General features: G+C 39.6%; 142 protein-coding genes, 3 pseudogenes and 1 riboswitch. Of the genes and pseudogenes, 67 read left to right on the forward strand and 78 right to left on the reverse strand.

Annotated features, from left to right (window positions below):
* The first annotated feature begins 217 nt into the window (after positions 1 to 217).
* From H7U02_RS04130 to H7U02_RS04245, 24 genes are all read left to right on the forward strand, one after another.
* Positions 218 to 3,322: a GbpC/Spa domain-containing protein gene (locus H7U02_RS04130; protein ID WP_201042843.1), complete on the forward strand. Its 3,105-nt coding sequence runs from the start codon at positions 218 to 220 to the stop codon at positions 3,320 to 3,322.
* A gap of 159 nt (positions 3,323 to 3,481) precedes the next feature.
* Positions 3,482 to 4,162 carry a ribose-5-phosphate isomerase RpiA gene (gene rpiA / locus H7U02_RS04135; RefSeq protein ID WP_002884973.1) on the forward strand — a complete coding sequence of 227 codons (681 nt, stop codon included), beginning with the start codon at positions 3,482 to 3,484 and terminating at the stop codon, positions 4,160 to 4,162.
* 120 nt (positions 4,163 to 4,282) lie between these two features.
* Positions 4,283 to 5,494 carry a phosphopentomutase gene (locus tag H7U02_RS04140; RefSeq protein WP_155213299.1) on the forward strand — a complete coding sequence of 404 codons (1,212 nt, stop codon included), beginning with the start codon at positions 4,283 to 4,285 and terminating at the stop codon, positions 5,492 to 5,494.
* Between the two features lies 1 nt (position 5,495).
* A complete protein-coding gene (locus H7U02_RS04145; protein ID WP_201042885.1) occupies positions 5,496 to 6,041 on the forward strand; it encodes a DUF1697 domain-containing protein in 546 nt (181 codons plus the stop codon).
* A gap of 18 nt (positions 6,042 to 6,059) precedes the next feature.
* A complete protein-coding gene (locus H7U02_RS04150; RefSeq protein WP_002884861.1) occupies positions 6,060 to 6,869 on the forward strand; it encodes a purine-nucleoside phosphorylase in 810 nt (269 codons plus the stop codon).
* A gap of 13 nt (positions 6,870 to 6,882) precedes the next feature.
* Positions 6,883 to 7,596, forward strand: a complete 714-nt coding sequence (locus tag H7U02_RS04155; RefSeq protein ID WP_201042845.1) for a LemA family protein — start codon at positions 6,883 to 6,885, stop codon at positions 7,594 to 7,596.
* A 182-nt stretch (positions 7,597 to 7,778) separates the two neighbouring features.
* Positions 7,779 to 9,026 carry a chloride channel protein gene (locus tag H7U02_RS04160; protein WP_060972925.1) on the forward strand — a complete coding sequence of 416 codons (1,248 nt, stop codon included), beginning with the start codon at positions 7,779 to 7,781 and terminating at the stop codon, positions 9,024 to 9,026.
* On the forward strand, positions 9,023 to 9,736 hold the full coding sequence (locus tag H7U02_RS04165) for a type 1 glutamine amidotransferase (RefSeq protein ID WP_037601325.1): 714 nt from the start codon (positions 9,023 to 9,025) through the stop codon (positions 9,734 to 9,736). The genes H7U02_RS04160 and H7U02_RS04165 overlap by 4 nt, the downstream gene beginning before the upstream one ends.
* A gap of 398 nt (positions 9,737 to 10,134) precedes the next feature.
* Complete coding sequence (deoD, locus tag H7U02_RS04170; protein WP_014634439.1) at positions 10,135 to 10,845, forward strand: purine-nucleoside phosphorylase; 711 nt, start codon at positions 10,135 to 10,137, stop codon at positions 10,843 to 10,845.
* A 340-nt stretch (positions 10,846 to 11,185) separates the two neighbouring features.
* Complete coding sequence (locus H7U02_RS04175; RefSeq protein WP_201042847.1) at positions 11,186 to 12,646, forward strand: LCP family protein; 1,461 nt, start codon at positions 11,186 to 11,188, stop codon at positions 12,644 to 12,646.
* Positions 12,647 to 13,378 carry a capsular polysaccharide biosynthesis protein Cps4B gene (gene cps4B / locus H7U02_RS04180; RefSeq protein WP_118189457.1) on the forward strand — a complete coding sequence of 244 codons (732 nt, stop codon included), beginning with the start codon at positions 12,647 to 12,649 and terminating at the stop codon, positions 13,376 to 13,378.
* 8 nt (positions 13,379 to 13,386) lie between these two features.
* Positions 13,387 to 14,079: a capsular polysaccharide biosynthesis protein gene (locus tag H7U02_RS04185; protein ID WP_048790943.1), complete on the forward strand. Its 693-nt coding sequence runs from the start codon at positions 13,387 to 13,389 to the stop codon at positions 14,077 to 14,079.
* A gap of 9 nt (positions 14,080 to 14,088) precedes the next feature.
* The gene (locus tag H7U02_RS04190) at positions 14,089 to 14,829 is read left to right on the forward strand and encodes a tyrosine-protein kinase (protein WP_002890888.1); all 741 of its coding nucleotides are present in this window, start codon (positions 14,089 to 14,091) and stop codon (positions 14,827 to 14,829) included.
* 56 nt (positions 14,830 to 14,885) lie between these two features.
* Positions 14,886 to 16,253: a sugar transferase gene (locus H7U02_RS04195; protein WP_201042849.1), complete on the forward strand. Its 1,368-nt coding sequence runs from the start codon at positions 14,886 to 14,888 to the stop codon at positions 16,251 to 16,253.
* Between the two features lie 32 nt (positions 16,254 to 16,285).
* The gene (gene cps2T, locus H7U02_RS04200; RefSeq protein ID WP_070577188.1) at positions 16,286 to 17,458 is read left to right on the forward strand and encodes a beta 1-4 rhamnosyltransferase Cps2T; all 1,173 of its coding nucleotides are present in this window, start codon (positions 16,286 to 16,288) and stop codon (positions 17,456 to 17,458) included.
* Between the two features lie 2 nt (positions 17,459 to 17,460).
* Positions 17,461 to 18,609: a glycosyltransferase family 4 protein gene (locus tag H7U02_RS04205; RefSeq protein WP_073950425.1), complete on the forward strand. Its 1,149-nt coding sequence runs from the start codon at positions 17,461 to 17,463 to the stop codon at positions 18,607 to 18,609.
* Between the two features lies 1 nt (position 18,610).
* Positions 18,611 to 19,249: a DUF1919 domain-containing protein gene (locus H7U02_RS04210; protein ID WP_201041361.1), complete on the forward strand. Its 639-nt coding sequence runs from the start codon at positions 18,611 to 18,613 to the stop codon at positions 19,247 to 19,249.
* A gap of 24 nt (positions 19,250 to 19,273) precedes the next feature.
* Positions 19,274 to 20,248 carry a glycosyltransferase gene (locus H7U02_RS04215; RefSeq protein ID WP_201041360.1) on the forward strand — a complete coding sequence of 325 codons (975 nt, stop codon included), beginning with the start codon at positions 19,274 to 19,276 and terminating at the stop codon, positions 20,246 to 20,248.
* A gap of 19 nt (positions 20,249 to 20,267) precedes the next feature.
* Entirely contained in the window at positions 20,268 to 21,260 is a 993-nt protein-coding gene (locus H7U02_RS04220) for a glycosyltransferase family 2 protein (RefSeq protein ID WP_201041359.1), read from the forward strand.
* 1 nt (position 21,261) lies between these two features.
* Positions 21,262 to 22,410 carry a polysaccharide polymerase gene (locus H7U02_RS04225; protein WP_080612042.1) on the forward strand — a complete coding sequence of 383 codons (1,149 nt, stop codon included), beginning with the start codon at positions 21,262 to 21,264 and terminating at the stop codon, positions 22,408 to 22,410.
* Entirely contained in the window at positions 22,407 to 23,822 is a 1,416-nt protein-coding gene (locus H7U02_RS04230) for a flippase (protein ID WP_201042852.1), read from the forward strand. The genes H7U02_RS04225 and H7U02_RS04230 overlap by 4 nt, the downstream gene beginning before the upstream one ends.
* A gap of 10 nt (positions 23,823 to 23,832) precedes the next feature.
* The gene (gene glf, locus H7U02_RS04235) at positions 23,833 to 24,933 is read left to right on the forward strand and encodes a UDP-galactopyranose mutase (RefSeq protein WP_201042854.1); all 1,101 of its coding nucleotides are present in this window, start codon (positions 23,833 to 23,835) and stop codon (positions 24,931 to 24,933) included.
* On the forward strand, positions 24,930 to 25,922 hold the full coding sequence (locus H7U02_RS04240) for a stealth family protein (RefSeq protein ID WP_070577194.1): 993 nt from the start codon (positions 24,930 to 24,932) through the stop codon (positions 25,920 to 25,922). The genes glf and H7U02_RS04240 overlap by 4 nt, the downstream gene beginning before the upstream one ends.
* Positions 25,923 to 25,932: 10 nt before the next feature.
* A complete protein-coding gene (locus H7U02_RS04245) occupies positions 25,933 to 26,985 on the forward strand; it encodes a galactofuranosyltransferase (protein WP_110981231.1) in 1,053 nt (350 codons plus the stop codon).
* Positions 26,986 to 27,021: 36 nt separating this feature from the next.
* Here the strand turns inward: H7U02_RS04245 and H7U02_RS04250 are convergent, their stop codons facing one another.
* Positions 27,022 to 28,041 carry a phosphodiester glycosidase family protein gene (locus tag H7U02_RS04250; RefSeq protein WP_181419177.1) on the reverse strand — a complete coding sequence of 340 codons (1,020 nt, stop codon included), beginning with the start codon at positions 28,039 to 28,041 and terminating at the stop codon, positions 27,022 to 27,024.
* A gap of 145 nt (positions 28,042 to 28,186) precedes the next feature.
* On the opposite strand from H7U02_RS04250, the gene H7U02_RS04255 reads away from it, so the two are divergent.
* The 10 genes from H7U02_RS04255 (at position 28,187) to H7U02_RS04300 (ending at position 37,191) form a co-directional block, all read left to right on the forward strand.
* Entirely contained in the window at positions 28,187 to 29,005 is an 819-nt protein-coding gene (locus H7U02_RS04255) for a Cof-type HAD-IIB family hydrolase (RefSeq protein WP_110981302.1), read from the forward strand.
* An 18-nt stretch (positions 29,006 to 29,023) separates the two neighbouring features.
* Positions 29,024 to 29,626, forward strand: coding sequence for a histidine phosphatase family protein (locus H7U02_RS04260; protein ID WP_110981301.1), 603 nt, complete (start codon positions 29,024 to 29,026; stop codon positions 29,624 to 29,626).
* On the forward strand, positions 29,623 to 30,231 hold the full coding sequence (locus H7U02_RS04265; protein ID WP_110981300.1) for a histidine phosphatase family protein: 609 nt from the start codon (positions 29,623 to 29,625) through the stop codon (positions 30,229 to 30,231). Before H7U02_RS04260 ends, H7U02_RS04265 begins: the two co-directional genes overlap by 4 nt.
* Positions 30,228 to 30,824: a histidine phosphatase family protein gene (locus tag H7U02_RS04270; RefSeq protein ID WP_073687750.1), complete on the forward strand. Its 597-nt coding sequence runs from the start codon at positions 30,228 to 30,230 to the stop codon at positions 30,822 to 30,824. The genes H7U02_RS04265 and H7U02_RS04270 overlap by 4 nt, the downstream gene beginning before the upstream one ends.
* 78 nt (positions 30,825 to 30,902) lie before the next feature.
* On the forward strand, positions 30,903 to 32,039 hold the full coding sequence (locus H7U02_RS04275) for an AI-2E family transporter (RefSeq protein WP_073687749.1): 1,137 nt from the start codon (positions 30,903 to 30,905) through the stop codon (positions 32,037 to 32,039).
* Between the two features lie 123 nt (positions 32,040 to 32,162).
* A complete protein-coding gene (locus H7U02_RS04280) occupies positions 32,163 to 33,599 on the forward strand; it encodes a glycoside hydrolase family 1 protein (protein WP_110981299.1) in 1,437 nt (478 codons plus the stop codon).
* Between the two features lie 246 nt (positions 33,600 to 33,845).
* On the forward strand, positions 33,846 to 34,124 hold the full coding sequence (locus tag H7U02_RS04285; protein WP_110981298.1) for a phasin family protein: 279 nt from the start codon (positions 33,846 to 33,848) through the stop codon (positions 34,122 to 34,124).
* A gap of 17 nt (positions 34,125 to 34,141) precedes the next feature.
* Positions 34,142 to 35,719 carry an ABC1 kinase family protein gene (locus H7U02_RS04290; protein ID WP_049545854.1) on the forward strand — a complete coding sequence of 526 codons (1,578 nt, stop codon included), beginning with the start codon at positions 34,142 to 34,144 and terminating at the stop codon, positions 35,717 to 35,719.
* A 3-nt stretch (positions 35,720 to 35,722) separates the two neighbouring features.
* Positions 35,723 to 36,343 (forward strand): SGNH/GDSL hydrolase family protein, encoded by a 621-nt coding sequence (locus H7U02_RS04295; protein WP_064524739.1) that lies wholly within the window; start codon positions 35,723 to 35,725, stop codon positions 36,341 to 36,343.
* Positions 36,340 to 37,191, forward strand: coding sequence for a patatin family protein (locus H7U02_RS04300; RefSeq protein WP_064524737.1), 852 nt, complete (start codon positions 36,340 to 36,342; stop codon positions 37,189 to 37,191). The genes H7U02_RS04295 and H7U02_RS04300 overlap by 4 nt, the downstream gene beginning before the upstream one ends.
* Positions 37,192 to 37,217: 26 nt before the next feature.
* Here the strand turns inward: H7U02_RS04300 and H7U02_RS04305 are convergent.
* The 3 genes and pseudogenes from H7U02_RS04305 to H7U02_RS04315 form a co-directional block, all read right to left on the reverse strand.
* Positions 37,218 to 38,558, reverse strand: a pseudogene (locus H7U02_RS04305) (D-alanyl-D-alanine carboxypeptidase family protein).
* A gap of 185 nt (positions 38,559 to 38,743) precedes the next feature.
* The gene (locus H7U02_RS04310) at positions 38,744 to 40,090 is read right to left on the reverse strand and encodes a D-alanyl-D-alanine carboxypeptidase (RefSeq protein ID WP_201042856.1); all 1,347 of its coding nucleotides are present in this window, start codon (positions 40,088 to 40,090) and stop codon (positions 38,744 to 38,746) included.
* A 240-nt stretch (positions 40,091 to 40,330) separates the two neighbouring features.
* Positions 40,331 to 41,527 (reverse strand): cation diffusion facilitator family transporter, encoded by a 1,197-nt coding sequence (locus tag H7U02_RS04315; RefSeq protein WP_201042858.1) that lies wholly within the window; start codon positions 41,525 to 41,527, stop codon positions 40,331 to 40,333.
* Between the two features lie 213 nt (positions 41,528 to 41,740).
* Between H7U02_RS04315 and H7U02_RS04320 the strand changes: the two genes are divergently transcribed.
* The 3 genes from H7U02_RS04320 (at position 41,741) to H7U02_RS04330 (ending at position 45,701) form a co-directional block, all read left to right on the forward strand.
* The gene (locus tag H7U02_RS04320) at positions 41,741 to 42,394 is read left to right on the forward strand and encodes a uracil-DNA glycosylase (RefSeq protein ID WP_049545851.1); all 654 of its coding nucleotides are present in this window, start codon (positions 41,741 to 41,743) and stop codon (positions 42,392 to 42,394) included.
* A 19-nt stretch (positions 42,395 to 42,413) separates the two neighbouring features.
* Complete coding sequence (locus H7U02_RS04325) at positions 42,414 to 43,682, forward strand: dihydroorotase (RefSeq protein ID WP_110981294.1); 1,269 nt, start codon at positions 42,414 to 42,416, stop codon at positions 43,680 to 43,682.
* A gap of 75 nt (positions 43,683 to 43,757) precedes the next feature.
* Entirely contained in the window at positions 43,758 to 45,701 is a 1,944-nt protein-coding gene (locus H7U02_RS04330; RefSeq protein WP_110981293.1) for a DUF2207 domain-containing protein, read from the forward strand.
* A gap of 167 nt (positions 45,702 to 45,868) precedes the next feature.
* Here H7U02_RS04330 and H7U02_RS04335 read toward each other — a convergent pair whose 3' ends face one another.
* Both H7U02_RS04335 and H7U02_RS04340 read right to left on the reverse strand, forming a co-directional pair.
* A complete protein-coding gene (locus H7U02_RS04335) occupies positions 45,869 to 47,158 on the reverse strand; it encodes a hypothetical protein (protein WP_110981382.1) in 1,290 nt (429 codons plus the stop codon).
* The gene (locus H7U02_RS04340) at positions 47,148 to 48,404 is read right to left on the reverse strand and encodes a hypothetical protein (RefSeq protein WP_195950588.1); all 1,257 of its coding nucleotides are present in this window, start codon (positions 48,402 to 48,404) and stop codon (positions 47,148 to 47,150) included. Before H7U02_RS04340 ends, H7U02_RS04335 begins: the two co-directional genes overlap by 11 nt.
* A 194-nt stretch (positions 48,405 to 48,598) precedes the next feature.
* Between H7U02_RS04340 and H7U02_RS04345 the strand changes: the two genes are divergently transcribed.
* The 12 genes from H7U02_RS04345 (at position 48,599) to H7U02_RS04400 (ending at position 69,960) form a co-directional block, all read left to right on the forward strand.
* Positions 48,599 to 49,570 (forward strand): thiamine pyrophosphate-dependent dehydrogenase E1 component subunit alpha, encoded by a 972-nt coding sequence (locus H7U02_RS04345; RefSeq protein WP_037597784.1) that lies wholly within the window; start codon positions 48,599 to 48,601, stop codon positions 49,568 to 49,570.
* A 24-nt stretch (positions 49,571 to 49,594) separates the two neighbouring features.
* Complete coding sequence (locus H7U02_RS04350) at positions 49,595 to 50,593, forward strand: alpha-ketoacid dehydrogenase subunit beta (RefSeq protein ID WP_110981384.1); 999 nt, start codon at positions 49,595 to 49,597, stop codon at positions 50,591 to 50,593.
* Positions 50,594 to 50,829: 236 nt separating this feature from the next.
* Positions 50,830 to 52,218: a dihydrolipoamide acetyltransferase gene (locus tag H7U02_RS04355; protein ID WP_110981385.1), complete on the forward strand. Its 1,389-nt coding sequence runs from the start codon at positions 50,830 to 50,832 to the stop codon at positions 52,216 to 52,218.
* A 180-nt stretch (positions 52,219 to 52,398) separates the two neighbouring features.
* Complete coding sequence (lpdA, locus tag H7U02_RS04360) at positions 52,399 to 54,156, forward strand: dihydrolipoyl dehydrogenase (RefSeq protein WP_110981386.1); 1,758 nt, start codon at positions 52,399 to 52,401, stop codon at positions 54,154 to 54,156.
* 272 nt (positions 54,157 to 54,428) lie between these two features.
* The gene (locus tag H7U02_RS04365) at positions 54,429 to 57,980 is read left to right on the forward strand and encodes a GBS Bsp-like repeat-containing protein (protein WP_110981387.1); all 3,552 of its coding nucleotides are present in this window, start codon (positions 54,429 to 54,431) and stop codon (positions 57,978 to 57,980) included.
* A 293-nt stretch (positions 57,981 to 58,273) separates the two neighbouring features.
* A complete protein-coding gene (locus H7U02_RS04370; RefSeq protein WP_110981388.1) occupies positions 58,274 to 61,216 on the forward strand; it encodes a GBS Bsp-like repeat-containing protein in 2,943 nt (980 codons plus the stop codon).
* A 120-nt stretch (positions 61,217 to 61,336) separates the two neighbouring features.
* The gene (locus H7U02_RS04375) at positions 61,337 to 65,050 is read left to right on the forward strand and encodes a pullulanase (RefSeq protein WP_110981389.1); all 3,714 of its coding nucleotides are present in this window, start codon (positions 61,337 to 61,339) and stop codon (positions 65,048 to 65,050) included.
* Between the two features lie 250 nt (positions 65,051 to 65,300).
* Entirely contained in the window at positions 65,301 to 66,173 is an 873-nt protein-coding gene (efeO, locus tag H7U02_RS04380) for an iron uptake system protein EfeO (RefSeq protein ID WP_110981390.1), read from the forward strand.
* 5 nt (positions 66,174 to 66,178) lie between these two features.
* Positions 66,179 to 67,384: an iron uptake transporter deferrochelatase/peroxidase subunit gene (gene efeB / locus H7U02_RS04385; RefSeq protein WP_048675863.1), complete on the forward strand. Its 1,206-nt coding sequence runs from the start codon at positions 66,179 to 66,181 to the stop codon at positions 67,382 to 67,384.
* Positions 67,362 to 69,047, forward strand: a complete 1,686-nt coding sequence (locus tag H7U02_RS04390) for an FTR1 family iron permease (RefSeq protein ID WP_048675860.1) — start codon at positions 67,362 to 67,364, stop codon at positions 69,045 to 69,047. Before efeB ends, H7U02_RS04390 begins: the two co-directional genes overlap by 23 nt.
* On the forward strand, positions 69,034 to 69,762 hold the full coding sequence (gene tatC / locus H7U02_RS04395; protein WP_201042860.1) for a twin-arginine translocase subunit TatC: 729 nt from the start codon (positions 69,034 to 69,036) through the stop codon (positions 69,760 to 69,762). The genes H7U02_RS04390 and tatC overlap by 14 nt, the downstream gene beginning before the upstream one ends.
* Before the next feature lie 12 nt (positions 69,763 to 69,774).
* The gene (locus H7U02_RS04400) at positions 69,775 to 69,960 is read left to right on the forward strand and encodes a twin-arginine translocase TatA/TatE family subunit (RefSeq protein ID WP_021144181.1); all 186 of its coding nucleotides are present in this window, start codon (positions 69,775 to 69,777) and stop codon (positions 69,958 to 69,960) included.
* Positions 69,961 to 70,106: 146 nt separating this feature from the next.
* On the opposite strand, the gene H7U02_RS04405 is transcribed toward H7U02_RS04400, so the two are convergent.
* The 5 genes from H7U02_RS04405 to H7U02_RS04425 form a co-directional block, all read right to left on the reverse strand.
* Positions 70,107 to 70,199: a type I toxin-antitoxin system Fst family toxin gene (locus H7U02_RS04405; protein WP_004182539.1), complete on the reverse strand. Its 93-nt coding sequence runs from the start codon at positions 70,197 to 70,199 to the stop codon at positions 70,107 to 70,109.
* A gap of 160 nt (positions 70,200 to 70,359) precedes the next feature.
* Positions 70,360 to 71,496, reverse strand: a complete 1,137-nt coding sequence (locus H7U02_RS04410; RefSeq protein WP_014634479.1) for an ABC transporter ATP-binding protein — start codon at positions 71,494 to 71,496, stop codon at positions 70,360 to 70,362.
* A 15-nt stretch (positions 71,497 to 71,511) separates the two neighbouring features.
* Positions 71,512 to 72,348: a sugar ABC transporter permease gene (locus H7U02_RS04415; protein WP_004182537.1), complete on the reverse strand. Its 837-nt coding sequence runs from the start codon at positions 72,346 to 72,348 to the stop codon at positions 71,512 to 71,514.
* On the reverse strand, positions 72,348 to 73,706 hold the full coding sequence (locus H7U02_RS04420) for a carbohydrate ABC transporter permease (protein ID WP_073949988.1): 1,359 nt from the start codon (positions 73,704 to 73,706) through the stop codon (positions 72,348 to 72,350). The genes H7U02_RS04415 and H7U02_RS04420 overlap by 1 nt, the downstream gene beginning before the upstream one ends.
* Positions 73,707 to 73,820: 114 nt before the next feature.
* On the reverse strand, positions 73,821 to 75,068 hold the full coding sequence (locus H7U02_RS04425; protein ID WP_070577217.1) for an extracellular solute-binding protein: 1,248 nt from the start codon (positions 75,066 to 75,068) through the stop codon (positions 73,821 to 73,823).
* Between the two features lie 180 nt (positions 75,069 to 75,248).
* Between H7U02_RS04425 and H7U02_RS04430 the strand changes: the two genes are divergently transcribed.
* The 3 genes from H7U02_RS04430 to glgP all read left to right on the forward strand — a co-directional run bounded on the left by H7U02_RS04430 (position 75,249) and on the right by glgP (position 80,269).
* Positions 75,249 to 76,253: a LacI family DNA-binding transcriptional regulator gene (locus H7U02_RS04430; protein ID WP_002885097.1), complete on the forward strand. Its 1,005-nt coding sequence runs from the start codon at positions 75,249 to 75,251 to the stop codon at positions 76,251 to 76,253.
* A gap of 253 nt (positions 76,254 to 76,506) precedes the next feature.
* Positions 76,507 to 78,006: a 4-alpha-glucanotransferase gene (malQ, locus tag H7U02_RS04435; RefSeq protein WP_070656245.1), complete on the forward strand. Its 1,500-nt coding sequence runs from the start codon at positions 76,507 to 76,509 to the stop codon at positions 78,004 to 78,006.
* 1 nt (position 78,007) lies between these two features.
* Positions 78,008 to 80,269 (forward strand): glycogen/starch/alpha-glucan family phosphorylase, encoded by a 2,262-nt coding sequence (glgP, locus tag H7U02_RS04440; protein WP_201042862.1) that lies wholly within the window; start codon positions 78,008 to 78,010, stop codon positions 80,267 to 80,269.
* Positions 80,270 to 80,376: 107 nt separating this feature from the next.
* On the opposite strand, the gene H7U02_RS04445 is transcribed toward glgP, so the two are convergent.
* Positions 80,377 to 81,504 (reverse strand): hypothetical protein, encoded by a 1,128-nt coding sequence (locus tag H7U02_RS04445; protein ID WP_257056572.1) that lies wholly within the window; start codon positions 81,502 to 81,504, stop codon positions 80,377 to 80,379.
* A 123-nt stretch (positions 81,505 to 81,627) separates the two neighbouring features.
* On the opposite strand from H7U02_RS04445, the gene H7U02_RS04450 reads away from it, so the two are divergent.
* Both H7U02_RS04450 and xerS read left to right on the forward strand, forming a co-directional pair.
* Positions 81,628 to 82,617, forward strand: a complete 990-nt coding sequence (locus tag H7U02_RS04450) for a lipoate--protein ligase (RefSeq protein ID WP_110981394.1) — start codon at positions 81,628 to 81,630, stop codon at positions 82,615 to 82,617.
* A gap of 209 nt (positions 82,618 to 82,826) precedes the next feature.
* Positions 82,827 to 83,897, forward strand: coding sequence for a tyrosine recombinase XerS (gene xerS / locus H7U02_RS04455; RefSeq protein WP_201042864.1), 1,071 nt, complete (start codon positions 82,827 to 82,829; stop codon positions 83,895 to 83,897).
* Between the two features lie 162 nt (positions 83,898 to 84,059).
* On the opposite strand, the gene H7U02_RS04460 is transcribed toward xerS, so the two are convergent.
* The 20 genes from H7U02_RS04460 to pcrA all read right to left on the reverse strand — a co-directional run bounded on the left by H7U02_RS04460 (position 84,060) and on the right by pcrA (position 104,112).
* On the reverse strand, positions 84,060 to 86,600 hold the full coding sequence (locus H7U02_RS04460; protein WP_022496656.1) for a M1 family metallopeptidase: 2,541 nt from the start codon (positions 86,598 to 86,600) through the stop codon (positions 84,060 to 84,062).
* 133 nt (positions 86,601 to 86,733) lie between these two features.
* Complete coding sequence (gene phoU / locus H7U02_RS04465; protein ID WP_004182526.1) at positions 86,734 to 87,387, reverse strand: phosphate signaling complex protein PhoU; 654 nt, start codon at positions 87,385 to 87,387, stop codon at positions 86,734 to 86,736.
* Positions 87,388 to 87,415: 28 nt separating this feature from the next.
* The gene (pstB, locus tag H7U02_RS04470; RefSeq protein ID WP_110981396.1) at positions 87,416 to 88,174 is read right to left on the reverse strand and encodes a phosphate ABC transporter ATP-binding protein PstB; all 759 of its coding nucleotides are present in this window, start codon (positions 88,172 to 88,174) and stop codon (positions 87,416 to 87,418) included.
* A 12-nt stretch (positions 88,175 to 88,186) separates the two neighbouring features.
* Complete coding sequence (gene pstB, locus H7U02_RS04475; protein ID WP_110981397.1) at positions 88,187 to 88,990, reverse strand: phosphate ABC transporter ATP-binding protein PstB; 804 nt, start codon at positions 88,988 to 88,990, stop codon at positions 88,187 to 88,189.
* 10 nt (positions 88,991 to 89,000) lie between these two features.
* Positions 89,001 to 89,885 (reverse strand): phosphate ABC transporter permease PstA, encoded by an 885-nt coding sequence (gene pstA / locus H7U02_RS04480; protein ID WP_110981398.1) that lies wholly within the window; start codon positions 89,883 to 89,885, stop codon positions 89,001 to 89,003.
* Positions 89,875 to 90,789, reverse strand: coding sequence for a phosphate ABC transporter permease subunit PstC (gene pstC, locus H7U02_RS04485; protein ID WP_110981399.1), 915 nt, complete (start codon positions 90,787 to 90,789; stop codon positions 89,875 to 89,877). The genes pstA and pstC overlap by 11 nt, the downstream gene beginning before the upstream one ends.
* Before the next feature lie 2 nt (positions 90,790 to 90,791).
* Positions 90,792 to 91,667 carry a phosphate ABC transporter substrate-binding protein PstS family protein gene (locus tag H7U02_RS04490; protein ID WP_110981400.1) on the reverse strand — a complete coding sequence of 292 codons (876 nt, stop codon included), beginning with the start codon at positions 91,665 to 91,667 and terminating at the stop codon, positions 90,792 to 90,794.
* Positions 91,668 to 91,792: 125 nt separating this feature from the next.
* Complete coding sequence (locus H7U02_RS04495) at positions 91,793 to 93,103, reverse strand: RsmF rRNA methyltransferase first C-terminal domain-containing protein (RefSeq protein ID WP_110981401.1); 1,311 nt, start codon at positions 93,101 to 93,103, stop codon at positions 91,793 to 91,795.
* A gap of 80 nt (positions 93,104 to 93,183) precedes the next feature.
* Positions 93,184 to 93,951: an inositol monophosphatase family protein gene (locus H7U02_RS04500; protein ID WP_110981531.1), complete on the reverse strand. Its 768-nt coding sequence runs from the start codon at positions 93,949 to 93,951 to the stop codon at positions 93,184 to 93,186.
* Positions 93,941 to 94,222 carry a UPF0223 family protein gene (locus H7U02_RS04505; RefSeq protein WP_004182521.1) on the reverse strand — a complete coding sequence of 94 codons (282 nt, stop codon included), beginning with the start codon at positions 94,220 to 94,222 and terminating at the stop codon, positions 93,941 to 93,943. The genes H7U02_RS04500 and H7U02_RS04505 overlap by 11 nt, the downstream gene beginning before the upstream one ends.
* The gene (locus H7U02_RS04510) at positions 94,215 to 94,628 is read right to left on the reverse strand and encodes a Spx/MgsR family RNA polymerase-binding regulatory protein (RefSeq protein WP_002890965.1); all 414 of its coding nucleotides are present in this window, start codon (positions 94,626 to 94,628) and stop codon (positions 94,215 to 94,217) included. Before H7U02_RS04510 ends, H7U02_RS04505 begins: the two co-directional genes overlap by 8 nt.
* 69 nt (positions 94,629 to 94,697) lie before the next feature.
* Positions 94,698 to 95,609 carry a bifunctional riboflavin kinase/FAD synthetase gene (locus H7U02_RS04515; RefSeq protein ID WP_110981402.1) on the reverse strand — a complete coding sequence of 304 codons (912 nt, stop codon included), beginning with the start codon at positions 95,607 to 95,609 and terminating at the stop codon, positions 94,698 to 94,700.
* Entirely contained in the window at positions 95,606 to 96,487 is an 882-nt protein-coding gene (gene truB / locus H7U02_RS04520) for a tRNA pseudouridine(55) synthase TruB (protein ID WP_073949854.1), read from the reverse strand. Before truB ends, H7U02_RS04515 begins: the two co-directional genes overlap by 4 nt.
* Before the next feature lie 119 nt (positions 96,488 to 96,606).
* Positions 96,607 to 97,953, reverse strand: a complete 1,347-nt coding sequence (locus H7U02_RS04525; RefSeq protein ID WP_073949853.1) for a DUF438 domain-containing protein — start codon at positions 97,951 to 97,953, stop codon at positions 96,607 to 96,609.
* 1 nt (position 97,954) lies between these two features.
* Positions 97,955 to 98,188 (reverse strand): DUF1858 domain-containing protein, encoded by a 234-nt coding sequence (locus H7U02_RS04530; RefSeq protein WP_110981403.1) that lies wholly within the window; start codon positions 98,186 to 98,188, stop codon positions 97,955 to 97,957.
* A gap of 88 nt (positions 98,189 to 98,276) precedes the next feature.
* Positions 98,277 to 98,897 carry a restriction endonuclease subunit S gene (locus H7U02_RS04535; RefSeq protein WP_110981404.1) on the reverse strand — a complete coding sequence of 207 codons (621 nt, stop codon included), beginning with the start codon at positions 98,895 to 98,897 and terminating at the stop codon, positions 98,277 to 98,279.
* A 126-nt stretch (positions 98,898 to 99,023) separates the two neighbouring features.
* Positions 99,024 to 99,518 (reverse strand): thiol peroxidase, encoded by a 495-nt coding sequence (gene tpx / locus H7U02_RS04540; RefSeq protein WP_110981405.1) that lies wholly within the window; start codon positions 99,516 to 99,518, stop codon positions 99,024 to 99,026.
* A 67-nt stretch (positions 99,519 to 99,585) separates the two neighbouring features.
* Positions 99,586 to 100,341, reverse strand: a complete 756-nt coding sequence (locus H7U02_RS04545; RefSeq protein WP_110981406.1) for an HAD hydrolase family protein — start codon at positions 100,339 to 100,341, stop codon at positions 99,586 to 99,588.
* Positions 100,342 to 100,401: 60 nt separating this feature from the next.
* Complete coding sequence (locus H7U02_RS04550; RefSeq protein WP_037597805.1) at positions 100,402 to 101,682, reverse strand: O-acetylhomoserine aminocarboxypropyltransferase/cysteine synthase family protein; 1,281 nt, start codon at positions 101,680 to 101,682, stop codon at positions 100,402 to 100,404.
* Positions 101,683 to 101,802: 120 nt separating this feature from the next.
* A complete protein-coding gene (gene pcrA, locus H7U02_RS04555) occupies positions 101,803 to 104,112 on the reverse strand; it encodes a DNA helicase PcrA (protein WP_110981407.1) in 2,310 nt (769 codons plus the stop codon).
* Positions 104,113 to 104,417: 305 nt separating this feature from the next.
* A riboswitch (glycine riboswitch) is annotated at positions 104,418 to 104,524 on the forward strand.
* Positions 104,525 to 104,620: 96 nt separating this feature from the next.
* On the opposite strand from pcrA, the gene H7U02_RS04560 reads away from it, so the two are divergent.
* The 3 genes from H7U02_RS04560 (at position 104,621) to H7U02_RS04570 (ending at position 108,547) form a co-directional block, all read left to right on the forward strand.
* On the forward strand, positions 104,621 to 105,964 hold the full coding sequence (locus H7U02_RS04560) for an alanine/glycine:cation symporter family protein (RefSeq protein WP_110981408.1): 1,344 nt from the start codon (positions 104,621 to 104,623) through the stop codon (positions 105,962 to 105,964).
* 127 nt (positions 105,965 to 106,091) lie between these two features.
* On the forward strand, positions 106,092 to 107,462 hold the full coding sequence (gene mnmE / locus H7U02_RS04565; protein ID WP_201042866.1) for a tRNA uridine-5-carboxymethylaminomethyl(34) synthesis GTPase MnmE: 1,371 nt from the start codon (positions 106,092 to 106,094) through the stop codon (positions 107,460 to 107,462).
* A 143-nt stretch (positions 107,463 to 107,605) separates the two neighbouring features.
* Positions 107,606 to 108,547, forward strand: coding sequence for an AraC family transcriptional regulator (locus tag H7U02_RS04570; RefSeq protein WP_110981532.1), 942 nt, complete (start codon positions 107,606 to 107,608; stop codon positions 108,545 to 108,547).
* A 36-nt stretch (positions 108,548 to 108,583) separates the two neighbouring features.
* Here H7U02_RS04570 and nt5e read toward each other — a convergent pair whose 3' ends face one another.
* The 11 genes from nt5e to H7U02_RS04625 all read right to left on the reverse strand — a co-directional run bounded on the left by nt5e (position 108,584) and on the right by H7U02_RS04625 (position 121,146).
* Positions 108,584 to 110,830: a cell surface ecto-5'-nucleotidase Nt5e gene (gene nt5e / locus H7U02_RS04575; protein ID WP_110981410.1), complete on the reverse strand. Its 2,247-nt coding sequence runs from the start codon at positions 110,828 to 110,830 to the stop codon at positions 108,584 to 108,586.
* A 110-nt stretch (positions 110,831 to 110,940) separates the two neighbouring features.
* A complete protein-coding gene (locus H7U02_RS04580) occupies positions 110,941 to 111,594 on the reverse strand; it encodes an amino acid ABC transporter permease (RefSeq protein ID WP_002890981.1) in 654 nt (217 codons plus the stop codon).
* Positions 111,595 to 111,652: 58 nt separating this feature from the next.
* Complete coding sequence (locus H7U02_RS04585) at positions 111,653 to 112,501, reverse strand: transporter substrate-binding domain-containing protein (protein ID WP_073689311.1); 849 nt, start codon at positions 112,499 to 112,501, stop codon at positions 111,653 to 111,655.
* A gap of 105 nt (positions 112,502 to 112,606) precedes the next feature.
* The gene (locus H7U02_RS04590) at positions 112,607 to 114,058 is read right to left on the reverse strand and encodes an amidase (RefSeq protein WP_073689312.1); all 1,452 of its coding nucleotides are present in this window, start codon (positions 114,056 to 114,058) and stop codon (positions 112,607 to 112,609) included.
* Between the two features lie 85 nt (positions 114,059 to 114,143).
* Entirely contained in the window at positions 114,144 to 114,773 is a 630-nt protein-coding gene (pyrE, locus tag H7U02_RS04595) for an orotate phosphoribosyltransferase (RefSeq protein WP_073689313.1), read from the reverse strand.
* Positions 114,774 to 114,860: 87 nt separating this feature from the next.
* On the reverse strand, positions 114,861 to 115,556 hold the full coding sequence (pyrF, locus tag H7U02_RS04600) for an orotidine-5'-phosphate decarboxylase (protein WP_070839112.1): 696 nt from the start codon (positions 115,554 to 115,556) through the stop codon (positions 114,861 to 114,863).
* Positions 115,557 to 115,801: 245 nt separating this feature from the next.
* The gene (locus H7U02_RS04605) at positions 115,802 to 117,244 is read right to left on the reverse strand and encodes a HEPN domain-containing protein (RefSeq protein ID WP_070475982.1); all 1,443 of its coding nucleotides are present in this window, start codon (positions 117,242 to 117,244) and stop codon (positions 115,802 to 115,804) included.
* Positions 117,245 to 117,584: 340 nt separating this feature from the next.
* Positions 117,585 to 118,541, reverse strand: coding sequence for a dihydroorotate dehydrogenase (locus H7U02_RS04610; RefSeq protein ID WP_173014508.1), 957 nt, complete (start codon positions 118,539 to 118,541; stop codon positions 117,585 to 117,587).
* Positions 118,542 to 118,550: 9 nt separating this feature from the next.
* Complete coding sequence (locus H7U02_RS04615; RefSeq protein WP_238799541.1) at positions 118,551 to 119,324, reverse strand: dihydroorotate dehydrogenase electron transfer subunit; 774 nt, start codon at positions 119,322 to 119,324, stop codon at positions 118,551 to 118,553.
* A gap of 340 nt (positions 119,325 to 119,664) precedes the next feature.
* Entirely contained in the window at positions 119,665 to 120,213 is a 549-nt protein-coding gene (locus H7U02_RS04620; RefSeq protein ID WP_048790285.1) for a DJ-1 family glyoxalase III, read from the reverse strand.
* Positions 120,214 to 120,345: 132 nt separating this feature from the next.
* Entirely contained in the window at positions 120,346 to 121,146 is an 801-nt protein-coding gene (locus H7U02_RS04625; RefSeq protein ID WP_048790284.1) for a TraX family protein, read from the reverse strand.
* 518 nt (positions 121,147 to 121,664) lie between these two features.
* Between H7U02_RS04625 and H7U02_RS04630 the strand changes: the two genes are divergently transcribed.
* From H7U02_RS04630 to H7U02_RS04640, 3 genes are all read left to right on the forward strand, one after another.
* Positions 121,665 to 123,323, forward strand: a complete 1,659-nt coding sequence (locus H7U02_RS04630) for an NFACT family protein (protein ID WP_048790283.1) — start codon at positions 121,665 to 121,667, stop codon at positions 123,321 to 123,323.
* A 174-nt stretch (positions 123,324 to 123,497) separates the two neighbouring features.
* The gene (locus H7U02_RS04635) at positions 123,498 to 125,042 is read left to right on the forward strand and encodes a membrane protein (protein ID WP_048790282.1); all 1,545 of its coding nucleotides are present in this window, start codon (positions 123,498 to 123,500) and stop codon (positions 125,040 to 125,042) included.
* 50 nt (positions 125,043 to 125,092) lie between these two features.
* Positions 125,093 to 126,433: an MATE family efflux transporter gene (locus tag H7U02_RS04640; RefSeq protein WP_048790281.1), complete on the forward strand. Its 1,341-nt coding sequence runs from the start codon at positions 125,093 to 125,095 to the stop codon at positions 126,431 to 126,433.
* Between the two features lie 45 nt (positions 126,434 to 126,478).
* On the opposite strand, the gene H7U02_RS04645 is transcribed toward H7U02_RS04640, so the two are convergent.
* Positions 126,479 to 127,447, reverse strand: a complete 969-nt coding sequence (locus tag H7U02_RS04645; RefSeq protein WP_048790280.1) for an ABC transporter substrate-binding protein — start codon at positions 127,445 to 127,447, stop codon at positions 126,479 to 126,481.
* 218 nt (positions 127,448 to 127,665) lie between these two features.
* Between H7U02_RS04645 and H7U02_RS04650 the strand changes: the two are divergent.
* From H7U02_RS04650 to H7U02_RS04660, 3 genes and pseudogenes are all read left to right on the forward strand, one after another.
* Positions 127,666 to 128,595 (forward strand): annotated as a pseudogene (locus H7U02_RS04650) (DEAD/DEAH box helicase); the annotation flags it as partial.
* 1 nt (position 128,596) lies between these two features.
* Entirely contained in the window at positions 128,597 to 128,788 is a 192-nt protein-coding gene (locus H7U02_RS04655; protein WP_048790279.1) for a hypothetical protein, read from the forward strand.
* Positions 128,789 to 128,860: 72 nt separating this feature from the next.
* Positions 128,861 to 129,496 (forward strand): HAD-IA family hydrolase, encoded by a 636-nt coding sequence (locus tag H7U02_RS04660; protein ID WP_048790278.1) that lies wholly within the window; start codon positions 128,861 to 128,863, stop codon positions 129,494 to 129,496.
* A 594-nt stretch (positions 129,497 to 130,090) separates the two neighbouring features.
* Here the strand turns inward: H7U02_RS04660 and H7U02_RS04665 are convergent.
* From H7U02_RS04665 to H7U02_RS04680, 4 genes are all read right to left on the reverse strand, one after another.
* Entirely contained in the window at positions 130,091 to 131,371 is a 1,281-nt protein-coding gene (locus H7U02_RS04665; protein WP_183137201.1) for a DUF308 domain-containing protein, read from the reverse strand.
* A gap of 87 nt (positions 131,372 to 131,458) precedes the next feature.
* Positions 131,459 to 132,496 carry a zinc-binding dehydrogenase gene (locus tag H7U02_RS04670; RefSeq protein ID WP_155164450.1) on the reverse strand — a complete coding sequence of 346 codons (1,038 nt, stop codon included), beginning with the start codon at positions 132,494 to 132,496 and terminating at the stop codon, positions 131,459 to 131,461.
* A 95-nt stretch (positions 132,497 to 132,591) separates the two neighbouring features.
* Positions 132,592 to 133,686, reverse strand: a complete 1,095-nt coding sequence (hemH, locus tag H7U02_RS04675; protein ID WP_155212060.1) for a ferrochelatase — start codon at positions 133,684 to 133,686, stop codon at positions 132,592 to 132,594.
* Positions 133,687 to 133,798: 112 nt separating this feature from the next.
* Complete coding sequence (locus H7U02_RS04680; protein WP_155222368.1) at positions 133,799 to 134,701, reverse strand: cation diffusion facilitator family transporter; 903 nt, start codon at positions 134,699 to 134,701, stop codon at positions 133,799 to 133,801.
* Positions 134,702 to 134,833: 132 nt separating this feature from the next.
* Here H7U02_RS04680 and H7U02_RS04685 point away from each other — a divergent pair, with 132 nt between their 5' ends.
* Positions 134,834 to 135,373, forward strand: a complete 540-nt coding sequence (locus tag H7U02_RS04685; protein WP_155222369.1) for a TetR/AcrR family transcriptional regulator — start codon at positions 134,834 to 134,836, stop codon at positions 135,371 to 135,373.
* 15 nt (positions 135,374 to 135,388) lie between these two features.
* On the forward strand, positions 135,389 to 135,859 hold the full coding sequence (locus H7U02_RS04690; RefSeq protein WP_049527176.1) for an HXXEE domain-containing protein: 471 nt from the start codon (positions 135,389 to 135,391) through the stop codon (positions 135,857 to 135,859).
* 578 nt (positions 135,860 to 136,437) lie between these two features.
* Here H7U02_RS04690 and pnuC read toward each other — a convergent pair.
* Positions 136,438 to 136,761: pseudogene (gene pnuC, locus H7U02_RS04700) on the reverse strand (nicotinamide riboside transporter PnuC); the annotation flags it as partial.
* A 39-nt stretch (positions 136,762 to 136,800) separates the two neighbouring features.
* On the opposite strand from pnuC, the gene H7U02_RS04705 reads away from it, so the two are divergent.
* The gene (locus H7U02_RS04705) at positions 136,801 to 137,427 is read left to right on the forward strand and encodes an IS6 family transposase (protein ID WP_049554290.1); all 627 of its coding nucleotides are present in this window, start codon (positions 136,801 to 136,803) and stop codon (positions 137,425 to 137,427) included.
* 155 nt (positions 137,428 to 137,582) lie between these two features.
* Here H7U02_RS04705 and H7U02_RS04710 read toward each other — a convergent pair whose 3' ends face one another.
* The 17 genes from H7U02_RS04710 to ndk form a co-directional block, all read right to left on the reverse strand.
* Complete coding sequence (locus tag H7U02_RS04710) at positions 137,583 to 138,383, reverse strand: energy-coupling factor ABC transporter ATP-binding protein (RefSeq protein WP_049527185.1); 801 nt, start codon at positions 138,381 to 138,383, stop codon at positions 137,583 to 137,585.
* Positions 138,370 to 139,206, reverse strand: coding sequence for an ABC transporter ATP-binding protein (locus tag H7U02_RS04715; protein ID WP_201042868.1), 837 nt, complete (start codon positions 139,204 to 139,206; stop codon positions 138,370 to 138,372). The genes H7U02_RS04710 and H7U02_RS04715 overlap by 14 nt, the downstream gene beginning before the upstream one ends.
* Positions 139,182 to 139,973 carry an energy-coupling factor transporter transmembrane component T gene (locus H7U02_RS04720; RefSeq protein ID WP_173014509.1) on the reverse strand — a complete coding sequence of 264 codons (792 nt, stop codon included), beginning with the start codon at positions 139,971 to 139,973 and terminating at the stop codon, positions 139,182 to 139,184. The genes H7U02_RS04715 and H7U02_RS04720 overlap by 25 nt, the downstream gene beginning before the upstream one ends.
* On the reverse strand, positions 139,973 to 140,575 hold the full coding sequence (locus H7U02_RS04725) for an ECF transporter S component (protein ID WP_201042870.1): 603 nt from the start codon (positions 140,573 to 140,575) through the stop codon (positions 139,973 to 139,975). The genes H7U02_RS04720 and H7U02_RS04725 overlap by 1 nt, the downstream gene beginning before the upstream one ends.
* 313 nt (positions 140,576 to 140,888) lie before the next feature.
* Positions 140,889 to 141,689 carry a PhzF family phenazine biosynthesis protein gene (locus tag H7U02_RS04730; protein ID WP_201042872.1) on the reverse strand — a complete coding sequence of 267 codons (801 nt, stop codon included), beginning with the start codon at positions 141,687 to 141,689 and terminating at the stop codon, positions 140,889 to 140,891.
* Between the two features lie 110 nt (positions 141,690 to 141,799).
* Positions 141,800 to 143,320: an ABC transporter permease/substrate-binding protein gene (locus H7U02_RS04735; protein WP_201042875.1), complete on the reverse strand. Its 1,521-nt coding sequence runs from the start codon at positions 143,318 to 143,320 to the stop codon at positions 141,800 to 141,802.
* Positions 143,313 to 144,041 (reverse strand): ABC transporter ATP-binding protein, encoded by a 729-nt coding sequence (locus H7U02_RS04740; protein WP_201042877.1) that lies wholly within the window; start codon positions 144,039 to 144,041, stop codon positions 143,313 to 143,315. The genes H7U02_RS04735 and H7U02_RS04740 overlap by 8 nt, the downstream gene beginning before the upstream one ends.
* The gene (locus H7U02_RS04745; RefSeq protein ID WP_201042879.1) at positions 144,034 to 144,888 is read right to left on the reverse strand and encodes an SDR family oxidoreductase; all 855 of its coding nucleotides are present in this window, start codon (positions 144,886 to 144,888) and stop codon (positions 144,034 to 144,036) included. The genes H7U02_RS04740 and H7U02_RS04745 overlap by 8 nt, the downstream gene beginning before the upstream one ends.
* 18 nt (positions 144,889 to 144,906) lie before the next feature.
* Entirely contained in the window at positions 144,907 to 145,356 is a 450-nt protein-coding gene (locus tag H7U02_RS04750; protein WP_073689342.1) for a MarR family winged helix-turn-helix transcriptional regulator, read from the reverse strand.
* Between the two features lie 162 nt (positions 145,357 to 145,518).
* Positions 145,519 to 146,238, reverse strand: coding sequence for an acetolactate decarboxylase (budA, locus tag H7U02_RS04755; protein ID WP_073689341.1), 720 nt, complete (start codon positions 146,236 to 146,238; stop codon positions 145,519 to 145,521).
* Between the two features lie 15 nt (positions 146,239 to 146,253).
* On the reverse strand, positions 146,254 to 147,930 hold the full coding sequence (gene alsS / locus H7U02_RS04760) for an acetolactate synthase AlsS (protein ID WP_021146813.1): 1,677 nt from the start codon (positions 147,928 to 147,930) through the stop codon (positions 146,254 to 146,256).
* A 211-nt stretch (positions 147,931 to 148,141) separates the two neighbouring features.
* Positions 148,142 to 148,483, reverse strand: a complete 342-nt coding sequence (locus H7U02_RS04765; RefSeq protein ID WP_021146812.1) for a hypothetical protein — start codon at positions 148,481 to 148,483, stop codon at positions 148,142 to 148,144.
* Between the two features lie 97 nt (positions 148,484 to 148,580).
* A complete protein-coding gene (locus tag H7U02_RS04770) occupies positions 148,581 to 149,825 on the reverse strand; it encodes a hypothetical protein (protein WP_260318405.1) in 1,245 nt (414 codons plus the stop codon).
* 183 nt (positions 149,826 to 150,008) lie between these two features.
* On the reverse strand, positions 150,009 to 151,841 hold the full coding sequence (gene lepA / locus H7U02_RS04775; RefSeq protein ID WP_002891049.1) for a translation elongation factor 4: 1,833 nt from the start codon (positions 151,839 to 151,841) through the stop codon (positions 150,009 to 150,011).
* A 385-nt stretch (positions 151,842 to 152,226) separates the two neighbouring features.
* Entirely contained in the window at positions 152,227 to 152,991 is a 765-nt protein-coding gene (locus tag H7U02_RS04780; protein ID WP_073690133.1) for a (S)-acetoin forming diacetyl reductase, read from the reverse strand.
* Between the two features lie 212 nt (positions 152,992 to 153,203).
* Positions 153,204 to 153,497: a rhodanese-like domain-containing protein gene (locus H7U02_RS04785; RefSeq protein ID WP_201042883.1), complete on the reverse strand. Its 294-nt coding sequence runs from the start codon at positions 153,495 to 153,497 to the stop codon at positions 153,204 to 153,206.
* A gap of 1 nt (position 153,498) precedes the next feature.
* Positions 153,499 to 153,912, reverse strand: a complete 414-nt coding sequence (gene ndk, locus H7U02_RS04790) for a nucleoside-diphosphate kinase (protein ID WP_171963568.1) — start codon at positions 153,910 to 153,912, stop codon at positions 153,499 to 153,501.
* Between the two features lie 166 nt (positions 153,913 to 154,078).
* Here ndk and H7U02_RS04795 point away from each other — a divergent pair, with 166 nt between their 5' ends.
* Complete coding sequence (locus tag H7U02_RS04795; protein WP_155197878.1) at positions 154,079 to 155,224, forward strand: cobalamin-independent methionine synthase II family protein; 1,146 nt, start codon at positions 154,079 to 154,081, stop codon at positions 155,222 to 155,224.
* 59 nt (positions 155,225 to 155,283) lie between these two features.
* Here H7U02_RS04795 and trmFO read toward each other — a convergent pair whose 3' ends face one another.
* The 12 genes from trmFO to H7U02_RS04855 all read right to left on the reverse strand — a co-directional run bounded on the left by trmFO (position 155,284) and on the right by H7U02_RS04855 (position 167,483).
* Positions 155,284 to 156,627: a methylenetetrahydrofolate--tRNA-(uracil(54)-C(5))-methyltransferase (FADH(2)-oxidizing) TrmFO gene (gene trmFO, locus H7U02_RS04800; protein ID WP_155197879.1), complete on the reverse strand. Its 1,344-nt coding sequence runs from the start codon at positions 156,625 to 156,627 to the stop codon at positions 155,284 to 155,286.
* 117 nt (positions 156,628 to 156,744) lie between these two features.
* Complete coding sequence (locus H7U02_RS04805) at positions 156,745 to 158,121, reverse strand: HAMP domain-containing sensor histidine kinase (protein ID WP_311637561.1); 1,377 nt, start codon at positions 158,119 to 158,121, stop codon at positions 156,745 to 156,747.
* Positions 158,112 to 158,771 (reverse strand): response regulator transcription factor, encoded by a 660-nt coding sequence (locus H7U02_RS04810; protein WP_110981436.1) that lies wholly within the window; start codon positions 158,769 to 158,771, stop codon positions 158,112 to 158,114. The genes H7U02_RS04805 and H7U02_RS04810 overlap by 10 nt, the downstream gene beginning before the upstream one ends.
* Positions 158,772 to 158,806: 35 nt before the next feature.
* The gene (locus tag H7U02_RS04815) at positions 158,807 to 159,631 is read right to left on the reverse strand and encodes a TraX family protein (RefSeq protein ID WP_110981437.1); all 825 of its coding nucleotides are present in this window, start codon (positions 159,629 to 159,631) and stop codon (positions 158,807 to 158,809) included.
* A 114-nt stretch (positions 159,632 to 159,745) separates the two neighbouring features.
* Entirely contained in the window at positions 159,746 to 161,890 is a 2,145-nt protein-coding gene (gene topA / locus H7U02_RS04820; RefSeq protein ID WP_110981438.1) for a type I DNA topoisomerase, read from the reverse strand.
* Positions 161,891 to 162,057: 167 nt separating this feature from the next.
* Positions 162,058 to 162,897 (reverse strand): DNA-processing protein DprA, encoded by an 840-nt coding sequence (dprA, locus tag H7U02_RS04825; RefSeq protein WP_110981439.1) that lies wholly within the window; start codon positions 162,895 to 162,897, stop codon positions 162,058 to 162,060.
* Positions 162,898 to 162,965: 68 nt separating this feature from the next.
* Positions 162,966 to 163,886 carry an ROK family protein gene (locus H7U02_RS04830; RefSeq protein ID WP_110981440.1) on the reverse strand — a complete coding sequence of 307 codons (921 nt, stop codon included), beginning with the start codon at positions 163,884 to 163,886 and terminating at the stop codon, positions 162,966 to 162,968.
* Positions 163,887 to 163,896: 10 nt separating this feature from the next.
* On the reverse strand, positions 163,897 to 164,664 hold the full coding sequence (locus H7U02_RS04835; protein WP_110981441.1) for a ribonuclease HII: 768 nt from the start codon (positions 164,662 to 164,664) through the stop codon (positions 163,897 to 163,899).
* The gene (ylqF, locus tag H7U02_RS04840) at positions 164,651 to 165,505 is read right to left on the reverse strand and encodes a ribosome biogenesis GTPase YlqF (RefSeq protein ID WP_021144074.1); all 855 of its coding nucleotides are present in this window, start codon (positions 165,503 to 165,505) and stop codon (positions 164,651 to 164,653) included. Before ylqF ends, H7U02_RS04835 begins: the two co-directional genes overlap by 14 nt.
* A 128-nt stretch (positions 165,506 to 165,633) precedes the next feature.
* Positions 165,634 to 166,323 carry an XRE family transcriptional regulator gene (locus H7U02_RS04845; RefSeq protein ID WP_110981442.1) on the reverse strand — a complete coding sequence of 230 codons (690 nt, stop codon included), beginning with the start codon at positions 166,321 to 166,323 and terminating at the stop codon, positions 165,634 to 165,636.
* 94 nt (positions 166,324 to 166,417) lie between these two features.
* A complete protein-coding gene (locus H7U02_RS04850; RefSeq protein WP_110981443.1) occupies positions 166,418 to 166,933 on the reverse strand; it encodes a transcription repressor NadR in 516 nt (171 codons plus the stop codon).
* Positions 166,934 to 166,955: 22 nt separating this feature from the next.
* Positions 166,956 to 167,483 carry an ECF transporter S component gene (locus H7U02_RS04855; protein WP_002883896.1) on the reverse strand — a complete coding sequence of 176 codons (528 nt, stop codon included), beginning with the start codon at positions 167,481 to 167,483 and terminating at the stop codon, positions 166,956 to 166,958.
* Positions 167,484 to 167,627: the final 144 nt, after the last annotated feature.

Consider the following 167,627-nt stretch of genomic DNA (forward strand, 5'->3'; position numbering starts at 1 on the left):
GGACTAGATATTATAAAATTAAACCGCCTATTTGTATCGTAAACACTATTAATAATAGGATTTTGTCTATCAAATATTTTGATATTAAAAAGTATTTGAATTTAAGAATCTAATCGAATTTAAAGGAATGCGTGTTTTTATGAGATATCTCAAATTGACATGGTTCTTTCTTTTGTTAGAATATGAACATAACTAAATATAGAAGGACGTAATTTAAATGGGGAAAAAGGAATTACAACGTTATTCACTCAGAAAGTCTAGCCTTGGTGCGGCTTCTGTTCTTTTGGGGACTGCAGTTCTTGCAGTAGGAGCTTCAAATGCAAGCGCTGATGAGGTAGCAACAACTACAGATTCAGCAACACCAGCAGTTGAAGCAACAGATGCTGTTGAAGAAAACACTTCAGCCGTAGCAGATTCAACTGAAAAGAAAGTTGTTAACGTTACTGAAGAAGGCAACACAACTGTTACAACGAGTGAAGTAACAAATACAAGCTTAGAAGCTGCAAAAACAGCTGCAACTAACGAAGGGGTTGAGGTTAAGGAAGAACCTGCTCAAACCAAAGAAACTGTTGAAGCAGCTGCTGCAGATAATAAAGCACAAGCAGAGAAAATCAATACAGTCGTTTCTGATTATAAAGCGGCTAAAGAACAATACAAGTCAGATAAAGCTGACTATGATAAAGCAAAAGCAAACTATGATGCCAAATTAGCTGAGAAAGCACTTGCTGATAAAACAAATGCTGAAGCTCAGGCTAAATATGATACTGAAAAAACAGCTTATGATAAAGCTTCAGAGCAATACCAAATTGCTAAGCAAGCTTATGACTCAGCTCTTTCAGAGTACAAGACTAAGAAAGTTACTTATGATGCTAAGGTAGCAGAAAAAGAAGCCGCTGATAAAGAAAATGCGCTTTCTGCAGCTAAATACCAAGCAGAATTGGCAACATATAACCAAGCAAAAGCTGATTATGAAGCAGCTCTTGCTCAGTACAATAGCGATAAAGCCAAATACAACGCTGAAAAAGCTAGCTATGATAATAAAGTAGCTGAAAAAGTTGTTACTGAGAAACGTAACGCTGAAGCTGAAGCTAAATATCAAACTGAGCTAGCAGCATACAATGAAGCAAAAGCTAAATATGATGTAGAAAAAGCAGCATATGACAAGAATCTTGAACTTTATAACGCTAAGAAAACAGCTTATGAAGCAGATCTTGAAACAAAACAAGCTATTGAAAAATACAATGCAGATGCTAAAGCTAAATACGAAGCTGCCTTGGTTGTCTACAATGAGCAAAAAGCTAAATATGACCAAGAGTACCTTGAGTATCAAAACAAATTAGCTGTCTACCAAACAGCACTTAAACAATACCAAGATGCTAAAACAGCTTACGATAAATACATGAATGATCCTGTATATCGTAACCTTAAAGATGCTGAAGTTGTTCAAGAATTGACTTTCCAACGTGAAAACGATGCGACACACAAAGTTGAAGGTGTAAGCAACTACTTGACAAAAGAAGCACAAGAGCGTCTTAACACAAGTAATGTTTTCCAATATGACTCTAACAAGTTACAAGCATCTGACATTGTTTCAAATAGCCCTTGGACAAACACTGAAGACGAGTGGATTCAAGTTAAAGAAGGTGACAAATTTGTTGTTACTTATGATGGTTTGAACCAATCAAGCATGCTTGTTGAAAATGAAGCATCAGCAATCAAACGTGTTGTATACCGTTACGAAATCGTTAGACTTCCATCAAACGACGGAAAAGGTATCGCGAAAATCAGTAAGGATCCAACAGTAACTATGACAGTTGGAGCGTCAACTGATCAAGATAAACCGGTTAAAGTAGCTGTAGATGTTGAGTTTTACGATAAAGATGGTAAAATGTTCAACCTTAGTGAGCGTAATGCTATCGTAGCACTTAACTCACTTAACCACTGGAACGGTGCAGCTTATGTTGAAACATCTGAGCGCCCACGTCCACTTACAGTAGAAGCGAAAGACGTTAATGGTAATACTGTTCGCGGTACTTACAATCCTTACGCAGATGGTTCTACTTTGGCAATCCAAAACGGTGAAGTTGTTACAAAATCTGGTTACGCAGATTTTGGTGGAGCTACAGTTAACATTTCAGATGAGAACCCACTTAAGGTAGTGGTTCCTATCACTGACTGGAATGGTTCAGAATGGGTTGTCTCACGTGAAATTCCAACTGATGTAACAACTCTTAATGCTTCAGGTAGTGGTAATGGCCACGCTCTTGGTAACCAAGATTATACGTTTGGTGATAAAGATGATGTTATTGGTTCATACAGTGTTTCTGCTGAAACTGGTTTGATTACATTCACACCTAAGAAAAAATACCAATCAACACGCCACCAAGAATATGTAAATATTGGTGATAACCAATTCATCGCTATTCCAAAATCATCAGTTACTTATGATGCTGCCACTAAAGAAGTAACATCTGTCAATGATAACCAATACATTGACCACGGTGCAGTCTTTAATGGTGAGACAACATCAGAATTGACAGGTTGGGATAACGCTGATTCACCTTACCTCTACTATGGAGGTGCAGGTATCAAGATGACTAATGGTCACTTGGTATTTACTGCTGAAGGTGCAAATGCTGATGGTGCACCAACAGTTTATTGGTTCGCAATCAACTCTAACCTTGGTTTGCCTAAGAATCCAGGTGAAAAACCTGAAGAACCTAAGGCACCAACACCACCAACAGCACCGGTTAAACCAGTCGTTAAAACAGTTGGTATCAATCCACAAGAACCAACACCACCAACACCTCCAAAAGAGCCAGTGGCACCAACGCCACCAACTCCAGAGGTAGTTGAAGTTCCTGGTAAACCACAAGAACCAACACCACCAACAGGTCCAACAGCACCAACGCCACCAACACCAAAAGTGGTTGAAGTTCCAGAAAAACCGGTTGAACCAACACCACCAACAGGTCCAACGGCCCCAACGCCACCAACACCAAAAGTAGTTGAAGTTCCTGCTAAACCAGTAGAACCTAAAACTCCTGAAAAACCAAGTGTTGTATGGCACAAGAACTATGTCGTTGAGAGAGAGTCTCACGTGGTACCACCAACACCACCGACTACTCCACCAACACCTGTTACTCCTCCAACTCCAGTGACACCACCAACTACACCAACTCCAGATACTGAAGTTCCTGTAGTGCCTCAAGCTGAGTTGCCACAAACTGGTGAGCACACTAGCAATGCTGGATTTATTGGACTTCTTTCAATGATTTTTGCAGCCTTTGTAGGATTCTTCAAACGTCGTAAAAAAGATTAAGTGGTGCTATTAAATTAGTTCCCCATCAAAACTAGATTCTATTTAGGATCTAGTTTTTATTTTTGCTCGTTTTTCCTCCCTCATATTATTTCTATTTACTGGTGAAACATGTTATAATTGTTTTGAACGACTATTTTAGAAAGATGCAAGGAGACGAGCATGGAAGAACTTAAGAAAATCGCTGGTGTAACCGCTGCCAAATATGTTGAAGATGGAATGGTTGTTGGACTCGGTACAGGGTCAACAGCCTACTTCTTTGTAGAGGAAATTGGCCGTCGTATTAAGGAAGAAGGTCTTAGTGTTGTTGGTGTAACGACATCAAGTCAAACCACTAAACAAGCTGAAGGCTTAGGCATTCCTTTGAAGGCAGTGGATGACATTGACAGTATTGATGTTACTGTTGATGGAGCCGACGAAGTAGACCCTCAACTCAACGGGATTAAAGGTGGCGGTGGCGCCCTTTTGATGGAAAAAATCGTCGCTACACCTACAAAAGAATATATCTGGGTGGTTGATGAGTCTAAAATGGTTGATCAATTAGGTGCTTTCAAACTACCAGTTGAAGTGGTTCAATATGGTGCTGACCGTCTGTACCGTGTCTTTGAGTCTAAGGGCTATAAGCCATCATTCCGACTTACGGAACAAGGTGACCGCTTTGTTACAGATATGAAGAACTATATCATCGATCTTGATTTAGGTAAGATTGAAAATCCAGTAGCTCTTGGTGAAGAACTAAAAGCTATGACAGGGGTTGTCGATCATGGATTGTTCAATGGCATGGTTAATAAAGTCATCGTTGCAGGAAAAGACGGTGTTAAGGTCGTTGAAGTTAAGGCCTAGTCCGATTTTTATTCCCCTCACTTTTAATGAGGAAAACTAATTAATTATTTTCAAACTATTAAATAATATAGAAAGGCAAGAGGTAATTTCGAAAAGATTTTAGCTCTTTGTGGTGTTGTTATGTCCAAATTTAACCGAATGCATTTAGTCGTTCTTGATTCAGTAGGAATTGGTGCTGCTCCAGATGCCAATGACTTTGTCAATGCAGGTGTGCCAGACGGTGCTTCAGATACCCTTGGTCACATCTCTAAATCTGTAGGATTGAATGTGCCAAATATGGCTAAGCTTGGTCTAGGAAATATTCCTCGTGAAACACCTTTGAAAACAGTACCAGCAGAGAGCAACCCAACTGGTTATGCAACAAAATTGCAGGAAGTTTCTCTTGGTAAAGATACGATGACTGGTCACTGGGAAATCATGGGTCTCAATATTACTGAACCTTTTGATACTTTCTGGAACGGATTCCCAGAAGAAATTCTCACTAAAATTGAAGAATTCTCAGGACGTAAAGTCATTCGTGAAGCTAATAAACCATACTCAGGTACGGCTGTTATTGAAGACTTTGGACCTCGTCAAATGGAAACTGGTGAATTGATTATTTACACTTCAGCTGACCCAGTTCTTCAAATTGCCGCACACGAAGACGTTATTCCTTTGGCTGAATTGTATCGTATTTGTGAATATGCACGTTCAATTACTCTTGAGCGTCCAGCTCTTCTAGGGCGTATCATTGCTCGTCCTTACGTTGGTGAACCTGGAAACTTCACTCGTACGTCTAACCGTCGTGATTTGGCTGTTTCACCATTTGCACCAACTGTTTTGGATAAATTGAATGAAGCTGGTATCGATACTTATGCCGTTGGTAAAATCAATGATATTTTCAATGGAGCTGGTATCAACCACGATATGGGACACAACAAATCAAATAGCCATGGTATTGATAATTTGATTAAAGCTATGACTTCTGAAGACTTCAAACATGGTTTCTCATTCACAAACTTGGTAGACTTTGATGCCCTTTATGGACATCGTCGTGACCCACATGGATATCGTGATTGCTTGCACGAATTTGACCAACGTTTGCCTGAAATCATTGCTGCTATGCGTGAAGATGATCTCTTGATGATTACTGCAGACCACGGAAATGATCCAACTTATGCAGGTACAGACCATACTCGTGAGTATATTCCTTTCTTGGCTTATAGCCCATCATTCAAAGGAAATGGACTTATTCCAGTAGGTCATTTCTCTGACATCTCAGCAACTGTCGCTGAAAACTTTGGTGTAGATAAAGCCATGATTGGTGAAAGCTTCTTGGATAAACTTATCTAAAATGAAGCGCTATGCATTTTTGGTTCGTGGGATAAACGTTGGTGGTCGTCACAAGGTAGTCATGGAGGAATTTTGTCGTGAATTAGAAGAACTCGGTATGTCACATGTTTCTTCCTATATAAATAGTGGAAATCTTTTCTTTGATTCTACCTTGATGAAAGAGGAACTCCTCTTAGTTTTAGAGGAATTTCTAAATAAGGCTTATCCATTTATTAAGGTATTTTCTCTTTTTACTCTTGAAGATTATCAAAATGAAGTAGCCTCATTACCTAAGTGGTGGGAAGATGATTTCTATAGAAAAGACGTCCTCTTATTCACTGAAAGACTTGATAAGACCGAAATGAAGAAGATTATTAACTCTTTAGAGTTGAAAGATGAAATACTTCATTTTGGTCAACTTGGTGTCTACTGGGTAAAGTATGATAAATCAACTTATAGCCAAACGACTTATCATAAGAAGTTATTGAAAACACCTTTTTATCCTGATATAACCATTCGAAATGCGAGAACTTTTTCAAAAATTGGTCACTTTTTAAGAATGAAATAAAATTAAGGGAGAAATAACATGTCGCTACTTGAAAAAATTAGAGTTACTCAAGCCTTCTTGGAAAGCAAAGGAATTGAAAAACCTGAATTTGGTTTGATTTTAGGTTCTGGACTTGGTGAGTTGGCTGAAGAAGTTGAAGACGCAATTGTCATTGACTATGCGGATATTCCAAACTGGGGACAATCAACGGTTGTCGGTCATGCTGGAAAACTTGTTTACGGAACTTTGTCTGGACGTAAGGTTTTGGCTCTTCAAGGGCGTTTCCATTTTTATGAAGGAAATCCGCTTGAAGTCGTTACTTTCCCTGTACGTGTTATGAAAGCTCTTGGATGTGAAGGAGTTGTTGTAACCAATGCAGCAGGTGGTATCGGCTTTGGCCCTGGTACTTTGATGGCCATCACTGACCACATTAACATGACTGGTCAAAACCCATTGATCGGTGAAAACTTGGATGATTTTGGTCCACGTTTCCCTGATATGTCTAAAGCTTACACACCTGAATACCGTGAAACCGCTCATAAAGTGGCTGATAAACTTGGTATCAAATTGGATGATGGTGTTTATATCGGTGTGACTGGTCCAACTTATGAAACTCCAGCTGAAATCCGTGCTTATAAGACACTTGGTGCAGATGCTGTTGGGATGTCTACAGTTCCTGAGGTTATTGTTGCAGCTCACTCTGGTTTGAAAGTTCTTGGTATCTCATGCATTACTAACCATGCAGCTGGTTTCCAAGAAGAATTGAACCACGAAGAAGTGGTGGAAGTGACTGAGCGCGTCAAAGGAGACTTCAAAGGATTGCTAAAAGCGATTCTTGCTGAACTCTAAAAAGGAATAATTGATGTCAAACTTAATGAATAATCCATTATTTCGTATCGTTCGTGGAGTTTTTATAATTGCTTTCCTGACCATGGTTTGGTTGGTTATATTTTCTGCTATAGATACAAGTGGTAGTGATATAAACTATGAACCGTTTCAAGGCGCATCTATAGTATTTGCAATTTTTAGCTACATGATAATAGCATTTCTATTTCAATACCATAAAGCTGTTAACTTAAAAGAATTGATCAAATCTTCATACAGTGCAATTGAAATTAAAGAAAAATATGTGGAAAAGCTAATTGCGCAACTTCGTGAATTAACTGATAAGATTGTAGACCATGAGTTAAAAATGTCTGTTAGAAAAAATGTTTCAGAATTGTTAGAGGAAAAAAAGTCTGTCAACAATTTGACTAACGATGAAAACAAAGCTAATCATTCAGAATCTAAGCGGAAGTCTTACGGTGAGTCTGGTAATTTTTCTAAACATGAATACTCTACTAAACTAGAGGAAACGAAGAATAAAATTATTGAGGAAATCGAAAGAGATACAAATATTACCGCTGATCAAAGTATAAAGGATTTGATTGCTGAGATTAAAGAGTCAGAAGTACTTGTTGCTAATCAAAAATTATACTACAATGAAATGGTGTCGCAATATAATAAAACAATTTACAGTTTGCCACTTGCTTTGTTAAGAACAACTTTAGGTCATTCAGAGATAAACTACTTATAACATAGAACAAAATCATTAAGACTAGAATATAGTTAAAAAGGTCAAAGAATGAAAGCTAGTTTTAGTTTTTCTAATTCAGCACGAGATTGCCTTACTATGAAATAAAAACAAAGAAGGGATTGACCCTACTCTAAAGACAGTAGGAAAAGTTGGTTAAAGCAATTTTAGCCATACTCTAATATATGGGTAGTAAAGAGAGAAAGAGTTTGACTTGGCTCCCCAAGTCGATTAGGTTAAGTTTAGCTGTTTTGACAACCGGAATAGCTTCTGGTTTGATTGGTATTCTTTGCCATTATCTTTTAGATTTTATAAAATTTCTTACTTTTGGCAATGATACGACAGATCTCTTGTTACAATTTAATTCTGTAAGTGCTTATCGACGCTTCGTAGTTATAGTGGTAGCTGGTGTCTTAGCTAGCATCTTTTGGTATTTCCTTCAGCGTCGAGTCTCCCTTCTTTCCATTAGAAAGGCTAAGCAACTCGTTGGCAAGAAGAGTCCAAATTTTCTTGGCCAAAGTCTACATGCTTTGGTGCAAGTAGCAATCGTTGGAGCAGGTGCTTCAGTAGGCAAGGAAGCAGCTCCACGAGAATTAGGTGCCTTATGTGCTGGCAGTTTATCAAAAAAACTGGGTTTAGAAATTCCTGAAAGACAACTCATGATTGCATGTGGTGCAGGAGCAGGTTTAGCTGCGGTTTACCAAGTTCCCTTTGCCAGTATACTGTTTGTTTTGGAAACTTTGGGAGTTGCTTGGAAACTGAAAAACATTGGTATCATTCTTGTGACAACCTATTTGTCAGCTTATTGTGCTCGTCCAATTGTTGGTGGGAAAGCTATATATTTAGTTGATAAAGTAAGCTTACATCCTACTAGTTTGATACAGATTCTTGTTTTGACGCTGTTTGTAACTCCGCTTGCTCTTATATTTAAAGTTTTAGCTAAAAAGGCGAGTAAAAGTCGTATAACAGATAAACATATTCTCTGGACCATGCCCGTCTCTTTTATAATATTAGGTGGTATTGTAGCTTTCTATCCTATAATCATGGGAAATGGTCAGGTTCTAGCACAATGGATGTTCTCTGGAGGAACTTCGGAATACCTTCCGATTTTGCTGGTAATCAAAGGGCTTATTGTGTGCTTGTTGCTATGGTCAGGTACTTATGGAGGGACACTGACGCCTTCGTTTACTTTAGGTGTCGGATCGGGTTTCTTATTAACAAGGTGTCTTGAGACTTTTGGTTTGTCCCTAAATCCTAATCTAGGAATGTTACTTGGCGCAACCATTTTTTTAGTAACAACTTTGGATGCTCCTCTGACGGGAATAGCCTTAGTTCTAGGTTTTACCGGTCAAGGAGGGCTGGTAGCAGTTCCTCTAATCTTAGCGGGTCTACTATCAAGGATAATTAATAATAGATGGAAGAAAAAACAATGAATATTCATTTTATCTTACACGAAACGTTTGAAGTTCCAGGAGCCTATTTAAAATGGGCTCAAGACCGTGGGCATAATATCACATCAACCAAGGTATATGAGGAAGAGGTCCTTCCTGAAACCGTTGAAGGTATTGATTTTCTAATTGTGATGGGTGGTCCTCAGTCACCTGATGAGGATCGTCAGACCTTTCCTTATTATGACCCAAATGCTGAGATTGCATTTATGCAAAAAGCAATTGCTGCTGATATCTATATTGTTGGTGTATGTTTGGGAGCTCAGCTTCTGTCTGTAGCCTATGGTGGTAAGTATGAGCATAGTCCAGAACGCGAAATTGGTGTGTTTCCAATAACACTTACGGATGATGGATTAGCTGATGAGCATGTCAAAGGTTTTGGCACAACTCTCAATACTGGCCACTGGCATGGTGATATGCCTGGATTGACTGATAATGCAGTTGTTCTTGCTACTAGTCAAGGTTGTCCACGTCAAATTATTCGCTTTAGTCCTAAACACTATGCCTTCCAAGCACACCTAGAGTTTGATTCCCAAGCTATTGATTTGCTCATAGCTGCGGATGGCGAAGAACACTTGCGTAAGCAAAATAAGGAGTTACCTTTTGTTCAAACACCTGAACAATTGCGTACCAACGATTATTCAGAAATGAACAAGAAGTTATATGATTTTCTTGATTCATTGACTCAAGCTTAATCCACTTTTAAAAAAGTAATAATTTATCAACTATATAATAGTGGATAAATTATTTAAAAATAAAAATTAAGAATGGTAGATAGTGTGTTCAGGTTGCTCTTTTACCATCAAAAAATAGAAAGGACGGGTTAACTGTATTCACTAAAATGAATACGGGCGGAGAACGAAGTAAAAAGATAAACTGTCTAGCATTTATAAGGCGTCGTCAGTTTCCTATTATTACTTTGTTCTCTGTCGCCTCTCCTGTATATAAAAAATGAAAGGAAGGGTAGTTCGGGTTTGAAACTGAACCCGGGCTAGAGGCTGTGTAAAAAAGATAAATCCTCCTAGATGCGAAGCATCTTTGTCGGATTTCCTATTTTTACTTTGCCTCTTTAACGCCCTTGGTATCTTATATTATGTCTATCCATATTGCTGCTAAGCAAGGTGAAATTGCTGATAAAATTCTCCTACCTGGAGATCCTTTACGTGCGAAATTCATTGCCGAGAATTTCCTCGAAGACGCTGTATGTTTCAATGAAGTTCGTAATATGTTTGGTTACACAGGAACATACAAAGGTGAACGTGTCTCAGTAATGGGAACTGGAATGGGGATGCCATCTATCTCTATCTATGCTCGTGAGCTTATTGTTGACTACGGGGTTAAAAAATTGATTCGTGTGGGAACTGCTGGTTCATTGAATGAGGATGTTCACGTTCGTGAGTTAGTTCTAGCGCAAGCGGCAGCGACAAACTCTAACATTATTCGTAACGATTGGCCACAATACGATTTCCCACAAATTGCAAGTTTCAATCTCTTAGATAAGGCTTACCACATTGCTAAAGAGCTTGGTATGACTACACATGTTGGTAATGTCTTGTCTTCTGACGTCTTCTATTCGAACTATGGTGAAAAGAACATCGAGCTTGGTAAATGGGGTGTGAAAGCTGTAGAAATGGAAGCAGCAGCACTTTACTACCTTGCGGCTCAACACCAAGTAGATGCTCTTGCCATCATGACTATTTCTGATAGTTTGGTTAATCCAGATGAGGACACAACAGCTGAGGAACGTCAAAATACTTTCACTGACATGATGAAAGTTGGTCTTGAAACACTAATTGCAGACTAGTTTGTAAAAGGACGCCATTTGGTCGTCCTTTTGTGTTGTAGCTAATATCTGTTCGAAGTGACAATAGGTTAAAATTTTTCAAACTACTATAAAAAAATAAAAATATTCGGAAGAAAGATGCTTTTAAGGAATAAGTAAATATCCGACAATTTAAAAAACAACCGCTAAAAATGTGAAAAACAACTTACAAAACAATGAAAAATGATAGAAATTAAATGCTTGATATCATAATGAAAAACGGTTTCTTCTTTTTTAAAAAGAATGACAATTGAAATGAAGTTATAGTAATGTTATAATAATAATGGGAAATGTCTAATTTTAATTTATAGGAGCAATTTATATGAGTTCGCGTACGAATCGTAAGCAAAAACGTACGAGTAATAGATCGTGGGGGATGGTCAACATTGGGTTGACCATTCTGTATGCTATTTTAGCATTGGTCTTATTATTCACCATGTTCAATTATAATTTCCTATCCTTTAGGTTTTTGAACATCATTATCACTATTGGTTTGTTGGTAGTTCTTGCTATTAGCATCTTCCTTCAGAAGACTAAGAAATCACCACTAGTGACAACGGTTGTATTGGTTATCTTCTCGCTAGTTTCTCTGGTTGGTATTTTTGGTTTTAAACAAATGATTGACATCACTAACCGTATGAATCAGACGGCAGCATTTTCTGAAGTAGAAATGAGCATCGTGGTTCCTAAGGAAAGTGACATCAAAGATGTGAGCCAGCTTACTAGCGTACAGGCACCTACTAAGGTTGATAAGAACAATATCGAGACCTTGATGTCAGCTCTCAAAAAAGATAAAAAAGTTGATGTTAAAGTTGAAGATGTTGCCTCATATCAAGAAGCTTATGATAATCTTAAGTCTGGCAAATCTAAAGCTATGGTCTTGAGTGGCTCTTATGCTAGCCTATTAGAGTCTGTCGATAGTAATTATGCTTCAAATCTAAAAACAATTTATACTTATAAAATTAAAAAGAAGAATAGCAACTCTGCAAAACAAGTAGATTCAAAAGTCTTCAATATTTATATTAGTGGTATTGATACCTACGGTTCAATTTCAACAGTGTCACGTTCAGATGTCAATATCATTATGACCGTTAACATGAACACACATAAGATTCTCTTGACGACCACTCCACGTGATGCGTACGTTAAGATTCCTGATGGAGGGGCAGACCAGTATGATAAATTAACCCACGCAGGTATTTATGGCGTTGAAACATCTGAAAAAACTCTGGAAAATCTTTATGGCATTAAGATTGATTACTATGCACGTATTAACTTCACATCTTTCCTTAAGTTGATTGACCAACTTGGTGGTGTGACAGTTCATAATGATCAAGCCTTCACGAGTCTTCACGGGAAGTTTGATTTCCCAGTTGGAGATATCCAAATGAATTCTGAACAAGCCCTTGGCTTTGTTCGTGAGCGTTATAGTTTGGATGGAGGAGACAATGACCGTGGTAAGAACCAAGAGAAAGTGATTTCTGCTATTGTAAACAAGTTAGCTTCACTAAATTCTGTATCAAACTTTACTTCAATCGTTAACAATCTTCAAGACTCTGTTCAAACGAATATGTCTCTAGATACCATTAATGCTCTGGCCAATACACAACTTGATTCAGGTTCTAAATTTACGGTGACTTCTCAAGCAGTAACAGGTACAGGTTCAACCGGACAATTGACCTCTTATGCTATGCCAAATTCTAGTCTCTACATGATGAAACTGGATGATTCTAGTGTGGAAAGCGCCTCTCAAGCAATCAAAAATTTGATGGAGGAAAAATAAGTGATTGACGTTCACTCACATATTGTTTTTGATGTTGATGATGGTCCTAAAACTTTAGAAGAAAGTCTTGACCTCATTGGCGAAAGCTATGCGCAAGGAGTGCGTACGATTGTTTCAACATCCCATCGTCGTAAGGGAATGTTTGAAACCCCAGAGGATAAAATCTTTGCAAACTTTTCTAAGGTAAAAGAAGAAGCAGAAGCACTTTATCCAGACTTAACTATTTGTTATGGTGGTGAACTTTATTACACCTCAGACATTGTGGAGAAGCTTGAAAAGAATCTCATTCCACGCATGCACAACACTCAATTTGCTTTGATTGAGTTTAGTGCTCGCACCTCTTGGAAAGAAATTCATACTGGGCTTAGCAATGTTTTACGAGCAGGGGTGACACCAATTGTTGCTCATATTGAGCGCTATGATGCCCTCGAAGAAAATGCTGACCGTGTTCGAGAAATCATCAACATGGGGTGCTATACTCAAGTTAATAGCTCTCATGTTCTAAAACCAAAGCTCTTTGGAGATAAAGATAAAGTAAGAAAAAAACGTGTTCGTTATTTCTTGGAGAAAAATTTGGTTCATATGGTTGCTAGTGACATGCATAATCTTGGTCCAAGACCACCATTTATGAAAGATGCTTACGCTATTATCGAAAAGACTTACGGAACGAGACGTGCTCGTAACCTTTTTATCGAAAATCCACAAACACTACTTGAAAATCAATATATATAGGAGAAACTATGACTCAGGAAAACACGAAGCGTGTTGAAATCGATGTACTTGCACTATTGCAAAAACTTTGGACTAAAAAAGTATTTATTTTATTTACAGCCTTTTATGTCGCTGTCTTTGCCTTCTTGGGAACTTACTTCCTCATTCAGCCAACATATACATCGTCTACACGTATTTATGTGGTTAATCAAGCTAATGATGGCAAAAACCTTTCTGCTCAAGATTTGCAGGCCGGTACATTTTTGACAAAAGACTACAAAGAAATTATTACATCAAACGATGTCTTGTCAGAAGTTATCAAAGATGAAAAGTTGAATATGACAGAAGCAGAACTTGCTAAAATGATTTCAGTTAATATTCCTACTGATACTCGTCTTATTTCAATTTCTGTTAATGCTAAAACTGGTCAAGATGCGCAAACACTTGCCAATAAGGTTCGTGAAGTTGCTTCAGAAAAAATCAAGAACGTGACAAAAGTTGAAGATGTTACAACGCTTGAAGAAGCTAAATTGCCAGAGTCACCATCTTCACCAAATATCAAACGTAATGTGCTTCTTGGAGCAGTGCTTGGAGGATTCCTTGCAGTGGTTGGTGTATTGGTACGTGAAATCCTAGATGATCGCATTCGCCGTCCAGAAGATGTGGAAGATGCCCTTGGAATGACACTTCTTGGAATTGTCCCTGATACAGATAAAATTTAAGGAGAAGAAATGCCTCTATTAAAGTTAGTAAAATCTAAAGAAAACTTTGCCAAACAAACAGAAGAGTATTACAATGCCATTCGCACAAATATTCAATTTTCTGGTGCTCAGATGAAAGTGATTGCGGTTAGCTCTGTTGAAGCTGGTGAAGGAAAATCAACGACATCTGTTAACTTGGCGATTTCATTTGCTAGTGTTGGGCTCCGAACACTTCTCATTGATGCGGATACCCGTAACTCTGTTTTGTCAGGTACATTTAAATCAAATGAGCCTTATAAAGGCCTTTCAAATTTCCTTTCTGGAAATGCTGATTTAAATGAAACGATTTGCCAAACTGATATTTCTGGTTTAGATGTCATTGCATCTGGTCCTGTACCACCTAATCCAACAAGTCTTTTGCAAAATGACAATTTTAGACATTTGATGGAAGTTGCTCGTAGTCGTTATGATTATGTCATAATTGATACGCCACCAATTGGTTTGGTCATTGATGCTGTTATTATTGCCCATCAGGCTGACGCTAGTCTTTTGGTTACAGCAGCTGGGAAAATCAAACGTCGCTTCGTAACTAAGGCTGTTGAACAATTGGAACAAAGTGGTTCTCAGTTCTTAGGTGTCGTCCTTAATAAAGTGGATATGACAGTTGATAAGTATGGATCATATGGTTCTTATGGCTCATATGGTGAGTACGGGAAAAAATCAGACCAAAAAGAAGGTCATTCAAGAGCACATCGTCGTAGAAAAGGATAGCATTAATGGGGATGATGCGGCTCCTTATACCTTAACAGATTAAAAAGGGGTTTAGAGTGAAAGAAAAACAAGAAATTCGTCGCATTGAAATTGGTATTATACAGTTGGTTGTGGTTGTTTTCGCAGCCATGGTAGCTAGTAAAATACCTTATACAGAGATTACCCAAGGAAGCATTGTCCTTTTAGGTGTCGTACATGTAGTGTCTTACTATATCAGTAGTTATTATGAAAATCTTAAGTATAGAGGCTACTTGGATGAACTCATTGCAACTGTCAAATATTGTTTCATATTTGCTCTAATTGCAACTTTCCTCTCATTTTTTGCAGATGGAAGTTTTTCAATCTCACGTCGCGGACTTCTTTACGTCACCCTGATTTCAGGTGTTCTCTTATACGTTACAAATACTGTTCTTAAGTATTTCCGCTCATCAATTTATACACGTCGTAAAAGTAACAAGAATATTCTCTTGATTTCTGATCAGGCACGTCTTGAAAATGTTTTGTTTCGTATGAAAGACAATATGGATGGTAGGATTACAGCCGTTTGTGTCTTGGATAATCCTTATTTCACTGATCCTTTTATCAAGAGTGTTAAACCTGAAAATTTGATTGAATATGCGACACACTCAGTAGTAGACCAAGTTTTGATTAATCTGCCAAGTGAGCAGTACAAGATTTGGGATTATGCGTCACCATTTGAACTTATGGGAATCCCAGTATCCATTAATTTGAATGCCCTTGAATTTATGAGTCAGGGTGAAAAACGTATCCAACAATTGGGTCCTTTCAAAGTTGTTACGTTTTCTACGCATTTTTATAGCTATGGAGATATCTTGGCGAAACGCTTCCTCGATATCTGTGGAGCTCTAGTTGGTTTGCTGCTCTGTGGTATTGTTGGAATCTTCCTTTATCCTCTTATTCGTAAAGATGGAGGACCAGCTATTTTTGCTCAAGATCGTGTGGGAGAAAATGGACGTATCTTCAAGTTTTATAAATTCCGTTCTATGCGTGTTGATGCGGAAGAAATCAAGAAGAATTTGATGGCACAGAATCAAATGTCTGGTGGTATGTTTAAGATGGACAATGATCCACGTATTACCAAAATTGGACATTTCATTCGTAAAACGAGTCTTGATGAACTTCCACAATTTTGGAATGTTCTAAAAGGTGATATGAGCTTGGTAGGAACACGTCCACCAACATTGGATGAGTACGAATCTTATACACCGGAACAAAAACGTCGCCTCAGCTTTAAACCAGGTATTACTGGTCTTTGGCAAGTAAGCGGTCGAAGTGAAATTACTGATTTTGATGAAGTTGTAAAACTAGACGTTGCTTATATGGACGGATGGACAATCTGGCGCGATATCAAAATATTATTGAAAACAATTAAAGTAGTAGTAATGAAGGATGGAGCAAAGTGATGGCTTTCTCCATTTCTTTTAATGGTGATTAAATGACAAAAACAGTTTATATCGTTGGTTCTAAGGGAATTCCAGCAAAATATGGTGGATTTGAGACCTTTGTTGAGAAGTTGACAGAGTTCCAACAAGACAAAGATATCCAATATTATGTAGCTTGTATGCGTGAAAATTCTGCTAAATCAGGAATTACAGCAGATACTTTCGAACATAACGGTGCTAAATGCTACAATATTGACGTCCCAAATATCGGGCCTGCACGTGCCATCGCTTATGATATCGCAGCTCTTAATAAGGCCATTGAGATTGCTAAGGAAAATAATGATCAAGCACCAATCTTCTATGTTTTGGCCTGCCGAATTGGTCCATTTATCTCAGGTATTAAAAAGAAAATCAAGGCTATCGGTGGTACCCTTATGGTTAACCCGGATGGTCATGAATGGCTTCGTGCAAAGTGGAGTCTTCCTGTTCGTAAGTATTGGAAAATTTCAGAGCAACTCATGGTTAAACATGCAGATCTCTTGATTTGTGATAGTAAAAACATTGAATCTTATATTCAAAATGATTATGCGAAGTATCGTCCTCAAACAACCTATATTGCCTATGGAACAGATACAACTAAATCTCGATTGACTAAGGTTGATGATAAGGTACGCACATGGTACTTCGAAAAGGGAGTTATTGAAAACAATTATTATCTTGTTGTAGGACGTTTTGTGCCTGAAAATAACTATGAGGCTATGATTCGTGGTTTTATGGCATCTAGCTCCGATAAGGATTTTGTTCTCATTACCAATGTTGAAGAAAACAAATTTTACGACAAGTTGCGCCAGGAAACTGGTTTTGACAAGGATCCTCGTGTGAAGTTTGTCGGAACTGTTTATGACCAAGAATTGCTCAAGTACATTCGTGAGAATGCCTTTGCTTATTTCCATGGTCATGAGGTAGGTGGAACCAATCCATCACTTCTTGAGGCGCTTGAGTCAACTAAGCTCAATCTCTTGTTGGATGTTGGCTTTAACCGTGAAGTCGGTGAAGATGGTGCTCTCTATTGGAAAAAAGACCAATTGGCAAGTGTCATTAATCAAGCTGAACAATTGGATGAACAAGCTATCGCAGACCTCAATCAAAAATCAAGTAAACGTATCGAAGAAGCCTTTACTTGGGAAAAAATTGTTACAGACTACGAGAAAGTATTTAAAGGATAGAAATGCAGAAAATTTTATATCTTCACGCTGGTGCCGAAATGTATGGTGCTGATAAGGTTTTGTTGGAGCTTATTAAAGGATTGGATAAAGAAGCCTTTGAGGCTCATGTCATCTTGCCCAACGATGGCGTCTTAGTGGGTGCATTGGAAGAGGTTGGTGCTAAGGTAAAAGTTATCGATTATCCAATCTTGCGCCGGAAGTATTTTAATCCTAAGGGAATTCTTGAGTATTTTGGCTCTTATAATCGTTATTCAAAGCAAATTGCTAAATATGCTAAGGAAAATGGCATTACTCTTATTCACAATAATACGACTGCGGTACTTGAGGGAATTTATCTCAAACGTAAGTTGAAACTTCCTTTAATTTGGCATGTTCACGAGATTATCGTCAAACCAAAAGCAATCTCTGATTTCATCAACTTTTTGATGGGACGTTATGCTGATACGATTGTGACAGTTTCAAATGCTGTGGCCAACCACGTGAAGCAGTCTCGCTTTGTAAAAAATGACCAAGTTCAGGTCATCTATAATGGTGTTGACAATGCCGTCTATCATGAAATGGATGCCAGCGCAGTTCGAGACCAGTTTGGTATCGCACAGGATGCTTTGGTTATCGGAATGGTTGGTCGAGTGAATGCTTGGAAAGGTCAAGGCGATTTCTTGGAAGCAGTGACTCCAATCTTAAAGGCTAATCCAAAAGCAGTAGCCTTTCTGGCAGGGAGTGCTTTTGAAGGTGAAGAGTGGCGTGTTGATGAGTTGGAAAAGGCAATATCAGACTCACCAGTAGCTGGACAAATCAAGCGTATCGATTATTATAGTAAGACAACAGAGCTCTATAATATGTTTGATATCTTTGTCTTGCCAAGTACCAATCCAGATCCCCTACCAACCGTAGTTCTCGAATCAATGGCTTGTGGCAAACCTGTAGTCGGCTACCGTCATGGTGGTGTCTGTGAAATGGTTAAGGAGGGTGAAAACGGTCTTCTTGCCACACCAAACCAGCCTGCAGAATTGTCTAAGGCCATCCAAGAATTGGCTGATAACACTGAGAAGAGAGAGCAATTTGGCAAGGCCTCTGTTAAACGCCAAAAAGAACTATTCTCTTTACAAAGTTATATTCGTAATTTCTCAGAACTATATAAGAAGTACTAATATGAACAGTGAAACACTAAAAAATAAATTAAAACCAATCGTTTATCCAATTATTAATTTTATTCCTAGACGAAGACTTAAGAATAAAAATTTTACGATCATTTGTGATAATTGTTGGGCTGGAAAAGTCTATCAGGAATTGGGCTTACCTTATCAAACTCCATTTGTAGGGATGTTTGTCTTTTCTCCTGATTACATCAAGATGCTAAAGAATTTAAAACACTATTTGAGTGGTAATATTCCTTTGACATTTGTTAAGGAATCGAAATACATCAAAGACTTTGATAATGCCTATCCTCTAGCACTTCTTGATGATATTGAACTTCATTTCCTGCATTATGCTGATGAAGAAGAAGCAACTCAAAAATGGAATCGTCGTTTAGAAAGAATACATTGGGATAATTTGTATTTCAAGTTCAATGATAATGATGCCTGTACTTACGAGCTGATGAAAGAGTTTGAAGAACTTCCATACAAGAGTAAGGTGATTTTCTCTTCGAAGAATTATAGTGAGCTACCTTCCTTGGTTCATTTTAAATCAGCAGAGAAGCAAGGGCATGTTGGGATTGATTTGAAAACTTACCACCGCTATTTTAATGCTGTTACCTGGTTGAATAAGGGTGGGGAAGATTTAACATAAAATAAAAATTTAGGTGAAGAATCCATGAAACCACTTTTAACTGTTGTCATTCCAGTTTATAATGTCGAAAAGTATTTAAAACGTTGCGTAGAAAGCGTACTTGTCCAAGGGTGGCATAATTATGATATTTTACTTGTAGATGACGGAAGTACTGATAGCTCTCCTCAAATCTGTGATGATTATGCTAAAGTTTATGACTTTATCTCAGTGATTCATAAAAAAAATGGAGGGCTTTCTGAAGCTCGCAATACTGGTATTTCACATGCTAAGGGTGATTATGTTTATTTCCCTGATTCTGATGACTGGCTTGAACCACAAACATTTAAAGAATTAGCAGAGGTGTTGGAATCCCAAGAGTTTGATATCGTTTCTTTTAACCGTGAGTTTGTGAAGGGTGAAGAAGATCCTATAGTTTCAGATCCATTAGTAACTCAAGTGTTTGAAGGTAAAGATGCTTTTGTCCAAGTGCTCAAGCATAGTTATATCACAGGTTTTGCCAACGACAAAGTTTATAAAAAGTCTCTATTTATTGATAATAATATTTCTTTTCCAAAAGGAAAATATTATGAAGACTTGGGAACGAATTACAAGCTTTTTCTTTCAGCTGAGAATGTCTTTGCTACCAATCAAAAGTATTATCACTATTTAATTGATAATCCTGATTCCATTACACAGTCTTGGAATGAGCAGAAGTTTAGTGATATGTTTGAATTTTATAAAGATATTTTCTATTCTGATTTTGTTCGTTCACAATTAAATCAAGAAGAATTACAAACTTCACAGCTATATTATGTGAATGGCTTGACTCATATGTTGGCAAGTTTATATAAATCTGAATTAGATAAAAAATATATAGACATTACTAATCAAGTGAAACAAGAGTTACTTAAGAATAGTGTTTCTCTTTCTCAAATGAAAAATCAACCAAATAAGTTAAAATATATACTGTTTAGACTTAAAGTATTAAAACTGGCTTTCAGTATTCAAAACATTTTCTGATATGATTTAGGAGTCTATTTTGAAATATTCTGTTATTATTCCAGTTTATAATGTTGAGAAATATATTGACCGTTGTTTAAAAAGTATTATTTCTCAGAACTATGATGACTTGGAAATTATAGTGGTAGACAATGGGTCTACGGATAGTAGTGGCAGTATTTGCGATACTTATGCTAACGAGTACTCAAATATCTCAGTCTATCATATTGAGAACCACGGTGTTGGTTCGGCACGTAATTTTGGCTTGTCCAAAGCCAGGGGAGAGTTTATCTACTTCGTTGATAGTGATGATTATCTTGTTGGTAATCTCTTTGCTGATTTTGCTGATAAGCTAGTGTTAGATATGGATTTGGCTGTTTTTAGTTATTACAATTCTTTTGAGGAAGATTTAACTGAGAAGCAGCGTACTGAAAAGTCACTTCCATTTAAAGGGAATTACGACAAGGATGGTTTTATCAAGATATTTAAAGAACTATTCCTATCGGATATGCTTTACACAGTTTGGAATAAGATATATCGCAGAGAATTTCTTCTTGAAAATAACCTCTCTTTTGAGCAGTATGAGTTAGGTGAAGATGTCCGCTTTAATCTTGATGTTTATCGTGAAGTCAACAAGATTTATCTTTCTCAAGATTCCTACTATGTTTATGTCATTGGTAGAAAAGGTTCTGCTATGTCGGGCTATAAACCCAAGCGTCTTCAGTATCAGCTTCAAGAATTGAAGATGGTTGATGATCTACTTTCTGACTGGAATTTGAATAGTTCAGGTTTTGATAAAACAATTAAGTCACGAATCTTAATGAGTAATATTTATAATATCTCCAAACAAAATACTCAAGTCAGTATAAAGTTAAAATATGTAAAGGATATTTGTGAAAATAAAGTCATCAAATCATTTATTTATACAGAAGAAAACGATTTGAAACCTTTCATAAAATATTTACTAAAACATAAAATGTACCGTACTGTTCTGTTTCTTAAAAAGGTTCAGGCGTTAATTAAAAGGAGTTAAAATGTTTCGTATTGAAGCAGAAAAATTATTAGTTGGTTTTGTATTAGCATTTATAGTAGCTGTAGATATGTTAGGTACAACTATGTTAGGTAGATTGGTTCCAACTATACCGAGTTCTATATCTGTACTTGTTTCTTTATGTTTGTTAATTCGTTTTAAAGACATTAAGAAATTTTCTATAAACTACTTGATTTTTGCACCTTTACTTCTAATTGTAGGCTTTCTTGTTGCTTTACAAATGAAGAATTATAGTTTCCTTGCTTATATGATTTTGCTTGTTTCTTTATATGATATGGACATGGATTTTATTTTAAAAGTCTATAGTGCAGTAGTGATTCCCTTTATATTAGGAACTGTACTATTATCATTAGTTCATGTTATTCCAAACTTGCAGTTCATACAAATGAGAAATACAGGTGTTGTGACCAGAAACTCATTTGGCTTCATTTATCCAACGGATTTTGCATCACATTGTTTTTATTTATATGTTGCTTTATGTTATCTAAATAGAAATCGTTTCCTTATTACCCGTTCAATTTTAGGATTAGGTCTTGCAGCATTTATTATTAAGTTTTGTGATGCTCGTTTGAATGCAATGTCTATTGTAATTTCAATCCTTATATTTGCTTTCTTTTATTTCAATAAAAATAAACATCGTATGATTTTTGGCATACTTCCAGTATCAATTTTAGCGTCATCTGGGATTATGTATTACTTAACGAAAAACTTTACATGGTCAAGTCCATTCTATGTTGCCGCTAATAATTTGGTTAGTATGCGGTTGAGACTAGGAAACGATGCCTTAAAAACTTATGCTGTACGTTTGTTTGGTAACCCAGAGGTAAAATTTATCGGTTACGGTGGTAAGACGGAATCAGTCTTAAGTTATAACTATGTAGATTCCTCATATATTCAGATGTTGTTCTATTATGGAAGTGTTGCAGTAATTCTTCTGGTTATATTATATTTAGTAAGATCTTGGGTTATCTATCGACAAGGAAATTACTTGATTTTAACTTTACTATCTTTGATTACATGGAATTGTATGATTGAAGCATTTTGGATTAGACCATCGTACAACATCTTTTTCTACATTTTATTTGCATCTACGACACTAGGAATTGCAAGTAAAAATGGGAGAGTAGAATGAAAGTTTTAAAAAATTACGCCTACAATCTTTCCTATCAATTACTGGTAATTGTTTTACCAATCATTACGACACCTTATGTTACTAGGATTTTTAGTTCAAAGGATTTAGGTACTTATGGTTACTTTAATTCGATTGTGACCTACTTTATTCTTTTGGCAACTTTAGGTGTTGCTAACTATGGTACTAAGGAGATTTCAGGACATCGAAAGGATATTCGTAAAAATTTCTGGGGTATTTATACCCTCCAATTGATTGCGACTATTTTGTCTCTTGTCTTGTATACATCATTATGTTTGTTCTTTCCTGGTATGCAAAATATGGTGGCTTATATCTTAGGATTAAGCTTGATATCGAAAGGAATGGATATTTCTTGGTTATTCCAAGGTTTGGAGGATTTTCGTCGTATTACCGCAAGGAATACAACGGTAAAGGTTTTAGGAGTTATTTCTATCTTCCTTTTTGTGAAAACACCTGGTGATTTGTATCTCTATGTTTTCCTATTGACCTTCTTTGAATTGCTTGGGCAATTAAGTATGTGGTTACCAGCGAGACCTTACATTGGAGAACCACAATTTGATTTATCCTATGCTAAGAAACATCTTAAACCTGTTATTTTGCTATTTCTCCCTCAGGTTGCCATTTCACTATACGTGACTTTGGATCGTACGATGTTGGGTGCCTTGTCATCTACCAATGACGTCGGTATTTATGACCAGGCATTGAAGATTATCAATATCCTCTTAACACTAGTGACGTCTTTAGGTAGTGTAATGCTTCCTAGGGTATCTGGTCTTTTATCTAGCGGAAATCATAAGGCCGTTAACAAGATGCATGAGTTGTCTTTCTTGATTTATAATCTTGTGATTTTCCCGATAATAGCAGGTCTCTTGATTGTTAATAAGGACTTTGTGAGTTTCTTCCTAGGGAAAGATTTCCAAGAGGCTTATCTTGCCATTGCTATTATGGTCTTTAGGATGTTCTTTATCGGTTGGACGAATATTATGGGAATCCAGATTCTGATTCCACACAATAAACATCGTGAGTTTATGCTCTCTACGACTATTCCGGCTGTTGTCAGTGTTGGACTTAATCTCTTGTTAATTCCTCCATTTGGCTTTGTTGGGGCCTCAATTGTATCAGTTTTAACAGAGGCTTTGGTATGGGTTATTCAATTGAATTTTTCAAGGAGATTCATCAAAGATGTGTCAATCCTTCCAGCCATGTCAAAAATTATCTTAGCATCAGTTGTCATGTATCTTGGACTCTTTGTCTTTAAGATGTTTGTGCAATTGAAACCAATGCTAAATGTAGCAGTAGATGGTCTTGTCGGTGCTATCATTTATATCGTCTTGATTATTGTCTTACGTGTCGTTGATATGAAAGACTTGAAGCAACAGTTAATGAAAAACTAAGGAGAAAAATATGTACGATTATCTTATCGTTGGTGCTGGTTTGTCTGGAGCAATCTTCGCACATGAAGCTACAAAACGTGGCAAAAAAGTAAAAGTGATTGACAAGCGTGATCACATCGGTGGCAATATCTACTGTGAAGATGTTGAAGGTATCAATGTTCACAAGTATGGTGCCCACATTTTCCATACCTCAAATAAAAAAGTTTGGGATTATGTCAACCAATTTGCTGAATTTAACAACTATATCAATTCACCAGTGGCGAATTACAAGGGTAGCCTCTACAATCTTCCCTTCAATATGAATACCTTCTACGCCATGTGGGGGACCAAGACTCCTCAAGAAGTCAAGGACAAGATTGCGGAGCAAACGGCGGATATGAAAGATGTTGAGCCCAAGAACTTGGAAGAACAAGCCATCAAGTTGATTGGTCCGGATATTTATGAAAAACTGATCAAGGGCTACACAGAAAAACAATGGGGACGTTCTGCAACAGACCTGCCTCCTTTCATCATCAAGCGTCTTCCGGTTCGTCTGACTTTTGATAACAACTACTTTAATGACCGTTACCAAGGAATTCCGATCGGTGGTTACAATGTCATCATTGAAAATATGCTTGGAGATGTAGAAGTAGAGCTTGGAGTTGACTTCTTTGCCAATCGTGAAGAGCTTGAAGCTTCAGCTGAAAAAGTTGTCTTTACAGGAATGATTGACCAGTACTTTGATTATAAACATGGTGAGTTGGAGTATCGCAGTCTTCGTTTTGAACACGAAGTCTTGGATGAAGAAAATCATCAAGGAAATGCCGTGGTTAACTACACAGAGCGTGAGATTCCTTATACTCGTATCATTGAGCATAAGCACTTCGAGTATGGTACACAACCTAAGACAGTTATCACACGTGAATACCCAGCCGATTGGAAACGTGGAGATGAACCATACTACCCAATCAATGATGAAAAGAACAATGCCATGTTTGCTAAGTACCAAGAAGAAGCTGAGAAAAATGACAAGGTTATCTTCTGTGGACGTCTTGCAGATTATAAATACTACGACATGCACGTGGTGATTGAGCGTGCCTTGGAAGTCGTAGAGAAAGAATTTAGTAAATGACAGAAGAAAAAATTGATATCGTTGTCCTCTGGGTAGATGGCAGTGACCCGGAGTTTATCCGTGAGAAACAAGAAGTAACAGGCCAAATCTCAGTTTCTAATGAATTAGTTGATGGAGATTTAAGATACCGTGAATTTGGAATTTTTAATTACTGGTTCCGAATGATTGAAAAACATGCCCCTTGGGTGAATAATGTTTACTTAGTTACCAACGGACAAAAACCTGACTGGTTGAACTTGGAGCATCCAAAACTCAGATGGATTACTCATAAGGAATTTATGCCTGAAGAGTATCTACCTACCTATAATTCAGCAGCAATTGAGCTTAATCTCCATCGTATCGAAGGCTTGTCGGAAAACTATCTCTATTTCAATGATGATGTGTACTTGATTAGGGATAGTCAACCTTCGGATTTTTATAAAAATGGTCAACCTAAGCTTTTTGCTGTATATGATGCTTTGGTTCCTTGGTCAGCTTATACAAATACATATTACAAAAATGTTGAGTTAATTTATCGTCATTTTCCTAATAAGAAGGCCCTAAAGTCCTCGCCTTGGAAATTTTTTAACTACCGCTATGGGCATTTAGTTTTGAAAAACTTGCTACTTTTGCCATGGGGGCCGACTGGCTATGTGAACAACCATTTAGCTACACCAATGAAAAAAAGCACCTTGGCGAATTTATGGCAAATTGAGGGAGAAACCTTAGATAGAACGTCACGAAATAAAATTAGAAACTACGAAGTAGACGTTAATCAATATATCTGTCAGTATTGGCATATTGAAAGTAATCAGTTTTATCCTATATCAAAGAATTTTGGTGAAACGATAAATTTACATCAAATAGATAGGTTAGAGAGTATCTTTAAAGATAAACATAAAAAATTGCTTTGTGTGAATGATGAAGTTGACTTTAAAGAGGAGAATATCATTCGTTTTAAGGAAATCTTACAAGAACGCTATCCTGAAAAATCAGCTTTTGAAAAATGAGAAATAAGAGATGAAATACTATTTAAAAGAAGAATTTTTACACGATAACAATGTTAAAAATGCCGGTAATAAGGCACGTAATGATGTTGAAGAAATTGTAAAGAGAGAAGGTTATCAAGCCTTGGTTCTTTCAGTTGATAATTGGTACGAGATGAGTACACTTAAAGCACAACTTCATAAATCGAAGGCTTTTGGACAGGCCTTGAATCAACTAAAGCAAGGTGATGAGTTACTTATCCAGTTCCCAATGCTTCATCATAGTTTTTTCACAACACATCATGTAAAGAAAGCACAGAAAAAAGGCGTAAAAGTTCATTTTATTATCCACGATTTGGAAGTTTTACGCTATGCCAATTTGGATACAGTACCTTTGAAACATAAGATTCGGGTTCAAATTCAAGAATCAGGTCTTCTTGGTGTAGCTGATGGTATCATTGCCCACAATCCAATTATGAAATCTGTTTTAGTGGATAAAGGGGTTGCAGAAGATAAGATTGTCAGTCTTGGTATTTTTGACTATTTGATTCCAAATTTCCAAGAGAAGACGGGTCTTACAAAGAATCAGCCAATTATTGTAGCTGGTAACTTGGCACAAGAAAAAGCTGGTTATCTTTACTCTCTTCCTGAAGAACCTGCTTATAACCTTTATGGTGTCGGCTTCGACGAAAGCAGAGCTCTTGAGAATGAGAACTACTTTGGTTCCTTCCTACCTGATGAGCTTCCTGCAGCCCTTGAGGGTGGTTTTGGGCTTGTCTGGGATGGCGACAGTGCTGAGACATGTAGTGGTGTTTTCGGCGAGTACCTCCGCTATAACAACTCTCACAAGGCGTCACTTTACTTGGCCTCAGGATTCCCGCTTGTCGTTTGGAAACAGTCAGCCTTATCTCATTTTGTGCTTGAGAACGGCTGTGGAATTGCAGTAGAGTCACTTCATGGATTGAAGGCGACAATTGACAATCTTTCAGATACTGATTACCAAGATTTGGTTGAAAATACCAAGCGTGTCGGTAAAGGTATTCGTGATGGTCACTACCTACTTACTGCATTAAATAATTTGAAATAAGATAAAAAATCCTCATTTTAGTGAGGATTTTTTGCATTATTTGGAGACTTCAAACTGGTATTGGGTTCCTGGGACTTTGCCATTTGAGTAGATTGCTTGAATATAGTCGTCGTAAGTGATTGACTTGGACTTACCAGCTTTTACGAGCTCTGGATCTCGCCATATATTTGGATCAGTAGCATTGCTATCTCGCTTGGTGAGATAGAGGTACTCAATATAAGTTCTATTGTCGACAAAGGCACCAGCAACCTTTTCCTTACCATTATCAGATCGCGTGTACATACGAGTCGTTCCACCACCATCTAGTAGGAAGGCAAGACGAATATTCGAGTAGCCTATATTTTTTAAAAGCTTATAGACGCCTTCGTGATTCAAGCCCTTATTAAGGGAGTTGTGGCCATAGGTTTGGATAATACGGATAATACCATCATAGGTCTCTACGTAAATGGAACGAGCATTTGGTTGGTCAGGATCACCTTTTTCCCAGGTTTTATCTACTTTTTTATCTTTAATGAGAATACCAAAGGCACCTGTATCCCAACCGTTGCTTCCCATGTGGGTAAACATTTTAGCTGTGTCGATATTTGGATAGGTTCCGGCAGTGATATTATTTTGATCATCTCCATATAGAAGGCCTGTTTTGCCCAATTCGATTTCCTTTTGAGCGAAAGGACGATCTAGCCCTTCGTAAGACCAAAAACCAGAGTTAATAAGAGCAAGAGCTTCTCGTCGCTTAGCTTCGTACTTAATACTTTGCTCTGTGAGTTCAGGATTATTATCTTCGGTTCTTCCTTTTTGTAGGACATACTTTCCGTCCTTCTTGAAGGAGAGAATCTGCATGTCTACATTTTTAATATTGCCTTTTTCAAGTAAGACAGACTGATCTAAGAGCTCTTTATTCTTTATGGTAAAGTTCAATCCATCCTTATTTGATGGCATGGAAAGCTTCTTAATATCTCGATTGTTGAAATAGATGGTGAGGTAGAGCAGTCCACCAACTATGGCACCTATCATTAGAAGAGAAAATAGTATTCTTAAAATATTCTTCAATTTCATACTATAATTATAAACAATCTAGGCTTACAAAACAATCCTAAGACCATTAAATATCCAAGAATAGTATCAGTTTTTCCTAGTATGGTACTGGTAAGCGTTTTCCAAAAGGGTTATAATAGGGATAAGTTAGTCAAGGAGGTGCTTTATGACCATTAAGGTGATTGCATCAGATATGGATGGAACATTTTTAGACGATAAAGGGAGCTATGATAAGGAGCGTTTTAGTCAGATTTTGGATGCCATGGCTGCGCGTGATATGCACTTTGTCGTTGCATCAGGTAATAGTATGAGTCGCCTTAAACCCATGCTTGCGGAGACTTTTGACCGACTGCATTTTGTAGCTGAAAATGGAGGTCAGGTGGTTAGCTATGGCAAGCTTCTGTGTCAGGAGTTTATGGCGTCAAATGATGTTGAAAACTTGCTAAGCTATTTTAATTATGATTTGTTGGATAGGCCAACTATATTTAATGGTGCTCAAGGCTCCTATATGTTAAAAGGGTCTAGGGTCAATTTTGCTGAGATGATAACAGAAGAAGAGCAAAAAGCCCTTGAAGCAGCCATTCAGCGTTTGAATGGGTTGGAGGATTTAGATGATGATTTCATCAAGATTACCATGTTGCTGAGTCCTGAAGAGGCTAATCGTGTGTCACAGGCTTTTAATCGTGATTTTGATGGCAATCTAGTTGCTGTTCCCAGTGGTTTTGGTGCTATTGACTTCATTCAAAAAGGCATGCACAAGGCTTGGGGGCTCAAGCAACTTCTTAAACACTGGGGCTTGTCTGAGTCCAATGTCATGGCCTTCGGTGATGGAGACAATGATCTTGAGCTCTTGCAAATGGCTGGTCGCTCTTATGCTATGGAAAATGCCAGTCCAGCTATTTTACAAGTGGCTGATCAGATTGCTCCCCATCATAAAGACCAAGGAGTATTGACTGTCTTAGAAGATTATTTAGGATTGATTTAAAGAAAGTATGGTGGAGTAATGAAGTTATATTTGATGAGACATGGTGAGACACTATTTAATACACAAAAGCGAGTTCAGGGCTGGTGTGACTCGCCCTTGACTGAAAATGGGATTTTGCAGGCAGAGCAAGCCAAGCAGTACTTTACGAAGAAAGGTATTTCTTTTGATGCTGTCTACTCCTCTACGCAAGAGAGAGCGACTGATACGGCCAAGATTGTGGCACCTGAGTACACTGTAACCCAGCTAAAGGGAATTAAAGAAATGAACTTTGGGTCTTTTGAAGCTCAACCAGAGCACCTCCTCCCCAAACATCGACCAGGTTCACGATCCTTTGAAGATCTCTTGGTCCCATACGGTGGCGAAGATATTCGCAAGGTTGGACAGAGGGTTTTAAAGACTGTATTAGAGAAAGCAGAAGAACACACTAAAGATGGTGCTGAGAATCTCCTATTTGTCAGTCATGGGGCGGCTTTATGGGGATTAATCATTACCATGGACTTAGCCTTTCCTGAAGGAGTACGTTTTGGGAATTGTAATATTTGTGTTTATGATTATAACCAAGGACAATTAGAGCTTCTTCAGGTGATTGATCCGATTTCTGGTTTAGAGGTAACATTATGAAAGAATTTTATTTAATGAGACATGGGCAAACGCGGTTTAATGTTCAGCATAGGATTCAGGGGGTCTGCGATGCCCCTTTGACGGAAGTCGGGATTGAACAGGCTAAAAAGGCTGGTCAGTATCTAGCCAAGCAGGAACCGATTTTTGATTATGTCTTTACGTCAACCTCTGAGAGAGCTAGTGATACCCTAGAAATTGTGACTGGACGAACAGACTATGAAAGACTTAAAGGTCTTAAGGGACAGGATTTTGGAGCTTTTGAGGGCCAGCCAGAGTATCTTACTCCTAAAACCTTACCTGATGGACAAGGTTTTGGTGATTACTTTGTTCAATTTGGTGGTGAGAGTACGACCCAGGTTCGGGATCGTATGGAGTTGACGATTAGGGCCATCATGGAGAGTGTGGCCGATGGTTCTAAGTCCTTGCTAGTTAGTCATGGACCATCTATTTTGCAGTTTTGTAGACGTGTTTTAAATCCCGACCCAGATATTCGTGGTCTTAAAAATTGTTGCATCTTACATTTTACCTATGATCAAGGGCAATTTGAATTGCTTTCAGTATATAATCCTGTAGAAGAAGAGTATATCTATGGAGGCGAAGAATGACACGACTCTATTTAATGAGACATGGACAAACACTTTTTAACACACTTAATCGGATTCAAGGTTGGTGTGATTCTCCCTTGACTGAAAAAGGTCGGGACCAAGCTCGTCAGGTCCGTGCTTATTTTGAAAAACATGGTATGACATTTGATCAGTATTATTGTACGACAACTGAAAGAGCTTCTGATACCATTGAATTGGCGACTGGGCGTACTGATTATCAACGTGTTAAGGGGCTAAAAGAAATGCATTTTGGTATCTTTGAGGGTCAGCCAGAGTATCTTCATCCCAAGACATCTATAGTGGGGCATTTTGGTGACCACTATGCCCAGTTTGGTGGGGAAAGTCAAGATCAGTTCGTTGCGCGTGTGGTTGCGAGTGCAAAGGAAATAGTAGATAAGCATCCTGACCAATCTATTTTAGCTGTTAGTCACGCTGGAGCCTTGATGACTTTTCTTCATGCCGTGGAGCCAGAGCGGGCCTTTGAGTCGTGTCCAGGCAATTGTGCCATCTTAGTTTTTGATTACGATGGATCGAGCTTTCACTTTGTCAAACTTATTGATCCAATAGCTGATCAAGAGTTGGTGGAATTTTAGCGGCTTTCTATGATCAAAGATAGTAAGAAACCCTTTTTTAGTGTATAATGGAAGGGTATTTTAAATTTTGGAGTTCCTATGAAATTTACAAAAAATCAGTTCATTTGGTTGGCTGTCCTTTTTTTCAGCTGTTTCTTGATTTATACTTACTGGGAAACCGTTGTTTCAATTTGTAACACTATTTACATTGCCAGTCAGCCCTTCCTGGTTGGAGCAGGGATTGCCTTTGTGGTCAATATCCTGATGTCTTTTTATGAGAAGCTACTGGTCAAGTTTATTCCATTTGGTTTTATAGCTAAGATCAAGCGTCCTATTTCTTTGCTCTCGGCATTGGCGACCATTGGTTTGGTCTTTACTTGGGTAGTCTTCACTGTTCTTCCCGATTTGATTGACAGTATCAACACATTGATTAGTCAAGACCGTTCAGCTATTAATAATTTGATTAATTGGCTGCTTAAAAACAAGTCCTTGCAAAAAATTATTCAAGATCTTGGTGGTGTGACACAGGTTAGAGAGCTAATCAATAGCTACAGTGCTCAGTTGCTTCAACAAATCATGAATGGTTTGACAAGCTTCTTGACTTCGTTGACGAGTCTACCATCAACCTTGATTAATCTCTTTATTAGCATCGTCTTTTCTTGCTATGTCTTGGCCGGAAAGGAGAAACTTGGGAATCAGGTCAATCGTTTAGTAGACGTCTATTTAGGACGTTATGGTAAGACTTTCCACTATGTGGTCGCTATTCTCAATAATCGCTTCCGCAATTTCTTCGTTTATCAGTCGATTGAGGCTTGTATCTTGGGAACCTTGTGTTATATTGGGATGCGTATCTTTGATTTTCCATACGCCGCGACTATTTCTATCCTAATTGGCTTTTCAGCTATGATACCAGTTGTGGGGGCCTATATCGGTGTGACAATTGGTACCATCTTGATTATGACACACTCTGTGACCTTGGCACTTTTATTTGTTGCCTATGTGGTTATCTTGCAGCAGTTTGAAGGAAATCTCATCTATCCTTATGTGGTTGGTGGCTCTACCGGACTTCCTGGTATTTGGGTTATCTTCGCTATCACCATAGGTTCTGCTTTGGGTGGTATCTTGGGCATGTTGGTTTCTGTGCCAGTAGCTGCGACCCTTTATCAGATTGTTAAAGATAATGTTGTTAGGCGAGAAGAGGCCAAAGCAGCAAATACTATTGAAAATAATGATTAATTAAAACAGACTTGGGTCTGTTTTTTTCGTACTATAGTATCAGATGTCAATAAGATAGTATAAGTGTAATCGTTTTCTAAGTGTTATACTATTAGTATATTAAACAAGACGAGGAGATAAAAGATGACTTATACATTTCCAAAAGAATTTCTCTGGGGTGGTGCAACAGCTGCCAACCAGTTTGAAGGTGCTTATAACCTAGATGGCAAAGGATTGTCTGTACAGGATGTGACGCCAAAGGGCGGTGTTCCTTTTGAACCTGGGGCTTTGAATCCTTTGATCACAGATCAACCAACATCAGATAATCTAAAGCTAGAAGGTATAGATTTCTATCACCGTTATAAAGAGGACATAGCACTTTTTGCAGAGATGAGCTTCAAGGTCTTTCGTATGTCGATTGCTTGGTCTCGTATTTTCCCAAATGGTGATGATGCCGAGCCAAATGAAGCAGGTCTAGCCTTCTACGATAAGGTTTTTGATGAATTGGCCAAATATGGCATCGAACCGCTTGTAACCTTGTCCCATTATGAAACACCACTTAACTTGGCGCGTCGGTACAATGGATGGACTAATCGTAAATTAATTGGTTTTTATGAGAATTATGTTCGTACAGTCTTCACACGTTATAAAGATAAGGTCAAATATTGGTTGACCTTTAATGAAGTGAACTCTGTTTTACACGCACCGTTCATGTCAGGTGGGATTGCAACTCCGATGGAAGAGCTCTCTAAACAGGATCTTTACCAAGCAGTTCACCATGAGTTAGTCGCTTCGGCTTCAGCAACCAAGATCGGTCATGAAATTAACCCTGACTTTAAGATTGGTTGTATGGTTCTTGCCATGCCAGCTTATGGAATGACAGCTAATCCTTTGGATCAGTTGGCTGTTCACGAGTTTGAAAATCAAAACTATCTCTTCTCAGATATCCATGCGCGTGGGAAATATCCAAACTATATTAAACGCTATTTCAAAGAGAATGGTATTGAAATACAATTTGCTCCAGGTGATGAAGAAATCTTGAAGAATACCGTTGATTTTATTTCATTCTCATATTATATGTCTGTGGCAACAGCACACAATCCGCAAGACTATAAGGTTGGAAAAGGCAACATCTTAGGTGGTGTCGAAAATCCCTACCTTGAAAAATCTGAATGGGGTTGGGCTATTGATCCAATCGGTCTTCGACTAGTTTTGAATGACTTCTATGATCGATATCAGTTGCCATTGTTTATCGTCGAAAATGGTCTAGGTGCAAAGGATGTTCTTGTTGATGGCCCAGATGGTCCAACAGTTGAAGATGATTATCGTATTGATTACCTTCAAAAACACTTGATTCAAGTTGGCAAAGCCCTTCAAGACGGTGTAGAACTTTGGGGCTATACGACATGGGGGCCAATTGATTTGGTATCAGCTTCAACGGCTGAACTCAGTAAACGTTATGGCTTTATCTACGTTGATCGCAATGATGATGGTAGTGGTAGCTTGGCTCGTTATAAGAAAAAATCATTTGTTTGGTATAAGTCTGTTATCGAAAGTAATGGTGAAGCCCTTTACAAATAGAATATGGCTAAGAATCTCAAAAATATTCGAGATTCTTTTTTAGTATTAAAGTACAATTTTGATATATCTGGATTTCTGTTGACATGAGTAAAAAGAGAGTATTTTAATACACAATAACTTTGTTTATGTTATTCCACATATTTTCTGAAAAAGTGGTAGAATAAAAGTGTGAAAGCGTTCTTATATTTTCCGAAGAAGTAGCGAGTCTATCTCTTTGCTTTTCCTACTTAGATGGAGGTAACGATAATGAATGATTTGAAAAAGGTTCTCTTAGCTGGAATCGGGTTGACTGCTATGACAGTTGATAAGGCGGATAGCTTTGTCAAAGAGTTGGTTGAAAAGGGGCGTTTGACTGTTGAAGAAGGTAAGGAACTGGAACAAGAGCTCAAACGTCAAAGTAAGGAAGAAGCTCAAGAATTTTTAGCGAAACTTGATGCTAAGAAATCTTCAGTTGAGTATGCGACTAAGGATGATGTGAAACGTCTTGATGATAAACTTGACGCTTTGCTCAGTCAAAATAAATAAAATGTAAGGAGTCTAAAATGGCTAGTAAACGATTGAGACATGTGTTGAAGGTTTTCTCGTCAGTTGGTCTCCTTTCTTATCGTGAAAAGCATCTTCCTCAAGACCAACAGACAACACCTGTCAAGCTACGCCAAGCCTTTGAGCAATTAGGACCTAGTTTTGTTAAAATTGGTCAAATCCTATCCACGCGCTCTGACCTTTTGCCAGAAAACTATATCAAAGAATTATCAAAGCTCCAGAGCTCAGTTCCTCCCTTGAATAAAGAGGAAGTCATGACTGCCATTAGGCGAGAATTACCTAATGAGCTTTCTGACAGTTTCCTTGATTTTTCGGAAGAGCCCTTAGCTTCTGGTTCTGTCGCTCAGACCCATAGAGCTAGATTATTGTTTGGTCAGGAAGTGATTGTAAAAATCCAGAGACCTGGTATTGATGAGGTCGTTAAGGAAGATATTCAGCTTCTCATTAAGCTTGCACGGCATATACCAAAGCATTTTATCCCCATGGTCGATGTTCAGGAGGTTTTGGAAAATCTGCGTGAAACCTTAATTAAGGAACTAGATTTCAGGAATGAAGCAGAGGCCATGAAGTGCTTTAAGGCCAATAACAGGGCTGTTGCTTGTCTAGGTGTCCCCGAGGTCTATGATACCTTCACGACACCTCACCTCATAGTTGAAGAGTATATCAATGGGATTCCGCTTAATCACTACAGCCAACTGATTGAGGCTGGCTATGACTTAGAAGATGTGGGCAAGAAGCTTATGCTGTCATTTATCAAGCAAGTCTTCAAAGATGGCTATTTTCATGGTGACCCCCATCCTGGAAATCTGTTGGTACGTGATGGCAAGATTTATTTCATTGATTTTGGAATTATGGGGGAGTTGGAAGTGGGGATGCGTGCGTCCTTAAATGACATCCTGTACAGTTTTACCGCACAAGATGTTGATGGTATGACCAAGGCCATCTTGTCCGTTACACAATTTGATAATGGTCTTAATCGTGCAGTTCTAAGTCAAGATGTAGAGCAAATGTTAGGTCGTTATTCTGGTATTGACTTGGGAAGTCTCTCTATAACAGATTTGCTGCAGGATTTGATGGCTATTTTCCAGAAAAATCATCTTAAAGCCTCTTCTCAAATTACCATTTTGGAGAAGGCTTCGCTTCAAATTGAGGGGATTTTCCGAGAGTTAGCGCCAAATATGGATCTTATGACCCTGGCCAAGGATTACTTCCTAGAAAATATGGGACCTGATATGCTTAAGCAGGCCCTGAATAAAGAGAGTATCTTGATTGAACTCTTTTATCTGATTCGCAATGGGAAGAACATTCCACGTCGTCTGCATCAGCTCTTGGAGCAAATTTTAAACGGACGAATTGTGGTGAACCATGATTTTATTAACTTTTCGGGTCGAATTAAAGTTTTTGAGAAAGTATTAAATAATCTGGTTTTAGCCTTATTGTCATTGGGATTTCTACTTTCCGGTGCCCTTTTGGCTAATAAATCAGGTTTTGAAAATCTTGCCTGGCTATTTCTTGGACTTGGAACTTTTCTAGCTTTAATCACAGTAGTGCGTATAATATTTAAGAAAAAAGGATAAAGTATGATTGAAACAACTAGGCCTGAGCTTGTGGCTTATCAAGAAGAGCGTTTAGCCAAATTTGTGAATGAAAATCAAAAGTTAGACAAAAGCCAAATCGTTTTTGCAGGGGACTCCATCACGGAGTTTTTTGCATTGAAAAAATATTTGGGTCGAGAGTTTCCCCTTGTTAACCGTGGGATTGCAGGAACAGACTCGGTTTGGCTTTTAGAACACCTTAAAGAGCAGCTCTTAGATTTGGAACCAAGTAAATTGGTGCTCTTGATTGGCATTAACGACATCGGAAGAGGTTACCCTATTCGAGATATTGTCACTCGTATTTCCGATATTATCATGACAGTTCGTCAGGAATCCCTCTTTACTGAGGTCTATTTGCTGAGTGTCTTTCCAGTTAGTGAAGAATCACAGTATGCTTCTAAGGTTAAGATTCGAAATAATACGACTGTACGTGAGCTAAATCAACAATTAGCTGTCCTCCCCGGTGTGACCTATGTCGATCTTTTTGATTACCTTACTGATAACATGGGACAGTTAAATGACAACTATACAACGGATGGTTTGCACTTGAGTCCACAAGGTTATCAAGTCCTTGCGGAACCAATCATAAAGGAGATTTTAGAATGAAAGTTGGCTTAGTCCTCGAAGGCGGGGGGATGCGTGGCTTATATACGGCTGGTGTATTAGATGCCTTTTTAGAAGCTGGAATTAAGGTGGATGGCGTTGTTTCGGTATCGGCTGGAGCACTTTTTGGTGTTAATTACCTTTCTAACCAGCCCCAAAGAGCCCTTCGCTACAACAAGCGTTTTATGGGAGACCGTCGTTATATGAGTTTCTGGTCATGGCTGACAACAGGTAACTTCGTTAATAAGGAATTCTCCTATTATAAGGTTCCCATGGAGTTGGATGTTTTTGATCAGGAGGCCTTTGCTGATTCAGGTGTTCCCTTCTATGTGGTCACTACAGATATTGAGACCGGAAAACCAGACTATATCAAGATTGACCATGTCTTTGAGCAAATGGAAGCCCTTCGTGCAAGTTCCGCCCTACCTCTGGTTTCTGAAATTGTCGAGTACAAGAGTAAACGCTACATGGATGGTGGTCTGTCTGATAGTCTCCCTATTGATTTTATGGAAAATTTGGGTTTTGACAAACTCATTGTAGTTTTGACACGTCCTAAAGGCTACCGTAAACAGCCATCTAAAACGAGTAAGCGAATCTACAAGCTCTTTTACCGCAAGTATCCTGAATTTGTCCAAGTGGCTTCGAATCGCCACATCCACTACAATAAGAGTATTGAAAAGATAGAGGCTTTGGAAAAAACTGGAAATCTTTATACTATCCGTCCAGAACACGCACTTGAAGTTAGTCGTTTGGAGAAGGATCCTGAAAAGTTTGAAGCCATTTATCAAGAAGGATTGGATCAAATGCGTAATGATATGTCTAATCTCAAAACATTTCTTGGAGACAACTAAAAACGTGCTCGGTTGAGCACGTTCTTTTAGTTATTCATTTGTCGAGCTTGACGGCGTTCTTTGACTTTTTGACGACGCTTTTTCTCATTGATAAAAATCAAGTAGATTACGTAAAGTGGTAATAGGAGGAAGCAGAACAGGGCAAAGTGTTTCATAAAGTTATGCTTATTACTTGTTTGTTTGTCCTTCTGACCGCCTGAAAAGAGGAAGAAGCCAGTTTTAGTCGCTTTTACGGTAGTTGCCTTAATTTTAGGTGATACCGTTTTTAGTCCGTTATCTACGACGATAGAATCATCTTTGACACTAATCTTAGGTTCTTGCCCTTTTTTGACTGTGGCATAGACATCTTTTTGGACATCGTATTTTTTACCATCAATCTTTTGTTTGCCCTTGCTTAGGACTTTCTTGTAGGAATAGTCTTTAAACATTTTCTCAATAAGGGAGTTACCGAAGGCATGGCGGATTTTTTCACTACTTTCATCTTCCCAATTTCCAACGCCTAAGATAACTGAAATGACACGCTGATTACTACGCTTACATGTAGAGATGTAGTTGTAATCTCCTCGAGGACTTGAGCCTGTTTTTAAGCCATCGACTCCTTTGAGGCCATAATCAGCACCAGGTAAGGAGTAGTTGTAATTTTCAAAGGTTTCCTCGTACGGTGTTCCTTTTTTGACAGTTACTGTCTGTTGGCTAGTGTATTTAAGGATTTCAGGGTGATGTTTGATAAGGTTATAAGCCATGATAGACAAATCACGAGCTGTCGTCTGGTTAGAGTGGTTATTGTCATAACGTTTAGGCGTGTAGTAGCCTTTGTAAGATGCCGCACCAGCTCCAGAGGCATTGTACCATTTGGTATTTGTCATGCCGAGCTATTTAGACTTTTCATTCATGCGATCAATCCACTTGTCAGGATCATTATCACTGAGATAGTTGGCAAGCATGACTGTTGCTGCATTTGAAGAGGGAACAGCCGTCATAGTGATAAGTTCTGAAACCGTGTATTTAACTCCAGAAACAATCTTGTTGTTTGAGATTTCGTAGATATTAGCAATAGCCTCATCGGTTGGTTTGGCTGTAATCACGGTGTCTTCTTTGATTTCTCCCTTTGACAAAGCATCAAAAACCAAGTAGAGAGACATGGCTTTACTCATGGAAGCGGGGTCACGTACTTCATCAATGTTATCTTGCCAAAGGATATCACCAGTATTGGCATCAATCAAAAGTGATGATTTAGGTCTATAGGTCTCGGTGGCTTCCTTGTAGCCCGCTTTTTGTGCTATATCTACCAGTTGGTCAGCAGACGTCAGACTGGGAGCTAAAGCCAGACTAGCTACCAGGAAGAGTCCTAACAATTTCTTTTTCAAAATAATCTCCTTAGTAACAACGTTTAGATACTCTTTTAAAAGCATCCTTTAATCTATTTTTGTTATATGTGTGTTAAAAAGTCATGCTTGACTATTATAGCATAGTTTTGGGTGATTTTATCAGTATTCTTGGGGGACTTCCTTTAATAGAGTATAAAAAAAACGTGTCATGGACACGCTTTCTTTTATTTATTGATTTGTCTTGCTTGACGACGTTCTTTGACTCTTTGACGACGTCCTTTTTCATTAAGGTAAATCAAGTAGAGGAGACCAACTGGGATAAGGCATAGCAACCAGAAATAAACTGGTAGTTGGCCATTATTTGTTGCTTTAGTAGCCTTTTTATCTTTTTGGTTACTTCCAAAATCGAACCATCCCTTAACTTTAGTTGCCTTAACAGAAGTAGCCTTGATATTAGGTGATACTGTCTTCAGACCATTATCAATGACAATGTGATCATCTTTAACAGAGATTTTAGGGTCTTTGCCTTTTTTGACTGTGGCGTAGACATCTTTCTCGACAGTGTATTTTTTACCGTCGATTTCTTGTTCACCCTTGCTAAGAACTTTCTTGTAAGAGAAATCTTTATACATTTTCTCAACGAGTGCATTACCAAAGGTATGGCGGATTTCTTCACCTGTTTGGTCAGACCAATCACCAGAACCCATGATGACAGCAATCATACGTTGATCACCACGCTTGATAGTATCAATATAGTTGAAGGCACCTTCTGGGCTTGATCCTGTCTTCAACCCATCAACCCCATCAATTCCGTATTTAGCTCCTGGAATAGAGTAGTTATAAGTTTCGAAAGTTTCCTCGTAAGGTGTTCCCTTTTTAACTGTGACAACAGGTTTGCTAGTGTATTTGAGAATGTCAGGGTATTTCTTGATGAAGTTATAAGTCATGATAGCCAAATCACGCGCAGTTGTTTGGTTGGTTTGGTTGTTATCATAACGTTGAGGACTGTAGTAACCTTTGAAGGCAACAGCAACGGCACCAGAAGCGTTGAACCATTTGGTATTTGTCATCCCTAGCTCTTTAGATTTTTCATTCATCATGTCTAGCCATTTATCAGGATCATTATTGGTCAAGTAGTTGGCCAGCATCACGGTTGTAACGTTAGAGGAAGGCACCGCTGTCATAGTGATGAGTTCTGAAACGGTATAATCAACACCCGCAACAATCTTGTTGTTGGAAATTTCGTAAATATCGGCAATAGCTTGGTCGGTTGGAGTAGCTGTGATAACAGTATCTTCAGAAATCTCTCCTTTAGACATAGCTTCAAAGACCAAATAAAGTGTCATGGCCTTAGACATAGAAGCAGGGTCACGCACCTCATCAGCATTTTCTTCCCAGAGGACATCTCCGGTATTGCCATCAATTAAGAGGGTTGATTTGGGACGATAGGCCTCAGTGGCTTCAGTATAACCAGCAGCGCGTGTGATATCCATCAATTCGTCTGCACTAGACAAACTCGGTGCTAGGGCTAGACAAGCTGCTAAAAGGACGGCAACAATTTTCTTTTTCACAATGTGTCTCCTTTAATATCTATGGGGTTCTGTAGCTGGCAGAACCTATTTCTATCTATTAATAACATTTGCCTGTCAAAAACCTAAATTCAGTAGTGACAAACACTTTCATTATAACATATAAAAGTTAGAGTTTTCCTAACATTCGGCATTTTAATGTAATTTTTAGATTCGGTTGAATGTTACATAATGTTACATATAATATAGTTGGAAACAGAAAAAAACGAGCTTGCTCGCTCGTTACTTTTCATCTTTTATCCTTGTTACTTGGTGGTAAATCAGAAACCAGGTTTCATTTCGACGCCAGATACTAGTGTGGAAATTTCCTCCCAACTCATAACTAATTAGTTTCGTTTTTTGACTAACAGATGTCATCTTGAAGCTGTCAAAGTTATTGAGAAGTGGTTGTTGATTAGCAATGACTTCTTCACGAGTGTGATGATGACCATTTTCATCGATTAAGTAGAAATCAGGTGCCAAGAGATTTTCATAGTCAGGAATTTTTGACAGAATAATCTTTTCATTGCGAGAGAGTTTGTGAAGGACATTACCATAAATTTCGTCTTCGGGAATAGCAGCTGGTTCTACATGGACATCAGTGTCATAGACAGAGAAACGCTTGCTGAGAACCTCTTCAATTTGTTCAGTAATGGCATGACTCTCGTAAACAGAGAGGTCAGGATTCATTTCAACCACCATATCAAGATAGACGTTGCTACCATAGGAACGGCCACGCTGCTTCTTAACCTTAGTGACTTTTGGAATCTCAAGAATCGCTTTCTCATAGGCTTTTAGGTTTCTCTCATCGAAACCGTCTGACAAACTAAAGGTTGCTTCCATGAAGATATCATAGGCTGTCTTTAGAATGAAGGAGGTAATGATAATGGCTGTAATATAGTCAATAATCGTGAGGTTGAAGGATGCTGCAACAATGGCGATTGACGTTCCAATAGAAGTTACGGCATCGGAGAGATTATCCTTAGCGGCCGCAATCAAAGCGCTAGATTTCAGCTTTTTAGCAAGTCCTTTATTGTATAAGTAAACGCCACACATGACGATAGCAGAAAGAACTCCGACGGTTGCACCAAGGGGATCGACTACAGTTTCCTCTCTTAGAAAAATCTTTCGGACTGTTTGAATTAAGACTTGGAAGCCCACCACGAACATGATAAAGGAAGTGACTAGGCTTGATAAGTCTTCAATCTTCCAATGACCAAACCTATGATCTGCATCAGCAGGTTGACTAGCTAGGTGCAATCCAATGAGTAGGGCCACGTTCCCTAAAATATCTGACAAGTTATTGAAACCATCGGCAATCAAAGAGCTAGAATTTAAAAAGTGTCCAGCTAGAAGTTTTGCAATGGTAAGAAGAAGGTAGGCAGCGATGCTGACAATGGGACCTCGTCTGGCTGCTCTTAAATTTTCATACGTAGTCATAGGGTTACCTTTTCTGTTAAAATACAAGTTTAAATTATAGCATAAAACTATAACGAGTTAAAGGTTGTAAGCCCTTTAAACTTATGGAGTAATGTATTTTTAAAACTTGATAAGAAATGCTTCGTAATCATGGTGTTTTTTCAGTATTTTCCGAATATTCCCTACAAATTATGGTATAATTTAGGGTGTAAAACAGTCTAAAAAGAGGTTTTTATGGAACATTCGACATGGCACAAGCTTCTGAAAGAGGAGCTGCCTGACCATTATTTTTCAAAGATAAATCAGTTTATGGACCAGGTTTATAGCCAGGGGACAGTTTATCCGCCGCGTGACAAGGTTTTTAATGCCTTGTTGGAGACTCCGTTTGAAGAAGTGCGGGTGGTAATCCTTGGTCAGGACCCTTATCATGGGCCTCATCAAGCACAGGGACTTTCCTTCTCGGTACCTGATAGCCTTCCAGCTCCCCCGTCTTTGAAAAATATTCTCAAGGAATTAGAGGAAGATTTAGGTCCTAGATCCTTTCATGATTTAACGTCATGGGCCGAGCAGGGGGTGCTTTTGCTTAATGCCTGTCTAACAGTTCCAGCAGGTCAAGCAAATGGGCATGCTGGTCAGGTTTGGGAACCTTTTACAGATGCTGTGATTAAGGTTCTCAATCAAAAGGATACTCCTGTTGTCTTTATACTTTGGGGTGGCTATGCTCGTAAGAAGAAGGCGCTAGTGACTAATTCTAAACATGCCATTATTGAGAGTGCCCATCCGAGTCCCTTGTCGGCCTATCGTGGTTTTTTTGGCAGCAAGCCATTTTCAAAAGCCAATGCCTACCTTGTATCTCAAGGCCAATCCCCAATTGATTGGTTGAAGTAAAATAGAAAGTTGGAAGATTATGTTACTGATTAAAAATGGTCGTGTTGTAGACCCTAAGTCTGGTTTGGATACGCAAGCTGATGTTCTTGTTGATGGTAAAAAAGTTGTTAAGATTGCTGAAAATATCGAAGCTGGAGATGCTCAAGTCATCGATGCGACTGGTCTTGTGGTTGCTCCTGGCTTGGTGGATATCCATGTTCACTTCCGTGAGCCAGGTCAAACTCATAAGGAAGACATTCATACTGGTGCCTTGGCAGCGGCTGCAGGTGGTTTTACAACAGTTGTAATGATGGCTAACACTAATCCAACGATTTCAGATAAGGAAACCTTGGAGGAGGTCTTGACTTCGGCAGCTAAGGAAAATATCCATGTTAAGTCTGTTGCGACTATTACTAAGAATTTTGATGGTGAAAATCTCACTGATTTCAAGGGTTTGCTTGAAGCCGGTGCTGTCGGATTCTCAGATGATGGTATTCCATTGACCAATGCTGGTATTGTCAAAAAAGCCATGGAGCTAGCTAAGGAGAATAATACCTTTATCAGCCTTCACGAGGAGGATCCTGATCTAAATGGTATTCTCGGTTTCAATGAAAATATTGCTAAAAAAGAATTCCATATTTGTGGGGCAACAGGTGTAGCTGAGTACAGTATGATTGCGCGTGATGTCATGATTGCTTATGATACCCAAGCCCATGTTCATATTCAACACTTGTCAAAAGCTGAATCTGTCAAAGTGGTTGAATTTGCTCAAAAACTTGGAGCACAAGTCACAGCGGAAGTAGCACCACAGCACTTCTCAAAAACTGAAGACCTCTTGCTTTCAAAAGGTGCTAATGCCAAGATGAATCCACCACTTCGTTTGGAATCTGACCGTCAAGCCGTTATTGAGGGATTGAAATCTGGAGTGATAACTGTTATTGCCACAGACCACGCGCCACACCATGCCGATGAAAAGAATGTCGATGATGTGACTAAAGCACCATCAGGAATGACTGGTCTTGAAACCTCTCTATCTCTTGGATTGACCTACTTGGTTGAAGCAGGACACTTAAGCTTGACGGAACTCTTGAAAGTAATGACTAGCAACCCATCTGATCTTTATGGCTTCGATGCTGGTTATTTGGCTGAGAATGGACCAGCTGACCTTGTGATTTTTGCAGACAAGGAAAAACGTCAGGTCACAGCAGACTTTAAGTCTAAAGCAGCCAATTCACCATTTGTAGGCGAAGAACTTACGGGCAGTGTTAAATACACTATCTGTGACGGTGAGATTGTTTATCAAGCCTAAATAGCAGATCAGAGCAGGGCACATCGAGACACTTGGTGTTGCACCTGCTTTTTTAGTCCTTAAAGGAGCAAAATGATGAAAAAGATACTGAAAGGTCTTGTTAAATACCTTGCTTTAACTGTTTTGTTAGCCTGTTTTCTGCCACTTTCTTTGCAACGCGTTCAAGCTGACGAGGATGAGGTAGAGTATAGTCTACCTTCCTATGTTGGTCACCTTTCTATACATGATGATGGTAATGCGACGTTTACTCAGGAAGTGACTTATGATTTTGATAGTGACTATAAAGGTCAGTATGTAACCTTGGGGAAAATTGGTGGTTATTCTATTATGGATGATCCCAAGGTTTCAGCAACCGTAAATGGGAAAGAAAAAACAGATATTACAGTTGAAAAAACAGACTCTTATGATGGTGTTAAACTCAAAGTTTATAATTCAGGTTCAGATGGTGATAGGGTTGTCCTCAAAGTTACTTGGCAAATCCAACAGTTGTTGAATCTATATTCAGATATTGCAGTTTTAAATTGGTTTCCAATCTCTGATTGGGATAAAGGATTTGGACAGGTTGATTTCACAGTTGATGGTCTAGATGCAAGTCAAGGAGAACTTTACGCCCACACTGGCTATTTTGGAAAAGACCCACAGGTTAAACGTACTGCTACAGGTTATCAGGTTCATGTAGACAATTTACCATCATCAGGTAAATTGGAATTACATGCCTACTGGCCAATGACCAGTGCTTTACGGGAAAATAATCAGGCTTATTTATTACATAAGACAAATGAGGCAGAGTTTTTTAAAAAAGAAAGAGATATCAAAAAGTCTAAAGAAAACTACCGACGCATTTTTTATGTCATTTTGCCACTTGTAATTTTAAGCTTTGTTCTTATTGGTATTTTCTGTTACCTTATTGTTCTTTATAGCACTAGAACGCCTTCTTTCCCTCGAGCTGCACGTCTTTATGAAGCCCCTCAAGATTTAGCACCTTTGGTCTTAGCTAAGAATGTTTATAATCAGTCTTTCGATAAAACAGGGCTAAAAGAAGAAACGGGTCCTTTGAAGTTCAAATATATGGTGCAAGCTACCATCCTCGATTTGATTGATAGAGGTTATCTCACTTTTAGGCGAGAAGGTGATAGTAATATTCTGACACGTATTGAAAAGGAAGGTCTCTCTTCGTTTGAAGGGGCATTCTTAGATATGTTGTTTGATGGTCGCATGGAAATTAGAGATAGTGAAATGTTCTCGCGCTATTATCTTGATAAAGATGCTCTAGAAAAACAATTCAAGAGTGCTAGAACAAGCTATGAGCGAGAAACTATTCGTTCTCAGGGAAAACGTGTCAAATATCAATTCTCTAATGACGGCTATCAAGTAGCCAAAGGCGTTGAAAAAGAGGAGTTTGCGCTAGGACTTCCTAAAATTTATAGAGATTTTAGTGCGAAAGAAAAGACATTTAACATATTGGGAGTAGCAGCTTTGGCACTTTCAATGATGCTTTGTATACTTTCAACTTTGTTCTTATTTGCTGCCTTTGGATCAGGACTAGGTTTTTACTATATTCTTGGTCTCCTACCTATAGCAGGACTTACCGTTTTATTCTGGTTCTTGGTGAAAAGACGTCGTCAGAGATGTCTTGATGCAACTCAAATTTCAACCTATTACCAGTGGCATAGCTTTAAAAATATGATTCAGAGTATTCCTAGCTTTAAAGAGTCAGAATTAGAATCTGTCATCCTATGGAATCGTATCTTGGTTTATGCGACACTCTATGGACAGGCGAAAAAAGTTAGTGATGTGCTAAAACGATACAACATTCACCTCAGTAATCCATCTCTAGATGAGTTTACTTATTCTGCGACACCATTTATTATGCTGAATAATGTCAATTATCTAGAATCTTATGTTTCTGCCTCAGATACCGTAAGTAGCTTTTCTATCAATTCAAATAGTGGTAGTGGCGGCTTTGGAGGCGGTGGCTTCTCTGGTGGTGGCGGAGGAGGCGGTGGTGGCGCCTTCTAAGCTACGCTAGTTGGAGTTTACTATCAATAGAGACACTCAGTCTATATGATCTTGGGTGTCTTTTTGTTTGGCGAATAATTCCTTTCATTCTAAACTGTTAGGAATTTTTAGTGAGAAGAGATATAAAGTAACAAAAAAAGAGCCAGTGGCTCTTTTTAAATATAATCTTAATAACCAGGTTCAAAGATTTCAATAATTTGAGTCAGATAACCTGCATGTAAACCGATGCGATAGTCAACATTTGGCAAACTCTTTACTAAATCATTCAGTTCTTTATCTTTGCTAACCTTATCAGCCAAAACTGGTAATTCAACAACAAGGAGTTGTGAGTGATCTAGTTGAAGGTAACTACTATTGACCTTGACATCAGGACGAAGTAGTTTAAATATCGCTCTTTCCGAAGCTTGGAGCAGTTGATATAAATCGAGGTCAGATAAAGGAATCTCACCAAACTGAGGACTGATGTTTATAGCAATATCAATATGAGCAGCTCGCATTTCTAAAATGCGGTTAGAGAGGAAACTAGATATTATTGGATTGCTAAGCCTATCCAAGTTTTCTTGAGTCTCTGGATTACCAATGCTAGCATTGTCCGTTTTATAAATCTCAAGTAGACTAGTAGCTTTGGCAGTATCTTCATTTTCCAAGGCAAGAGAAACCTCCTTGAGATTTTTCTTGAATAAGTCGAAGGACGTTTGCTTTTGCATAATAATCTGGATAAAGGATTTGCTATAGTTAGTCATAGTACCCAACAATTTATGACGTTCTTTGTTCAGTCTATCGATAGATTGTTGGTGGACAGCCTGGTTCCAATTGTAAAAATCCCATAGTAGTAGGGCAATATAGAGAACTAAGATAACAGAACTATTAGGACTGACCTTGAAAACTATTTCAAATAAATTTTTAGGGTCATTTGCTGTTGGAAGAATACTGTTAAGACCATGGATGACAGTAAAGAAGACATAATAGACAGCTAGGAAGGCAGTGCTTCGTAACCAGTTACGTCTAGCCCAAGCTTCGTCAAGACTACTCATCTGATTTAGGTCTACGGCGAAGATTTTAAGCATTAGGTAAATGATTAATGGTGCTAGGATGTAGGTCAAGATATGTAAGTTAGTGTTGAGAGTAATATCACCTTTGATATGTAAGACGTGAGGGATAATGACAATTGAAAGTAGTCGTGTTGCCATATCAAAAAGGATAGTTGGATAAAAAGCGTAAAGCAATCGATGATAGAAAGAACGCTCTTTGACAAGGGCCAAATCGGCAACAAGGAAGAAAAGCGGGTCCACAACGATTTTTACGAGACTAAAATAGGACGCTGCAGCTACATAGGACAAAAATAGAAGTAAAAGGTGTCCTTGTAGTGGCTTAATCTTAGACATAATCTGGTAGAGGTACCAAATAGAAATGAAACTAATGGCCTGTAAGAGAGGATTGATAATATTAGTAATCATTGTAACCTCCTTTAGTCATGTCAATCTCAATTTGTAAGCGATAAATCCCAGCACGTGTATTTGAAACAATGTTAACGTTTGGATAAGTAGATAGAATAGTATTGACGCGTTTTAGTTCAGGGTCAGAGAAATCAGATGTAATAGCTGAATCTTCTTTAGTGCTTGAACTTTCAACGACAAAGTGTTGACTATCCTCATCCTTAAAATAAGCATAGCTAAGGTATTTCTGTTCACTATCTTGTGCTTGGTCAATGACATGATCCAAGATAGTTGATAGGACATATACCCAGTCTAAAGGATAAATAGGATAGACGGTAATAGGTTCTGGGACCTCCATACTAACCCAAACATCCAGTTCTTTTGCCTTTAGAAATTTAGCTTCAAAGAGTACCTGTAAATCTGGCAGTTTAATATTTTCTAGTTTGTCTCGATAAAAATGATCAATCTTCTTATCTAGCGGATTCGGTGTCAGCAAGTAGTCAATTAACTCCTGAGCTTCCTCATTTTGTTGAAAACGGATGATATCGTAGAGGTTTTCAGCTTCGTCTTTGATGAAGAGCTCTTGGCTAGTCTTTTTTTGGTACCAGGTATTGATGTTCTGACTTGATTTTTGAAGAAGGAGAGAATGTTCCTCTTGGGCTGCTTGTGTTTGAGCATTGAGGTCTTTTCTATAGAGTTTAACCTGCTTAGATAGAATCAGAGCCGTAATGATAAGAAAGGCAATGGTAAAGTGAATGTCTGTTGAAACGAGTTCAGAAGCAAAGTAAATAAAGGCTAAGCTACAAAGAGCGACAGACGTTGACCTGTACCATGGTCTTGCTTTATCAATTTGCATCATTCGAGAGTAGTCCACCTGAAGAAGGGCACTTTGTGCAAACCAAAGTAAAAAAGCAAGAAAGAGAATAAAGGGACCAGCAAAATAGTAATCCAAGACTGCAGGGAAAAAAATTGGAATAATCAGGAAAATGACCAATCTTACCGTTAAGGCAAAGGTGAAAGGTATGAAGAAAGTCTCCAAAATGGTATGTCTTAGATTTTTGTAGGATTTGGCAGCTAGAAAGAGTACAAGTGCAATAAAACCGGATTTTGGATAAAACATGCCAAAATAACTAGAGGCAAAAATTGCTATACCAGCTAAAATAATAATCCAGTATCTAAGCGGCCTTTGCGTGGTCACCTTGAAGATAATAATTTGTAAAATAAAAGCTATACATGCCGTAAGCCCGTGAATTATGACATCACTCAATATCAAATATTCTCCTATTCGGGTAAAATCTATATAATCACATCATTATACCATATCGCAAACAAAAAGAGCATACGAATTGCCTATAAGTGATAAAGATGTAAGGCTTTTCATTTTTCAAGCATATTTCTTGCCCATTAAGTTTTTTTAACCTATCCTAGATGTATAGTAAAATTTCGATAGAGGAGATCGATATGGTAAAACTTTCTAAAGAGACACATCTTGAGATGTTCACTAAAATGGAACGTATTCGTGAATTTGATTCACGTATTAATAAATTGGTTCGTCGTGGTTTTGTTCAAGGAATGACTCACTTTTCAGTTGGTGAGGAAGCAGCCAACGTTGGGGCTGTTCAACACTTGAGCTATGACGATATCTTCTTTTCAAATCACCGTGGTCACGGACAATCTATTGCCCAAGACATGGATTTGAATAAAATGATGGCGGAGCTTGCAGGAAAGGCGACAGGTGTTTCTAAGGGCCGTGGTGGTTCTATGCACTTGGCTGACTTTGAAAAAGGTAACTACGGAACTAACGGTATTGTTGGTGGTGGTTATGCTCTTGCCGTAGGTGCAGCTCTCACTCAGCAATACAAAGAAACAGGAAACATTGTTGTGGCCTTTTCAGGAGATGGTGCAACTAATGAAGGCTCATTCCATGAGTCAGTCAATATGGCAGCTACTTGGAAATTGCCGGTTATCTTCTTTATCATCAATAACCGTTATGGTATCTCAATGGATATTCATAAAGCTACAAACACACCTCACCTTTATACACGTGCGGAAGCTTATGGTATTCCTGGTTTCTACTGTGAAGATGGTAACGATGTTTTGGCTGTATACGAAACAATGGGCAAGGCTGTTGAGCATGTCCGTGGTGGCAACGGTCCCGCTATCGTTGAGGTAGAATCTTACCGTTGGTTTGGTCACTCAACTGCTGATGCAGGTGTTTACCGTACTAAGGAAGAAGTTGACGAGTGGAAGAACAATAACGACCCAATTATTAAATACCGTAACTATCTCGTTTCTGAAAATATCGCAAGCGCTGAAGAGTTAGATGCTATCCAAAGCCAAGTTAAGGCAGAAGTTGATGCAGCTTATGAGTTCGCCCAAAATAGCCCAGATCCAGAACTTTCAGTTGCCTTTGAAGATGTATGGGTAGACTAAAGAGAAAGGTTGAGGAATACAAGTATGAGTGAAACAAAAATGATGGCCTTGCGTGAGGCAGTAAACCTTGCTATGAGCGAGGAGATGCGTAAAGACGAAAACATCTTCCTTATGGGTGAAGATGTCGGTATCTATGGTGGTGACTTCGGTACATCAGTTGGGATGTTAGCAGAATTTGGTGAAAAACGTGTTAAAGATACACCAATTTCAGAGGCAGCTATCGCTGGTGCAGCTGTTGGATCTGCCATCACAGGTCTTCGTCCAATCGTTGACTTGACTTTCATGGACTTCATCACGATTGCCCTTGATGCTATCGTTAATAATGGTGCAAAAAACAACTACATGTTTGGTGGTGGTTTGAAGACTCCTGTAACTTTCCGTGTAGCTTCTGGTTCAGGGATTGGATCTGCGGCACAGCACTCACAATCTCTTGAGTCATGGTTGACTCACATTCCAGGGATTAAAGTGGTTGCTCCAGGTAATGCTAACGACGCTAAAGGTCTTTTAAAATCTGCTATTCAGGACAATAACATTGTTATCTTCATGGAACCAAAAGCACTTTACGGTAAGAAAGAGGAAGTGACTCAAGATCCTGATTTCTACATTCCACTTGGAAAAGGTGAAATCAAGCGTGAAGGGACTGACCTTACTATTGTCACATATGGTCGTATGTTGGAACGTGTTCTTAAGGCTGCTAAAGAAGTGGCTGAACAAGGTATTAACGTTGAGGTCGTTGACCCACGTACGCTTATCCCACTTGATAAGGAATTGATTTTCGAGTCAGTTAAGAAGACTGGTAAACTGATGTTGGTCAATGATGCATATAAGACTGGTGGATTCATCGGTGAGATTGCTGCTATGGTTACTGAAAGTGAAGCATTTGATTACCTTGACCACCCAATTGTACGTTTGGCAAGTGAAGATGTGCCTGTACCTTATGCGCGTGTCTTGGAACAAGCGGTTCTTCCAGATGTTGAAAAGATTAAGGCTGCTATTATCAAGATGGCCAATAAAGGAAACTAACTTTCTAGCGACGGTTAAGTGATATGTCTCGCTAGTAAAATGTGTTTCTTGATTTAACTGTGAGAGTATCGGAAAATATAATTTAAAGTAGAAAGGAGGGGGCGTTAAAGCGTTTGAGTTGATTTGAACTCAAACGAAATGCTTCGGAATTTAGATAGTTTTATTTGTGTGCAAGCACACTAAATGTAAAACTCCTAAAACTCTGTCGCATTTTAGCGTTCTTAGTATCATAAAATATGGCTTTTGAGATTATTATGCCAAAGCTTGGTGTGGACATGCAGGAAGGCGAAATCATCGAGTGGAAGAAACAAGAGGGTGATGTGGTTAATGAGGGGGATATCCTTCTTGAAATCATGTCAGATAAAACGAACATGGAACTTGAAGCAGAAGATTCTGGTGTTCTATTGAAGATTACCCGTCAGGCTGGTGAAACTGTACCAGTTACTGAGGTTATTGGTTATATTGGAGCAGAGGGTGAAGTTGTGGCCGATAATGCTGCGAGCGCACCAGCTACAGAAGCTGCTCCGCAAGTTGAAGAAGTTGCTACTGTGGAAGCACCTGTAGTGGCAGCACAAGCCAAAGCCCCTGTCGTACACGAAGGTGGCAAAGTACGTGCAACACCTAAAGCACGTAAAGTAGCGCGTGAGTTGGGGATTGACCTCGCTCAAGTTTCAGGAACTGGAGCAAAAGGTCGTGTTCATGCTGATGACGTTGAGGACTTTAAGGGTGCTCAACCTAAGGCAACTCCGTTGGCACGTAAGATTGCAGCGGACCTTGGTATTGATTTAGCTAGCGTATCTGGAACAGGCTTTGGTGGTAAGATTACCAAGGAAGATGTCCTTGTAATCAGTGCCCCAGCCCAAGTTAAGGAAGCTGCAGCTGCACCTGTGGTTGAAGCTAAGCCAGAAAAAGTCTTGCCAGAAGGTGTGGAAGTTATTCCAATGTCTGCTATGCGTAAGGCTATTTCTAAGGGAATGACGCACTCTTACTTAACTGCGCCAACCTTTACCCTTAACTACGATGTGGACATGACTAACCTTATGGCTCTTCGTAAGCAAGTCCTTGATCCAATCATGAATAAGACTGGCATGAAGGTGACCTTCACTGATTTGATTGGTTTGGCAGTTGTGCGTACCCTTATGAAAGAGGAACACCGTTACCTCAATGCATCCTTGATTGATGATGCGCAAAATATCGAATTACACAAATTTGTTAATCTCGGTATTGCCGTTGGTCTCGATGATGGCTTGATTGTACCGGTCGTTCATGGTGCAGATAAGATGAGTTTGTCTGACTTTGTGGTGGCCTCTAAGGATGTCATCAAAAAAGCTCAGGCTGGTAAATTGAAAGCGGCAGAAATGTCAGGTTCTACTTTCTCTATCACTAACTTGGGAATGTTCGGAACCAAGTCATTCAATCCAATCATTAATCAACCAAACTCAGCCATTCTTGGTGTTTCAGCAACTATTCAGACACCGGTTGTTGTTGATGGTGAAGTTGTCGTACGTCCAATCATGGGTCTATGCTTGACTATTGACCACCGTATTGTAGATGGTATGAATGGTGCTAAATTCATGGTTGATTTAAAACATTTGATTGAAAATCCAATGGAATTGTTGATTTAAGTAAAAAAATATCTGAAAACTGAAGTTTTAAAATAGAAAGGAGAGGGCGTTAAAGCGTTTGAGTTGATTTGAACTCGAACGAAATGCTTCGGAATTTAGATAGTTTTACTTGTGTGCAAGCACACTAACGTAAAACTCCTAAAATTCTGTCGCATTTTAGCGTTCTTAGTATCATAAAATATGGCTTTTGAGATTATTATGCCTAAGCTCGGTGTGGACATGCAGGAAGGCGAAATCATCGAGTGGAAGAAACAAGAGGGTGATGTGGTTAATGAGGGAGATATCCTTCTTGAAATCATGTCAGATAAAACGAACATGGAACTTGAAGCAGAAGATTCTGGTGTTCTTTTGAAGATTACCCGTCAGGCTGGTGAAACAGTACCAGTTACTGAGGTTATTGGTTATATTGGAGCAGAGGGTGAAGTTGTGGCTGATAATGCAGCCAGTGCACCTGTTGCAGAAGCAACTGCTCAATTAGAATCTGCTGGTCTTGAAGTTCCTAAAGCTCCTGCCCAAGCTGCTCCAGCAGCTGCTGCAGAAAAAGCACCGCTTGCTGACAATGAGTACGATATTATCGTTGTTGGTGGTGGTCCTGCTGGTTACTATTCTGCCATTCGTGGTGCACAACTTGGTGGTAAGGTTGCCATCGTTGAAAAATCTGAATTTGGTGGAACATGTTTGAATAAAGGATGTATCCCAACTAAGACCTATCTTAAAAATGCAGAAATCCTTGATGGACTTAAGATTGCTGCAGGTCGTGGTATTAACCTAGCGTCAACAAACTACACTATCGATATGGATAAGACAGTTGACTTTAAGAACTCTGTTGTTAAGACTCTTACTGGTGGTGTTCAAGGTCTTTTGAAGGCTAACAAGGTCACTATTTTTAACGGTCTTGGTCAAGTTAATCCAGATAAGACAGTTACTATTGGTTCAGAAACAATCAAGGGACGTAATATCATCCTTGCGACTGGATCAAAAGTATCTCGTATCAATATTCCTGGTATTGAGTCACAACTTGTGATGACATCAGATGATATCCTTGACTTGCGTGAATTGCCTAAATCACTTGCTGTTATGGGTGGTGGTGTCGTTGGTATCGAACTTGGTCTTGTTTATGCTTCATACGGTGTAGAAGTAACTGTTGTTGAGATGGCTGACCGCATTATTCCTGCTATGGATAAAGAAGTGTCACTTGAACTTCAAAAAATCCTTGCTAAGAAGGGTATGAAGATCATGACTTCTGTTGGTGTTTCTGAAATTGTTGAAGCCAACAACCAATTGACCCTTAAACTTAATAATGGTGAAGAGATTGTAGCTGATCGCGCCCTTCTTTCAATCGGTCGTGTTCCTCAGTTGGATGGTCTTGAAAATCTTAACCTTGAATTAGACCGTGGTCGTATCAAAGTGAATGCTTATCAAGAAACATCAATCCCTGGTATCTATGCACCGGGTGATGTAAACGGAACTAAGATGCTTGCTCACGCTGCTTACCGTATGGGTGAAGTTGCAGCTGAAAATGCTATGCATGGTAACGTTCGTAAGGCTCACCTTGACTACACACCAGCTGCTGTATACACACACCCAGAAGTCGCAATGTGTGGTCTTACTGAAGAAGATGCACGCGCTAAATATGGTGATGTCCTCATTGGTAAATCAAGCTTTGCTGGTAATGGACGTGCTATTGCTTCAAACGAAGCTCAAGGTTTTGTTAAAGTCGTTGCAGATGCGAAGTACCATGAAATCCTTGGTGTTCATATCATTGGACCGGCTGCAGCTGAATTGATTAACGAAGCGTCAACAATTATGGAAAATGAATTGACTGTAGATGAGCTCTTGCAATCTATCCACGGTCACCCAACCTTCTCTGAAAACATGTACGAAGCCTTTGCTGACGTACTTGGAGAAGCAATCCATAACCCACCAAAGCGTAAATAATACGGATAAAATTCTCGGACAGATGTTCGAGGATTTTTCTTTTGTCGCAAATTTTCATCTTTAGATAAATCTCGTAAATTTCTTTGCATTTTTTGTGTTAAGTACGAATAGTTAGTTAAAGGGTTTTCAAATAAGATAAGTCGCTATTTTAGTAGCGTTTATAATTTTATAATATTTCTATTTTATTTAGAAAATTTTTAATAACGCCCTTTCCACGAGAGTTTTTCTGTGGTAAAATGGTTCAAGTATTACAAATGCAAAAGGAAAGTTAAATGCGAACAAAAGATTTTATCTACTATGCTAGTGCGGCTGTTCTCTTGGCTGTAACTACTCAGGTTGCTCAAGCAGACGAAGTGGCAACACAAACGCCTTCTATTACTGAAGGGAATCAGTATCAACCTGCGACAGCGGCTGAGATTTTTGGTGGTGAAGCAGCCTTACCTGTAACTCCTAGTTCAACGGTTTCAGCACCCGCAGCTTCGAGTGAAGTGGCAAAAGCTAGTGCTCCAGTGGTATCTACGTCTCCTGCTTCACAGAGTTCCGAGGCTGCAACGGCAACTGCATCAACATCTGTAGCTAACTCAACAACGATTGTTACGTCTACATCAGCAGTGACTTCAAACGCTAGCTCTGAGAGTGTGACCGCTTCTGCACATTCAACAGCTTCTGAAGCCCCTAACAGCGCTGTTGCCACACCTGCTAAATTAACGAATTCTACGGATGTTCCTTCGCCAACTCTTAAGGTGCAACCGAAGACTTTTATCGATGTCAGCAGCCATAATGGTGAAATCAGTGTAGATGACTATCGTGCTCTTGCACGCCAAGGTGTTGGTGGTGTCGTTGTTAAGTTGACTGAGGATACTTGGTACAACAACCCTAAAGCACCATCACAAGTTCGCAATGCTCAAATTGCCGGTCTTCAAGTATCTACCTATCATTTTTCTCGATACACAACAGAGGAAGAAGCACGTGCCGAGGCTCGTTTCTACATTCAAGCTGCACAAAATCTTAACCTTCCAAAGAGCACTGTTATGGTTAACGATTTCGAAGACTCTAAGATGCTTCCAAATATCAACCATAACACTCAAGCTTGGGTTAACGAAATGCGTAAGCATGGATACAACAACTTGATGTTCTACACAAGTGCCAGCTGGTTGGATGAGAATAATCTAGGCTACCGTGGACCTGTCTCAACCTCTCAATTTGGTATCGAAAATTTCTGGGTCGCACAGTACCCATCATCAACTCTTACAGCTACAAGCGCTAAAAACATGCGTTACAATGCTAAAACTGGTGCTTGGCAGTTTACAGCAACTGCTAATATCCTGCCAGGTAAACATGTCTTCGACCACAGCGTGGATTATACAGGACGTTTCACAGCTAATGCTAGTGCTGAGGTTGATGCAACTCAAGGCAATTTGAGTGGAACCATTTCTATTGTCAACAATAATCCAACTGTTGGTAGCTTTGATGTTGTCATCTCTAATGTCAAAGCACCAAATGGTGTTGAAACAGTCTCTGTCCCAATTTGGTCAGAAATTAATGGTCAAGATGACATTATCTGGTATACGGCTAACCGTCAAAATAATGGAACTTATACAGTAAACGTTAAGGCTTCAGCTCATAAAAACTCGACAGGGCTTTATAATATCCACCTTTATTATGTTCAAAAAGATGGTCAATTGACGGGTGTTGGTGGAACAACTACGCAAGTCTTCATTGGTAAGACACCTGAGCAGTTGAAACCTAAAGCAAGTTTTGCTATTGAAAACAATAATGCTAAGGCTGGAACTTTTGACGCCGTTATCACCAATATCTCAGCACCACTAGGTGTTAAAGAAGTTTTGGTGCCATCATGGAGTCTTGAAAATGGCCAAGACGACCTTATTTGGCATAAGGCGACTAAGCAAACTGATGGCAGCTACCGTGTAACCATTAAGGCAAGTGAGCATAAGGGCACTAAAGGAAATTACCGTGCCGATGCTTATATCGTGGATAACTCTAACAATCGCCATTATATTGCTGAAAAAGTAGTGGCTGTTGATTATGCTCGACCAAGTGGTGTCCTTACGATTGAAAACAACAATACTGCAGCAGGTACTTTTGATGCAGTTGTTCGTAACATTGTTGCTCCTACAGGTTTGAAAGAAGTTCTTGTTCCTTCATGGAGTTTAGCTGGTGGTCAAGACGACCTTATCTGGCATAAGGCAACTCGTCAAGCCGATGGTTCTTACCGAGTGACTATCAAAGCAACGGATCATAAGAATTCAACTGGTAAGTACCGTGCCGATGCCTACCTTGTAGATGACTCTAACAAACGTTTCTACCTTACTGAAAAAGTGGTAGAAGTTTCTCAAACTCGTCCTAGTGCAAGCCTCTTTATTGAAAATAATAATGCTGATTTAGGTACTTTTGACGCTGTTATCCGCAATATCGTAGCACCAAATGGGGTTAAGGAAGTTTTAGTTCCTTCATGGAGTCTCGTTAATGGACAGGATGATCTCGTTTGGCACAAGGCTAGTCGCCAATCTGATGGTAGCTACCGTGTCACTATTAAGGCTAGTGAGCATAAAAATTCACTAGGAAATTACCGTGCTGACGTTTACATCGTAGATAATGCCAACCAACGTCATTATGTCACTGAAACCATTGTAGACGTAAAACATAATAAGCCAGTCGGTACTATTTCAGTTGTTAATAACAATAATGATACTGGTACTTTTGATGTCATTATCAGTGATGTCTATGGTTCTAAAGGTGTTCGTACTGTTCAAGTACCTATTTGGTCTGAAAAAGATGGTCAAGATGACATTCGTTGGTATGAAGCCACACGTCAAGCTAATGGCACTTATACGGTAAATGTTCAAGCTACTAACCACAAAAATTCAACAGGTTTGTACAATATTCATTTGTACTACATTTTAAATGATGGGTCACAAGTTGGTGTAGGAGGGACAACGACAACAGTTGAATTCCGTAATGCTAAGACTAAAACGCAAACCTATATCACTAATGTTAATTCAGAAGCAGGTAGTTTTACAGTTGTAGTTGATCAAGCGCCACAAGGACGTCAGATTAAGAATATTCGTGTAGCTGTATGGTCAGAAAGTAACCAAGGAAACCTTTCTTGGTACAATACAGCACCTACTGGAACACATACTGAAATCAATGTATCGACTGTTAATCATAAGAATCTCATAGGTAACTATACGACTCACGTTTATGTAGATTATGTAGACAATACTGTAGACGGATTTAACCTTGGTGAGACAGCTCTTGCTCCACGTAATCGTCGTGTTGAACCTCAGACGACTTATTATTCTCAACGTGACCCTCGTTGGGCTTCTAAGTGGTATGGTGTCAGCAATATGGATCAATCTGGCTGTGTTCCAACATCACTTGCCATGACTTTTACAGATATCTTGGGAACTGTCATTGCACCAACGACAGTTGCGGATTATTTGTACTACAATACAAATTCATTTAACAAAACATCAGTCGCTGGTACTGATGCAGATGGTATTGTATTAGCAAGTAAAAATTGGGGTCTGAAGAGCAACGTACTTTCAAGTATTGCTAACATTGCCTCAGCTTTGATGTCAGGGCAACACGTTTTGGCGGCAGTAGGAGCAAGTCAATTTATCAATTATCCTTACACGCATGAAATCGTACTTCATGGCTATGATAATGGTAAAACATATGTTCGTGATCCATTTAACGCCAATAACAATGGATGGTATTCATTGGATTACATTCATGGTGTTCAGAGTAGAGATTCAATGGATACTAAGCTTGGTGCACCATTCTTCTCTGTCTTTGCTTAATCTATCAATCAAAGGTCTTTAGAAGGAAACTTCTAAGGGCTTTTTTAGTGTTGATTTTTGATAGTTATCTTGTTATTTACCTATTTTCAGAATATTATATACAGGGTTGAAATCTTATATTTATAGGTTTTTACGTTATTAATTTGGGTTGTGTTAGTACTATTAGTATAGAAATTACTTAAATTTTTATCATTTTTGTAGTTTTTTTAGAGAATTATCACTTTTCCTCTATTCGTAAGATATTTTCTATGGTAAAATGGGTGACGTATTAAAAAGTGTCAAAGGAAAGTTAAATGCGAACAAAAGATTTTATCTACTATGCTAGTGCAGCTGTCCTCATGGCGGTGACCACTCAGGTAGCCAGTGCGGATGAGGTAGCCACTCAAATGCCTACAGTTACTGAAGGGAACCAATATCAACCTGCGACTGCAGCAGATATTTTTGGTGATGGAGCAGTTCTTGCGCAAGAGTCACCAGCAGCAAGACCAAGTTTAACTGTTGCGGAAACATCTACAGCCACAAGTGAAGTAACAAACTCAAGTGCTCCACAAGTCAGTCAAGCGAGCTCAACAACGGTTGTAGCATCTGAATCAAGAGGAGTTGCATCTGAATCTGTAGTTCAGCCGAACACGGTAGAGAGTTCTGAAAATGCTAGGGTATCGACTTCTTCTGAGGTTTCAAGCGAGGTTGTAGCTGGACCTGCTAAATTGACTCATGCTTCAGGTTCATCTAATGATACTGATGTTTTAAAACCGAAGGCTAGCTTCTCAATTGAGAACAACAACAAGGTAACTGGTACCTTTGATGCGGTGGTTCGAGATATTGTTGCACCATTGGGTGTTAAAGAGGTTCTTATCCCATCTTGGAGTCTAGCTAATGGTCAAGATGATTTGATTTGGCATAAGGCAGCTAAGCAAATGGATGGCTCTTATCGTGTAACGATTAAGGCGGTTGATCACAAGGGCGAAGCTGGGAATTACCGTGCGGATGCCTATGTTGTTGACCGAACAAATAAGAGACATTATATTTCTGAGAAAGTAGTCTCTGTAACTTACTCTCGTCCAAGCGCAACCCTAACTATTGAAAATAATAATGCAGCTACAGGCACTTTTGATGCTGTGGTGAAAAACATCATAGCTCCTACAGGTCTGAAAGAAATCTTAGTACCGTCATGGAGTCTAGTTGGTGGACAAGATGATTTGATTTGGCATAAGGCTACGAAACAAGCGGATGGTTCTTACCGTGCTACCATTAAGGCAAGTGACCACAAAAATTCAACCGGTAAATACCGTGCCGATGCTTATATTGTAGATAATTTTAACAAGCGTTTCTACTTGACTGAAAAAGTGGTGGAAGTTAGCCAATCTCGTCCAAGTGCCAGCCTAACGATTGAAAATAACAATGCTACGACAGGAACTTTTGACGCGGTGGTTCGCAATATTGTTGCGCCTAATGGTCTTAAAGAGATTCTGATACCTTCATGGAGTCTTGTTAATGGACAGGACGATTTAGTTTGGCATAAGGCAAGTAAACAAGCAGATGGCAGCTATCGTGTGACGATTAAGGCTTCAGAACACAAACATTCAACTGGAAAATACAGAGCGGATGCTTATCTCATAGATAATACTGGTAACCGCCAGTATTTGACTGAGGCTGTGGTTGAGGTCAATGAAACTAAGCCAAGTGGTAGTATTTCTATCTTAAATAACAATGGTTCTGGAACTTTTGATGTGGTCATCAGTGATGTCTATAGCCCTAAAGGTGTGCGTACGGTTCAGGTACCTATCTGGTCTGAGACTGATGGTCAAGATGATATTCGTTGGTATGAAGCTACACGTCAAACAGATGGCAATTACAAGGTTACTGTTCAGGTAGCCAACCACAAAAACGTAACTGGTATTTACAATGTTCATCTTTACTTTATCCAAAATGATGGCTCACGAATCAGTGTAGGGGGAACACAAACAAAAGTTACTTTGTCAGAACCTAAAGCCGACCTTGCCATCACTGCTCTCAACAATGCTACGGGTAGCTATGATCTTGTTATCTCAAACTTGATTGTGCCACGAGGTTTCAAAGAAGTCCTAGTTCCAACCTGGTCAGAAAAGAACGGTCAAGATGATATCATCTGGTACAAGGCAGCCAAGCAAGCTAATGGAGACTATAAGGTAACTGTTCGTTCAAGTAACCATAAAGGTGATAGCGGCCTTTATAATTCTCATGTTTATTTGGTTGACAATGATGGTAAATTCATTGGCCTAGGTGGCAAACAAGTGACACTTGATATCACTAAAACTCAAGGAACATTGACTATTACCAATAATGATAAAAATCGTGGAACTTTTGATGTTCTTATCACCAATCTGACGAATCCAAGCGGTATTTCAGGTGTGGTAATACCTGTTTGGTCTGAGCAAAATGGTCAGGATGATCTTGTTTGGCATAATGCCACAAAACAGGATGATGGTTCCTACAAGGTGACTATTTCAGCCAGTCAGCACAAGTGGAATTCAGGCAAGTATATCGTTCATGGCTATATTGTTGATGCTTCTGGTAAGAATATCGGCTTTGGCGCTACCTCTGCCGATGTGGTAGCACCTAAGAAAATCGGTTCGGCATCAAGAGGAAACTACGATGTTTTAAATAAGGTTGTCTATCTAGATGCTGGCCATGGTGGCTATGATCCAGGAGCTTCGTACTTTGGTATTTCTGAAAAGAGCTTGACTTTGGCAATCCAAAGCCGTGTGAAAGCTAAACTAGAATCAGAAGGTTATCAAGTTGTGACCATACGTACCAGCGATACCTATGTTGATTTGACGGATCGCTCTCGTGCAGCTAATGCCTCTGAATCAGATATCTTCGTAAGTATCCACATCAATGCTTCAGGCAGTTCAGCAGCACAGGGAATCGAAACTTATTATTACCAACCTTATGCAGAATACCCATCACGCATTAATGCGACCTACCATGCTAATCCGACTCGTTTGAGTATGAGTGACACTTTGGCCAATGCCATCCAGTCCAGCCTTATTAATGCGACTGGCGCTCAGAATCAGGGTGTGAAACGTCAAACCTTTGCAGTCTTGCGTGAAACGACAGCGCCAGCAGTTCTCCTTGAACTTGGCTTCTTGTCAAATCCTCAAGAAGCAGCCCGTTTGAATACCTCTGCTTATCAAGAGACTTTAGCTAACGCAATTGTGGCAGGGATTAAGCGTTATTATTCTGTTTATAACTAATAGATTGAGAGAATTTTATAGTTCTCTCTTTTTTTATTTTAAAGGAGCGAAAACGCTTGCATAAATCTAATCTAAATGGTATATTAAAAAACATGAAAACGTTAACCAAAAGGAGTTAGTATGAAAAGAAATACTCAAACTAATGACGAAAAAGTCCTTCGTTATAGTCTTCGCAAGTACAAGTTAGGGTTGGCTTCTGTAACCATTGGAGCTGTTTTTTTGAGCTTTGCTGCTACTCATGGAGTCAAGGCAGAAGAAGTAGTGTCAACACCTGCCTCAAGTACACAGGTAGAATCAGCTGATTCTAGTCTTACCACCAGTGGTCTAGTAACTGAAACGCCAACAGCTCCTCTAACAGCCGAGAATGCCACAGTGTCCAAGGAAAATGAGCCAGTTTCTCTTTCAGAAGAAAATACTAGCCGTACCGAGCCTACCAATCTAACTGAAACTAGCGAAAACACGCCAAAAACAGTAAGTACTAATAATAGTCAAGCTCTCACTAATACATCTGAGGAACCTATTGCTGAGGGGACTATTCGCTTGCATTTCCAAGAGTTGCCAAGTCAGGATAAGGCATCACTTGGGCTTTGGACTTGGGATGATGTGGAGACGCCATCATCTCAGAAAGGTGCTTGGCCAACAGGAGCAACCTCATTTGCAGAAGCCAAACAGGATAATTATGGTGTTTACTTGGATGTAAAGCTGTCTTCAACACCTAAAAAGCTTAGTTTCTTGATTAATAATGCCGCTGGAACGAACCTTTCAGGGGATAAAGCAGTCGAAATTCTTAGCCCTCAAATGAATGAGGCTTGGATTGACAAAGATTTTCAAGTTTACAGTTATCAACCTATCCCTCAAGATCACGTTCGTATCAATTATTTCCGTACGGATGGCGACTATAGTAATAAGTCTGTCTGGTATTGGGGTGATGTTAAGGATGCTCCAAGTAATTGGCCTGATGGTGTCAATTTCCAACCAAATGGTAAATATGGTGCCTATTTAGACATTCCGCTAACCGAGGCTGCTAAATCTATCGGATTTTTACTCTTAGATGAGAGCAAAACAGGAGATGATGTGAAAATTCAACCAAATGATTATAAATTTAGTGACTTGAAAAAAACTCGTCAGCTTTTCGTACGAGATACTGATACGACAGTCTACACCAACCCTTATTTTGTTAAGGATGTGCGTTTGACTGGAGCTCAGCAGCTTAGTCCAAGCCAAATCGAACTTAGCTTCACCAATTTAGAAGATGTTTCATCTGAGGATATTCTCAAAGACCTAAAGGTGACAGACAAGGATGGTAACAGTGCAACTCTTAAACAGCTTGAGTTGGATGCTAAACTCAAAAAAGCTACATTAACAGGTGATTTTGCTGCGGAAAATCTGCCTTACAAGGTCACTTTGGGCAATGATAGTTTTAAAACGTCTGAGAGTTGGCAATTGAAGGATGCGCTCTACAGTTACGATGGTGAATTGGGTGCCCGTCTTCAAGAGAATGGTACTAAGGCACATGTGACACTTTGGTCACCAAGTGCAGATCAAGTAGATATCATTGTCTATGATAAGAATAATCAAGACATGGTTCTTGCTGAACATGCCCTAAGCAAAGGACCTCGAGGTACTTGGCAAGCTGACTTGCTTGCGACTGATCTTGGTTTGGAAAACTTAACAGGTTATTTCTATCAATATCGCATTAAACGTGGTGATCAGTCTGTAATCGTTTTGGATCCTTATGCTAAGTCTTTGGCTGCTTGGAATAGTGACGATGCCAGCAAGGGACCTGAACACAAGATTGCCAAGGCTGCCTTTGTAGATCCTGCTAATTATGGACCAAAAGATCTTGACTACGCTAAGATTCCAAACTTTAAATCTCGAGAAGATGCCATCATTTATGAGGCTCATGTCCGAGATTTCACCTCTGATAAGGCTATCTCAGCTGAATTGAAACACCAGTTTGGGACTTTTGCAGCCTTTGCAGAGCGTTTGGATTATCTTAAAGATCTCGGTGTTACCCATATTCAGCTTTTACCAGTATTAAGCTACTATTTCGTCAATGAAATGCAAAATGGGAAGCGTTTGGATGCCTATGCATCAAGTGATAGTAACTACAACTGGGGCTATGATCCACAAAACTATTTCTCTTTGACGGGTATGTATTCTGAAAACCCAAATGAACCAGCTAAACGTATCGAAGAATTCAAGAATTTAGTTGCTGCTATTCATGCCCACGGTATGGGCGTTATCTTGGATGTAGTCTATAATCATACAGCCAAGACAGCTATTTTTGAAGACCTTGAGCCAAATTATTATCACTTTATGGATGCTGATGGTACTCCTCGTTCGAGTTTTGGAGGGGGTCGTCTAGGCACGACTCACTATATGAGTCGTCGTGTCTTGGTTGATTCGATTGCTTATCTTACTAAGGAATACAAGGTGGATGGTTTCCGTTTTGATATGATGGGTGACCATGATGCTGAAAGTATCGAGCAAGCTTACCATGCTGCAAGTGCCCTTAATCCAAACCTTATTATGCTTGGTGAGGGCTGGGTGACTTATACTGGCGATGAAAATAGCCCTGTTCAGCCTGCCGATCAGTCTTGGATGAAAGACACAGATACCGTAGCTGTATTTTCAGACGATATTCGAAACACCCTCAAATCAGGTTATCCAAACGAGGGGACACCTGCCTTTATCACAGGTGGCAAACGTGATATTAATAAGGTCTTTGACAATATCAAGGCACAGCCAACTAACTTCGAGGCTGATTCTCCAGGTGATGTGATTCAATATATTGCTGCTCACGATAATTTGACCCTTTTTGATATCATCGCCCAATCAATCAAGAAAGATCCAAGCAAGCCTGAGAATAATGCTGAAATTCATCGTCGCTTGCGTCTAGGAAACCTTATGGTCTTGACAGCTCAGGGAACACCATTTATTCACTCTGGTCAGGAATACGGCCGCACCAAACAGTTCCGTGATCCTGCCTACCGTTATCCTGTGTCTGAGGACAAGGTGCCGAATAAGTCACATCTCTTAGTGGATGAAAAGGGCAATCCATTTGACTATCCTTACTTTATCCATGATTCTTATGATTCTAGTGATGCCGTCAATCATTTTGACTGGACTAAAGCAACTGATAGCCAGGCCTTCCCAGAGAATACGAAAACTCGCGCCTTTACCAAAGGTTTGATCGCCTTACGTAAGTCGACAGATGCCTTCAATTTCAAATCAAAAGCAGATGTAGATGCACGTCTAACGCTATTGACAGTTCCTGGTCAGGACAATGTCGCTCAAGAAGATTTGGTATTGGGATACCAAACTGTTGCTTCGAATGGAGACCGTTACCTTGTCTATGTCAATGCTGATAGCAAGGCTCGTCAGTTTGATTTGAGCAAGATTACAAATGGCCTATCCTATCTGGTTTTGGCAGATGGCAGTCAAGTCAATTTATCCGGAATTAGTGAGTTATCAGGTGTTGCAATCAACAATCACATCTTGACCTTGGATCCACTAACAGCGACTATTATTCGTTTGACTAATGCTAAAACACCAACTGAGGCAGTAGATCAGCCTTCTGAAAAGACCGGGTCATTTGGTGGTAAAAATACTGAGGCAACTAAAACAAATGTCAAGGCTTCAGGTAAAGAGGACCTTGTTGGAGATGCTGAACTTGTTAATCGTGATAATGGTCAGGCTAAGACTGAAGCTAGTCATCAGACTGATAAACAACTGCCATCCACTGGTGAAAAGACAAATCGTGGACTCTTTGTAGCAGGTCTGCTAAGTATTCTTAGTCTAGGATTCCTTCGAAAACGTCGTACAAAATAATAAGTAGCAACAGGTTATTTCCTGTTGTTTTTCTTTTATTTAGAATCATTCTTATCTGCTCTTTAGAATAGTTCTTAAATAGCCTAAAACCGTTGACAGTGCTGGTTTCTTCTGTTAGTTTAGATATTGTTCTCTTACATACGAGAGATCATTATTGACTTATCATCGTTCGTTTTTTATTAATGATAAAACGACGATTCACATATATAACGACAAATGTCGAACACTATCTTGAAAATAGGAGACATTCATGAAAAAACTTAGCAAACTTGGTGTTGTTCTTTTGGCATCAGGACTTTTATTGACGGCTTGTGCCAAATCTGGTAATTCAAGTCATTCAAGTTCAACTAGCTCAAAACTCACAGCCAGTGAGCAAAAGCAATTGAAGCAGGCCACAAGTGATTACAAGACTTTCGTAGAAGGCGAAATTGATCAGCTTTTGAAAGATACTGAAGGATTCAGTGAAACCCTCAAGTCAGGAAATCTTGAAGAAGCTAAGAAACAATACCCATTGATTCGTATGGCTTACGAGCGTTCAGAGCCGATTGCAGAAAGCTTTGGTGAGTCTGACGTGAAAATCGACTACCGTTTGGTTGATTACATGGACGAAAATAAATCAGAAGACGGTTGGTCAGGGTTCCACCGTATCGAACGTATCATGTGGCAAGACAACACGACAGAGGGTACTGATACCTATGTAGATAAGTTGGTTAACGATATTAAGGAACTCAAAGCTAAAATTGCAACTGTTAAAGTTACTCCAGATATCATGCTGACGGGTGCTGTAGACCTTCTTAATGAAGTTGCTACTCAAAAGATTACAGGTGAAGAAGAAGTCTTCTCACACACCGATCTTTACGACTTCCGTGCCAATATTGAAGGGGCAGAAAAAATCTTTGAACTCTTCAAGCCATTGATTCAAAAGAAAGATGCTAAGCTTGTTAAGACTTTGGAAACAGAATTCAAGAATGTCAATGGTCTTTTGGACAAACACATGACTGATGAGAAAAACTATAAGTCTTATACAGATTTGAGTGAGGCAGATACTAAGGAATTGGCCGAAGCTGTAACTAAACTTGGTGAACCATTATCACAAATGGGTGTTATCCTAGATGGGAAATAAGAAAAATGACTGACGAAAAATTTTTAGATAAAAAAATGGACCGTCGTGAATTTCTTAAAAAAGCAGGTATTGGAGGGGCTGGGCTTGCGCTTGGTCTTTCTGGTGCATCTGCTTTTTTCGCTAATCAGGATAGTTCAACAAAAAAAGCCCTTGATGGGGATGAAGATATTAGCTTCTTTGGTAAGCACCAAGCTGGGATTACGACTCCCATGCAGAAGGCTTGCTACTTGGTGGTTCTAGATCTTCATACAACTGATAAAAAAGAAGTGATCCAACTCTTTAAAGACTGGACAGACTATAGTAGTAAATTGGTCGAAGGAGAGCTGGTCAAAAAAGATGGTTCCAATGCCCTCTTACCTCCAACAGATACAGGTGAAACAGTGGGACTCAACCCCTATCGCTTGAGCCTGACTTTTGGTGTTTCGGCTGATTTTCTTAAAAAACTTGGCTTGGAATCCAAGCGTCCTAAGCTCTTCCGTGATTTACCTCCATTTCCAAAGGAGCAGTTGCAGGACAAGTATACAGGCGGAGATATCGTCATACAAGCCTGTGCGGACGATGAACAGGTAGCCTTCCATGCTGTTCGAAATCTGATCCGCAAAGGTCGTAATAAAATCACCATGAAGTGGAGCAAATCTGGTTTTGCAGCCATCGGAGATCGTAAGGAGACGCCGCGAAATCTCTTTGGTTTTAAGGACGGTACTGCCAATGTTACGACGGAAAAGGAATTCGACAAGGTTGTCTGGACTGATAGTAAAGATTGGATGAAGGGTGGTTCTTATATGGCTCTTCGTCTAGTACAGATGCACTTGGAGACTTGGGATCGTACCAATTTGCAGGAGCAGGAAAACACCTTTGGCCGCTATAAGGAATCAGGTGCTCCCTTTGGTAAGAAAGATGAGTTTGACGAAGTAGATCTGTCAAAACTACCAGTCGATTCGCATGTCCGTTTGGCTAAAGAAGTAGATCTTCCTATCTTACGTCGTTCCTATTCTTATTCTGATGGCATTGATGAGAGAACTGGCCAGTTTGATGCAGGCTTGATTTTCATTGCCTACCAGAAGGACCCAGACCGTTTTGTCAAAATACAGACCAATCTTGGTGCTGTAGACAAGATGAATGAGTACATCACCCATATCGGAAGTGGGCTCTTTGCTTGCTTTGCTGGCGTGGAGAAAGGAGGCTACCTTGGTCAAGCACTCTTTGAATAAACTCCTCGTTTTGCTTGGACTTTTAGCTCTATTCTGGTCCTATCCAGTTGCTGCTGAATCCTATAGTGATCTCTATATCAAAATCACAGATGCAACAACAGCTGTTCAAAACAAGGATCAAGCAAAAGCTAAGGAATTAGTTGGTGAGATTAAAACTGATTTCGAAACTAAAGAAAATCACGATTCCAAGGCTGGTAAAAAAGTTAGCAAGGCTCTTGATATTAAAGGTGACGTGACAGAAGAAGACCTAACCTCTATCTCGTCAGCCCTTCTTAAATTTGAGAAAGAGCAAAATCCTGTTGACTTGGATGCCGAAAAGGAAAAACTTGAGACCCGTCTCAATCCTTATTTCAAGAATTTACAGGATGCCATTACGGCTAAAGACCTAGCTGAGACCCGCAAAACTTATGGCGAATTGAATAATGCTTGGACGCGAAATGAAGCTGTTGTCCGTGACCACAGTACTGCCTACTACGGCAAGATTGAGACGGCTATTTCACTTTTGCGAAGCAGTATTGAGACGGAGCCTACTGATTTCACCAGCATCCAGTCATCCTATGATGATCTCAAGGGTGGGATTGATGACTTTATCAAGGGCGTCCCTCTTGATAGCACAAGCTCAAGTTTAACCCTAAAAGATGGTATTAAGCTCTTGGAAAAAGCTCTCGGTCAATTCCAATCAGGTGATGAAAAAACGGCTGCGGCAACTATGAAGAAGTTCATCACTATCTGGCCAACCATTGAAGGTGACGTGAGCACGACTAACCCAAGCCTCTATACGCGCGTGGAGAGTGAAACACCGGTTATCATGGTTAAGGGGAAAGAAAAAGCTTATCAGGACAAACTGCAAGCCTTAATTACAGACCTATCAGCTATCGATACCAGTGCTTCTTATAATGCATTTGATGCCATGTTGATTCTCTTGCGTGAAGGGGTTGAAGCCCTCCTCATCGTCATGGCTCTTGTGACAACTCTTAAGGCAGCTAAGATGCGTAAGGGACTCAAATGGGTTTATGGCGGAGCCATTGCTGGTGTTCTTGCCAGCGCAGTTATAGCTGTTATCTTACAAGTTGTTTTTCCAGCCGTAACTTCGGGCTCTAACCGAGAAATTATTGAAGGTGGCGTTGGTATCTTTGCAGTTGCGATGATGATTCTGATTGGTATTTGGCTTCATAGCAAGTCTTCAGTCAAACAGTGGAATGACTTTATGGACCGTCAGATGAAGACAGTGACGGCTACTGGAAGTTTTGTATCTATGTTTGCCCTTAGTTTCTTGGCTGTCTTCCGTGAAGGTGCCGAGACCATTCTTTTCTATGTTGGTATTATCCCACGTATCACGACAGCTAATTTCTTGATTGGTATTGCTTTAGCCATTGCAGTTCTTGTTATTATTGCCGTTGCTATGACTAAAGCTAGTCACTATATTAAACCACATCGTATCTTCTTTATTTTGACCTGGTTGATTTATGCCTTGGCCTTCAAGATGCTCGGTGTCAGCATTCATGCCCTTCAGTTGACTAATATGATGTCCAATCATTTGATTAGTGGTTTCCCAACCATTGATTGGGCTGGTATCTATCCAAGCTGGGAAGTCCTAATTCCACAACTTATCTTTATTGCTATCATTGCCTTTGTAACGGTGAAACAGCATGGCAAGAAGTAAGGACGAGATGACCATTGTTGAGCATCTGGTGGAATTTCGGAGACGTTTCATTGCAGTAGTGTTGTGCTTTTTCCTAGTTTTTTGTATTACTCTGTTGTTTGCTGGGCAACTCTATGCTTATCTAACCAGAGGATTTGATAAGCCCTTATTGGTTCTTGGTCCTAACGATATTCTCTGGATTTACATTAACTTAGCCAGTCTCATGGCTGTTACGGTCACTTTGCCCTTTACCACCTACCAGATTTGGCAGTTTGTAAAACCTGGTTTGAGGGATAATGAAGCGCGTGCCATCTTTGCCTATATTCCAGCAACTTTTGTCTGTTTTGTATTGGGTTTGGCCTTTGGTTATAATTTTGTGAGTCCAGCTATCTTAGAAGTGCTTTTAAAGCTAGGTGAAGGACTCTTTGATACACAAATTACAGCACAAAACTACCTTAGTTTTTTACTGCATACGACAGTGCCTTTGGCTGTTCTCTTTGAACTTCCCGTAGTTGTTAGTTTCCTAACCTCTATAGGTATATTGACACCAGTATTTCTGACACGCTATAGACGCTATGCTTACTTCATTCTCTTGGTATTGGCAGTCGTTCTGACACCAGCCGACTTTATTAGTGACTTGGCCATGACTGCTCCCTTAATCTTACTCTATGAAGTTAGCGTAGCTCTTAGTAAGCTCATTTATAAACGTAAACAAAGAAAATATAAAGATAAATAGAAAGGAGATTTCATGGGAATTCTACGTGATATCGGAGCTCCAGGACTTATCATTATCGTCCTAGGAGCCCTCCTCATCTTTGGTCCTAAACGCTTGCCAGAACTTGGACAATCTATCGGTAAAATGTTAGCAGAATTTAAAGCAGCGGTAAATAAGACTGATGATAAAAAAGACGAAGAAGACAAGACTAAAGACTAAGATCTCTATCTAAAGGTTATCTTCAAGTTTCTTGACAATTCTAAGCTTTTATGACATAATACACTTGTATTGAATAGTAAGTCTATATCATAGGCAAGAAAAGACCCCAAGCTAACTTCCACATAAGCTCGGGGTCTTTTTTAGCACTATCTATCCTTGTTTAACCACTTGTCGATTAGACGAAGGATAACACCGACCACAATAGGTCCGATGATAGTTTTGAATAGTAAATCCATCATAGGCAAACTCACCTCCCTTCGTAGGCGGTGTCGAGGTGCCAAAGGATATTATATCATAGATTGAAAGAGATATGTTTAGTGAGTGATAGGAAGTATCAGTTAGAATGTGGTTTAATCATGCCAAACAAAAAATCAGCTCAAGAGGGCTGATTTTTTTATCTTACAAACTGATACGTTTTTCTGTTTCAGCGTCGAAGAAGTGACCTTTAGCAACGTTGAAAGTAAGGTTAACTTTTTCACCTGGATTATGGAAGTCACGCGCATCAACACGGGCAGCAAACTCAGTTTCTCCAAGTTTTAGGTAGAGCATTGTTTCTGCACCAAGAAGCTCTGAAACGACGACTTCAGCATCTACATTGGCATCTGGATAAACTTCTTGAACAATTGGACGGCTTGAAACATCTTCAGGACGGATACCAAAGATTACTTCATTGCCTTGATACCCTGTCTCTTTCAAGATTTTAGCTTGACCCTCAGAGATTGCAATATCCAAACCTTCAGAGTTAGTAATGCGGTTACCATCAACCTTAACATTAAAGAAGTTCATAGCAGGACTTCCGATGAATCCGGCAACAAATTTATTGGCTGGCTCATTATAAAGTTCTTGAGGGGTACCAATTTGTTCGATACGACCGATAGTACCAGAACCATCAGGATTTTTAGTAGAACTCATGATAACGATACGGTCAGCAAGAGTCATAGCTTCTGTTTGGTCGTGGGTAACGTAGATAGTAGTTGCACCAATATTGCGAGTAATTTTAGCAATTTCAGCACGCATGGTCACACGAAGCTTAGCATCCAAGTTTGAGAGTGGTTCGTCCATGAGGAAGACTTTAGCATCACGAACGATAGCACGTCCCATAGCTACACGTTGACGTTGACCACCAGAGAGGTCTGCAGGCTTACGATCTAAGAACTCAGTCAAACCAAGGCTAGCAGCAGCTTCACGGACACGTTTGTCGATATCATCTTTTTTATATTTACGAAGTTTAAGACCAAAGGCCATATTTTCATAAACAGTCATGTGAGGGTAAAGTGCGTAGTTTTGGAATACCATGGCAATGTCACGATCTTTTGGTGATTTGTCATTAACCACCTCACCATCGATATAGAGTTTACCTTCTGTGATTTCTTCGAGACCAGCAACCATACGGAGAGTTGTTGATTTACCACATCCTGAAGGACCTACGAAAACGATGAATTCCTTGTCTTTGATGTCGATACTGAAATCTTCGACAGAGTAGTGAGTTGCATTTGGGTATTTTTTGTAAATTTTATCCAGTTTAAGAGTTGTCATATCATTTATCCTTTATTATTTAACTGATCCGCCGGTTACACCTTCAACATAGTATTTCTGCATGAAGATAAAGAGAAGGGTGATTGGGATGGCGATGATAATAGCACCTGCGGTAAATGGAAGGAACCATTCATTGATAGCGTCTTGGTTAAGCATTTGGTAGAGTCCAAGGGCAACCGTATATTTATCTTTAACGTCGCCGAGGATAACAGATGCAAAGATGAAGTCTACCCAAGGTCCCATGAAGGCCATGAGGGCAGTGTAGACGATGATTGGTTTAGAAAGTGGCAAGGTAATCTTAGTGAAGATTTGAAGTCGAGTTGCCCCATCAATCATTGCTGATTCATCCAAAGAGTAAGGAATGGTATCAAAGAAACCTTTCGCAATGTAGAATCCAAGAGCTGCCCCAGCAGAATATACCAAGACCAAAGATGTCAAGGTTTGTGTCAAATTGAGGGCCTTCAAAATGTAGTAGACCGCAATCATTGACATGAATCCAGGGAACATGTTAAGTACAAGTGCCAATTTCAAGAAGCCATTTCTGTGTTTGAATTTAATACGGCTAAGTGAGTAGGCCATACCTACGGTAATCAAAGTTGAGAGGATACATGTACATGTGGCAACGATGAAAGTATTGATGAACCATTTTCCAAATGGGTAAGCATCGCTGGTAAACAGTTTAATGTAGTTATTAAAAGTGTAAGTCTTAGGGAAGAAGTAAGGCACCGCATTAGCTCCTTCACCACGGAAACTTGTAAGGAAGATCCAAATAATAGGGATCAACCAGATGACAGCTAGAACTGTCAATAGAATATAAGTACCAGTTAGGTAAAGATTTTTCTTACGTTTCATTATTTAGCAGCCCCTTCCTTGAATGAAGATGATCTTGTGTAGGCCAAGAGACTGAATGTTGCAGAGATGGCGAAAATCAAGATACCGATAACAGATGCCAAGTTGTAGTCTTTAGCGCTAACAGTCAGTTTGTAGAGCCAAGTTACCAAGAGGTCAGTTGAACCCGCTTGATAGTATTCAGAGTTAGTAGGTCCACCACCAGTAAGGAAGTAGATAACGTTGAAGTTATTGATATTACCAATGAATTGTTGAATCAACGATGGTGCCATAATCAAGAGAATTTGTGGAAAAGTGATGCTCTTGAAAATTTGGAATTTGCTTGCTCCATCAATTTCAGCAGCTTCAATCTGCTCAGTTGGCAAGTTCATGATGATACCAGTTGCGACCAACATTGTGAACGGAATACCAATCCACATATTTACAAAGATAATAGAGAACTTAGCCCAGAGAGGGTCAGTCAAGAATGGAATTGGTCCATTAGTAAGATGCAAGGTTTGAAGTAAACCATTCAAAGGCCCATGGTCATTAAGGAAGTTACGCATCAAAAGAAGGGATACGAACTGAGGAACGGCGATAGTGATAACAAAGAGAGTACGCCATACTTTCTTGAATTTAAGCCCTTTAGTGTTGAGCAAGAGAGCAAGGACAATACCGAAGAAGAAAGTTGTTGCTGTTGCAGCAACTGCCCAAATCAAGGTCCATGTCAAAAGTGGGAAGAAAGTACCAGCCATACGACCTTGTAAGACTTCACCAAAACTTGAGAAACCAACCCAGTCAAAGAGTGATTTAGGTGCTGGGTGATTGTGGTCAAAGTTAGTAAAGGCCAAACAGATCATGTAGATCAAAGGCAAGATTGTGAAGAGCAAAACTCCAATCAGTGGGACAGTCATAAGACCCATGTGGAAACGGCCATCAGCCAAGGTCTTGAAGTCTTCGATAAAGTTAGGAACTTTACGTCCAGACTGTTTGAGGGCCATGAGATGTCGAGCGCTTTTAAGGTTACACCAGTAAATATAAGCGAAGACTGCACAGAAGATTAATGACGCAAGTCCAAAAATCAACATAAGCATTGAATTATCTCCAGCAACCTGAACTGTAAGTTTAACGCCATTAACCTCTTTAACGGCCTCACCTTGTTCTTGAGTTCCCAAAGTAATCATTCCTTGAAGAGCTGGGACAATTTGGATAACGAATGCTACTAAGAAGGCAATCTCAGAAAAGAGGAAAAGCAATCCCTTGGTAAACTGTTTGTTAACCAAGTTTGCTAATCCCATTACCAGAAAGGATAATTTGACATCCCATGTACCTTCTTTGAAGACTTGGCGCATAGGAGTTGTGTCGTAGATTGTTTGTGACATAGATATCTCCTCAGATAAATGTGTGATTAGTGATGGTTTCTATTTTGTCTACAAATAAAAGATAAAGAGGATAGGAACTTGACCCACCTCTTTACCTTGTCATTGTTAGGATTCTTATTTAGCCGCTGCCAAATCTTTATCAAATTGTTGTAATTTAGTAAGGAATTGGTCTTCCTTGATTTTACCGTTATAAGCGTCACTCATAAGAGCAGCACTTTCAGTCCAGAAGACTGACATTTGACTAAGTTTAGGCATAACAGTTGTGTACTGCTCAGATGAACCCATAGTAATTACAGCTTGTGCAAGTGCATCCTTTTGAACAGCTTCAGAAGCTTGAACTTCTTTGTTGGCTGGGATGATGTGACGGTCTTCATTAGTGAATTGGTTATTTTGACTGTCTTTGCTTGTCAAAGCTTGTGCCAATTGGTAAGAAGCAGCAATACGTTCAGCGTTACCTTTAGATGGTGTTTGGTTAACTGCGTAAAGTTTTACACCCATGAAGGCTTTTTGTTGAACGTCTTGACCACCGATATTAACTGTTGGGTAAACAGCAATACCAAGATTGTCTTTACCGACAGCTTTAGCAGCTGCAGCGTAGTCCCATGGTCCTGATTGGAAAGCATCAACAGAACCATCTTCGAATTTAGCCATCATGTTAGCTGAATCAACATTAACAAATCCTTTGTTGTCTTTTTGAGCTGCGATGAATTTAAGAACGTTCACACCAGCTTCATTGCCCCAGTTAGTCCCTTTAACATCTTCACCGTTAGAGCCAAAGAGTGTGTCACCAACTGAAAGGAAGAGAGGACCAGTTACATAAGCATTAACTTCTTTCAAGTTGCTACCAAATTTAGCTTTAGAAGTGATTGTTTCATATGATTTCACATCTTCTTCATTAAGTTTAGATTTGTTGTAGTATGTAACTTGAGTTTCGATACCGTATGGGAAGGCGTAAGTTTTACCTTTGTATTGAGCACCTACAGCAGCTTGTTCAGTATCTTGCTCAGCAATTTCTTTTGAGTATTGCTCTGGGATTTCTTGGATAGCTCCAGCGTCTACCAATTTACCGAGTTGGTCATGTGGAAGTGAGAAGACATCTGCAGCAGTAGAAGCGTCCTTAGTCAAGTTTTCTTGAGCATTTGGATCTTCCATTTCAACCATATCAACTTTGTAACCAGATTTCTTTTCAAACTGTGCTACTGTATCTGAGTAAGATTTCTTAGCACCAGTTGGTACCCAAAGTTTCAAAGTCTTGCTATCTGAGCTTGAGCTCTTGCTTGAGTTTGAGCCACAAGCTACCAAGAGCGATCCAGCCACAAGTAATCCAGCACTACCAAGTAATACCTTTTGCCATTTTTTCATTTCTATTTCCTCCAGAAATTTAGTTTACGATAAACATTATGCAACCGTTTCCACAATCTGTCAAGTATTTTATAAAAAAATTTTTAACTTTGTGCAAACGATTGCAAAACTAAATTGTTTCGGTTATAATTGTTCTTGTATTTTACGACTATAAATATTTATTAGAATGAGAGGAAAATAATGGCTACAATTAAGGATGTTGCCCAAAAAGCAGGAGTAAGTCCTTCAACGGTTAGTAGGACCTTAAAAGATAATCCAGCCATTTCTGAAGAAACAAAAAACAAGGTGCGGGCGGCTATGGATGAATTAGGTTATGTCCCCAATCTTGCAGCTCAGATGTTGGCAACTGGCTTAACTCATAGTTTAGGTGTGATTCTTCCTCCTTTGGCGAATAGAGAAAATATCAGTCAACCCTTCTATATGGAAATTCTAACAGCAATTAATGAAGAAGCAAGTCGCAATTCTCAGGTCGTCAGTATTGCCACAGGTGCTAGTTTGGATGAATTAGTTAAACAAGTCGAACTCATGCATCGCCAAAAACGAGCTGATGGTTTCATTATTCTCTACTCTGAGAAGAATGATCCTGTTAAATCCTATCTCCTAAAAGAAAAAGTTCCTTTTGTCGTCATTGGAGCTGCAGGTGATACAAAAGATAAGGTTACCTACATCGATAATGACAATAAGGCCTTAGGTAAGGAAGCAGTGACTTATTTATCATCTCATGGTCATAAAAAAATAGGTTTTATTACGGATGACCTTTTTGGTCAAGTGGGACAGGAACGTTATCGAGGTTATAAAGAAGCAGCAGATGAACTAGAATTAGAAATCTTACCTGAACTTGTATTTTCATCTAAAACAATCGATAAGCTAAAGAAGGAATTAGATAGATTTTCTCCGACAGCTTTGATTGTCAAGGATGACCTTATCGCCCTTCGTCTCATTCAATGGCTAAACAATCAAGGAATTAGAGTACCTGAAGATTATGCCATTATTTCTTTCAATAATTCTACTTTTGCAGAAATCATGCATCCGTTCTTGACCACTTTTGATATTAATATCCAAGAACTTGCTAAAGAAAGTGTACAAAGTCTTATGGGACTCCTTAAGTCAACTAAGAACAAGTCACAGAAAGTCATCATTCCATTTAAACTTATAGAAAGAGAAAGCGTCTTAACGCATTCATAATATCTTAAGGAGAATCTAAGTAGTTGGTTAGTAAATTAGCCGGCTACTTTTTTATTTTATGTAAGATGACTATTTTCCGGAATTTACTAGAAGCCTCGGCTTAAAAACACTCTCTCAAATTGTAAGCGTTTGTTTTGCGAACAATTATTCAAGAAAAAATAAAAAAAAATCTATTTTTTTGTTAAAAATTCTTGACTAATGCAAACGTTTGCATTATAATAATAAGTGTAAAAAATAATTTGAGGTAAACGTTATGAACAAACGAGCAAGCGGTGTTTTGATGCACATCACATCACTTCCAGGTGACTACGGGATCGGGTCTTTCGGTCAAGCAGCCTATGACTTTGTTGATTTCTTAAAAGAAACAAAACAAACTTTCTGGCAGATTTTGCCACTTACTACAACAAGTTATGGGGATTCACCTTACCAATCATTCTCAGCGGTAGCAGGAAATACACACTTTATCGATTTGGATTTCCTTATTCGTGACAAATTTTTAACTAAAGCTGATGTTAAAGACGCTGACTTTGGGTCAGATCCTGAGTTTATTGACTATGCTAAAGTTTACGAAGCACGTCGTCCAATTCTTGAAAAAGCAGTTAAAGCAATTTTAGCAGATAAGAAAGAAACTAAAAGATTCGAAGCTTTTAAAACTAAAAATGCTAACTGGTTAGCTGATTATGCTGATTTCATGGCTATCAAAGAACACTTCGATAACAAAGCACTTCAAGATTGGGATGATAAAAAAGCAGTTAAACGCGATGAAGCAACTCTTGAGAAACTTCGCAAAGAACTTGCTGATGTTATCACATATCACCAAGTGGTACAATACCTCTTCTTTAGCCAATGGGCAGAACTAAAAGCTTATGCTAACAAAAATGGTATTCAAATCATCGGTGACATGCCAATCTACATTTCAGCTGATAGTGTTGAAGTTTGGACTCAACCACATCTCTTCAAACTAGACGCTGAATGTAAACCGCGTTACATTGCAGGAGTTCCACCTGATAACTTCTCAGCAACTGGTCAACTTTGGGGTAACCCAATCTATGCTTGGGATAAACACAAAGCTGAAAATTATGCTTGGTGGGTATTCCGTATTCAAGAATCATTTAAACTTTATGATTACTTGCGTATTGACCACTTCAAAGGGTTCTCTGACTTCTGGGAAATTCCTGGAGGTGATGAAACTGCTGAAAATGGTGAATGGGTTCCTGGACCTGGTTATGACCTTTTCAAAGTGGTTAAAGAAGAATTGGGTGATCTTAAAATCATTGCCGAAGACCTTGGTAACATTGATGATAAGACACGTAAACTTCTTGCAGACTGTGGTTACCCTGGAATGAAGATCGTTCAATTTGGATTCTACGATACTACTGGAAACAGCATAGACATTCCACACGTATACACACAACATTCAGTCGCTTACACAGGTACACATGATAACGAAGTAATCAACGGTTGGTACGACAACTTGACGCAAGAGCAACGTGATTATACTGATGCATACATCAACCGTCGTCAAGGTGAACCAATCACACGTGCTCTTCTTCGCACCCTCTTTGCTACTGTAAGCAACACAGCTATTGCGACTATGCAGGATATCCTTGATAAACCTGAAAATAGCCGTACAAACTTCCCTAACACAGTTGGTGAAAACTGGAAATGGCGTATGCTCCCAGGTGAAATCACTGTCGACAAGAAAGAATTTTTGACAGACATTACAGAAAGATATAATCGAGGTAATAACTAAAATGGCTACATTTACACAATATGTTGAAGCAAAAAACAAAAATCTTAAGGACCTTTCAAACGAAGAAATCTACTATCTTTTGTTGGAATTCGTAAAAGAAGCAGCTGCTCCAAAACCAAAAAACGATAGCAAACGTAAAGTTTACTATATCTCAGCTGAATTCTTGATTGGTAAACTTTTGTCTAACAACTTGATCAACTTGGGCATCTACAAGGATGTTAAAGCTGAATTGGATGCTGCTGGTAAATCAATCAGTGAAATTGAAGACGTTGAACCAGAACCATCTCTTGGTAACGGTGGTTTGGGTCGTTTGGCTTCATGTTTCATCGACTCTATGGCAACACTTGGCATCAACGGTGAAGGTGTTGGTCTTAACTACCACTGTGGTCTTTTCAAACAAGTCTTCAAAGACAACAAACAAGATGCAGAACCAAACTACTGGATTGAAGATCAATCATGGTTGGTACCAACTGATATCTCTTATGATGTTCCATTCAAAAACTTCACATTGAAATCACGTTTGGATCGTTTGGATATCTTGGGTTATAAGAAAGAAACTAAGAACTACCTTAACCTCTTTGACATCAATGGTGTGGACTACGATTTGATTGATAAAGGAATCACTTTTGATCAAGACGAAATCCAAAAGAACTTGACACTTTTCCTTTACCCTGATGACTCAACTCGTAAAGGTGAGCTCTTGCGTATCTACCAACAATACTTCATGGTATCAAACGCTGCTCAACTTTTGATCGACGAAGCTATCGAACGTGGATCTAACCTTCACGACCTTCCAGATTACGCTTACGTACAAATCAACGATACTCACCCATCAATGGTAATTCCAGAATTGATCCGTCTTTTGACAGAAAAACATGGATTTGAATTTGATGAAGCAGTAGCAATCGTAAGCAAAATGGTTGGTTACACAAACCACACTATCTTGGCTGAAGCCCTTGAAAAATGGCCTCTTGACTACCTTGAAGAAGTTGTTCCACACCTTGTTGTTATCATCAAGAAATTGGATGCTATCATTCGTGAAAAATTCGAAGATCCACGTGTTCAAATCATTGACGAACACAACCGTGTTCACATGGCACACATGGACATCCACTTCTCTACAAGCGTTAACGGTGTAGCAGCACTTCACACAGAAATCCTTAAATCTTCTGAGTTGAAACCATTCTACGACCTTTACCCAGAACGCTTCAACAACAAAACAAACGGTATTACATTCCGTCGTTGGTTGGAATTCTCAAACCAAGAACTTGCTGACTACATCAAAGAATTAATTGGTGATGGTTACCTTACTGACGCAACACAATTGGAAAAATTGGCTGCCTTTGCAGATGATCCAGCAGTTCACAAACGTTTGGCTGAAATCAAATATGATAACAAGTTGTCACTTAAACGTTATCTTAAAGCCAACAAAGGTATCGATCTTGATGAAAACTCAATCATTGATACTCAAATCAAACGTTTCCACGAATACAAACGTCAACAAATGAACGCTTTGTATGTCATCCACAAATACTTGGAAATCAAAAAAGGAAACCTTCCAAAACGTAAAATCACTATCATCTTTGGTGGTAAAGCAGCTCCTGCCTACGTTATTGCTCAAGACATCATCCACTTGATCTTGTCACTTTCTGAACTCATCAACAATGATCCAGAAGTAAGCAAATACCTCAACGTTCACTTGGTTGAAAACTACAACGTAACAGTTGCTGAACACCTTATTCCAGCAACAGATATCTCAGAACAAATCTCATTGGCTTCTAAAGAAGCTTCAGGTACAGGTAACATGAAATTCATGCTTAACGGTGCCCTCACTCTTGGTACAATGGACGGTGCCAACGTTGAGATTGCTGAATTGGTAGGACCAGAAAACATCTTCACGTTCGGTAAAGACTCTGATACAATCATCGACCTTTACGAAAAAGAAGGTTATGTATCACGTGATTACTACGAAAAAGATGCTAACATCAAAGCAGCTGTTGACTTTATCGTAAGTGAAGACCTCGTTAAAGTTGGAGATAAAGAACGCTTGGAACGTCTCCAAAAAGAACTTATCTCTAAAGACTGGTTCATGACTTTGATTGACTTGGCTGAATACATCGACAAGAAAGAAGAAGTATACGCAGCTTACGAAGATCAAGATGCATGGAACAAAAAAGTTGTTTACAACATCGCTGAAGCAGGATTCTTCTCATCTGACCGTACAATCGAACAGTATGACAAAGACATCTGGCACACAAAATAAAAATCTAGTTGCATAGAAGGAAACAAGATCAGAAATGGTCTTGTTTTTTTGCATGAAAAAAACAGCTAATTTAGATGGTTAGCTGTGTTTACATAAATTTAATTCTGTCACTTATGATAATGATTCAATATATCATTAATATATGCTTCTTTATTTGATGCATCATAAGTTTTAGATGTTGAGTATTTTAGATAATGGATTTGATCTTTTGCAGTTCTGGATTCTTCTTGTAGGTATGAATCTGTTATGGTAATTTTAAAATTCTCGCTCTTACCTGTTAAATCAAGGCTTAGTGGAAAATTTGTAAATTCATCTGAGTAAAAAGCCATTTTATAAAAGTTGTACCTGTCACCCCTAAAGCTATTTAAGTGAGGAAACGTTATATTGTACATTCCATCCCAGTAATTCCCATACTCTCTAATTTCGTAGTCATCGAAAAATTCCTGGATTCTTTCTTTGTTAGCAAAATCTTTATCAAAAGTAACAAAGGGAGTTTGCCAATCCCATAATGGAATTTTGCCTTCATTTCCATAGATAAAATAACTTTGCATTTTTCCTGATTTAGGATTTTTCAACTGAAAGTGGTATTTACTGACACCTTCTTTGACAGCTCCAGTTTGATATAGGGTATCCCCAGGGACTATCAAAAAAAGAAAATCTCTTAGATATAATTCGAAGTCGGCATCCATTGTTTTGTCATGTAATCCAGGGAAACGCTGAATTATTTGTCTGTAATTCTCTGCATTAGAAAACCATTCTTTATCAAAGCCTGGACCGACTTCAAAAACTTTATGATCGAAATAGTTTTGATATTCTTCATAATGGTTTTCAGTAGAGGTCACCTGTCCAAATGGTAAAGTCATATTGGTATTATCTGTAAAAGTAATATGTAAGAAAAGTCTTCGGGGATCAATTCCTTTATCAATATAATGGCCGACCTTATAGGCAGACAAATCATCTGGAAAATCGTCTTTTCCGAAGTGTAGAACCTCAATCTCAATATCTTTGACAACTTTTCTTTGAGGTATTATCTTCTTGACACTGTAATGATAAGCCTTGTAATAGTAATTCTCCTTATCATAGAGGTAAGGCTTATAAGCTCTTTGGTAGGCATTATAGAGAAAAATTCCAAGGGTTACAAAAAGAAGCAGAGCTAAGGCTATTTTGAACTTTTTATTTATTTTATTAGTTAGCCTTGAGAAAAAGAGACTCAATTTACTAGGATTTTGTATCATGTCAAAACTCCCCATATATTTTATACTATTATATCATGAAAATCCTTATAGCTAAGGCGTCTTCGTGTACTTTGTCACTGTTTTCCTTTATAATATAAGTATCACATTACAAGAGGAGACCTCATGAAATATATCGTAAATACATCAAACGATCCTGCCTATAATATTGCTTTGGAAGCCTATGCTTTTCGTGAATTGGTGAATGAAGATGAATTGTTCATTCTTTGGATTAACCGTCCAGCTATCATTGTCGGTAAGCACCAAAATACCATTCAAGAGATTAACAAAGAATATACAGATGCTCATGGTATTAAGGTCGTTCGCCGTTTGTCTGGTGGTGGCGCTGTTTATCATGATTTGAATAACCTGAACTATACCATCATCTCTAATAAGGCAGATGAAGGTGCTTTTGACTTTAAGACTTTCTCTCAACCTGTAATCGCTACACTTGCTGATTTGGGAGTTAAGGCTGAATTTACTGGCCGTAATGACCTTGAAATCGATGGTAAAAAGTTCTGTGGAAATGCTCAAGCTTACTATAAAGGTCGTATGATGCACCATGGTTGCTTGCTTTTTGACGTTGATATGTCGGTTCTTGGACAAGCCCTTAAAGTCAGCAAAGACAAAATCGAATCAAAAGGCGTTAAATCTGTACGTGCTCGTGTGACCAACATCGTCGACGAATTGCCAAAAAAAATCACTGTAAATGAATTCTCAGATAAAATCTTGGAAAAAATGAAAGAATTCTACCCAGAAATGACAGAATACGTCCTTTCTGAAAGCGAATTGGCTAAGATTCAGGATTCTTATGAGAAACAATTCAATACATGGGATTGGACTTACGGACAATCACCAGAATATACAGTAGAACGTAATGTTCGTTACCAAGCCGGTAAAATCTCAACCTATGCCAACGTTGAAAATTCAATCATTAAATCTGTTAAGATTTACGGAGATTTCTTTGGTATCGGAGATGTATCAGATATTGAAGACTTGTTGGTTGGTGTACCTTATGAGTACGAAGATGTCTTGGCAAAACTTAAAACTATTGACACAACACATTATTTCTCACGTATGACAACCGAGGAGGTTGCAAAAGCTATCGTAGCTTAATCATTGTTTGAACAATCTGGAAAACTCCAGGTTGTTTTTTCTTTTATCATTGACTAAGTGAGTCTCTATATAGATAGGCTGGCCGGTAAATCTATAAAAACCTCTAAGTAAAAAACACCTTATAATATCTTTCCGAAAAACTGTAATTTTCTTGAAAGAAAGATAAGGGTATGATATACTTCTATTAAGTAACTTTGGAGAAAAAACAAATGAAACGTGAACTCTTACTCGAAAAAATTGAGGAATACAAATCTCTAATGCCCTGGTTTGTTCTGGAGTATTATCAATCTAAACTATCGGTACCGTATTCTTTTACAACTTTATACGAATACCTTAAGGAATATAAACGCTTTTTTGATTGGTTGATTGACTCAGGTATTTCAGATGCTGATGATATTGCCTCAATTGACATCAAAACCTTGGAAAATCTAACTAAAAAAGATATGGAGTCATTTGTCCTTTATCTACGTGAACGTCCATCTTTGAATACCTATTCCAAGAAACAAGGTGTCTCTCAAACGACCATTAATCGCACACTCTCAGCTCTATCTAGTCTCTATAAGTATTTAACTGAGGAGGTCGAGGGTCCTGATGGTGAGCCTTATTTCTATCGTAACGTCATGAAAAAAGTTTCTACTAAGAAAAAGAAAGAAACTCTAGCTGCACGTGCTGAGAATATCAAACAAAAACTCTTTCTTGGCGATGAAACCATGGAATTCCTAGATTATGTAGAAAATGAATACGAAGTCAAGCTCTCAAATCGCGCCAAATCTTCGTTTTATAAGAATAAAGAACGTGATTTGGCTATCATTGCCTTGCTACTGGCTTCAGGTGTTCGACTCTCTGAAGCTGTTAATCTGGACCTTAAAGATATCAATCTAAAAATGATGGTCATCGACGTCACTCGAAAAGGTGGCAAACGGGACTCAGTTAATGTAGCAAGTTTTGCAAAGCCCTATCTTGAAACTTATCTCAGTATACGTGATAAACGCTATAAGGCTGAAAAGCAAGACCTTGCCCTCTTTTTAACGAAATATCGAGGGGTTCCAAACCGTATTGATGCTTCAAGTATCGAAAAGATGGTTGCCAAATATTCTCAGGATTTCAAAATTCGTGTGACTCCCCACAAGCTTCGACATACTCTGGCAACACGCCTTTATGATGCTACAAAGTCTCAAGTTTTAGTGAGTCATCAACTTGGCCATGCTTCCACTCAGGTTACTGATCTATATACGCATATTGTTAATGATGAACAAAAAAATGCTCTAGACAATTTATAATTGGCTATCCCAACCATTCCTATTTGGAGTGGTTGTTTTTATTTTACATAAATTTAATTATGCTAAGGACGTTTTGTTATTTCTTTAAATACATAACTATATTTATGTAAAGTATCATACACAAAAAACAAACTCTCCTTCACGGAAAGCTTGTTTTTCTTATTAATAATCTTTAAGAGCAGATTCAACGGCTGCTTTTTCTTTTTCAATCAAGTTTACTCGTGCGGCAATTGTCTTAATTCCCATTAAGATATTACGTTCCAAGGCTTTATCACTTGTTTGTGGCTCGAAGAAAGCAATATATTGATCAAGACGTTCTTGCGTTTTAAAGATTGATGCTGGGATATTAACAAAGCTATCAAAGCTCATATCACCACCAAGGGCTGCTTTAATCCAATCCCAGTTATCTTTTGCCCAGTTCCAAACGGTTTCTTGAGCAAATGATTTGCTGAGGAAATTCATATACCAGAGATACAAGTCTTGAGGTTTAACGACATGTTTGTCTTTAAGCTGACTTAACACGTAGTCGAGGCCTTCTTGATTTTTAAGGTATGAAACTGCTTGAGTTAATTGACGACGGAAGTTACTATCATTTGTTGTGACGTATGCGTTGACATAGTCCTCAACAAGGGTAAGACTGTCTTCTTGTTTCATTTGGTTAATGAGGACAAGACCACGGACACTTGCAGGGATGCTTTCAATGTTTTCTTTATGAGCTTGGAAAACACTTGCAGCTGCAAGGACTGCTGGTTGATAGTCTGCTTGAATCAAGTAGCTTAGTGCCGTTTGACGAACCATTTCATCTTCATCTGACTCTCCATCCTTGGCATCGAAACCAAGACGTTCAAAGTCATTTTGGAATTGACGACGTACCAAAGCCTTGTAGTGCACTTCTGCTTCTGTATCCTCATCGATAAAGCGTTTCAAACCAGCGAGGATTTGAGACTTAGCTTGCGCGATCAAGAAGCTTTCTTCTTTTTCGACAAGATCAAGAAGAGCCACTAGGCTTGCATAGGAGATACGGCCACTTTCAGCAAGAAGACGACGTTCTTGCAAAATTTGAAGTTTACTTACAGTATCAAGGTTAGCAAATTCCTCTAAGAGTTGGTCCAAGAGTTGTCCTTGGTAGTCTGTGATGTAATGTGCCGTATTTGCTGTATTAAGGCGAAGAGCTCCATTATTTTCAGCAGCAAGCTGGCTATAATTTGGAATCTCAATACGCTCTTCTGAGAGTGTGTCTGGAAGTCCTTTCCAGTTTGTGTTCAATGGAATTTCCCAAAGACGCCCTTTATCTTCATGTTCACCAATGAAGAATTGTTTTTGACTAAGAATAAGAGTGTCATCAACAACTTCTGCACTAACAACAGGGTAACCTGGTTGCTCCAACCAAGTATCCATGAAACTAGAGACATCTTTACCAGAAGCATCAGAGAGTGCATTCCAGAGGTCACGTCCAATAGTGTTGTTGTACTGGTGTTTTTCGAAGTAAGCTTTAAGTCCTTTGGCAAAGGCTTCATCGCCTAACCAACGGCGAAGCATATGCATGAGACGGCTACCCTTAGCATAAACGATAGCACTATCAAAGAGGGTATTAATCTCATCTGGGTGATTAACTTCCATGTGGACTGACTGAACACCATCTGTAGCATCACGCTGGAGGGCATGAGGCACACCAGTTGTTTGGAAATCTTCAAAGATGTTCCAGCTAGGTTCAATGGCATCTACTGAAACATACTCCATCATATTGGCAAAGCTCTCGTTAAGCCAGAGATCATCCCACCATTTCATCGTTACAAGGTTACCGAACCATTGGTGAGCCAATTCGTGGGCAACCACGAGAGCTACTTGTTGACGACTTGCAGCTGAGCTATTTTCGTCTACTAGTAGGTAAACTTCACGATAGGTAACAAGTCCCCAGTTTTCCATGGCACCTGCTGAGAAGTCAGGAAGAGCCAGATGGTATGACAATGGGATAGGATATTTGACTTGGAAGTAGTCTTCGTAGAAATCAATGACACGAACGGCAATATCAAGGGCAAAGTCAACGCTGTTTTCAGCTTGTGCAACTGTAGCGAAGACACCAACTTCAGTTCCGTTTTGCGTTTTCGCTGTCTTACCTTGAAGAGCTCCAAAACCAAAGGCAAGGAGGTATGTTGACATACGAGGGGTTGTCTCAAATGTCCAAACCCCAGTTTCTTCACGCAAATGGCTATTGATTTCAGGCATGTTTGACAAAGCGATATCGCCTTCTTCAGCATCAAATTTCAATGAGAAATCAAAAGTAGCTTTGGCTTCTGGTTCATCAACAGATGGGAAGGCTTCACGCGCAAAATGAGATTCAAACTGCGTTGAAATAATCTCTTTCTTCTCACCATTGTAGGTGTAATATGATGGGTAAATCCCTGTCATATTATCTGTAATACGACCAGAGAATTCAATGACAAGCGTCAAAACACCGGTCTCTGGAAGTTCAATATGGAAGGCTTCGTTAGCATCATCCATTTGGAAGTTCAATGATTCATTATCCAAGAGAACGGAACTAATGGTAAGGTCTTTTTGGTGAAGGGAGATATGGTTATCAAGGGCTTCACCTGTGATGGCAACATTCCCTGTAAAGGTCTTTTCAGAACGATTAATGTCCAAGAAAAGATTGTAGTTTTCAGGGATGAAACTTTCGATAAAACGAGCAACAGATGCTGTCATACGTATATACTCCTAATCTAACTTTTCGTATCGAAACAGACTGACAAATGTTTCGATATTAGACTCTTTTACAAAAGAAAAGGGTCTGAATTATTCAATACAAACCCATTATAACATAGATTGGAAGCTTTGCCTACAGTTCAATGATTTTACCAGATTTGAGGTAGACAACCCACTCGCAGAGATTGCGGGCATAGTCACCGATACGTTCCAAATACATAAGTACTTGGAAATATTCTTTGGCAGCGAAGGCAGCATCTGGATTCTTACGAACACCTTCTACTGTCATAGCTTGAATATCACGGAAATAGTTATCAATGATTTCATCTGAAGCTGCGATTTCATAAGCGCGTCGTTCGTCACTGTTCAAGTAAACATCTAGAGCATCTTCGACCATGTGGCGGACTGCTTTCCCCATTTTCTTGATTTCAGCTTCAATTTCAGTTAGACGCTCTTCACCTTTAATGCGGATGGTTGCTTTAGCGATAGCAACGGCATGGTCACCCATACGCTCAACGTCGCTAGATGCTTTAAGTGCGGTGATAACTGTACGCAAATCACTTGATACAGGTTGCTGTAGAGCAATAATTTCAAGTGATTTTTTCTCAAGTTTGGTTTCGTAGTTATTGACGATTTCGTCATTTTCAATGACTTCCTTAGCCAAATCACGGTCATGGCTGATAAAGGCACGTACAGCTTTCTTAAGCTGAGCTGCAACCTCTGTACCCATAGCGTAAAATTGGTTGTGGAGTTTTTCTAATTCTTCTTCGAAGGGAGTTCGTAACATCATAATTTTTTTAGTAATCTGTCCTTTCTTAACCGAATTTACCGGTAATATAATCTTCAGTTTCTTTATGTTGTGGATTTAGGAACATGTCTTTCGTTGTTGAATACTCGATGAGCTCTCCATCAAGGAAAAAGGCTGTTCGTTGTGAGATACGACTTGCCTGCTGCATAGAACGAGTGACTAGCAACAAGGTGTATTGTTCTTTAAGGTTATAGAGGGTTTCCTCAATCTTACCAGCGGATATAGGGTCGAGGGCCGACGTTGGTTCGTCAAGAAGGATGACCTTTGGAGATGTGGCTAGCACTCGTGCAATGCAGACACGTTGTTGTTGCCCTCCTGAAAGTCCAAGTGCTGAGTCATGGAGACGGTCTTTAACCTCTTCCCAGATTGAAGCACCCTTTAGTGATTCTTCTACTGCTTGATCAAGAACAGCCTTATCTTTGATACCATTGATACGAAGTCCGTAAACAACGTTTTCATAGATTGACATTGGAAAAGGGTTAGGTTGTTGGAAGACCATTCCGATTTCTTTTCTGAGCTCAACAGTATCTGTTCTAGGACTATAGACATTGTGACCGTTGTATGAAACAGCACCAGTAAGTGTCCATTCGGGATTTAAATCTCCCATTCGGTTGATAGAACGGAGCAGGGTTGATTTCCCGGATCCTGAAGGACCGATAAGGGCCGTGATTTCATTTGGATAGAAATCCATTGTCACATTATTGAGGGCTTTTTTCTTATTGAAATACACCGATAAATCATTAATTGAAATGATTGGTTCAGTCATAAGTGCTCCTTTCTATCCAAAGCGTCCTGATACATAGTCACTGGTTGACTGTAGGGCAGCATCTTGGAAGATTTTCTTGGTTTCATCATATTCGATAAGATCACCAAGGTAGAAGAATGCTGTATAATCACTAGCACGCGCTGCTTGTTGCATATTGTGCGTCACGATGATAATAGAGTAATCTTCCTTAAGTTCAAACATGGTCTCTTCGAGCTGCATAGTAGCTACAGGGTCCAATGAAGCTGCAGGTTCGTCCATGAGGAGAATCTGCGGTTTCACGGCAATAGCTCTTGCAATACAAAGACGTTGCTGCTGACCACCCGAGAGGGTAAAGGCAGATTTATGAAGGTCATCTTTAACTTGATCCCAAAGTCCAGCTTGCTTAAGTGATGTTTCAACAATCTCGTCCAAGGTTTGCTTATCTCTTACACCTTTACGTTCGTGAGCAAAGGTGATATTTCTGTAAATAGACTTGGCGAATGGATTTGGACGTTGGAAAACCATTCCAATATGTTTACGCATTTCATAAACATTGATATTACTTGCGTTAACATCGACTCCTTGATAAAGGATTTGTCCAGTAACCTTTGCAATATCAATCGTATCATTCATACGGTTTAGACTACGAAGAAAAGTTGATTTACCGCATCCTGAAGGCCCAATAAGAGCTGTGATTTTATTTTTCTCGAATTGCATGTCAATGCCTTTGATGGCTTCTTTTTGACCATAGTAGACATGCAAGTCCCTTGTTTCAAGAGCGAGCTCCTTCTCTGGGAAGGTGATAATATGACGCTCGTCCCAATTATATTTTGTCATAATAACTCCTTTAAGCGGATGTTAATTTCTTATGGAGGTAAGCTCCCAAACGACGTGCACCAAAGTTGAAAATCAGAATGAAAATCAAGAGCACTGCTGCTGAACCGGCAGATACTGCAGTGGCGTCAGGTGTCGTACCTTCTGAGTTGACCTTCCAGATGTGAACAGCAAGTGTCTCTGCTTGGCGGAAAATCGAAATTGGACTAGAGATGCTAAGCGGATTCCAGTCGCTCCAGTTAAGTGCTGGTGCAGATTGACCTGCTGTATAGATAAGCGCTGCTGCTTCTCCGAAAATACGACCAGAAGCAAGAACGATACCAGTAACAATACCAGGTAAGGCTTCTGGAACAACAACGTGACAGATAGTTTCCCAGCGAGACAAACCTAGAGCTAGGCCAGCTTCACGTTGGGTATGGTGAACGGTTCTTAAGCTATCTTCAACCGTACGAGTCATTTGTGGCAAGTTAAAGACAGTTAAGGCCAAGGCACCTGATAGGATTGAAAATCCATATTGAAATTGGACAACGAAAATCAAATAACCAAAGAGTCCGACCACCACTGAAGGTAGTGAAGATAGGATTTCAATACAGGTACGGACAAAGTTGGTAAGTCGTCCTTTTTTAGCATATTCTGATAAGAAGATGCCAGCTCCCATTGAAAGAGGCACAGAAATAATCAAAGTAATAACCAATAGGAAGAATGAGTTGTAGAGTTGAACCCCAATTCCTCCACCAGCTTTGTAGGATGATGATTGACTAGTCAAGAAAGACCAGCTGATGTGTGGTATCCCGCGAACCAAGATATAGAGAATCAAGGCGGCCAGGATTGTTACAATAATGCCAGCAATCACATAGAGTGTGCTGATGGCAATTTTATCAATTTTTTTAGCGTTCATAATTTCTCTTTCTCTCACGGGTAATGAATTTCACCAACATATTGAAACCAAGACTCATCAATAAGAGCACCAGGGCGAGAGACCAAAGGACATTGTTTGAAACAGTACCCATGACTGTATTTCCGATTCCCATAGTCAAGACAGATGTCAATGTTGCTGCTGGTGTCGTTAAAGAAGTTGGAATCACGGCGGAATTTCCGACAACCATTTGGATGGCCAGAGCTTCACCAAAGGCACGGGCCATACCAAAGATAACGGCCGTGAAGATACCTGGTTTAGCCGCATTAAGTGTCACACGCCAAATCGTTTGCCAGCGTGTAGCCCCCATCGCTAGACTAGCTTCACGATAGTGACGAGGCACTGCACGAAGCGTATCTGTTGTCATAAAGGTTACGGTTGGTAGAATCATGACGAACAAGACAAAGGTACCTGAAAGAATACCAAAACCTGTTCCACCAAAAATTAAGCGAACAAATGGAACCACTACTTGGAGACCAATAAATCCATAAACAACGGATGGAATTCCGACCAAAAGTTCAATAGCGGGTTGTAGGAATTTAGCCCCTTTAGGAGAAATCTCAGTCATAAAGATGGCTGCTCCAATGGCAAATGGGGTTGCAACCAAGGCTGAAAGCAAAGTCACTACGAATGATCCCAAAATCATTGGTAGAGCCCCGAATTTGCCTTCAGATGGTGACCAATCACCACTAAAGAGAAACTCGACCAAGCTAATTTTATTGACAAAGAAAGTCGCCAGCCCTTTTTGAGCAACGAAAAGTAAAATCATCGCTACGATGAAAACAATCAAGGCCAGGCAAAGGAAAGTGATTGTTTTACCAAACTTTTCGAGGCGTGAATTTTTAGAGGGTGATGTTAATTGCTTCACCAATTCTTCATTTTTCATGCTTATTCCTCACTCTTCTTTGAGACTTTACCATCAGCATCCTTGGTAACTTTCATGCTATGGATGGAAATGTAACCCATTTTTGCGACGACGTTTTCTTGGACTTCGTCACTCATCATGTAATCTAAGAAATGTTTGGTATAGCTATCCGGTTTTCCCTTGGTATACATATGTTCGTAGGACCAAATCGGCCAATCGTTAGTTGCAACATTTTCAGCTTTGGGTTCAAATCCATTTAACTTCAATGTTTTAACAGAATCATCAAGGTAAGCAAATGATAGGTATGAAATAGCACCTGGTGTCTGAGCAACGATTGACTTAACCATACCGTTAGAATCTTGCTCTTGGGTACGGATTGGTGATTTACCATCCATAATCACTGCATCGAAAGTTGCGCGTGATCCTGAGCTAGCTGCACGGTTAATAATAGTAATCTCTTGGTCTTTACCACCAAGCTGTTTCCAGTTTGTGATTTCACCAGTGAAAATCTTACGCAGTTGTTCTGTTGTCAAGTTATCTACAGAGACTTCTTTGTTTGTAATAACTGCAATCCCAGCAACGGCAACTTGAAAGTCGACAAGCTTACTAGCATCAATTCCCGATTTTTCCTCGGCAAAAAGGTCACTGTTACCAATTTGAACGGCACCGGATTGTACTTGAGAAAGTCCAGTACCAGAACCGCCCCCCTGAACGTTAACGATATTGTCAGGGTTCTTTTCAGCAAACCCATCTGCTGCCGCCTCCACTAAGGGTTGAAGGGCCGTAGAACCAACTGCTGTAATGGACTGGCCACGGTCAATCCAAGAGGCACAGCCAGTTAAAACCAGCATGGCCATTGCCAGTGACAGAATCACTGCAAGGACTTTTGTTTTTTTCATTTTTGTCCTCCGACATTTTGTAACATAAGTAAGAAAGTGTCTCATAGATATGCTGTTAAAAGACACCTATCTAATTATAACAAGTATAGGATAACTAAGTCATATTAAAGTTTGGTTACAGGTTCTTAAATGTGAAATCTTAATCCTTTAGGATAGTAGTTTTTAACCGTATTTCCAACAACTTTAGCAAACCCAAAACCATTGCCGTCCACTAAAAGCTGATACCAACCGTTAGGATGTGTTTGATTTAGAGTAACCACATTACCAGAAACGTATTGGGTAAACTGGTCTTGACTTAGCTCTATACTTGAAACAACTTCATCAGATGTTAAAGCAATTCCAAAAGCAAAACTTGGTTCGAAACGTTTTTTCTTGAAGACACCAAGATGCAAACCGTTACGAGCGATTTTAACTTTAGAAAGGTCTGGGAGCCCTTTTGGAAGCAGGTAGAGATTGTCCCCAAAAACTTGCAGTAAACCATCCAGTCTAGTTTTAAGGTGTTTTTTTGCAAAATCTTCCCAAAGTTGCTTCTGCTCCTTGTTTAGGTTAGATTTTCCCTCTTTGATACGTGTTTGCTCAGGCACGCGCTTATCCTGGAATTTTGCCACAAACTGGCCTTCACCTTTGAAATGGTGTGGATACATTCGAGCTGTTTCTGGAAAATCAATTCCATCACTCATGCCATTTAATTTAGGGATTGCCACCAATTCAAGATCAGGATTATTTTCTAAAATCCAAGCAACAATACCTTCATTTTCCTCAGGAGACCATGTGCAGGTTGAGTAGATCAATTGTCCACCAGGAGCGAGCATTTTCAAACCGTCTGATAAGATGTCCTTCTGTAATTGTGCCAGTTCACTAGGATACTCCTTATGCCAATATTGGATTGCATCAGGATCCTTACGAAACATTCCTTCTCCAGAACATGGTCCATCAAAGACAATCGTATCAAAATAATTTTTGAAAACTTTGGCTAGTTTATCAGCTGACGTGTTTGTCACAATAACATTTCTCGCTCCAAAACGCTCAATGTTTTCAACTAGAATTTTGCTACGCTTTGGATTGATTTCATTGCTGACCAACAGTCCTGTATTATCTAGGTAACTAAGAAGATGAGTAGACTTTCCGCCTGGAGCAGCTGCCAAGTCTAAGACACGACTTCTCTTGGCAGGAGCTGCTACTTGAGCAACCATTTGAGCAGCTGGTTCCTGAGAATATACCAAACCAGTTGCATGATCGGCAGATTTTCCAGAAATTTTACCGTAATGGCCCCAAGGTGTTTCAGGAATGGCATTAGGAAAGTCCTTCTGTTGCTTTTTAAGAGGGTTGGTACGGTAGGCGGACACGGCTTCTTGGTCAAAAGATGCAAAGAAGTCCTTCGCTTCATCTCCAAGGAGCTTATTATATTTTTCTATAAAGTCTAATGGAAATTGCATAGTTTCCTTTCTATCAAAAAACTGGACTAACCAAGAGAACTTGCTGTTCTGATTTGTCCAGTATGGTTTTGTGTTTCAAATTAATTTTCTGAGCCCATAATATGCTTGATCTCTTCAAGTCTGTCTTTAGGGACAAGCATCACAGCTTGACGACTAGAATAATCCAGTGGTTCTCCAGAAATGGTCTCAAGGTGATAACCCAATTTTTCTCCCATAATACTTGCTGCGGCATAGTCCCATGGGTAAATAACTGAAAAGTAAGCTAAAATTTGACCAGATAGGACTTTTGACATGCTTAAACCAGCACCACCGTAGACACGAACGCCCAAGGTCTTATCAATAAGGTCTTTTAAGCCGTGAAAATTTTTAGCATACATAGCTCCATTGCTAGCGACTAGGCAACGGTCTAAAGGTGGGTTTTTATATGCTGGAAGCAACTTGTCATTACAATACACATCAAACTGGCCACCACCATAGAAAAGTTGATCAGCCATGACGTTATAAATGAGGCCGAATTTTCCTTGCCCCTCTTCATAGTAGGCAATCATAACACAAAAATTATCTTGTTGGACAATAAAATTGACCGTTCCATCAATAGGATCCAAGACCCAGACATTTCCATCTTTGATATTATGAACCAAGCCATTTTCTTCAGCGAAAATATTGTCTGAAGGGAAGGAGGATTTAATACGTGCCACGAGTAAATCTTGTGTTTGTTTGTCAATATTAGTTACTAAATCATCAAAAGCCGTCTTTTCTTCGACCGTGATAGTTTTACTCAAACTTTCTTTAATAAAAGCACCGGCTTCTTTGATGATTTCTTTGGCGAAAATCAGTTTATTTTCCAAGTGATACAAATCCTTTATCTTTTGCTTTAGCAGCTTTGACAGCTTGATAGGTTGAAAAACCGCTAGCTTCTTCAAAGGCCTTGTCTAGTTGTTTTTCAGGTGCTTTGCCTGGAACAACGGTTTTAAATGCCTTATAGGCTTGCAAGAGTTGGTCACGGTCAACCTTGCTCTCGTATGCTTTTTCTACCTGACTCAAAAAATGAAGCACTGTGGTAATTTCCTCAGTGCTCCATGATGGATCGAGTGGGTAGGAATAATTTCCTTTAGTCATTGTTACCCTCAATTTCAGCTCGAATGGTCGCTTGGCGCAATTCTTGCTTTCTATAATCACGAGGCAAAAAGGCACGAATTTCATCTTCGTTGAAACCAATTTGCATGCGTTTGGTGTCCATAATGATAGGTCGACGAAGAAGATTTGGGTATTCAGAAATCAATTGAATGAGTTCCTTGATGGTCAAATCATCCACATCGATATTCAGCTTCTGAAAGACTTTTGAACGAGTTGAAATGATATCTTCAGTACCATTTTCCGTGTAAGACAAAATCTTCATTAACTCATCGTGAGTTAATGGGCTCGTGATAATATTGTGTTCGTCAAAAGCAACTTCATGATTGGTCAACCAGGCTCGTGCTTTCCTACAGCTGGTGCAGCTAGGTGATAAAAATAAAGTTACCACGCAAACACCCCTTTCACTTTAACATTCCTAATCATTATACATTATTTGATTAGTTTTGGCTACGCTTTCTTAAAATTTTTCCGCGATTTTTTTATCAGCCTCCAGTTGAGCACATAGTTCATCGATATTATTGAACTTAATCATATCACGGATATAATCCAGCCAAAAAACTTCAATTGTCTTTCCATAAATATCGCCTTCAAAATCAAAGATATTGGCTTCAAGACGGAGTTCTGTTCCCCCAAAGGTAACGTTTTTTCCTAGGCTAGTCATGGAACGATAACGTTTGCCATCAATTACAACATCGGCAACATAGACACCATCAGCTGGTAGAAAAGTCCTATCAATAGGTGCTAAATTTGCTGTTGGAAAACCAATGGTACGTCCACGGGCATCACCATGCACCACGATGCCACGTGTAGAGAATTCATGGCCAAGGAGTTTATTGGCTTCTTTAACCTTGCCTTCTCGTATTAATTGACGCACACGTGTTGACGAAATCTTTTCACCATCGCTTTGTTGCTCCTCAATGACATGGACATTACCAGAAAAATTACGGGCTAGGTAGTCCGCATCTGTTCGATGATGTCCAAATTTGTAATCAAAGCCCACAACAACCTCTTGGGCTTTTAGACGTTTAATATAACGAGCAATGAAATCGTCTGAACTTGTTCGAGCAAAATCACTATTGAAATCTGTTAAATAAAGCTGATCAGTGCCATAGGCTTTAAAAAGATCACAACGTCTCTGAGGTGCTGTGATATGAAGGAGGAGATCATCCGTATACCTTTGAAAAGTCAATTGAGGACTCTCATTAAAGGTAAGGACAGCTACTTCAAGCTGTTTTTCATCAGCAATCTGGCGCGCCTTATCAAAAAGGACCTTATGACCACGGTGAAGAGCATCGAAATACCCTAAGACAAGAACCGTTTCCTTTTCCTGATGGATATCTTTATAATCATTAATAGAAGTTACTTTCATTGACTTAATACTTTTCTAGGTTTATAAACTTGATTTCGCTTTTCCATGATGGCTAGAACCTTGTCTCCTAAAAAGGCCGCAACTAAGGGTTCTTGGCTATCGATAGTAATAAAGCGACCAAATGAAATTTCTTTAGCATCATCCTCAGTGACTTGAACAGCTGGTAGGTCCTGAACACCAAATTCGATGGGAAGGAGGAAGGAAGTATCCCCCGCTTCTACCATTTCTGAAATTTGTGAGAGTGTTAGTGCCTTATCTAAGGTTAGACCAGCTGAGGCTGTTCGACGAAGAGCAGACATATGACTCGCGTATCCGAGTTTAGCACCCAAATCGACAGATAAAGTACGGACATAAGTCCCCTTGCTACAAGCAACACGGAAGGTGAATTTTGCGGTATTGTTTTCCAATTCAATAGGAGAGGTACGGACAAATTCGGTAATTGTCACTTGACGTTGTGGACGCTCTACTTCTTCTCCAGCGCGGGCGTACTCATAAAGTTTCTTTCCGTTGACCTTAACCGCTGAATACATAGGAGGAGTTTGTGTGATTTCTCCCTCAAAACTAGCCATTGCCATATCGACGGTTTCTTCATCTAACTCTGTAACCGGAGTTGTTTGAACGACATCTCCACTAGCATCCTCGGTAGTTGTTGAAAATCCAATGGTAATTTCTCCCTCGTAGACCTTTCCTGCTTCAGTCATGTATTCAATAACACGAGTCGCTTTTCCAATCGCTATAGGTAAAACACCAGTAACATCTGGATCAAGGGTACCTCCATGTCCGATTTTTTTCTCTTGTAATATTTTACGTAGTTTAAATACAGCATCATGACTGGTCATTCCAGCCTCTTTTTTGAGATTAATAATTCCTGAAATCATACTTTTAATTATATCAAAAGCAATCCTAAAGAGCTAGGTAGAAACATAAAGAGGCAGAGAGCAAAGTCTCAAACCTCTTAAGTATTATAGTCATAAGCAATCGCAGGTCTGCTAGCTTATTAATCGATATCTCTATTAAGGTCGCTTTCCAATTCAAAGAAAGGCTGAATATCCTGCACATATTCTAGGACACCCTGAAAGTCTCCCTTGTCATCTCTAACAGCTGCATAGGTAACATAGACGAATTTTCCTAAACGTTCAGATTTGAACCACATTGGAACTTGGTCACGCTCTCCACTTCTTAGTAATTCAAAGATTTTCTTGACCTTATCAAGCACTTTTGGCGGATGACAAAGTTCAACGTTTCGTCCAATTTGGCTAGGTGTTCGTTTAAAAACCATTTCATTAGCAGGAACATTATCATTATAGTATTGGAAAATATCGTCTTTATTGACGAAAGTGATTTCCAAAGGAAGATGGTTGAGAATGAGATTGGCCTGCTCCACAGAAAGATAACCGTTGCCAAAAGGCTGAGTCGTTTCTCTATCTACGACAGTTTCAGTTTTTGGTTTTGGAGTGAAGCTGATGGTAAACTGCCCTTCGGGAGTGTCAATAATTCGGGTATTGTCCAGATGTTCGTCACTACTTAGTTCAGATTGTTCTTGCGATGTATCAGCATTTACCTCCTCAAAACGTTCACGCTTAGGTTTCCAGACAGCTGTAGGTTTTATTATTGCATAGCCATAGGCATCGCTTTCTTCGGCAATCGAAAGCCAATCGTCTTGCGTGAAGGTTTCAAGCAGAATCATAAGTAAGATAGCCTCTTCTTTGAAAATCATGGCTTCAAACTCTTCTGAGAATGCTTCGAAAGACTTTGAAAATTCTTCTAAATCAGCCTCTGGAAGTTCTTTTAGTTTAGCTTCTGCCGCTCTAAAAAGTTTTCGGATGTCATCGTCTACTCCCCACATCACTTTTGGAGGGGAGTCATGGCCGTAACGCTCCATTATTGGAAAGAAAAGCTTTTCTTTACGCGTATAATGATTATGGAATTGACCAAGTAGAGTCATCTGATGCTTAAGTCCATTGAACAAGTCAGATTTAAAATCTTCATTTTCAGGCTTACTAATATTTTCTATGATACGTCGGATACGGAGAATAGCTGAACGTAGGGCTAAATTCTCTTGTTTAAACACATAGACAGGGTGGCCCTCTTGATCAGTGTCTGCCACTTCCACATCTGCAATAGCACCTTTAAAGAGGTTTGCGTGGACATTACAGAGGCTCATTACGTCTTCAAAGGTAACCCCATCTTCTGATGACATCAATTCATGCTCCATCATAGAGATTTCGAGGGCAGATACTCCCTTGAAGTGTTGATTGAAGCGCTCTTGAACACTCTCAGGACTGGCTCCATGGTGCAAATCTAGTAGAATTTCTTTGAGTATTTGAATACGATTATCTTCCATATCAGTCACCAATTACGTCATAACCGTTGAAAATCAAGGTTTGCTTGATTTTATCTAGGGGAATATTAGCTAACTTAGAGCCAGCTTTTAGACTAGTCACCTTACCGACAGTATTTAGCATAGCTGGATTAGACAAGGACTTGAAACCGAGATCAATCAGTAATTCCTTAACCTCTGGATGCTCTTTAATGATTGTTGCAACAGGTTGTGATAAATCTATAGTGTTGGTAGTCATAATGACCTCCTAATAACATATTTACTACTTCCATTATACACGAGAATAATGAAAAAAAACCAACAAATCTTAGTTTGCTGGCTTTTGATTAATTTCCAAATAGAGCTTCTGTCACATTATGCTGGATATTTTCCCACTCCTGCTCAGCCCTCACCATCTTACGATGGTAATCAGCACGCCCACGCAAGTAGGCAGCAATTTGATAATCTTGCTTCACAATTGGTATCTCAGGAATTTTGATGTCTAGGAGATCAGCCGTCGATAAATTTAGGACGGCCTTTCCCTTATCAGCATAGTCTAAATAGGCACGACCAATCTCTGTCTCAAGAAAAAACTTGATGTAGAAACCACGGAGTTTTTCCTTAGGTCGTAATACTGTGATATTTGATGAGGCGACAACTTCACGCTTGCCCTGATCCTCGAAAACAGCAACTTTTTGTACAGTTCCCTTAGATGCAATAAGAACATCACCGTCTTCTAAGAGAAATCGTAAAAGTTTGCGTTGTTCCTCAGAAAACGTTTTAAGGGCATCGTAGGCAATGCCGTTGGGTGTCATATCCGATAGATTAATGACAGCAAATTCGCCAGGATCTGCCTTAGCAGGAACAGCTTTTCCTTTAAATTGATCGACAACATCGCCTAAACGAACAAGTTTGTCTGTATTAGCTTCGTAATCGATAATCAGTTGAGGTCTTTCTTTTTCAGACATTGAATCTCCTTTTTATATTTTACTATCCATATTGAGTATTGCTATACAATAATAGCAAGATGCTAATACTTTTGCAAGTAAAAACTGTAAGAAAGGCAAAAATAAAAAAGAGACCTGAGCCTCATTTTATAAGCTTTTAACCGCTGCTACTGCTGCTTCATAGTTTGGATCAGTATTGATATTGTTCAAATATTCGACATAAGTAATCTTATTGTCAGCATCTGCCACTAAAACTGCACGCGCTAACAAGTGCCATTCTTCAATGAGGACACCATAATCTTTACCAAAACTATTATCATAGTAGTCAGAAAGCATGATGGCATTTTCAAGTCCTTCAGCACCACACCAACGAGCTTGTGCAAATGGTAGGTCCACTGAAATAGTAATAACTACTGTATCGTCTAATTCTGACAATTCCTTATTAAAGGTACGTGTTTGAGTTGAACAGATACCAGTATCGATTGATGGAACGATAGAGATAACTTTTTTCTTTCCATCGAATTCTGAAAGTGATTTTTTCGTCAAATCTGCTGCTGTTAAGTTAAAGTCACGCAAGGTATCTCCAACTTGAAGTTGTTTGTCTTCTGCTACTGTAACTGGTTTTCCAATAAATGTTGGCATGTTAATTGTCCTCCAATACTTTTTTTACTATTGTACTGTAAATATAGCAATAAGCCTAAGCATTTGTTTAGAACTTTTCAAACAGTAGTCTAATTTTTTCAGCAATAACTGCATTAATTGCAGGAATAACCTCATCCGCAAAGTTTTTTAGGTAGGGATAATCACCAATTTGCACTCCATATATAGCATTTTTGAAAAGAGAAATATCATTTTGATCATTTCCAAATGCTACAAAGGCTTTACCAAAGTGGTTTAAAACAGTACTAGCCTTGGTCACACCTTTAGGATTAATGTAAAGACATCTTTCAATATCATGATAACTAAGGTCTAAACATTCCAGTTTGTTTAGATTAAAGATAAGGTCTTCACGTATATCTTCATGCTCTACAAGTGGAATAACAACTTTGATAGGCTCATTAAGTTCATGAACAGGCAAAATCCTTGCTTTGTTTAATGGATCAACATTTGAAAGAAAAGGGATTTGCTCAGGATTTTGAATAGCACAATTAAAGGTATCATCAATAAAATAAGGGAGATTATAAGTATCACAGTAGCTAACAATCGTTCTGAGAGCAGGAGAAGGTATTGTGTATTGTGATACTAAAAGTTCATCTTGAAAGACTTCGCCGCCGTTTAAGCCAACTACTATCAGCTTTCTCAATTCTCCTTCTAAAATACTAAGACAATCTCTGTAAGAGCGTGCTGTTGCAAAAATAATGTCATGCCCGTATTTTGGTGCAGTTAAAAGAACCTTTTGTAGGTCTTTTGACATGGTCATACCATCAAAACATAGGGTTCCATCCAAATCAAAAACAAATTTCATAGGGATAGTATAACAAAAAACCAGCTAAAGAGCTGGTTAAATTATTTTGTATTGAAATACTTAGATTTTATCAAGAGCTAGTTTTAAATCTTCAATCAAATCATCTGCGTTTTCCAAACCAACTGAGATACGAATTTGATTTGGAGTGACACCACAAGCCAGTAAATCAGCTTCTGCTAATTGTTGGTGAGTTGTTGTTGCAGGGTGCACCACCAAAGATTTTGCATCAGCAACGTTAGCTAAATCTGAGAAGATTTCAAGATTATCAATTACGGTACGTGCTTCGTCTTGTCCACCTTTAACATGGAAAGTGAAAATAGAACCTGGACCTTTAGGGAAGTATTTTTGTGCCAAGTCATAGTAAGGACTTGATGGTAATCCAGGATAGTTAACCTTTTCAACTTTTGGATGATTTTCCAAAAAGTCTACGATTTTTTTAGTATTTTCGACGTGGCGTTCGACGCGAAGTGAAAGTGTTTCAAGTCCTTGCAAGAGCAAGAAAGCATTGAAAGGTGCCAAGGCAGCCCCTGTGTCACGCAAAAGTTGTGTACGAAGGGCAGTTACAAATGCTGCTGGACCAACATCACGCGTATAGCTGATATTGTGGTAAGATGGGTCCTCGTCAACCAACTGTGGGAATTTGCCTGAAGCTTCCCAGTCAAATTTACCAGAATCGACGATAAGACCTCCAATAGTTGTTCCATGTCCACCGATAAACTTAGTTGCAGAATGAACCACGATATCTACACCATGGGAGATAACATTGATGAGATATGGAGTTCCAAAAGTATTGTCAGCAACCAATGGAATCTTATGACTGTGAGCAATCTCAGCAATTTTTTCAAAATCAGGAATATTGATAAGCGGATTTCCCAAAGACTCAATCAAGACAAGCTTGGTATTATCTTTGATAGCAGCTTCAATTTCTTCAGGATTGTCAACATCTACAAAAGTTGTTGTGATACCATAGCGTGGAAGGGTTTCTTTTAAGAGATTGAATGTCCCACCATAGAGGGTTGTCGCAGCAACAACGTGATCGCCAGCATGTGCCAAACCAAGGATAGCATAGGTGATTGCAGCCATACCTGATGCCGTAGCCAAGGCACCAACACCACCTTCGAGGGCTGCAATACGTTCTTCAAGTACTGCTACTGTTGGATTGGTAATACGTGTGTAAATATTACCAGGTTTTCTAAGGGCAAAGAGATCTTCACCTTCTTGAGCGTCGTCAAAAACATATGAAGTGGTTTGGTAAATTGGAACAGCACGTGATTTTGTTTCCTTGTCAGGTGTTTGTCCAGCGTGTAATTGTAAGGTTTCAAATGAAAATTCTCGTGACATATGGGTGTCCTCCAAAACAAAAGTTGCCTTCATTCTACACCCAGAAAAGCTAGCTGTCTAATAGAAATTTTTTATCAAAGTGATAGGGAGAGCTTATAAAAAGGACCTTTCGGTCCCTTTCTATTTCTTCACAATAGGTGCTACGCTTGCCAAGACTTTTTTAAGTCCAACTTCTGGGAATTTTATCTTAAGTTCCTGTGTCTTGCCACTTCCAGTTACTTCTAGGACGGTACCATCTCCCCACTTCTTGTGGTGAGCGATATCTCCGATTTCCCAATCAGTAGCTGAGTTGCCTGAGTCTGAAGCCTTACCAAAAGGTAGTCCCCCAGTGGCTTTTGAAAATGGCTGAGCACCAGTATGTCTTTGCGGCTGTGCATTTGCTTTTCTGGTCTGAAGCGCTTGTTGTAAACTCATGCCCTGACCAAATTGTGTAGGCTCTTCCTTTGTAAAACGAACACCAAATGATGAATTGGCTGGACGTGCTAGACCTTGATATTGTAATAAATCATCTGAAATTTCACGTAAGAAACGGCTAGGACGATTATAGCTAGTCTTACCAAAAAGCGTACGCGTATTAGCGTTGGTAAGGAAAAGAATCTCTTCCGCCCGAGTGATACCTACGTAAGCCAAACGACGCTCTTCTTCGAGTTCATCTGGCTCTTCTGAGGCACGTGACAAAGGGAACACTCCCTCTTCCATACCAATTAGGAAGACAACTGGGAATTCAAGCCCTTTGGCAGCATGGAGAGTCATCAAGGTTACCTCTGCTGCTTCCATATCACCATCGTCCGTATCAGCAATTAAAGCTAAATCGTTTAAGAAACGGCCTAAACGGTCAATTCCTGTCTCGTCTTCCGTACCATCGGTGTTGGTTTCGTCAAAATTCTTAGTAACAGACATGAATTCTTCGATATTTTCAATGCGCGCTTGACTTTCAAGTGTTTGTTGCATCGAAAGAGCATCCAGATAACCAGACTTATCCAAAACAGCCTCTACAGCTTCAGTGATGCTTAGTCCATCTAGCTGATCACGTAGGTTCAGAATCATGTTAGCAAAATCGTAAACGCCCTGAGCTGCTTTCCCCTTAATCGGTGATAACATAATATTAGCTGAAGCATCTAGGAGACTCATGTTTTGCTCATAGGCAAAGGTACGAATCTTTTCTAGTGTCCCAGGTCCAACTCCACGTTTAGGTTCATTAACGACACGTTCAAAGCTAATATTATCAGCAGGATTGGCAATTAAGTTCAAGTAAGAAATGGCATCACGAATTTCTTTACGGCTATAGAACTTGGTTCCTCCAACCATGGTATAAGGAATATTAGACTTGAGTAAAGCTTCTTCAATGGTACGAGACTGAGCATTGGTACGGTAAAGTACAGCGAAATCCTTGAAGTTCTTACCTTCTTCACGAATAATGTTATCAATAGTTGAAGCAACAAAAACAGCTTCATCACGCTCGTCATTAGCACGGTAATAAACAATTTGTTCACCGTCATCATTTTGAGTCCAAAGTTTCTTAGGACGGCGGTTACGGTTGTTCTTGATAACTTCGTTGGCTGCTTGGAGAATTTTCTTAGTTGAACGGTAGTTTTCCTCCAAGAGGACAACCTTAGCTTCAGGATAGTCCTTCTCAAAATCAAGGATGTTCTGCATGTCAGCCCCACGCCAACCGTAGATTGATTGGTCAGCATCACCCACGACACAGATATTCTTGAAGCGAGATGCTAAGAGTTTTACCAACTGATACTGAGCATGGTTGGTATCTTGATATTCATCCACGTGAATATACTGATAACGCTGCTGATAATAAGCGAGCACATCGGGATTTTTGTCAAAGAGACGCAGAGTCATCATAATCAAATCGTCGAAATCCATGGCTTCACTACGACGGAGCTCTTCCTGATAGGCTTTGTAACATTTAGCAACGATTTGAGTATACATGTCACCAGCTTGGTGCTCATAAGCCACTTCATCCAAGAGGTCATTTTTTGCGTTGGAAATCGTCCCTAAGATGGCACGTTCATTCCACTTCTTAGGATCAAGATTAAGATTCTTGAGAATACGTTTCATCAAAGTACGTTGTTCACCAGGATCCACGATAGTAAAGTTTCGATTGTAGCCAATATGGTCCGCTTCACGACGAAGGATTCGCACGCACATACTATGGAAGGTCGCAATCAAGGTTTCTGAAGTTGCTGGGTTTAAAGCCATAGCACGCTCACGCATCTCACGAGCTGCCTTATTGGTAAAGGTAATGGCCAAAATATTCCAAGGATTGATCATTTTTTCGTCAATAAGGTAGGCAATGCGGTGGGTAAGTACACGTGTCTTCCCTGATCCTGCACCAGCCATAATCAACAAAGGACCTTCAGTCGTTTGGACGGCTTCGGCCTGTTTGTCATTCATACCAGTTAATAATGGGTTCATCATATTCTCCATTCTCAAAAATAAGCTCTACTATTTTATCATTTTTTGGATGAAAATGCAGTCTCTATTCATAATGAGTGTGAAATAACTTTAGCAAATAATCGTTTGTTTTTATTGGGAGGTTGTTTGATAAAAATGATTGTTATTCCAAGCTTTTCTAGATTTTGGTGAAAGGGATTCTTAAGTATAATATTCGGTTTTTTATAGTTTTGATAAAAATTAGTGTTGACACTGTTCGGTTTTTTAGATAATATAGAACCACAATAAAATAAAAACCGAGTGATGTCATCAGGAAGACTGGTGATTGACGGACTTCTGGAGAGATCTTGAAGCAGCCTTAGCTGTAAACAAGACACCGAAGGGGCAAGGGGTAACAACCGAAACTCTCAGGTAAAAGGACAGAAAGCATCGCAAGTTTTTTTACTTGTAGTAATAGCTTTGTATTCTCAGAGGTCTGGTTAAGCCAAACCTCTTTTTGACGTCTCGGTTAAAGGAGATTGTTACATTCATGTTAGACTTTTTTACTACCATTGATGATTTTGTCTGGGGTCCACCCCTTTTGGTCCTTCTTGTAGGAACTGGGATTTACCTTACGCTTCGTCTTGGACTTTTGCAAGTTCTTCGTCTTCCTAAAGCTTTTAAACTTATCTTTGCTGAAGATAAAGGGGAAGGTGATATTTCTAGTTTTGCAGCCCTTGCGACAGCTCTTGCTGCAACTGTTGGTACAGGTAACATTGTTGGGGTAGCTACAGCCATCAAAACTGGTGGACCTGGTGCCCTTTTCTGGATGTGGATTGCCGCTTTCTTTGGTATGGCAACCAAATATTCCGAAGGTCTTTTGGCTATTAAATTCCGTACACTTGACGACCAAGGTAATGTTTCTGGTGGTCCAATGTATTACATCACACATGGTTTCTCTGGGAAATGGCAAACAATTGCTAAACCTTTGGCCTACTTCTTTGCCTTTGCAGGTGTCCTAGTTGCATGGTTGGGGATTGGTACTTTCTCTCAAGTTAACTCAATCACCGCCTCACTTCAAAACAGCTTTGACTGGTCACCAAAAATCGTAAGTATCTTACTTGCTCTTATAACTGCTGCCATCATTTTTGGTGGTATCCAATCTATCTCTAAAGTTTCTGAAAAGGTCGTACCATTTATGGCTGGACTTTATATCCTAGCAGCTCTTGTGGTTATCTTTACAAACTTTAATCAACTTTTACCAGTTCTTGAAATGGTCTTCCAATCTGCCTTTACTGGGAAAGCAGCCGTAGGTGGTTTTGCTGGTGCAACAGTCATGGTCGCTATGCGACTTGGTATTGCGCGTGGTGTCTTCTCAAATGAGTCAGGTCTTGGATCTGCTCCTATCGCCGCTGCTGCAGCTAAGACCGAAGAACCTGTTGAACAAGGTTTGATTTCAATGACAGGTACTTTCATTGATACGATTATCATCTGTACGCTTACAGGTCTTGCTATCCTTGTAACTGGTCAATGGTCAGGTAGCCTAGAAGGTGCCCCAATGACACAAGCCGCCTTCTCTTCTGTTTTTGGTACATTTGGTGAAATTGCCTTAACACTTTCTTTGGTTCTCTTTGCCTTTACAACAATCTTGGGTTGGTCTTACTACGGTGAACGTTGTTTCGAATTCATTTTCAAATCAACTAAATTCCTTCCACTCTACCGCCTCATTTTTGTGGTTATGGTTGCTCTTGGTGGTTACCTCACACTTGATGTTGTTTGGAAAATTGCAGATATCGTAAACGGCTTGATGGCATTGCCTAACTTGATTGCCCTCCTAGTCCTTTCACCAATCATCATTAAAGAAACCAAATCATACTTTGAACGCCACAAATAAACAAAAAGAGCTCAGGCTCTTTTTTCTTGTCTTTATCAGCACCAATCCTTGCGACTACTGCTCTTTTGCGTTACAATGAAATTAAATCATTTTTAAACTTATACAGAAAAAATCCAAAGGAATAACTATGTCAATTACCAAAGAATTTGATACGATTACTGCCATTTCAACGCCCTTAGGTGAAGGTGCTATCGGTATCGTTCGCTTATCTGGAACCGATGCTATTGCTATTGCTAATAAAGTTTTCAAAGGAAAAAATCTAGAAACGGTTGCTTCACATACTATCAATTACGGCCATATTGTCGAAAATGAGGAAACCATTGATGAAGTCATGGTAAGTGTTATGCGTGCGCCAAAGACCTTTACGCGTGAGGATGTCGTGGAGATCAACACTCACGGTGGGGTTGCTGTGACTAATGAAATCCTCCAACTCCTTATTCGTTCTGGAGCTCGTATGGCTGAACCTGGAGAATTTACCAAACGTGCCTTTTTGAATGGTCGTGTGGACTTGACTCAGGCTGAAGCTGTCATGGATTTGATTCGTGCTAAGACTGATAAGGCTATGGCCGTTGCCGTCTCTCAACTTGATGGGGCGCTCAAGGATCTCATTAACAACACTCGCCAAGAAATCCTTAACACCTTGGCTCAAGTCGAAGTGAATATTGATTACCCAGAATATGATGATGTTGAAGAAGTTACCACAGCTCTTGTCCGTGAAAAAACGCAAGAGTTCCAAGCACTTTTAGAAAATCTTCTTGCCACTGCTAAACGAGGAAAAATCCTACGAGAAGGCCTTTCAACGGCAATCATTGGTCGTCCAAATGTCGGAAAATCTAGTCTTCTTAACAATCTCCTACGCGAGGAGAAAGCTATCGTAACAGATATTGAAGGTACCACCCGTGATGTCATTGAAGAATACGTTAATATCAAGGGTGTTCCACTTAAGTTAATCGATACCGCTGGTATTCGAGACACAGATGATGTGGTTGAAAAGATTGGTGTTGAGCGTTCCAAGAAAGCTCTTGAAGAGGCTGACCTGGTTCTCCTTGTCCTTAACAGCTCCGAACCGTTAACTGAGCAAGACCGTACATTACTCGAAATTAGTAAAAATAGCAATCGAATCATTCTCCTAAATAAGACAGACCTTCCACAAGCAATCCAAATGGAAGAGCTTCCTGAAGATGTCATTCCAATTTCAGTCCTCAAGAATGAAAATATTGACAAAATCGAAGATTGCATCAATCAGCTCTTCTTTGATAATGCTGGCCTAGTGGAGAAAGATGCTACTTATCTCTCAAATGCCCGTCACATTTCACTCATTGAAAAAGCTCTCGAAAGTCTTGAAGCAGTCAATCAAGGTCTTGAATTAGGCATGCCTGTTGACCTCTTACAGGTTGATATGACACGCACCTGGGAAGTTTTAGGAGAAATTACTGGTGACGCCGCCCCAGATGAACTCATTACACAACTCTTTAGTCAGTTCTGTCTAGGAAAATAAACATAACTAAATTTATGTAAAAAGGATGCTTAGTCATCTTTTTATTTTACATACATAAATACAGAAATAAAATTATGTAAATCAAAAAACTACCAATACTATAAGACGATTGACTCATGCTTTTTAAGAAAGAAAATGCTATCATGGTATTATCCTATGATTTTGAAAGGTTAATCATGAGTCAAGCTGCTACTGATACTGATTTTAAACATTTGATAGATTTTGATGATAATCTGTTTCCGTTTCGACTGGAGGAAACTATGGTCGAAAATGGACGCCCTGATATTCTATTTCATTGGCATCCTGAGCTTGAGATTCAGTACGTTTATGAGGGGACAGCTCGCTATCATATTGATTATGACTATTTTGACAGTCAGGCTGGAGATATTTTTTTGATATGTCCTAATGAGCTTCATTCGATTCATCCCATAGATAATCAGTCTCATCATACTGATACCCTTCATTTTCATTTGGATATGTTGGGACAGTCTCTGGTGGATCTGCTTAGTCTCCGTTATCTTCAGCCCTTACAGAATTCCAATTTTAAGTTTAAACAATGTCTAAGACCATCAGACGAGGGGTATACGGAAATTAAAGCACTTCTCTTCGAGATTTTTAAGATGATTCGTCAGAAAGATCGTCACTATGAACTTCTTCTCAAGTCAAAGTTGGAAGAATTAATCTACCTTTTCTACTTCTATCGTTTGGTAAAGCGAAAAACTTCTGATGATCATTATCGAAAAAATGATAAAATTCGTGAAATCATTGATTACATCAATCAACATTATGCTGAAAATCTCACGATTGAAAAGTTGTCAGAGCTCATGGGATATAGTAAGACACATTTTATGACAATTTTTAAACAACATACTGGCACCTCTTGTACTGAATTTATCATTCAAGCAAGACTACATGCTGCTTGTGAGGAGCTCCGTAATAGCGTAAAACCAGTTTTGGAAATTGCTACTGATGTTGGTTTTAACAATTTATCAAATTTCAACCGTCAATTTAAACACTATTACGACCAAACACCAAGTCAGTATCGAAAAACACATAGCAACAAGAAGAAAACAAAAAAGAGTTAGCCAAATGGTTAACTCTAATTTTTATCTGAAAACTTCTTAGTATTTTTCTTTACCTTTGTGTTTTCCACTAAGTCCAAAGAGAGTTAGCAACATACCAAGTCCGAGGAGTCCAGCGTGTGAGGCCTTATCACCTGTTGTAGGAAGAACTTCAGTTTGAGCAGAAGCTTCTGCCACTTTTTCTGTTTCTTTAAGTGCTTCGTTTCTTGTTGAAACGAAGAATACTTTACCATTAGGTGTCGTTACTACTTTAGATACAACTGGTTTAGTTGTTTTAAGGTCTTCAGCAACGCTAGATGGCGTAACAGGACTCAATGGATTAAGTGTAGGGTCTTCTGCATTTTCTTTTTTGTTCAAGGCAGCAAAATCAGCACTTGAAATAGAAATGGTACGTGAGTTTGGATTGATAACTGCATACTTAGATAGGTCTGCATGTGTCAAGTAATCCGCAAAGACGGTATCCATTGAAGGACCTTCTTCACGAGGACCACCAAGCATTGTGTAGCCATCACCACCAGCAGCTAAGAAGTCATTGGTTACAAGGTAGTAATTTTCATTAGTGTTGAGTGGTTTATAGCTACCAGTTTCTGGATCAAAAATGTCAATTGACAAGATACGTTTTTCTGCTGGAAGTGTTGTGTCATAATAAACACGAGCTCCTGATACTTGAAGGAAACCGCCAGATGGTTCAAGAAGAGGTTGACCATTTTCATCTAGAACAGTTTTACCACTTTCGTCAACTTGGAGAATAGAACCAAGAGATTTGACAAACATATCATGGATATTTTGACCTGTCACTTGGATTTGAGCAACTGAGTTACCAAATGGAAGAACGGCAATGATATCACCTTTAGTGATTGGTTTGTCTTTGGCAATTGTTTCACGAAGACCACCACCGTTTGTTACGGCAAGGTTAGACTTGTGTGTGAAGGCTGATTGTCCGTAATCTAAGAGAGCATCAGCGACAACATTACCAAGGTTAGTTTCGCGAACACGAACGTTCATACGGTCACCGCTAAGTTTAACTGGACTATTTTCGATAACTACTTTCGAAGAATCTGCCTTGTACTTAGCTTGGATGTCATCAATCATAGTTTTAACTGTTGGGTTAACTTTATAATTCTTCTTAGCTTCGTCGTGTGAAATCACGCCATGTGACAAGACACGGTCAGAATTATAAACGACGCGGCCGACATTGTTAAGGTAGCTACCAGTTTGGTTGTAAGTGACATTATCGCCGTATGTCGCTGTGTGAAGAGTGTGTGAGTGACCATCAAGGACAAGAACACGTTTTCCTTTCAAAGGTGCATAGTTTGAAAGAGCTTCTGCCAATGTTGATCCACGCCATTCAACTGGAGTTGTTGTATCTATACCCAAGTGACTAAGGACAATATAAGTCTTGTATTCCTTACCTTCAGCACGAGCATTTGATTCCACTTGGTCAACAACAGCTTTAACCTCAGTAATAGGATCGGTGAAAGAGACACCAGTGATATTACGTGGGTGTGTCTTAGTAGCTGTCTCAGGTGTAGTAACACCAATAACAACTACTTCATCTCCATCAACACCAGGTGTTTTGTCAATGATTGTAGATGGTTGGAAAAGACGTACGCCGTCCACATAAACGTTAGATGTGATGATTGGGAAATTGATTTGTTTGCTCAAACGACGCAATTGGTCAAGACCAAAGTCGAACTCATGGTTACCCACTGTCATGGCATCAAAACCAACAGCATTCATGACGCTTGCCATGTCCTCCCCCTTAGAGCTGTTTGAGATTGGAAGACCTTGGAATGAGTCCCCTGAGTCAAAGACAAGGGTTGTTCCTTTTGAACGAGAATCATTGACGATACCAGACAAAAGGGCATCACCAATAACTCCGTTACGATCATCTTCAACCATACGACCATGAACATCGTTGGTGTGAAGAACAGTTACAGTGTCGTTGCTGGCACTTGTGCTAGCATTTGTCACGACTTCTGTTGTAGGAGTTGCGGCTGCAGTTGCTGTTTCACTGGCTGTGGCAACTGGTGTCTCGCTTGTTTCAGCTGTTAAAGCAGTAACAACTGATGTTGAACTAGCTACTGGAGCTGCAGACTCGCTTGTTGCAGTTGTTGCTGCAGTAGATGTCGCATTGGTAGTTGCCTCTGTAGCTACTACTTCAGTGCTTGGTGCTGTTACAGCTGCATGAGCTTCTACCTCGTCAGCTTGGACAGCATTAGCCAAGATAGCAGTTGAGACGAGTAGGGTTGATAGTGTCGTTGCAACGACTGTTTTCTTCTTCATTCCAAAAGACCTTTCTGATTTTTAAATCGCTTTTATTATACCACATTTATAAGATTAGAATTAAATAAATTTCAATATTTTATTAGATATTCAAATAATTTTTTCAAAAATCAATAGGTAGCTAAACGTTTTTCAAGATAGCCTTCAAGCAGTTCTAAAGTAAAGCTCAAAGTCCAGTAAATAAGGGCGATTAGGATATACATAGACATGTAGTCATACTCACGCCCACCGATAATCTTAGCATTTTGGAAAATGTCAGGCACTGTAATCATAGCAGCCAATGAGGAACTCTTAACCATATCAATAATAACATTACCAAGAGGGGCTACTGCTATACGCATAGCCTGAGGTAAGATAATCCGACGGATAATAGACTTCTGAGGAAGACCAAGAGAGCGAGCTGCTTCCCACTGCCCCTTATCTACGGCAACTATGGATGAACGGAAAATCTCTGCCATATAAGCGGCACTAACACAGGAGAAGCCAATAAAGGCACAAAGAAGGGCAGGTAGCTGAACACCAACATAAGGCAAACCAAAGTAAAGAATGAAGAGCACGACCAACATAGGAACCCCACGCATGATGGAAATATAAATGCGGGCTGGATACTTTAACCAAGGCTTTTGAGACATTCGCATAAAGGCAAGGATGATAGCAAAAACATTCCCAACCATAAAGCTTAAAAGCGAGATTCCTAAGGTATAAGGTAGACCTGATAGGACATAAGGAATGCTTTTTAGAATCAGTGAAAAATCAATAATCATAAGTCTAACTTTCTAAACATTTCTTTAGCAAATAAGCGATCCAATTGGATCGCTTATATTATTCAACATCAGAGATATCAATCTCAGTATAGTCAACTTTTGTTTTCTTTGTAACGTCTTGACCAGCAAAGAATTTCTCTGAAATCTTGGTAAGGGTACCATCTTTCTTCATGTCTTTGATGGCTTTGTTGACCTTTTCTTGAAGGGTTTTATTCTTCAATGAGAAAGTAAAGCTTGTTGAGTAAGGGTTACTGTAGATACCGTCGTTGATCTTAACTGGGTACTTGTCTTTGATAGCGGCTACTGCCATCTTTTGCAAATAGTAATCGTTGACGATAACGTCTGTACGCCCATTTATCAAGTCCTGCATGTAAACGTCATTGGTAACATTATCATATACGACGAGTTCAGCACCCATTTTTTTGGCAATCTTCATGTACTTTGTACTTGCAGCACCGGCTGCCTTTTTGCCTTTGAGATCCTTCCATGAAGAGATTCCTGAATTATCCGATTCACGAACGACCATTGAAGTGAAGGAATACTTGTATGGTTCAGAACGTAAGAATTTTTTAACATTCTTGTTGTCGTCTTCGAGTGAGTAGTTAGCGATATCGACTTGTCCACTATTTACAGCAGTAAGCATGCCATCTACACCCATCTCAGTGAAGTCAATTTTCAACTTAAGACGTTTTCCAACTTCTTTGAGAATCTCAACGTCATAACCAGTCAAATTATTCTTATCATCGTGGTAGGTTTGTGGGTACAGTGTTCCAGCAGTCGCAACCTTGATGCTACCACGTTTCTCAATCTTTTCCCAGTTCTTCTCACCTGTACTTTGTGACGAGCAGGCAACCAAAAAGACCGCAGCCAAAATTAAGCTAAAAACGGCGAAAAATCTCTTTTTCATCTATGTGTGTCTCCTTGAATAATTAAGTTAAGTTAAAAAACTTATAATCTAAGCCTACACTATTTGAAAGGGTTTTACAAAATATTGAACTGAAAATAATAATGCTCAGCTAAAAACCGAACCTTCTTCCATTTGTTGGGCCAAGTGTAAGAGGAGGCCTTCTCTTCCCTTGGCGGCTGTCAGTTGAACACCAAGGGACAGCCCTTGCCCATCACGATAGACAGGTAAAGAAATCGATGGTTGTCCCGTCAGGTTAGCTTGTTGGGTGAAAGGCGTCCAATCTAAACTATCCGCAAACATATCCCAAATAAGTTCTTGTTGCTTTGGCCAATCAAACTCAGACATATGCTTGAGTTGATTTTGTAGGCTTTGAGAGAGTGCAAACTGTCCGTGTTTAGGTGCCACATCCGCAACTGTAGGAGTCAGAAGAATATCGTAAGACTCATGAAAATTCGTCATCTGATGGCTATACTGGTCCCACTGAGTTAGGACTTTAGAGTAAACTTTGGCAGGAATCTTTTGGCCAGATTGGAAAATAGCCCAAGTCATTAACTCCATATCTTCAAGCGTTATCTGACGTCCCAAACCAGCCTCTATACCATCAAACATGGCAGCCGTCTCTACACTATTCATGATGTAGTAAGACTGCATAGCTTCAATCCCATTCAAGGGCTGATGGGTGATTTCATGGACATAATGTCCTAGACTTTCTAATGCTCTAGCAGCCTTTTTTGTCGCCGCAATAGCAGATTCTGATACCTTACCACCAATAGGAGAGACAGTAGAAAAAGCAATCTTCAGAGGTTGAACTGGTTTTCCTAAAGAATCTTTGTCAAGTTTAGGCAAGATAAAGGGACTTTCCATCTGACACGTCTGCATATGATAAAGCAAGCGTTTTGTATCTCGAACAGACTTAGTCAAAGCAAACTGGACAGAGGCTCCCTGCCATCCACGAAACGAACCAGGACCGACAGGAATTCGTCCTCTGGTAGGCTTGAGACCGATTAGGCCGTTAAAGGAAGCTGGAATGCGAATAGAGCCCCCACCGTCACTAGCTGGAGCCAAAAGAGAAATGCCAGAACTTACAAGAGCAGCCGCTCCACCACTTGAGCCACCAGCATTACGCCTCACATCATCAGGTAGATTGACAGGACCATGAATCTGAGCATCACTGATATTTTTGAAGCCAAACTCAGGAGTGCTAGAACGTCCTAAGATAATAAAGCCCAATTCCTCAAGTTTCTTAACATAATTATCCGTTTCCTTAGCCCGATAACTTGTAAATAGGCGAGAACCCGCTGTTGACGGCTCACCAGCTTGCTCCTGACCTAAATCCTTTAGGAAAATTGGGACACTAGCAAAAGGTTTAGCTGAAAAGTCTCTAGTTTCTGCTTCTTCTAAAGCTTTCTCGTAACGTTGACTGACGATAGCATTGATTTTAGTATTAGTCCTCTCCGCTTCACTTATTGTATCCTTTACTAGTTCTGGGGGACTGACCGTCTTATTTCGCACAGCCTCAACCATTGCCGTTGCATCTGACCACTCATTTACTGACATCTTATATTCTCCCTACTTCTATTATTTCCTAAATTATACTAAAAAAAACGAAACGCCTGAAACGTTCCGCCTTCAATCATGATAATTAGTCTTGCCAAGTTTCTTGGTTTTCTTTAAATTTTTTCAAGAGTTGAAGTCCGTCTGCTGTGATGTAGCCTTGCACTTTAGCCACTTTGATCAACTCAGTGTAGTTTGAAAGAGTGACCAATTTCACGCCAGCATCAGCGAAGTTTTTCTCAGCTTTTGGCAATTCGTAAGTGAAGATAGCCACAACACCAATAACATTAGCCCCTTCACGCTCTGCAGCTGCTACCGCATCAAGTACTGATCCACCAGTTGAAATCAAGTCTTCAACAACAACCATTTTTTCGCCTTTAACCACACGACCTTCGATTTGGTTACCAGCACCGTGATCTTTTGGTTTGCTACGGATATAGGCAAATGGAAGGTTCATCTTGTCAGCGATGATAGCACCGTGAGGAATACCAGCAGTTGCAGTACCAGCAATCACTTCTACTTCAGGAAATTCTTCCTTAATTTTTTCCACAAAACCATTTTCGATAAGTGTACGAGTTTCTGGGTAAGACAAAGTAATACGGTTGTCTGTGTAGATTGGTGATTTGATTCCTGATGCCCATGTAAATGGTTCTTCAGGTTTAAGGTAAACAGCCTTGATATCAAGCAAGTCAGATGCGATTTGTGATGCTAATGTCATAATTATTATCCTCCGTAAAGCGTTTTCTACTCTTTATTATAACCTAATTCCATCTATTTTCCTATGAAATAAGGTCTTTTTGAAAATTTATTGACCGTTCCATTGGGCCTTGATGTCGTGATAAGCTGCTACTGGATCGTCAGCTTGTGTAATTGGACGACCAACAACAATGTAATCTGAACCAATTTGACGGGCATCGGCAGGTGTCATAACACGTTTTTGGTCACCAACTGCTGCTCCTGCTGGACGAATACCAGGTGTCAAACAAACGAAATCTTCATTTGTTGCTTCTTTGATTTTTGCTACTTCATGTGCTGAGCAGACAACACCATCAAGACCTGCTTCAGCAGTCTTTTTAGCATAATGAACCACAGATTCTTGAAGTGTGGTTTGGATATTTTGGAAATCACGCATCTGCTCTTCAGAGGTAGAGGTCAACTGTGTTACAGCAATCAAGATTGGACCATCTCCCAAGCCTTCACGCGCAGCCTTCATCATTTCCACACCACCAGCCGCATGCACATTAGTCATATCAACGCCAAGGTTAGACAAGACACGCATGGCTGATTTCACAGTATTTGGAATATCGTGAAGCTTAAGGTCAAGGAAAACACTATGGCCAAGCTCTTTAACGTAGCGTACAATCTCAGGCCCAGCAGCATAGTAGAGTTCCATACCAATCTTCACATAGAGCTTTTCATCAGCAGGAAACTTAGTAAGGAAAGCCTTCACATCCTCAAAGGTCGGGAAATCAAGGGCAATAACAGGACGATTTTCTCTCATTTCTTATATCCTTTCACACAAAAAACCTCCGCCAGTCAGCGAAGGTTGCACGAAAATAGGGCAGTCCCTACCCTTTAGTGATGCCGTAGCATCTCAGTACACCTTTCTCGCCTCTCTGGACTCGATTAAAGGTTCAGTTCAATTTGTTCCATTATAGCGCTTTTATGAGGGAATGTCAAAGGGGGTATCTTTAATCTCTATCCTGTAGTACATTAATGAAATTTTTAAAACTTATTTCAAAGTCTTTAGAAACCTATATATTCATATTTCATTCTTAATTCTTGGTAGATATAATATCTTAAAACTTCTCGAAGAAGCAATGTTGTTTCGTACATCTCACTGATATCTGTTATCAATTTTGGATATTTATCCTTCGAATCACCGTGAGTATAATAATTGCGTGTTTGAGTTAATTTTTTTATCAGCAATTCTCTCTCTACATTTGAAAAAATTTTAGACTGATTAAGCTCATCTATTGAATCAAATAAATTTTTCAACCGTTCAGAAAGACTTGGTTCTTTCTTATTAAATTTCAATCTATTTCTAAACTTACCTCTAACCTCCTCTAAGAGATTTGTATTTATAAAATTGAGCAAACATCGTTTTTGTTCTTCTTCAATATCAGATAAACGTTGCGGTATTTTAAAATTCTTAAAATTTCTTGAATATACTTCTAGATTTCTGATTGCATCAACCAACTGATTTTCCAAGAATAAGTTACCATGAAGATTTTTTGAAAATTGTTTAACTATAAAATCAAGTTCCTCAGATTTATCAAACCAATGATTTAAAATAGCTTCAAAATTATTCTCTAATCTCTTTAAAGAGATATCTTGCTGAGAATTTGATTTCCATTTTTTAGACTTTCTAGCATGTTGCACAAAGAATTTTCCTTTTGTCAGTGGCAAACGTTTATCATCTACCATTTTATAATCAACTAGAAATTCAATATTAGTAAAAGACAAAGGTATATTTGATAAAATTTCAATAAGGTCCTTAATCTTGCATGAAGCATGATAAAAATCATTAAAAAGTCTTTTTTTTGAATCAGCTGAAGTAAGTTTAATAAAATAATCACTTGTAAATGATATGTTTGTAAACGAAGAATGTAGTATTGCTGAATCCTCAAAGTTCATTCCTACTGATTTTATTAACGCTTTTGTTGATTGATATTTATGTACTGCACTCTTAAAAATAGTTTGATTCTTATCACGCTTAATGGTCACCAGTGATTTGGCAATCCATTCCTCAATGTGTTCGAAACTAAATTTAAATTCTTTTACTTTTTCAGAATCTAATTCATTTATTAATTTCTTAAAGGCTTCTGAATTATAGTCAAAGTTTTCTACTTCATTATAAAATACACTGTAGATTTTAAAGTCTTTAACTCTATATTTAGTTATTGAAAAACCAGGATATGATAAATATACCATCGGTTCTCCATAAGTGTTTAAAATTAAAATATTGCCATCACTAGTGAATCCATATATTTTTTCCAAATGCTTGCCAAGATTAAAAGAAATACCTAGGTCCTCTTCAAATTCGCCAAATAATTCTAATACAATTTCTCTTGAAGAATAATGTAAAATACCGCTCAAATTATTCTTACTATTGAAATTATCTGGACATTCTGAAAAATAACCTTTTATATCAAACTCTTTGTCCCAAGTATAATCTTTAAATTTCATAATGCTCCTTTTATTTTTTTAAACGTTTTTCTGAGTTTCTAAATTTAAAAAATCAAATACATAGCTTCAAGAAATTACAATACAAAAAATCTTTTATCTATCAATAATGATATTATACTCCAAGAATACTTAGTATTTCTAGAAAAAATAGTTCACCCATTCGAGGTAGAATACTAACTAATATATAGATATAATCTGGCATTAACTGAACTTCGATTATTTAAACGCCTTTATAATGATATATTTTATTCACAACGCTAGAGAAAGAATTGAACATAAAGTCACCAATAAAAAAGATGGAAGTTTTAGTTTCCATCTTTTTACTTTTAAATCAATTATTCTATTTCCCCAACAAGTCTGTTCGAACTTCCTTACGCAAGTCTTCAAGTGTTGTGATACCGTACTTGTCCATGACTTCAGGGAGGCGATCGATGATTTTAGGGCAGGCATAGGGATCTGCGAAGTTGGCTGTTCCGACACCGATGGCTGAGGCACCAGCGATGAACATTTCGATAGCTGCTTCGGCACTGTCGACTCCCCCCATACCGATGATTGGAAGGTCTGAAGCTAGAGCAACTTGGCGGATAAGTTTAAGGGCTACTGGAAAGACGGCTGGCCCAGACATACCACCTTGACCGTTGGCAATGATAGGTTTGCGAGTAGCCAAGTCATAGCGTGTTCCGACCAAGGTGTTAATCATGGTGAAACCAGTCGCACCGGCATCTTCGACTGCTTTGGCGACACTTGTGATATCAGCCACGCTCGGTGTCAGTTTGACATAGACGGGCACATCAGAGTGAGAGACGCTGGCTTTTACTGCCGCATAGGCAAGCTCTGGGACTTGTCCGATGAGTAGGCCGTTATTGCCATGGTCCACGTTTGGACACGAGATGTTGAGCTCGATCGCCTTGACGTTGCTGGCTTTGGAAATCTTATGAGACACTTCTGCATATTCTTCGTTTGAAAATCCAGCTACATTGGCAATGATTGGAAGCTCAGGATAATGCTCCTGCAACCAAGGGAGTTTTTCAGACAAGACAGCATCAACACCAGGGTTTTGCAAGCCAATGGCATTGAGCATGCCTGATGGTGTTTCCGCCACACGGGGTGTTGGATTACCAAAACGAGGGTTGGCGGTAGTAGCCTTAATCATGATTGACCCTAGTTTATCCAAATCATAATACTTGGCATACTCTTGACCAAAACCAAAGCAACCTGAGGCTGGAATAATAGGATTTTTCAAGTCGAGCCCTGGAAGGCTAATAGCTAAACGATTTTTTGAATTCATCTCTGACATAGTAACCTCCTAGACGATGACTTTTCCAGTAGGGAAAACTGGCCCTTCTTCACAAACACGAAGATTTTTGGCGTCCGACTCTCCTTTAACGTGAACCACACAGGCATAGCAAGCGCCCATACCACAAGCCATGCGGGCTTCCATAGAAACATAGGCGTGAGGGTGATTTTCAAACTTGCTATCGACATATTTAAGCATGCCTGGGGCTCCGCAACTATACACGGCATCTGGTGTCCAGTCGAAACCATCAATAACTGTCGAAACGTAACCCTTGATACCGTATGAACCGTCATCAGTCGTCACGTAGACTTCACCACAAGCTCTGAGTTTATCCTCCAAAATGACAGCATCCTTATTGGCAAAACCAATGACTGATACAACTTCCACTCCCTTAGCCTTCAACTGTTTAGCTGTCTCAACCAAAGGTGGCACACCAATACCTCCACCAACTAGGAGGGCTTTCTGCCCAGCCTCAATAACTGAAATATCAAAACCATTTCCCTGAGGGCCCATGGTATCGATGGTTTGCCCAGCTACCATCTTAGACAGAATAGCTGTTCCCTCGCGTTCCACTCGATAGACAATGGTTGCCTCTTTCTTGTCATAGTCAATCTCTGAAATGGAAATCGGACGACGAAGGAGTTTGCTTGGGTCTGGCACTTTGAGATGGACGAACTGTCCAACCTGCATATCTGCAACCATCTCTCCCTTAAGCACCATCTCGAAAATACGAGGTGCAATCTCACGCTGACTCACAATGGTTAAATCTTCAACTAAAATCATGACAACCCTTTCTAAACTGCAAAATGTCATCAAAAAAACCTCGCCACATGGCAAGGTCGCACAAAAAATCACAGGAGAGCCCTGCTGTTTCACTCTGTCCGACCTTTTAAGCCTCTCTGGACTCATTTAAAGGTTATTTTGTGATTATTATAACCGTTTTCAAGACGGATGTCAAAGGAGAAAAGAAAAACCAAAGCTCTAAAAACTAAGCTAAAGTCTCTCCAGCCTATAACTAGGCCCTCTGTTTGATACGTTCTCAATCATCTCATAGGGTAACATAAATTATCAATATTCCTAACAATAGGTGTTAAGAATATTGGATAACCGTCTTAAAATAAGATTATTGGAACAATCTGTCGTAAACCATAGTATGAGCCAACTGTTGACCATCGCCACCCAACAAATCAACCAAGGCATAGGCAAAGGCTAGGGCTGTTCCGGCACCACGGCTAGTGACAATATTGCCATCAACAACCACCAAGTCAGTTTGATGCTCGCCAGATGCAATTTGTTCTTCAACACCTGGGAAACATGTGAATTTGCGACCTTCAAGAAGACCAGCACGTTCGAGAACAATTGGTGCTGCACAAATGGCAACAACGTATTTTCCAGCTTTTGAAGCTTCTTGAAGAGAGGCAATCAAGGCTTGGTTGTCGCGTAGATTAGTTGAGCCAGGCATACCTCCAGGAAGGACCACCAAGTCATAATCCGCAAAATTACCATCAAATACACCATCCATAGCGACTTGAATTCCATGTGAGCCAGTCACTGACGTACTTTCAAGTCCTATCATGCTACAGTCAAATCCTGCTCGGCGGAAGACATCCACTGGGCTCAAGGCTTCGATTTCTTCAAATCCTTCCGCAAATACTACTGCTACTTTTGTCATGATATACCTCCAATTGACTTATCACTTGATTCTATTACGCCTTAAATTATAGCAGTTTTAGAAGCAGGAAACAAACCATAAAAATTGACTTTGAACATGAAAAAAGACAGCACAAGGACTGTCTTTGTCATTTTATCTAAACAAACTTGCTAGGATCCACAAGAGATAAATATGGGCTGGATAGAAAATATAGAAGAAATTCTTGTTACCACTACCACGTTCACCATTATAGAAATACATAGGAATTGCCGCAAAGATCATCATCCACTGAACGCCTGTCGGGTCAAAAAGATGGGCAATCACTGAAATAACAACTAAAACAATGATTTGAGCCATACGATTGGTACGGAAAATATAGAATAGCAACCCCAAAATAACCATTACAAAGCCACCCTCAACCATGATAATACTTGGCACAAGTGACAAGATAAAGGCAACAATCTGCACAACGATTGGGTTTGCATGTGGCGTTTCAAATATGCCTGCAAGAATCACAACTGGAATAGATGAAAGAATCGGCAAGAGAAAAACACCAATCCCTTGAATCAACTCCTTGTTTGATTTATCGCGAAGCCCCTTAGCCAACAAATCCCAAGAACAAATAAAAATCCCAGTAATAAAGAAGGTTGAAAAGGCATTGTTGGTTAAACTGATACTACCATTATGAAAAATACTACCAATGATGGCGTTGCCAATGATCATAAACCAACTCATGTAAAGCAGACGCCTGAGAAAAGCCATACGATCATGAGTGTAGTGAAAACTATCAGCAGCAAGAAAGAGGAAAATTGGGAAAGACAGACGTCCCAACATCGTCAACCATATAGGTGCCCCCATACTCCCGAACATCTGATAGATTTGGTCCAAAAACATAAGTGCAACAGCTAGGTATTTTAAATTAGTCGCATTGCATATCTTTTTTATATCGTTCATTTAATGCTCCTTTAATTTTCAGCATATTAAATGATACCACAAGTCAGATATAAATTCAAAGGTATTCAGGGAAATAAAAGACATAACTTTTTAACTATTTTAGCGGAACAATTTTTGTAATAAAGAATGGTTCATAATAATAACAAACTCAATTTCGACTACCCATCCAAAGCATTTTTACTCTCTTTGTGCTATAATAGTTAGGCAATATTTACGTTCATAACGTATGCAAATTATTTAAAAAAACTAACAAAGCCCATAAACTCTGCAAGTTTTTGAAATATCTTTTTTTGCGAGCAGAGCGAGCAATTAACTGAGACTTTCCGCTGTGTTAAAAGCGCCTGAAACTAGAAGGTTTCAGGCGCTCGGAATTTTTGAGACGTTAGGTAGGCTCAAAAATTAGTCATGGAACTTTGTAAAAGTTCGCTGACGTCCGCCAACACCTAAGGAAAGTCTCACAGAAAATTTTATTTTTAAAATAAAACAATTATTATCAATAACAAGAAAGGAAGTACATCATGTCTTTTGACGGCTTTTTTCTTCATCATATGACGACTGAGTTGCGTGAGCAAGTGCTTTACGGGCGTATCCAGAAGGTTAATCAGCCCTTTGAGCGTGAGTTGGTCCTGACCATTCGTAACAATCGTCAGAATTACAAGCTTCTGCTTTCGGCTCATCCTGTCTTTGGGCGTATTCAGACGACCAAGGCTGACTTGCCAAATCCGCAGAATCCAAATACCTATACCATGATTATGCGGAAATACCTTCAGGGAGCGGTTATCGAGGATATCCAGCAACTGGAAAACGACCGTGTCCTTGAGATTTCCGTCTCTAATAAAAACGAAATCGGTGACAGCGTCAAGGTTACTCTAGTTATGGAAATCATGGGGAAACACTCCAACATTATCCTGATTGACAAAAACGAGAGCAAAATCATCGAATCTATCAAGCATGTTGGTTTTTCACAAAATAGCTATCGTACGATTCTACCGGGGTCAACCTATATTGCCCCACCAAAGACGGATGCCACGAATCCTTTCGATATTCCAGACGAAAAGCTCTTTGAAATCTTGCAGACGGAGGATTTATCAGCTAGAAACCTTCAAAAACTTTTCCAAGGTTTGGGGCGTGACACGGCCAATGAATTATCAACCTTACTTGAGACTGATAAGCTCAAGAATTTCCGTGCCTTCTTCAATCGTGAAGTAGAGCCAAACTTAACGGCTAAGGCATTTTCAGCTGTAAGATTCTCTGATAGTCAGGACCAACCGGAGTTTGAAACCTTGTCAGCCCTTTTGGACTACTACTACTTGGACAAGGCGGCGCGTGACCGTGTGGCTCAACAAGCGAGTGATTTGATCCACCGAGTGCAAAATGAGCTGGAAAAAAACAAGAAGAAACTTGTCAAACAGGAAAAAGAGCTTGCGGAGACTGAAAATGCCGAGGAGTTCCGTCAAAAAGGTGAACTTTTGACCACCTACCTCAGCATGGTGCCAAACGACAAGGACAGTGTCGAGCTAGACAACTACTACACTGGTGAAAAGATTACCATTCCACTAAATGTAGCTCTAACACCTAACCAAAATGCTCAGCGTTACTTCAAGAAATACCAGAAACTCAAGGAAGCTGTTAAGCACTTGACTGGTTTGATTGAGGAAACCAAGCAGACTATTGATTATTTGGAGAGTGTGGAGTTTAGTCTTTCTCAAGCCAACATGGATGAAATCGAAGATATTCGTGAGGAGCTTGTTCAGGCTGGCTTTATGAAGCGTCGTTCAACTGACAAGCGCCACAAACGTAAGAAACCTGAACAGTATCTGGCTTCTGATGGTAAGACCATTATCATGGTTGGTCGTAACAACCTGCAAAATGAGGAGTTGACCTTCAAGATGGCTAAAAAGGGGGAGCTCTGGTTCCACGCCAAGGATATCCCAGGTAGTCACGTGGTTATCAAGGACAATCTTAACCCAACTGATGAAGTCAAAACAGATGCGGCTGAATTGGCAGCCTACTACTCTAAGGCACGTCTGTCAAACTTGGTTCAAGTCGATATGATTGATGTTAAGAAACTCAACAAACCAACAGCCGGTAAGCCTGGATTTGTAACTTATACGGGACAGAAGACCTTACGTGTCACACCGACTGAAGAAAAAATTGATAGTATGCGGATGAAATAGTCTGCTTTACAAAATCAACCTCTCTTGTTTTAGAAACGAGAGAGGTTTTCTATGTCTTCATTAGAGCAATTTCTTTCGTTGATGAATGAGATTTTCTTCTTGTTTTCATTACATTTTTCCGACGACTGTGCTAAACTATAAGGGTAATTACCTATATTAAAGGAGACTTTCAGCATGAAGGCTCTTATGTCATATACGAGTTCTGTTTTAGAATGGTTAGGGCGCTATGTTGGCCTTTTAGTCTTTGGGCTATTATTTGTGACTGCTTTGTTCATTCGCACGACCATGATGACGGGATACTTTGAATGGGCAGAGATTAGTAGCGTTCCTTGGTATGTTTATGTTTCAGGTGGGGCCATTCTGCTTTTGACCCTTCTCTGGCCTAAAATCTTAAAGGAACTGACAACAAAGCAGATTTTCATCTTTTTTTCCGTTTGCTTTGTGAGTTTTGGCCTACTTTTGATTTTTCTGACCAGTTTTGCTGGTCGAGACGATGCAGGTACTGTCTTTAAAGGGGCGGTCCAGTTCAATGCTGGCGACTTCTCCTTAATAAAACCAGGAGCCTACTTCTACCGCTATCCGCATCAGTTGGGGTTGCTCAGTTTTGAACGCTTGGTTCTCTATCTGATTCCTTTACCAGTTATCTCTGTTTTCTATGTATTGAATCTTGGCATGGTCATTGGTATGAACTATTCTACATGGAAAATCACGGATGAACTGTTTACGAGGCCTTTAGTTAGTCGTTTGGCTGTCATCATGAGCTTTGGTTTCTTGCCTCTAGTATTTAACATTATGTTTGCCTATGGACTTATGTATGGGTTGTTCTTTTCTAGTTTTGCCATTCTCTTCTTTCTACGTTACTTAAGACGTGGTAAGGCTAGGAATGCGATTATTTCGGTGGCCATGCTATCTTTAGCCTACTGGGTAAGGAGCAACAACATCATTCTCATTATTGCTCTATCTGGTATTTTGATACTATTGACTCTGAGAGAGAAACGTTACCGCTATTTGCTTTTGGTTTTGGCTTTCTTTGCATTTCCTATGAGCTTGCATAAGGCGACGACCAGTTACTATGAGATTACCACCCATCAAAAAATTCCTGGAACACCTCAGATTGCTTGGCTGGCCATGGGCTTACAGGACAAACCCGATTCTAAACGCATGCCAGGATGGTATACCGGCTATGTCCGTGACATATACGCCAAGAAAAAGGGCAATATCGAAAAGATTGAAAAAAGTGCCAATCACCTTTTTGATAAGCGTGTTCAATATCTCCTAGCACATCCTGATGAAGCCAGTTGGTTCTTCAGTACAAAGTTTATCAGTTCTTGGACAGAGGGAAGCTTCCAGTCCATCTGGAATGGCCCAAGTAAAGACAAGTTTCAGCCCTTGTGGAATAGGTTTGCGACTTCTATCTATCACGATGGGACCCTGCATCTCTTTTTTGTAACCTATATGCAAGGCTATCTCCTAGTCCTATATCTTGGTGGTGTGTTCTACTACGCTTTCACTTATAAACGAATGGGAGACGGAGCAATCCTAGGCCTCTATGCCTTCCTCTATCTCTTTGGAGGTATCCTCTTCCACCTCATATCAGAGACTAAGAGCCAGTACACTTTACCTTATATTTACTTACAGATTCCAATGATTGCGGCGGGCTACAACCATATGACACAAATACTTAGTCGCTATCTAAAAAATAGGCGAAAGTCATCCTAGGATGGCTTTTTGTCATTGTTTCACAATTACAATCTTGTTATAATAGTTCTATGAAAAATTCATCGGTTGATCTTTTACGAGGCCCTATTTTGCGGTCTCTTTTAATCTTTGCTCTACCAATTCTGATATCCAATATTTTCCAGCAACTCTACAATACAGCCGATGTCATGATTGTGGGACGCTTTCTAGGGCCAGATGCCTTGGCTGCTGTAGGAGCTTCTTCTGCTATTTTTGACTTGGTTATCGGATTTGCATTAGGTGTTGGAAATGGTATGGGCGTTGTTATCGCACGTTACTACGGTGCTCAAGACTATAGGAAACTTCGTCAGTCTGTGGCGGCCACAGTTGTCATAGGCCTGGGCTTAAGCGCCTTGGTTATGATTCTAGGACATTTCGGGCTCTATCCTTTGCTACGATTTTTAGGAACTCCTGCTTCTATCATCGGGCAATCTTACCAGTATATTTCTATGGTTGTCTCCTGTGTTGGGGTTACTTTGGGTTATAATCTGTGTGCTGGTCTCCTCAGAGCAGTTGGTGATAGTCTGACAGCCCTCTATTTTCTGATTTTTTCAGCTCTGGTCAATATCATTTTAGACCTTTTCTTTATTACACAACTCCATCTTGGTGTTCAATCAGCAGGCTTGGCAACGATTATTTCTCAAGGACTTTCGGCAATTCTCTGTCTTTACTATATTAAGAAAAAAGTGACCTTCCTTCTACCAAGCAAGTCAGACTTTGTTCTTGATTCAAGTCTTTATTTGGACCTTTTTGGACAAGGAATGGCCATGGGACTCATGAATTCCATTGTTTCTATCGGTACCGTGACCTTACAGTATGCCATTAACGGCTTTGGTCCTCTCATCATTAGTGCTCAAGTGGCGGCAAGACGGATTATGTCCTTTGCTGTTCTCCCTTTGACTTCACTTGCTGCTGGGGTGACGACCTTCACCTCTCAGAACTTCGGGGCCAAACAGTTTAAACGCATAGTAGCTGGGTTAAAGCAATCTTGTCTTGTTTCTATAACTTGGTCTGTCATTGCTTGTGCCCTCCTCTATGTAGCAAGCCCCTTCTTGGCTGGTCTTATCTCTGGTTCAGATAATGCTGTGATTATTGATAATGCCAGTCGTTACCTCCGTATCAGTTCTCTCTTTTATCCTATTTTAGGAATGCTCTTCATCTTTAGAAATAGCCTGCAGGGTCTAGGTAAGAAACTGACACCTTTAACCTCTAGTTTCATTGAGCTTTTTGGAAAAATTCTCTTTGTTCTTTTGGTCATTCCTTCTATGGGTTACCTTGGCGTTATCCTATGCGAGCCCTTGATTTGGATTCCCATGACTATTCAGCTCTATTTTGCCTTGAGAAAGCATGTTAAACGCTTGTTTGTCAGTTAAACTTTTTTTGAACATAGAAAAACGACCGTCATGGTCGTTTTTAGTTTAGTTTAATCCCCATTCATCAGAAATCTGTTTCATAATAGCTTCTTGGGAGACAATCCCAAAGCCCAGCATGTAGGTTGAGTAATCAGCATAGATGACCTTGTTATTTTGAACAGCCTTAAGGCTAGTCCAGACAGGGCTATTTTTAAGTTTGTTATCTAGGAGTTCTTGAGAATCTGCTTGAACAATCAAGAGGTCCGGATTAAGATCTTTAAGCTTATCGATATCAATAACTTGGTACATATCCTCTGGATTAAAGGTTTGAGCACGATTGAACTTGTAAGTGTCATAGAGATAACCAAAATGTCCATAAGCATAATAACGAATGTCATTGTCCGTCACGCGCAGATACATGAGTTTTTGGTCACCAAACTTAGCCTTAACATTTTCGGCAAAAACAGCTTCCTTGGCGTCCATTCTATCAAGAGCATCTTTCATTTCATCACGCTTGTCAAATATTTCGGCAACCTTGAGCGAGGTTTCATGGTAATCCCAATTTTCATCTGTGTTTATGCGATAACCAACGGTTGGGGCAATCTCAGACAAATCCTCGTAAAGGTCTTCTTGCTCTACTGTCATAAGGATAAGATCTGGCTTGAGCTCTTTGATTTTTTCCAGGTCAGGAGTCTTTTGCCAGCCGACAGAGACCACATCTGCATCCTTGTAGTGTTTCTTAAAGAGAGTGGAAAACTCTTGACTCCCTTCCTGCTCTGTTGTGGCACCTACAGGTGTGAGGTCAAGTGGTTCTAGGATTTCACCGTATAGGTTGTCAAGGATAACAATACGCTTTGGCGCTTTTTTCAACTCAGTTGTTCCAAAATCATGAACAATAGTCTTAGCCTTAAAAGTATGACTGCTCTTACTATCATGAGCACTTTGGACAAGGTTCATACTCGGCAAGTAGTATAAAAAAAGACCTGAAATAATAGCTAGAATAGCTACTAAATAGAGAAGATTTGTTTTTTTCATTTAAACTCCTTAAATGTAATCAGGACTATCAGTTACCTTTAACGTTATCTTAAAATTTCTTTAATGTCAATGGCTAATATCTTGATTTAGAAGGCTATTTTTGATTTAGCTCCACTACAGAAGTTAACAGTAAACAATTTAGGGATTTACTAGTATTAACAAGGGCAAGTTAGGTCCTGAATCTATGTTATAATAATAAGTAACACTGGAGGGAAATTATGTTACATGAGCTTTCATTTAAGGGACAATGGCGACAGTATCAAAAGCGCATTCTTGCCAAGAGTGATACTTACATGTCTGATGGCAAAATCCACTTAGTAGCTGCACCTGGATCAGGGAAGACGACTTTGGGAATTGAATTTATAAGACGTTTTTGAAATCCTAGCTTAATTCTTGTTCCGACCGTCACCATCAGGCAGCAATGGGTTGATAGTATTAAACAGGCATTTTTAAATGATGTTAGTCAATCTAACCAACTAATATCTCAGGACTTGAAGCAACCCAAGATCATTACCGTTGCAACCTACCAAGCACTGCATAGTGCTATGAATCAACTTGAGGGAGATGCCCTATCTGAAGATACGGACGATACTGCTGACCAAGAACATTATGATTTTCAAGGCTTTGACCTTATAAAGACCTTTAAGGAGTTGGCTTTAGGAACACTCTGTTTAGATGAGTGTCACCACTTACGTAATGAGTGGTGGAAGAGTTTAGAGATCTTTCGTAAGTCATTTCCAAATCTCAAAGTGGTCTCCTTGACTGCGACACCTCCCTACGAAGGGGAGCCAGCCCTTTGGGAGCGTTACATCAGCATGTGCGGTGTTATTGACGAAGAAATCACAGTCCCTGAACTGGTTAAGGAAGGAACACTCTGCCCTCATCAAGACTACGTTTATTTTGCCTTTCCAACTAGGGAAGAACAGAAACACCTAGATCAGTTTGAAAAGCAGAAACACGACTGTTTAAATAGACTCTCGGCGGATGAAAACTCCTCTAGGACCATTCAATCTAGCTTGGCACTGACAAGTCAGATTACTGACGACGACTTATTAACCAATCCCAAATACCTTTCTGCTCTACTGATTTTCTTACGTTTTAAGGGTCTGCCTCTCCCTCAATATTTTCAAGAGCTACTTGGTGCCAAGTATGTTTGAAAGACGAAAGGATGATGCAACCGCCTTTCTTGAACGTATTCAAAAGAGCGTTGGTAAGTATGATCTGATTTATATTCGAAGTGCACAAGGACGTCCTATTCTTCTTGAAGCTCGTATCAAGGCACTTGGAAATAAGCAAGAACGTACGATTACACGTAAAAAAGTCATGTCCAGCTTGGAATGACGATTAGCTCAAAACTTACTATGACATTCTATCATGATATAATAAACAAACAACATTGTATTGGAGAATCATATGACATTTACACACATTTTCTTCGACCTTGATGGTACTCTTGTAGATAGTTCCGAGGGCATCCACAATGGTTTTGTCCAAACCTTTGAAAGACTGGGCCTACCTGTTCCTAGCGACCAAAAAATTCAAAGCTTCATGGGCCCTCCTCTCGAAGTTACCTTTAAAGAAGAAATTAGCGAGGAAGGTGCTGAACAAGCTGTTCAACTATATCGTGATTACTACGGCACTAAAGGACAGTTTGAAGCTCGCCTCTACGACGGTATAAAAGATGTCCTCGAAAAGCTGAGTCAAGATCCAAATAAGAAAATCTATATCACGACTTCCAAAAATGAGCCTACCGCTCTGGAAATGTGCGAGTACCTTGGCATCACTGAGTTTTTTGACGGCATCTATGGGGCCACACCTGCTGCTTTCCACAAGGCTGACGTCTTGCAGCGTGCTATTGCTGAAAATAATGCGAATAAGGACCAGTCTGTCATTGTTGGCGACACCAAGTATGACATGATTGGCGGAAAAACGGTTGGTGTCAAGACCTTGGCTGTTACCTGGGGATTTGGGACAAACGAAACCCTCTTGGCAGAAAATCCTGATTTTGTAGCTGATACTGTCCAAGAACTCTGGGATATTTTGAAATAATAACTAATACATGAAAAGAGCATGACCATACAAGCATGCTCTTTTTGTCGCTGGTCAACAGGGACAATCTCCTGTTGAGTTTTTTAATTCCCTCACCATCGCTTATCAAACTAAATCCCTAATCGGTCGGTTATGTTAAGATAGAAGTAGCTCATAGTTTTTCCTCGGATTCTGTTTGTGTGGTTACTTACAGTTTACACCAATGAAACGCTATGAGTTTTTTATTGCACTTATATTGTATATTCAAGAGATAAAAAATCACCAACATACAATGTATGACTACCTCATTACATATAAAGGATAAGACAAAGGTGGTAAAATGAAAGCGTAATTTTATGGTGATGTACGATTTTTGTGTAAAACATTCTACAGTACAATGAGAATATTTTGGAAAATTTGAACTCAACAAGTCTGATTTTGTGTTCGAAAGGTGGCTATTGTTTTTTAATGTATAGAGTAACAGTCATTATGCACCATACTCAATCACAATTGTATCAAGGTATTGAGAGATTTTAAAAGATTTTCTTTTTTTTTACAAGAAATCTTGTGCAGAAAAGGCAGATTTCTCAAAATTTAGAATCTGTCTTTCTTTTCTTAATATACTGTTCGTGTATGGACCCGCCCGTTTGGAGCTTCAAATTCGTATTCTAAGTAATCCTGATAGGTCCCTGGTGCAATCACTCCACGCACATCTAATACAGCCGTTCCCGCCTGTCCCACAATGGAATCTGCTAACAGGCAGCAATTCGTAGACAGAACAAAGTAAGATTTAAAACGCGAAGAAGTAAATTTATATAGCTCAGCCCCTAAATCATATTTCAATTTGTAAGCGTAGGTCGGCTGACCGTCTTCCAGTAACCTACTAGGTGGATCCCAAGGTTCTAACAACTGATCAATTTCAGCTAGACGCTTCTCTACTGCCTGATTCTCTTCTTCGGTAAGGGATAGGCTGTAGCCAAACAGCGTCTTTTGACTCTCTTTTTTACATAGTTCGATGTATGGTTCCTTATCCACTTTAAACAGTACGCCATCCCCAATCGTCCCAAATAGACGCTCTGAAAAGGGATCGTAACTTCCGTAAGAAATGACCTTCCCCTGATAACAAATATCTACATGCCCAATCGCTCCAAATAAGTTGCTGTCAGAAGTATGAACCAAAATTTCTAATTCCCTTGCCTCTTCTTCTTTTTTCACCAATCGATAAGGGCCTGTGTGTCCCGCCGAGCTCCCTTTTTGAAGAAACTGGTTAAACCGTTTTAACTCCTTAGCAGGGATAAAGGCTGCAAAGATAACCGGTAGGCTAATACGAAAGCGACGTTTTAACTCTTGGCCTTGTTGGTCTTTGTCAAATAAAATACCATCTCGAATATTAGAAATCCCCAACAAGACCAGATAAGCCCCCAAGAGGATAAATTGGAAGTGCCCATCTGAACCAGGTTCCAAGACAGTTGCTAGACCAATCCCACCGTTTAAAAGCGCATCCCATAAATAGAACCAGCCTCCTTTTACCCGATTGGCCTTATAAAGCCAAAATGTGATCCCATAGACAATGGCACTCCCCAACTGATATGCCCCTAAACAAATCACAACTAAGTTTACGGGCAGACTACTCAGTCGATTCAACCAGATCAACGCAAGTGAAAGAAAAATAAACCAAATAGAGTGGCTATAGGAAATAGACTTGCGACGCAACATAAAGCGCAGAAGAAAGCTTCCTAGTCCATCGACTAAAAAATAAACAGCTAATAGATCCAAGGAAAACTTGGTGAAGCCAACACCGTTTCGAAAAATGAGAATTCCAAAAATGACAGCAAGAAACCCAAACAATAAGGTCCGCCTTCTTGCAACTTCTTCAACAGATAATTTTTTCACCATGGCACCCTCCTTCATAGATCAAAGGCCTTAGACAAATACTATTTTATCAAGTATAACAGCAGAAATCATCTACTAGAATTTTTCTCATTAGTCAATCACAATCATAGATTTAATAGACTTGCGTTCATCCATATCTTTATAGGCCTGATTAATATCTTCCAATTTATAACTTGTCGTAAAAACTCGGCCTGGATTGATATCTCCGTCAAGCACTGCTTTTAACAAAACTTGTTTATCATAGGTTGTGACCGAGGCTGGTCCCCCACCAATCGTTGTATTTTGTACAAAGGTTGATCCAATGGCACGGTTTTCATAGTGTGGAACACCAACAAATCCCATGCGACCACCATTGTGAAGGACTCCAAGAGCTTGGTCCACCGCTGCTTCAGTACCGACACATTCGAGAGCTGCATCTGCTCCACCACCAAGGATTTCACGAACCTTGGCAATGCCTTTTTCGCCACGTTCAGCAACAACTGCTGTAGCACCTGACTCCAAAGCCATTTGTTGGCGGTCTTCGTGACGACTCATAAGGACAATTTGTGAAGCACCCCGCATCTTAGCTGCGATGACAGCACATTGACCAACAGCCCCATCTCCAATAACGACCACCTTATCACCTTTTTGCACATTAGCTACACGCGCCGCATGGTAACCCGTCGGCATAACATCTGCTAGCGTCAAAAGTGACTTGAGCATGCCTTCACTATAATCTGAAGGTTGCCCAGGAATTTTGACAAGTGCCCAATTGGCAAAGTGGAATCGAATATACTCAGCCTGAACGCCACCAGACCAGTTATTACCTGGGTGGTTGTCACAAGAGCCGTCAAAACCAGCACGACAGGCATCACACTGTCCACAACCGTGTGTGAAAGGGGCAATGACAAAGTCACCAGCTTTCACCGTAGTAACATCATCACCAACTTCTTCAACAATTCCGATAGCCTCATGACCGCTATTTCTGTGTCCTTCTTCCATTTCCGGATTGCGGTAACTCCAAAGGTCCGATCCACAAACGCAAGTACGGACAATGCGGATAATGGCATCATCTGCTGCCTCGATTTGTGGGCGATCAATTTCTGCCAGACCAACCTGCCCAGCTTTGGTATAAACTGTTGATTTCATTTAATAACCTCTATTCTTTCGTTTCTGATAGTATACACTTTTTAACAAGAAATCGCTCACATCAAACACTCCCTATTACGGTCATATTTAGTTACTTAATCATATTTTTTCCCATACTTCTTTTCAAGCATTTTCTTAACTAGATATGGCATCTTGACATTCTCTCGACCTTTTTTAGCAATCAATTTTTTGACGAAATCAGGCATCTGAATATCTTCTTCCTCTTCTAAAATCTGTCCTGTGTTTGAAGGGGCTTCCAACTCATCAAAAGTCTCTAGTAGAGGTTGATAGTAACGATAGTCACCGTCTATATGAGACTGAATGGTTGAAAGAAGGGCTTTAATCAAACGAGAATCGCTATTTGGCATAGGAGGACGGTGATAGGCCACACCAAGCTCATGACAAAGCTCCTTACACTCCACATCATTATCAAAAAGAACCTCAATATGCTCACTAATAAAACCTATCGGGACAAATATATAGTGGTCAGGGTGTTCCTTCTCATCACGAAGGTATTCTAAGACATCAGGCTTAATCCAAGGAATACCAATATCACTTTCACTCTGCCATGTATTGGTATACTGGTCTTCTTCAAGGCCTAAAATTTCCACAATCAAGCGAGTATTGTCATAAATCTGATCGATATAAGGATCGCCAAAATCAAGTGCCAAAACTGGGACACTATGAGCTGAAAAAATCACCTTATAGCTGTCATCTTCAATTTGATCTAAAATATTTCGAATCTCATCAGCCCAATAGTGAAGAAGTGAAGGTTCTTGGTACCAATCCTTGATAATTTGGAACCTAATCTGCTCACTTTCTAAAAATTTCTCATATCCCATGACAGAATAGTAAGAATAATGAGGCTCTAAAATCAAGCACAAACACTCTTCAATTCCGTCATTCTCCATCTCTTTAATCGCATCAATGATGAAAGGTCGGGAAAATTTATTTGCAAAGTAAACCGACACTTGTTCTCCAAGAGCGGAAGCAACCAAGTCAACTTCTTTTTTTGTTATCCTTTGGAGCGGCGTTCCACCGATTCGTAGGTAATGGTCATATAAGGTCTGAATTTCATGTGGTTCGGGACGAACTCCACGTCGTATATTTGTGAAAAATTCTGCTACTCCTTCATAGGTAATCTCTTCTGGGGACCCAAAAGTCATCATCAATACAGCTCTTTTACTCATAATTACTCCTTGTTCCACGTTAGTTCTATTTTATCATGAAAAGGCTTACTTTAGTTAACTTAGTATCAAAAAAACTCCTAGAGACAAACTCTAAGAGTTTAAATAACGTTTCTTAATGATGATGACCATTTCCTTGATTTTGACCCACTTCCAACTCCTCAATATTACGTTTATGGGCTCGGTGGGTGGCTAGGTCTTCATCTACCTCAATGGTGACGTTTTGAAAGCCACAATCTTTAAGCAAGGTGCGAATCGCTTCTTTACATACCTCCATGTGGTTGACATGCTCCAGACAAACATGGACAATGGCGTTTTTTTCCAGACCATCCATGGTCCAAAGATTAAGCTGATTGATACTAGCCACATAGTCCAACTTCTCCAAATTACTCTTAACCTGCTGGATATCCACTCCTTCTGGCACAGCGTCTAGAAAAATTCTGAGCGTGCTCCAAAAACGTGGAATGGCTTTTGACAGAATAAAGAAGGAAATAGCAAGGGATAAGAGAGGATCCAGGATATACCAGTCGGTAAATCGAAGAACAATGGCCATTAGGATGACAGCCAACCAACCCAAGGTATCTTCTAGAAAATGCAGGCTGAGAATAGATTCATTCTTGGTTTGCCCTTTGCGAATGACGAGACTTGCCAATACATTAATACTGACGGCAATAATTCCAAGCCAGAGAATCCCCTCATCATTGACAGGTTGTGGATGGAAAAGCTTGGATATATTTTCCAAAATCACAAGAACAGATCCTGTCATGAGAATCACAGCTGTTACCATGGCCCCTAAAAGACTAAAGCGCTTGTAGCCCAAGGTATAGTTGCTGTCTTCTTCACGATTGGAAATACTCTCCAGAAAGGCGGAGATCCCAATAGCGATCGCATCCCCCAAGTCATGGACCGAATCCGCAAGGACAGCGCTGGATCCAAAAATCCCTCCTGCAATAAACTCAACAATGGCATAGCCTAAATTCAAGAAAAAAACTAGCCAGACCGCATGTTTTGTCTTCATAATCCTATTTCCTTTGTTATAATAGATTCATGAACATCATGTTCATTATCATTATCTAACATTCACAACAGAAAGGATAGGGGCAAACCGTTTAGGGTGTACGTTACTGAACAGTTTGTTCTAAGTGTCCATATGACTGCTCAGGATCGTCGTATTACTAAGACTCGAAAAGCCATCTATAATGCTTTTTTACAACTACTCAATCAAAAAGACTACGAGGCCATCACGGTTCAGGAAATCATAGACCTTGCTGATGTGGGGCGATCGACCTTTTACAGCCATTACGAGAGTAAGGAGTTACTACTGGATGAACTCTGTCAAAAGCTCTTTCACCATCTCTTTGAGCGTGCTGAACACCTCTCACCACAAGACTATCTGGCCCATATCTTTCAGCATTTCAAGAAAAATCAAGACCATGTGACCAGTCTCTTGCTCTCTAAAAATGATTATTTCATCCGGCAACTACGAAAAGAACTAGAGCATGACGTCTATCCAATGGTAGCTGACGAACTGATTAAGGCCCATCCAACTCTCCCTCACTCCTACCTCAAACACCTGGTCGTCAGCCATTTCATCGAAACTCTCAGCTGGTGGTTGAAGAAAGGTAAAAATTATAGCGAACAAGAAGTGATCCAGTTTTATTTGGAGATTTTAAAAGTGGGTTCCAACTAGAAAGGCGTGTCTTCAATGTCCATCGTGCAATTTTATTTTCTTTTTCCAGCCCTATTCATGCTTCACGAACTTGAAGAAATCGTTTGGATGCCATCCTTTATCAAAAAAATATCACCCCAGTATCCAAACAATCAAATCCTTTCTTATTACACACCTTTTGCTTTCAATACCATTGTCTTGGAGCAATTTCTGATCCTAATGACGTCGCTATATCTTAGTTACCAGTTTAACAACTATAGCATTTACGCAAGCACCATAATCGCTTATATCTACCATGTCTTAGGACATCTGATTCAGACAATCGTTATTCGAAAATATGTGCCTGGATTGTTGACGGGAATTCTAACGAGTTTGTTTACTCTATGCAATATCAAAAATGAATTTCCAATTATACTTTATGGTTACTCTCTATTTACCTTATTGGTTATCGTTTTAAATCTTGTAGTATCATTTATGATTCTTAATAAAATCAGTCATAAAAAATAGCATTCAGGCAATCATATTTAAGAAAGGAAACATCTATGTCGCTTTATCTCATCTTTAGCATCATCACAGTCTTCTTAGCCCTTGATTTTGTCCTGATTCATCTTGCTGCAGCTGTATCAGCTATTCTAAAAGGCAAAAAAGTTTAGGAACTGGATTTATCATAATTGGTGCCATTCTTGGTATCTTAGCCCTTCTCCATGTTATGGTTAATCGTACCTTAGCATTTTATATATGGCTATTTGCTAGCTCGACAATTTGCGGGGGCGCCCTCCTGAATGGTCAAAATAACAAAAATTTCAACAAATCACACCACCAAATTCGTTTTGTGATTGACTTGATTATTACTTTTTTGCTATATGTTTGGCTCTATCTATTCCAATAACATGTAATTCTCATTTCTATAATACAATACAAAAAGGCCTAGAGTACCAATCTAGGTCTTTTTAAGGATTTAGGTAAACGTACATTACTATCTTTATTCTAAATGTGATAAGCATCGTCACTAGCTTCTACATAAGAGAAATAAACTCAAAAAGAGGACCCTACTGGATCCTCTTATTAATTGATAAACATAAGTACTAAGCTTTCTTAGCTGCCTTACTCCATTGGTACCAACCAACGAGACTGTTGATAAGGTAAATGAAACCAAAGGTTAACCACCAAAGTATACTAATTGATAGGTACTTGGTCCATCCAACCGTATCCAATTTACGAGCAACAAATTCCTGCTGTTCTTTTTTGAATTGGGCTTGATAAATCCAAACCAAGAGACCAATCGGCTGCATGATGGTGAAATAGAGAGTTGTCAAAACCTCACCGTAGAAGCCTTTTTGAAGGGCAAGCACAAGATAAATGACGGAATTGATCAAACCAAAGAGATAGTTACTGGCACGACCTTCAGCTTCTCAAAGAGCAGAAAAAAGGTTAGTAAGGCTTGAGAGATGAATCATTTTAAAGGCAAACAATTCCAACAAGACGTCATCATTGTCGCTGTTGGTTATTACCTACGTTACAATCTGAGCTATCGTGAAGTTCAGGAATTGCTTTATGACCGTGGAATAAATGTTTGTCACACTACGATTTATCGGTGGGTTCAAGAATACAGTATAATCCTCTATCATCTCTGGAAAAAGAAAAATAAACAGTCCTTCTATTCGTGGAAAATGGATGAAACCTATATCAAAATTAAGGGGCGTTGGCATTATCTCTATCGAGCGATTGATGCGGACGGTTTAACATTGGATATCTGGTTACAAAAGAAACGAGATACTCAGGCGGCGTATGCTTTCTTAAAGCGACTCCATAAACAATTTGGACAACCTAGAGTCATCGTAACAGATAAAGCACCCCCTATAGGATCTGCATTTAGAAAGTTACAGAGAAACGGATTATACACCAAAACAGAAAATCGAACTGTGAAGTATCTGAACAATTTAATAGAACAAGATCATAGGCCAATTAAGCGACGGAATAAATTTTATCGAAGTCTCCGGACTGCCTCATCCACGATTAAGGGGATGGAGACCATTCGAGGAATATATAAAAAGAACCGAAGAAATGGTATATGATTATGACCATGAAACAAAGTAAAATCAAACCGAGTGATCTGAGGAAGCACCCGATGATCATGAAACGTTATTAAACACAAAAGTCACCCATGTGAGTTCTTGCCAGAAGCTGAAGTTAATCCTTCAACCTGGAAAACCCGCAGAGGTGACTTTTTCTATACATCTCGATTTTTCTGGCAATAATCATTAACCGATAAATATGTCTGTGAATCACCCAGCGACTCCGCTATGTCCATAATCCGCGGTGGTAGTAATCCCACTCGCTGGACAAGTTCGTGATCGCTGAACAATTCCCGTGGACTGCCGGCGAAGCCAAACTTCCCGTGTTCCATAACATACACCGACTCAAACTCGGCGGCGACCCAATCCATGTCATGGGTGATGGTCACAACTTGGTGGCCCGAATCAGCCAACTGATGGAAAATTGCGGTCAACTTGCGCCGGCTTTCCCAATCAAGCGACATCATCGGCTCATCAAATAAATAAATCGCCGGATCCACTGCCAAAACTGTGGCAACGCTCAACAGCTTGCGTTCCGACAATGACAGGTCATATGGACTTTCAGCTGTTTTATCATCCAAGCCAACTCTTTTTAGAGCAGCTAAAGCCCGCCTCGTAATCGTGTCGTGGTCATCCATGACCTGCGCGACACTCCACTCCACCTCTCGTTGAACGGTCGGGTTGAAAAGCTGATCGTCAGGATTCTGAAAAGTAATCCCAACCTTCAGTAACTTTTCGACTGGTTTAAGATCATTAAAATTTTCTCCATCGATCTTAATCACACCGGTTTGTGGTGTCAGCAAGCCCGTCAACAATTTGAAGAGCGTTGATTTGCCGGCACCATTTTGGCCGACAATCGCCACCATCGGATCGGCGAAGTGTTTGTCTTCAACATCCAAGCTAAAGGACCGTTCCGGATAAGTGAACGTCAGGTGGTTCAGTTCAATTGTGGGCATAAAAAACCTCCTTCAGTTCAGCGTCATTCACCGGATACCGGCCATCAGCCAAGTGCCAATCCATTTTTTGAGCAAGTTGCTGGATTGTCGGGGCTGGAATCTGCCAGTCAGCTGCCAAATGATTAAACACCTCACCCGGCCTGCCCTGGGCTACCATTTGACCCTCGTGCAGCACCCACACAACGTCGGCGACTTCGCACAAATCGTCAATTTCACTGGTGACAATGAAGACAGTCGTCTCTTTGACTTGGGCCAGCCATTGGAAAAATTGTCGGCGGCCAAGGGGATCCATCTGACTGGTCGGATCATCCATAATCAAAACAGCCGGGTTAGCCGCAATCGCCGTGGCAATTGCCAACCGCTGGCTCTGACCACCGGAAAGGCTCTCGGGACGCAAATTCAGCTGTTCAATCAGCCCCATTTGCGTGGCAACTTCTTCAACCCGTTTTTGAATCAGTCCTTCAGCCATTCCCTGATTAATCAAGTCAAAGGCGATTTCATCGGCAACCGTGTCTGCCAACCCGCTTAGTTGGCCAGCTGGATTTTGCAGTACAACTCCATTCATGGCATTATAAACGGGCCAATTGTCGGACACTCGCTGGCCAAACATGTGCCAGTCGCCCTCAATCTCAGCAGACATAATTTTGGGAATGACCCCTGCTAGCACATGGCACAAAGTCGATTTGCCGGAGTGGCTATTCCCGATAATCCCAACCACCTGGCCGGTATGAACCTCCGCGTTAATCTGACGCAGTTGTGGTTGCTCAGTACCCGGATAACGGGTAGTCAAATTTTCAATTACAATCCGTTTATCTTCGTCCATATCTTCCACCCAATCAATAAAATTGCCAATCCAGTCAGACCAATGTGCAGCGTCCGCGACAGGCGATACACGCGCTGGGAGGTTCTGACAGTCCGGTTGAGATTATCAAAACCTCTCAGTTGGAGAGAAATCGACCGCGCCATCGATTGATCCAAGGTCTTAATCACCAATGGAATTAGAACCGGCAGGACTGACTTTAATTTCTGAATCAACGTTTTTTGCGGATTGGTTCCGCGAACTTTTTGAGCCTGCTGGATTTTCCGCATATTGCGCATCATTTCCGGTAAAATATAACACACCGACATCAGAACGTAGACAGTTTTATAAGACAATCCGGACAGTTCCAAATAGGCCGCGTTTTCTGAAATACTCGTGGTCACCATAAAAAAGCCACTGGTCAAAATAATCACCAATACTCGACAACCCAGAGTGGTGGCGTAAATCAGGCCTTCTTTGTAGAACGACACCCCAAGCACAGAAAACAGCACAGTTTGATTCCGACTGTAAAATAACCCTTGGATGATCAGCATGGTGCAAATCAGAAACAGGCTGAATCCCAGCGCCTTAAAGATGGTAGAACTCAATTTGGAAAATAACAATAGCAGTGTTGCGACAAGAATTAATCCGGCCTGAAGCAATAAATTCATACTGGTAAAGCTCAACAACGTCATGTCCAAGATGAACAAGAGCTTAGTAATCGGATCGATCACCTGGTACCACTTGAGCTTGACCCGTGGCGCTCCAGAAATCAATGTTTGATCAGTCATCATTTATCACCGCTAAAGAAGTGCACCATCCGCTTCGGCAGCTGACGATAGATGAAGAATGCCAGGTAGGCCACGCAGACTTTATCCAAAATATCCAAGACAAACTCATCGGTAAATGAGGCCAGCCACACTGGTACATGATTGGCGACCATTACCGCAAACAATGAGTCACCCCAAGCGATACCGGTCTGACCACCCCAAAAGATGACGTTGAGTGGCGTTGAAATGACAGCTGAAACGAAGGCAATAATAATAGCAGAAACAAATACTCGTCGCGCTGACGAGAACCACCCATTGGCGTGCAAAACTCCGACAGCAATCCCAATTCCGATGCTGGTAATCGCATACACGGTTGAAATTGGCGATAAGGTCAGCCCATAGATCACGTTGTTGATGAAACCACTGATGGCACCGGCAACCGGCCCAGCCAACATGCTGGCAAGAAAGGTTCCCAAAGACCCCAGCCAAACGGGCAACTTTAACCCCTCCGCCAAGGCTTTGGCAACATAGTTAATCCCCACGGCAGCGGGAATCAAAGTCATGGTGGAAGCACTTAACTTAAATTTCCACATACTGGTACGACGAATCGGTTCTGTTTTCATAATCTTCTCCTTTTGTTTTTAAAGAGCCGTGTCAGGAATGACTTTCGGACGCAACGCTCTATAGAATAGTTAATAGAACTATTTAGTCTTTTCACAATACCAACCGTAGTCGACATAGATTAATATAGTAAAATTACTATTTCTAAGTTCATACTCTATATCATACGCTTATTTTCAAAATTGTCAAGTCTTTTCTGAAAATTCTTCAAGAAATATGAAATAATTTAAAATGCCTAGCTCAGCTAGACATCTTTTGTTTCTATAATGACTTTAATCGTTATTGCTTATACTTCCTTTTTTAACAAGACAGCATCTAGTCTGTCACATAAATCTCGCCACGGCTATAGAGGGCGGCTTTTCCTGCAAGGTAAATCCTGTCTCCTTCAAGACGACAAATAAGATGACCACTTCTCTTAGAGGCTTGATAAGCTCTAAATTCTTCTTGTCCTAACTTATTAGCCCATAAGGGAATGACATGACAATGACCAGAACCACAAACTGGATCCTCCATGACTGTTAATTTTGGTGCAAAACTACGTGTAACAGTATCATAGTTTTTACCTTTAGCTGTGATATTTAGGAGTAAGCCATCTAATGCTTTAACTTTATCAAAATCTGGAGTCGCAGCAATGACATCATTTTCATGAGGGAGGATACACACTAGGTCTCTTCCCAGCCACGCTTCAAGCGGACGAATACCGATTGCTTCTTCCATCTCACTTGTTACTGGAACTTGGTGCATCGAGTAAACTGGGAAATTCAGCTCATATAGCTCTCCTCTTTTGGTTACCAAAAGCTCCCCACTCTGAGTTGTAAAGGTTAGACTATCAACATCCACTTCTATAAATTGAAAGAGAACAAAAGCAGTTGCTAAAGTAGCATGACCACACAAATCGATTTCTCCACCGGGAGTAAACCAACGTAAATCGTAATAGCCGTTCCTTTTAACCGTAAAAGCTGTCTCAGAGAGATTGTTTTCTTTGGCAATATTCTGTAAGGTATTATCCGACAACCATTCGTCCAGAAGACAAACAGCAGCCGGGTTTCCTTTAAAAACAGTATCTGTAAAAGCATCAACGATAAATTGTGAAATCGTAAATTGACTAATTGGCATGAAGGGCTCCTTAATTTGTTATCTTTATTATATCTGAAAATAGGATAGAAAACAGACAAATAGTAACTAAAAAAGTTATTTAAAAAGTTACTTTTTGTGCAAATTTTCCATTATTTCTTAATAACACCTTCTTTTACTAAGAAATCATGTGCGACTTGGGCAGCCGGTTTACCTTCTACTCCCACTTGGTAGTTCATCTGGCTCATTTGCTCTGCTGTGATTTTACCAGCTAACTTGTTTAGAATGCCTTCCAATTCTGGATGTTTCTTAAGAAGAGCTTCTTTCATGAGGGGAGCCCCTTGATATGGCGGGAAGAGTTGTTTGTCATCCTCTAGGGCCACAAGGTCATAGCGAGCAAGCTCAGCATCCGTTGAGTAGGCATCTGTTATCTGGATTTCACCAGACTGGATCGCCTGGTAGCGAAGGGCTGGCTCCATGGTGGAGACTTGTAGATTAAGACCATAGATTTTCTGCAAGCCCTTGTTCCCATCCTCTCGATCATTAAACTCTAGCGTAAATCCTGCCTTGAGTTGTCCTTCCACCTTTTTCAAATCTGAAATTGTCTTGAGGCCATACTCTTGGGCAATATTCTTAGGCACCGCGACAGCATAGGTATTCTGATAAGCCATGGGTTTGAGCAAGGCCAGGTTGTCTTGTCGCTTGATCCCATCTCGAGCCGCTTGATAGACTGCTTCTGGATCATGGTCGACTTGCGGCGCCGGCTTGAGAAGACTTTCGGTCACGGTTCCTGTAAACTCTGGATAGATATCAATATCCCCTTTTTTCAGAGCTTCATAGAGGAAGGTGGTCTTGCCAAAATTTGGTTTAACAGTCACTGTCATGTCCGTGTTTTCTTCGATCAAAATCTTGTACATATTGGCTAGAATTTCCGGTTCAGGACCTAACTTCCCAGCGATGACCAGATTTTCTTTTTCAGGTTTGGGAAGAAAACTTGGTGTATAAGATACTCCCAATCCGATAACCATTACCGCAAAAGCCACAAAGATGGTCCGCAATTTAGCCTTTTCCATCCATTTGAGAAGAAGGTTAAAGGCGATGGCCAAGAAGGCTGAAGACAGGGCACCGATCAAAATCAGACTGGCATTATTGCGGTCAATCCCTAGAAGGATAAAGGAACCGAGTCCTCCTGCTCCAATCAAGGCGGCTAGAGTAGCCGTCCCGATAATCATCACAGCTGCTGTTCGAATCCCAGACATGATGACGGGCATGGCCAAGGGAATCTCAAATTTCTTCAAACGCTCCCACTTGGTCATCCCAAAGGCAACCCCCGCTTCTTCAAGGCTTGGATCAATTCCCTGTAAACCGGTGATGGTATTTTGAAGGATGGGGAAAATGGCATAGATGACGAGAGCTGTCAAGGCCGGAAGTGTTCCAATTCCCATGATGGGAATGAAGAGGCCCAAAAGGGCCATGGAAGGAATAGTCTGGAAGATCCCAGCCACCTGTAAAACCCAGTTGCTGGCTCTCTTGCGTGTACTTAAATAAATAGCCAGAGGGACCGCCAGAAAAATCGCAAGGAGAAGGGTCAGTAATGACAGTTGCAAATGTTGCGCCAGTGCAGTGAGCCAGTCCCCAAAGCGTTCTTGAAAGGTTGTAAGTAGTTTAGACATGGTGAGCACCTCCAAACAAATCTGCCACAAAGTCGTTGGCAGGTTGGGCTAGAATGGTCTCAGAATCCGCCACCTGCACAATCTCTCCTTCTTGTAGCACCGCAATCCGATCGCCTAATTTCAAGGCTTCATCGGTATCGTGTGTAACAAAGATAGTGGTCATGCCGAACTCCTTGTGCAAGTCTTTGGTAAGAGCCTGTAGCTGTTTGCGAGAAATGGCATCCAAGGCTGAAAAGGGCTCGTCCATCAATAGAATCTTTGGTTCTCCAATGATGGCCCGCACAATTCCAATCCGTTGTTGCTCCCCACCAGATAACTCACTTGGCTTGCGATTTGCATACTCTGCAGCAGGCAGACCTACCTTGTCCAAGAGTTCTTCTGTTTTAGAGGCTATTTGGCTTTTAGTCCACCCTTTCATCTCTGGAATTAAAGCAATATTCTCAGCGACAGTTAGATTTGGAAAGAGAGCAATGGCCTGCAAAACATAACCAGTAGAAAGACGTAACTCTCGTTCATCATAGTCCTTGATGCGTTTTCCGTCCATATAAATATTGCCATCTGTCGGCTCCAAAAGACGATTGATCATCTTGATCATGGTGGTTTTTCCAGATCCTGAAGGACCCACTAGCACCATGAATTCTCCGTCTTCAATATGGAGATTGACATCTTTTAAAATGTCTGTATCCGTGTAGCGCAGGACTACATTTTTATATTCAATCATATTCTTCCTCAATAAGTTTTCTGTCTCTAAGAGTATCCAATAGGCTACTTGCCGGATGTCCTAGAACTTTTTCGATATCTGTTGAAACCCCAGCTTTTTCCCCAACTTTAATCGCTGTATAGGTGCTGACCCAGGCATCGTACTCCCAAGTTTGTGCTGGCCATTTTTTCCGTGACTCATATGCTTCTTCTACTGTTTCATCCACATACGCGATGGCTTCACCGGTCTCTTTTGAGAGAAGCGCTACGATTTCTTCCATGGAAAGATCCTCTGGCCCTGTCAGATTCAAGGTTTGATTTTCCCACTCCTTAGGATTTAAAAGAATCTCTGCTGCAACCCTAGATGTGTCCTTACGGGCAACAGCTGACACAAGGCCACTGCCGGCCGGACCACGAATTTCTCCATTTTCAAGTGAAAGATCAATCAAGAAATCCAAGTAAAAATTATCTCTCAAAAAAGTATAGGTGAACCCTAAATCCTTGATATAGGCTTCCGTCTGGGCATGATCTCGAGACAAAGTGAAAGTTGCCTTCTCATCTGCCCCATAAAAAGAAGTATAAACGATATGTTGCACCCCTGCTAGTTTTGCAGCATCTAAAAAGTCCTTGTGCTCCTTGACACGATCTCGATTTTCCCGAGCAGAGACCATCAACAAGATATCAATCTCCTCCAAGGCCTCAACCACTTTTGGAGTATTTGTATACGACATTCTACGGATTTCCGCAGACGCGTAAACTTTTGCACGCTCTGGGCTTCTTGCTAGATGGACTGAAGCGATTCCTTTTTTATCGACAAGATCAGCCACATAGGAACCTAATTTCCCTGTTACACCTGTAATTCCAATCATAACTGTTGCTTCCTTTCCCTAGATGTCATTCTCTTTAGCTTTTAGATTTGAGATTATACGCTCTTGATAGGCCTCAAATTCTTGGATTTCGTTATCCGAAAAGCCTTGGTAGAATATCTCTCCCAGTTCCTGACTGACGCGATCTCCAATTTCTTTTTGCGCCCAACCTAATTCCGTCAAGACTACAAACTTCTTGCGCTTGTCCTGGTCACTCTGTTCAATCTTAACCAAGCCTTGCTCGACCAACTTCTTTATCATGCTAGTCAATGTGTTATTAGCTAGTCCCGTCGCTAGAGCAATATCAGTTGCAGTTGCCCTGCCTTGCTCTTTTTGCCATAAGACTGTTAAAATTTTCCCTTGTTCACTTCTGTATTGAGCATCTGGTTCCTTGCTCAAGAGTTTTTGAAAGATACGCCCGTTCAACAAACGTATCTGTAAAGCTTGGTAGCCCCCTTGCATCTTGTCCATTTTGTCTCCTTTTTATTTCTATATCGAAATATCACAGTCATTGTATCACTGTTCGTTACATCTGTCAACTAATTCGATATCGAAATAATTATAAAAACAAAAAAACTTTCCTAATCATCTAGGAAAGTTCTAACTATAATCGATTGATATCTTTAAAATATTTTATTCAGCCTTGGTAATATCTTCACGCATCTCATCGACATTGAATTTAGCAAAGAGATACTGACGGTCTTGAACTGGGAAACGTTGATCGAGTTGGTCAACTGGACCGACTTCAACTATACCATTGTCAATAATAAAGTCCATGACATGCCCACCAAATGATAAATCATCTGATATAAAATGTAAATGATAGCCAGCCACGCTCACACCGTGGAACATTTCTGGTGTCCAAATCCCAACGATGGTACCTGAAATATTATCAGATTCATACTCTGGTTGATGAGTCGCAACTTCAGCAAATTTCGTATCAGGAGTAGACTTAGGTATCATGCGGACATGCATGTGTTTAAAATGCCCTTTAATCTTGATGGAACGGAAGAGATTAACCCCATCATAGTAAGATTCAATACGATCCTCAAGTTCTTTATCAGTCATTTCAAAACGTTGACGGAAGATAACTTCAGCTTGGTGAGGTACGACTGCTGCATAGGGAACTTTTTCATCTGGAGAAACTTCTACCACTTCGACTTTACCTTCAGAGCCTTTAGCTTGATAGGCTTTACCATCAAGAACAATCAACTCCCCATCAATAGAATCTAATGTTCCAAGACCCAAGTCTCCATGCTCCAACAATTCACCAACTGTTAAAGTACCTCCATAAAGCCCAGCCATCAAGGCTCCCAAAGTATTATATTGAAATAATTTTATGGCTTCAGACATGTCTACACCCTCTTTTTAGTAAAATTCATCTGGCAAAATAGTTTCGCCGAGTTTAATATTATCTTTATAGTCGATTGGAACATCAATAAGGACTGGTCCATCTACAGCTTGAGCCAAGGCTTCTTGGAGCAAGCTAGAAAACTCCTCTTTACTTGTTGCACGATAACCTTTCGCTCCAAAGCTCTCAGCATATTTTACAAAATCAACTGGACCAAAGTCAACCCCTGATGAACGACCGTACTTCATTTCTTCCTGGAATTCCACCATATTGTAATGGCCATCGTTCCAGATAATATGAACAATTGGCAATTTCAATCGAACTGCTGTCTCCAATTCTTGTGCTGAGAAGAGGAAACCACCGTCACCAGAAACAGAAATGACTTTTGTCTTAGGACGAACCAAAGCTGCAGAGATGGCCCACGGAAGAGCAACCCCCAAAGTTTGCATCCCATTTGAGAAAAGCAAATGACGTGGTTCATAAGATTTGAAATAACGAGCCATCCAGATATAGTGACTACCAACGTCAACGGTAACTGTCATATCATCATCCGTTTGTTCTTGTAAAACTTCAATTAAATCGAGTGGATGTACGGTACCTTCTTCAGGCTGACGGTCAAATTTAACATCTTCGACGACTGTATTTTTTAACCCTTTTAGATATTCAACTGATCCTTCAGGTAATTTGTAGCCTTGAATAGCTGGCAAGAGCAAGTCTAAAGTTGCTTCTACATTGCCAATCAATTCACGTTCTGGCTGGAAGTAAGTATCCACCTCAGCAGGTTCAACATCAATTACGATAATACGTGCTGAAATTTCAGCATTCCAGTTACGTGCTTCATACTCAATTGGGTCATAACCAATGGCAATAATCAAGTCCGACTTCTTAAGCAACATGTCCCCCGGTTGGTTACGGAAAAGACCTACACGACCAAAGAAAGTATCCTCTTCAAGGTCACGTGACACGATACCAGCACCTTGGAAAGTTTCAACAACTGGTAATTTAACATGTTTCAAAATCTGGCGAATAGAGTAAGTTACAGCTTCTGATGAAGCACCGTTCCCTAAAAGTAAGACTGGCAATACGGCATTTTTTATCGCCTGTGCGAGATAGTTAATATCAGAAACAGATGCTGAACCAAGTTTTGGATCCGTCATAGGCTTGATAGCCTTAACACTGACCGGAGCATCAGTCACGTCTTGAGGAATTGAAATAAAGCTTGCACCCGGTTTCCCTGACTTAGCATGGCGATAGGCATTAGCAACCGTTTCAGAAAGGGTATTAGCATCATGTACTTCAGCAGCATACTTGGTAATCGGTTCAAGCATAGCAACGTTATTCATTGATTGATGGGCACGTTTCAAAAGATCTGCACGCTTAACCTGACCACCAATAGCAAGGACAGGATCTCCTTCATCTGTCGCTGTTACCAATCCAGTAGCCAAATTTGAGACACCTGGACCAGATGTTACCAATACTACACCGGGTTTCCCTGTGATACGTCCAACACCTTGAGCCATAAAAGCAGCATTTTGCTCATGACGGGCAACAATCAATTCAGGTCCCTTATCTTCCAAAGTATCAAAAACCCTATCGATTTTTGCACCTGGAATCCCAAAGACATAATCAACATCATGGTTGATCAAACTATCAACCACTAAATCCGCACCATACAATTGCTTTTCTTCTGACATGAACACAGTCCTTCTGGCCCTAAAATGATAGAGCCAATTTTCCTTTCAAGTATAAGTCACAAAGTGTCAAAGTCTGCTCGTTTTTTCACAAACTTTTATCACTTCACAATTCTATTATCATTATAGCACAGTTTTCAGACAATCTTGTGAAAAAAAGATTGTGAATTTTTGAACTTCTATCACAAAAAAACACCTGATAACCATCAGATGTTCATGTATTTTTTACCTTAGCAAACTCTCGATTAAGATAATTTTGCAAGCCTTCAAAAATCTCTATTAACTGGAGATAATTAGACAAGCTTGAGCGACCAGGGATATCTACCACATCCAAAGAAATGCGTTCCAGGTCTTTTTCATAGAGAATGCGGAAGGATACCACTGCTTGATTAGAAAAATAATTCTCCCCTGCTAAAATAAAGCACTCATAGATGATGCCAACAGGATTAGCAACCTTCAATTCAATACGAACTGCGCCTAATCCCAAGGCCTCCACTTGCTGAAAACGCTCCAGAATAGCCTGGCGCTGACTGGGGATAAAACTCATGATATCCATAGTGGCCCTCCCAAGATTCCTTTTTGTCTATTATAGCCTAAAGCTGAGAAAAATGCTTGTGATGGGTTTCTTGATAAGACTAAAAGCCCATGAATCCTTATTTAGCTTCTTTATAATCTCTAAAGTCCGATTTTATAGTGTTATCGTAATCATGTTTATCTACCCACTCCTTAATATCAGCAAACGAATGAATTTCCTTCCTAATACCAGCACCGTCCTCTACAGAAATTACAATTGCTTGCTCTCCATTTGTTCCCAACCAATGTAAAATATCATTGGTCTGCTCTTCAGGAGAAAAATAGATTTGTGATTGTTTGTCGTACTCTCTATCTCTATAGGACTCATATTGAGCCAATTTCTTTTTATAGGCATCATATTTCCTATCATAATCTTTTTGGGCTTTTTGACGTGCTTTTTCGTAAGCTCGATAGTCTTTCTGATAGTCTTGTTCTGCCTTTTGGTTAAGAATCTCACTAAAACTTAAAGGTTTAATAGGAAAAATAGAATCAGGAAAAACATTAAATTCTGGAACTTTCTTTGGCTCGCTTGGTTTATTAGGTAGGCTGCTTTTCACTGGCTCAGTGGGAGCGACCGGAAAATCTCCCTCCTTACCTTGACGGGTCAATACTTTAAATTTCTTTAAGGTATTGCTGTTTGTTGTTGTCTGATTAACAGCCTCTTCGTAAATAGGCTTAACTTCAGAATTTTCATTAAATAGATTAATTTGATTCTCTTGTTTTGAAGTATCTACATTATCAATCACTAGGATCACATTTAGATGAGCTGATAAATGGTTGTTTGTTTGAGCTGGAGACATTCTTAAAAGCTCATCCAAGTTTCCTTCTCTCTTTAAATATCCCCACATGTTGCTATCATTCACCTGATTACGAGCAGAAGTCTTATCACCAAAATAAAGCATTTCATCCTTACTGTAAGAATAATCTGGTAGGTCTCTAGTTAAAAATTGATTCGTATCTAAATTGTAAGCAAATTGCTTATCGTTTTGAGAATTCTCCAAGAAAACATAATCATAACCATCAATCGATCTTAAAGACACAGCCAACTCCTTAATATCTTTAAAATCTTTTATTTTCTTCAAATATGGGGTCAAATTAATAGTTTTCTTTTCAAAATTTTTGTTGATATCATAAACTACCAAATGAGCTTGATGGAGACTACTCATGGTGTCGTAATAGCGAACAAAATGATTTCTACCAATCATCTCAGTAGCTACATTATCTTCAGAATTATAGTAAGTGGGTTCTTCATGACTAATTGCAACATATTGATGACGATTACCAAAAATATCATTGGAAGTTACTTTATCAGCTTTTAGAGCCATCTGTAACTCTTCTACAGCTTTTTCATGAAATTTGTGCTTTGTATATATATTCCCTAAAAAGAAAAGCATTAGTATAGTCGCAGTATAAATCCTTCCACGCTTTGAGAAGGGGAATTTTAAAATCATCTTTATCAAAACTTTTATTACAAAAATAGCCAGAACATCACATTCTGACTATTACTCTTATTTCTCATCTTCGTCCATTGAAAGTACTGATAAGAAGGCTTCTTGTGGTACTTCAACCGAACCGATGGCTTTCATACGTTTTTTACCGGCTTTTTGTTTTTCGAGGAGTTTACGTTTACGTGAAACGTCACCACCGTAACACTTAGCCAAGACGTTTTTACGAAGGGCTTTGATGTCTGTACGGGCAACGATTTTTTGACCGATGGCCGCTTGGATAGGCACTTCGAATTGTTGACGTGGAATGATTTTCTTAAGTTTATCAACGATAAGTTTTCCACGCTCGTAAGCAAATTCCTTGTGAACGATGAAGCTAAGGGCATCGACCTTGTCACCATTAAGGAGAATATCCATTTTCACCAATTGTGAGCGACGGTATTCTGACAATTCATAGTCAAAGCTTGCATAACCACGTGTAGATGATTTCAATTTATCAAAGAAATCAAAGACGATTTCAGCAAGTGGAATCTGATAGATAACGTTCACACGATTATCATCGATATATTCCATGGTTTCAAAATCACCACGTTTACGTTGTGCTAACTCCATAACCGCACCAACATACTCTTGAGGAACCATGATTTGAGCTTTAACATAAGGCTCTTCAATAGCATCAATACGTGTAGGATCTGGGAATTCAGATGGGTTAGACACTTCAAGCATCTCACCGTCAGTAGTGTTAACATGGTAAACTACCGATGGTGCTGTCATGATGAGATCAATGTTAAACTCACGTTCCAAACGCTCTTGGATAACATCCATGTGAAGAAGACCCAAGAAACCACAACGGAAACCAAAACCAAGGGCTTGAGACGTTTCAGGCTCAAACTGAAGACTAGCATCGTTCAACTGGAGCTTTTCAAGAGCTTCACGCAAGTCATTGTATTTATTAGACTCAATTGGATAAAGACCGGCGAAGACCATTGGATTCATTTGCTTATAGCCATGGAGTGGCTCTGCTGCTGGATTATCCGCAAGTGTTACTGTATCACCGACACGGGTATCCGCAACAGTCTTGATTGAGGCCGCGATATAACCAACATCACCTGTCGCAAGGTAGTCACGGCCAACAGCTTTAGGCGTGAAGATACCAACTTCAGTAACATCAAAGGTCTTGCCATTAGACATCATTTGAATCTTATCTCCTGGTTTAACCATTCCGTTAACCACACGCACTTGGAGGATAACCCCACGGTAGGCATCATAAACAGAGTCAAAGATAAGGGCTTGGAGAGGCGCTTCGACTTCACCTTGAGGTGCAGGAACTTTCTCAACGATTTGTTCGAGAATCTCCTCGATACCGATACCAGCTTTAGCTGATGCAAGCACGGCTTCAGAAGCATCTAGTCCGATAACATCTTCAACCTCTGTACGCACACGTTCAGGATCTGCAGCTGGAAGGTCGATTTTATTGATAACTGGTAAGATTTCCAAGTCATTATCTAGGGCCAAGTAAACATTGGCAAGTGTTTGCGCTTCAATTCCTTGAGCTGCATCCACCACCAAGATTGCACCCTCACAGGCAGCAAGAGAACGTGACACTTCATAAGTAAAGTCCACGTGTCCTGGTGTGTCGATAAGGTGGAAAATATATGTTTCGCCATCTTTAGCTGTATAGTTAAGCTCAATGGCATTTAGTTTGATAGTGATACCACGTTCACGCTCGAGGTCCATACTATCAAGGAGTTGCGCCTGCATCTCACGACTTGATACTGTCTCAGTCTTTTCCAAAATACGGTCAGCAAGGGTTGATTTACCGTGGTCAATATGGGCAATAATAGAGAAGTTACGAATCTTCTCCTGTCGTTGTTTTAATTCTTCAATATTTGGCATTTTTATCTTTCCTAGTTCTTACTTGTGATTATAAAAAAACTAATCGTTACCTTCTATTATACAAAAAAGACAGGCTTTTGCCTATCTCTAATATCTGCTTTCTGACCGTATTTAGTCCTTCTTACTTCTTAAAATTATCGTTGTAGTGCTTATTAATAATTGCCGAGCGCTTGTTTTCTGTAGAACTACTTGAAAATGGAGCTAAACCGAAGGCTAGTACAACAATTCCCAATAGAATGAGACTAAAAAATGGGTGCTCTATAATATAGTGTAAAATATCTGACATAGAAAGGCTCCTTTTAAAGCATAATTAATTACGATTATATTATCAGAAATATTATGTTTTATCAAGCAAAAAAAGAGAGCCTTCCGCTCTCCTTTTATTTTAATGGAATTGCATTCCACCATCCACGATGATGGTTTGACCTGTGATGTAGTTTGAGTCAGGTCCAGCCAAGAAGCTAACTGCTGCTGCCACATCTTCAGGTTCTGACAAACGTTTGAGAGTAATATCTTTAGCAAAAGTTTGCATACCCCATTCATCATCTTTACCAGCGTTCTTACCAACTTCATGAGCAATGTCAAACATCATTGGAGTCTTAACGATACCTGGTGCATAAGCATTGACAGTGATGCCTGATTCAGCCAAGTCACGCGCCAAAGTTTGAGTGATACCACGAACTGCAAATTTAGTACCACCATAGACAGTCAAGTTAGGGTTACCAACGACACCAGCTTGAGATGTTGCATTGATGATTTTACCACCATGACCAAGTGCTTTGAATTGTGCTTGTGCAGCTTGAGCACCCCAGATAACGCCACCGACATTGATGTTAAATGTACGTTGGAACTGTTCTTCAGTAATAGTATCAAGTGGTGTTGTTGGTGCCACACCGGCATTATTAACAACAACATTCAAGTCACCAAAGTGATCAACAACTTTTTGGAAAGCAGCTGCTACTTCAGCTTGTTTAGATACATCAGCTACAACCGCAAATGCTCTGTCTGCTGACAATTCAGCAACCGCTTTTTCTGCAGTTTCAGCGTTGTAGTCCAATACTCCGACTTTAAAACCATCTTCAACCAAACGTTTTGCAATCGCAAAACCAATACCTTGACCTGCACCTGTAACAATAGCAACTTTTGACATACGAAATCCTCCTCTACCAATTAGAGTCACTGGCTTAATACCGAGCCTTATCTCAATTGGAATACGCTAAGTTAGTCAAGTTCTGGCAAAGTCATTTTCATAGGCTTTGTCTTAACTCAATTAAAATTCTACTCCTTTATGAAAACGTAGTCAAGTAATTATCAAACTTTTCTGAAAACAAATAAGACCACCCTTGGGTGACCTTATTCCTATTATTCTTCAAATTCAAAACCTAGTGCTTCCATATCGTCCAAGCCACCCAAGTTAGTCACCTTAGTATAGCCTCGCTCTTTAAGAACTGATGCAGCAAATTCTGCACGAGGCCCCATTTTACAATAGAGGTAAATTGAAGCGTCTTTTTCAGCTGGAATGTCAGCTGTGAAAATCTGCGTGTGAGGTATTAATAAGGTATCCTTAACATGACCTTCTGCATACTCTTCTGGACTTCTGACATCAATTAACAGTCCACCCTTAGCTAAATCAGATTGAATCTTTACTAAATCCATCTTACTCACCAAACCAAATCTGAATTTCTCGAGCCGCAGATTCTTCTGAATCAGAACCATGAACAATATTTGGAATCATGTCCCCATCTGGTGCAGTTGCAAAGTCTCCACGAATCGTTCCTGGAGTAGCATCCCCAGGATTGGTTGCTCCCATCATATCACGCCATGACTTGATAACACCTGGGCCAGACATAATACCAATAACTGCTGGGCCACTCATCATGAATTCAGAAATACTAGGGAAAAATGGTTTATCAACCAATTGGGCATAATGTTCTTTAAGACGTTCTTCGTCAAGCATCAGCATCTCCATACGCTCAATAACGAAGCCACGTCGCTCAATTCGATCAAGCACTTGACCAATTAAATGGCGTTTAACAGCATCTGGTTTAATAATAAAGAATGTTTTTTGCATGTTCCCAACCTTCATCGTTTTTTTCCATTTTACCATAGGAAGTATCATTTTGCAGGGTAAAACCTTATATAGTCTTAAACTATGCCCTCAGAAAGAAATTAACTATTTTTCATTAATGCAAATAAAAAGTATCATAGAAATAAAATGATATTTTGAGGTTATTTTTATGCCAAAATCTAAATTCCAATTAGTCGGTTCTCTTCTTCGTCCTGCGGATCTCCGTAAATATAAGGATGAAATCGAGCATCGTGACGACATCCAGTATCCTTTCTATGATGCCCTTCCTGGTTATCAAGAAACTGAAACTGCAGATATTAAGCAAATTGTGGCTGACCAAAAAGCTAACGGTATTGACATCCTTACTGATGGCGAGTTTGGACGTTCTATGTGGCATTTAGACTTTGTCTGGGGATTTAAAGGAATTGAACGCTACATTGCTGAGCATGGCTACACTTTTAAAGACCATGATGGTGGTCAATATGAAACACGTAAAGATATCGGTATTCGTATTACTGAACCACTCTCAGGTAAGAACCACCATTACCTAGATATTTACAAATTGGTTAAAGCTGAAGCAGGTGATGAAGATACCAAACAAACTATCTGGGGACCTGCTCATGCCTACACTGAACTTGCTATCTTTGACCGTTTGGCTGGTCCTGGACAAGTCTACGAAACAAATGAAGACCTCAAAAAAGGTATCATTAATGCCTATAAAGAATTCTTGGAAGAATACAAGGCTGTCGGTGGAAAAATTGTTCAATTTGATGACTGTCTCTGGGAACTTTTTGACCCATCAAACCCTGCAAGTTTCTTTGCGGAAGGTAATTCTGATTTAGCAGAATTGGCTGATGAGTTTGTAGCTATCAATAACGAGGTTGTAGACTATGCTCACGAACTTGGTTTAACGGTTTGGACGCACAACTGTCGTGGTAACTATGAAAGCCGTTCTGCTGCCGAAGGAACTTACGAAGCCATCGCTAAGAAGTTCTTGGCAGAGCAACACTATGACCGTTTCTTCCTTGAGTGGGATAGCGACACCGCTGGTGATATCAAAGCTCTCGAAGCCCTCAAAGACAGCAAAGCTGAAGTTGTACTAGGACTTTTGTCTTCTAAAACTACTGACCTTGATGATGAAGAACGTGTCCTCGATTTGCTTGAAAAAGCGAGTCAAATCCTTCCAAAAGAACGTCTCTTCCTCTCTCACCAATGTGGTTTCGCCTCATGTGACTCAGGTAATGAGTTGGCAACACCACAACAATGGACTAAAATCAAACAAGGTCAAGAAATCGCTAAGAAATTCTTTGGTTAATTGAATACTTTTAAATCTTAAAATCCCTTGCCGTATTCGGTAAGGGATTTTAATGTTGTCTAAGCTTGAATAAAAGGTTGTAAATCTTTAAGAGCTCGCTCAGCAATTTTTTCATAGCGCTCTTTCTTGTCACGAATACGTGGCCCTTCCAACTCTTTGATAATACCAAAGTTAACATTCATTGGTTGGAAATGTCTACTTTCAGCATGTGTCACATAATATGGGAGACTCCCGATAGCTGTTGTATGAGGGAAGATAACCTCATCTTCACCTTTAAAAAGACGGGCAGCATTGATGCCGGCAACCAAACCTGAGGCAGCTGATTCAACATAACCTTCTACACCAGTCATTTGTCCTGCAAAGAACAAATTAGGGTTTGATTTTGACTGGAATGTCTGTTTGAGCAAGTTTGGCGAATCCATGTAAGAGTTGCGGTGCATAACCCCATAACGCACAAATTCAGCGTTTTCAAGACCTGGAATCATTTGGAAGACACGCTTTTGCTCTCCCCATTTGAGGTGGGTTTGGAAACCAACGATATTGTAGAGGCTACCAGCCGCATTGTCCTGACGAAGCTGAACAACCGCATAAGGGGTCTTAAAGTCGCCGTCACGTGGCCCTTTGTAATCTTCAGGATACTCCAAACCAACTGGTTTCATAGGACCATAGAGCATTGTCTTGATACCACGTTTAGCCATAACCTCGATAGGCATACAGCCCTCGAAATACTTTTCTTTTTCAAAAGAATTCAAAGGAGCTTCTTCAGCTGTTGTCAAGGCCTCGTGGAAGGCCATGAACTCCTCCTTTGTCATTGGACAGTTTAGATAAGCTGCTTCACCCTTGTCATAGCGTGACTTAAGGTAGACTTTGTTCATGTCGATAGTCGCTTTATCAACAATCGGTGCAGCGGCATCATAGAAATAGAACCCATCTCCACCGTTAAGCTTGTGAATTTTTTCAGCTAAAGCATCAGAAGTCAAAGGACCTGAAGCAATAACTGTAATGGCATCATCAGGAATTTCTGTGATTTCTTCACGGATAACTTCAATTAATGGATTGTTCTCAATTTCAGCTGTCACTGCTTCTGCATAACCTTCACGGTCAACAGCCATGGCACCACCAGCTGGCACACGGTGAGCTTCTCCATTACGCATAATGATAGAGTCCAAGCGGCGCATTTCTTCTTTAAGAAGCCCTACAGCATTTGTCAAGCTATCGCCACGGAAAGAGTTAGAGCAAACCAATTCTGCAAAGTTTGTTGTCTTATGCTGAGGTGTTGCTTTGACCCCACGCATTTCATATAGTTTTACCGGAATACCACGTTTAGCAATCTGATAAGCTGCTTCAGAGCCGGCCAAACCAGCTCCAATCACGTTAATATAATCTGCTTTTGATTGAGACATAACACTAATACCTCTTCGAGAACAAGATGAAATCCTGCCCCCACAAATCTTTCTTCATTTTTACTCTTAGTAGTATAGCAAAAAACTCCTCATCTGGCGACTAGGAGTAATCTGTATTTAAAGGGGTAAAATGATAGTCACTTTAGCACCACCCGTGCTATCGTCATTCGAAAGAGCAAGACTACCATGGTGTAAGCGAATAATATCATTGGCAATAGTCAGACCAAGGCCACTATGATTGCGGCTCTGTCTACTTTTATCCTCTTGATAAAAGAGCTGAGTAGCCTTTTCAAGAGATTCAAGGGAAAATCCAGGACCAGAATCAAGGCAGATAAACTTGAATTCATCTTCTTCTACCCTAGCGGTCAGGAGCAACTGACTGCCACTGGGTGTATGCTCTACGGCATTTGAAACAATATTCATAAAAGCTCGATTTACCAAGGACCTGTCCCAATGGCCTATGATTGCTTTCTTAATCTCCTTCTTGTCAAATACTACATTGATTTGTTTGGTTTGAGCTAGTGACAAGGTTTGATCGTAAATGTCTTCAATAAATTCCCTAACCGAAATGTCTTCAAGCGTCAAGGTTTTCGTCAAACTCGTTTTGTTGAGTTCAGACAACTCTTTAACATAAGCATCAACCTGTGTAATCCCCTTTTGAAAATGTTCTAATAAGTCCATCTGTTCCGCATCCAAGGGAGTCATGGCTAAGAGGTCTGCATTTCCACGAGCAACTGTCAGTGGTGTCTTTAAATCATGTGTCAAGGCTGAAATCTGATTTTGCTTATCTTGCTCTGCCTTCCAATTTTCTATCAAAGATTCACGAAGCGCAACCCTCATGTGATCCAAGCCACTTAAAACCTGATTGAATTCCTTAATTGTAGACTGGTAGGTTTGAAAATCCAAGTCTTGTTGGGAAATTTTTTCAGTAACTTTTAATATAGGTTTAAGCTGCTGACTTAATTTATTTGCATAGTAAAAAGTTAAAATAATAAATATTAGGAGAATGAATGCAAACATTGAGCCAATCATCAATAGATCAGCATTGGGAAAATGCTGATTCATCCACGCATTATGATACCTAGGTGATAATTGATAGTTGACAATGACTATACCATCTGACCGTTCAAAAGACTGAAAATAGCCGTATATCCCACCGTGAGCATTCTTGAATTGGTAATTTAGTAAGGATTCTTCTTGCAAGTTAACTGGCATGTTAGACTTCTTAAGCTTAAAATCTCTAGTCAAAAAGACATAGCGAGTACCATCGGGCAAGACATCTGGATTAAAGACCTTAGAAGTTTCAATATCATTCCTGACAGCAGACAAATCACTTTCTACCTGATTTGCTGGAATCACAACGCCAAAACGATAAGACAAGCTGAACAAAGACAAAATAAGTAGGCTACTGATTGCCGAGAGGACCGTCAGGCTGACGACATAAGATAACAAGATTGTTCTTAGAGAGTGCTCTCGTTTTTTAATTAGTGCCACTTGTAACCAATCCCCCAGACTGTTTCAATAGGATTTTGCCCAAAATCTTTGAGCTTTGCACGGATATTTTTAATATGTTCAGCCACTGCTGTCGGACTCCCTTTATCCTCATAGCCGTACAAATGCGTGTAGATTTGTTCTTTGGAAAAGACTTGGCCCTTATTTTCAGCCAGAAACTGACAAATACCATATTCTGACTTAGTCAAATCTAACAACTGATTCTCAACATAAAGCTCCTGAGCAGACAAATCAAACTGAATATTTCCAATTAATAGCTTATGGTGGCGCTCACGATGTTCACGTCTCAAGTGTGCAGCCACACGCGCTTGAAGTTCTTTAACCCCAAATGGCTTGCAAATATAATCATCAGCACCATAAGTCAAGCCTTGAACAATATCAGCCTCTTGCGTTTTGGCTGTAATAAAGAGTATAGGACAATCCACCTGATCACGAATCTCAGGACAAAACTGGAGACCATCAACATCAGGCATCATGATATCCAGTAAAATCAAGTCAAACCGTGGCAACGAGTTCTTATCTAAATCCAAAACACTTGTAAGGCCCGTCACCTTATGATTTTGGAGCTCTAAAGCCTTAACAACCAATTGAACAATATCTTCCTGATCATCAACAACAAGTATCTGAGCCATAACCTTTCCTTTCGTACAAAGTTACCCTTATCATATCATCTATAGAAGAGAACTGACAAGGCGTAGAGTAGATAAATATGTGTTGGGTAAAAGACATAGAACAAATATTTTGACCCTTTACCTCTTTGACCGTTATAACAAAGCATTAAAGGAGCTGCAAATATTTCCATCCATTCAATGTATTTAAACATTAGATCATGAATAGATAGCTTACTTAAAACAATCGTAATTAGTACCCAAACAAGACTAACAGTCACAAAAGCAAGTACTTCTTTCTTAAGATTCTTGTGACAAAGATACATAGCGATACCAGTCAAAAGTAACCACGTTCCTCCATCGCTGATAAATGTATGAACTGGCAACACTGTGAAATTGAGTAAATTTAGTAGAAAACCTAACATAGGTTTGTTCACACTTAGCAGATAAAAAGGCACCATTAGCAATGGGAGTAATATTGGAAAAAGTAAAGTTAGTATCCCTTTAAGGTATTTCTTTTCTTGAATCCAAGCGATACCTTGAAGAGCTACGAGCAAGATAACGAATGATGACAACATCATATTTTGTGGAAAGAAACCATCTGGCCTTACAAGAGGATGTAAAAAATTATAAAATCCAAACTGAATCAATCCCATTAAAATAGCTAAAGCATAAATCCTTAGGAAGTATTTTTTTCGATTGTGTGTATGGACGAAACCTTCAATCACAGCAAATAGAAATATGGGGGCCGCTAATCTCCCAATCATAGTAAACCAAATGGGTATTTTTCCTGTATATTCAAAAAAATATTGAATATGGTCGAATACCATAGTAATTAGAGCTATATATTTGAGTTGGAAACCTGATAGACTTAAACGTTTCATAATAACTCTCCTTTCTTTCATTCTCAGTATAAAAAACAAATTTAAGGAAAGTATCAGTTTTTTGGATAAAATACAAAAAACTATCCCAAGTCTTAACTTGAGATAGCTATGTCTTTATTTAACAATAGATTCTTTGTAGTCACACTCTTCGTTACTACAGATGACTTGTTTGCCACCACCACGTACTTTCTTCTCGACGAGGTAATCGCCTGATTTAGGACAGTTACGTCCAACAGGAATATCCCACGACGTAAATTCACAGTCAGGATAGCGATCACAACCATAAAAGACACGATTACGTTTTGTCTTACGTTCGATGACCTGACCTTGACCACAGGTTGGACAAGTAACGCCAATTTCTTTTGTAATGGCCTTGGTGTTATGACAGTCTGGGAAATTACTACATGCGTAGAACTTACCGTAGCGACCAAGTTTGATGACCATTGGGTGACCACAGAGGTCACAATCAAAACCAGCAGGCTCATCCTTAATTTGGATTTTTTCAATACCTTCTTCAGCTTTTTCCAATTCTTTTTGGAAAGGTTTGAAGAATTCATCAATTACCTTCTGCCATTGTTCCTTACCAATTTCAACCTTATCAAGTTTACCCTCCATTTCAGCGGTGAATTTAACATCCACGATGTCAGGGAAAAATTCGACGATTAAGCTATTAACGATTTCACCAAGTTCTGTTGGTTCAAAACGTTTAGCCACCAATTTGACATAGTAGCGACGTTGGATAACATCAAGCGTTGGCGCATAAGTTGACGGACGACCGACACCATTTTCTTCCAGTGTCTTAATCAGTGTCGCTTCAGAATAGCGTGCAGGAGGTTGCGTGAAGTGTTGTTCAGGCGTTGTCACAACCTTTTTAACCGTATCACCTTCAGCCATATCAGGAAGCATTTTGTTTTTATCAGAGTCGTTGTAAACGGCCATATAACCGTCAAACTTGATTTGGCTACCATTTGCTGTGAAAATGACTCCGTTTTGAGACAAGGTCACCTTCATCGTATCAAATACAGCAGCTGTCATTTGACTGGCCACAAAACGATTCCAAATAAGGGTATAGAGCTTGAGCTGATCCTTATCCAAATACTTGGCAATGCTTTCTGGTGTTTGGAAAACATTTGAAGGACGAATAGCCTCGTGGGCATCTTGCGCCGCTGAGCTATTTTTCACCTTACTACCATGCTTAGAATACTTAGAACCAAAGCGTTCTGTAATAAACTCAGCAGCCTGGTTTTGTGCCACCGGACTGATACGTGTAGAGTCCGTACGCATATAGGTAATCAAACCTTGAGCTCCTGACCCCAGATTAATCCCTTCGTACAACTGTTGGGCAACCATCATGGTCTTACGTGTACGGAAGTTAATCTTATTGGCAGCATCCTGTTGGAGAGAGGAGGTAGTATATGGCAATGGTGCATTACGACGGCGTTCTTTTTTCTCTACCTTATCAACATTAAAGTCATCACTCGTGATACGAGAAAGAACAGCTCGAACATCGTCATTATTGTTGAGCTTAAGCTTTTTACCATCCAAGCCATAGAAGCTAGCCTGAAACTTCTTAGCCCCCTTCTTAAAGGCACCATCAATAGTCCAGTATTCTTCTGGTTTAAAGGCCTTGATTTCATTCTCACGGTCAATAATAAGCTTAAGAGCTACCGATTGCACCCGACCTGCAGAAAGACCTTTCTTAACCTTCTTCCAAAGAAGAGGTGAAATAGAGTAACCCACAATACGATCCAAGACACGACGAGCTTGCTGCGCATCTACCAAGTCCATGTTAATGGCGCGTGGCTCCACAAAGGCATTTTTCACTGCATCTTTAGTAATTTCGTTAAAGACGACACGATTTTTTTCCTCTGGCTCTAATCCAAGAATATGTGACAAATGCCATGAAATGGCTTCCCCTTCACGGTCCGGGTCACTTGCGAGAAAGACTTGCTTGGCTTTTTTAGCCTCTTTCTTCAATTCATTGATAAGAGGTCCTTTACCACGAATATTAATGTACTGAGGTTCATAGTTGTTTTCAAAATCAATAGACATACTTGATTTTTTCAAATCACGGATATGCCCAACAGAGGCTACAACTTTATAATTGCGCCCAAGATACTTTTCAATGGTTTTTGCTTTGGCAGGAGACTCCACGATAACCAAATTTTTCTTTGGTGTCGCCCTCTTTTTAGTCGTCTTTTTAGCCGTTGTTTTCTTTGTTGCTTTAGTTTTTGTTTTTGTTGTCGTTGCTGTCGCCATAGACTATTTCCTTATAATGTTATAAACTGGCTGCGCCACTAATCTGTCTAAAATCTAGTCACAAGACATTAAAAAATGTAACATCTTGGACCGAGCAACTAACATGATACCGTCCTTTTCTTTAACTGTCAATAAAAAACTTTTTCCCTATAGGAGAAGTTTGATTTTCAAGAAAACTCTGAAAGGATGTCAAACCCTGTCGTAATGCACTTTGCACCCTCTTGAATCAAGTGATGACATCCTTCTGACTTTCCATCTAAAATATTTCCTGGAATAGCAAAAACATCTCTACCTTCTTCCATGGCACGCTCACAAGTAATCAGACTTCCCGAGCGAAGCTTAGCTTCAACCACCATAACCCCTTGACACAATCCAGAAATTATCCGATTTCGTTCAGGGAAATGGTATTTAAGTGGCTGTTCACCCGGTCCATATTCTGAAAGAACTAAATGATTTTTGGCCATATAGTCCTGCAAAGCTTTATTTTCTTTTGGATAATAAACATCAAGTCCTGTCCCGATAACTGCAATGGTCTTTCCTTTATTTTTCAAGGCCTCCATATGTGCACAAGTATCAATCCCACGCGCCAAACCACTCACAATAGTAAAGTGATTCCCAAGTTCACTAACAATTTTTCGAACAGACTGTTTGCCTATTTCGGAGCACTTTCTTGCCCCAACAACAGCTAGCTTTGGTTTACTTAGCAAATCAATATTCCCTTGATAAAAGAGGAGGACAGGTGGATTATAGCTATGCTTCAGCTCAATGGGATACTCCTTATCAAAAATTGATAAGGTCGGAAAACGTTGAAAATTTTCCTTAAGCTGCTTAATATCTAAATTCTTGTATTCTTCCATAAAGAGAACTGCATTTTTAGACTTAGATACCACTGCCATATCACGTAAGCTCAGTTTTTTATCTTGATTTTTTTGATAGTCTAAAATATTAAGAATATTTAAATTTGTCAATCCAGCTGCTTTTAGTTTAAAAAGTTCAAAGTTATTCATGTAACTACCTCCATTTCATTATTCGCAAGAGAAATAGAAAAAAAGCCCCTTCATGGAACTTTTGTTAATTATAAGGCATTTTCAGAAGTAAAATATGATGCCGCTCCTAAGAGGTTACTGTCGTTATGGAAATGACAAGCTTGAATTGTTATCGGCTCAAAACCTAATTCTGGCTTTTCGTTAAATAACTCCTCATAGGCATCGCATATTCCTTCAATTAAAGTACCTTGCCTACTGATACCACCGCCGATAACAACTCTGTCCAACTTGAATAAACTCTGCAAATTAAGAATCAGAACAGCAATTTCATGACAATAGTCCTTAAATAGACGTTTTAGTTGTTCAGAGTGATTTTCATCTAAAGCCGAGAAAACTACTAAACTATCATCCTGTTCTAAACCAAGTATTTGACTAGCTTCATGAACGAAACCTACCGCAGAACCTTTATTATCGACAAGGCTAATCAGTGCTTGCTTAAATAAGGTCCACTGGAAAGGGAGAGCCGTTTGACTCTTGCTTTGAGGACTTGGAGAACGCAAATATCGGGTAACCGACAGAGGAGTTAACAAGTCCCCCTGTGAGACAATGCCTAAGCCAACACCGGTACCTAAAACCAAGGCAGCACTACAATCCAAATCCTGTAAGCTACCATATCTTGCTTCAGCCAAAGCTGCCGCATCAGCATCATTGATAACCTTTACAGGCAGTTGAAATGTTTTGGACAAGCGTGTCCCAAGAGGAATGGCTGTCAAATAAGGAATAAGACCACCCTTGAAAACAAAACCTCGTTTACTATTAATTTCGCCCGGGCATGCAATGGCAATACCAGAAATACCATTCTTAAATGATGAAATAATACTCTCTAAAGTTATCCAGAAATTATCTAGGGACGATGGTGTCGGCACTTTAGATTGGTTGCTAATTCTAAAATCATTATCAACTAACCCAAACTTGATAAAGGTCCCTCCAATATCAATAGCTAAAATCACGCCACTTCACCTACTTTTTAATGATTGACTTTATTGGTTCGAAACTTCTTCTATGAATTGGAGTAACACCAAAGTTATCTAGGCCAGACAGATGATCCTTGGTACCATAGCCTGCATTTTTGGCAAATGCATATCCAGGAAACTCCTGATCATAGTCAGCCATCATCTTATCACGGGTTACCTTTGCTACGATCGAAGCTGCTGCGATAGATAAAGAATTAGCATCCCCTTTTATGATTGATGTTTGTCCTATTGGTAGATCCAAGCTCATGGCATCAATTAACAAATGTTCTGGTTTGGGACTCAGTTTTTCAATAGCTTCAGCCATAGCAAGCTTGGTTGCTTCATAAATATTGACGTCATCAATCACATGATTATCCTTAATACCAATACCGACAGCTACTGCTTCCTTCATCACCTGCTTATAAATGGCTTCATGTTTAGATTTTGGAATCTTTTTACTGTCATTGAGACCTTTTATTTTGCAAAGCTTTGGTAAGATAACCGCTGCAGCTACAACTGGGCCAGCTAAAGGACCACGTCCAACTTCATCAACACCTGCGATAAGTTCAATTCCCTGAGCATAAAGCGATTTTTCGTAACTGAGCATCATTTCTAAGCGTTCTTCCTCAGCAATCTCAGCTAGGATAGCTTTGCGACGTTGCTTTATGGCAGTCTGTACACCAGATCGACTATCTTCCTCAAAACTTGCCCATCGGTAGTCATCAAGATCTGTCAATGCTGCCAATTGCTCCTTGACTTCTTTAATTGTCGCCATCAGTATCGACCCCAACAATATCAAGTGTGTAACGACCTAGTTTTCCATCACGAACTTCTTTGACAAATAGATTATAGAAACGGTCATAATCTTCACGGAAGCCAAGTTTTCGAGTCATTTCCATAATGATTTCTGGTGCCTCTTCTTCAAGGTCAATCCCTTTGAAGCGTTCCTCTAAACGTTCAGGATAGTAAGTTTTAAAATAGTTGAGTCCAAATATCGTCACTTCATCCATTGGCAATAGCTGGTCCTTGATGGCACCAGTCAAAGCGAGTTTCAATCCAACCAATTCATCTTCAAACTTAGGCCACAAAATACCTGGAGTATCAAGAATTTCCAAGTCTTTATTAGACTTCAACCACTGTTGACCTTTTGTAACGCCGGGTTTATTTCCTACAACAGCAATCTTTTTACCAGCTAAGCGGTTCATCAAGGTAGATTTCCCTGCATTTGGAATCCCAATAATCATGGTTCGTAAGGTCTCTTTCTGAATACCGCGTTCACGTAGCCGTTGAATCTTGTCAGCCATAAGACTCTTAGCAGCGTCTGTTACCAATTTAACTGTAGATTGTTCCTTGGAATTGATGGCCAAGGTTTTAATCCCTTGACTCTTAAAATAGGTACGCCATTCTTTCGTACGATTACTGTCAGCGAGGTCAGCCTTATTGAGAATTAGAAGCTTTGGTTTATCGCCAACAATTTTGGTCAGCATAGGGTTCTGACTCGAAAGTGGCAAACGTGCATCCACTAAAATTGTAACAAAATCAACATGTTTAAGGTTCTCCTGAACCTGTCGACGGGCCTTAGACATGTGGCCTGGAAACCATTGAATAGTAGCCATATATGTTTCTCCTTTTGTATTCTTAGCAAAATATCATTTAAAATCTTTAAAAAAAGCCAAATCATTGGCTTTGCTTTACTTATTATTATAACAGATTTAATTTGAGATGCCCAATTGATAAAGGTTACCTACCCCTCAACAGGCATAAAGTTACCAACAATCTTACCAATGATTCGAGGATCTTCGTCATAGGGTGCAAACTTATCACCATAACGTTTATTGAGAGAAACTAAACGAAGACCCTCTTCCTCACGATAGACCTTTTTGATATAGGTTTGACCATCCCAGTCTACAGCATAAACAGCTCCATCATAATCAAAGCCCGTTTGTTTGATTAGCACTACTTCTCCATTTAGGTAGGTAGGTTCCATAGAGTCTCCAAAAACCCATGACGCAAAATCATGATCTAATTCTTCATCATAGAAAACTTCATCGTAATTGCCATCACCAAAGTAAGTATAACCTGTTCCGGCTGACAAACGCTCGAAAACTTTGTAAGAATATAACGGAATAACAGGTGCCTTCTGCTTTTCTGCTTCTTGCTCCTCCAAGAGAGCATTAGTGAGTCGCAAAGCTTCCTGACGATTTTCCTCATTTAATTCCAAGTAGACTTCTACAATCTCATGTTCAGATAGAAAATATGTCTCAGCTACACCAAAAAGTTCAGCCAATACCGATAGATTCTTTTGATTTGGTTTCGTCTTACCATTTTCCCAGTTAAAATAAGAGGAGCGAGAAATTCCTAGATGCTTAGCCACTGCGGCCTGACTCATTCCTTGTGCTTCTCGAATTTCCTTAAGTCGTTGTCCTGAAAACATAGCTACCTCCGTAAGTTAATAAACTAACATAAGTTTATCAAAAAAAGCAGTTAACTTCAAGTGAAACTAACTACTTTTACAATTCTCTTTTGTATTATTCTTTAACTAAAAATTCTAGATGGTTTAGTGCCTCTTCTATATAAGCCATATCCTGTTCACTATCTGCTTCGACAAGATGGTAATGAACGCCATTTGTTAAATCAGATAAGGGGCGAAAGTCATTTGACGATGATTGATCTAAAAAATGAATAACATCTCGACGACAAGTCAATTTCAACAAAGTCTGAATTTCTCCGTAAACTGGATGATCTATCATGATATTTTGAATACGTCCTCCATTATCAACAATAGCCAAAAGCTCATCTTCCATATCTGACACAGTATGATTCACCTTAAACAGTCTACGTATATAACAATTGTCATCGCTACTTTTATAGATATAGCCCCTATTAGTTGAAATAATCTGGGCACCATCTGCACGTAAGAGGGCAATATCTTGAACAATGATTTGACGTGTCACACCAAAATGCTCCGCCAAACTTTGTCCATTCATTGCTTCTTTAGCTCCCTTTAAGAGTGCCAATAATTCTTCTTTTCGATTTGAAGCCATAGACAAACCCTCCCTCTTTCAACTAGCGTATTTTTCGAATACTTTTGAAAATCGTTAATGCTATAACATAGTCTATCATACTATGGACAATAGTGCCAAAACCAACTAAAACAAAGAGAACATAGAACAGTTTTTGGAAATCCTCTCCTGTTACGGAATAAAAAATCACGCAAGCAAGAACTTCACCTATGGCATGGATAAGTCCTAAAACAAAGTTGAAAAGTAATGATGATTTATGGTTTTCTATCGTTTGTGGAAATTTTTTCAAATAGAGTGCGCCTAAAAAACCAAATATAATATGAGAAAAGGCTCTAAAAACAACCACAATCGGATAGCCAGCCATAAAGTATCCCAAACTAGAAGCTAAGATAACAAAAGCAGTTACCCAGGGAGATATAAACATAGCTAGAAATATTGGAACATGACTCCCCAAAGTATACGAAGCCGGTGGGATGATTAGTTTAATTGGCATAATACTTGGGATAAGGATAGCAATTGCAGTTAATAAAGCTGCAAAGGTCATTTCTTGAATTCTCTTTTTAGGTTTCATTATTTACTCCTTTTACTGTATATACATTAGTATATTACAGTGTATAGTTATATAAGTCAATAATTTTGGCTCTATAATTTCTGTAGTGGGTAAAACCACTGTAGAGATTATAGAGCTTTTTAAGTGTACACAAAAAGTCCCATA

Origin of the sequence: Streptococcus sp. 3.1, assembly GCF_016648915.1 — a bacterium.
Classification (GTDB): Bacteria; Bacillota; Bacilli; order Lactobacillales; family Streptococcaceae; genus Streptococcus; species Streptococcus salivarius_E.

What these genes read in the sequence shown, in the direction of transcription:
- H7U02_RS04130 (WP_201042843.1), top strand. Translation starts at nt 218, where the DNA reads ATGGGGAAAAAGGAATTACAACGTTATTCACTCAGAAAGTCTAGCCTT.
- rpiA (WP_002884973.1), top strand. Translation starts at nt 3,482, where the DNA reads ATGGAAGAACTTAAGAAAATCGCTGGTGTAACCGCTGCCAAATATGTT.
- H7U02_RS04140 (WP_155213299.1), top strand. Translation starts at nt 4,283, where the DNA reads ATGTCCAAATTTAACCGAATGCATTTAGTCGTTCTTGATTCAGTAGGA.
- H7U02_RS04145 (WP_201042885.1), top strand. Translation starts at nt 5,496, where the DNA reads ATGAAGCGCTATGCATTTTTGGTTCGTGGGATAAACGTTGGTGGTCGT.
- H7U02_RS04150 (WP_002884861.1), top strand. Translation starts at nt 6,060, where the DNA reads ATGTCGCTACTTGAAAAAATTAGAGTTACTCAAGCCTTCTTGGAAAGC.
- H7U02_RS04155 (WP_201042845.1), top strand. Translation starts at nt 6,883, where the DNA reads ATGTCAAACTTAATGAATAATCCATTATTTCGTATCGTTCGTGGAGTT.
- H7U02_RS04160 (WP_060972925.1), top strand. Translation starts at nt 7,779, where the DNA reads ATGGGTAGTAAAGAGAGAAAGAGTTTGACTTGGCTCCCCAAGTCGATT.
- H7U02_RS04165 (WP_037601325.1), top strand. Translation starts at nt 9,023, where the DNA reads ATGAATATTCATTTTATCTTACACGAAACGTTTGAAGTTCCAGGAGCC.
- deoD (WP_014634439.1), top strand. Translation starts at nt 10,135, where the DNA reads ATGTCTATCCATATTGCTGCTAAGCAAGGTGAAATTGCTGATAAAATT.
- H7U02_RS04175 (WP_201042847.1), top strand. Translation starts at nt 11,186, where the DNA reads ATGAGTTCGCGTACGAATCGTAAGCAAAAACGTACGAGTAATAGATCG.
- H7U02_RS04185 (WP_048790943.1), top strand. Translation starts at nt 13,387, where the DNA reads ATGACTCAGGAAAACACGAAGCGTGTTGAAATCGATGTACTTGCACTA.
- H7U02_RS04190 (WP_002890888.1), top strand. Translation starts at nt 14,089, where the DNA reads ATGCCTCTATTAAAGTTAGTAAAATCTAAAGAAAACTTTGCCAAACAA.
- cps2T (WP_070577188.1), top strand. Translation starts at nt 16,286, where the DNA reads ATGACAAAAACAGTTTATATCGTTGGTTCTAAGGGAATTCCAGCAAAA.
- H7U02_RS04205 (WP_073950425.1), top strand. Translation starts at nt 17,461, where the DNA reads ATGCAGAAAATTTTATATCTTCACGCTGGTGCCGAAATGTATGGTGCT.
- H7U02_RS04210 (WP_201041361.1), top strand. Translation starts at nt 18,611, where the DNA reads ATGAACAGTGAAACACTAAAAAATAAATTAAAACCAATCGTTTATCCA.
- H7U02_RS04215 (WP_201041360.1), top strand. Translation starts at nt 19,274, where the DNA reads ATGAAACCACTTTTAACTGTTGTCATTCCAGTTTATAATGTCGAAAAG.
- H7U02_RS04225 (WP_080612042.1), top strand. Translation starts at nt 21,262, where the DNA reads ATGTTTCGTATTGAAGCAGAAAAATTATTAGTTGGTTTTGTATTAGCA.
- H7U02_RS04230 (WP_201042852.1), top strand. Translation starts at nt 22,407, where the DNA reads ATGAAAGTTTTAAAAAATTACGCCTACAATCTTTCCTATCAATTACTG.
- glf (WP_201042854.1), top strand. Translation starts at nt 23,833, where the DNA reads ATGTACGATTATCTTATCGTTGGTGCTGGTTTGTCTGGAGCAATCTTC.
- H7U02_RS04240 (WP_070577194.1), top strand. Translation starts at nt 24,930, where the DNA reads ATGACAGAAGAAAAAATTGATATCGTTGTCCTCTGGGTAGATGGCAGT.
- H7U02_RS04245 (WP_110981231.1), top strand. Translation starts at nt 25,933, where the DNA reads ATGAAATACTATTTAAAAGAAGAATTTTTACACGATAACAATGTTAAA.
- H7U02_RS04250 (WP_181419177.1), bottom strand. Translation starts at nt 28,041, where the DNA reads ATGAAATTGAAGAATATTTTAAGAATACTATTTTCTCTTCTAATGATA.
- H7U02_RS04255 (WP_110981302.1), top strand. Translation starts at nt 28,187, where the DNA reads ATGACCATTAAGGTGATTGCATCAGATATGGATGGAACATTTTTAGAC.
- H7U02_RS04260 (WP_110981301.1), top strand. Translation starts at nt 29,024, where the DNA reads ATGAAGTTATATTTGATGAGACATGGTGAGACACTATTTAATACACAA.
- H7U02_RS04265 (WP_110981300.1), top strand. Translation starts at nt 29,623, where the DNA reads ATGAAAGAATTTTATTTAATGAGACATGGGCAAACGCGGTTTAATGTT.
- H7U02_RS04270 (WP_073687750.1), top strand. Translation starts at nt 30,228, where the DNA reads ATGACACGACTCTATTTAATGAGACATGGACAAACACTTTTTAACACA.
- H7U02_RS04275 (WP_073687749.1), top strand. Translation starts at nt 30,903, where the DNA reads ATGAAATTTACAAAAAATCAGTTCATTTGGTTGGCTGTCCTTTTTTTC.
- H7U02_RS04280 (WP_110981299.1), top strand. Translation starts at nt 32,163, where the DNA reads ATGACTTATACATTTCCAAAAGAATTTCTCTGGGGTGGTGCAACAGCT.
- H7U02_RS04285 (WP_110981298.1), top strand. Translation starts at nt 33,846, where the DNA reads ATGAATGATTTGAAAAAGGTTCTCTTAGCTGGAATCGGGTTGACTGCT.
- H7U02_RS04290 (WP_049545854.1), top strand. Translation starts at nt 34,142, where the DNA reads ATGGCTAGTAAACGATTGAGACATGTGTTGAAGGTTTTCTCGTCAGTT.
- H7U02_RS04295 (WP_064524739.1), top strand. Translation starts at nt 35,723, where the DNA reads ATGATTGAAACAACTAGGCCTGAGCTTGTGGCTTATCAAGAAGAGCGT.
- H7U02_RS04300 (WP_064524737.1), top strand. Translation starts at nt 36,340, where the DNA reads ATGAAAGTTGGCTTAGTCCTCGAAGGCGGGGGGATGCGTGGCTTATAT.
- H7U02_RS04315 (WP_201042858.1), bottom strand. Translation starts at nt 41,527, where the DNA reads ATGACTACGTATGAAAATTTAAGAGCAGCCAGACGAGGTCCCATTGTC.
- H7U02_RS04320 (WP_049545851.1), top strand. Translation starts at nt 41,741, where the DNA reads ATGGAACATTCGACATGGCACAAGCTTCTGAAAGAGGAGCTGCCTGAC.
- H7U02_RS04325 (WP_110981294.1), top strand. Translation starts at nt 42,414, where the DNA reads ATGTTACTGATTAAAAATGGTCGTGTTGTAGACCCTAAGTCTGGTTTG.
- H7U02_RS04330 (WP_110981293.1), top strand. Translation starts at nt 43,758, where the DNA reads ATGAAAAAGATACTGAAAGGTCTTGTTAAATACCTTGCTTTAACTGTT.
- H7U02_RS04335 (WP_110981382.1), bottom strand. Translation starts at nt 47,158, where the DNA reads ATGATTACTAATATTATCAATCCTCTCTTACAGGCCATTAGTTTCATT.
- H7U02_RS04345 (WP_037597784.1), top strand. Translation starts at nt 48,599, where the DNA reads ATGGTAAAACTTTCTAAAGAGACACATCTTGAGATGTTCACTAAAATG.
- H7U02_RS04350 (WP_110981384.1), top strand. Translation starts at nt 49,595, where the DNA reads ATGAGTGAAACAAAAATGATGGCCTTGCGTGAGGCAGTAAACCTTGCT.
- H7U02_RS04355 (WP_110981385.1), top strand. Translation starts at nt 50,830, where the DNA reads ATGGCTTTTGAGATTATTATGCCAAAGCTTGGTGTGGACATGCAGGAA.
- lpdA (WP_110981386.1), top strand. Translation starts at nt 52,399, where the DNA reads ATGGCTTTTGAGATTATTATGCCTAAGCTCGGTGTGGACATGCAGGAA.
- H7U02_RS04365 (WP_110981387.1), top strand. Translation starts at nt 54,429, where the DNA reads ATGCGAACAAAAGATTTTATCTACTATGCTAGTGCGGCTGTTCTCTTG.
- H7U02_RS04370 (WP_110981388.1), top strand. Translation starts at nt 58,274, where the DNA reads ATGCGAACAAAAGATTTTATCTACTATGCTAGTGCAGCTGTCCTCATG.
- H7U02_RS04375 (WP_110981389.1), top strand. Translation starts at nt 61,337, where the DNA reads ATGAAAAGAAATACTCAAACTAATGACGAAAAAGTCCTTCGTTATAGT.
- efeO (WP_110981390.1), top strand. Translation starts at nt 65,301, where the DNA reads ATGAAAAAACTTAGCAAACTTGGTGTTGTTCTTTTGGCATCAGGACTT.
- efeB (WP_048675863.1), top strand. Translation starts at nt 66,179, where the DNA reads ATGACTGACGAAAAATTTTTAGATAAAAAAATGGACCGTCGTGAATTT.
- tatC (WP_201042860.1), top strand. Translation starts at nt 69,034, where the DNA reads ATGGCAAGAAGTAAGGACGAGATGACCATTGTTGAGCATCTGGTGGAA.
- H7U02_RS04400 (WP_021144181.1), top strand. Translation starts at nt 69,775, where the DNA reads ATGGGAATTCTACGTGATATCGGAGCTCCAGGACTTATCATTATCGTC.
- H7U02_RS04405 (WP_004182539.1), bottom strand. Translation starts at nt 70,199, where the DNA reads ATGATGGATTTACTATTCAAAACTATCATCGGACCTATTGTGGTCGGT.
- H7U02_RS04410 (WP_014634479.1), bottom strand. Translation starts at nt 71,496, where the DNA reads ATGACAACTCTTAAACTGGATAAAATTTACAAAAAATACCCAAATGCA.
- H7U02_RS04415 (WP_004182537.1), bottom strand. Translation starts at nt 72,348, where the DNA reads ATGAAACGTAAGAAAAATCTTTACCTAACTGGTACTTATATTCTATTG.
- H7U02_RS04420 (WP_073949988.1), bottom strand. Translation starts at nt 73,706, where the DNA reads ATGTCACAAACAATCTACGACACAACTCCTATGCGCCAAGTCTTCAAA.
- H7U02_RS04425 (WP_070577217.1), bottom strand. Translation starts at nt 75,068, where the DNA reads ATGAAAAAATGGCAAAAGGTATTACTTGGTAGTGCTGGATTACTTGTG.
- H7U02_RS04430 (WP_002885097.1), top strand. Translation starts at nt 75,249, where the DNA reads ATGGCTACAATTAAGGATGTTGCCCAAAAAGCAGGAGTAAGTCCTTCA.
- malQ (WP_070656245.1), top strand. Translation starts at nt 76,507, where the DNA reads ATGAACAAACGAGCAAGCGGTGTTTTGATGCACATCACATCACTTCCA.
- glgP (WP_201042862.1), top strand. Translation starts at nt 78,008, where the DNA reads ATGGCTACATTTACACAATATGTTGAAGCAAAAAACAAAAATCTTAAG.
- H7U02_RS04445 (WP_257056572.1), bottom strand. Translation starts at nt 81,504, where the DNA reads ATGATACAAAATCCTAGTAAATTGAGTCTCTTTTTCTCAAGGCTAACT.
- H7U02_RS04450 (WP_110981394.1), top strand. Translation starts at nt 81,628, where the DNA reads ATGAAATATATCGTAAATACATCAAACGATCCTGCCTATAATATTGCT.
- xerS (WP_201042864.1), top strand. Translation starts at nt 82,827, where the DNA reads ATGAAACGTGAACTCTTACTCGAAAAAATTGAGGAATACAAATCTCTA.
- H7U02_RS04460 (WP_022496656.1), bottom strand. Translation starts at nt 86,600, where the DNA reads ATGACAGCATCTGTTGCTCGTTTTATCGAAAGTTTCATCCCTGAAAAC.
- phoU (WP_004182526.1), bottom strand. Translation starts at nt 87,387, where the DNA reads ATGTTACGAACTCCCTTCGAAGAAGAATTAGAAAAACTCCACAACCAA.
- pstB (WP_110981396.1), bottom strand. Translation starts at nt 88,174, where the DNA reads ATGACTGAACCAATCATTTCAATTAATGATTTATCGGTGTATTTCAAT.
- pstB (WP_110981397.1), bottom strand. Translation starts at nt 88,990, where the DNA reads ATGACAAAATATAATTGGGACGAGCGTCATATTATCACCTTCCCAGAG.
- pstA (WP_110981398.1), bottom strand. Translation starts at nt 89,885, where the DNA reads ATGAACGCTAAAAAAATTGATAAAATTGCCATCAGCACACTCTATGTG.
- pstC (WP_110981399.1), bottom strand. Translation starts at nt 90,789, where the DNA reads ATGAAAAATGAAGAATTGGTGAAGCAATTAACATCACCCTCTAAAAAT.
- H7U02_RS04490 (WP_110981400.1), bottom strand. Translation starts at nt 91,667, where the DNA reads ATGAAAAAAACAAAAGTCCTTGCAGTGATTCTGTCACTGGCAATGGCC.
- H7U02_RS04495 (WP_110981401.1), bottom strand. Translation starts at nt 93,103, where the DNA reads ATGCAATTTCCATTAGACTTTATAGAAAAATATAATAAGCTCCTTGGA.
- H7U02_RS04505 (WP_004182521.1), bottom strand. Translation starts at nt 94,222, where the DNA reads ATGACTAAAGGAAATTATTCCTACCCACTCGATCCATCATGGAGCACT.
- H7U02_RS04515 (WP_110981402.1), bottom strand. Translation starts at nt 95,609, where the DNA reads ATGAAAGTAACTTCTATTAATGATTATAAAGATATCCATCAGGAAAAG.
- truB (WP_073949854.1), bottom strand. Translation starts at nt 96,487, where the DNA reads ATGATTTCAGGAATTATTAATCTCAAAAAAGAGGCTGGAATGACCAGT.
- H7U02_RS04525 (WP_073949853.1), bottom strand. Translation starts at nt 97,953, where the DNA reads ATGGAAGATAATCGTATTCAAATACTCAAAGAAATTCTACTAGATTTG.
- H7U02_RS04530 (WP_110981403.1), bottom strand. Translation starts at nt 98,188, where the DNA reads ATGACTACCAACACTATAGATTTATCACAACCTGTTGCAACAATCATT.
- H7U02_RS04535 (WP_110981404.1), bottom strand. Translation starts at nt 98,897, where the DNA reads ATGTCTGAAAAAGAAAGACCTCAACTGATTATCGATTACGAAGCTAAT.
- tpx (WP_110981405.1), bottom strand. Translation starts at nt 99,518, where the DNA reads ATGCCAACATTTATTGGAAAACCAGTTACAGTAGCAGAAGACAAACAA.
- H7U02_RS04545 (WP_110981406.1), bottom strand. Translation starts at nt 100,341, where the DNA reads ATGAAATTTGTTTTTGATTTGGATGGAACCCTATGTTTTGATGGTATG.
- H7U02_RS04550 (WP_037597805.1), bottom strand. Translation starts at nt 101,682, where the DNA reads ATGTCACGAGAATTTTCATTTGAAACCTTACAATTACACGCTGGACAA.
- pcrA (WP_110981407.1), bottom strand. Translation starts at nt 104,112, where the DNA reads ATGAACCCATTATTAACTGGTATGAATGACAAACAGGCCGAAGCCGTC.
- H7U02_RS04560 (WP_110981408.1), top strand. Translation starts at nt 104,621, where the DNA reads ATGTTAGACTTTTTTACTACCATTGATGATTTTGTCTGGGGTCCACCC.
- mnmE (WP_201042866.1), top strand. Translation starts at nt 106,092, where the DNA reads ATGTCAATTACCAAAGAATTTGATACGATTACTGCCATTTCAACGCCC.
- H7U02_RS04570 (WP_110981532.1), top strand. Translation starts at nt 107,606, where the DNA reads ATGGTATTATCCTATGATTTTGAAAGGTTAATCATGAGTCAAGCTGCT.
- nt5e (WP_110981410.1), bottom strand. Translation starts at nt 110,830, where the DNA reads ATGAAGAAGAAAACAGTCGTTGCAACGACACTATCAACCCTACTCGTC.
- H7U02_RS04580 (WP_002890981.1), bottom strand. Translation starts at nt 111,594, where the DNA reads ATGATTATTGATTTTTCACTGATTCTAAAAAGCATTCCTTATGTCCTA.
- H7U02_RS04585 (WP_073689311.1), bottom strand. Translation starts at nt 112,501, where the DNA reads ATGAAAAAGAGATTTTTCGCCGTTTTTAGCTTAATTTTGGCTGCGGTC.
- H7U02_RS04590 (WP_073689312.1), bottom strand. Translation starts at nt 114,058, where the DNA reads ATGTCAGTAAATGAGTGGTCAGATGCAACGGCAATGGTTGAGGCTGTG.
- pyrE (WP_073689313.1), bottom strand. Translation starts at nt 114,773, where the DNA reads ATGACATTAGCATCACAAATCGCATCTGACTTGCTTGATATCAAGGCT.
- pyrF (WP_070839112.1), bottom strand. Translation starts at nt 115,556, where the DNA reads ATGAGAGAAAATCGTCCTGTTATTGCCCTTGATTTCCCGACCTTTGAG.
- H7U02_RS04605 (WP_070475982.1), bottom strand. Translation starts at nt 117,244, where the DNA reads ATGAAATTTAAAGATTATACTTGGGACAAAGAGTTTGATATAAAAGGT.
- H7U02_RS04610 (WP_173014508.1), bottom strand. Translation starts at nt 118,541, where the DNA reads ATGTCAGAGATGAATTCAAAAAATCGTTTAGCTATTAGCCTTCCAGGG.
- H7U02_RS04615 (WP_238799541.1), bottom strand. Translation starts at nt 119,324, where the DNA reads ATGATTTTAGTTGAAGATTTAACCATTGTGAGTCAGCGTGAGATTGCA.
- H7U02_RS04620 (WP_048790285.1), bottom strand. Translation starts at nt 120,213, where the DNA reads ATGACAAAAGTAGCAGTAGTATTTGCGGAAGGATTTGAAGAAATCGAA.
- H7U02_RS04625 (WP_048790284.1), bottom strand. Translation starts at nt 121,146, where the DNA reads ATGAACGATATAAAAAAGATATGCAATGCGACTAATTTAAAATACCTA.
- H7U02_RS04630 (WP_048790283.1), top strand. Translation starts at nt 121,665, where the DNA reads ATGTCTTTTGACGGCTTTTTTCTTCATCATATGACGACTGAGTTGCGT.
- H7U02_RS04635 (WP_048790282.1), top strand. Translation starts at nt 123,498, where the DNA reads ATGAAGGCTCTTATGTCATATACGAGTTCTGTTTTAGAATGGTTAGGG.
- H7U02_RS04640 (WP_048790281.1), top strand. Translation starts at nt 125,093, where the DNA reads ATGAAAAATTCATCGGTTGATCTTTTACGAGGCCCTATTTTGCGGTCT.
- H7U02_RS04645 (WP_048790280.1), bottom strand. Translation starts at nt 127,447, where the DNA reads ATGAAAAAAACAAATCTTCTCTATTTAGTAGCTATTCTAGCTATTATT.
- H7U02_RS04655 (WP_048790279.1), top strand. Translation starts at nt 128,597, where the DNA reads ATGTTTGAAAGACGAAAGGATGATGCAACCGCCTTTCTTGAACGTATT.
- H7U02_RS04660 (WP_048790278.1), top strand. Translation starts at nt 128,861, where the DNA reads ATGACATTTACACACATTTTCTTCGACCTTGATGGTACTCTTGTAGAT.
- H7U02_RS04665 (WP_183137201.1), bottom strand. Translation starts at nt 131,371, where the DNA reads ATGGTGAAAAAATTATCTGTTGAAGAAGTTGCAAGAAGGCGGACCTTA.
- H7U02_RS04670 (WP_155164450.1), bottom strand. Translation starts at nt 132,496, where the DNA reads ATGAAATCAACAGTTTATACCAAAGCTGGGCAGGTTGGTCTGGCAGAA.
- hemH (WP_155212060.1), bottom strand. Translation starts at nt 133,686, where the DNA reads ATGAGTAAAAGAGCTGTATTGATGATGACTTTTGGGTCCCCAGAAGAG.
- H7U02_RS04680 (WP_155222368.1), bottom strand. Translation starts at nt 134,701, where the DNA reads ATGAAGACAAAACATGCGGTCTGGCTAGTTTTTTTCTTGAATTTAGGC.
- H7U02_RS04685 (WP_155222369.1), top strand. Translation starts at nt 134,834, where the DNA reads ATGACTGCTCAGGATCGTCGTATTACTAAGACTCGAAAAGCCATCTAT.
- H7U02_RS04690 (WP_049527176.1), top strand. Translation starts at nt 135,389, where the DNA reads ATGTCCATCGTGCAATTTTATTTTCTTTTTCCAGCCCTATTCATGCTT.
- H7U02_RS04705 (WP_049554290.1), top strand. Translation starts at nt 136,801, where the DNA reads ATGAATCATTTTAAAGGCAAACAATTCCAACAAGACGTCATCATTGTC.
- H7U02_RS04710 (WP_049527185.1), bottom strand. Translation starts at nt 138,383, where the DNA reads ATGCCCACAATTGAACTGAACCACCTGACGTTCACTTATCCGGAACGG.
- H7U02_RS04715 (WP_201042868.1), bottom strand. Translation starts at nt 139,206, where the DNA reads ATGGACGAAGATAAACGGATTGTAATTGAAAATTTGACTACCCGTTAT.
- H7U02_RS04720 (WP_173014509.1), bottom strand. Translation starts at nt 139,973, where the DNA reads ATGACTGATCAAACATTGATTTCTGGAGCGCCACGGGTCAAGCTCAAG.
- H7U02_RS04725 (WP_201042870.1), bottom strand. Translation starts at nt 140,575, where the DNA reads ATGAAAACAGAACCGATTCGTCGTACCAGTATGTGGAAATTTAAGTTA.
- H7U02_RS04730 (WP_201042872.1), bottom strand. Translation starts at nt 141,689, where the DNA reads ATGCCAATTAGTCAATTTACGATTTCACAATTTATCGTTGATGCTTTT.
- H7U02_RS04735 (WP_201042875.1), bottom strand. Translation starts at nt 143,320, where the DNA reads ATGTCTAAACTACTTACAACCTTTCAAGAACGCTTTGGGGACTGGCTC.
- H7U02_RS04740 (WP_201042877.1), bottom strand. Translation starts at nt 144,041, where the DNA reads ATGATTGAATATAAAAATGTAGTCCTGCGCTACACGGATACAGACATT.
- H7U02_RS04745 (WP_201042879.1), bottom strand. Translation starts at nt 144,888, where the DNA reads ATGATTGGAATTACAGGTGTAACAGGGAAATTAGGTTCCTATGTGGCT.
- H7U02_RS04750 (WP_073689342.1), bottom strand. Translation starts at nt 145,356, where the DNA reads ATGGACAAGATGCAAGGGGGCTACCAAGCTTTACAGATACGTTTGTTG.
- budA (WP_073689341.1), bottom strand. Translation starts at nt 146,238, where the DNA reads ATGTCTGAAGCCATAAAATTATTTCAATATAATACTTTGGGAGCCTTG.
- alsS (WP_021146813.1), bottom strand. Translation starts at nt 147,930, where the DNA reads ATGTCAGAAGAAAAGCAATTGTATGGTGCGGATTTAGTGGTTGATAGT.
- H7U02_RS04765 (WP_021146812.1), bottom strand. Translation starts at nt 148,483, where the DNA reads ATGGATATCATGAGTTTTATCCCCAGTCAGCGCCAGGCTATTCTGGAG.
- H7U02_RS04770 (WP_260318405.1), bottom strand. Translation starts at nt 149,825, where the DNA reads ATGGCTCTAAAAGCTGATAAAGTAACTTCCAATGATATTTTTGGTAAT.
- lepA (WP_002891049.1), bottom strand. Translation starts at nt 151,841, where the DNA reads ATGCCAAATATTGAAGAATTAAAACAACGACAGGAGAAGATTCGTAAC.
- H7U02_RS04780 (WP_073690133.1), bottom strand. Translation starts at nt 152,991, where the DNA reads ATGTCAAAAGTTGCTATTGTTACAGGTGCAGGTCAAGGTATTGGTTTT.
- H7U02_RS04785 (WP_201042883.1), bottom strand. Translation starts at nt 153,497, where the DNA reads ATGGATTTAGTAAAGATTCAATCTGATTTAGCTAAGGGTGGACTGTTA.
- ndk (WP_171963568.1), bottom strand. Translation starts at nt 153,912, where the DNA reads ATGCAAAAAACATTCTTTATTATTAAACCAGATGCTGTTAAACGCCAT.
- H7U02_RS04795 (WP_155197878.1), top strand. Translation starts at nt 154,079, where the DNA reads ATGCCAAAATCTAAATTCCAATTAGTCGGTTCTCTTCTTCGTCCTGCG.
- trmFO (WP_155197879.1), bottom strand. Translation starts at nt 156,627, where the DNA reads ATGTCTCAATCAAAAGCAGATTATATTAACGTGATTGGAGCTGGTTTG.
- H7U02_RS04810 (WP_110981436.1), bottom strand. Translation starts at nt 158,771, where the DNA reads ATGGCTCAGATACTTGTTGTTGATGATCAGGAAGATATTGTTCAATTG.
- H7U02_RS04815 (WP_110981437.1), bottom strand. Translation starts at nt 159,631, where the DNA reads ATGAAACGTTTAAGTCTATCAGGTTTCCAACTCAAATATATAGCTCTA.
- topA (WP_110981438.1), bottom strand. Translation starts at nt 161,890, where the DNA reads ATGGCGACAGCAACGACAACAAAAACAAAAACTAAAGCAACAAAGAAA.
- dprA (WP_110981439.1), bottom strand. Translation starts at nt 162,897, where the DNA reads ATGAATAACTTTGAACTTTTTAAACTAAAAGCAGCTGGATTGACAAAT.
- H7U02_RS04835 (WP_110981441.1), bottom strand. Translation starts at nt 164,664, where the DNA reads ATGGCGACAATTAAAGAAGTCAAGGAGCAATTGGCAGCATTGACAGAT.
- ylqF (WP_021144074.1), bottom strand. Translation starts at nt 165,505, where the DNA reads ATGGCTACTATTCAATGGTTTCCAGGCCACATGTCTAAGGCCCGTCGA.
- H7U02_RS04845 (WP_110981442.1), bottom strand. Translation starts at nt 166,323, where the DNA reads ATGTTTTCAGGACAACGACTTAAGGAAATTCGAGAAGCACAAGGAATG.
- H7U02_RS04850 (WP_110981443.1), bottom strand. Translation starts at nt 166,933, where the DNA reads ATGGCTTCAAATCGAAAAGAAGAATTATTGGCACTCTTAAAGGGAGCT.
- H7U02_RS04855 (WP_002883896.1), bottom strand. Translation starts at nt 167,483, where the DNA reads ATGAAACCTAAAAAGAGAATTCAAGAAATGACCTTTGCAGCTTTATTA.